Source organism: Streptomyces sp. ME19-01-6 (genome assembly GCF_033793745.1).
Classification (GTDB): domain Bacteria; phylum Actinomycetota; class Actinomycetes; order Streptomycetales; family Streptomycetaceae; genus Streptomyces.
The window spans coordinates 342,464-571,120 of record NZ_JARAXF010000003.1; the positions used below are offsets into that span (position 1 = coordinate 342,464).

Annotated in this window: 207 protein-coding genes, 2 tRNA genes, 2 pseudogenes and 1 riboswitch (1 of these 212 running past the window's edge); of the genes and pseudogenes, 93 read left to right on the top strand and 118 right to left on the bottom strand. The window is 71.5% G+C overall.

Translation table 11 applies throughout. The annotated features are described in order from the left end of the window. Positions 1 to 2: 2 nt before the first annotated feature. Entirely contained in the window at positions 3 to 818 is an 816-nt protein-coding gene (locus tag PV419_RS08145) for an NAD(P)H-binding protein (RefSeq protein WP_319687094.1), read from the bottom strand. A gap of 86 nt (positions 819 to 904) precedes the next feature. Here PV419_RS08145 and PV419_RS08150 point away from each other — a divergent pair, with 86 nt between their 5' ends. Then, positions 905 to 1,351, top strand: coding sequence for a helix-turn-helix domain-containing protein (locus PV419_RS08150; protein ID WP_319687095.1), 447 nt, complete (start codon positions 905 to 907; stop codon positions 1,349 to 1,351). Between the two features lie 6 nt (positions 1,352 to 1,357). Here the strand turns inward: PV419_RS08150 and PV419_RS08155 are convergent, their stop codons facing one another. From PV419_RS08155 to PV419_RS08175, 5 genes are all read right to left on the bottom strand, one after another. Then, complete coding sequence (locus PV419_RS08155) at positions 1,358 to 2,140, bottom strand: ABC transporter permease (protein ID WP_319687096.1); 783 nt, start codon at positions 2,138 to 2,140, stop codon at positions 1,358 to 1,360. Then, a complete protein-coding gene (locus PV419_RS08160; RefSeq protein ID WP_319687555.1) occupies positions 2,137 to 3,141 on the bottom strand; it encodes an ATP-binding cassette domain-containing protein in 1,005 nt (334 codons plus the stop codon). Before PV419_RS08160 ends, PV419_RS08155 begins: the two co-directional genes overlap by 4 nt. Before the next feature lie 84 nt (positions 3,142 to 3,225). Continuing rightward, positions 3,226 to 4,068, bottom strand: a complete 843-nt coding sequence (locus PV419_RS08165; protein WP_319687098.1) for a DUF4097 family beta strand repeat-containing protein — start codon at positions 4,066 to 4,068, stop codon at positions 3,226 to 3,228. Between the two features lie 86 nt (positions 4,069 to 4,154). Then, a complete protein-coding gene (locus PV419_RS08170; protein ID WP_319687100.1) occupies positions 4,155 to 4,673 on the bottom strand; it encodes a toxin-antitoxin system HicB family antitoxin in 519 nt (172 codons plus the stop codon). Positions 4,674 to 4,892: 219 nt separating this feature from the next. Continuing rightward, positions 4,893 to 5,555, bottom strand: a complete 663-nt coding sequence (locus PV419_RS08175; RefSeq protein ID WP_319687101.1) for a nitroreductase — start codon at positions 5,553 to 5,555, stop codon at positions 4,893 to 4,895. Positions 5,556 to 5,616: 61 nt separating this feature from the next. On the opposite strand from PV419_RS08175, the gene PV419_RS08180 reads away from it, so the two are divergent. From PV419_RS08180 to PV419_RS08210, 7 genes are all read left to right on the top strand, one after another. Further along, positions 5,617 to 6,519 (top strand): sigma-70 family RNA polymerase sigma factor, encoded by a 903-nt coding sequence (locus PV419_RS08180; protein ID WP_319687103.1) that lies wholly within the window; start codon positions 5,617 to 5,619, stop codon positions 6,517 to 6,519. 129 nt (positions 6,520 to 6,648) lie between these two features. Then, positions 6,649 to 7,221: a dihydrofolate reductase family protein gene (locus PV419_RS08185; RefSeq protein ID WP_319687104.1), complete on the top strand. Its 573-nt coding sequence runs from the start codon at positions 6,649 to 6,651 to the stop codon at positions 7,219 to 7,221. Positions 7,222 to 7,387: 166 nt separating this feature from the next. Beyond that, positions 7,388 to 7,780, top strand: a complete 393-nt coding sequence (locus tag PV419_RS08190) for a sortase-dependent protein (protein WP_319687105.1) — start codon at positions 7,388 to 7,390, stop codon at positions 7,778 to 7,780. After that, positions 7,777 to 8,418, top strand: coding sequence for a class F sortase (locus tag PV419_RS08195; RefSeq protein WP_319687106.1), 642 nt, complete (start codon positions 7,777 to 7,779; stop codon positions 8,416 to 8,418). Before PV419_RS08190 ends, PV419_RS08195 begins: the two co-directional genes overlap by 4 nt. A gap of 89 nt (positions 8,419 to 8,507) precedes the next feature. Next, the gene (locus PV419_RS08200; RefSeq protein WP_319687107.1) at positions 8,508 to 8,999 is read left to right on the top strand and encodes an RNA polymerase sigma factor; all 492 of its coding nucleotides are present in this window, start codon (positions 8,508 to 8,510) and stop codon (positions 8,997 to 8,999) included. Further along, the gene (locus PV419_RS08205; protein WP_319687108.1) at positions 8,983 to 9,471 is read left to right on the top strand and encodes a hypothetical protein; all 489 of its coding nucleotides are present in this window, start codon (positions 8,983 to 8,985) and stop codon (positions 9,469 to 9,471) included. Before PV419_RS08200 ends, PV419_RS08205 begins: the two co-directional genes overlap by 17 nt. 47 nt (positions 9,472 to 9,518) lie before the next feature. Then, on the top strand, positions 9,519 to 10,019 hold the full coding sequence (locus PV419_RS08210) for a GNAT family N-acetyltransferase (protein ID WP_319687109.1): 501 nt from the start codon (positions 9,519 to 9,521) through the stop codon (positions 10,017 to 10,019). A 97-nt stretch (positions 10,020 to 10,116) separates the two neighbouring features. Here the strand turns inward: PV419_RS08210 and PV419_RS08215 are convergent, their stop codons facing one another. From PV419_RS08215 to PV419_RS08230, 4 genes are all read right to left on the bottom strand, one after another. Beyond that, positions 10,117 to 10,254: a hypothetical protein gene (locus PV419_RS08215; protein WP_319687110.1), complete on the bottom strand. Its 138-nt coding sequence runs from the start codon at positions 10,252 to 10,254 to the stop codon at positions 10,117 to 10,119. A 61-nt stretch (positions 10,255 to 10,315) separates the two neighbouring features. Continuing rightward, a complete protein-coding gene (locus PV419_RS08220; protein WP_319687111.1) occupies positions 10,316 to 11,782 on the bottom strand; it encodes an FGGY-family carbohydrate kinase in 1,467 nt (488 codons plus the stop codon). Between the two features lie 134 nt (positions 11,783 to 11,916). Then, a complete protein-coding gene (locus PV419_RS08225; RefSeq protein WP_319687112.1) occupies positions 11,917 to 12,735 on the bottom strand; it encodes a DeoR/GlpR family DNA-binding transcription regulator in 819 nt (272 codons plus the stop codon). Next, on the bottom strand, positions 12,732 to 13,391 hold the full coding sequence (locus tag PV419_RS08230) for a histidine phosphatase family protein (protein WP_319687113.1): 660 nt from the start codon (positions 13,389 to 13,391) through the stop codon (positions 12,732 to 12,734). The genes PV419_RS08225 and PV419_RS08230 overlap by 4 nt, the downstream gene beginning before the upstream one ends. Before the next feature lie 109 nt (positions 13,392 to 13,500). Between PV419_RS08230 and PV419_RS08235 the strand changes: the two genes are divergently transcribed. From PV419_RS08235 to PV419_RS08250, 4 genes are all read left to right on the top strand, one after another. Continuing rightward, a complete protein-coding gene (locus tag PV419_RS08235) occupies positions 13,501 to 14,532 on the top strand; it encodes a 2-hydroxyacid dehydrogenase (RefSeq protein WP_319687114.1) in 1,032 nt (343 codons plus the stop codon). 60 nt (positions 14,533 to 14,592) lie between these two features. Next, positions 14,593 to 16,071, top strand: a complete 1,479-nt coding sequence (locus tag PV419_RS08240; protein WP_319687115.1) for an FGGY-family carbohydrate kinase — start codon at positions 14,593 to 14,595, stop codon at positions 16,069 to 16,071. A 214-nt stretch (positions 16,072 to 16,285) separates the two neighbouring features. Continuing rightward, a riboswitch (cobalamin riboswitch) is annotated at positions 16,286 to 16,416 on the top strand. 122 nt (positions 16,417 to 16,538) lie between these two features. Beyond that, positions 16,539 to 18,962, top strand: a complete 2,424-nt coding sequence (locus PV419_RS08245) for a ribonucleoside-diphosphate reductase subunit alpha (RefSeq protein ID WP_319687116.1) — start codon at positions 16,539 to 16,541, stop codon at positions 18,960 to 18,962. Continuing rightward, the gene (locus tag PV419_RS08250; protein WP_319687117.1) at positions 18,959 to 19,981 is read left to right on the top strand and encodes a ribonucleotide-diphosphate reductase subunit beta; all 1,023 of its coding nucleotides are present in this window, start codon (positions 18,959 to 18,961) and stop codon (positions 19,979 to 19,981) included. The genes PV419_RS08245 and PV419_RS08250 overlap by 4 nt, the downstream gene beginning before the upstream one ends. 110 nt (positions 19,982 to 20,091) lie before the next feature. Here the strand turns inward: PV419_RS08250 and def are convergent, their stop codons facing one another. The 8 genes from def to PV419_RS08290 all read right to left on the bottom strand — a co-directional run bounded on the left by def (position 20,092) and on the right by PV419_RS08290 (position 28,834). Further along, positions 20,092 to 20,721: a peptide deformylase gene (gene def, locus PV419_RS08255; RefSeq protein ID WP_319687118.1), complete on the bottom strand. Its 630-nt coding sequence runs from the start codon at positions 20,719 to 20,721 to the stop codon at positions 20,092 to 20,094. Between the two features lie 93 nt (positions 20,722 to 20,814). After that, positions 20,815 to 21,801, bottom strand: a complete 987-nt coding sequence (locus tag PV419_RS08260; RefSeq protein WP_043486837.1) for a tetratricopeptide repeat protein — start codon at positions 21,799 to 21,801, stop codon at positions 20,815 to 20,817. A 233-nt stretch (positions 21,802 to 22,034) separates the two neighbouring features. Continuing rightward, positions 22,035 to 23,459: an HD-GYP domain-containing protein gene (locus tag PV419_RS08265; protein ID WP_415925257.1), complete on the bottom strand. Its 1,425-nt coding sequence runs from the start codon at positions 23,457 to 23,459 to the stop codon at positions 22,035 to 22,037. Positions 23,460 to 23,608: 149 nt separating this feature from the next. Further along, positions 23,609 to 25,453 (bottom strand): HD domain-containing phosphohydrolase, encoded by a 1,845-nt coding sequence (locus PV419_RS08270; protein ID WP_415925258.1) that lies wholly within the window; start codon positions 25,451 to 25,453, stop codon positions 23,609 to 23,611. A 391-nt stretch (positions 25,454 to 25,844) separates the two neighbouring features. Further along, positions 25,845 to 26,162 carry a mycothiol system anti-sigma-R factor gene (rsrA, locus tag PV419_RS08275; protein WP_319687119.1) on the bottom strand — a complete coding sequence of 106 codons (318 nt, stop codon included), beginning with the start codon at positions 26,160 to 26,162 and terminating at the stop codon, positions 25,845 to 25,847. Further along, complete coding sequence (locus tag PV419_RS08280; protein ID WP_319687557.1) at positions 26,159 to 26,848, bottom strand: sigma-70 family RNA polymerase sigma factor; 690 nt, start codon at positions 26,846 to 26,848, stop codon at positions 26,159 to 26,161. The genes rsrA and PV419_RS08280 overlap by 4 nt, the downstream gene beginning before the upstream one ends. A 331-nt stretch (positions 26,849 to 27,179) precedes the next feature. Further along, positions 27,180 to 27,803, bottom strand: a complete 624-nt coding sequence (locus tag PV419_RS08285; protein WP_319687558.1) for an alpha/beta family hydrolase — start codon at positions 27,801 to 27,803, stop codon at positions 27,180 to 27,182. A 191-nt stretch (positions 27,804 to 27,994) separates the two neighbouring features. Next, on the bottom strand, positions 27,995 to 28,834 hold the full coding sequence (locus PV419_RS08290; protein ID WP_319687120.1) for an SOS response-associated peptidase: 840 nt from the start codon (positions 28,832 to 28,834) through the stop codon (positions 27,995 to 27,997). A 133-nt stretch (positions 28,835 to 28,967) separates the two neighbouring features. Between PV419_RS08290 and PV419_RS08295 the strand changes: the two genes are divergently transcribed. The 4 genes from PV419_RS08295 to PV419_RS08310 all read left to right on the top strand — a co-directional run bounded on the left by PV419_RS08295 (position 28,968) and on the right by PV419_RS08310 (position 32,752). Further along, positions 28,968 to 29,681, top strand: coding sequence for a M50 family metallopeptidase (locus tag PV419_RS08295; RefSeq protein WP_319687121.1), 714 nt, complete (start codon positions 28,968 to 28,970; stop codon positions 29,679 to 29,681). 90 nt (positions 29,682 to 29,771) lie between these two features. Continuing rightward, positions 29,772 to 31,157 carry a 3-phosphoshikimate 1-carboxyvinyltransferase gene (gene aroA / locus PV419_RS08300; protein WP_319687122.1) on the top strand — a complete coding sequence of 462 codons (1,386 nt, stop codon included), beginning with the start codon at positions 29,772 to 29,774 and terminating at the stop codon, positions 31,155 to 31,157. 12 nt (positions 31,158 to 31,169) lie between these two features. Further along, on the top strand, positions 31,170 to 32,177 hold the full coding sequence (rsgA, locus tag PV419_RS08305; RefSeq protein ID WP_319687123.1) for a ribosome small subunit-dependent GTPase A: 1,008 nt from the start codon (positions 31,170 to 31,172) through the stop codon (positions 32,175 to 32,177). Positions 32,178 to 32,428: 251 nt separating this feature from the next. Continuing rightward, positions 32,429 to 32,752, top strand: a complete 324-nt coding sequence (locus tag PV419_RS08310) for a DMT family transporter (protein ID WP_319687125.1) — start codon at positions 32,429 to 32,431, stop codon at positions 32,750 to 32,752. Here PV419_RS08310 and PV419_RS08315 read toward each other — a convergent pair. Next, complete coding sequence (locus tag PV419_RS08315; protein WP_319687126.1) at positions 32,749 to 33,357, bottom strand: TetR/AcrR family transcriptional regulator; 609 nt, start codon at positions 33,355 to 33,357, stop codon at positions 32,749 to 32,751. The genes PV419_RS08310 and PV419_RS08315 overlap by 4 nt on opposite strands. Positions 33,358 to 33,512: 155 nt before the next feature. Here PV419_RS08315 and hisN point away from each other — a divergent pair, with 155 nt between their 5' ends. The 3 genes from hisN to PV419_RS08330 all read left to right on the top strand — a co-directional run bounded on the left by hisN (position 33,513) and on the right by PV419_RS08330 (position 35,505). Continuing rightward, entirely contained in the window at positions 33,513 to 34,307 is a 795-nt protein-coding gene (gene hisN, locus PV419_RS08320) for a histidinol-phosphatase (protein WP_319687127.1), read from the top strand. A gap of 265 nt (positions 34,308 to 34,572) precedes the next feature. Further along, the gene (locus PV419_RS08325) at positions 34,573 to 34,974 is read left to right on the top strand and encodes a cyclic nucleotide-binding/CBS domain-containing protein (RefSeq protein ID WP_319687559.1); all 402 of its coding nucleotides are present in this window, start codon (positions 34,573 to 34,575) and stop codon (positions 34,972 to 34,974) included. Between the two features lie 114 nt (positions 34,975 to 35,088). Beyond that, complete coding sequence (locus PV419_RS08330; protein ID WP_319687128.1) at positions 35,089 to 35,505, top strand: Fur family transcriptional regulator; 417 nt, start codon at positions 35,089 to 35,091, stop codon at positions 35,503 to 35,505. Positions 35,506 to 35,547: 42 nt separating this feature from the next. Here PV419_RS08330 and PV419_RS08335 read toward each other — a convergent pair. The 4 genes from PV419_RS08335 to PV419_RS08350 form a co-directional block, all read right to left on the bottom strand. After that, a tRNA-Met gene (locus tag PV419_RS08335) sits at positions 35,548 to 35,624 on the bottom strand. Positions 35,625 to 35,732: 108 nt separating this feature from the next. Then, on the bottom strand, positions 35,733 to 37,529 hold the full coding sequence (locus PV419_RS08340; protein WP_319687129.1) for a tetratricopeptide repeat protein: 1,797 nt from the start codon (positions 37,527 to 37,529) through the stop codon (positions 35,733 to 35,735). A 196-nt stretch (positions 37,530 to 37,725) separates the two neighbouring features. Beyond that, positions 37,726 to 37,799: transfer RNA gene (locus PV419_RS08345), tRNA-Met, on the bottom strand. A 72-nt stretch (positions 37,800 to 37,871) separates the two neighbouring features. Then, positions 37,872 to 40,856 (bottom strand): UPF0182 family protein, encoded by a 2,985-nt coding sequence (locus tag PV419_RS08350; protein ID WP_319687560.1) that lies wholly within the window; start codon positions 40,854 to 40,856, stop codon positions 37,872 to 37,874. 133 nt (positions 40,857 to 40,989) lie between these two features. On the opposite strand from PV419_RS08350, the gene PV419_RS08355 reads away from it, so the two are divergent. Next, complete coding sequence (locus tag PV419_RS08355; protein ID WP_319687130.1) at positions 40,990 to 41,556, top strand: PPA1309 family protein; 567 nt, start codon at positions 40,990 to 40,992, stop codon at positions 41,554 to 41,556. 120 nt (positions 41,557 to 41,676) lie between these two features. Here the strand turns inward: PV419_RS08355 and PV419_RS08360 are convergent, their stop codons facing one another. The 4 genes from PV419_RS08360 to PV419_RS08375 form a co-directional block, all read right to left on the bottom strand. Continuing rightward, entirely contained in the window at positions 41,677 to 42,765 is a 1,089-nt protein-coding gene (locus PV419_RS08360) for a PDZ domain-containing protein (RefSeq protein WP_319687131.1), read from the bottom strand. Positions 42,766 to 42,830: 65 nt separating this feature from the next. After that, positions 42,831 to 43,001: a hypothetical protein gene (locus tag PV419_RS08365; protein WP_179284916.1), complete on the bottom strand. Its 171-nt coding sequence runs from the start codon at positions 42,999 to 43,001 to the stop codon at positions 42,831 to 42,833. Between the two features lie 202 nt (positions 43,002 to 43,203). After that, positions 43,204 to 43,662 (bottom strand): molybdenum cofactor biosynthesis protein MoaE, encoded by a 459-nt coding sequence (locus PV419_RS08370; protein WP_319687132.1) that lies wholly within the window; start codon positions 43,660 to 43,662, stop codon positions 43,204 to 43,206. A 64-nt stretch (positions 43,663 to 43,726) separates the two neighbouring features. Beyond that, on the bottom strand, positions 43,727 to 44,836 hold the full coding sequence (locus tag PV419_RS08375) for an SDR family oxidoreductase (RefSeq protein ID WP_319687133.1): 1,110 nt from the start codon (positions 44,834 to 44,836) through the stop codon (positions 43,727 to 43,729). Positions 44,837 to 45,026: 190 nt separating this feature from the next. On the opposite strand from PV419_RS08375, the gene PV419_RS08380 reads away from it, so the two are divergent. Continuing rightward, positions 45,027 to 46,445, top strand: a complete 1,419-nt coding sequence (locus tag PV419_RS08380) for a zinc-dependent metalloprotease (RefSeq protein WP_319687134.1) — start codon at positions 45,027 to 45,029, stop codon at positions 46,443 to 46,445. Next, positions 46,442 to 46,969 (top strand): NUDIX hydrolase, encoded by a 528-nt coding sequence (locus PV419_RS08385; protein ID WP_319687135.1) that lies wholly within the window; start codon positions 46,442 to 46,444, stop codon positions 46,967 to 46,969. Before PV419_RS08380 ends, PV419_RS08385 begins: the two co-directional genes overlap by 4 nt. 67 nt (positions 46,970 to 47,036) lie before the next feature. Here the strand turns inward: PV419_RS08385 and PV419_RS08390 are convergent, their stop codons facing one another. The 4 genes from PV419_RS08390 to PV419_RS08405 all read right to left on the bottom strand — a co-directional run bounded on the left by PV419_RS08390 (position 47,037) and on the right by PV419_RS08405 (position 50,941). Next, positions 47,037 to 47,795, bottom strand: coding sequence for an AIM24 family protein (locus PV419_RS08390; RefSeq protein ID WP_319687136.1), 759 nt, complete (start codon positions 47,793 to 47,795; stop codon positions 47,037 to 47,039). A gap of 17 nt (positions 47,796 to 47,812) precedes the next feature. Then, a complete protein-coding gene (locus PV419_RS08395; RefSeq protein WP_089504942.1) occupies positions 47,813 to 48,496 on the bottom strand; it encodes an AIM24 family protein in 684 nt (227 codons plus the stop codon). Positions 48,497 to 48,506: 10 nt separating this feature from the next. Then, positions 48,507 to 50,216 (bottom strand): TerD family protein, encoded by a 1,710-nt coding sequence (locus tag PV419_RS08400; RefSeq protein WP_319687137.1) that lies wholly within the window; start codon positions 50,214 to 50,216, stop codon positions 48,507 to 48,509. 107 nt (positions 50,217 to 50,323) lie between these two features. Next, positions 50,324 to 50,941, bottom strand: coding sequence for a M48 family metallopeptidase (locus tag PV419_RS08405; protein ID WP_319687138.1), 618 nt, complete (start codon positions 50,939 to 50,941; stop codon positions 50,324 to 50,326). 226 nt (positions 50,942 to 51,167) lie between these two features. On the opposite strand from PV419_RS08405, the gene PV419_RS08410 reads away from it, so the two are divergent. Further along, positions 51,168 to 52,319 (top strand): ThiF family adenylyltransferase, encoded by a 1,152-nt coding sequence (locus PV419_RS08410; RefSeq protein ID WP_319687561.1) that lies wholly within the window; start codon positions 51,168 to 51,170, stop codon positions 52,317 to 52,319. A gap of 74 nt (positions 52,320 to 52,393) precedes the next feature. After that, positions 52,394 to 53,905 carry an AarF/ABC1/UbiB kinase family protein gene (locus tag PV419_RS08415; RefSeq protein WP_319687139.1) on the top strand — a complete coding sequence of 504 codons (1,512 nt, stop codon included), beginning with the start codon at positions 52,394 to 52,396 and terminating at the stop codon, positions 53,903 to 53,905. A gap of 167 nt (positions 53,906 to 54,072) precedes the next feature. On the opposite strand, the gene PV419_RS08420 is transcribed toward PV419_RS08415, so the two are convergent. The 4 genes from PV419_RS08420 to PV419_RS08435 all read right to left on the bottom strand — a co-directional run bounded on the left by PV419_RS08420 (position 54,073) and on the right by PV419_RS08435 (position 57,559). Then, positions 54,073 to 54,384, bottom strand: coding sequence for a hypothetical protein (locus PV419_RS08420; RefSeq protein WP_319687140.1), 312 nt, complete (start codon positions 54,382 to 54,384; stop codon positions 54,073 to 54,075). Continuing rightward, complete coding sequence (locus tag PV419_RS08425) at positions 54,381 to 54,743, bottom strand: WhiB family transcriptional regulator (RefSeq protein ID WP_319687141.1); 363 nt, start codon at positions 54,741 to 54,743, stop codon at positions 54,381 to 54,383. Before PV419_RS08425 ends, PV419_RS08420 begins: the two co-directional genes overlap by 4 nt. A gap of 116 nt (positions 54,744 to 54,859) precedes the next feature. Next, positions 54,860 to 55,129 carry a hypothetical protein gene (locus tag PV419_RS08430; protein ID WP_319687142.1) on the bottom strand — a complete coding sequence of 90 codons (270 nt, stop codon included), beginning with the start codon at positions 55,127 to 55,129 and terminating at the stop codon, positions 54,860 to 54,862. Between the two features lie 141 nt (positions 55,130 to 55,270). After that, positions 55,271 to 57,559: an ATP-dependent DNA helicase UvrD2 gene (locus tag PV419_RS08435; RefSeq protein WP_319687143.1), complete on the bottom strand. Its 2,289-nt coding sequence runs from the start codon at positions 57,557 to 57,559 to the stop codon at positions 55,271 to 55,273. Between the two features lie 199 nt (positions 57,560 to 57,758). Here PV419_RS08435 and PV419_RS08440 point away from each other — a divergent pair, with 199 nt between their 5' ends. After that, the gene (locus PV419_RS08440) at positions 57,759 to 58,016 is read left to right on the top strand and encodes a mycoredoxin (RefSeq protein ID WP_319687144.1); all 258 of its coding nucleotides are present in this window, start codon (positions 57,759 to 57,761) and stop codon (positions 58,014 to 58,016) included. 232 nt (positions 58,017 to 58,248) lie between these two features. Here the strand turns inward: PV419_RS08440 and nudC are convergent, their stop codons facing one another. From nudC to PV419_RS08465, 5 genes are all read right to left on the bottom strand, one after another. Then, a complete protein-coding gene (nudC, locus tag PV419_RS08445; RefSeq protein WP_319687145.1) occupies positions 58,249 to 59,184 on the bottom strand; it encodes an NAD(+) diphosphatase in 936 nt (311 codons plus the stop codon). A gap of 49 nt (positions 59,185 to 59,233) precedes the next feature. After that, positions 59,234 to 60,646 (bottom strand): dipeptidase, encoded by a 1,413-nt coding sequence (locus PV419_RS08450; protein WP_319687146.1) that lies wholly within the window; start codon positions 60,644 to 60,646, stop codon positions 59,234 to 59,236. Positions 60,647 to 60,708: 62 nt separating this feature from the next. Beyond that, complete coding sequence (locus PV419_RS08455; RefSeq protein WP_319687147.1) at positions 60,709 to 64,548, bottom strand: ATP-dependent DNA helicase; 3,840 nt, start codon at positions 64,546 to 64,548, stop codon at positions 60,709 to 60,711. A gap of 128 nt (positions 64,549 to 64,676) precedes the next feature. Continuing rightward, a complete protein-coding gene (locus PV419_RS08460; protein WP_319687148.1) occupies positions 64,677 to 68,099 on the bottom strand; it encodes an ATP-dependent DNA helicase in 3,423 nt (1,140 codons plus the stop codon). Positions 68,100 to 68,255: 156 nt separating this feature from the next. Beyond that, positions 68,256 to 68,654, bottom strand: a complete 399-nt coding sequence (locus PV419_RS08465) for an MGMT family protein (RefSeq protein WP_319687149.1) — start codon at positions 68,652 to 68,654, stop codon at positions 68,256 to 68,258. A gap of 185 nt (positions 68,655 to 68,839) precedes the next feature. Here PV419_RS08465 and PV419_RS08470 point away from each other — a divergent pair, with 185 nt between their 5' ends. The 3 genes from PV419_RS08470 (at position 68,840) to PV419_RS08480 (ending at position 75,159) form a co-directional block, all read left to right on the top strand. Further along, the gene (locus tag PV419_RS08470) at positions 68,840 to 71,833 is read left to right on the top strand and encodes a flippase-like domain-containing protein (RefSeq protein WP_319687150.1); all 2,994 of its coding nucleotides are present in this window, start codon (positions 68,840 to 68,842) and stop codon (positions 71,831 to 71,833) included. Positions 71,834 to 71,897: 64 nt separating this feature from the next. Beyond that, positions 71,898 to 73,442: an alpha/beta hydrolase gene (locus PV419_RS08475; protein WP_319687151.1), complete on the top strand. Its 1,545-nt coding sequence runs from the start codon at positions 71,898 to 71,900 to the stop codon at positions 73,440 to 73,442. A gap of 121 nt (positions 73,443 to 73,563) precedes the next feature. Next, positions 73,564 to 75,159: an alpha/beta hydrolase gene (locus PV419_RS08480; RefSeq protein ID WP_319687152.1), complete on the top strand. Its 1,596-nt coding sequence runs from the start codon at positions 73,564 to 73,566 to the stop codon at positions 75,157 to 75,159. A gap of 70 nt (positions 75,160 to 75,229) precedes the next feature. Here the strand turns inward: PV419_RS08480 and moeZ are convergent, their stop codons facing one another. The 6 genes from moeZ to PV419_RS08510 form a co-directional block, all read right to left on the bottom strand. Further along, positions 75,230 to 76,408, bottom strand: coding sequence for an adenylyltransferase/sulfurtransferase MoeZ (gene moeZ / locus PV419_RS08485; RefSeq protein ID WP_319687153.1), 1,179 nt, complete (start codon positions 76,406 to 76,408; stop codon positions 75,230 to 75,232). Between the two features lie 141 nt (positions 76,409 to 76,549). After that, complete coding sequence (locus tag PV419_RS08490) at positions 76,550 to 77,524, bottom strand: NAD-dependent epimerase/dehydratase (protein WP_319687154.1); 975 nt, start codon at positions 77,522 to 77,524, stop codon at positions 76,550 to 76,552. Between the two features lie 45 nt (positions 77,525 to 77,569). Next, entirely contained in the window at positions 77,570 to 79,033 is a 1,464-nt protein-coding gene (locus PV419_RS08495; RefSeq protein ID WP_319687155.1) for a hypothetical protein, read from the bottom strand. A 227-nt stretch (positions 79,034 to 79,260) separates the two neighbouring features. After that, a complete protein-coding gene (locus PV419_RS08500; protein WP_319687156.1) occupies positions 79,261 to 81,117 on the bottom strand; it encodes a DUF3492 domain-containing protein in 1,857 nt (618 codons plus the stop codon). Positions 81,118 to 81,352: 235 nt separating this feature from the next. Then, positions 81,353 to 82,390: a DUF3152 domain-containing protein gene (locus PV419_RS08505; RefSeq protein ID WP_319687157.1), complete on the bottom strand. Its 1,038-nt coding sequence runs from the start codon at positions 82,388 to 82,390 to the stop codon at positions 81,353 to 81,355. Between the two features lie 592 nt (positions 82,391 to 82,982). Further along, positions 82,983 to 84,050 (bottom strand): alpha/beta hydrolase, encoded by a 1,068-nt coding sequence (locus tag PV419_RS08510; RefSeq protein WP_319687158.1) that lies wholly within the window; start codon positions 84,048 to 84,050, stop codon positions 82,983 to 82,985. A 168-nt stretch (positions 84,051 to 84,218) separates the two neighbouring features. Between PV419_RS08510 and PV419_RS08515 the strand changes: the two genes are divergently transcribed. From PV419_RS08515 to PV419_RS08530, 4 genes are all read left to right on the top strand, one after another. Beyond that, positions 84,219 to 84,443 carry a hypothetical protein gene (locus PV419_RS08515; protein WP_319687159.1) on the top strand — a complete coding sequence of 75 codons (225 nt, stop codon included), beginning with the start codon at positions 84,219 to 84,221 and terminating at the stop codon, positions 84,441 to 84,443. A gap of 134 nt (positions 84,444 to 84,577) precedes the next feature. Next, on the top strand, positions 84,578 to 85,219 hold the full coding sequence (locus PV419_RS08520) for a TetR/AcrR family transcriptional regulator (RefSeq protein WP_319687160.1): 642 nt from the start codon (positions 84,578 to 84,580) through the stop codon (positions 85,217 to 85,219). A gap of 186 nt (positions 85,220 to 85,405) precedes the next feature. After that, on the top strand, positions 85,406 to 85,633 hold the full coding sequence (locus tag PV419_RS08525) for a DUF3107 domain-containing protein (RefSeq protein WP_319687161.1): 228 nt from the start codon (positions 85,406 to 85,408) through the stop codon (positions 85,631 to 85,633). 254 nt (positions 85,634 to 85,887) lie between these two features. Beyond that, positions 85,888 to 86,154 carry a hypothetical protein gene (locus PV419_RS08530; protein ID WP_319687162.1) on the top strand — a complete coding sequence of 89 codons (267 nt, stop codon included), beginning with the start codon at positions 85,888 to 85,890 and terminating at the stop codon, positions 86,152 to 86,154. Between the two features lie 242 nt (positions 86,155 to 86,396). On the opposite strand, the gene PV419_RS08535 is transcribed toward PV419_RS08530, so the two are convergent. Next, complete coding sequence (locus PV419_RS08535) at positions 86,397 to 87,176, bottom strand: ferritin-like fold-containing protein (protein ID WP_415925259.1); 780 nt, start codon at positions 87,174 to 87,176, stop codon at positions 86,397 to 86,399. Between the two features lie 455 nt (positions 87,177 to 87,631). Between PV419_RS08535 and PV419_RS08540 the strand changes: the two genes are divergently transcribed. Together PV419_RS08540 and PV419_RS08545 are read left to right on the top strand one after the other, a co-directional pair. Continuing rightward, entirely contained in the window at positions 87,632 to 89,416 is a 1,785-nt protein-coding gene (locus tag PV419_RS08540) for a DEAD/DEAH box helicase (protein WP_319687164.1), read from the top strand. A 229-nt stretch (positions 89,417 to 89,645) separates the two neighbouring features. Further along, positions 89,646 to 90,524 carry an alpha/beta hydrolase gene (locus PV419_RS08545; protein WP_319687165.1) on the top strand — a complete coding sequence of 293 codons (879 nt, stop codon included), beginning with the start codon at positions 89,646 to 89,648 and terminating at the stop codon, positions 90,522 to 90,524. Positions 90,525 to 90,554: 30 nt separating this feature from the next. Here the strand turns inward: PV419_RS08545 and PV419_RS08550 are convergent, their stop codons facing one another. Further along, positions 90,555 to 91,487 (bottom strand): NYN domain-containing protein, encoded by a 933-nt coding sequence (locus tag PV419_RS08550; protein WP_319687166.1) that lies wholly within the window; start codon positions 91,485 to 91,487, stop codon positions 90,555 to 90,557. Positions 91,488 to 91,695: 208 nt separating this feature from the next. Between PV419_RS08550 and PV419_RS08555 the strand changes: the two genes are divergently transcribed. Beyond that, complete coding sequence (locus tag PV419_RS08555) at positions 91,696 to 91,848, top strand: hypothetical protein (protein ID WP_319687167.1); 153 nt, start codon at positions 91,696 to 91,698, stop codon at positions 91,846 to 91,848. A 78-nt stretch (positions 91,849 to 91,926) separates the two neighbouring features. Here PV419_RS08555 and PV419_RS08560 read toward each other — a convergent pair whose 3' ends face one another. The 3 genes from PV419_RS08560 to PV419_RS08570 form a co-directional block, all read right to left on the bottom strand. Beyond that, positions 91,927 to 92,838, bottom strand: coding sequence for a PHP domain-containing protein (locus tag PV419_RS08560; RefSeq protein WP_319687168.1), 912 nt, complete (start codon positions 92,836 to 92,838; stop codon positions 91,927 to 91,929). A gap of 140 nt (positions 92,839 to 92,978) precedes the next feature. Continuing rightward, a complete protein-coding gene (locus PV419_RS08565; protein ID WP_319687169.1) occupies positions 92,979 to 93,617 on the bottom strand; it encodes a DUF6758 family protein in 639 nt (212 codons plus the stop codon). Positions 93,618 to 93,697: 80 nt separating this feature from the next. Further along, positions 93,698 to 94,306, bottom strand: coding sequence for a suppressor of fused domain protein (locus PV419_RS08570; RefSeq protein ID WP_319687170.1), 609 nt, complete (start codon positions 94,304 to 94,306; stop codon positions 93,698 to 93,700). A gap of 453 nt (positions 94,307 to 94,759) precedes the next feature. On the opposite strand from PV419_RS08570, the gene corA reads away from it, so the two are divergent. Continuing rightward, positions 94,760 to 95,860 (top strand): magnesium/cobalt transporter CorA, encoded by a 1,101-nt coding sequence (gene corA / locus PV419_RS08575; RefSeq protein ID WP_319687171.1) that lies wholly within the window; start codon positions 94,760 to 94,762, stop codon positions 95,858 to 95,860. A 32-nt stretch (positions 95,861 to 95,892) separates the two neighbouring features. Here the strand turns inward: corA and PV419_RS08580 are convergent, their stop codons facing one another. Beyond that, positions 95,893 to 96,135, bottom strand: a complete 243-nt coding sequence (locus PV419_RS08580) for a hypothetical protein (protein ID WP_319687172.1) — start codon at positions 96,133 to 96,135, stop codon at positions 95,893 to 95,895. Positions 96,136 to 96,635: 500 nt separating this feature from the next. Here PV419_RS08580 and PV419_RS08585 point away from each other — a divergent pair, with 500 nt between their 5' ends. Then, a complete protein-coding gene (locus tag PV419_RS08585; RefSeq protein ID WP_319687173.1) occupies positions 96,636 to 97,175 on the top strand; it encodes a hypothetical protein in 540 nt (179 codons plus the stop codon). Between the two features lie 72 nt (positions 97,176 to 97,247). Here the strand turns inward: PV419_RS08585 and PV419_RS08590 are convergent, their stop codons facing one another. Next, positions 97,248 to 98,003 (bottom strand): hypothetical protein, encoded by a 756-nt coding sequence (locus PV419_RS08590; protein WP_319687174.1) that lies wholly within the window; start codon positions 98,001 to 98,003, stop codon positions 97,248 to 97,250. 231 nt (positions 98,004 to 98,234) lie between these two features. Here PV419_RS08590 and PV419_RS08595 point away from each other — a divergent pair, with 231 nt between their 5' ends. Genes PV419_RS08595 through PV419_RS08605 form a run of 3 tightly spaced genes read left to right on the top strand, consistent with a single transcriptional unit; the run spans position 98,235 to position 101,278 of the window. Then, on the top strand, positions 98,235 to 99,578 hold the full coding sequence (locus PV419_RS08595) for a magnesium transporter MgtE N-terminal domain-containing protein (protein WP_319687175.1): 1,344 nt from the start codon (positions 98,235 to 98,237) through the stop codon (positions 99,576 to 99,578). Continuing rightward, the gene (locus PV419_RS08600) at positions 99,568 to 100,080 is read left to right on the top strand and encodes a DUF1003 domain-containing protein (protein ID WP_319687176.1); all 513 of its coding nucleotides are present in this window, start codon (positions 99,568 to 99,570) and stop codon (positions 100,078 to 100,080) included. Before PV419_RS08595 ends, PV419_RS08600 begins: the two co-directional genes overlap by 11 nt. Before the next feature lie 43 nt (positions 100,081 to 100,123). Further along, the gene (locus PV419_RS08605; protein ID WP_319687177.1) at positions 100,124 to 101,278 is read left to right on the top strand and encodes an Mrp/NBP35 family ATP-binding protein; all 1,155 of its coding nucleotides are present in this window, start codon (positions 100,124 to 100,126) and stop codon (positions 101,276 to 101,278) included. Positions 101,279 to 101,334: 56 nt separating this feature from the next. Here the strand turns inward: PV419_RS08605 and PV419_RS08610 are convergent, their stop codons facing one another. The 5 genes from PV419_RS08610 to sigE form a co-directional block, all read right to left on the bottom strand. After that, positions 101,335 to 102,024: a hypothetical protein gene (locus PV419_RS08610; RefSeq protein WP_415925260.1), complete on the bottom strand. Its 690-nt coding sequence runs from the start codon at positions 102,022 to 102,024 to the stop codon at positions 101,335 to 101,337. Between the two features lie 116 nt (positions 102,025 to 102,140). Then, a complete protein-coding gene (locus PV419_RS08615; RefSeq protein ID WP_319687178.1) occupies positions 102,141 to 102,623 on the bottom strand; it encodes a sec-independent translocase in 483 nt (160 codons plus the stop codon). Positions 102,624 to 102,793: 170 nt separating this feature from the next. Then, on the bottom strand, positions 102,794 to 104,728 hold the full coding sequence (locus PV419_RS08620; RefSeq protein WP_319687179.1) for a S1C family serine protease: 1,935 nt from the start codon (positions 104,726 to 104,728) through the stop codon (positions 102,794 to 102,796). A 197-nt stretch (positions 104,729 to 104,925) separates the two neighbouring features. Further along, positions 104,926 to 105,834: an anti-sigma factor family protein gene (locus PV419_RS08625; RefSeq protein WP_319687180.1), complete on the bottom strand. Its 909-nt coding sequence runs from the start codon at positions 105,832 to 105,834 to the stop codon at positions 104,926 to 104,928. Then, complete coding sequence (gene sigE, locus PV419_RS08630; protein ID WP_319687181.1) at positions 105,831 to 106,613, bottom strand: RNA polymerase sigma factor SigE; 783 nt, start codon at positions 106,611 to 106,613, stop codon at positions 105,831 to 105,833. The genes PV419_RS08625 and sigE overlap by 4 nt, the downstream gene beginning before the upstream one ends. A gap of 130 nt (positions 106,614 to 106,743) precedes the next feature. Here sigE and PV419_RS08635 point away from each other — a divergent pair, with 130 nt between their 5' ends. Beyond that, complete coding sequence (locus PV419_RS08635; RefSeq protein WP_319687182.1) at positions 106,744 to 107,409, top strand: O-methyltransferase; 666 nt, start codon at positions 106,744 to 106,746, stop codon at positions 107,407 to 107,409. Positions 107,410 to 107,536: 127 nt separating this feature from the next. Here PV419_RS08635 and PV419_RS08640 read toward each other — a convergent pair whose 3' ends face one another. Further along, positions 107,537 to 107,704 carry a DUF3117 domain-containing protein gene (locus PV419_RS08640; RefSeq protein ID WP_003966491.1) on the bottom strand — a complete coding sequence of 56 codons (168 nt, stop codon included), beginning with the start codon at positions 107,702 to 107,704 and terminating at the stop codon, positions 107,537 to 107,539. Positions 107,705 to 108,074: 370 nt separating this feature from the next. Between PV419_RS08640 and PV419_RS08645 the strand changes: the two genes are divergently transcribed. After that, the gene (locus tag PV419_RS08645) at positions 108,075 to 108,878 is read left to right on the top strand and encodes an enoyl-CoA hydratase-related protein (protein ID WP_319687183.1); all 804 of its coding nucleotides are present in this window, start codon (positions 108,075 to 108,077) and stop codon (positions 108,876 to 108,878) included. Positions 108,879 to 108,936: 58 nt separating this feature from the next. Here PV419_RS08645 and PV419_RS08650 read toward each other — a convergent pair whose 3' ends face one another. Continuing rightward, positions 108,937 to 109,530 (bottom strand): DNA-3-methyladenine glycosylase I, encoded by a 594-nt coding sequence (locus PV419_RS08650; protein WP_319687184.1) that lies wholly within the window; start codon positions 109,528 to 109,530, stop codon positions 108,937 to 108,939. Continuing rightward, the gene (locus PV419_RS08655) at positions 109,527 to 110,066 is read right to left on the bottom strand and encodes a DivIVA domain-containing protein (protein ID WP_319687185.1); all 540 of its coding nucleotides are present in this window, start codon (positions 110,064 to 110,066) and stop codon (positions 109,527 to 109,529) included. Before PV419_RS08655 ends, PV419_RS08650 begins: the two co-directional genes overlap by 4 nt. A gap of 120 nt (positions 110,067 to 110,186) precedes the next feature. Here PV419_RS08655 and folP point away from each other — a divergent pair, with 120 nt between their 5' ends. Then, complete coding sequence (gene folP / locus PV419_RS08660; protein ID WP_319687186.1) at positions 110,187 to 111,047, top strand: dihydropteroate synthase; 861 nt, start codon at positions 110,187 to 110,189, stop codon at positions 111,045 to 111,047. A gap of 55 nt (positions 111,048 to 111,102) precedes the next feature. Here the strand turns inward: folP and PV419_RS08665 are convergent, their stop codons facing one another. Next, positions 111,103 to 111,852, bottom strand: a complete 750-nt coding sequence (locus tag PV419_RS08665; protein ID WP_319687188.1) for a TIGR00730 family Rossman fold protein — start codon at positions 111,850 to 111,852, stop codon at positions 111,103 to 111,105. Between the two features lie 183 nt (positions 111,853 to 112,035). Then, positions 112,036 to 113,106, bottom strand: coding sequence for a succinyl-diaminopimelate desuccinylase (dapE, locus tag PV419_RS08670; RefSeq protein ID WP_319687190.1), 1,071 nt, complete (start codon positions 113,104 to 113,106; stop codon positions 112,036 to 112,038). Positions 113,107 to 113,266: 160 nt separating this feature from the next. Between dapE and PV419_RS08675 the strand changes: the two genes are divergently transcribed. Together PV419_RS08675 and PV419_RS53215 are read left to right on the top strand one after the other, a co-directional pair. Next, a complete protein-coding gene (locus PV419_RS08675; RefSeq protein WP_319687191.1) occupies positions 113,267 to 114,172 on the top strand; it encodes a hypothetical protein in 906 nt (301 codons plus the stop codon). 202 nt (positions 114,173 to 114,374) lie between these two features. Beyond that, on the top strand, positions 114,375 to 115,049 hold the full coding sequence (locus PV419_RS53215; RefSeq protein WP_415925261.1) for a hypothetical protein: 675 nt from the start codon (positions 114,375 to 114,377) through the stop codon (positions 115,047 to 115,049). 140 nt (positions 115,050 to 115,189) lie between these two features. Here PV419_RS53215 and dapC read toward each other — a convergent pair whose 3' ends face one another. Continuing rightward, positions 115,190 to 116,302: a succinyldiaminopimelate transaminase gene (dapC, locus tag PV419_RS08685; RefSeq protein WP_319687193.1), complete on the bottom strand. Its 1,113-nt coding sequence runs from the start codon at positions 116,300 to 116,302 to the stop codon at positions 115,190 to 115,192. A 114-nt stretch (positions 116,303 to 116,416) separates the two neighbouring features. Beyond that, positions 116,417 to 116,743, bottom strand: coding sequence for a ferredoxin (fdxA, locus tag PV419_RS08690; protein ID WP_014054705.1), 327 nt, complete (start codon positions 116,741 to 116,743; stop codon positions 116,417 to 116,419). 112 nt (positions 116,744 to 116,855) lie between these two features. On the opposite strand from fdxA, the gene PV419_RS08695 reads away from it, so the two are divergent. After that, positions 116,856 to 117,881: a GNAT family N-acetyltransferase gene (locus PV419_RS08695; protein WP_319687194.1), complete on the top strand. Its 1,026-nt coding sequence runs from the start codon at positions 116,856 to 116,858 to the stop codon at positions 117,879 to 117,881. Between the two features lie 17 nt (positions 117,882 to 117,898). Next, positions 117,899 to 118,738: a transglutaminase-like domain-containing protein gene (locus tag PV419_RS08700; RefSeq protein WP_319687195.1), complete on the top strand. Its 840-nt coding sequence runs from the start codon at positions 117,899 to 117,901 to the stop codon at positions 118,736 to 118,738. A gap of 49 nt (positions 118,739 to 118,787) precedes the next feature. Here PV419_RS08700 and PV419_RS08705 read toward each other — a convergent pair whose 3' ends face one another. From PV419_RS08705 to PV419_RS08740, 8 genes are all read right to left on the bottom strand, one after another. After that, positions 118,788 to 119,435: a response regulator transcription factor gene (locus PV419_RS08705; protein WP_319687196.1), complete on the bottom strand. Its 648-nt coding sequence runs from the start codon at positions 119,433 to 119,435 to the stop codon at positions 118,788 to 118,790. A 50-nt stretch (positions 119,436 to 119,485) separates the two neighbouring features. Beyond that, a complete protein-coding gene (locus PV419_RS08710) occupies positions 119,486 to 120,667 on the bottom strand; it encodes a sensor histidine kinase (protein ID WP_319687563.1) in 1,182 nt (393 codons plus the stop codon). An 83-nt stretch (positions 120,668 to 120,750) separates the two neighbouring features. Beyond that, the gene (locus PV419_RS08715; RefSeq protein WP_319687197.1) at positions 120,751 to 121,494 is read right to left on the bottom strand and encodes an ABC transporter permease; all 744 of its coding nucleotides are present in this window, start codon (positions 121,492 to 121,494) and stop codon (positions 120,751 to 120,753) included. Further along, entirely contained in the window at positions 121,491 to 122,468 is a 978-nt protein-coding gene (locus PV419_RS08720; RefSeq protein ID WP_319687198.1) for an ABC transporter ATP-binding protein, read from the bottom strand. Before PV419_RS08720 ends, PV419_RS08715 begins: the two co-directional genes overlap by 4 nt. Positions 122,469 to 122,637: 169 nt before the next feature. Beyond that, positions 122,638 to 124,815, bottom strand: coding sequence for a peptidoglycan binding domain-containing protein (locus PV419_RS08725; RefSeq protein ID WP_319687199.1), 2,178 nt, complete (start codon positions 124,813 to 124,815; stop codon positions 122,638 to 122,640). Between the two features lie 174 nt (positions 124,816 to 124,989). Further along, the gene (locus PV419_RS08730) at positions 124,990 to 125,358 is read right to left on the bottom strand and encodes a DUF6113 family protein (RefSeq protein ID WP_319687200.1); all 369 of its coding nucleotides are present in this window, start codon (positions 125,356 to 125,358) and stop codon (positions 124,990 to 124,992) included. Next, the gene (gene mshB / locus PV419_RS08735) at positions 125,355 to 126,260 is read right to left on the bottom strand and encodes an N-acetyl-1-D-myo-inositol-2-amino-2-deoxy-alpha-D-glucopyranoside deacetylase (RefSeq protein WP_319687201.1); all 906 of its coding nucleotides are present in this window, start codon (positions 126,258 to 126,260) and stop codon (positions 125,355 to 125,357) included. The genes PV419_RS08730 and mshB overlap by 4 nt, the downstream gene beginning before the upstream one ends. Positions 126,261 to 126,308: 48 nt before the next feature. Continuing rightward, a complete protein-coding gene (locus PV419_RS08740; RefSeq protein WP_319687202.1) occupies positions 126,309 to 126,503 on the bottom strand; it encodes a hypothetical protein in 195 nt (64 codons plus the stop codon). 261 nt (positions 126,504 to 126,764) lie between these two features. On the opposite strand from PV419_RS08740, the gene PV419_RS08745 reads away from it, so the two are divergent. Further along, the gene (locus PV419_RS08745; protein WP_319687203.1) at positions 126,765 to 128,945 is read left to right on the top strand and encodes a S9 family peptidase; all 2,181 of its coding nucleotides are present in this window, start codon (positions 126,765 to 126,767) and stop codon (positions 128,943 to 128,945) included. Positions 128,946 to 128,990: 45 nt separating this feature from the next. On the opposite strand, the gene PV419_RS08750 is transcribed toward PV419_RS08745, so the two are convergent. Continuing rightward, on the bottom strand, positions 128,991 to 130,202 hold the full coding sequence (locus tag PV419_RS08750; protein ID WP_319687204.1) for a hypothetical protein: 1,212 nt from the start codon (positions 130,200 to 130,202) through the stop codon (positions 128,991 to 128,993). Between the two features lie 448 nt (positions 130,203 to 130,650). On the opposite strand from PV419_RS08750, the gene PV419_RS08755 reads away from it, so the two are divergent. The 6 genes from PV419_RS08755 (at position 130,651) to PV419_RS08780 (ending at position 137,287) form a co-directional block, all read left to right on the top strand. Next, on the top strand, positions 130,651 to 131,682 hold the full coding sequence (locus tag PV419_RS08755) for an ABC transporter permease (RefSeq protein WP_319687205.1): 1,032 nt from the start codon (positions 130,651 to 130,653) through the stop codon (positions 131,680 to 131,682). Between the two features lie 16 nt (positions 131,683 to 131,698). Continuing rightward, a complete protein-coding gene (locus tag PV419_RS08760; RefSeq protein WP_319687207.1) occupies positions 131,699 to 133,498 on the top strand; it encodes an ABC transporter substrate-binding protein in 1,800 nt (599 codons plus the stop codon). Between the two features lie 151 nt (positions 133,499 to 133,649). Then, positions 133,650 to 134,627 (top strand): ABC transporter permease, encoded by a 978-nt coding sequence (locus PV419_RS08765; RefSeq protein WP_319687208.1) that lies wholly within the window; start codon positions 133,650 to 133,652, stop codon positions 134,625 to 134,627. A 13-nt stretch (positions 134,628 to 134,640) separates the two neighbouring features. Continuing rightward, positions 134,641 to 135,702, top strand: a complete 1,062-nt coding sequence (locus tag PV419_RS08770) for an ABC transporter ATP-binding protein (protein WP_319687209.1) — start codon at positions 134,641 to 134,643, stop codon at positions 135,700 to 135,702. Between the two features lie 12 nt (positions 135,703 to 135,714). Next, a complete protein-coding gene (locus tag PV419_RS08775) occupies positions 135,715 to 136,857 on the top strand; it encodes an oligopeptide/dipeptide ABC transporter ATP-binding protein (RefSeq protein WP_319687210.1) in 1,143 nt (380 codons plus the stop codon). Between the two features lie 49 nt (positions 136,858 to 136,906). Further along, on the top strand, positions 136,907 to 137,287 hold the full coding sequence (locus PV419_RS08780) for a signal peptidase I (protein ID WP_319687211.1): 381 nt from the start codon (positions 136,907 to 136,909) through the stop codon (positions 137,285 to 137,287). A gap of 33 nt (positions 137,288 to 137,320) precedes the next feature. On the opposite strand, the gene PV419_RS08785 is transcribed toward PV419_RS08780, so the two are convergent. After that, positions 137,321 to 138,481, bottom strand: a complete 1,161-nt coding sequence (locus PV419_RS08785) for an ROK family transcriptional regulator (protein WP_319687213.1) — start codon at positions 138,479 to 138,481, stop codon at positions 137,321 to 137,323. 166 nt (positions 138,482 to 138,647) lie between these two features. Between PV419_RS08785 and PV419_RS08790 the strand changes: the two genes are divergently transcribed. Genes PV419_RS08790 through PV419_RS08805 form a run of 4 tightly spaced genes read left to right on the top strand, consistent with a single transcriptional unit; the run spans position 138,648 to position 143,153 of the window. Then, the gene (locus PV419_RS08790) at positions 138,648 to 139,604 is read left to right on the top strand and encodes a sugar ABC transporter permease (RefSeq protein WP_319687215.1); all 957 of its coding nucleotides are present in this window, start codon (positions 138,648 to 138,650) and stop codon (positions 139,602 to 139,604) included. A 15-nt stretch (positions 139,605 to 139,619) separates the two neighbouring features. Further along, positions 139,620 to 140,552 carry a carbohydrate ABC transporter permease gene (locus PV419_RS08795; RefSeq protein WP_319687216.1) on the top strand — a complete coding sequence of 311 codons (933 nt, stop codon included), beginning with the start codon at positions 139,620 to 139,622 and terminating at the stop codon, positions 140,550 to 140,552. A 10-nt stretch (positions 140,553 to 140,562) separates the two neighbouring features. Then, a complete protein-coding gene (locus PV419_RS08800) occupies positions 140,563 to 141,906 on the top strand; it encodes a sugar ABC transporter substrate-binding protein (RefSeq protein WP_319687218.1) in 1,344 nt (447 codons plus the stop codon). A 44-nt stretch (positions 141,907 to 141,950) separates the two neighbouring features. Then, positions 141,951 to 143,153, top strand: coding sequence for a Gfo/Idh/MocA family oxidoreductase (locus tag PV419_RS08805; protein ID WP_319687564.1), 1,203 nt, complete (start codon positions 141,951 to 141,953; stop codon positions 143,151 to 143,153). A 236-nt stretch (positions 143,154 to 143,389) separates the two neighbouring features. Here the strand turns inward: PV419_RS08805 and PV419_RS08810 are convergent, their stop codons facing one another. From PV419_RS08810 to PV419_RS08830, 5 genes are read right to left on the bottom strand one after another with little or no spacing between them, the layout of a single operon-like run. After that, positions 143,390 to 144,460, bottom strand: coding sequence for a dipeptide ABC transporter ATP-binding protein (locus PV419_RS08810; protein WP_319687219.1), 1,071 nt, complete (start codon positions 144,458 to 144,460; stop codon positions 143,390 to 143,392). After that, positions 144,432 to 145,538 carry an ABC transporter ATP-binding protein gene (locus PV419_RS08815; protein WP_319687220.1) on the bottom strand — a complete coding sequence of 369 codons (1,107 nt, stop codon included), beginning with the start codon at positions 145,536 to 145,538 and terminating at the stop codon, positions 144,432 to 144,434. Before PV419_RS08815 ends, PV419_RS08810 begins: the two co-directional genes overlap by 29 nt. A gap of 11 nt (positions 145,539 to 145,549) precedes the next feature. Beyond that, positions 145,550 to 146,545 carry an ABC transporter permease gene (locus PV419_RS08820; RefSeq protein ID WP_319687221.1) on the bottom strand — a complete coding sequence of 332 codons (996 nt, stop codon included), beginning with the start codon at positions 146,543 to 146,545 and terminating at the stop codon, positions 145,550 to 145,552. Beyond that, entirely contained in the window at positions 146,538 to 147,461 is a 924-nt protein-coding gene (locus tag PV419_RS08825; RefSeq protein WP_319687222.1) for an ABC transporter permease, read from the bottom strand. The genes PV419_RS08820 and PV419_RS08825 overlap by 8 nt, the downstream gene beginning before the upstream one ends. Positions 147,462 to 147,464: 3 nt before the next feature. Next, entirely contained in the window at positions 147,465 to 149,126 is a 1,662-nt protein-coding gene (locus tag PV419_RS08830) for an ABC transporter substrate-binding protein (RefSeq protein ID WP_319687223.1), read from the bottom strand. A gap of 208 nt (positions 149,127 to 149,334) precedes the next feature. Between PV419_RS08830 and PV419_RS08835 the strand changes: the two genes are divergently transcribed. After that, a complete protein-coding gene (locus PV419_RS08835) occupies positions 149,335 to 150,486 on the top strand; it encodes an epoxide hydrolase (protein ID WP_319687224.1) in 1,152 nt (383 codons plus the stop codon). 14 nt (positions 150,487 to 150,500) lie between these two features. Here PV419_RS08835 and PV419_RS08840 read toward each other — a convergent pair whose 3' ends face one another. From PV419_RS08840 to PV419_RS08850, 3 genes are all read right to left on the bottom strand, one after another. Continuing rightward, positions 150,501 to 150,902 (bottom strand): twitching motility protein PilT, encoded by a 402-nt coding sequence (locus PV419_RS08840; RefSeq protein WP_319687225.1) that lies wholly within the window; start codon positions 150,900 to 150,902, stop codon positions 150,501 to 150,503. Between the two features lie 28 nt (positions 150,903 to 150,930). Continuing rightward, positions 150,931 to 151,206: a hypothetical protein gene (locus PV419_RS08845; protein WP_319687226.1), complete on the bottom strand. Its 276-nt coding sequence runs from the start codon at positions 151,204 to 151,206 to the stop codon at positions 150,931 to 150,933. An 84-nt stretch (positions 151,207 to 151,290) separates the two neighbouring features. After that, positions 151,291 to 152,304, bottom strand: a complete 1,014-nt coding sequence (locus tag PV419_RS08850; protein ID WP_319687228.1) for an NAD(P)-dependent alcohol dehydrogenase — start codon at positions 152,302 to 152,304, stop codon at positions 151,291 to 151,293. A 120-nt stretch (positions 152,305 to 152,424) separates the two neighbouring features. Here PV419_RS08850 and PV419_RS08855 point away from each other — a divergent pair, with 120 nt between their 5' ends. Together PV419_RS08855 and PV419_RS08860 are read left to right on the top strand one after the other, a co-directional pair. Continuing rightward, on the top strand, positions 152,425 to 153,228 hold the full coding sequence (locus PV419_RS08855) for a helix-turn-helix domain-containing protein (RefSeq protein WP_319687230.1): 804 nt from the start codon (positions 152,425 to 152,427) through the stop codon (positions 153,226 to 153,228). 165 nt (positions 153,229 to 153,393) lie between these two features. Continuing rightward, positions 153,394 to 153,627, top strand: a complete 234-nt coding sequence (locus tag PV419_RS08860) for a hypothetical protein (protein ID WP_319687232.1) — start codon at positions 153,394 to 153,396, stop codon at positions 153,625 to 153,627. 13 nt (positions 153,628 to 153,640) lie between these two features. Here PV419_RS08860 and PV419_RS08865 read toward each other — a convergent pair whose 3' ends face one another. Continuing rightward, complete coding sequence (locus PV419_RS08865; RefSeq protein WP_319687234.1) at positions 153,641 to 153,838, bottom strand: DUF397 domain-containing protein; 198 nt, start codon at positions 153,836 to 153,838, stop codon at positions 153,641 to 153,643. A 20-nt stretch (positions 153,839 to 153,858) separates the two neighbouring features. Continuing rightward, positions 153,859 to 154,749 (bottom strand): helix-turn-helix transcriptional regulator, encoded by an 891-nt coding sequence (locus tag PV419_RS08870; protein ID WP_319687236.1) that lies wholly within the window; start codon positions 154,747 to 154,749, stop codon positions 153,859 to 153,861. Positions 154,750 to 154,910: 161 nt separating this feature from the next. Here PV419_RS08870 and PV419_RS08875 point away from each other — a divergent pair, with 161 nt between their 5' ends. Together PV419_RS08875 and PV419_RS08880 are read left to right on the top strand one after the other, a co-directional pair. After that, complete coding sequence (locus tag PV419_RS08875) at positions 154,911 to 155,342, top strand: ATP-binding protein (RefSeq protein WP_319687238.1); 432 nt, start codon at positions 154,911 to 154,913, stop codon at positions 155,340 to 155,342. After that, a complete protein-coding gene (locus tag PV419_RS08880) occupies positions 155,339 to 155,701 on the top strand; it encodes a hypothetical protein (protein ID WP_319687239.1) in 363 nt (120 codons plus the stop codon). The genes PV419_RS08875 and PV419_RS08880 overlap by 4 nt, the downstream gene beginning before the upstream one ends. 201 nt (positions 155,702 to 155,902) lie before the next feature. Here PV419_RS08880 and PV419_RS08885 read toward each other — a convergent pair whose 3' ends face one another. The 8 genes from PV419_RS08885 to PV419_RS08920 all read right to left on the bottom strand — a co-directional run bounded on the left by PV419_RS08885 (position 155,903) and on the right by PV419_RS08920 (position 167,165). Then, positions 155,903 to 157,048, bottom strand: a complete 1,146-nt coding sequence (locus tag PV419_RS08885) for a dipeptide ABC transporter ATP-binding protein (protein WP_319687241.1) — start codon at positions 157,046 to 157,048, stop codon at positions 155,903 to 155,905. Then, on the bottom strand, positions 157,041 to 158,099 hold the full coding sequence (locus PV419_RS08890) for an ABC transporter ATP-binding protein (RefSeq protein WP_319687243.1): 1,059 nt from the start codon (positions 158,097 to 158,099) through the stop codon (positions 157,041 to 157,043). Before PV419_RS08890 ends, PV419_RS08885 begins: the two co-directional genes overlap by 8 nt. An 11-nt stretch (positions 158,100 to 158,110) precedes the next feature. Continuing rightward, the gene (locus PV419_RS08895) at positions 158,111 to 159,076 is read right to left on the bottom strand and encodes an ABC transporter permease (protein WP_319687244.1); all 966 of its coding nucleotides are present in this window, start codon (positions 159,074 to 159,076) and stop codon (positions 158,111 to 158,113) included. After that, positions 159,069 to 159,995: an ABC transporter permease gene (locus PV419_RS08900; RefSeq protein ID WP_319687246.1), complete on the bottom strand. Its 927-nt coding sequence runs from the start codon at positions 159,993 to 159,995 to the stop codon at positions 159,069 to 159,071. Before PV419_RS08900 ends, PV419_RS08895 begins: the two co-directional genes overlap by 8 nt. A 157-nt stretch (positions 159,996 to 160,152) precedes the next feature. Continuing rightward, complete coding sequence (locus PV419_RS08905) at positions 160,153 to 161,799, bottom strand: ABC transporter substrate-binding protein (protein WP_319687248.1); 1,647 nt, start codon at positions 161,797 to 161,799, stop codon at positions 160,153 to 160,155. A gap of 532 nt (positions 161,800 to 162,331) precedes the next feature. Beyond that, positions 162,332 to 164,197: a translational GTPase TypA gene (gene typA, locus PV419_RS08910; protein ID WP_319687250.1), complete on the bottom strand. Its 1,866-nt coding sequence runs from the start codon at positions 164,195 to 164,197 to the stop codon at positions 162,332 to 162,334. 158 nt (positions 164,198 to 164,355) lie between these two features. Then, positions 164,356 to 165,018 carry a hypothetical protein gene (locus tag PV419_RS08915; RefSeq protein ID WP_319687252.1) on the bottom strand — a complete coding sequence of 221 codons (663 nt, stop codon included), beginning with the start codon at positions 165,016 to 165,018 and terminating at the stop codon, positions 164,356 to 164,358. Between the two features lie 92 nt (positions 165,019 to 165,110). Further along, positions 165,111 to 167,165 carry an ABC transporter family substrate-binding protein gene (locus tag PV419_RS08920; RefSeq protein WP_319687254.1) on the bottom strand — a complete coding sequence of 685 codons (2,055 nt, stop codon included), beginning with the start codon at positions 167,163 to 167,165 and terminating at the stop codon, positions 165,111 to 165,113. 323 nt (positions 167,166 to 167,488) lie between these two features. Between PV419_RS08920 and PV419_RS08925 the strand changes: the two genes are divergently transcribed. The 4 genes from PV419_RS08925 to PV419_RS08940 all read left to right on the top strand — a co-directional run bounded on the left by PV419_RS08925 (position 167,489) and on the right by PV419_RS08940 (position 171,768). Further along, on the top strand, positions 167,489 to 167,773 hold the full coding sequence (locus tag PV419_RS08925) for a hypothetical protein (protein WP_319687256.1): 285 nt from the start codon (positions 167,489 to 167,491) through the stop codon (positions 167,771 to 167,773). Between the two features lie 190 nt (positions 167,774 to 167,963). Next, positions 167,964 to 168,809, top strand: coding sequence for a hypothetical protein (locus PV419_RS08930; protein WP_319687258.1), 846 nt, complete (start codon positions 167,964 to 167,966; stop codon positions 168,807 to 168,809). Positions 168,810 to 168,824: 15 nt separating this feature from the next. Next, positions 168,825 to 170,786 (top strand): fumarate reductase/succinate dehydrogenase flavoprotein subunit, encoded by a 1,962-nt coding sequence (locus tag PV419_RS08935; protein WP_319687260.1) that lies wholly within the window; start codon positions 168,825 to 168,827, stop codon positions 170,784 to 170,786. A 211-nt stretch (positions 170,787 to 170,997) separates the two neighbouring features. Next, entirely contained in the window at positions 170,998 to 171,768 is a 771-nt protein-coding gene (locus PV419_RS08940) for a succinate dehydrogenase/fumarate reductase iron-sulfur subunit (RefSeq protein ID WP_319687262.1), read from the top strand. Positions 171,769 to 171,808: 40 nt separating this feature from the next. On the opposite strand, the gene PV419_RS08945 is transcribed toward PV419_RS08940, so the two are convergent. The 6 genes from PV419_RS08945 to PV419_RS08970 form a co-directional block, all read right to left on the bottom strand. Then, positions 171,809 to 174,604, bottom strand: coding sequence for a SpoIIE family protein phosphatase (locus PV419_RS08945; RefSeq protein ID WP_319687265.1), 2,796 nt, complete (start codon positions 174,602 to 174,604; stop codon positions 171,809 to 171,811). Between the two features lie 169 nt (positions 174,605 to 174,773). Then, on the bottom strand, positions 174,774 to 175,217 hold the full coding sequence (locus PV419_RS08950; RefSeq protein WP_319687565.1) for an ATP-binding protein: 444 nt from the start codon (positions 175,215 to 175,217) through the stop codon (positions 174,774 to 174,776). Between the two features lie 188 nt (positions 175,218 to 175,405). After that, on the bottom strand, positions 175,406 to 175,801 hold the full coding sequence (locus tag PV419_RS08955; protein WP_319687267.1) for a (deoxy)nucleoside triphosphate pyrophosphohydrolase: 396 nt from the start codon (positions 175,799 to 175,801) through the stop codon (positions 175,406 to 175,408). A 65-nt stretch (positions 175,802 to 175,866) separates the two neighbouring features. Next, entirely contained in the window at positions 175,867 to 176,052 is a 186-nt protein-coding gene (locus PV419_RS08960) for an SPOR domain-containing protein (protein ID WP_319687269.1), read from the bottom strand. Positions 176,053 to 176,271: 219 nt separating this feature from the next. Then, the gene (locus PV419_RS08965) at positions 176,272 to 177,966 is read right to left on the bottom strand and encodes an APC family permease (RefSeq protein ID WP_319687271.1); all 1,695 of its coding nucleotides are present in this window, start codon (positions 177,964 to 177,966) and stop codon (positions 176,272 to 176,274) included. Between the two features lie 472 nt (positions 177,967 to 178,438). Beyond that, on the bottom strand, positions 178,439 to 179,191 hold the full coding sequence (locus PV419_RS08970; protein ID WP_319687273.1) for a GntR family transcriptional regulator: 753 nt from the start codon (positions 179,189 to 179,191) through the stop codon (positions 178,439 to 178,441). A gap of 213 nt (positions 179,192 to 179,404) precedes the next feature. Here PV419_RS08970 and PV419_RS08975 point away from each other — a divergent pair, with 213 nt between their 5' ends. The 5 genes and pseudogenes from PV419_RS08975 to PV419_RS08995 form a co-directional block, all read left to right on the top strand. Further along, positions 179,405 to 180,835, top strand: a complete 1,431-nt coding sequence (locus PV419_RS08975; protein WP_319687274.1) for a M1 family metallopeptidase — start codon at positions 179,405 to 179,407, stop codon at positions 180,833 to 180,835. Further along, positions 180,832 to 180,972 (top strand): hypothetical protein, encoded by a 141-nt coding sequence (locus PV419_RS08980; protein WP_319687276.1) that lies wholly within the window; start codon positions 180,832 to 180,834, stop codon positions 180,970 to 180,972. Before PV419_RS08975 ends, PV419_RS08980 begins: the two co-directional genes overlap by 4 nt. Before the next feature lie 96 nt (positions 180,973 to 181,068). Continuing rightward, on the top strand, positions 181,069 to 181,266 hold the full coding sequence (locus tag PV419_RS08985) for a hypothetical protein (protein WP_319687278.1): 198 nt from the start codon (positions 181,069 to 181,071) through the stop codon (positions 181,264 to 181,266). A 57-nt stretch (positions 181,267 to 181,323) separates the two neighbouring features. After that, positions 181,324 to 181,674 (top strand): FAD-binding protein, encoded by a 351-nt coding sequence (locus PV419_RS08990; RefSeq protein WP_319687280.1) that lies wholly within the window; start codon positions 181,324 to 181,326, stop codon positions 181,672 to 181,674. A gap of 527 nt (positions 181,675 to 182,201) precedes the next feature. Then, positions 182,202 to 182,498, top strand: a pseudogene (locus PV419_RS08995) (FAD-linked oxidase); the annotation flags it as partial. A gap of 122 nt (positions 182,499 to 182,620) precedes the next feature. On the opposite strand, the gene PV419_RS09000 reads toward PV419_RS08995, so the two are convergent. Next, on the bottom strand, positions 182,621 to 183,553 hold the full coding sequence (locus PV419_RS09000) for a glycosyl hydrolase (protein WP_319687283.1): 933 nt from the start codon (positions 183,551 to 183,553) through the stop codon (positions 182,621 to 182,623). 72 nt (positions 183,554 to 183,625) lie between these two features. Further along, on the bottom strand, positions 183,626 to 183,997 hold the full coding sequence (locus PV419_RS09005; RefSeq protein ID WP_319687285.1) for a substrate-binding domain-containing protein: 372 nt from the start codon (positions 183,995 to 183,997) through the stop codon (positions 183,626 to 183,628). Between the two features lies 1 nt (position 183,998). On the opposite strand from PV419_RS09005, the gene PV419_RS09010 reads away from it, so the two are divergent. Beyond that, positions 183,999 to 184,292, top strand: a complete 294-nt coding sequence (locus PV419_RS09010) for a hypothetical protein (protein ID WP_319687286.1) — start codon at positions 183,999 to 184,001, stop codon at positions 184,290 to 184,292. Positions 184,293 to 184,441: 149 nt separating this feature from the next. On the opposite strand, the gene PV419_RS09015 is transcribed toward PV419_RS09010, so the two are convergent. Both PV419_RS09015 and PV419_RS09020 read right to left on the bottom strand, forming a co-directional pair. Beyond that, positions 184,442 to 184,837, bottom strand: a complete 396-nt coding sequence (locus tag PV419_RS09015) for a PIN domain-containing protein (protein WP_319687287.1) — start codon at positions 184,835 to 184,837, stop codon at positions 184,442 to 184,444. Next, entirely contained in the window at positions 184,834 to 185,076 is a 243-nt protein-coding gene (locus tag PV419_RS09020; RefSeq protein ID WP_319687289.1) for a hypothetical protein, read from the bottom strand. The genes PV419_RS09015 and PV419_RS09020 overlap by 4 nt, the downstream gene beginning before the upstream one ends. A gap of 235 nt (positions 185,077 to 185,311) precedes the next feature. Between PV419_RS09020 and PV419_RS09025 the strand changes: the two genes are divergently transcribed. Continuing rightward, entirely contained in the window at positions 185,312 to 185,575 is a 264-nt protein-coding gene (locus PV419_RS09025) for a hypothetical protein (RefSeq protein WP_319687291.1), read from the top strand. A 446-nt stretch (positions 185,576 to 186,021) separates the two neighbouring features. Here PV419_RS09025 and PV419_RS09030 read toward each other — a convergent pair whose 3' ends face one another. The 7 genes from PV419_RS09030 to PV419_RS09060 all read right to left on the bottom strand — a co-directional run bounded on the left by PV419_RS09030 (position 186,022) and on the right by PV419_RS09060 (position 197,729). Further along, the gene (locus PV419_RS09030) at positions 186,022 to 188,958 is read right to left on the bottom strand and encodes a discoidin domain-containing protein (protein ID WP_319687293.1); all 2,937 of its coding nucleotides are present in this window, start codon (positions 188,956 to 188,958) and stop codon (positions 186,022 to 186,024) included. A 91-nt stretch (positions 188,959 to 189,049) separates the two neighbouring features. Beyond that, the gene (locus tag PV419_RS09035; protein ID WP_319687295.1) at positions 189,050 to 190,525 is read right to left on the bottom strand and encodes a glycoside hydrolase family 32 protein; all 1,476 of its coding nucleotides are present in this window, start codon (positions 190,523 to 190,525) and stop codon (positions 189,050 to 189,052) included. 122 nt (positions 190,526 to 190,647) lie between these two features. Beyond that, on the bottom strand, positions 190,648 to 192,945 hold the full coding sequence (locus tag PV419_RS09040; RefSeq protein WP_319687566.1) for a glycoside hydrolase family 3 N-terminal domain-containing protein: 2,298 nt from the start codon (positions 192,943 to 192,945) through the stop codon (positions 190,648 to 190,650). A gap of 166 nt (positions 192,946 to 193,111) precedes the next feature. Next, positions 193,112 to 193,999, bottom strand: coding sequence for a carbohydrate ABC transporter permease (locus PV419_RS09045; protein ID WP_319687296.1), 888 nt, complete (start codon positions 193,997 to 193,999; stop codon positions 193,112 to 193,114). A gap of 6 nt (positions 194,000 to 194,005) precedes the next feature. Beyond that, positions 194,006 to 194,992, bottom strand: coding sequence for a carbohydrate ABC transporter permease (locus tag PV419_RS09050; RefSeq protein WP_415925262.1), 987 nt, complete (start codon positions 194,990 to 194,992; stop codon positions 194,006 to 194,008). Positions 194,993 to 195,026: 34 nt separating this feature from the next. After that, the gene (locus tag PV419_RS09055) at positions 195,027 to 196,325 is read right to left on the bottom strand and encodes an extracellular solute-binding protein (RefSeq protein WP_319687300.1); all 1,299 of its coding nucleotides are present in this window, start codon (positions 196,323 to 196,325) and stop codon (positions 195,027 to 195,029) included. A gap of 396 nt (positions 196,326 to 196,721) precedes the next feature. Next, a complete protein-coding gene (locus PV419_RS09060; protein WP_319687301.1) occupies positions 196,722 to 197,729 on the bottom strand; it encodes a LacI family DNA-binding transcriptional regulator in 1,008 nt (335 codons plus the stop codon). A 541-nt stretch (positions 197,730 to 198,270) separates the two neighbouring features. Here PV419_RS09060 and PV419_RS09065 point away from each other — a divergent pair. Beyond that, the gene (locus tag PV419_RS09065; RefSeq protein ID WP_319687302.1) at positions 198,271 to 200,829 is read left to right on the top strand and encodes a GH32 C-terminal domain-containing protein; all 2,559 of its coding nucleotides are present in this window, start codon (positions 198,271 to 198,273) and stop codon (positions 200,827 to 200,829) included. Between the two features lie 365 nt (positions 200,830 to 201,194). Further along, on the top strand, positions 201,195 to 202,097 hold the full coding sequence (locus tag PV419_RS09070; RefSeq protein ID WP_319687304.1) for an aminoglycoside phosphotransferase family protein: 903 nt from the start codon (positions 201,195 to 201,197) through the stop codon (positions 202,095 to 202,097). Positions 202,098 to 202,380: 283 nt separating this feature from the next. On the opposite strand, the gene ychF is transcribed toward PV419_RS09070, so the two are convergent. Then, the gene (ychF, locus tag PV419_RS09075; protein WP_319687306.1) at positions 202,381 to 203,469 is read right to left on the bottom strand and encodes a redox-regulated ATPase YchF; all 1,089 of its coding nucleotides are present in this window, start codon (positions 203,467 to 203,469) and stop codon (positions 202,381 to 202,383) included. A gap of 515 nt (positions 203,470 to 203,984) precedes the next feature. On the opposite strand from ychF, the pseudogene PV419_RS09080 reads away from it, so the two are divergent. Further along, positions 203,985 to 204,215 (top strand): annotated as a pseudogene (locus PV419_RS09080) (DUF6542 domain-containing protein); the annotation flags it as partial. A 70-nt stretch (positions 204,216 to 204,285) separates the two neighbouring features. Here the strand turns inward: PV419_RS09080 and ppgK are convergent. Both ppgK and PV419_RS09090 read right to left on the bottom strand, forming a co-directional pair. After that, positions 204,286 to 205,110 carry a polyphosphate--glucose phosphotransferase gene (gene ppgK, locus PV419_RS09085; RefSeq protein WP_319687567.1) on the bottom strand — a complete coding sequence of 275 codons (825 nt, stop codon included), beginning with the start codon at positions 205,108 to 205,110 and terminating at the stop codon, positions 204,286 to 204,288. A gap of 76 nt (positions 205,111 to 205,186) precedes the next feature. Beyond that, complete coding sequence (locus tag PV419_RS09090; RefSeq protein WP_319687308.1) at positions 205,187 to 206,185, bottom strand: 4-hydroxy-3-methylbut-2-enyl diphosphate reductase; 999 nt, start codon at positions 206,183 to 206,185, stop codon at positions 205,187 to 205,189. Between the two features lie 55 nt (positions 206,186 to 206,240). On the opposite strand from PV419_RS09090, the gene xseA reads away from it, so the two are divergent. From xseA to PV419_RS09105, 3 genes are all read left to right on the top strand, one after another. Beyond that, complete coding sequence (xseA, locus tag PV419_RS09095; RefSeq protein ID WP_319687310.1) at positions 206,241 to 207,461, top strand: exodeoxyribonuclease VII large subunit; 1,221 nt, start codon at positions 206,241 to 206,243, stop codon at positions 207,459 to 207,461. Between the two features lie 10 nt (positions 207,462 to 207,471). Then, positions 207,472 to 207,777 carry an exodeoxyribonuclease VII small subunit gene (locus PV419_RS09100; RefSeq protein WP_319687312.1) on the top strand — a complete coding sequence of 102 codons (306 nt, stop codon included), beginning with the start codon at positions 207,472 to 207,474 and terminating at the stop codon, positions 207,775 to 207,777. Positions 207,778 to 207,916: 139 nt separating this feature from the next. Next, positions 207,917 to 208,507, top strand: coding sequence for a malonic semialdehyde reductase (locus PV419_RS09105; RefSeq protein WP_319687313.1), 591 nt, complete (start codon positions 207,917 to 207,919; stop codon positions 208,505 to 208,507). A gap of 66 nt (positions 208,508 to 208,573) precedes the next feature. On the opposite strand, the gene PV419_RS09110 is transcribed toward PV419_RS09105, so the two are convergent. Then, positions 208,574 to 209,113: a DUF4245 domain-containing protein gene (locus PV419_RS09110; protein ID WP_319687568.1), complete on the bottom strand. Its 540-nt coding sequence runs from the start codon at positions 209,111 to 209,113 to the stop codon at positions 208,574 to 208,576. A gap of 170 nt (positions 209,114 to 209,283) precedes the next feature. On the opposite strand from PV419_RS09110, the gene glpX reads away from it, so the two are divergent. Next, entirely contained in the window at positions 209,284 to 210,315 is a 1,032-nt protein-coding gene (gene glpX / locus PV419_RS09115; protein ID WP_319687315.1) for a class II fructose-bisphosphatase, read from the top strand. Between the two features lie 111 nt (positions 210,316 to 210,426). Here glpX and PV419_RS09120 read toward each other — a convergent pair whose 3' ends face one another. Next, positions 210,427 to 210,783 (bottom strand): WhiB family transcriptional regulator, encoded by a 357-nt coding sequence (locus PV419_RS09120; RefSeq protein ID WP_319687317.1) that lies wholly within the window; start codon positions 210,781 to 210,783, stop codon positions 210,427 to 210,429. A gap of 149 nt (positions 210,784 to 210,932) precedes the next feature. Then, positions 210,933 to 211,601, bottom strand: coding sequence for a DUF1707 domain-containing protein (locus PV419_RS09125; protein WP_319687319.1), 669 nt, complete (start codon positions 211,599 to 211,601; stop codon positions 210,933 to 210,935). Positions 211,602 to 211,882: 281 nt separating this feature from the next. Here PV419_RS09125 and PV419_RS09130 point away from each other — a divergent pair, with 281 nt between their 5' ends. Further along, positions 211,883 to 213,568: a fumarate hydratase gene (locus tag PV419_RS09130; protein WP_319687321.1), complete on the top strand. Its 1,686-nt coding sequence runs from the start codon at positions 211,883 to 211,885 to the stop codon at positions 213,566 to 213,568. Positions 213,569 to 213,584: 16 nt separating this feature from the next. Here the strand turns inward: PV419_RS09130 and PV419_RS09135 are convergent, their stop codons facing one another. Then, positions 213,585 to 214,664, bottom strand: coding sequence for a chitinase (locus PV419_RS09135; protein ID WP_319687323.1), 1,080 nt, complete (start codon positions 214,662 to 214,664; stop codon positions 213,585 to 213,587). Positions 214,665 to 214,833: 169 nt separating this feature from the next. On the opposite strand from PV419_RS09135, the gene PV419_RS09140 reads away from it, so the two are divergent. From PV419_RS09140 to PV419_RS09165, 6 genes are all read left to right on the top strand, one after another. Continuing rightward, positions 214,834 to 215,121 (top strand): hypothetical protein, encoded by a 288-nt coding sequence (locus PV419_RS09140; protein ID WP_319687325.1) that lies wholly within the window; start codon positions 214,834 to 214,836, stop codon positions 215,119 to 215,121. A gap of 98 nt (positions 215,122 to 215,219) precedes the next feature. Continuing rightward, entirely contained in the window at positions 215,220 to 217,352 is a 2,133-nt protein-coding gene (locus PV419_RS09145) for a bifunctional polysaccharide deacetylase/glycosyltransferase family 2 protein (protein ID WP_319687569.1), read from the top strand. 80 nt (positions 217,353 to 217,432) lie between these two features. Beyond that, a complete protein-coding gene (locus tag PV419_RS09150; RefSeq protein ID WP_319687327.1) occupies positions 217,433 to 218,824 on the top strand; it encodes a class II fumarate hydratase in 1,392 nt (463 codons plus the stop codon). Positions 218,825 to 218,881: 57 nt separating this feature from the next. Next, a complete protein-coding gene (locus PV419_RS09155; protein ID WP_319687329.1) occupies positions 218,882 to 219,604 on the top strand; it encodes a DUF402 domain-containing protein in 723 nt (240 codons plus the stop codon). A 191-nt stretch (positions 219,605 to 219,795) separates the two neighbouring features. Further along, positions 219,796 to 220,542: a class I SAM-dependent DNA methyltransferase gene (locus PV419_RS09160; protein WP_415925275.1), complete on the top strand. Its 747-nt coding sequence runs from the start codon at positions 219,796 to 219,798 to the stop codon at positions 220,540 to 220,542. 57 nt (positions 220,543 to 220,599) lie between these two features. Further along, on the top strand, positions 220,600 to 223,068 hold the full coding sequence (locus PV419_RS09165) for a SpoIIE family protein phosphatase (RefSeq protein WP_319687331.1): 2,469 nt from the start codon (positions 220,600 to 220,602) through the stop codon (positions 223,066 to 223,068). Between the two features lie 100 nt (positions 223,069 to 223,168). On the opposite strand, the gene PV419_RS09170 is transcribed toward PV419_RS09165, so the two are convergent. Beyond that, positions 223,169 to 225,412: a transglycosylase domain-containing protein gene (locus PV419_RS09170; protein ID WP_319687332.1), complete on the bottom strand. Its 2,244-nt coding sequence runs from the start codon at positions 225,410 to 225,412 to the stop codon at positions 223,169 to 223,171. A gap of 236 nt (positions 225,413 to 225,648) precedes the next feature. On the opposite strand from PV419_RS09170, the gene PV419_RS09175 reads away from it, so the two are divergent. From PV419_RS09175 to PV419_RS09195, 5 genes are all read left to right on the top strand, one after another. Beyond that, complete coding sequence (locus PV419_RS09175; RefSeq protein ID WP_319687333.1) at positions 225,649 to 226,608, top strand: SPFH domain-containing protein; 960 nt, start codon at positions 225,649 to 225,651, stop codon at positions 226,606 to 226,608. Continuing rightward, a complete protein-coding gene (locus PV419_RS09180; protein WP_319687334.1) occupies positions 226,605 to 226,898 on the top strand; it encodes a hypothetical protein in 294 nt (97 codons plus the stop codon). Before PV419_RS09175 ends, PV419_RS09180 begins: the two co-directional genes overlap by 4 nt. A 117-nt stretch (positions 226,899 to 227,015) precedes the next feature. Continuing rightward, positions 227,016 to 227,540: a PadR family transcriptional regulator gene (locus PV419_RS09185; protein WP_319687335.1), complete on the top strand. Its 525-nt coding sequence runs from the start codon at positions 227,016 to 227,018 to the stop codon at positions 227,538 to 227,540. Next, a complete protein-coding gene (locus tag PV419_RS09190) occupies positions 227,537 to 228,223 on the top strand; it encodes an ABC transporter ATP-binding protein (RefSeq protein ID WP_319687336.1) in 687 nt (228 codons plus the stop codon). The genes PV419_RS09185 and PV419_RS09190 overlap by 4 nt, the downstream gene beginning before the upstream one ends. Then, positions 228,220 to 228,657: the 5' portion of an ABC transporter permease gene (locus PV419_RS09195; RefSeq protein WP_319687337.1), read on the top strand. It continues 2,019 nt past the right edge of the window; 438 of the gene's 2,457 nt are visible here — the first part of the coding sequence; the start codon lies at positions 228,220 to 228,222; its stop codon lies off the right edge, out of view. The genes PV419_RS09190 and PV419_RS09195 overlap by 4 nt, the downstream gene beginning before the upstream one ends.

Sequence of the window (228,657 nt, forward strand, 5' to 3'; positions counted from 1 at the left end):
GTTCAGCTCGGCCCCGGGCGCGCGGCGGTCGCGGCGGCGACGGCAACGGCGAGCGGGTCGCGCGAAGGGTGGTCGAGCAGGTCCTCAAGATCCGTACCGGCGTTGTCCAGGAAGCCGTGGCGGATGCTGGTGGCGATCGAGGAGAGCATCGGCGGCTGGAACGGCAACACCCCCGGCGCGTCCAGGAGCCTGCGCCGGTATTCGCCCAATCCGATGGTGTGGTGGGCCACTCCAAGGCGATCGGCGACAGCGGGGGCTGTGATCGGCGCGCCGACGAGGTCGTAGACGCGCTCACGGTGCCGCTCCGGATCGCCTGCGACGAGCGCCGCCACGTCGGCCAGGTCCTCACGGGCCACGGCGGACAGAGCGCCCTCACCGAACGCGGATTCCACCGCATCGCCGTTCCACATCAACAGGGCGCCGAAGAGTTCGGCGTACAGGCCGTTGCGCAGCATCGTCCACCTCAGGCCACTGTCCTTGACCAGCCGTTCCGTCGCACGGTGCGCCGGCGCGAAGCCGAGGTGGTCGCCGGCGCCGGTGAGGCTCGTGTAGATGACGTGCTGGACGCCGTCGCGGGCGGCGGCGTCCAGCACGTCCGCATGCCGGCGGATCACCTGATCGTCCTCCGCGTAGCCCGCGGAGACCAGTACGAGCGTCGAGACACCGGTCAGACCGATGCCGGACGGCTTGTCGAAGTCGAGGAGCCGCATTCCTTCGCCGGGCGTACGGCTGCCGCCGATGGCATCCACACCGCGGGCCCGCAGCGCCGCGAGCGTGAGTGAGCCGAGGTTTCCGTTCGCGCCGGTCACCAAGATCATGGGGTCGAAGTCTCCTTCATGGTTCTCTTCAGTAACTACGATGGGATCTTGACCCGCCCGGCTATCGGCCACAAGAAGGCAGTTTGATGTCACTCACGCACACCGGAGTAACCCCCGGGCCCGCCGAACTCAGCCCCTGCGGACAGAAGGACCACCCCGACTGCGGCATCCGGGACGTGTTGGACCGGATCGGCGACAAGTGGTCGGTCCTCGTCATCGTCGAGCTCGCCGGCGGGCCACGGCGCTTCCGGGAACTGCAACGGGCGATCGACGGCATCTCCCAGCGCATGCTGACTCTCACGGTGCGCAGGCTGGAGCGCGACGGGCTCGTCCTCCGCACGGTGTACCCCACGGTCCCGGCCCAGGTCGACTACCGCCTCACCGAAACCGGCGCGAGCCTCACCCACCTGGTCAAGGCGCTCGCCGAATGGTCCCTGGCCCACCGATCCGTCATCGCCGAAGCCCGTCGCGAGTACGACCAGAGGGAACAGACGCCCATGCGCAGCGCCGAGGCGGGCCACCTTGACCAGTAAGGGCTCTCAGCGCCTGGTGGTGCTGTTGAACAGCGAGCGCGACCAGACGTAGCCGACCAGGGCGACGCCGGCGCACCAGGCGAGCGAGATCCAGCCGTTGTTGCCGATCTCCGAGCCGGAGAGCAGGCCGCGCAGTGTCTCGGTCATCGGCGTGAACGGCTGGTTCTCGGCGAACCAGCGCAGGCCCGGCGACATCGAGTCGGCCGGCACGAACGCGGAGCCGAGGAACGGCAGGAACTGGACCAGCAGCGGCTTGTTGCTCGCGGACTCGACGGTCTTGGAGATCAGGCCGAGCGCCGCCGACAGCCAGGTCACGGCGAACGCGATGGCCGCGAGGAGGCCGGCGGCGGCCAGCCACTCCAGTGGGTTCGCGTCCGACCGGAAGCCGACGGCGAGCGCGACGCCCACGACCGGGACGAGGCACACCATCGTCTGGATGACGCTGCCGACGACATGTCCCGTCATGAACGACGAGCGCGTGATGTTCATGGTGCGGAAGCGGTTGATGATGCCCTCGGTCATGTCGGAGCAGACCGCGATCGAGGTCGACATCGAGCCTGCGGCCACCCCCATGATGATGACGCCGGGCGTCAGATAGTTCAGATACGCGTCCCGGTCGCCGCCCACGCCGGCGCCCATCGAGTCGCCGAAGGCGTACACGAACAGCAGCAGCATCATGATCGGCATCATGGCGCTGCCGAACCCCACGGCCGGATACCGGATCGCGTGCTTGAGGTTGCGCCGCAGCATCGTCATCGAGTCGTGCACGGCGTAGGCGAGGATGCTCATCGCTGGGTCTCCTTGACGTGAAGCGGGGTGCTGGTGCCGGTTTCGGTGGTGCCGTCGCCGGTCAGGGCGAGGAACACGTCATCGAGGTCGGGGGTGTGCACGGAGAAGTCGGCGGCCCGGATGCCGACGGCGTCGAGCCGGTCGAGCAGGGCGCGCAGCGCGTCGAGGCCGCCGTCGCCCGCCACGCGCAGGGCGAGGTTCTCGTCGTCTCGGGTCGCGCCGGGGAAGGCGCCGGCCGCGCGCTCGTACTCGGCGGACTCGGTGAACCGCAGCCGTACGTGGCTGCCGGGGATCTGCGCCTTGAGCTCGTCGGCGGTGCCTTCGGCGACGATCCGGCCGCCGTCGAGCACGGCGATCCGGTCGGCCAACTGGTCGGCTTCCTCCAGGTACTGGGTGGTGAGGAAAACGGTGGTGCCGCCCGCGACCAGCGAGCGCACCGTGTCCCACATGGTGCGTCGGCTGCGTGGATCGAGCCCGGTCGTCGGCTCGTCCAGGAAGATCACCTGGGGGTCACCGACCAGCGTCATGGCGAGGTCGAGCCGGCGCCGCATACCGCCGGAGAAGGTCGCGGCCCGCTTGTGCGCGACGTCCGCGATGTCGAACCGCTGAAGCAACTCCCTGCTACGGGACCGTCCTTCACGCTTGCCGAGGCGCAGCAGATCGGCCATGAGGAGCACGTTCTCCTCCGCGGTGAGCAGGTCGTCGAGCGCGGAGAACTGCCCGGTGACACCGATCGCGGCGCGCACCCCGTCCGGTGACGTGGCGACGTCGTGGCCCGCGACCTGGGCCTGCCCGCCGTCGGCGGCGATGAGCGTGGACAGGATCTGCACGGTGGTGGTCTTGCCGGCGCCGTTGGGCCCGAGCAGTGCGAACACGGACCCGGCCGGGATGCGCAGATCGATGCCGTCGAGCACGGTCTTGTCGCCGTACGCCTTGCGCAGACCGATGGTGGAGACGGCGGCGGGCGACGGCCGGTCGCCCTCGCGATTAGACGTGGGCATGACAGATGAAGGCATGGAGCCCTCCCGTTCGGAGGCTGAAGTGACTGAGGGAGTGAGGGAGTGAGGGAGCCTGGGAAGCCGTGCTCAGGGCCGGGCGCGGCGCACGTCGATGTTGCCCCAGCGGGTCCGGGCGCGGACCTTGACGGTGTCCTCGGTCGCCGCCGGAGGTTCGGAGTCGGCGAGCGCATTGCGCACCTGCCCGCGCTCGGAGCTGACGTCGAGCCAGGCGGCGGTGCCCTCGCGGATACCGATCTCGATGAGGCCGTAGGCGGTCTCCAACTGGACGGTGCCGCGGACGGCTTCGCCGACGCGCAGGGCGCCGCCGGCGGTGGTGGCGGTAACCGAACTCTCGGCGCTCTCGATGTCGATGTCGCCGTGGGCGCCGCTCACCCGCAGGTCACCGATCGCGGTGCCGACGGTCGTCGTGCCATGCGAGTTCTTCAGGACGGCGCTGCCCTCGACGGTGCCGACGCGCAGGCTGCCGGAGCTGGAAGTGATCTCGGCGTTGCCCTCGACCCGGTCGACGACGATCGAACTGTGCGAGACGGTCAGCTGGAGCGGCCCGGTCGTGTCGAGGCGGACGTCACCGCCCGAGGTCTTCACCCGGACCTCGCCGAGCCGGCCCTCGCCGAATACCTGGGCCCAGGACCCGGTGATGCCGACGTGCGAGCCCGTGGGCAGTTCGACCGTCACCTCGACGATGCCGGACGGTCCGATGAAGCGGCGCTCCTTCGTCCTGACGGTCAGGACGCCGCTCGCGTACGTGACCTCGGTCTGCTCGGCGGCCTGCACATCCTTGTCCCGCTTCGCGTTGCCCGGCCGTACCTCGACGGCGGTGTCGAGGCGGTCGCTCGCGGTGAACCGGATGGAACCGGCGCCCACGTGGGCGGTGACCGAAATCGGTTCGGGAGTGTCGAAAGAAGGCATGGCTGTACCGTCCTCATGAGTCCTTGGATCGTCCCCGCTGGTGGGACGTGGTGTGGGTGCAGTGCTTTGTTCGGGGGCGGGCGCGGCTAGCGCACCCAGCCCGTGAAGCTCTGTCCGAGGGTGCGAGCCTTCTCCGTCGTACGCGGCCGGGTGGTGCCGTCGACCGCGGCCGACACGGCCCGCACCAGCCACGCGTTGACCGACAGGCCCTCGCGACTCGCGGCCTCCTCGGCGCGCGCCTTGAGGTGGGCCGGCAGCCGCAGATTGACGCGGGCGGTGCCGCCCTCGTCGCCGTCGGCGGGCGCCGGCGCCGCGAGCGGTTCGACGGGCGCGGCGGCCGCTTCCATGGGGCCGCTGTCGGCGGGCGGCAGCGTCACCACGAAGTCGGGGTCGAGTCCGCGCAGCCGTACGTCGACCGAGCCGGGGGCGAGCTCGCGGGTGATCTCGTCCATCGCGGCGGAGAGCACATTGAGCATGGTCAGACGGGTCGCCGACTCCAGAGGAGCGGTGAGCCGCTCGGCCAGCTCGCGGGCATCTTCCCCGCCGGCTTCGGCGGCCACCGCGAGTTCACGGCGGAGGGTGTCGACATACGGGGTGAGGTCCATGACGTCATGGTGGCACCACTATGGTGCCATGCGCAAGCCCGGGTGGCGCCTTGCAGGGGGTGAACGTGAGGGCGATGCCCTGACCTGCGGAAAGATGAAGGGGTCGGCCCGGGCCCATGTGGCGCCATGCACGCCCATGCACCTTTCGAAGCATGGAATGGCACCGGATGACGCCAAGCGGCGCCACCCTCGATGCCATGTGATGCCGTGATCAGGTTCTCAGGCGAGGAAGGCGACCGTCTCGGCAAGTGGGGCTCGGTCCGTACGGACGGAACACGTCGTGGCGTCCTCGAACCCGATCGACATACCGCAGAACAGGATGAGCCCCTCCGGGGGTGACACGACCTCCGCGACTGTCCCGCGGTACACCGACCACGCCATCTGCGCGCAGCTGTGCAGCCCTTCGGCACGGAGCAGCAGCATGACGGTCTGCAGGTACATACCGACATCGACCCACTGGGCCGGACCCATATGGCGGTCGATGTAGCAGAGCAGCAGAGCCGGTGCGCCGAAACAATCCCAGTTCGCGGCGATGGCCCTCTGGCGTGCCTGCTTGTCGTCCCGGGGAACGCCGAGCGCGGCGTAGCGCTGCTCGGCGGCGGCGGCCCGGCGCTCCCGGTACGGACTCCTCAGCTCGGCCGGATACATGGCGTACTCGCGCTCGTCCCCGGGATCGCCCGAGGCCACGCGCTCGGCAACGCGCTTCTTGAGCTCGGCCAACGGCGCGCCGGTCAGCACGTATGTGTTCCACGGCTGCAGATTCCCTCCGGACGGCGCTCGGGCAGCGGCCGAAAGCACCCGCTCGAGCACCTCCCTCGGGACGGGCTCGTCCGTGAACCCGCGCACCGCCCGTCGGCTTGCGACCGCCTCATAGACGTCCAAGAGCAATGACCTCCCACATCGGCTTACTGTGTTGACGATCGAGGACAGGGAAAGGTGACCGGTGGACGCGCAGGACGGACTCGCCCGCAGTTTCGAGACGCATCGCGACCGCCTGCGAACGGTCGCCTACCGCATGCTCGGCTCACTCAGCGAGGCGGACGACGCCGTCCAGGAAGCGTGGCTGCGGCTGGCCCGTGGCAACACCGACGGCGTGGCGAACCTGGGCGGCTGGCTGACGACGGTCGTGTCCCGGATCTGCCTCGACATGCTGCGCTCCCGCGCGTCACGACGAGAGGAACTCGCGGGCCACCAGATGCCCGACCAGAACCCGGACCCCGATCAGAGCGGTGCCCCGGAACAAGAGGCGTTGCTGGCCGAATCGGTCGGCCGCGCCCTGCTGATCGTGCTGGACAGACTGGGCCCCGCCGAGCGGGTCGCTTTCGTGCTGCACGACATGTTCGCCGTGCCGTTCGACGAGATCGCGCCCATCGTCGATCGCTCCCCGGCCACCACCAAGAAGCTCGCCAGCCGCGCGCGCCGCAAAGTGCGGGGGGCTCCCGCGCTTCCCGATATGGAGCTCGTCCGCCAGCGGCACGTGGTCGAGGCGTTCCTGACCGCTTCGAGGTCCGGCGACATCGACGGGGTACTCACGGTCTTGGCCCCCGATGTCGTACGACGGGCCGACCGAGCCGCCCTTCCCCCGGACAGGCCGACCGAGGTCCGTGGCGCGCGGGCCGTGGCGGAGGAGATCGCCGCCTTCGGACGGAACTCGCGTTTCGCGGAGCCGGCGCTTGTCAACGGCGCCGTGGGGATCGTGGTCGCGCCGCGGGGCCGACTGCGGCTCGTCCTCGCGGTCACTGTTGTCGGCGAGCGGATCACCGCGTACGAGCTGATCGCCGATCCCGCCCGACTTCACCAGCTCGACCTGGCCGTGCTCGACGGAGCGACCGCCCCCGGCGGTTGATCAGGCCGCGATGGGCAGCGCAGCGCCAAAGCGGGCCACCTCGACCACCTCAGATGAGTTTTCGGGGGCATGCCGGGTCTACACGCACAAGGATGGCGTGAAGGCCTCGGAACACCCCCAGGAGATGTGATGAGCACCGTGGTGATGCACAACGTCGTATCCGTGGACGGTTTCATCGCCGACGCGGACGATCAAGTCGGCCCTCTGTTCGACTGGTACTCCAACGGCGACGTCGAGCTCGGCCCGTTCGCGAAGGTCTCACAGGTCTCGGCCGAGTACGTCGGGCCGATGTTGGCGAACATCGGGTCGATGGTGGTCGGGCGGCACGTGTTCGATATGACCAACGGCTGGGAGGGGTCGCCCCCGGCGGGGGAGCACATGGTCGTGGTGTCGCACCGGCCCAAGCCCGACGGGTGGCATCCCGAGGCGCCGTACCACTTCGTCGACGATGTGGCACGGGCGGTCGCGAAGGCCAAGGAGCTCGCGGGGGAGCGCATCGTCGCCGTGGCGGCGGGCGACGTCGGCGGGCAGGCATTCGCTCTCGGCCTGGTGGACGAGGTGGCGATGGACGTCGTGCCCGTGGTCTTGGGCTCAGGCAAGCGGTACTTCGGGTCGGTCGCCGCCCAGCATCTGCTGGAGGACCCGCACACGGTGATCCAGGGCGACCGGGTGCTGCACCTGCGCTATCGAGTCCGCCGCTAGCGAGAGCCGCGCCTTACGAGCGGACCTTCTGACGGTCACCACCCGTAAGACACTTTGCCTTCTCTTTACAACCCGCTCCACCGCTCCCTCGTCTCTCCGCTCGATCCGTAACTCAGCCCGCCGAGTACTCGTACCGCCGGGCGGACCGACGAGAGAGAGCGATTCAATGCGCCGAACTGTCCTCAGCGCCGTGGCACTCGCGTGCACCGCCGTGCTGGCGAGCACCGTCCCCGCGTTCGCCGACGAGGCGACCCCGGCCCCGACCAAGGCCCCGACCACCGCCGTCCCGACCCCCCGCGAGGAACCGACCAAGGCCCCGGCCACCCAAGCGCCCGCCGACGCCACCCCGGCTCCCCGCGACGAAAAGGCCCACAAGCGGCCGTCCAAACCCCAGGTTCGCGAGGTGCCGAAGGGCGCGCCGAACACCGGGGTGACGGCGGAGGAGTCCTCGGATTCCGGGACCGATGCCGGGCTGATCGGCGGGGGCGCCGCCGCGGTGCTCGTCGCGGGTGGCGCGGCGGTGTTCGTCGTACGTCGCCGGCGGGCGACCGGGGCATGACCCCGGTCTCCAGGCGCGCGTTCGCCACCGCGGCGATGACCTCGATGGCCTCGCTGCTCGTGGGCTGTGGTGGCGGCGACGAGGCCAAGCAGACCTCGCGGGCGACGCAGGGCACGACCGGACGCGCCACGCGTACGCCACCGCCTTCCTCGACCCCGGTGAAGGCGGCGCGTGCCCTTGGGCGTTCGGTCCCGGTCAGGCTGCTGATCCCGGCCATCGGGGTGGACACCCCGGTCATGCGGCTGGGGTTGGCGGCGGACGGCAGTGTGCAGGTACCCCCGATCACGGCGCACGACCGGGCGGGCTGGTACCGGCACTCGCCGACACCCGGGCAGGTCGGCCCGTCGGTCATCCTCGGCCATGTCACGGTCGGCGCCTACGGGGACGGGGTCTTCCGTCACCTCGCGCGGCTGCACCGGGGCGACCGGATCGAGGCGCGCCTGGAGAACGGCACGCGGGCGGTGTTCACCGTCAGCTCCGTACGGACGGTCGCCAAGGCGGACTTCCCGGCGGACGACGTCTACGGGAACGTGGACCGCCCGGAGCTGCGGCTGATCACGTGCGGCGGCCCCCGTACCGGCGACGCGTACCGCGACAACGTGATCGTCTTCGCCGCGCTGAGCTCCACCAGCCCCTGACCCACCCCCCACTGGATCCCGGGCCGACGGAACGTACGCCGACGGCCCGGGATCCCTCCCGACACGTGCCATCACGGCCATGGAGAGTGTTGAAACGGTCCCGTGACAAGGCGGCGTCCGAGCTGTTCGCCGCCCTCTATCCGCGCCTCGCCGGCTGGTGCCGCCGGCTCGTCGACGACGACGAGACGGCCCACGAGATCGCCTCGGAGGCGTTCACCCGGCTCTGGGCCCGCTGGACCTCCGTGGAGGAACCCCGCGGCTTCCTCTACGTCACCGCGGCCAACCTCGTCCGGGACCACTGGCGCAAGCTGGAGCGCGAACGCAAAGCCCTGCGCCGTGCCACCGCCGAAGCCGCCGTCCGCCCCCACGCCGAACAGGCCGACCCGTCGGTACGCCTGCTCGTCCAGTCCCTGCCGGAACGACTGCGCGTCCCGATCCTCCTGCACTACTACGCTGACATGCCGGTCCGGGACGTGTCCGTACTGACCGGGCGCAAGGAAGGAACCGTCAAGGCCGACCTCCACGCGGCCCGCGAACTGCTCCGCGCCCACCTGAGGAGAAGCCTTGACCACACGCCTTGACGACGGCCCGGAGTACGAACCCGACGACCCCCTCACGGTGATCCTGCGCCCCCCTTCCGACCACCTCGGCCCGCCCCCCGGCCGATACGAGGCCATCCGCCGTACCGCCGCCCGCCGCCGAATCCTCCGCGCCGCCGCCGGAGTCGGCCTGGCCTGCGCCGCCGCGGCCCTCATCGCGCTGCCGCTCAGCCTGGTGACGCGGGAGACACGCGAGACACCGGCGCCCCCGACGGTCCCCCTCGCCCCACCGACCACGAGCGGTCGTACCGCGCACCCGACCCCGACCCCGACTCCGACACCGCCGGCGACCTCCACCCCGTCGGAGTCGCCCGGGCGCGTCAGCCCCCGCCCCGACCAGAGGCCCGGGCCCGCCGACTCCACCCTCGCACCGTCGGCGACCCCGACCTCGCCGCGGGACGAGCCGTCGAAGCGTCGGGCCGGCACCGTCACCGAACCGAGCAGGTCTCAGTGATTTGAGGCCGGCATTCTGTTGTCGGTGCCGTGCGGGACACTGCCGATATGGACATGACGATCAGGCGGGCGCGCGACGAGGAGCTGGACGGGATCGGCGAGCTCACCGCGCAGGCGTATCTCGGGGACGGGCTGCTGGAGTTCGGCGAAAGCGACTCGTATCTGGCCCAGCTGCGCGACGCCGGGCGGCGAGCCGAGCTGGCGGAGGTGCTGGTCGCGGCCGACGCGGAGAGCGATGAGGTGCTGGGCGCGGTGGCCTTCGCGGTGTACGGCGGGGCTTACGCGGAGCTGGCGCGGCCGGGCGAGGGGGAGTTCCGGATGCTGGCCGTGCATCCCGAGGCGCGGCGGCGCGGGGCGGCGGAGGCGCTGGTGCGGGCGTGTCTGGGCCGGGCGCGGGAGCTGGGCCTGGAGCGGATCGTGATCTCCAGCCAGCAGAAGATGGCCGCCGCGCACCGGCTGTACGGACGGCTGGGGTTCGTACGGGCCCCGGAGCGGGACTGGGAGCCGATACCGGGGATCAGTCTCTGGGCCTTCACCGTGGAGCTGTAGCCGGGCGGGGCCTTTGTGGCGTGCCGGCGGTCGGCCGCAGGACCGCGCTGGAGGCGCCCCGCCGGGTCGGCTTGCGGGACCGGTCAGCCCGACCGGCTCAGCCGGTCGGGGCGGCGGCCTGCTCGGCGAGATCGCGGAAGGCGCACGCCGCGGGGGACGCGCTGTCGTCGGCCGCGGCGGCGGAAAAGGCGAGTGCCGGTGTCCGGCGCAGGCGGGGGCGCAACGGCCTGGCCACGACCGCCGCGCCAGCGTCCCGGTGACCGATTCCGCGTTCATCGCCTGTATCCGCGGCGAGACTACGCGAGCCAGCCGCGCTCGCGGAGTGCGGCGGTGAAGGCGGCGTACGACTCGTCGAGCGCGGCGCGTTCCGTTTCGTCCGGTTCGATGTCCCGGCCCGTACGGACCATCGCGGCGGCGCTCGCCGCGAGGTCGGGGTGGAGGGTGCCGGAGGCGGCGAGGAGTGCGGCGCCGAAGGCGGTTTCGGCGTGGTCGGCGACGCGTAGGGGCATGCCGAGGGCGGTGGCGCGGATACGGGTCCACAGGGGGCTGCGGCTGCCACCGCCCGCCGCCCACAGCGGCCCCTCGACGGGTACGCCCAACTCCCGTACGCGCTCGATGGCGAGGCGTTCCAGGAAGGCGACGCCCTCCAGCTCGGCGCGGTGCCGGTCGGCCTCGTCGGCCGGGGTGCCGAGGAGGAAGCCGCGGGCCTCGCCGCTGACGAAGGGGAAGCGCTCGCCCTCGCGACGCAGGGGGTAGGCGACCACGGACGCGGGCCCGCGGGTGGCCGCGGCGCGGTCGAGGGCGGGGAGTTGGCCGGCGGGGAGGTGCGCGAGGGCTTCGCCGCCGGTGTTGGAGGCGCCGCCCGGCAGCCACCAGCCGTCGGGGTGGCGATGGCTGTAGAGCGCGCCGGTCGGGTCGGTGACCAGCTCGCGGGTCACGCCCTTGAGGACGTACGTGGTGCCGAGGACGCCCACGAACTGGCCGGGCCGGACGGCCCCGGTGGCGATCTGCCCGGCGCAGCCGTCCGTCATCCCCAGGCGGACGGAGCAGCCGACCGGCAGCCCGGTCTCGTGTGCGGCGGCCGCGCACACCGTGCCCACCTCGGTGGCGGGCGCCTGCACGGGCGGCAGCCACGCGGCCGGTACGCCCAGGGCGTCCAGGACCTCGGTGGGCCATTCGCCGACGCGGGCGTCGTAGCCGCTCTTGAGGGCGTGGCTCCAGTCGGTGGCGACCGGGCCTCCGGTGAGCCGCCGGCCGATGAGGTCGGGGGTGTGGAGGAGGTGGCCCAGGGCTGATGGCGTGCCGTCGCCCTCCTCCCCCACCAGCCACGCGATGCGCCCCAGGGCCGCCGTCGGGCCGACCGAGAGGCCGAGGGCCTGCCAGCGTGGGGCGCCGATCCGCTGGGCGCGGGCGTTGAGGTCGGCAGCGCGGCGGTCGTCGTACATCAGGGCCGGGCCGAGCGGCTCACCCGCGCCGTCCGCCAGGACGACCGTGCCGGAGGTCGCCGACGTGGCGACGGCCACCACCTCGCGGCCGCCCGCCGGGAGCGCCGCGGTCGCCCGCCGCAGCGCGGCCGCGACGGCGGGCCACCAGGCGCGGGCGTCCTGCTCGCTGTGGCCGCCCGCGCCGCGGCGCGGCGGGGGCAGCGGCTCGCGTGCCTCCGCGTGGACCCGGCCGTGCGCGTCGACGCACACCACGCGGACCGCCGCCGTGGCGATGTCGATGCCCGCCACGACCTCAGGGGCGGACGACGTTGTGCTCATAGCGGTCGGCTCCTTCGATGCGCGGCGCGGCCGTACTTCCCGGGGAGGGGCGGCACAACGGTGGACCTTGGGGCTCCCCGGCGCACCCAAGGCCCACCATCCCCATGTGCGAAGTGAAGTTAACACGCAAGGCGTTAAGAACGCGCCCCCGCGCTCCCCTCCGTCCCCGCCACCCTCACATCCGTACGCTCCCGCAGCTCCGCCAGCAGCCCCGCGTCCACGCCGTCGTCGACCACCAGGTGGTCGAACTCGTCGACCGGGCAGAGCCGGTGCAGGGCCGTGCGCCGGGTCTTCGACGCGTCCATGAGGAGCACCTTGCGGCTGCCGGCCGCGAGCATCGCGCGCTTCACGAGCACCACGTCCTGCTCCTGGTGGTAGGTGGTGTGCGCGTCCACCGCCGAGGTGGAGACCAGCACCATGTCCACCGACAGCGCCTCGATCGCCGCGACACAGGGCACGCCGAGGAAGGAGTCATGGGTGTGCGAGTACTCCCCGCCCAGGCCGATCAGCCGGGTCTGCGGCACCCCGGCGAAGACCTCCTCCACGCGCCGGGCGTTGGTCACCACGGTCAGCGGGGCGGCGTCGACCAGGAGCCGGGCGAGGGCGAGGGCGGTCGTGGAGTCGTCCAGAATGATCGACATGCCGGGCTCGACCAGCTCCGCGGCGGCCGCCGCCACCGCCTCCTTCTCGGCCCGGTTGACGCCCATCCGGTAGTCCAGGCTGGACTCGAAGACGGACGACGGCAGCGCCGAGACCCCGCCCCGGAACTTGCGCACCACGCCGAGCCTGGCCAGCTCGTCCAGGTCCCGGTGCACGGTCATGAGGCTGACGCCGGCCAGCTCGGCGAGCTCGGCCGCGGTGGCGGTGGAGTGCTCGAGCACGTACTCGGTGATGGTCTGCCTGCGGGCGGCCTGGGAGCGGGGCGGGACGTCGGACGCGCCGGTCGTGGTCATGAGCCGGATTCTCCCCCACGGCTCGCGGCCCCATCCCTTGCGGGCGCGCCCCCCGTGGGTACGTTCAGCGACCGCAGCGCCGTCCGCTCCCCCGCCACCTCGATCTCGCTCACCGCCGCGTTGTCCAGCCGTGGGAACACCTGCCGGTAGCGGCCGACGGGGATGCCCAGCAGCGCGCACAGTGCCATGCGCAGCAGGGAGTTGTGCGCCACGACGAGCACCGTACGGCCCGGGTGCCCGGCGGCCAGGCCGCGCAGGGCGGCCGCGGCGCGGGCCGCCGCGGCGGCGGGCGGCTCCGCGCCGGGGAACGCGCCCGCTTCCGCGTCCGCCCGGAAGGCCCGTACGGCCGCCGGGTCCTCCGCCTCCATCTCGGCGATGGTGCGGCCCTCACCCCAGCCGAAGTCGACCTCGCGCAGGTCCTCGACGACCTCGGGAGCGAGCCCGAGCGCGTCGGCGGCCGGGCGCGCGGTCAGCCGGGCCCGGCTCAGCGGGGAGCAGGCGACCGCGTTTACCTCGCGTCCGCTCACCCAATGGGCGAGCGCTTCCGCTTGCCGGGATCCCCGTTCCGTAAGGGCCACGTCCGAGATCCCGGCGTACCGGTTCTCCGCGTGCCAAACCGTCTCGCCGTGGCGAACGAGCAGTAGACGAGCTGTCACAGGAAGTTCCTCTCCTCAACCCGCATGACGCGCGGACCATTGCTTTGTCACGTCAACGATGTTAAATCTAGCGTCACCTCTGTGATGGAACGCCGAAGAAAGGCCACCCATGCGCGTCCTCGCCGCCGGAGACCACTTCGTACGTCCCGACCTCATCATCGCCGCGCTCCGCGACGAGCCGGGGCTCGGCGACGTCGACGTCGCCGAGCTGACGCTGCCGTGGCCGCACGAGCCCTTCGGCCCGGTGGGCGGTCCCGAGAGCCGGGTGATCGAGGCCAGCGGCACCGAGGAGCAGCTGATCGAGGCGCTGGCGGGGGCCGAGGTGTGCGTGACGCAGATGGCGCCGTTCACCGCCGGGGTCTTCGCCGCCCGCCCCGAGCTGCGCATGGTCGCGGTCTCCCGCGGCGGCCCGGTCAACGTCGACCTGCCCGCGGCCACCCGCGCGGGCGTCGCCGTCAGCTTCGCGCCCGGCCGTAACGCCACCGCCGCGGCCGAGTTCGCGATCGGCATGATGCTCGCCGCGATGCGCCGCATCCCGACCACGGACGCCGAGCTGCGCGCCGGCCGGTGGCGCGGGGACTTCTACGCGTACGAGGAGGGCGGCATCGAGCTGGACGGCGCGACCGTCGGCCTGGTGGGCTACGGGGCCATCGGCCGCATCGTCGCCCGCGTGCTGCGCGCCTTCGGCGCCCAGGTGCTGATCGCCGACCCGTACACCGATCCCGAGACCGCCCGCTCGGACGGCGTCGAGCCGGTCGAACTGGACGAACTCCTCGCCCGCAGCTCCGTGGTGAGCCTGCACGCCCGGCTCACCCCCGAGACCAAGGGGCTCATCAACGCCGCCCGGATCGCCCGGATGCGGCCCGGCGCGGTCCTGGTGAACACCGCGCGCGGCGGACTGCTGGACTACGCCCCGCTGCCCGAGGCGCTGCGCACCGGCCGTCTCGGCGCCCTCGCCCTCGACGTGTACGACCTCGAACCGCCGCCCGCCGACTGGCCGCTGCACTCCGCGCCCAATGTCGTCACCACCCCGCACCTCGCCGGCGCCACCCGGCAGACCGCCCACCGCGCGGCCGCCATCACCGCCGCCGAGGTCGGCCGCTACGCGCGCGGCGAGAAGCTCGCGCACCCCGCGAACTAGCCCGCCCATCCGGCACGCCCCGTAACCCCGCAGTCGACGCCCCCAGGGAGGGCCCACGTCATGAGCATCGTCCTCGGAGTCGACGTCGGCACCTCCGTCACCAAGGCCGTCGCCTTCGGCCGGGACGGCAGGTCCCTGGCCGCCGCGAGCCGCCCCAGCCGGCTCAACCGCCTGCCCGGAGGGCGGGTTGAGCAGGACCTGGAGGACGTGCTGCGCACGGTCGGCGAGGTGGTCCGCGAGGTGTCCGCCGCCCTGGCCGCGAAAGGCCGGGCGGCCCCGGTCGCGCTCGCGCTCACCGGGCAGGGCGACGGGCTGTGGCTGCGTGACGCGGCGGGCCGGGCCGTGCGCCCGCCGATCTCGTGGATGGACGGGCGGGCGAACGACACCGTGACCCGCTGGGGCGAGGACGGCACCATCCGCGAGCTCTACCGGCTCACCGGCTCCGGGGTGTTCCCCGGCTGCCATGCGCCGCTGCTGCGCTGGCTGGCCGACCACGAGCCGGAGGCGCTGGCGCGCGCGGAGGTCGCGGGCTACTGCGTGGACGCGGTGGCGCAGCGGCTCACCGGCGTCATCGGCGTGGACGCCTCGGACGCGTCCATGCCCTTCCTGGACGTGACCACGCGCGCGTATGTCCCAGAGGCCCTGGAAGCATGTGGAATCGCCGAATACGCCCGGCTGTTGCCGTCGCCCGCCGCGCCCGACACCGTACGGCGGCTGGACAAAGCGGGCGCCGAGCTGCTCGGGCTGGCGGTCGGACTGCCCGTCACGGCGGGCCCGTACGACCTTCCGGCCTGCGCGATCGGCAGCGGGGTCGAGGAGGTCGGCGACGGCCTGCTGATCGTCGGCACCACGCTGGCCAGCCAGGTCCTCACCGACAGCGCGCGGATCGACCCGGCGGCCGACCCGGCGGGCATGTGGCTGTGCGTGCCCGACCGGGACCGCTGGCTGCGCGGCATGCCCGCCATGGTGGGCACGGCGGCCCTGGAGTGGGTCCTGGAGTTCGCCGGGGCCACCACCGCCGACCTGGACGCGCTGCTCGCCCAAAGCCCGCCGGGGGCGCGCGGGGTGACCGCGCTGCCCTTCCTGTCCGACGCGGGCGAGCGGGCCCCGTTCGTGGAGCCCGCCGCGCGGGGCCGGCTGGACGGGCTGACCCTGGCGGCGACCCGCGCGGACGCCGTACGGGCCGTCTGTGAGGCCGTGGCGTACGCCGCCCGCCACTGCCTGGAGGCCGCGGGGCTGACCGCGAGCCTCGCGGCGTGCGGGGGCGGCACCCGGTCCGCCGCCTGGGCCCAGCTGTTCGCGGACGCCCTCGGGCGACCGGTGCGCATCCCCGACGAGCCCGAGGTGGGGGCGCGCGGCGCGGTCGCGGTCGCCTGGCGGGCGCTGGGCGACCCGGTGGACGCGACACAATGGCGAGCCGATTCGCGTACTGTCGTACCGGACGCGGACCGCGCCGAGGCATACGAGCGCGGCTACGCGGACTACCGGGCCAGGCTGGCCCGTACCCTCGCGGAGTGGCGGGCAACGGCGCCCGTTTAACGGCGGCCCACGGCAGCCCGGCACCGCGCCGGACCCGCGCCTGGCGCGCGCCCGGCCGCCCGCACCGGACCCGTGCCAGGCCTGTCCAAGGCCCGCGTCAGGTCAGTGCCAAGTGCGCGCCAAGACCGCGTCAAGTCCGGCACTGAATAGCACATTCGTACGAAACACTCCACCTCGCGACACAACATGTGGGGGCGCGTGCGCTCGCCACCACAAGATGTATGCTCATGCTCGCTGTCGCCGCAGGGGAATCCGGTGGGAATCCGGAACTGTCCCGCAACGGTGTACGCGTGCGCTTTTGCGTACCCGCGAGTCCGAGGACCTGCCGACAGCCGTCTCATACGTCCGGGCCCCGCGGGTTGGGCCGGTGGACGCTGCGCGGTATGCCGTTCGCGGTTTCGGCATGCCCGTACGCGCCCATCGCGCACCACCGTGAGGCCCCAAGCCGAGCGAGGGAGAGCACTTTCGTGACCATCGCGCCAGCCGATCCGGTTTCAGAGGCAGCGGCTACTCAGGCAGCGAACGACGCGCCCGGGACCGTCCTTCTGCGGACCCTGACGGAGCTCACCGCCGACCTGCCCGCCACCGACCCCGGCAAGGTCGCGGCCGCCGCCCTGCGCGGCCGCCATCCCGGCTCGGACGAGGCGGAGTTGCGCACCCTCGCGACCGAGGCGGCGGCCGGGCTGATCGCCGAGGAGCCGGAGTACTCGAAGCTCGCCGCTCGGCTGCTGACCCTCGCCATCGCGGAGGAGGCGGCCGGGCAGGGCGCGGTCTCCTTCTCGGCCTCGGTGGCCGTGGGACACCGCGAGGGCCTGATCGCGGACGGCACGGCCGAGTTCGTGACCGCCCACGCCGCCCGCCTGGACGCGCTGGTCGAGCGGGCGCTGGCCGACGGCGCCGACGGCCGCTTCGGCTACTTCGGGCTGCGCACGCTGCACAGCCGCTATCTGCTCCGCCACCCGATCACCCGCCAGGTGATCGAAACGCCGCAGCACTTCCTGCTGCGGGTGGCCTGCGGGCTGGCCGAGGACCACTCACGGCAGGCGCTGGACGATGTCGCCGAGCTCTACCGGCTCACCAGCACGCTGTCCTACCTGCCCAGCTCCCCCACCCTGTTCAACTCCGGCACCCGGCACCCGCAGATGTCGTCCTGCTATCTGCTGGACTCGCCGCTGGACGAGCTGGACTCGATCTACAACCGCTACCACCAGGTCGCGCGGCTCTCCAAGCACGCGGGCGGCATCGGGCTCTCCTACTCGCGCATCCGCGCCCGCGGTTCGCTGATCCGCGGCACCAACGGGCACTCCAACGGCATCGTGCCGTTCCTGCGCACCCTCGACGCCTCGGTCGCCGCCGTCAACCAGGGTGGCCGGCGCAAGGGCGCGGCCTGTGTGTACCTGGAGACCTGGCACGCGGACATCGAGGAGTTCCTGGAGCTGCGGGACAACACGGGCGAAGAGGCCCGCCGCACCCACAACCTCAACATCGCGCACTGGATCCCGGACGAGTTCATGCGCCGGGTCGAGGCCGACGCCGACTGGTCGCTGTTCTCGCCGGTCGACGCGCCCGCGCTGGTCGACCTGTGGGGCGAGGAGTTCGACGCCGCCTACAAGAAGGCCGAGGCGGAGGGACTGGCCGTCAAGACCGTCCCGGCGCGCCAGCTGTACGCCCGGATGATGCGCACCCTCGCGCAGACCGGCAACGGCTGGATGACCTTCAAGGACGCCGCCAACCGCACCGCCAACCAGACCGCCGAGCCCGGCCGGGTCGTCCACTCCTCCAACCTCTGCACCGAGATCCTGGAGGTCACGGACGACGGCGAGACGGCCGTGTGCAACCTGGGGTCGGTCAACCTGGCCGCGCACCTGGGCAAAGACGTCGGCGACGGGCGGGAAGTAATGGACTGGGAGCGGCTGGACGCGACCGTCCGTACCGCCGTCACCTTCCTCGACCGTGTGGTGGACATCAACTTCTACCCTACCCAGGAGGCCGGGGCGTCCAACTCCCGCTGGCGGCCGGTGGGTCTGGGCCTGATGGGCCTGCAGGACGTCTTCTTCCGGCTGCGGCTCCCCTTCGACTCGCCCGAGGCGCAGAAGCTCTCCACCCAGATCTCCGAACGCATCATGCTCGCGGCGTACGAGGCGTCCTGCGCGCTCGCCGAGCGCCACGGCCCGCACCCGGCCTGGTCCGCCACCCGCACCGCGCGCGGGGTGCTGCACCCGGACCACTACACGGACGCGGTGGCGACCTGGCCCGAGCGGTGGGCGGCGCTGCGCGAGCGGATGGCGAAGTCCGGCATGCGGAACTCCCTCCTTCTGGCCATCGCCCCGACCGCGACGATCGCCTCGATCGCGGGCGTGTACGAGTGCATCGAGCCGCAGGTCTCCAACCTCTTCAAGCGCGAGACGCTCAGCGGTGAGTTCCTCCAGGTCAACTCATACCTGGTGAACGACCTGAAGAAGCTCGGCGTATGGGACGCCCAGAGCCGTGAGGCGCTGCGCGAGTCCAACGGCTCGGTCCAGGACTTCTCCTGGGTGCCGAAGGACGTGCGGGAGCTGTACCGGACCGCGTGGGAGGTCCCGCAGCGCGCCCTGATCGACATGGCCGCCGCCCGCACCCCGTACCTCGACCAGAGCCAGTCGCTGAACCTCTTCATGGCCTCGCCGACCATCGGCAAGCTCAGCTCGATGTACGCGTACGCCTGGAAGCGCGGCATCAAGACCACGTACTACCTGCGCTCGCGCCCGGCGACCCGGATCGCGCAGTCGGCGCGCGCGGCGACCGCTCCCGCCACCATCCCCGTCCCCGCCCCCGCGCAGCAGGTGCCTGCCGACCCCGAGGTCATCGCCTGCTCCCTGGAAAACCCCGAGTCCTGCGAGGCCTGCCAGTGACCACCGCCCCCGAACGCACCAAGAACCTCCTGGACCCCGGGTTCGAGCTCACCCTGCGGCCGATGCGGTACCCGGACTTCTACGACCGCTACCGCGACGCGATCAAGAACACCTGGACCGTGGAGGAGGTCGACCTCCACTCGGACGTCGCCGACCTCGCCAAGCTCTCCCCCGGCGAGCAGCACCTGATCGGCCGCCTGGTCGCCTTCTTCGCGACCGGCGACTCGATCGTCGCGAACAACCTGGTGCTCACGCTCTACAAGCACATCAACTCGCCCGAGGCGCGGCTGTATCTGTCCCGGCAGCTGTTCGAGGAGGCCGTACACGTCCAGTTCTATCTGACGCTGCTGGACACCTACCTCCCCGACCCGGACGACCGGGCCGCCGCGTTCGCCGCGGTGGAGAACATCCCGTCCATCAGGGAGAAGGCGGAATTCTGCTTCCGCTGGATCGACTCGGTCGACAAGATCGACCGGCTGGAGACCAAGGAGGACCGCCGCCGCTTCCTCCTCAACCTGATCTGCTTCGCGGCGTGCATCGAGGGCCTCTTCTTCTACGGCGCCTTCGCCTACGTCTACTGGTTCCGCTCCCGCGGCCTGCTGCACGGCCTGGCGACGGGCACCAACTGGGTGTTCCGCGACGAGACCATGCACATGAACTTCGCGTTCCAGGTGGTGGACACGGTCCGCGAGGAGGAGCCCGACCTCTTCGACGACGAACTCCAGCAGCAGGTCACCGACATGCTGGCGGAGGCCGTCGAGGCCGAGCTGCAGTTCGCCCGCGACCTGTGCGGCGACGGGCTGCCGGGCATGAACACCGAGTCGATGCGCCAGTACCTGGAGTGCGTCGCCGACCAGCGGCTCGCCCGCCTCGGCTTCGCCCCGGTCTACGGCTCCGAGAACCCGTTCTCCTTTATGGAGCTGCAGAACGTCCAGGAGCTGACCAACTTCTTCGAGCGCCGCGCCTCCGCGTACCAGGTGGCGGTCGAGGGCTCGGTCTCCTTCGACGACGACTTCTGATCGGCTTCTCAGCGGCTTCTGACCGGCGGCTGATCCAAACCCGATACGCAGGCGCGGCGCCCCTGGGATCTCCCGGGGGCGCCGCGTCGTATGCCGTATGCCGCGAGGCGTCAGGCGTTGGGCACCGTCTCGTAGCGGGGCGTGCCCTCCGCCATCTGCCGCAGCACGTCCTTGCGGTCGCGCTTGGAGAGGCGGTCGATGTAGAGGCGACCGTAGAGGTGGTCGGTCTCGTGCTGCAGGCAGCGGGCGAAGTAGCCGGTGCCGCGCACCGCGATCGGCTTGCCCTCGGCGTCCTGGCCGCGCACCACCGCGTAGTCGGGGCGGGCCAGCTCGGCGTAGGCGGTGGGCACCGACAGACAGCCCTCATTGGAGTCGTCCAACACCCGGCGGTCGGCCGGCAGCTCGTCGAGCACCGGGTTGCAGACCACGCCGACATGGCGGACGCCGTCGTCGTCCGGGCAGTCGTAGACGAAGACCTTCAGGTCGACGCCGATCTGGTTGGCGGCCAGGCCCACACCCTCGGCCGCCTTCTGGCTGGCGAACATGTCATCGACCAGCGCGGCGAGCTTGTCGTCGAACTCCGTGACGTCCTGGCACTCCTTGTGCAGCACCGGATTGCCGACGACCGTGATCGGACGGGCCGTGCCGCGCTCGCGGTATGCGCGCTCGCGCTCCTCACAGTCCTCCGTGTCCACGATGAACTCGTCGTCCACCCGCTGTTCAGTCCCTTGCTGCGCCATCGTCCGCCGCACGCCTTCCTCAAAACCAGACTCGTCGCCCTACAGGGTAAGGCCCGCGCCGGATGAGCGGGTATGTCAGCCGGGCGCCGCCCGTCAGCAGACCTCTTCCAGATCCCGCCACTCGCGGGTGTCCGGGCTGTCCGCGACCCAGCCGTCCAGCAGCCCGCGCACCAGCCCGCTCGGCGCGGCGATCCCGCACTCCCGCTCCGCCACCCACAGCGAGCCGGAGCCCGCCATACGGTGCCCCAGCGGGCCGGGCTGGCCGGGCTCGCTGTGGTCGTGCGGGTCCAGGTGCTCGCCCTCGCCCTCGTCGCTCGGCATCCGGCTCTCAGAACAGGAGCGGCACAGCAGCCGCACCGAGGACGACCAGTCCTCGGCGGCGAAGCCCGCGTCCGCCGCGAGCCGCTCCAGCGCGTCCCGGTCGGCCTCCGTGGCGGCCTCCAGCAGCACCACCCAGGTCGGCACCGGGGACGGCGCCCACAGCTCGATCTCGTCGAAGACCGGATACGCGGGGCCGGCCGAGGTGACGCGCTCGCCGTGCGGAACGCCGTCGTGCAGCACCACCTCGCCCCAACGCCGCCCGGAGGACGGCAGCGGGATGGACAGCACCTCGATCCGGGCCGGATCCAGGCGGCGGCCCCAGACGACCTCCGACTCGCCCTCCGGCGACAGCCGCACCGCCGCGCTGCCCAGCTCCATGCCCAGCGGCTCACCGGACGCGGACGCCTCGCCGGGCACCTTCAGGCCGTACGCCTGCCAGGCGCGGCGCGCCAGCGGCCAGTCCTGCAGGGCGGTCGCGGCGATCCCCACGTTCCACCAGTCCGGGGCGCCGGTCTCGCGGTCCAGCAGCGCGACCGCGCGCAGCCCCGCCGCGCGCGCCTGCTCCCAGTCGTGCCGGAACTTGTGCAACAGCGCCAGGTTGAACCAGGACTCCGACAGCCACGGCTCCAGATCGGCGGCGCGGGTCAGCAGTGCACCCGCGTCCTCGTACCGACCGTCTCCGATGAGCGTGAACGCGCGGTCCGTGGCCTGCCGCCATGAGGCGGACGGCCGGTGCCGCACCTTGCCGAAGATCTTCACCATTCCCGCCTGCCGGTATCGAAGTAGTACCGCACCAGATGCCTTCGCGGACGGCCTAGCCCTCCCTCGACGACAACCTGCCACACATTCGCGGACATCTCAGCCCGGCCCCTCACGGTTCGGCCGGGGGACGATGCCCACCACACCTCCTTGCCGTCGGCCATAGGCCCGACACCCCCTCTCTTCGCATCCAACCATGCCCCTCGGGGCGGCCGCTCATTACCCGCGAGTTCTCACTTCGGGCGGCCACGGACCCGGTCGTGCACCGGACGCGACACGACCATGGCCAGCGCCTCCACCACCACCGGGTCGAAGTCGCGGACCGTGCCCCGCCGCAGCCGCTCCAGAGCCCCGGGCCCCGCCGTGCCCCGACCCTTCTGAGGGTTTCCCTGTGAGCCGCCCGGGGAACCTCCCACCAGTTCGGTGTAGGCGTTCACCGCACGCACGATACGGGCCAAAAGCGGCTGATCCCGATACGGGTCCGCCTGCCGCTCCACGATCTCCGCGACCTCGTCCGGCACCCCGGTCTGCCGTACGACGGCGCCGCCCAGCAGCGCTATCCGCCGCTGCTCGGCCTCCGGCAGCGGCTCGGTGGCCCCGGCCGGCACCGGGTCGAGCAGCGACAGCTGCCCGAGGTCGTGCATCAGCGCCGCGTACTCGAGCACGGTCAGCGACGGAGCGGAAAGCCGCAGCTCACGGCCGACGGCGCGGCTGAGGCGGGCGACCTGGCGGGCGTGGCCCGCGGGGGTGTGCCCCGCTATCTCCGTCGTCCTGGCCAGCGAGGCGACGGTCTGGCGGCAGGTGGCCCGTATCCCCGCCCAGCGGCGGAAGGAGTGCTGAACGAGCAGCAGCGGCACACAGAGCACCGGCAGCGCCCACAGCCCGGCCACCGCGACCGCCGGGGCCGTCACCGCCGCCGTCGCACCGATCGCGGCCCCGACGCCGGGCAGCGCGCGCAGCTCGTCGTACAGCAAGGGCGTGTAGGGGCGGCCCGTGCGGGCCCGGGCCAGGGCCGCGGCCATGACGGCGTCGCCGAACGCGGCCAGCGCCAGGACGAGCAGCAAGGACGCGACGAGGCACGGGCGGTGACCGGGTCGGCCGAGCCAGTCGGGCCAGTCGGGCCAGTCGAGCCAGGAGCGCAACCGGCCGGTGTGGTGAAGCGGTTGGCAGCAGACCGCGACGAAGGCGACGGTGAGCACCCGGCGCGCGGCGCGGTCGAGGTCGGCCGGGTGTCCCAGGGCCGTGCGCGGCACCAGGGCGAGGAGGGAGGCGGCCCCGACGACGGCGACGGTCTGGAGGACGCCGTGCGTGGCCGGTGCGCCTTCCAGCCGCCCCAGCACGGCATAGCCGAGGGCGGCCGCGGCGGCGACGGGCGCGGGCTCACGCTCTCCGGCCTCCGGCTCGCCCGGCCGCTCGTGCGCCCCGTCCGCGCCCCTGTCCGCGCCCGCGCCCGCGCGCACCGCCGGGCGCCCGTCCCACCGTATGACCTCCCCCAGAGCGACGAGCGCCCCGAAAGCGAGCGCCGCCGTCGGCTCGCGCACACCCCGCCACTGCGTCCATGCGAAGGCGGCTACGGCGAGCGCGCCTGCCGCGCCGTACACCGCGACACAGGTGAGCCCTCCCCGCCCGCCCGGCGCGCCCGAGCGCGCCCAGCGCACGGCCCTTGGCCGACGCCCGGTCCCCGACCCATGCACGGCCTCACGTTCGCTCCGGCGTCCCGCCCGGCCTCGGGTCGCGGCGCCGCATGCGCCGACGGCCGTCTTGCGCGCACCGGCGCCGGGCCACGGCGCGGCGCCCCGCCACGGGCTCATGCGCCACCGCCCCGGCCGGGCCCCGAGGCGCTCAGTCCCAGCCCCTGGGGCCGGGTGCCGTCCGGGCCCGGCTGCGGCACCGCGCCAGGCACCGCTTCGGAACCCGTGCCCGGCACCCCGTCCGGCACCGGCGCGGCCTCCGGTGGTCGCGCGGAGCCGGGCGCAGGCGGGACGTTTCCGCGCTGGTCCGGTGCGCGGGACGGGTCGCGATCCGGTACGTGGTCCAGCGTGCGGGCAGGTGTGCGACCCAGCACGTGATCCCGGCCGGCCGAGTCGGCCAGTGCAGCCGCGGCAGCCGGTGCGGCCGGGACCACCAGTACGGCCGATGCAGCAGGTGCGCCCGGGACCGCTGGGGTGCCCGGGACCGCCGGTGCGCCTCCGGCAGCCGGTCCCGGCGGGACAGCCGGTGCGAGGGGGCGGGCCTCCTCCGGGACCGCGGCGGGCCAGCCGTAGCGGTCCAGGGCGCGGGCCAGGGCACCCACCATCCGTGGGTCGAACTGCGCCCCCGCGCACCGCTTGAGTTCCGCCACCGCCGCGGGCACCGGCCGCGCCCGCCGGTACGTACGGGTCGAGGTCATCGCGTCGAAGGCGTCCGCGACCGCCACCACCCTCGCCGCCTCCGGAATGTCCGCCCCCGCGAGCCCATGGGGATAGCCACTCCCGTCCAGCCGCTCGTGGTGGTGGAGGACGGCCTCCCGCGCCTCCCCCAGGAAGCCGATGCCGCGCACCATCTCGTGCCCGTACTCGGGGTGGAGCTCGATGACCCGGCGCTCCTCAGGGGTCAGCGGACCGTTTTTGCGCAGCAGCCGGGTGGGAACGCCGAGCTTGCCCACGTCGTGCAGGACGCCCGCGACGCGCAGCGCCTCGAGGCGGTCCCCGCTCATCCCCAACTCGCGGGCGATCATGACGGAGGCGCGGCCGACCCGCTCGCTGTGGCCGCGCGTGTACCGGTCCTTGATGTCGACGGCCTGGACGAGGGCGCGGACGGTGGCCTGATGGGCGGCGCGCTCCTGGTGGTACAGCGCGAAGGCGCGGGCGCAGACGTACATCGGCGGCAGCACGAGAAGCGCGGCTAGCGGCCCGTAGGGGCTGCGCCACAGCACCGCCATGGTCAGCCCGGCCAGGCCGTGCACCAGGTGGGGGACGAGCGAGCACAGCACCCGGCCGCGCCAGGCGGCGCGCGGTGGGCGGCCCTCGGCCGTGATCAGCACGCCGCCTTCCAGGGCGGCGGCGGTCAGGCCCAGGACGAGCGCGGCGGCCGCCGCGGGGACCAGGGCGTACGGAAAGAAGCCCGGCCCACCGGCGGGGGCGGCGAGGGCCTCCCGGCCGCCGCAGAGCCCGAAGGCGAGCGAGGCGGCGTACGCGGCGAGGGCGAGCCGTGCGGCGCGCCACAGCCGCCGTACCCCGGCGGGACGCCGCTCGACGGGGCCGAGCAGCGCGCCGGGCACCGCCACGAGCGCGGCGGCGGGCGCGGGCAGCAGAAAAACCCCGGCCAGAAGCACGGGGCCGCACCAGTCCGGCGACGCCGCTGGGCGCGGGGGCACCTCCCAGCGGTAACTGGGGGAGAGCCGAAGGGGCGCGGCCGCCCGCGCCGGAGACGCTGATGTGCTACCGCCGCGTGGTCGACCGTCGACAGGGTCTGAGGCGCCCCGGAGGCGAACCGAACCCTGAAAAAAGAGCGAAGGCGGTCGGCGGGCCCCCGCCGCGTAGAGCGCGGCGAGCAGCGCGGCCGTGGCCCATCGGATGTCCGCCGTGGGCCTCAGCGCCGGGGCGGCGCACACCGCGGCCAGCAGCGCGGCGCTCAGGACGTAGACGCGCGCCGCCAGAGGAACCGCCCGCATGCCTCCTCCTCCCCGTTCGTCGAACGGCCCCGGTCGGGGCCGTCAGATTGGGGAGGATAGAGCCGGGCGCGCGGGGTTGGTCCGTATGGTCCGCCCGATTGCACACCTTCGGGTGATGATCGGGCGGCTTCGGCGGTTTCGGTGACGTCCGCGCCGCGGCGAGCGGCCGGCGCCGCGCGGGTGGCTGATCCCGCGCTGGCGGCTAGTGCCCCGTCAGCCCAGGTTTGCCCCGCTCGCCGCCCTGGCACGGCCATCTGCTGCGTTGCCGAATCAGCCGAGTAGGCCCGCCCCCAGCCTTCGGCCGGGAGGTGCCCCCGGAGGCCGATCCGGCGCCTTGCAGCTGACCGCACCAGGACGCCTCGCTACCGGGCAAACCTTGACTGACGCGGCGCTAGTCCTGCGCGAGCGTCGGCGCGTTCGCCTCCGCGGTGACGTCCCGCTCCGGCACTTCCTCGCCGGAGCGGATCAGCTCGATGCGGCTCATGACCTTCGAGCGCAGGTCGCTGGGCACGTCGTCATGGCCGCAGCACCGCTTGACCAGCTTCTTCACGGCCTGCTCCAGGCCGTACTTCTCCAGGCAGGGGGAGCACTCGTGGAAGTGCACCTCGAGCTTGGCGCGGTCGACGTCGGGCATCTCCCGGTCGAGGAACTCGTAGAGGTGGTCGAGGACCTCGGAGCAATCCGTCTCGTGCGGGTCTCCGCAGCTCATGAGTCCGCGCCTTTCCGATCGTTCGACTCGTCCGCCGCGGCGGACGCGCCGGCCGGGACCAGCCCGCGCCCCCGCGCATAGTCCTCGAGCAGACCGCGCAGCTGGCGGCGCCCACGGTGCAGCCGCGACATCACGGTGCCGATGGGTGTCCCCATGATGTCTGCGATCTCCTTGTAGGCAAACCCCTCGACGTCCGCGAGATAAACCGCGATGCGGAACTCCTCGGGAATGGCCTGGAGCGCTTCCTTGACGTCCGAGTCGGGGAGGTGATCGAGCGCCTGTGACTCCGCGGAGCGCAGACCGGTCGACATATGTGACTCGGCGCGAGCCAGCTGCCAGTCCTCGATCTCCTCGGCCGCGCTGCGCTGGGGTTCCCGCTGCTTCTTGCGGTACGAGTTGATAAAGGTGTTGGTCAGGATGCGGTACAGCCACGCCTTGAGGTTGGTGCCCTCACGGAACTGGTGGAAGGATCCGTACGCCTTCGCGTACGTCTCCTGGACCAGGTCCTCGGCGTCGGCCGGATTGCGTGTCATACGCAATGCGGCGGAGTACATCTGGTCGAGGAAGGTAAGGGCATCCCGTTCGAAGCGCGCATTGCGCTCGGCGCCCGTCTCCTGCGGCTGCCCGACCGGCCGGCCCTCGGTCACGCCGTCGGTCCCCGCGTCGGTGCCAGTGACCTGACCCACCTCCTCCGCGTTCGTGGCGAGGCCGCCGATTGCGGACCCGCTCGAATCGGAGAATAGACGACGATCCGGTCCGCCCGCCGCTTCGTTCCGGGCGGTCCACCCCGTCTGCGGCTGCGACCAGTCCAGGTCGGCGGCGCGCGGGCGGGCCGGGCAAGCGAGCGAACCCATACCGGGGACTCCTTCTGCTGGTGCCTGTACTCGAGCCTGTGCCTTGTCCGGGGGCACCTCCCAGCGGTAGCTGGGGGCTCATAACGACGCCCCCTACAACAGATGGCGTCCCGGCCGCATTCCCGGGCCGTCCGCGCCACCCCATACGGCGCGTCCGCACAGCTCAGAGCGGTACGCGGGCCAGCCATCCGGCCACGGCGCCGGTGATCCGCGCCAGCGCCTCCTCCTGGCCGATGTCCGCCCTCTTGGGCACGGCGAAGCTGTGGTCGCCGTGCGGGATCCCCACCAGCTCCATGCCGGCGGGCAGCTCGGGGAACTCCTCGGGGCGGCCGAACGGATCGCGGCCGCCCTGGACCACCAGCGTCGGCAGACCGGCGCCCAGCAGCTCCTCGGCCCGGGACCGCTCCGGCTTGCCCGGCGGGTGCAGCGGGAAGGACAGCGCCAGCACGGCGCTCGCGCCCAGCTCGCGCGCCGTACGACAGGCCACCCGCGCCCCGGCGCTGCGGCCGCCCGCGACGACCGGCAGCCCGGACTTCTCCAGGGCGGGCCACAGCGCGCGCCATCCGGTGTCCAGGGTCTTGGGCGCGGGCGCCACCTTCTTGCCCGCCACCCGCCACGGCTGCTCGACCAGCGCGACGCTGGCGCCCAGCGGCGGCAGCGCGGCGGCCAGCGCCCGCAGGTCCCGCGCCTCGATCCCGCCCCCGGCGCCGTGGCTCACGGCCAGCACGGTGCGGGCTCCGGGGGCGCGGTGCCAGGTGATGCGGGCGTCGCCGACGGGTGTCGGCACGGTCTCGGCGGCCCCGGCCGTCCCGTTCTCAGTGGTCCCGTTCTCAGTGGTCCCGTTCTCAGTGGTCCCGTTCTCAGTGGTCCCGTTCTCGGCGGGCCCGTTCTCGGCTGACTGCTCGATCTGCTCGGCGCTCACGTGCCCATCCTGCCGCGTCCCGGCGGCTGCGCCCGGAAGGACGCTCGGCAGGCCGCTCAGAAGAGCGTGCCCGACTCGGGGGCCTCCAGCTCGGTCACCAGCTCCGGGCCGTTGTTACGTACATCACTGACGGCCGTGGCGACCGGGTAGGCGCGCAGCAGCCCCGCGGGCGGCGGGGCGAGCAGCGAGCGCAGCTCGTCGGGGTCGGTGCTGGAGGGGTCGAGCCAGGCCGCCCAGCGGTCCTCGGTGAGCACGAGCGGCATCCGCGGGTGGATCTCGGCCAGCGACCGCGGCCCCGCGCCGCTGTCGTCCCCGCCCTCGCCCAACAGGGGAAACGGCTCCTTCTCCGCCTCGGTCGTGATGACCGTACAGGTCACCCACCAGGCCCGCGGGTGGTCGTCCGGCAGCGTCCGGTCCCGCCAGAACTCGTACAGCCCGGCCATGGCCATCACCGAGCCGTCCACCGGGGTCACGAAGTAGGGCTGCTTGCGCGGCCGCTTCCGCTTCCCCTGCTCCTCCAGCTGCCGCTCCCCCGAGGCGGTGACCCACTCGTAGTAGCCGTCGGCGGGCAGCAGACAGCGGCGCGAGGCGAAGGGGCGGCGGTAGGAGGGCTTCTCGTGCACCGTCTCCGCCCGCGCGTTGATCATCTTCACGCCGGTGTCCGGCGACTTGGCCCAGGACGGCACCAGCCCCCACTTCAGCGCTCTCAGCTGGCGGACCGGGCTCGGATCGCCGGCATCGGAGTCTTTGAGAGGGCGTTCAAGCACCGCGTACACGTCCTTGGTGGGCGCGACGTTCCAGTCCGGGGCCAGCGTCTCCTCCGGCTCCCACTTCTGCACCCCGAAGAGGCCGACGAGGTCCTCGGGCTTCCGGCTCGCTGCGTATCGACCGCACATAGGTGCCACACTGCCACGACGCCCACGGCCGGTGACGCCTGGCCGTCGAAACCGAGCGGCCACGAAGAACGTACTGAAGAGCAGAAGCACAAGAGCAGAAGCACAGAAGACGGACGCGAGGAGTCTCCCGCACATGGACAGCACGAACGCCGCCGATCTGTGGGACCGCGTCGTCGGCACCCAGCCGGACCCCACCACCTGGCTGGTCGCCGCCACCGGGCTCGTCGCGCTCTCGGTGGTCGTCTCCCAGGTCGCCTGGCGGATCGCCCGCAACGCCATCACCATCGCCCACGAGGGCGGCCACGGACTGGTGGCGCTGCTCAGCGGCCGGCGGCTGGACGGCATACGCCTCCACTCGGACACCTCGGGGCTGACCGTCTCGCGTGGCAAGCCCACCGGCCTGGGCATGATCCTCACCGCGGCCGCCGGCTACACCGCGCCGTCCCTGCTCGGCCTGGCGGGGGCGTGGCTGCTGGCCGCGGGCCATATCACCGCGCTGCTGTGGGGGACGACGGCGCTGCTGGCGGTGATGCTCGTCATGATCCGCAACGCGTACGGCGTGCTCACCGTGGTCGCCTCCGGGGCGGCCTTCTTCCTCGTCTCCTGGCTGACCAAGCCGGACGTGCAGGCGGCCTTCGCGTACGTCGTGGTGTGGTTCCTGCTCCTGGGCGGCGTCCGGCCCCCGTTCGAGCTGCAGCGCAAGCGCCGATACTCGGGGGCGTACGACTCCGATCCCGACCAGTTGGCGCGGCTGACCAACGTCCCGGCCCCGGTCTGGCTGCTGCTCTTCCACGTGGTCTCGCTGAGCTCGCTGATCGGCGGCGGCCGCTGGCTGCTGGGGCTGTGACGAGCTGTCCATACCAGTGGCGTGTTTCGACTGGGTTTCGCCGTTTTTGATCAAGAATCTTACTCTCGGCGAGCCACTAAAGTGAGAGCCATGACCGGCATTGAGACCTCTTCGGGCGCGCACGACGCCCTCTGGCCCGCTCCGCTCGCCGACGGAGCGGTCGACGCGACCGTCACCGTGCCCGGATCCAAGTCGGTCACCAACCGCGGCCTGATCCTGGCCGCGCTCGCCGCCGAGCCCGGCTGGCTGCGCCGCCCGCTGCGCTCCCGTGACACCCTTCTGATGGCCGAGGCGCTGCGCGCCCTGGGCGTGGGCATCGAGGAGACGGTGTCCGACCGTTCCCCCGGCTCCCTCGGCGCGCCGGGCTCCGAGGGCGGTGGCGAGGCCTGGCGGGTCATCCCGGCTGGCCTGCACGGCCCGGCCACCGTCGACGTCGGCAACGCCGGTACGGTGATGCGCTTCCTGCCCCCGGTCGCGGCGCTGGCCGACGGCCCGGTGCGGTTCGACGGCGACCCGCGCTCGCACGAGCGCCCGCTGCACGGCGTGATCGACGCACTGCGCGCGCTCGGCGCCCGGATCGACGACGACGGCCGCGGCGCGCTGCCGATGACCGTGCACGGCGGCGGGGCGCTGGACGGCGGCCCGGTGCGCATCGACGCCTCCTCCTCGTCGCAGTTCGTCAGCGCGCTGCTGCTGTCCGCGCCGCGCTTCAACCAGGGCGTCGAGGTGCGCCACGTGGGCGCCGCGCTGCCCTCGCTGCCGCACATCCGGATGACCGTCGACATGCTGCGGGCCGCGGGCGCGGCCGTGGACGCCCCGGAGGCGGGCGGCGAGCCGAACGTATGGCGGGTCTCGCCCAGCGCCCTGCTGGGCCGCGACCTGGTGGTCGAGCCCGACCTGTCCAACGCGGCACCGTTCCTGGCGGCCGCCCTGGTCACCGGCGGCCGGGTGACGATCCCGGACTGGCCGGAGCGCACCACCCAGCCCGGCGACGCGCTGCGCCGGATCTTCACCGACATGGGCGGCTCCTGCGAGCTCACCGACGCCGGTCTGACCTTCACCGGCACCGGCCGGATCACCGGAATCGACGCCGATCTGCACGAGGTGGGCGAGCTCACCCCGGTGATCGCGGCGGTGGCCGCACTGGCCGACTCCGAGTCCTCGCTGCACGGCATCGCGCATCTGCGGCTGCACGAGACCGACCGGCTCGCGGCCCTGGCCAAGGAGATCAACGAACTCGGCGGCGATGTCACCGAGACCGCCGACGGGCTGCGGATCCGCCCCCGCCCGCTGCACGGCGGGGTCTTCCACACCTACGAGGACCACCGGCTGGCCACCGCCGGCGCGGTCATCGGCCTGGTCGTCGAGGGCGTACAGATCGAGAACGTGGCCACCACGGCCAAGACCCTGCCCGACTTCCCCGGCCTGTGGACCGGCATGCTCGGCGCGGCGACGGCCCCGGCGCGGAGAGCCTGAGGCGCCCCCGCCATGCGCCGCTACGGCAAGCACACCGACGAGGACGACGTCCGGGTCCGCCCCAACCGCAGGGGCAACCGCCCGCGCACCAGCATCCGCCCCAAGCACGAGGACGCCGCCGAAGGCTTTGTGCTGACCATCGACCGCGGCCGGCTGACCGTCCTGGTCGAGGACCGCACCATCATCGCCATGAAGGCCCGCGAGCTGGGCCGCAAGGGCGTGGTGGTCGGGGACCGGGTCGCGGTGGTCGGGGACCTGTCGGGCGCCAAGGACACCCTCGCGCGGATCGTACGGGTCGAGGAGCGCTCGTCGGTGCTGCGCCGCACCGCGGATGACGACGACCCCTTCGAGCGGGTGGTCGTCGCCAACGCCGACCAGCTGGCCATCGTCACCGCGCTCGCCGACCCGGAGCCGCGCCCGCGCCTGATCGACCGCTGCCTGGTCGCCGCCTTCGACGCCGGGCTGTCCCCGCTGCTGGTCCTCACCAAGTCCGACCTCGCCCCGGCGGCCACCCTGCTGGAGTCCTACGGGCCGCTCGGCGTCCCCTATGTCGTCACCAACCGCGAGGAGCTGGCCGACGGCGGCACGGCCGACCGGGTGCGCGAACGCCTCGCGGACAAAGTCACGGTCTTCGTCGGGCACTCGGGCGTCGGCAAGACGACCCTGGTCAACGCCCTGGTCCCGGAGCGCAAGCGGGCCACGGGCCGGGTCAACGCGGTCACCGGCCGCGGCCGCCACACCACCACCTCCGCGCTCGCGCTCCCGCTGCCCGGCGACGACGGATGGGTGATCGACACCCCGGGCGTACGGTCCTTCGGGCTGCACCATGTGGACCCCGCGCGGGTCATCCACGCCTTCCCGGACCTGGAGCCGGGCACCGAGGGCTGTCCGCGCGCCTGCAGCCACGACGAGCCGGACTGCGCGCTGGACCAGTGGGTCGCCGACGGCCACGCCGATCCGGCCCGGCTCTACTCCCTGCGACGGCTGCTGGCCACGCGCGAGCGGCGAGAGGGCGACTGACCCCGCCCGCCGACGCAACGTTTGCCGCCCGCCACGAGAGGTAAATGGATACTCCGGGCAAGCGGACAACAGCCCTCAACACACACGGCACGGGAGGACTTGTGTGACTCCTCCCCCTCCCAGCAGGAGGGGGCTTTTCACTCGGCCGCCATAGCGACCTCATGACGGCCGAGCCCTGACCGGCGCCTGACGGCGCGATACAGACGGTAGCGAACTGGTGGCGCTGCGCGCCAACGCGTAAAGGAGATTCGATGGCGTGGCTGCTCGTCGTGGTCGCCGGGCTACTCGAAACGGGCTTCGCCGTCTGCCTCAAGCTCTCACACGGCTTCACCAGACTCTGGCCGACCATCGCCTTCTGCGCCTTCGCGCTGGGCAGCTTCGGCCTGCTGACCCTCTCCCTGAAGAAGCTGGACGTGGGCCCGGCGTATGCGGTGTGGACGGGGATCGGGGCGGCGGGGACCGCGATCTACGGCATGGTCTTCCTCGGTGACCTGGTCTCCACGCTCAAGCTCATCTCCATCTCGCTGGTGATCGTCGGCGTGATCGGCCTGCAGCTCTCCGGCTCGGCGCACTAGGCCAGCGCCCCACGCACCAGGCTCTCCACCTCCTCCTCCGACACGGGCGCGACCACGCACGACAACGCCAGGCGCGCGGCCGTCTCGCAGGCCTTGCTCAGATCCGCCGCCCCGCCCTGCGGCCAGTCGCCCGCCAGCAGGCGCACCGCGCGGTCCCTGATCTCCCCCAGGAGCTCGACGGGCGAGGGCAGCGGATCCGGGACGCCCGGGCGCCGCGCCGAGGGAGCCGGGCCGGAGCCGACGCCGATCCCGGTGCGCTGGGGCGAGGGCAGCCGTTCGTCCCAGCAGCCGGTGAGCACCGCCCGCACCAGGGGGTTCGCGGCCGCCGCCCGTACGGTCCAGCCCGCCGCGGCCGCCAGCCGCTCGTTCGGGCCGACGGCGCCGGACGCTCCGGACAGCGCCCGCTCGACGCCGGTCAGATACGCCTCGGCCTCACGGCGCACCAGGGCGCGCGCGAGACCGTCCTTGCTGCCGAACTCGTTGTAGAGCGTCTGTCGCGAGACCCCGGCCGCCAACGCCACATCGACCATGCGGACCACCGTCCACGGGCGATCGGCGAGCGCGGTGAAGGCCGCGTCGAGTAAGGATTCACGTGCTGCGGGCATCGTCGCCTCCCAGGCCATGCGTCCCATTCGGCGGCACGTGCGGACAGAATTGACGCACCGCCAGGTGGTGTCAATAGCCACGGCGTACGCCCCGGGCGCCCCCGTCCGGCTGTGGTCGTGTGGATCGGCCGATTCCGTGTCGATACTGTTCGGCCATGCCCGACTACCACGATGACCTGCGTTTCGCCCATGTACTCGCCGATACCGCCGACGCCACCACCATGGAGCGATTCAAGGCGCTCGACCTCAAGGTCGAGACGAAACCCGATATGACGCCGGTCAGCGAGGCCGACAAGGCGGCCGAGGAGCTGATCCGCACCTCGCTGCAGCGCGCCCGGCCGCGGGACGCGGTTCTGGGCGAGGAGTTCGGCAGCGAGGGCAGCGGTCCGCGCCGCTGGGTCGTGGACCCGATCGACGGCACCAAAAACTACGTGCGCGGGGTGCCGGTCTGGGCCACGCTGATCGCGCTCATGGAGCGCGGCGCGGGCGGCGACCGGCCGGTCGTCGGGGTGGTGTCGGCGCCGGCGCTCGGCCGCCGCTGGTGGGCGGCCGAGGGGCTGGGGGCGTACACCGGCCGGAGCCTGTCGTCCGCGAGTCGGCTGGCGGTGTCACGCGTGGCGCGGCTGGGGGACGCGTCGTTCGCTTACTCCTCGCTCAGCGGCTGGGAGGAGCGCGGCAGGCTGGACGGCTTCCTCGACCTGACCCGGGCCTGCTGGCGGACGCGCGGCTACGGCGACTTCTGGCCGTACATGATGGTCGCCGAGGGGTCGGTGGACATCTGTGCCGAACCCGAGCTGTCGCTGTGGGACATGGCGGCGAACGCGATCATCGTCCAAGAGGCGGGCGGCCGCTTCACGGGGCTCGACGGGGCGCCGGGGCCGCTCAGCGGGAACGCGGCGGCGTCGAACGGTCTGCTGCACGGCGAACTGCTGAGCTACCTGGGCGACTAGGGCCCGTCCAGGGTCCGGACCGGCTCACGCGTGCCGGGGTACGGGGGCGTACCAGGCGGCAGATCGGCTTCCGCACGCCCCTTGTTGACGTCCGCGCCCCCATGTGAACATGTGAATCCACGTGCTTGTGAACTTGTGCGGTACTGCACCGCCGCGCAGCGACGCGGTCCACGCAGGCCCCCCGCAGTCCACGCAGGTCCACGCAGTGCACGCAGTCCCCGCAGTAAGGATTCGCCAAGGAGGTGGCACGACCATGCCCCCGCCCATGCTCGTCCGCGACGCCATGAGTTCGGTGGTCCTCACCATCGGCCCCGCCCACACCTTGCGCCAGGCCGCCCGGCTGATGTCCGCGCGACGCGTCGGCTCGGCGATCGTGCTGGACCCTGATACCAGCGGGCTCGGCATTCTGACCGAGCGCGACGTCCTCAACTCACTGGGCTCGGGCCAGGACCCGGACCATGAGCGGGCCCATGCCCACACCACCTCGGACGTCGTCTTCGCCGCTCCTCAGTGGACGCTCGACGAGGCGGCGCGCGCGATGTCCCACGGCGGCTTCCGCCATCTGATCGTCCTGGAGGCGGGCGATCCGGTGGGTGTGGTGTCGGTGCGCGACATCATCCGCTGCTGGGCCGGCGCACGGCAGCCGGAGCCCGCGCTGGCAGGGTGAGGGGCGCATTGATTTGGATAATGTCCAAATCAAGAATCAGTAGAGAGCGATACGAGATCTGGTCATGGACCGGCCCACTGCTACCCTTGCCTTATCTGACTGATAGGTGATGGCATGAGTGACCTGCTGGAACGGCTCCGGGTGCGCGGCTGGCGACTGACGGCCCAGCGGCGTGTCGTCGCCGAGGTCCTCGACGGGGAGCATGTGCACTACACCGCGGATGAGGTCCATGCCCTGGCGGCCGCCCGTCTGCCGGAGATCTCGCGCGCGACCGTATACAACACCCTCGGGGAGTTGGTCTCGCTCGGCGAGGTGCTCGAGGTCAGCACGGACGGTCGGGCCAAGCGCTACGACCCGAACGCCCACCGCGCGCACCAGCACCTGATCTGCGCCCGGTGCGGCACCATCCGCGACGTCCACCCCTCCGGCGACCCGCTGGCCGACCTCCCGACGGAGGAGCGCTTCGGCTTCGCGGTCTCGGAGGTCGAGGTCACCTACCGCGGACTCTGTCCCGACTGCGCGGCCGCCTGAGCACGAAGGGCCCGGATCCTGGAGGATCCGGGCCCTTCGTCTTGGTAGCGGGGACAGGATTTGAACCTGCGACCTCTGGGTTATGAGCCCAGCGAGCTACCGAGCTGCTCCACCCCGCGTCGATGTGACGTAATAGTAACCACACGGCGACGGCTGGGGCAAATCGAGGAGAGGGGCCGGCGGGAGGGCGGGAGCGAGCGCGCCGCCGGGGGGCTCCGTCCGGCGAGCTACGCCGTGAGCTCCTGCTGCAGGGCGTCCCGCAGCCGGGCCGCGCGCTCGGCGACCTCCGCCGGGCCCAGCTCGACCGCGCGGGCGCACCAGCGCTGACCCTCGGACAGGGCGCCGCGGCGGGCCGCGAGCAGGGCCAGGCGCAGCGCGGCGCGTCCGTGGCCGGCCTCGGCGGCGCGGGTCCACCACAGGGCGGCCTCGGGCTCGCTGCCCTCGCGGGCGAGCAGCAGACCCAGGTTGAAGGCGCCGTTGCTGCTGCCCGCCTCGGCGGCCTCGCGGTACCAGCGGGCGGCCTCCACCACATCGCCCCGGGCGGCCGCGAGCATGCCCATGCGCACCTGGGCGCGCCGGTGGCCCTGACGGGCGGCGCGCTCGTACCACTCCTCGTACTCGGGCACGGCCGGCTCCGTCTCGGCGCGCCCCAGGGACCCGCGGGGCGCGCCCTCGTCGGCGGACGGCCGGTCCAGCAGCGCGCCCAGCCGGAAGGCGGCCTCCGCGCTGCCGCCCCCGGCCGCGCAGCGCAGATGGCGCTCGGCCTCGCGGCCGTCGCCCTCGCGCAGCAGGGCGATGCCGACCTGGAGGGCGGCCTCGGTGTGCCCGGCGGCGGCGGCCCGCTCGTACCACTGCTGGGCGGCCCGCTCCTCGCCCCGCCCGGCGTGCAGGATGCCCAGGTTGAACGCCGCGTCCACGCTGCCGGCCTCGGCGGCCTTGGAGAACCACGGCTCGGCGCCGGCCGCGTCGGCGCGCTGGAGCAGCATGACGGCTACGGCGTTGGCGGCCTCGCGGTGCCCGGCGTAGGCGGCGCGGCGGTACCACTGCTCGGCCTGCGCGGCGCGGCCCTGCTCGGCGCAGAGCAGCCCCAGGTTGTACGCGCCGTTGATGTCCCCGGCGTCCAGGGCGGCCCGGTACCAGCGCTCGGCGGTCTGTGTCTCGCCGCGGTCGGCGTGCAGGGCGCCCAGCGCGTTGGCCGCGTTGCCGTCGCCGTCCTGGGCGGCCCGGTGCCACCAGACGGCGGCGCTGTCGGTGTCGCCCGCGTCGCGCAGCAGGAAGCCGAGCGCGCAGGCGGCGCGGGCCTCGCCGTCCTTGGCTGACGTCAGGTACCAGCGGCCCGCCTCCTGGAGCTCACCCCGCTTCTCCAGGAGCGTGCCGAGGTGAAGGGCGGCGCGCCGGTGGCCGCGCGCGGCGGCCTGCAGGTACCACTTCTCGGCCTCCGACTCTGCGCCGGGACCGGCGCGGCCTCTGGCGGCCTCGTCCTCGCGCTTGTCGAGGATGCGGGCGAGGCGGTACGAGGCCTCGCGGTGACCGCGCTCGGCGGCGGACCGGAACCAGCGCTCCGCGCCGATGTCGCTGCGGTGCTCGAGCAGGTCGGCGAGGGCGTACGCGCCCAGGGCGTGCCCGGACTCGGCGGACTGGCGCAGCCAGTACTCGGCAGCGGGCTCGTCCCCGCGCTCGCGGTGGTGGCGGCCGAGGGCGTGGGCCGCGGCGGCGGACCCGGCGACGGCGGCGACGCGCCACCAGCCGGCCGCCTCGTCGGCGTAGCCGCGCTGGTGGAGGAGGACGCCGAGGTTGTTGGCCGCGGCGCGGTCGCCCGCCGCGGTGGCCGCGCGTAGATGCGGCTCGGCGCCGTCGAGATCGCCGCGGCGCAGCAGCAACGAGCCCAGGGCGCTCATCGACGCGATGTCGCCGGACTCGGCGGCCCGGCGGTGCCGGGTCTCTTCCTCGTCCTCGGCACCGTCGTGCGTGTGCGCAAAACGCCCTGTCTCCAACAGACTGACCCTGTCCCCCATAAATTCCATCGTGACATCACCTGCAACCCGGGTACACCTTGGTATACCGCAGCCAGTGAGGTCACTTCAGCGTTTTGTCGACATGCCCACAGAGAGACAACCCAAACGCTTGTATCGCGATTCCCTGGGTGGACATCCCGGTGGACAACGACGGTGGACACACGACAAGGCCCGGATCCTTGCGGATCCGGGCCTTGTCTGTCAGTAGCGGGGACAGGATTTGAACCTGCGACCTCTGGGTTATGAGCCCAGCGAGCTACCGAGCTGCTCCACCCCGCGCCGTTGTGCCTCTACGCTACCACGGCGCGGGACGGCGGCCGCTCGGGTATTCGCCCGAGCGGCGCCGACTGCTCAGGTGTCCTCTCTTCTCGCCTTCTCGGCCTTGTCGTCGGCGGATTGACTCTGCTTCTGGTCCTGCTGCCCGCCGCCTTGGCTCTGGCCGTTCTTCTTGGCGGCCTCCGCCTCGGCCTTGGCGGCCCGGTCCAGCGCGTCCTTCAGGGCCTTCTGGGCCTTGCCGTAGGCCGTCCAGTCCTGCGGGTCCTTCTTGAGCGCGTCCTGGGCGTCCTGGTATGCCTTCGCGGCGTCCTTCAGGGCCTGCTCGACCGTGGCGTCACCGGCCGGTGGCTTGGTCGTATCGCCACCGCCGCCGCCGTCCTGGTCGTCGCTTGGGGTGTCCGATGGTTCGCTCTGGCCGAAGACCACGTCCAGCGCCTTGCTGAGCGAGTCCTCGAAGGCGGTCTTGTTCCCGTAGCTGACCAGCACCTGCCGCAGCAGCGGGAGGTCGGTACTGGCGCCGCGCAGATAGACCGGCTCGACGTACAACAGGCCGCCCCCGAGGGGAACGGTGAGCAGATTGCCGTACTCGATCTCCGAATCGCCTCTCTTGAGGATGTTGAGCTTTCCGGCGATCTTGTCATCGGAGTTGAAGTTGGCCTGCACCAACTGTGGGCCCGCCACACCAGTGGTGGACGGCAGTCTCAGGATTCTGATCTTGCCGTACTCGCTGCTCTCCGAGTCCGCGTCCACCGCCACGAACGCGCCGAGGTTGTCCCGGCCCTTGGGCGTGAGCGTCGTCGTCAGCGAGAAGGTCTGCGCCTTCTGATCCGGCATCTTCATGCTCAGGTAGTACGGCGGTACGGCGTTGCCCTTGTTGGTCGGGTCGTCCGGGACCTGCCACACCTCACTGCCGCTGTAGAACGTCACGGGGTTGGTGACGTGGTAGCGGGTGAGCAACTCGCGCTGCACCTTGAACAGGTCCTGCGGGTAGCGCAGATGCTGCATCAGGTCATCGCTGATCGCGCTCTTCGGCTTGACCGTGCCCGGAAACGCCTTCTTCCAGGTCTTCAGCACCGGGTCCTTGGTGTCCCACTCGTACAGCGTGACTTTGCCGTCGTACGCGTCGACGGTCGCCTTGACCGAGTTCCGGATGTAGTTGACCTTGTTCTGCTGCGCGACGACCGAACGCTCGCCGTCGGTGTCGTTGAGCGAGTCGGCCGTCGTGTCGCCCAACGTCGTACGGGACGCGTACGGATAGCCGTCCGTCGTCGTGTAGGCGTCGATTATCCACTTGATCCGGCCGTCGACCACCGCCGGGTAGGCGTCGCCGTCGATGGTCAGCCACGGCGCGACCGCCTCGACGCGCTCCTTGGGCGTGCGGTTGTAGAGAATCCGCGAACCGTCCCCTATGGCCCCGGAGTACAGGATCTGGGGCTCGCTGAAGGTCAGCGCGTACGCGGCGCGGGTGATCGGGTTGGACAGCTTGACGCCGCTGTCGCCCTGGTACCGGTAGGTCTTCTCACCCTTGTCGGTGGAGCGGTCCAGCTCCTTCTGCGGACCACCGACGATCGAGTACTGGGTGGTCTTCTCGCCGTAGTAGATCCGCTGCTCGTACTTCGGGAGCAGGCCCTTGGAGGGCAGGTCCTCCTCGATGAAGTCCGGGGCGCCGCGCCGCGTCGTGGACGTCGTGGTGCCCTTGGCCGCCACCGCCCCGTACCCGTGGGTGTACTTGAAGTGGTCGTTGATCCAGTTGTGCTCGGGGATGCCGCTCACATTCAGCTCGCGCAGACCGATGACGGTGTCCTGCTCCTTGCCGTCCTTGGTCTTGTAGCGGTCCACGTCCAGGGTGGCGGGGAAGCTGTAGTAGTCCTTGACCTTCTGAAGCTGCTGGAAGGTCGGGGAGACCACATTCGGGTCGAGCAGCCGCAGACTCGCCGTGGTCTCGGCGTCGGCGCGCAGCTGCTTGCGGTCCGCGCCCTTGGGCGCCTCGCCCGTGTACTCCGTCACCTCGGAGTCGTCGAGGCCGTACGCCTTGCGTGTGGCCTCGATGTTCTTCTCGATGTACGGAGCTTCCTTGGCCTGCTCGTTGGGCTGGACCTGGAACTTCTGCACGATCGCCGGGTAGAGCCCGCCGATCAGGATCGCCGACAGCACCATCAGGCCGAAGCCGATGACGGGCAGCTGCCACGTGCGCCGCCACAGCGTCGCGAAGAACAGCACGGCGCAGATCGCCGCGATGCAGAAGAGGATCGTCTTCGCGGGCAGATAGGCGTGGGCGTCCACATAGCGCAGACCGGTCCAGTTGGCCGTCGCCTTGAAGTCGCTCGACTTCACCGCCAGGCCGTACCGGTCGAGCCAGTACGCCACAGCCTTGAGGGCGACGAAGATGCCAAGCAGCACGGACAGATGGCCGGTGGCCGCGCCGGTCGCGCGGGCGCCCGGGCTGGTGACGCGCAGCCCCCCGTAGAGGTAGTGCACCAGCGCGGCGGCGACCAGCGAGATCACCGTCGCCGCGAAGCCGAAGCTCAACAGGAAGCGGTACCAGGGCAGATCGAACGCGTAGAACGACACGTCCATGTGGAACTGCGGATCCTTGACGTGGAACGGCACGCCGTTGACCCACAGCAGCCAGGTCCGCCACTGACCGGACGCGGACGCGCCCGCGATCAGCCCGACCAGCACGGTGACCGCGAGCAGCACCCACTTCTTGTAGGGGGCGATGCCCATGCGGTAGCGGTCCAGGCTCTGCTGCTCCATCGACATCGCGCTCAACGGCGGCCGCAGCCGGTGCGCCAGCCAGATGTTGATCCCGACGGCCAGCGCCATCAGCAGGCCGAATACGAAGAACAGCCCGATCTTGGTCCACAGGGTGGTGGTGAAGACCGAGGAATAATGGACCGAGCGGTACCAGAGCCAGTCGGTCCAATACCCCGCGAACATGACGAAGAGCATGGCCAGCACTGCCAGCACACCCAGGGTCATGAGCAGGGTCCGGACTCGCCGGGACGGTCGGCCGACTCTGATCCGCGGCCCCGTCGGGCCTCCGCCGCGGTCCGGCATCTGGAAAGCCAAGGTGCGCACCTCGAAGTTCGCTGTCGACTGAGCGGGTCCGGGCAGTAGGACCCAATGGAGCAACTTACTCAGGCTTTACTCAGTTCCCGTTTCCGGGTCCGATCAGGGCACGATATGACTCATGTCGAACGTTCACCCCGCCTCCGGGCCGCTGGCCGCCAATCCGCTGACCCGTGCCGTCCTCGAGATCGACGAGTACGCCGCCGGGCTCGGCTGGGACCGGCCGGCCCGCCTCTTCGCCCTCGTCGACACCGCGCGGCTGCGCGCCCAGGAGCCGGGTCTCGCCACCCAGCTCGGGCTCGACGAGGAGGCCGAAGGCGCCCCCGCCGCGGCCCTCACCCCCATCGAGCAGGACGAGCTGCCCGCCGCGACCCCCCTGGACGAGTTCCTGGCCACCATCGCCTGGCCCGACGCGGTGGTCGGCTGCGCGCTGACCGTGGAGCGGCTGATGCTGCCGCCCTCCGCCGAGGCATCCGTGCCCAAGGACCTGGACGAGAAGCAGCTGGCGACATGGGTCGAGAAGCACCCGGAGCGCCAGGAGGTCCGGATGACGGTCGCGGTCCTGCGGGACGGGGCGCGCGAGGCAGCGGTACGGCTGCGCGAGAAGGACTCGCCCACCGAGGTTCTCACCGGTGCCGACCTGGTGCCGGGGCTGGCCGAGGCGCTGTCCGCCACCTTCGCGGAGTGACGGCCACGTCCGCCGGGTGACCGCCGCGTCCCCGGTGGCCGCGGGGCGACCCCGCGGCCACCGGGGACGCGGGCGAGGCGCCGCCGCTCAGCCGGGATGCGGCTCAGCTCTTTGTTCGGCTCAGCTCTTGGTGCACTTGGGCAGCGCGGCGGTGTCCCCCGCGCGGATCTGCTTCAGGACCTTCAACGCCCCTTTGAGGGTGTGCACCTTCACCAGCGTGAGGCCGTCCGGCTTGCCCGCGGCGGCCGCCGCGCAGTTCTCCTGGGGCGTGAGAAAGTACTCCGCGCCCGCGTCCCGCGCCCCAATGATCTTCATCTGGATCCCGCCGATCGGGCCGACCGTGCCCTTGTCGTCGATGGTGCCCGTACCGGCGATGAACTTCCCGCCGGTCAGGTCACCCGCCGACAGCCTGTCCACGATCCCCAGCGTGAACATCAGCCCGGCGCTCGGCCCGCCCACGTCGGCCAGCTTGATGTCGATCTTCAGCGGGAAGGTGTAGTCGACCCCGGCCTGGATGCCGACGATCGCCCGGCCGTCTTCCGCCTTCTCGGTGGTGACGGTGACCGACTTCCGGGTCGTGGCCTCCTCATTCTTCTTCTCCGCCGCGGCCGCGTCCTTGGCCGGGACGATCGAGAAGGTCACCTTCTCGCCGGGCTTGTGCTTGGTGATCAGCTTGGCGACGTCTTCCGGGGCGCGCACCGCCGAACCGTCCACCTCCTTGATCACATCGCCCGCGTGCAGCCGGCCCTGGGCCGGCATGTCCCGCTGCACGACGCCCACGATGACGTGGGACGTGACCTTCTTGCCCAGCTGCCTGAGCGCCGCCACCTTGGCGCTCTCCTGGGACTGGGTGAACTCCTCGGCGGTCTCCTGGCTCACCTCGTCCGGGGTCTTGTCGTCCGGGTAGAGGGTGCTGTGCGGCAACACCACGCCGTCATGGGCCAGCCAGCCGTAGACGGCCTCGACGAGGTTCATCTTGTACTCGGAGCCGGTGACACGCACCGTCGTCATGTTCAGGTGCCCACCGGTGGTCGCGCAGCCCTTCTCGCCGGAGATCTGCAGCACGCACTCGCCCTTGTGGGAGCCCAGGGTGTCGTAGCTCGGGCCCGGCGACATCTCCGCGTACGGCACCGGGATCAGCACCCCGGCGCAGAGCAGCGCGATCAGCATCAGAAGGGAAGCGAGCATCGTCGCGGTGCGGCGTGGCATGGAACGACAGTACGGGACACGCCCGTCAGTCCACCGCCCGGGCCGTCCGTCCGGGCAGACGTCCGCTAGGCGGCATCCGAATCGGAATGTGCGCGCTCCATCGCCTCACGGAACCGCGCGTACCCGGCGAGCTCGGCGACATCCCCGGTCTTGCGGGTACGCGAGGCCCAGGCGGTATAGAGCACGGCGGCCAACGCGGCGAGAACCGGAATGAGCAACCACAGAAGCACACCCACGGCGGCCTCCCATCCCCTGACACAACCGCGACTGACAGATGAGCAGATTAATCCTCCGCCAGCTCAACGCTCAGGGCAGGGTGCGGGTTACGCAATCGGAGTACACCCGTCAGCGGTACATCTCCACTCCCCTGCCCCACTCGCCTTGCGCTACGCGCCCACCCGCCCTCCCGTCGCCCGACCACCACCCCTCACCGAGGCGCTACGCGCCCACCCACTCTTCTGTACCGTCCGCGAAGGTCTGGTGCTTCCAGATGGGGACCTCGCTCTTGAGGTCGTCGATCAGGCGGCGGCAGGCCGCGAAGGCCTCCGCGCGGTGCGGGCAGGCCACGGCCACGACCACGGCCAGGTCCCCGATCGCGAGGTCCCCGACCCGGTGCACCGCGGCGAGCGCCCGCACCGGGAAGTCCGCCACCACCTTCTCGGCGACACGGCGCAGCTCCGCCTCGGCGGTGGGGTGGGCGGAGTAGCCGAGGGCGCCCACGTCGGCGCCTTCGTCGTGGTCGCGCACGGTGCCGACGAACAGCGCGGTGCCCCCCGCGGCGGCGTCGCCGACCGCCCCGAACACCTCGTCGACGGACAGGGGGGTGTCACGGATCGCGAGCAGGCGGACCGGATCGGCGGCCGCGAGCTCGCCCGGATGGTCGTACGTACGTCCCATGCGCCCCATCGTGCCCCACCGCGCTCACTCCGCGGAATGCCGGATCGCGGAACACGGTTTCCGCTCAGGCCCTACGGCGCGCCTTACGGGCGCGGCGGACGATCGCCGCGGTGCCCACCAGGGCCACCGTCGCGCCCGCGGCGCCCAGCGTCGTGGCGTCCTTGCGGCCGAGCCGCCGCCCGGCGACCGTGTGGCGGCCGGAGACCTCCTCCAGCAGCTCCGCGAGGACCTCCTCGTTCGTCCAGCGCGGGCGCCAGCCCGCCTCGTGCAGCCTGCTGCCGCTGACCGCCCAGGGGTGCATGGTGTACGCCAGGTCGCCCGCCGGGGACGGGGTCAGGCCCAGCCGGTGCAGCCGGGAGGCCGCACCCAGCGCGACCGCCGAGGGCAGCTCCATGCGCCGAATGCCGGACAGCTCCTCGACCTCCTCCTGCTCGAGCCACCCGTCGCAGCCGACCGCCAACTCGCCCTCGACCTTCTCCAGGGCGGCGTACTCCAGCGCGCCGACCAGGTCCTCGACATGGCAGAACTGCCAGGTGGGCCGGGAGCCGGCGACCACCAGGAGGCGCGGCGACTCGAAGTAGCGGGTGAGCGCGGTGTCCGTGCCGCCGACCAGGATGGCGGGGCGTACGACGGTGACGTTCAGGCCGGGGTGGGCCCTCGGCGCCCGCTGGGCGAGCCGCTCGATCTCCAGCAGGTCCCCGACGCCGGTGGCCTCCGCCGTGGCGCGCAGCTCCGCGTCCTCGGCGAGCGGCACGTCGTTGTCGGGCAGCGCCCCGTAGACCATCGCGGAGGTGCACAGCACCACGCGGCGCACCCCGGCGGCCGCGGCGGCGGTCAGGACGGTCTGGGTGCCGCGCACGTTGTAGGCCGTTCGGGCGGCCGGGTCGGTGCCCAGGTCAAGGTCGACGGCGAGGTGGACGACGACGTCGGCGCCCCGCAGCTTGTCGGCGATGGCCGGGTCGCGCACGTCCAGGATGTGCCACTGCGCCTCGGTCACATCGCCGCGGCGCTCGTCGATGGCCAGGACGTGCTTGGTCTCGTCGGATTCGGCGAGCCGCTGCGTGAGCAGGGCTCCGGCGCCCGATGCGGCGCCGGTGACCGCGACGACAGGACGTCGTGCGGTGCGCGGCGGATCGTTTCGCGCTGCGCGAACTTCTCGGTCTGGGGAACTCACCGGGCGTCTCCAGCGGTTGTCTTCAGTACGCAGCGCACTGACGCATACGTACCAGGTGACGTCCATCCTGCCGCAGGCCCGCTATCAGCGAAGCACTGAGCCCGCAAACCGGCGAGGTGTCTAGGCTGGGTGGTGGTGCAAGGGCATTCGCCGCCGGCCCGGCCGGCGGCCCTACGAGCCGAGGGAACCCGTGAGTGACACCCCATTCGGATTCGGCCTCCCGCCGGAGGAGCCGGAGGACGGCGACGACGGCAAGCAGAAGGGCGGCCACGGCGGCAGTCAGGGCCCCGCGAATCCGTTCGGGTTCGGCGCGGGCGGTGGCGGCGGGGAGAACCCGTTCGCCGCGATGTTCGGGTCGCTGAACCCGAGCGACCTGGGCGCGGCCTTCCAGCAGCTGGGCCAGATGCTCTCGTACGAGGGCGGCCCGGTGAACTGGGACATGGCCAAGGACATCGCGCGGCAGACGGTCGCGCAAGGCACCGCGGACGGCACCAAGGACGCGAGCGTCGGCCCGGCCGAGCGCGCGGCGGTCCAGGAGGCGCTGCGCCTCGCCGATCTGTGGCTGGACGGGGTCACCTCGCTGCCCTCGGGCGCGGGCACCGCGGTGGCCTGGAGCCGGGCCGAGTGGGTCGAGGCCACGCTGCCGGTGTGGAAGGACCTGGTGGACCCCGTCGCCGAGCGGGTCGGCGCGGCCATGGGCGATGTGCTCCCCGAGGAGATGCAGGCCATGGCGGGCCCGCTGCTCGGGATGATGCGCTCCATGGGCGGCGCGATGTTCGGCACCCAGATCGGGCAGGCGGTGGGCGTGCTGGCCGGCGAGGTCGTCGGCTCCACGGACATCGGGCTGCCGCTGGGTCCCGCGGGCAAGGCGGCGCTGCTCCCGGTCAACATCGCGGCGTTCGGCTCCGGGCTCGGCGTCCCCGAGGAGGAGGTCCGGCTGTACCTGGCGCTGCGCGAGGCCGCCCACCAGCGGCTGTTCTCGCATGTGCCGTGGCTGCGCTCGCATCTGTTCGGCGCGGTCGAGGGGTACGCCCGGGGGATCAAGGTCGACACCGCGAAGCTGGAGGACGCGGTCGGCCAGCTCGACCCGACCCACCCCGAGCAGCTGCAGGAGGCCCTGCAGCAGGGCATGTTCCAGCCGGAGGACACCCCGGCCCAGAAGGCCGCGCTGGCCCGTCTGGAGACCGCTCTGGCGCTCGTCGAGGGCTGGGTGGACGCGGTGGTGCACGCCGCCGCGGCGCCCCATCTGCCGTCGGCCGACGCCCTGCGCGAGACGCTGCGGCGCCGCCGGGCGAGCGGCGGCCCCGCCGAGCAGACCTTCGCCACGCTGATCGGCCTTGAGCTGCGGCCGCGGCGGCTGCGCGACGCCTCGCGGCTGTGGGCCTCGCTGACCGACGCCCGCGGCCTGGACGGGCGCGACGGGCTGTGGGCCCACCCTGACATGCTGCCGACGGCCGAGGACCTGGACGACCCGGACGGGTTCGTCCACCGCGAGCAGCTGGACTTCTCCGAGCTGGACAAGATGCTCGGCGAGGCCGCGGGCGGCGAGAAGGGCACGGGCGGCGCTCAGGACGGCAAGGACGACGACAAGGGCGAGAGCGGCCGGTGAGCCTGCACGAGGACGCGGCGCGGGTGCTGCGCGAGTGGCCCGCGCCGGACGACGGGCAGGAGCGGCTGCGGCTGAATTACGGCGGCCATCTGGCCGCGTATCCGGACGGGATGTGGAAGGCGTGCCAGGACGGGCACATCACCGCCAGCGCGCTGGTGATCGACCCGTCCCAAGGGCGCGTCCTGCTGACGCTCCACCGCAAGCTGAAGATGTGGCTGCAGATGGGCGGCCACTGCGAGCCCGAGGACGCCACCTTGGCGGACGCGGCGCTGCGCGAGGCCACCGAGGAGTCGGGCATCGAGGGGCTGACGCTGCTGCCGACCGGCCCGGTGCGTCTCGACCGCCATCTGACGCCGTGCGCCTGGCACCTGGATGTGCAGTACGCGGCACTGGCCCCGCGGGAAGCGGTGGCGGCGATCAGCGAGGAGTCGCTGGACCTGCGCTGGTTCGGCTATGACGAGGTGGCGGGCGTGGCCGACGAGTCGGTGCGCCGCCTGCTGGCCCGTACCCGCGCGCTGGTGTGAGGGAGGCGCGCGGGTACGGCACTCCCCCGGCCGCCCCGGGCCGTCGTGCCCGGGGCGCCGGCTGCCGTCAGTTGCTGAAGATGTTGCCCTGGTTCTGCCCACGGGCGCCCTGCTGGCCCATGCCGAACTGAGCGGCCGCCCCGCTGCCGATCACCGCGTTCTGCGGCGGCAGCAGCTCGCTGGGCTGCACCAGCGCATAGCCCTGGCCGAGGAAGCTGAGCTCCCAGCCCTCACCCGTGTTGCCGCGGCGCCGCCACACTCCGCTGGAGTGCGTCTGCGCCTGCATCTGGACCCGCAGCGAGGTGGACCAGGCGACGATGGCGTCCGCGTCCACGTTGACGTACTTGTCGGGGGTGACCTGCAGCATGAGCGGCTGGCCCGAGGTCATCAGGGCCACCTTGCCCCGGCCGGAGATGTTGAGGTTGTACTTGCCCGAGCCGGAGATCCCGTACTGGCTGTCCACCGCGATCGACTCCCAGTGCAGGGTGGAGTCGAGCGCGAGCACATAGGCGCTGTCGACGGTCAGCCCCTCGTGGTCCACGTCGACGACATGGACGTGCTGGGCGAGGTTGGCCAGGTAGACCGTGCCCTGGCCGGAGCAGCGCATCAGATCGAGCGCCTCCCCGGTGCGGGCCCGGGCGCGCTGCTGCCCCTGCGTCTGGTATTCGCCGTCGAACTCGATCAGTCCTTGGTAGGCGACCATGGTGCCCTTGCGGGCCAGCACGTCCTGGTGCCCCTCGAGGGCGACCCGCAGCAGCTGCGGGTTCTGGAGCGCGTAGCGGTCCTGGGTCTGGGTCTCGGTGAAGCCGAAAAGCGGGCTCTGCATGATGTCTTCGCTCCCCCTCAGCCCCGCGCCCGGAGCCGGTCAGTGCTGTCCTCGCTGGGCTGGACGACGACGAAGCCCTGCCCGGAGAAGCCGAGCTGGTACGCCTCGCCGCTGCCCCGGCCGATCAGGGACGACGCCTTGAAGCTGCGCTTCCCCTTCACCTTGAGGTTGGTGGACCAGGCGACGAGGGCGTCCGGGTCCACATAGGTCTCGTCCTCGCCGCGGCCGCAGTCGACGACGATGGGGGTGCCCCGGGAGGTCAGGGCGACCCAGCCGGTGCCGGAGACGCCCACGTTGAACAGGCCCTGCCCGGCGAACTTGGCGATGCCCTTGACCCGCTCGACGCCCCACTGGAGGTGGGCGTCGAAGGCGAGCAGATTGGTCCCGTTGACCGACAGCGAGTCGCCGTTGAGGTTGACGCATACGACGTCCGCGCCGTAGTCGGCGAGGTAGAGCAGGCCGTCGCCGCTGCACTTCATGAGCGGCGCGCCCTCGCCGGTGAGCCACTGGGAGGCCATCTGGCGCACCGCGGGCGGGTTGGGCTCGTACTGGACGAAGCCCTCGTAGGCGACCATCGAGCCGGTGCGGGCGAAGAGGTCCTGGCCGCTCTGCATGGCGACCTTGAGCATGCTGCTGCCGTGGTTCTCCATACGGGCGGAGACCGGGGCCGGCGCGTAACCGGTGATCAGTTGCTGGTCCATGGCGGTCCCTTTAGACCTCGTAGGGCTGGACGACGATGAAGTTGCCGGGCGCACCGCGGAACTGGAGGTTCACGGTCTCCCCGCTGTGGCCGGGGTAGGCGTTGCGGCGCAGCCGCACCTGGCTTGAGATGATCACCTGTGAGGCGGCGGACCAGGCGACGATGGCGTTGGCGTCGGCGAAGGTCGTGGGGGTGACCGGCAGCACGACGGGCGTGCCCAGGGTCTTCACGATGACGGTCCCGGTCCCCTGGAACTGCATGGTGAACAGCGCGCCGCCGGGGATCCCGTGGCCCTCGATCCGGCGCACCTCGTGGTGCAGTCCTTCGTCGAAGGCGAGCACGCTTTCGGCGGACACACAGATGGCGTCGCCCTGCAGCTCGATCGGGTGAAGTTCGGCGGCGTTCTCCGCGAGGAAGACCTGGCCCTGGCCGGAGCAGCGCATCAGCTGCATCTCCTGGCCGGTCGCGTTGCCCACGACCCTGCCGCGGAAACCGGCGCCCTTGTAGCTGAAGTCGACCTTGCCCTGGTAGAGCACCATCGAGCCCTGGCGGGCCAGGATCGGCTGGCCGCCGACGCCGAGGTCGGCCCGGATGAGCCTGGGGTTCTGCGGCGTCCAGCGCTGACCGGTGGGGGCCTCGCGGTACTTGGCGAGCGCGGCCTGGACACCGGGGGCGGCGGCGCCCTGCGGCTGGCCGGGCTGCGCGCCGGGGTACGGGGCGGGCTGGCCCGGCTGGCCGTACGGGTTCGTCGGCACCTGGCCCGGCTGGCCGCCGGGGTACGGGGCGGGCTGGCCGTACGGGGCCGGGGCGGGGGGCGCCTGGCCCGGGGTCTGGCCGAACTGCGGCTGCTGGCCGGGGTACGGGGCGGGCTGGCCCGGGGGCGGCACCTGTCCGGGCGGCGGCACCTGTCCGGGGGGTGCGATCGGCGCGGCGATGGTCGGCGCCGCGTGCACCTGCGGCGCGGCGGGGGCCGCCGCTGGGGGCGTGCCGCCGGGCGGCGGCGCGAAGCCCTGCGCGGGCGCGGGCTGCGGGGCCTGCGGCGCGGGCTGCGGCGGGCCGAAGTCCGGGGCGGGCTGCTGCGGCGCGGCGGGGGCCGCGCCCGCCGGGGGCGCGAAGCCCGGAGCGGGGGCGGCCTGGCCGGGCGGCGCGAAGCCGGGGGTCCCGCCTTGGGCCGGGGCGGGGGCGGGCTCCTCCTCCGCGACCTCGCCGCCGAAGTTCTTGAGCAGCGCATCGAGGCCGCCGTCGAAGCCCTGGCCGACCGCGGCGAACCGCCACACGTCCTTGAGGTAGAAGTCGCCCAGCATCACGGCGCGCTCGGTGCTGAACTCCGCCCCGGTGAAGGAGTACCGGACGACCTCCTCGCCGCCCGCGACGACCCGGATGTAGCCGGGGCCGACCTGGGACATCTGGCCGGCACCGTCGATGGTGGCGGTGAAGGAGAGCTTGTGGATCTGGGACGGGATGTTGTCGAGGGTGACGCGGAACGACTCGGTGTCTCCGGCTTGCGGGCCGAGCTGCTGAATCGCTTCCTCGGGGGACTTGGGCTGGTTGAAGAAAATGAAGTAGCGGTCGTCGGAGAGCCGCTCGTCCGCGTCGAGGCCGAAGCAGCTGATGTCGAAGGTCAGACCGGGCCCGGCGATCTGCACGCCGACGTACAGGTCCCTCCCCGCGGTCAGATCACTGATCTTGGCCTTGTGGCCGCGTTGGAATTCCCTGGCCATACGTAACGACCGTCCCCCATCCCGATAGCGGAGAATGCATTGCGCGCCAGGCTAACCGCTGCCGCTGAGAAGGAGCGACGCCGGGGAGCGAGGTGTGGTTCCGGTGACTACTCCGGCGGGGCCGAGGGGAGGTGCGGCAGCCTTCCGGCGGCCACCACGCCCTCCAGGTACCCGCGCGCCCGCTCGGTCCGCGGATACGCCTCCAACAGCCCCCAGAAGCGCTGGCCGTGGCCGGGCACCAGCAGATGGGCGAGTTCGTGGACCAGGACGTAGTCCACCACGTACTCCGGCATGCCCTGCAGGCGGTGTGAGAGGCGGATGCTGCCCTCGGACGGGGTGCACGACCCCCAGCGGGTGTTCTGGTTGGTGACCCAGCGAACCGTGGCGGGGCGGGCCCGCCCGCCCAGGTACTGGTCGGACAGCCACTCGGCGCGGGCCGCGAGCTCCGCGTCGCCGAGCATCCGCTTGCTCTCCTGCGCGGCCAGCTTGTCGAGCATGACCCTCACCCAGCGCTGCTCCTCCGCCTCGGACATGCGGGCGGGGATCAGGACGACGGTGCGGTCCCCCTCTCGGTAGGCCGAGACCGTTCTGCGCCGCCGTGTGCTCCGGCGGACCTCGACCGCGCCCGGACCCCGGCTCTGCGGGCCCTGGGCGCTGCGTGAGGTGCTGGCGGCGCTGTGCGATGGGGTCTCACCGGCGAGGTGGGGGAAACGGTCGGCAGACACCCCTTGACGTTACCCGCTGGCAGCCGGGGAAGTCCCGCCGCGCACCGGGTTACGGGCCGAACCACTCCACCCGGTGGTCACCGCTTGTACGACTATCACTCGCGGCTGTGGATAACTTTCGGCGGCCGCGCGGCGGGTCCGCGCATGCTGGGAGCAGTTCGGGGGCGGGGTCGGCCGTGAGGGCCGGCTCATGACCGAGGAGGGGGATCCGATGACGGGGGCGACCATGCATCCGATGCTCAAGCCCGCGCTGCGGCGCGGCTGGCGGAGCCGGGACACCGTGCAGTTCGGGGTGGCCCGGGCCCATGCGGTGGTGCTGGGGCCGGTGGACACGGCGACGGGCAGCTTCCTGGAGCTGCTGGACGGGACGCGCGGGCTGCCGCTGCTCCGGCAGGAGGCCAGGGCCTTGGGATTGCCGGAGGGACGGGCCGACGCGCTGGTGGAGCGGCTGGCGGCGGCCGGTCTGCTCGACGACCCGGTGGAGGGCGGCGAGCGGGCAGCCGCGGCCTGGCGCCACGGCGCGGCGCTCGACCGGCTGCGGCCCGACCTGGCGGCGCTGTCGGTGCTGTGTCCCGAGCCGGGAGCCGCGGCGCGGCTGCTGGCGGCGCGGGGCGCGATGCGCGTGCAGGTGAGGGGCGCGGGCCGGGTCGGGGCGGCCGTGGCGGCGCTGCTGTCGGCCTCGGGGGTCGGGCAGGTCGATGTGGTGGACGGCGGCTGTGTCGAGCCGTGGGACGTGACGCCCGGTGGGCTGCCGGCCGAGCGGATCGGGGAGCGGCGGGACGCGGCCGCGCGCGGCGTGGTGCGCCAGTCGGCGCCGGGTCCGCGGCCGCGCCGCCCGGCGGGGCCGGCGCCGGGACCGGCGCCCTCCGGCGAGCCGGGGCTGACCCTCGTGGTGATCGCCCCGCGCGACGGGCTCGCGGCCTACGCTCCGGATCCGGCGGGGGCCGAGCCGCTGCTGGCGTCGGGGACGCCTCATCTGTATGCGGGAGTCCTGGAGGCGACGGGGGTTGTGGGGCCGCTCGTGCTGCCGGGGATCACGCCGTGCGCCGGGTGTGCCGCCGTGGGGCGCGGCGAGCGGGAGCCGACCTGGCCGAGGATGCTCGCGCAGTGGCGGTCCGGCCGCCGCGGGCCCACATGGGCCTGCGACACCGCTTTGGCCACAGTGGTCGCCGGCGTCACTGCCGTGCATGCGCTGGGGTTCCTGGACGGGCGACTGCCGGCCAGCGCCGGAGCCCGGCTGGAGGCGGCGCTGCCCACTCTCACCTGGGACAGGCGGCGGATCGAGCCGCATGCGGAGTGCGCCTGTGGCGCGGCCGGACGGACTGATGCGGTATATGCCTCGGATGTCGAAGCGCCGCACGCGACAATGTCCGGGTGACCGACGTCCGCCAAGTGGGCGACGGGGGTCCGGGGGGCCACCCCCGGGAAGGCTCAGCTGTAGTTGGAGGGCGCATGTCCGATCTGCCGCGCAAGGCGATCACCCGTACCGCCAAACTGGCGACGCTGCCCTTGGGATTCGCCGGGCGCGCCACCTGGGGGCTCGGAAAGCGGATAGGGGGCCGGCCGGCAGAGATCGTCGCGCGCGAGCTGCAACAGCGCACGGCCGAGCAGATGTTCAAGGTGCTCGGGGAGCTCAAGGGCGGCGCGATGAAGCTCGGCCAGGCGATGTCGGTCTTCGAGTCGGCGCTGCCGGAAGAGATCGCCAAGCCTTACCGGGCGGCGCTGACCAAGCTCCAGGAAGCGGCGCCGCCCATGCCGACCCGCACGGTGCACACGGCGCTGGAGCAGCGGCTGGGGGCCGAGTGGCGCGAGCTGTTCACCGAGTTCGACGACAAGCCCGCGGCGGCCGCCTCGATCGGACAGGTGCACCGGGCGGTGTGGCACGACGGGCGGGCGGTCGCGGTCAAGGTCCAGTACCCGGGCGCGGGCGAGGCACTGCTCTCCGACCTGAATCAATTGAGTCGGTTTGCCCGAGTATTGGGGCCGCTGGTGCCGGGCCTGGACATCAAGCCACTCATCGCCGAGCTGCGCGACCGGGTGTCGGAGGAGCTGGACTACGAACTGGAGGCCGAGGCCCAGCGCATCCACGCGGAGGAGTACGCCGACGATCCGGATGTGGTGGTCCCGCAGGTGGTGCACCAGAGCGATCAGGTGCTGATCACGGAATGGCTGGAGGGGACACCGCTCTCCGAGGTGATAGCCGACGGCGCGCCCGAGGAGCGGGACCGGGCCGGACAGCTGCTCGCGCGCTTCCTGTTCTCGGGCGCCGCCCGCACCGGGCTGCTCCACGCCGACCCCCACCCGGGCAACTTCCGGCTGCTGACCGGTGACGCCCCGGAGGGACCGCCGGAGAAGTGGAAGCTGGGGGTCTTGGACTTCGGTTCGGTGGACCGGCTCCCGGGCGGGCTCCCCGAGCCCATCGGCATCGCACTGCGGATGGCGCTGGACGGCGACGCCCAGGCGGTCTACGAGCTGATACGCGGCGAGGGGTTCGTCAAGCCGACCATCGAGCTCGACCCGGACGCGCTGCTGGACTTCCTGCTGCCGATGCTGGAGCCGGCCCAGGTGGACGAGTTCACCTTCGACCGGCAGTGGCTGCGCCGCCAGGCGGCGCGGGTGGCGGATCGTCGCTCACCGGTCTACGAGCTGGGCAACCAGCTCAATCTGCCCCCGGCCTATCTGCTGATCCACCGGGTCTGCCTGAGCACGATAGGGGTGCTGTGCCAGCTGGGCGCGGAAGTGCGGCTGCGGAACGAGCTCGAGGACTGGGTACCCGGCTTCGCCGAGCGATACGACGAAGTGGCAGAAGCAGCAGAAGCACCGGAAGCAGCTGCGGAAACGGAAGAAGCCGAGGGGGCCGAAGAGGCGGAAGAGACGGCGTCGGAGGCTGCGGAAGCCATCGAAGAGGCCCCCGAGGAGGCGGCCGAGGAAACGGCGCAGAAGGCGGCCGAGGCATCTGCCTGACGTGCCCGCCCGCTTCGGCGGGCCCCTTCGGCTGCCCTTCAAGGGTGAGCGGGCAGCCGAAGGGCCGGTCCGATCGGACCGGCCCCCGGCGTCCCCCTGTTGTTGCGGCTGTCCCCCGTTAGCGCGGCTGTCCCCCCGTTATCGCAGCCGCCTCCCCCTGTTGCCGCTTACTGCATCACCGCCATGGCCAGAGCGCGGCGGGCGCGGAGCGAGGCCCGCTCCGCACGGCGCTGCATGCGCCGGGCGGCTGCCAGCCGGACGGCGCTGCGTTGAGACTCGGCCTCTTGCAGTCGTTCATGCATATGCGCACGGGCCAGGGCTTCTGGGATGAGTTGCATTTCACGGGTCCTGTTCTGGCGCGACTCGGTCGCACCTGAGGTGTCGCGGGCTGGGGTGTCTGAGACGGACGGGGTCATCGTCGGGACCTGTTTCATCGGGTCATGCGTCGCTGGGCGATCGATCGTTCCGGTGATGTTCATGCCATGACCGGGTTCTTGCGCGGACGACCACGCGGCCGCTTCCGGGCGACGACGACGCCCTGGATGAAGAGCTCGCCACCCCACACGCCCCAGGGCTCACGGCGGTCCTTGGCCCCGGCGAGGCAGGCCTCCCGCAGCGGACAGGTCTGGCAGAGCGACTTGGCGTACTCGACGTCGGCCGGAGACTCGGCGAAGAAGACCTCCGGGTCGTAGGAGCGGCACGGGACGGCGACACCGAGGTTCTCGATCGCCTCATCGAGGTCGGTGAGGGCGGTGAGCGGGGTCAAGGGGTCCTCCGAGAGGTCAGGCGGGGGGATCAGGTCGGTTGCTACGGACGGGGCGTGTGCCTTGAGTTGCACGGTCGTCAGTTCCTCGTCTTCTCGGTCCGGCTGGTGGCCGGGCGCTGGCAAATCAAAAGGGCCGCGGATCCCGGTGTGGGTTCCGCGGCCCTGGAAGGTGCCGACCTGATTCTGGATCAGGCTGGATATCTCCAGGGTCCGAGCCCGCGGAGGGCCCACTTCTCGTGGTGCTGCTGCGTCGTCCGGGATCCGGCACCATTGGCCGCAAACGCATAGGCAATCGCCCGCGCGGTTGCCGCTACCGCAGGTGCCTGGATCGGTCGCTCGCTGAGACGCGCTTCACCGGCGCCGGCGGACACACCGGTGCCAGGCAGCTCGGAGCCGAGCAGGCAGGTGGCGAGGACCGAACGATCGGTCATTTTGATGGTGTTCATGAAGCTGATCATTGGGCTCGCCTCCTCTCGGCGTCTCAGGGACCGTCTCGAAACCGGTCCGGCTCGTTCAGTACAACACGGATTCCTCGGATCCCGGAAGGGCCGTTGTCTCCGTGCTCGGAAGGCTATGGGTATGCGCTCCGCGCGCGCAAACTATTTTTCCGTCGAGTTTCGCGCGGGATCTTCGGAACCGCTTCCACCGGTCCCGTCGACACCCTCCGCCCGGGTGAGTTCCCGCCCGGAGCAGAGCGCGAGGACGTCGGCGCCGAACTTGTCGAGCTTCCGCCTCCCCACTCCAGGGATGCCCGACAGCTCCCCTTCGGTTCCCGGCACGGCCTCGGCGATCGCCAGCAGCGTCTTGTCGGTGAAGACGCAGTAGGCGGGCTGGCCCAGCTGCCCGGCCTGCTCGGCCCGCCAGTCCCGCAGCCGCTCGTACAGCGCCTCGTCCAACTCCGAGGGGCAGTCCTCACAGCGCCTCAGCTTCATCTCACCCGCATCCGTCAGCGTCCTGCCGCACACCCGGCAGTGGACCGGGCCGCGCCGCTTGCGGACCTGTCCACTTGTGCCGCCGCCGCGCTCGATGCCGCCGCCCCCGCCCGGCGTGCGGGGGGCGGGGGCCGCTGAGCCGGGACGCAGCCCGTTCAGAAAACGGCTGGGGCGGCGGTTCGCACGGCCTCCGGGAGAGCGCGAGAGGGCCCAGGAGAGGGTCAGATGGCGGCGGGCACGGGTGACCCCCACATAGAGCAGCCGACGCTCCTCCTCCACCTGCGGGTCGGTCTTGGCATAAGTGATGGGCACCATGCCCTCGGTGAGCCCGACCAGGAAGACCGCGTCCCACTCCAGGCCCTTGGCGGCGTGCAGTGAGGCGAGCGTCACACCTTCGACGGTCGGGGCGTGCTGCGCCGCCGCCCGCTCGTCGAGCTCCGCCACCAGGTCGGCCAGGGTGACCTGCCGCCCCGCCGCCAGGTGGCTCGCGCAGAACTGCTCGGCGAGTCGCACCAGCGCCGCCAGGGACTCCCAGCGGTCTCTCACCGCGCCCGACCCGGCCGGGGGCTCCGGCGTCCAGCCGCGGGTGGAGAGCACGGCCCGCACCTGGGAGGGGACATCCGCGTCCGTCAGCGCGGGGTCGGCGTTTCCCGCGCGGGCGGCGCCGCGCAGCAGCAGCCCGGCCTCGCGCACCTCAGGGCGCTCGAAGAACCGCTCGGCGCCGCGCAGCTGGTAGGGCACCTGGGCGTCGGCCAGCGCCTGCTCGTAGACCTCCGACTGCGCGTTGACCCGGTAGAGGATCGCGACCTCGCTCGCCGGCACCCCGCCGCCGCCCTGCTCCACGGGGGTGATCAGCTCGCGGATCCGGCGAGCCACCCCCTCGGCCTCGGCCGGCTCGTCCGCGTATGCCGTATAGAGCGGGTCGGGTCCCGGCTCGCGCTGCGAGACCAGCTCCAGACGGTGGTCGGCCGCCCGGCCCCGGGCCTGGGCCAGCACCCCGTTGGCCAAGTGGACGACCTGGGGGGTGGAGCGGTAGTCGCGGACCAGCTTGACGACCGTCGCACCCGGGTGCCGGGTGCGGAAGTTCAACAGGTGGTCGGGGGTGGCGCCGGTGAAGGAGTAAATGGTCTGGCTGGCGTCGCCGACCACACACAGGCTCTCCCGGTCGCCGAGCCACAGCTCGAGGAGCCGCTGCTGCAGCGGGCTGACGTCCTGGTACTCATCGACCACGAAGTGCTGGTACTGGCGGCGCACCTGGTCGGCGATGTCATGCCGCTCCTCGAGCACCCCGACCGTCAGCAGCAGCACATCCTCGAAGTCGATCACGCCGCGGTCGCGCTTGAGCTGCTCGTACACGGCGTAGATCCGGGCGATCTCGGCGGCGTCACGCGGGGCCTCCCGGCCGGACTTGGCGGCCGCGGCCGGATAGTCCTCGGGCACGGTCTGGGTGACCTTCGACCACTCGATCTCACCCGTCACATCCCGCAACTCATTGCGGTCCAGCCGGATCCGGCAGCGCGCCGCGGCCTCCGCGACCAGCTGTACCTTGCGCTCGACCAGGCGCGGCACCTCGCCGCCCACCGCCTTGGGCCAGAAGTAGTGCAGCTGACGCAGCGCGGCCGAGTGGAAGGTACGCGCCTGCACCCCGCCCGCGCCCAGCTGCCGCAGCCGCCCGCGCATCTCCCCCGCCGCGCGGTTGGTGAAGGTGACGGCGAGCACACTCGCGGGCTGGAAGACGCCCGCGCGCACCCCATAGGCGATCCGGTGGGTGATGGCACGGGTCTTGCCCGTCCCGGCCCCGGCCAGCACGCACACCGGGCCGTGCAGGGCCGAGGCCACCTCGCGCTGCTCCGGGTCGAGCCCTTCGAGCACCGCGTCGGCGTCGCGCGGAACCGCCGCGTACTCGGCCGGCGTGGAGACCCGCGGGAAGAGAGGGGAGGGCGTTGCTGCTGTCACCCCGCCATGCTGCCAGGTCCGCTGAGACCGCCGGGACGGTTGTCCACAGCCGCGCCCGTCCGGTCATCTCATCCGCTTGTCGGGCGGGGTGTGCCCCGTCGCACGGCGGCGAGGGAATGCCGCGGGTTGGGCGGACGTTTCACCACTGCCATCGCACCGAGCCTCACGGAGAGGCCGAGCCTCAAGGAGAGTAAGACCGATGTCCGGCACTGTGACGATGTACAGCACCACCTGGTGCGGCTACTGCCGCCGGCTGAAGGGCCAGATGGACCGCGAGGGAATCGCGTACACGGAGGTCGACATCGAGCAGGACCCGGAGTCGGCGGCCTTCGTCGAGAAGGCGAACGGCGGCAATCAGACCGTGCCCACTGTCCAGGTGGTTCCCTCCAACGGTGGCGCTGAGGTCGTGATGACGAACCCGAGCCTTGCCCAGGTGAAGCAGGCGCTCGGCGCCTGACTCCCGCTACGCGCAATCCCCGACCGGCCTGACGCTGATCGGGGGTTTGGTGTGCCCTGGGGCCGCGTCGACTGAACAAGACCCGCCGCCTACATCGGGCGACGGCACGGACTACGTGGTGCAGGGCTACGTGATCACCGACCCTGAGCGGCCGGCACAGCTGGTCCAGGGGGAGAGCGCGGACCTCCATGACGTGAAGCCGCTCGATTCCCGGCTCATACCGAGGCCGGGCTCAGGCCCGGGGCAGCGGCTCCCCGTACCAGAGCTCGATCAGGCGGGCCGCGATCGAGATCCCCGAGGGAGGAAGCACCTCCCCGGACTTGAACGCGGCCCGCAGCTCGTCCCGCGAGAACCAGCGCGCCTCGTGGATCTCCTCCCCGTCCACCTGGATCCGGGAGGAGGTCGCGCGCGCCATGAAGCCCAGCATCAGGCTGGAGGGGAACGGCCACGGCTGGCTGGCCACATACTCGACCTCGCCGATCGTGACGCCCGCCTCCTCCGCCACCTCGCGGACCACGGCCTGCTCGATCGACTCGCCCGGCTCGACGAAGCCCGCGAGCGTCGAGAAGCGCCCCTCGGGCCAGTGCATCTGGCGGCCCAGCAGCGCCCGGTCCTGATCGTCGGTCACCAGCATGATCACGGCCGGGTCGGTCCGCGGGTAGTGCTCGGCCCCGCAGGCCGGGCAGCGGCGGATGTGGCCCGCCGCCGCGATCACCGTGCGCTCGCCGCAGCGCGAGCAGAAGCGGTGCAGCCGCTGCCAGTTCTCCAGCGCCACCGCGTGCGCCAGCAGCCCGGCGTCCCGCGCCGACAGCAGCGCGCCCGCCTCCCGCAGCCCCGCGGGTCGCGCCGACTGGTCCATCCGCCCGGGCAGCGCGTCCTTCTGCAGCGCGAAGTAGCGCACCCCGTCCTGATCGGTGCCCAGGAAGTAGCGGTGATTCTCGGTGGGCGGGGCCTCGAAGGACGGGGTCATGACGAGTTCGGTGCACCCGTCCGGCGCGTCGTCGACCAGCGCCTGGCCGCCGGAGACCACGAAGACCCGCGTCGTCGGGTGGCTCCACGCCGCGGCCAGCCACGCCTCGTCCAGGCGGTGGTGCGCGGCACGGTCGATGCCGCTCGCGCCGCTGAGCGTGATCGGTTCGGCGGCGGTGCGATCGGTCCAGGTGGTCACGGCTGCTTCCAACTCCCCCTGAGAAATGGGTGCTTTACGTACATACGCGCTATACGGTCCGGTTTTCCGCGTTTTCTGTGAGCTCGCCCCACAGGTACGCGGCCGTCTCGGCGCCCTTCAGGAGCAGGTCGAGCTCGACCTTCTCGTTCGGCGCGTGCCAGCCGTCGGAGGGCACCGAGATGCCCAGGAACAGCACCGGCGCGCCGAGCACGTCCCGCAGATCGGCGGCCGGGCCCGAGCCGCCCGACCGGGTGAAACGGATCTTCATGCCGAAGGCCCGCCCCATGGCCCGCGCCAGCGACTGGAGCGCAGGGTGGTCCAGGGGGGTCAGACAGGGGCGGGTCGCGTTCGCGAAGGTGATCTCATGGCGGACACCGGCCGGGATCCGGGCCGCGACCCACTCCCGCACCGCCAGTTCGACCTTGTCCGCGTCCTGGCCCGCCACCAGCCGGAAGGACAGCTTCAGCTGGGCGCAGGACGGCACGATCGTCTTGCCGCCCGGCCCCTGGTAGCCCCCGCCGATCCCGTTGACCTCCGCGGTCGGGCGGGCCCAGATCCGTTCCAGGGTGGTGTGGCCCGCCTCGCCGAGCGTGGCGTACGAGTGCGCGGAGCGCAGCCAGGCGCCCTCGTCGAAAGGCAGCTCGGCGAACAGTTCGCGCTCGCGGTCGGTCAGCTCCACGACCCCGTCATAGAAGCCGGGGATCGCCACGCGGCGGTCGGCGTCGTGCAGGGCGGCAGCCAGCCGGGCGGCCTCGGTGGCCGGGTTGGGGACCGCGCCGCCGAACGCGCCGGAGTGGATGTCCTGGTCCGGCCCGTGGAGATCGATCTGGCATTCCACGAGCCCGCGCATGCCGGTGCAGACGGTCGGGGTGTCCTCGGACCACATCCCGGTGTCGGAGACGATCACGGTGTCACAGGCGAGCCGGCCGGCATGGGCCCGGATCAGCTCGGCGAAGTGCGGCGAACCGGACTCCTCCTCGCCCTCGACGATCAGCTTGAGGTTGACCGCGGGGGCGGTACGGCCGGTCGCCGCGAGGTGGGCCCGTACGCCCAGGGTGTGGAAGAAGACCTGCCCCTTGTCGTCGGCCGCACCGCGCGCGTAGAGCCTGCCGTCCTTGACCGTCGGCTCGAAGGGCTCGGTGTGCCAGCCGTCCTCGCGGGCGGCGGGCTGGACGTCGTGGTGGCCGTAGACCAGCACGGTCGGGGCGCCCGGGTCGCCGGACGGCCACTCGGCGAAGACGGCCGGCGCCCCCGCCGTCGGCCATATCTCGACCACCGGAAAGCCCGTGGCGGTCAGGCTCGCCGCCAGCCACTCCGCGCTGCGCCGGACGTCGTCGGCCCGGGCGGGGTCGGCCGACACGGACGGGATCCGCAGCCACTCGGCGAGGTCGTCGAGGAACGCGGCGCGGTGACCGTCCACGTAGGCGCGGACGGCGATGTCCGCGTCCGGGGTATTACTCATGCACTTGAGCCTATCCGGCCCGGAACGGTGCCAGGGCCGGGGTCCGCGCGCGGCCGCTGCCCCTATGTGTTCTCCGTCACGTGGTGGTCGTGGCGTTCGTCGTGGCGTTCGTCGTGAGGTTCGTGCGGCTGGGTCGGCTCGTGCGCCTCCTGCGGCTCGCCGAGCAGGATGCGCTCCAGCTCCGGCCGGCCCGGCAGGGCGGCCGGGCGGACGATCTCGCCGCTGCGCACGTAGAGGAACGCCGCGGAGACCGCCGACAGGGGCAGGTCCTGCTGCTCCGCCCAGGCGAGGCGGTAGACCGCCAGCTGGAGCGGGTCGGCGTCCTGCGACCGGCCGGTCTTCCAGTCGACGATCTCGTATCGCACGCCCGGCCCGGTCCCCACGGCCCGCGGCGCGCGGTACACCGCGTCGATCCGGCCCCGGATCGTCCGGCCCGCCAGCGCCAGCTGGAACGGCGCCTCGACGCGGTAGGGGGTGCGATGCGCGTACGGGGTGCGCGCGAACGCCTCCTTGAGCTCGGCCAGGTCCCGCTCGTCCGCGATCTCCGGCTCGTCGTCCTCGCCGCCCGGCAGCTCGTCCGGGCCGAGGAACGGGAGCGGCAGCGCCTCGAAGCGCGACTCCACCCAGGCGTGGAAGCGGGTGCCGCGGCGCGCGGCGGGGCGCGGCGGGCGCGGCATGGGGCGGGCCAGCTCCCGCGCGAAGCCGTCGGGGTCGGCGGCGAGGCGCAGCAGCTGCGAGGCGCTGAGCGTGTACGGCATCGGCACGTCCCGCACGCCGGCCCGGGCCCGCCGCAGCTCGCCCGCGAGCGCGTCCAGGTCCCGGTCCCAGGAGGCGACCATCCGCGCCTCCTCGGGCGGCAGGCCGCCGCCTGGCGATGAGGTCGCCCCCTCCTGCGGTGAGCCCTCCGGGGCGGGGTGGGGGCCGGTTCCGGCGGGCCAGCCTGCCCAGAGGTCGTCGTCCGGGCGGCCTGCTCCCCCGCCCAGCCCCTCCCCGGCAGCGTCGCTGTGCGGCTCCGCCGCGCGGGGGCCCGGATCCGGGCCCGGAGGCGCGGGTTCGGGGGCATCGAACGGGTCGTTGGCGTGCGGATCCGCGGCGTCCGGGTCCTCGGCGTCCGGGTCCTCGGCGTCCGGGTCCTCGGGGTACGTCTCCTCCGCGTACGGGTCGACGTACGGATCGGCGTACGAGTCGGCGTATGCCTCGTCGGGCGGCTCGGGCCAGGCCGGGTCGTCCCCGGCCTCGACCCCGGCCCCGGGCGCCCCGTCCGCCGCCGGATGGCCCTCGTCGTGCGCCGCGGGCCCGCCGCGCGGGCCCGCGGCGTCGGGCTCGGCAGGCATGGCGGGCGCGGGCGCCTCGCTGGGCGGCGCCGCGAGGCGGTCCAGGTGGGCGAGGACCACGTCCGCGGCGTGGCGGCGGCGGGCCAGAGCTTCCGGGTCGAGGGGCAGCGGCCAGGCGCGGTCGGCGGCCGCGGCCTTGAGGGCCGGGTTGGCCTCGTCCTCGTCCGGGGGCGGGGCCCAGGCCTCGACCTCGCCGTGGCCCGCCTCACAGTGCTCGCGCAGGGCCTCCAGAAAGGCCGACGGGCCGCGCGGCCTCTTCTGTGTGGGCCCCCACCAGTGGCCGGAGCCGAGCAGCAGGGAGCGGGGGCGGGTGAAGGTCACATAGCCGAGCCGCAGTTCCTCGGTCCTCTGATGCGCCTTCATGGACTCCTTGAAGGCGGTCAGCCCCTTGGCGTTCCAGTTGGCGACCTCCGGGAGCGTTTCCGCGTCGCCGCGCAGCGCGTGCGGCAGGACCCGCGCGTTGGCCGTCCAGGACTCGCGGGCCTGGTCGCTCGGGAACTGCTTGGCGACCAGCCCGGGCACCGCCACCACGTCCCACTCCAGCCCCTTGGACTTGTGCGCGGTGAGCACCTTGACCGTGTTCTCCCCGCCGGGGAGGGAGTTGTCGAGCCCCTTTTCGTACTGCGCGGCCGTGCGCAGGAAGCCGAGGAACGCCAGCAGTGTGGCCTCGCCGTCCAGGGCCGCGAAGCCCGCGGCGACGTCGAGGAAGTTGCCGAGCGTCTCCCGGCGGCGGGCGGCCAGGGCCTGGGGCGAGGCGGACAGCTCGATCTCCAGGCCGGTGGTGGCCAGCACCCGGTGGAGCACGTCCATGAGCGGGTCGGCCAGTGAGCGGCGCAGCTCGCGCAGTTCGGCGGCGAGGCGTGCGAAGCGGACCCGGGCCTCGGCCGAGAACGGCAGCCCCTCGTCGGTGCCGTCGGGGGTGAGGAAGGTGTCCAGGGCGTCGGCGAGCGAGACGACCTCGGCGGGGTCGACGCCCTCGACGGCTTCGGCGAGGCGGCGGTCGGGGCTCCCGTCTCCGTCCTGCCCGTCCGGCCCGCCCTCGTACCGGACGAGGGCGCGGGCGCGGCGGCCGAGCAGCGCCAGGTCGCGGGGGCCGATCCGCCAGCGCGGGCCGGTCAGCAGGCGCACCAGGGCGGCGTTGGCGCCCGGGTCCTGCAGCACCTCGCAGACGGCCACCAGGTCGGCGACCTCCGGGAGGTGCAGCAGCCCGGAGAGGCCGACGACCTCCACCGGGACCTCCCGCTCCACCAGGGCGCCCTGGATCCGGGCGAAGTCACCGGCCGTACGGCACAGCACCGCGATCTCTCCGGGCGCGGTGCCCGTGCGCACCAGGTGGGCAATGGAGTCGGCGAGCCAGGCCAGCTCCTCGGCGTGGGTGGGCAGCAGCGCGCAGCGCACCACGCCGTCCCGCTCGGCGCCCGGGGCGGGACGCAGCGCCTCGACGCCCTCGTGCATGGCGCGCAGGGGTGCGGCGAGCCCGTTGGCGAGGTCCAGGAGGCGGCCGCCGCTGCGACGGTTCTCGCTGAGCGCGAAGCGGCGCGCCGGGCTGCCGTCGGCGTGCGGGAAGTGCTCGGGGAAGTCGTCGAGGTTGGCCACGGATGCGCCGCGCCAGCCGTAGATGGCCTGGCAGGGGTCGCCGACGGCGGTGACGGCATGGCCCGTGCCGCCGCCGAAGAGGCCGGAGAGCAGCAGGCGCTGGGCGACCGAGGTGTCCTGGTACTCGTCCAGGAGGACCACCGCGAACTGCTCGCGCAGAATCCGGCCGACCTCCGGGTGGGTGCGGGCCACGGCGGCCGAGAGCGCGATCTGATCGCCGAAGTCGAGCAGGTCGCGGCCGCGCTTGTCCGCGCGGTACGACTCGACGAGGCCGAGGAGTTCGAGGCGGGCGCGGGCGGTCTCGGGCACCTTGCGCAGCTCGGCGTTGGTCAGCTTCACCCCGTCGAGGGTGTGCAGCAGCTCGCTGTCGTACGCGCGCAGCCGCTCGGCGGGGACCAGGTGCTCGGCCAGCTCGGCGTCGAGCGCGAGCAGATCCGTGACCAGGTCGGCGAAGGGGCGGGTGAGTGCCGGGAAGGGCCCGGGGGCGGTGCGCAGCACGCGCGCGGCGAGCTGGAAGCGGGTGGCGTCGGCGAGCAGCCGGGCGCCCGGTTCGAGGCCGATGCGCAGGCCGTGCTCCTTGAGCAGCTGCCCGGCGAAGGCGTGGTACGTGGAGATGTGCGGCTCGCCCGCGGCGGTCTCCGGGGCCTCCGGCGGCCCTGGCACCGGACCCGCCACCGGCACCGGGTCGGGGTCCGTCACCCCCGCCTTGACCAGCGCCTTCCGTACCCGCTCGGACAACTCCCCGGCCGCCTTGTTGGTGAAGGTGAGGCCGAGCACCTGCTCGGGGGCGACCTGGCCGGTGCCCACCAGCCACACCACACGCGCCGCCATCACCGTGGTCTTGCCCGAGCCCGCTCCGGCCACGATCACCTGCGGGGCGGGCGGCGCGGTGACGCACTCGATCTGCTCCGGGGTGAACGGGATGCCGAGGAGCTCCTTGAGCTGCTCGGGGTCGGTGATGCGGGCGGACATTCCAGTGAGGCTATCGGGGCCCGCTGACACCGGCGTCAACACCGAGGTCAGCGCCGGTCCCTGCCGGGCCCGCCGGCCGGCGCCGATGTCGCGAACGCCACATCGCTCACTCCGCGCTCACTCCACGCTCACTCCACGACGTGCCGCCCCTCCGCCCGCGCGCTGCACGCCGCGCGGAACGAGCAGCGGTTGCAGTGCTCGCCCGCGCTCGGGGAGAAGCGCTCGTCGAGGACGCGTCCGGCCGCCGTGGCCAGCAGCTCGCCCACCCACTCTCCCTGGAGCGGCCGTAGCGGCTCCTGCGCCTGGACCTTGGGGACGGCGTCCCCGCCGTCCTTGCCGGCGGCGCCCTGGCGCAGTTGTACGAGCTCCGCGCCGCCCGGCTCGGGACGGCCGTCCGCGAAGAGGCCGTCCACCGCGCCCTCGCGCACCGCGAGCTGGTACACGGCCAGCTGGGGGTGGTGGGCGACGGCGTCCCGCGTCACCGCCTGCTTGCCGGTCTTGAAGTCGACGACATAGGCGCGGCCTTCCCCGTCCGCTTCCACCCGGTCCATGCTGCCGCGGATCCGCACCAGGTAGGCGTCCGCCTCCAAGGTGACGTCGAAAGCGTGCTCGGTGGCCACCGGGGAGCGGCCGCCACGCTCCATCACATGCCAGCGCAGGAACCGTTCGAGCGCCGCCCGCGCGTGCTCCTTCTCCTGCCGCGACTTCCAGGGCGCGTCGAAGGCCAGCGCGTCCCATACGGAGTCCAGCCGCTCCAGGAGGACCGCGAGGTCGGCCGGGGTGCGGCCGGAGGCCACCTCGTCGGCCAGGACGTGGACGACGTTGCCGAAGCCCTGGGCGGCGGTCGACGGCGTGTCGGCCTTCACCTCCCGCCCCAGGAACCACTGCAGCGAACAGGTGTTGACGAGCTGGTCGAGCGCGCTTCCGGAGAGCGCCACCGGGCGGTCGCGGTCGCGCAGCGGGACCGCGCTGTGCGTCGGCTCGTACAGGCCCCACCAGCGGAAGGGGTGAGCCGACGGGACGAGCGGCTGGCCGTCGTCGTCGCGCAGCGCCGCGAGCCGCGCCAGGCGGCGCGCGGCGGCGTCCCTCAGGGCGTCGGAGGCCGCCGGGTCGACGGTGGTGGCGCGCAACTCGGCGACCAGCGCCGCGACCGACAGCGGGCGGCGCGGGCGCTGGGTGACGTCCACCGGCTCGACGCCCAACTCGGCCAGGAAGCGGGAGGGCTGGTCCCCGTCGTCCGCCGCGGCCTTGACGGCCGTGACCACCAGCCGCTCCTCGGCCCGCGTGGCCGCGACGTAGAACAGCCGCCGCTCCTCGGCCAGCAGCGCCCCCGGGGACAGCGGTTCGGCCAGCCCGTCCCGGCCGATCCGGTCCGCCTCCAGCAGCGAGCCACGGCGCCGCAGATCGGGCCACAGCCCCTCCTGCACCCCCGCCACCACGACGAGCCGCCACTCCAGCCCCTTGGAGCGGTGCGCGGTCATCAGCCGTACGGCGTCGGGGCGGACCACGCGGCGCGAGAGGGTGTCGGCCGCGATGTCCTGCGCGTCGATCTCGTCGAGGAAGTTGAGCGCGCCGCGGCCGCCGACGCGCTCCTCCGCGCGCGCGGCGGTCTCGAACAGCGCGCACACCGCGTCCAGGTCGCGGTCCGCGTTGCGCCCGGCGGCCCCGCCGCGCTGGGCGGCCCGCTCCAGCCGCTGCGGCCAGGATGTGCCGTCCCACAGCTCCCACAGCGCCTGCTCCGCCGTGCCACCGCCCGCGAGCAGTTCGCGCGCCTTGCGCAGCAGCAGGCCGAGGCGCTGGGCGCCGCGCGCGTACGCCGGGTCGTGCGCGACCAGCCGCTCGGGCTCGGCGAGCGCTTCGGCGAGCAGTACGTCGGAGGGGCGCGGCACGGCCCGCCCCGCCGCCCGCTCCTCGTCCCGCAGCGCCCGGCCCAGCCGCCGCAGATCGGCGGCGTCCATGCCCCCGAGGGGCGAGGCGAGCAGGGTCAGCGCGGTCTCGACGTCGAGCACGGCGGCCTTGCCGGTGCCGCCCCCGGCCCCTGGGCGCCCCTCGGCGCCCGGCCCCTCCGCAGGCGGCACGCCCGTGTCCGCGCCGGGCCCGGACTCCCCCGCCGCCGGGGGGGTGTCCAGCCCGGAGGGCCCGCGCAGGGTGGCCGTCGCGGCGGCGCGCAGGGCGGTCAGCAAGGGGGCCACCGCGGGCTCATGGCGCAGCGGGATGTCGTCGCCGTCGACCTCCACGGGCACGCCCGCCGAGGTCAGCGCGCGGCGCACGCCGGGGAGCGAGCGGCCTCCGGCGCGCACCAGCACGGCCATCTCACGCCACGGAACGCCGTCCTCCAGATGCGCGCGGCGCAGGATGTCGGCGATGTTGTCGAGCTCGGAGCCCGCGGTCGGGTAGGTGTACGCCTCGACGCGCCCGCCCGCGCGGACGGCCGACAGCTCCCGGTGGGCGCGCACCGCGTCCGCCGGGAGGCGGGTGAGCGGCATCCGGTGGCTGATCAGTCGGGTGGCCGCGAGGAGCGCGGCGCGGGAGCGGCGGGAGGTGGTCAGGACCTCGACGGGCGCCGGTCTGCCGTCGCGCCGCGGGAAGCTGTGCGGGAAGTCGAGGATGCCGCCCACGTCGGCGCCGCGGAAGGCGTAGATCGACTGGTCGGGGTCGCCGAAGGCGACCAGCGTCCTGCCGTCGCCCGCCAGCGCGCGCAGCAGCCGCAGTTGGGCCACGTCCGTGTCCTGGTACTCGTCGACGAAGACGGCGTCGTAGCGCGCGGCCAGCTCCGCCGCCGCGCCGGGCCGCTCGGCGAGCAGCACGGCCCGGTGCACCAGCTCCGCGTAGTCCAGCACCCCCTGGGCGTCCAGCACATCCAGGTACTCCGCGAGGAAGGCCGCCGCCGCGCGCCAGTCCGGCCGGCCCTGGCGCGCCGCGAAGTCCCCCAGCGCGCGGGGGTCGAGCCCCAGCTCCCGGCTGCGCGCGAGCACCGCGCGCACCTCGTCGGCGAAGCCGCGGGTGGTCAGGCAGGCGCGCAGCTCGTCCGGCCAGCGGACCGCGGCGCGCCCCTCCCGCTCCAGCTCCGCCTGCCCGGCGAGCAGGTCACGGACGACGACGTCCTGCTCGGGACCCGACATCAAGCGCAGCGGATCGGCGAAAATGTCCATGTCCTGGTGTGCGCGGACCAGGGCATAACAGAAGGAGTGGAAGGTCGTGGCCTGCGGGCCGCGGGCGCCCCCCAGGCGGGCCGCCATCCGGTCGCGCAGCTCGACCGCCGCCTTGCGGCTGAAGGTGAGCACGAGGATCCGCTCGGGGTCCGCACCGCCCCGCACCCGCTCGGTCACCGCCTCCACGAGGGTCGTCGTCTTACCCGTGCCCGGGCCCGCGAGCACGAGCAGCGGCCCGCCCGGGTGGTCGACCACGGCACGCTGCCGTGCGTCCAGGGCAGGGGCAGCCACCGGGTCCGGCCGGGTGCGGACCAGCCGGTACGTGCCCGGGGACGGCTGCCGCGAGGACGGCTGTCGAGCCTGCCGCTGGCGCGGAAGGGACGAGGAGGAGGAGCTCACGTGGATCGCCGGTCCTGGTGGGTGTGCTGGGTGCGGCACAGCCTCTCATGTGACGCGGGGCGTCACCCGAATGGCTGTGGATACGGCCGCGGGCGCGCCGCGGCGCTTCGGCCTGGGTCCGGCCGGCCGGGGAACCGGCGGGCGCGCCGCCCGTCGTCAGTCGGCACCGGCCCCGCCGTCGCCGCCCCAGCGGGCCCGGGCCATGTCGAGCCGCGGCAGGTGGCCCTCGGCCGAGCGCGCCGCCTCGCGCAGCGGCGTGCCCTCCTCCCGGTAGTGGTCCAGCGCCCGCAGCTCATGGCCGGACAGCAGCACGCCGTCCGCGCGCACCACGCGCCACCAGGGGACGGCGCCCCCGTAGAGCGCCATGACGCGGCCCACCTGCCGCGGGCCGCCCTCGTCCAGCCATTCGGCAACATCGCCATACGTCATCACCCGGCCGGGCGGAATCAGCTCGGCGACCTCCAGCACTCGCTCCGCGTACTCGGGCAGCTCGTGCGCGGCCCCGGTCCGCTCGCCCTCGGCGCGCCCACCGCTCTGATCGGGAATCCGGCTCATCCGGTACATCCTGCCGCACCCCACCGACAGCCCCGCCGACGCTCCACAGCGCCCTCCCCCGAACCGCTCACCGAGGGTGCGGGGTTCCCTTACACGACGTACGATCCGAATTTCACGTCCCCGAAATGCACCCTGATGCCCACCTCCTCAGCCCGGGCATGCCACCATCTTCCGGGCGGTGACTGGTGATACGAGATCAAGAAGAAACGGCCGAGCAGCAGGGTGCGCAGCCTCCTGAAGGGGAGGCCCGCGCCCCCAAGGCGCTGCCCCGCGCCAAAAAGCCGGAGCCGTCCGAGCGGGAGTCGTCGCCCCGCCCCGAAAACCAGAAGCCGGCCACCCCTGAAGCCCATGAAGCCCCTGAAACCTCTGAAGCTCCTGAAGCCCCTGAAGCTCGTGAGGTCCCAGCGGCTCACGGCCAGACCTCCGAGGCCCCCGACTGCGACGACCCCCACCCGCACGTCGACCGGGTGTCCGGCGACGAGCCGCTGCTCCCCGCGCGCGTCCACCGCCCCTTCGACCTGCTGCGGCTGCTGCTCGGCACCCTGGGCATCGCCACCGTGCTGGCCATCGCGGCCTTCGCGCACGGCACCACTGCCGGCCTGGAGAAGGACATCGGCCACGGCGCCGACCAGGCGCCGACCCTGCTGATCGACTTCGCGGGCCTGGCGGCCAGCGTCGCGGTGCTCCTGCTCCCGATGGCGTTCGCCATCGAGCGGCTGATCAAACGCGACGGGCTGCGGATCGCCGACGGCGTGCTGGCCGCCGTCCTCGCCCATGGCGTGTCCCTGGCCACCGACCTGTGGGTGGCCCGTGGCGCCCCCGAGTCGATCCGGGAGGCGCTCACCCAGCCGGCGCCCGGCGGCACCTTCAGCGACCCCGTACACGGCTATCTCGCGCCCGTCATCGCCTATATGACGGCCGTCGGCATGGCCCGCCGCCCGCGCTGGCGGGTGGCCATGTGGTTCGTACTGCTGCTCGACGCCTTCGCGGTGCTGGTGGGCGGCTACACCACACCGTTCTCGATCATCATCACCGTGCTGATCGGCTGGACCGTGGCCTACGGCACGCTGTACGCCGTCGGCTCGCCGAACGTGCGGCCCACCGGCCAGCACCTGCTCGCCGGGCTGCGCCACGTCGGCTTCGCGCCGGTCACCGCGCTGCGGTACGAGGACTCCGCGGACAGCGACCACGGGGACCAGACGGGGCAGACCGGCCAGTCGGCCCAGACGACCGGCCAGACGGATCGGGGCCGCCGCTATCTGGTCACCCTCGAGGACGGCCCGCCCCTGGACGTCACCGTCGTGGACCGCGAGCAGCAGGCCCAGGGCTTCTTCTACCGCGTCTGGCAGCGGCTGACGCTGCGCACCATCACCCCGCGGCGCAGCCTCCAGTCGCTGCGCCAGGCCCTCGAACAGGAGGCGCTGCTGGCGTACGCGGCCATCGCGGCCGGCGCCAACGCGCCGAAGCTGATCGCCACCTCCGAGCTCGGCCCGGACGCCGTGATCCTGGTCTACGAACACCTTGGCGGCCGCCCGCTCAACACGCTGCCCGACGAGGCGATCACCGACGACCTGCTGGCCGGGGCCTGGCACCAGGTCCGGGCGCTCCAGTCCCGCCGCATCGCCCACCGCCGGCTGGACGGCGACGCGCTGCTGGTGGACCGCTCCGGCAAGATCGTGCTGACCGATCTGCGCGGCGGCGAGATCGCGGCCGGCGACGTGGTGCTGCGGATGGATGTCGCGCAGTTGCTCACCACGCTCGGTCTGCGGGTCGGCGCGGAGCGGTCCGTCGCCGCCGCGGTCGAGGTCATCGGCCCGGACGCGGTCGCCGACAGCCTCCCGCTGCTGCAGCCCCTCGCCCTCAACCGCAGCACCCGCGCGACGCTGCGCCATCTGGCGCGCGAGCGCGCGCAGCGGCAGCGGGAAGCCGTCCTGGAGGCCTCGCGCGCCGCGAAGGAGGCCCGGGAGGCCAAGGAAGCCAGAGAGGCCGAGGAAGCCCGGGAGGCGGAGCGGGCCGAGGCGGCCGGAGCCGCCGCCCCCGCCGAGGCGGCGGACGAGACCGCGGAGAAGGCCAGGCTCCGGCCGGCCGCGGCCGCGGCGGCGGTCGACCGCAAGACACTCAGGGCCGAGAAGCAGGCGGAGAAGCGGGCGATCGACGAGGCCCTGGAGGGGGCCCGGGAGGAGGACCTGCTCTCCCAGATCCGCCAGCAGGTGCTGCTGATCAGGCCGCAGGCGCCGATAGAGCCGGTGCGGCTGGAGCGCATCAAGCCGCGCACGCTGGTCAGCTTCTGCGCGGGCGCCTTCGCCGCGTACTTCCTGCTGTCCCAGTTCACCCACATCAAGCTGGGCACGGTGATCGGCGAGGCCAACTGGCTCTGGGTGCTGGCCGCCCTGGTCTTCTCCGCCCTCACCTACGTCGCGGCGGCGCTGAGCCTGCTCGGCTTCGTGCCGGAAAAGGTGCCGTTCGGGCGCACCGTGCTGGCGCAGGTCGCCGCGTCGTTCGTGAAGCTGGTGGCCCCCGCCGCGGTCGGCGGGGTCGCGCTCAACGCCCGCTTCCTGCAGCGCCAGGGGGTGCGGCCCGGTCTTGCGGTGGCCAGCGTCGGCGCGTCCCAGCTGTTCGGCCTCGCCAGCCACATCCTGTTGCTGCTGACCTTCGGCTACATCACCGGAACCGAGCGCACCCCGACCCTCTCGCCGTCCCGCACGGTGATCGCCGGGCTGTTGACGGCCGCCGTGCTCGCGCTCGTGGTGGCCGCGATCCCCGTGCTGCGGAAGTTTGTGTCCACCCGTCTGCGGTCCCTGTTCGCGGGCGTCGTCCCGCGCATGCTGGACGTGCTGCAGCGGCCCAAGAAGCTGGTCGCCGGCATCGGCGGGATGCTGCTGCTGACCGCGGCCAACGTGCTGTGCCTCGACTCCTCGATCCGGGCGTTCGGCGGCGACATGAGCTACGCGAGCATCGCGGTGGTCTTCCTCGCGGGCAACGCCCTGGGGTCGGCGGCGCCCACCCCGGGCGGCGTGGGAGCCGTCGAGGCGGCGCTGATCGCCGGTCTGACGCTGGCCGGACTGCCGTACGAGACGGCCGCGCCCGCGGTGCTCCTCTTCCGGCTGATGGTCTTCTGGCTGCCGGTGCTGCCGGGCTGGCTGGCCTTCACCCACCTCACCCGTAAAGAGTCCCTGTAGGGGCGGCCGGGGCCGCTCACCCGTACGCCCGCACCGCGCGCGCCGGGGCCGCGCACGCCCGAGGATGGCACCACGCCCCCACTTCCGGAGAGCCGCCGTGTCCCGACCCGTACGCGCCGGTGCGCCTGCCGCCGTCGCCCTGCTGCTGGCCGCCGCCGTGGGCTGCGGCGGGAGCGGTGGCGGGCGACCGGACACCTCGGCTCACCAGAAGCTGAAGTGGTCCGTCTGCCCCGCCCCCGACGACAGCGAGGACGGGGCGACCAAGGCCCCCGGCAAGCAGTGGGAGTGCGCGACGCTCCACGTCCCGCTGGACTACCGCAAGCCGCACGGGGAAACCATCGGCATCGCCATGATCCGCGCCAAGGCCACCGACCGGCGTCACCGCATCGGCTCACTCGTCTTCAACTTCGGCGGCCCCGGCGGCTCCGGCGTCGCAGCCCTGCCCGCCCTCGCGAGCGGCTACAAGGAGCTGCGCACCCGCTATGACCTGGTCAGCTTCGATCCGCGCGGGGTCGGCCGCAGCAGCGGGGTCAGATGCCTGGGCGACAAGCAGCTCGACGCCTTCTACGCGGCCGACTCGACCCCGGACGACTCCTCGGAGGTGAAGTCCCTCACAGGCCGCGTCAAGCGATACACCACCGCCTGCGAGAAGAACTCCGGAAAGGTGCTTCCGTATGTCGGCACCACCAACGCCGCCCGTGACATGGATCTCATGCGGGGCGTCCTCGGTGACACCAAGCTCTACTACTTCGGCGTCTCCTACGGCACTGAATTGGGCGGCGTCTACGCCCACCTGTTCCCCAAGAAGGTGGGGCGCGCGCTCTTCGACGGCGTCGTCGACCCGGCACAGGACCCCGCGCAGGGCTCCCTCGGCCAGGCGAAGGGCTTTCAGCTGGCCCTGAACGACTACATGAAGGCGTGCAACGCCGGCGGCAACGGCTACAGCTGCCCCACCCGGACGGAGATCCGCACACTGCTGAAGAAGCTCGACCGGCGCCCGGTGCCCGGCATCGGCAACCGCGAGCTGACCGAGTCCCTCGCCGACGGGGGCATCGCGCAGTCCCTGTACTCGCGGGACTTCTGGCAGTACCTCACCCAGGGCGTCGCGGACGCCCAAAAGGACGACGGCAAGATCCTCCTGGCCCTCGGCGACGCCATGAACGGCCGCAATCCGAACGGCCGCTACAGCACCCTGCAGTCCTCCCTCGCCGCCATCAGCTGCGCCGACTTCAAGCAGCGCTACACGGTCCACGACATCGAGGCGAAGCTGCCCGAGTTCCGCAAGGCGTCCCCGGTCTTCGGCGACTTCCTCGCCTGGAGCCTCACCCAGTGCACCGGCTGGCCGGTGCACGGCGCCTGGCGCACCCCGGATGTCAGCGCCCCGGGCGCCGCGCCGATCCTGGTCGTCGGCAACACCGGCGACCCGGCCACCCCGTACGCGGGCGCACGCAAGATGGTGGAGGAACTGGGCCCGGGCGTGGGCGTGGAGCTGACGTACCGGGGCGAGGGGCACGGCGCGTACGACAGCGGCAACGCCTGTGTGCGCCGTACGGTCAACGACTATCTGTTGCGGGGCGAGGTGCCGGCGAACGGCAAGGTCTGCGGCTAGCGGTCCCGATGACTGGCGGCCGAATCCGCGCCGGCCTGCACCAATGCGCCCGGAACCTGTGACCAAATCGAGAAGAGACTCGCATACTCCGGCTCATAACCGGCACATAGGATCACCGGCTATGTCGAGTTCCATAAGCACCATACGGGCCAGGGCACTGGTCTCCGCGGCCGTCGTGGTCGCACTCACCGCCGTCGCGGGTTGCAACGACGACGGCGGCTCCAAGGATGGCAAGGGCGGCAAGGACAAGGCGTCCGAGGCGCCGTCGGCCTCCGGCCTGCCCAGTTCCCTCACCGGGCAGAAGCTCAGCTGGAAATCCTGCCCGGCGCCCACCACCATGCAGGGCATCGGCAAGACCCCGGGCAGCGAATGGCAGTGCTCGACCATGCGCGTCCCGCTGGACTACGCCAAACCGGACGGCGAGACGATCGACCTCGCCCTGATCCGCGCCAAGGCCACCGAGCCGAGCAAGCGGATCGGCTCGCTCATCTTCAACTTCGGCGGCCCCGGCGGCTCCGGGGTCTCCGCCCTCCCCAGCTTCGGCGCGGACTACCAGCGGCTGCGCGCCCGCTACGACCTTGTGAGCTTCGACCCGCGCGGGGTCGGGGAGAGCGCGGGCGTGAAGTGCCAGAGCGACAAGGAACTCGACGCATCCGACTCCGTGGACGGCTCGCCGGACGACGCCGCCGAGATCGCGGCGGCGACGGCGGACCAGAAGAAGTTCGTCGCCGCGTGCGAGAAGAACTCCGCCAAGGTGCTCCCGCACGTGGACACCGTCAGCGCCGCCCGTGACATGGACCTGATGCGGGAGGTGCTCGGCGACAAGAAGCTGCACTACTTCGGCATCTCCTACGGCACCGAGCTGGGCGGCGTCTACGCCCACCTGTACCCCAAGAACGTGGGACGCGCCGTCTTCGACGCCGTCGTCGACCCGACCGAGGACCCGGAGCGGGGTAACTTCGGCCAGGCGAAGGGCTTCCAGCTCGCCCTCGACAACTACCTCAAGGACTGCGCCAAGAAGGGGCTGGCCTGCCCGCTCGGCAGCGACCCCGACGAGGCCGAAAAGACGATCATCGCGCTGCTGAAGAAGCTCGACAAGCAGCCGCTGCCCACCAAGAGCGGCCGCAAGCTCACCCAGGACCAGGCCGTGGGCGGCATCGCCGCCGCGCTGTACAGCAAGGACAGCTGGCAGTACCTGACGCTGGGGCTGACCGAGGCCATGCAGGCCAAGCGCGGCAATGTGCTGCTCCTGATGGCGGACTCCCTGGCCGGCCGCGACGAGAACGGCCACTACAACAACCAGGGGCCCGCCAACGTCGCGATCAACTGTGTGGACGACAAGCAGCGCTACACGGTCGCCGATGTGAAGGCGAAGCTGCCCGAGTACCGCAAGGCGTCCCCGGTCTTCGGCGAGTTCCTGGCCTGGGGCATGCTCTCGTGCCAGGACTGGCCCGTGGCGGGCAAGACCGACCACCCCGAGGTCAGCGCCCCGGGCTCGGCGCCGATCCTGGTCGTCGGCAACACCGGCGACCCGGCCACGCCGTACGAGGGCGCGCGGAAGATGGTCAAGGGGTTGGGCGAGGGCGTCGGGGTGGAGCTCACCTACAAGGGTGAGGGCCACGGCGCGTACAACGGCGGCAGCGAGTGCACGACGAAGGTCGTCGACGACTACCTGCTGAACGGGAAGGTGCCGGCGGACGGCAAGGTCTGCTCGTAGCGGCACTTATGCGGCGGGGCCCCGCACCGTCGAAAACGGTGCGGGGCCCTTCGGCGCTTCTACGGCCGCGTCAGTAGACGGGCTTCGCGGGCTCGATCTGGTGGACCCAGCCGATGACGCCGCCGCCCACATGGACCGCGTCGGAGAAGCCCGCGGACTTCAGAACAGCCAGGACTTCCGCCGACCGGACACCCGTCTTGCAATGCAAGACGATCTTCTTGTCCTGCGGAAGGTCCTGCAGGGCGTTGCCCATCAGGAACTCGTTTTTCGGGATCAGCCGGGCGCCGGGGATCGAGACGATCTCGTACTCGTTCGGCTCGCGGACGTCGATGATGTCGATGTTCTCACCGTCGTCGATCCACTCCTTGAGCTGCTTGGGAGTGATCGTCGAACCGGCCGCCGCCTCCTGGGCCTCCTCCGACACGACGCCGCAGAAGGCCTCGTAGTCGATCAGCTCGGTGACGGTGGGGTTCTCGCCGCAGACCGCGCAGTCGGGGTCCTTGCGGACCTTGACCTGGCGGTAGGTCATCTCCAGGGCGTCGTAGATCATCAGGCGGCCGACCAGCGGGTCGCCGGTGCCGGTGAGCACCTTGATGGCCTCGGTGACCTGGATCGAGCCGATCGAGGCGCACAGCACGCCGAGCACGCCGCCCTCGGCGCAGGAGGGGACCATGCCGGGCGGCGGGGGCTCCGGGTACAGGCAGCGGTAGCAGGGGCCGTGCTCGGACCAGAAGACCGACGCCTGGCCGTCGAAGCGGTAGATCGACCCCCATACGTACGGCTTGTTCAGCAGCACGCACGCGTCGTTGACCAGATAGCGGGTGGCGAAGTTGTCGGTGCCGTCCACGATCAGGTCGTACTGGGAGAAGATCTCCATCACGTTGTCGGCTTCGAGGCGCTCCTCGTGCAGCACGACGTTCACGTACGGGTTGATGCCGAGCACCGAGTCGCGCGCGGACTCCGCCTTGGAGCGGCCGATGTCCGCCTGGCTGTGGATGATCTGGCGCTGCAGGTTGGACTCGTCTACCTCGTCGAACTCCACGATGCCGAGGGTGCCGACACCGGCCGCGGCGAGGTACATCAGCGCGGGCGAGCCGAGGCCGCCCGCGCCGACACACAGCACCTTGGCGTTCTTCAGCCGCTTCTGCCCGTCCATCCCCACATCAGGGATGATCAGATGGCGTGAGTACCTGCGGACCTCGTCGACGGTGAGCTCGGCGGCCGGCTCGACCAGGGGTGGCAGCGACACGGGGACTCCGTAGTGGGTGGGAGCAGGGTTCTTCTCCTGGTAACACTGCCACGGCCCATCTCATTCCGAGACGGGTGGTCCGGTCCGCGAGACGGATACGTCCCATCACCCGGGCAGCGCCGCCGGCCATGAGGCCGTCCCTCAGATCCGGCACGCCGCCTCCATCCAGATGTCGGCCAACGACTCCTCCAGCGCGATCCTGGAGCGCCAGCCGAGCCGGTCACGCGCGGTGCGCACATCCGCCTGCTGCCAGCTGCCACAGCCGTCCGGGTACGGATACCCCGCCCCGCCGCCCACATGCTCGATCTGGGACCCGGCCGGGCCGCCCGCGGCGACGTGGTGCAGCGGCCCGCGCCCCGGCGGGCCGTCGATCTCGTGCAGCGTGCCGCCGTAGCCCGCCACCCGGGCGAGCACGGCGGCCGCGTCGCGCAGCCGGACGGCCCGCCCGCTGCCGATGTTGACGACCCCCTGCGCGGCCGAGAGCGAGGCCGCGTGCACCGCCCGGGCCACGTCCCGTACGTCCACGAAGTCGCGCTGCACCCCGAGGCCGCTCAGCTTCAGCTCGCCGTCCCCGGCCTGCATGGCCCGGCGCATCGCCTCGGCCAGCCGGCCCAGCGGCGACCCGGCCGGGGTGCCGGGCCCGACCGGCGAGAAGACCCGCAGCACCACCGCGTCAAGACCGGACCCCAGCACCAGCTCCGTCGCGGCCAGCTTGCTCACCCCGTACGGGCCGCCGGGGCGCGGCACGGCGTCCTCCGCCGTCGACGAGCCGGGCTGGGACGGCCCGTACTCCGCGGAACAGCCGAGCTGGACCAGGCGGGCACCGCAGCCGCTGCGCCGCAGCGACTCGCAGATCGTCGCCACGGCCACGGTGTTGTGCCGGGTCAGCTCGCGCGCCCCGCCACGGGTCGCGCCCGCGCAGTTGATCACCACCCCGGGGTGGACCGCGTTCAGGAAGCGGGTCAGCGCGCCGGGGCTGCCGGTGGACAGGTCGAACCGCACATCGGCGTCGTCGCCGCGGCCGAGCGCGGTGAGCTGGACGGCGGGATCGGCGAGCAGGTGTTCGGCGACATAGCGGCCGAGATATCCCCCGGAGCCGAGCAGCAGGACTCTCATCGGCCACGCTCCTGGGGCTGTGGGTGGGTCGTGTCGTCGCTCATGTCATGTGCTCCTTGTGGTGGTGGGGCGGAGGGGGGCGGCGAGTTCGGAAGCGGTGGGGTACGAGTACGGGGCGTACGGGGCGCCCGGCGTATGGGCCGAGGCGCGGGAGAGCGCGGCGAACGCGTACGCCAGCAGCGCGAGCGCGGTGGCACCGCAGACCGCGGCCGGGACGGTGACGGGTCCGCAGACGGCCGAGGCCGCCGCCACCGCCTCGGCGAACGCCCCGCCGCCCGGCAGCCGCCCGGCCCCGGCGCCACCCAGGGCCGCCACCTCGGCCGCGCAGGCCACGGCGGTGCCGGTGGCGGCGGCCCGCCGGAAGCCGTGGACGGCGAGCAGCCGGGCGACGAACAGCAGGACGCACACGGTCACCACGGCCGCGTCGGACGCGGCGGCCGCATCAGCCGTCGGGACGGCCCCGGGCGGGCCGCCGGGCAGCGGCAGCGCGAACCGGACCGCGAGCACCAGGGGCGGCAGGGCGCACAGGAACAGCGCCACCGTGCCCGCGAGCAGCGGCCGCACCCCCGCCGCGAACTCCGCGAGCCCACGGCTGCCCACCAGCCTCCGGCACGCCCGCCGGGCGAACCAGCGCGCGCACCACGCGGCGGGCGCGACGGCGAGGGCGAGGACGACAACCGCCTCTGCGACGAGGGGCCAGTCGGCGGGCGCGGCGCCGTAAGGCCGCCATACGCCGGTCCGCAGCCCGGCGAGCAGCCAGTCGCCGCAGAGGGCGTACGCAATGAGCCAGCCGACGCGAAGCAGCCCGGCCAACCGCCCGGCCACCCTGCCGCCCCGCACTCTCAGCGGCCCGCGCCCCAGGCACAGCCACAGCGCGGCCACCATCAACACGCCCCCGCCCGCCCCAGCAGCCACCCGCGCCCCCGCCGCCCCGCCCTGCGCCCTGGCCAGCCCGACGGCGGTCGCCGCCCCCAGCACCCCGGGCACCAGGTGCAGCGCGCCCAGAGCCAGCCGCCCGCCGAGCCGCCCGCGCGGCGGCGCGGCCGCCGGGCCGCTCGGGGCGTCGTCCTCGCGGGGGACGCGCGCGTACAGCTCCTCGGCGAGCGAGAAGACGTCACGATGCCGGAACCGGGCGGCGGTGCGGTCCGTCACGCCATGAGCCTCGAGACCGGCGGCGATCTCCAGCGGATCGACGGCGTGCGCGCACAGCTCGTGATGGCGATGCATCAACATCCGCACCGGGTCGGCCGACCCCCGCCCCACGGGCCCCGCGGCGGCGGAACGCGGGGCCGCGCCGAGGGCGGCGGCCGACTCCCGCACGCCCGAGGACGGCGGGCGTCCGCTCCCGGCGGGCCGGGCGGCACCGCCGGGGCACGGGCCGGAACCGGGGAGCGGCCCGCAGCCGGGGGCGGCGGCCGCCTGCGGCCCGGCCGACGGCGCGAGGCCACCGCCCCCGAGTCCTTCACGCGGTGCCCCGCCGCCCGTCTCCGGCCTGGGTGTCCCACTCACGAGCGCACGTGACGGCGCGTCCCAACCCCCAGGGCTCCGCGGAGTTCGCGGGGCGTCCCCTGGACGGACAGGGCGCGCAGACCGTCCCCCGGGCAGCTCGGCAGCCGCCCCCTCACCCGCGGCGGACGGTGCGACGTCACCACCCCCGCCCCCGGAAGAGCCGGCAGAGCCGGGAGCCGCTTCGCCGCCGTCACAGTCCTCCGGGCCCGCGATGCCCGGGCGGCGGGTCATGGGCGCGCCTCTTCCGGCAGCGGGGCGTACGGGCCCACACCCAGGGGTTCAGGCTCAGGGCCGGGCTGTGCGGTGGCCCAGGTGGGGGTGTGGGCCGCGGGCGAGAGGCCCGGTCCGCCGCCGCCCGCCCAGCGGCCGGGGATGTGGGCCTCCGCCGGGCGGGCGAAGGGCACGGGCTCGCCGTCCGGGCCGAGCTCCTCGCGGCGCACCGGGCAGTGCGACATGAGCTCCAGATAGATGCCGCGGAACGCCGCCACGTTCTGTTCGGCGGTGAAGAGCTCCAGCGCACGAGCGCGCGCCGCGGCGCCCAGCCGCTCACGGCGCTCGGGGTCGGCGAGGAGCTCGAGGCACGCGTCTCCGAGCGCCCGCGGGTTGCGCGGCGGGACCACCAGACCCGTACCGCCGATGACCTCGCACACCGCGCCGACGTCCGTCGACACCGTGGCGCGCCCGCAGAACATCGCTTCCACCAGCCCGACCGGGAAGCCCTCGACCACGCTGGACAGCGCCACCACGCTCCCCGCCGCGTACGCGTCCGCCGCGGACGGCAGCCCCGGGTCGCCGAGGTGCTCGAAGGAGACCGGGTTGTCGCCGACCGTGTGGGCGTCGGCCGCCTCGTCGGGGAAGAGGTGGGCGGCGAGGGCGCGGCAGTGGGCCGGGTAGCCCCCGGCGGCGCGGGCGGGGCGCCCGGTCTCGACGAGGCGCAGCCGCGCCCGGGGCACCGCCCGCCGCACCTGGGCGAAGGCGTGCAGCAGGGCCACGATGTCCTTGGCGGGCTCGAGACGGCCCAGCCACACCAGTGTCCAGCCGTCGTCGCCCCGCGCGCCGACGCCGCTGCCCGCGCCGCGCTCGCCGACCTCCGCGAAGCGGCTCGCGTCCATGCCGGGGTAGACGGTGCGCAGCCGCTCCGGGGCGGCGCCGCAGCGCTCCTGCCAGCGGCGGGCATGGGTGTTGCCGGGGGTGATCAGCGCCGCCCGGGCGTACGCCTCGGCGGTCAGCCGGCCGTGGAACGAGGCGAGCAGCGCCCGCACCGGGCCGGAGAACACAGGGCCGGGGGGCACCGCGCCGCCCGGAGCCGCCGCGCTCGCCAGGTAGTACTCGCGCAGCCGTACGCCGTACTCGGTGACCAGGAGGGGCGTACCGAAGAAACGCCGGGCCAGCAGCCCCGGGAGCGCGGCCGGGCCCGCCGAGGCGGCATGGCACAGGTCCACGCCGGACAGGCCCGGCTCGCCGGCGGAGCCCTCACCGTCGCCGTACCAGTCGAGCGACAGCGGGCGCAGCGCGCGCTCCAGCGCGCCGGTCACGGTCAGCAGGTCGGCCACCCGCGCCTGGTGCGCGCCCTGCAGCGTGCCGGGCGTGTGGCAGGCCCGCTCCAGCGCGCGTACGGCCGTCTCGGAGCGCAGCGCGGCGGGCAGCCCGCCGCGCTCCCGGGCCAGCTCGGCGAGCCCGTACAGGCCGCTGGCGAAACGGTCCGCCTGGCACCCGGCCGCCCCGGCGGCAGCAGAAGCCCCGGCGACAGCGGGGGTGCCAGGGCTCCCGGGGCCGCCCGGCGCGCTGATCGCCGCCGCCATCTCCCCGAAGCACTCGGCGAACCGCCGCCGCTCGCGCCGCCCGTACGTCCCGCGGACCCGACGCGGCGCCCGCGCCCCCTCGCCCCACAGCGGCGCGGTACGCACCCGCCGCACCGCGCCGGGCAGTTCCATGAAGCCCTCCGCCGCCTGGCGGGCGCTCCGGCTGAGGGAGTAGACCTCGAACTCGTGCTGGGCGAGCCCCCGCACCAGCCGGTCGCACCACAGCCGCGCCTCACCACTCGCGTACGGATACCCACCCTCCGTGAGCAGTCCCACGCGCATGAGCGCACCCCCGATCTCCCATGTCGGCAAGCCGTCGCGCCGCCGTCCGGCAGCGGCAGCACGTTATGCGGGCAGAGTGGTGGTGCGACGGACGGTTGTCCGTCGCACCACCGGAAGGGGTGAACGCCCGTGACCTTCCCGGGCGTCAGGCGTTGTCGGGCTCCGCGCCGTCCAGCTCCGTAGGGCAGACCGGCACGGCAGCAGGGGACGGCAGTCGGCTACCCGAGGCCACCCGTCACTTGGGATACGGCCAGGCGTTCGGCCGGCAGGTCACCCCGTCGGTCGTCAGGAACTTGGTCTGCTGCATCATCACCGGCGCCAACGCGCCCTGCCGGGTGCAGATCTCGTGGTTGTGCCCGAGCCGGTGGCCCACCTCGTGGTTGATGAGCATCTGCCGGTATGCGTACATCTTGTCGTCGCCGAAGGTCTTCGCGCCCTGTGCCCACCGATAGGCGTTGATCATGACGCGCTCGGTGGAGGCCGAGTCGCAGGAGACGTTGTCCTGGGTGGTGTCCAAGCTGGACTTCGCACACCACGTCGCGGTGGTGCCGGGGCTCGCCAGCGTGATCACGAAGTTGACCCGGCCGGAGGAGACCCGGTCGAAGGAGCGGGTCCCGCCGTGGCCCCAACTGCGGTCGTCGTTCAGCGTCTTGTGCACGGCCTTGGCGAACAGCTCGCCGTCCAGCGGCAGCCCCTTCTCCACGTCCACGCGATAGCGCAGCACCCGGCCCCGGCCGGTCCCCTTGTCGTGCCCGGGGACCGTCGTGAACGCCCCGGATCCGCTCAGCTTCGGGTCCAGCGGGAACTTCCGCGTCATCAGCGTGTCGTACGAGGGGGCTTTCGGGGCCGGGGTGGTGGGGGCGGACTGCCCCGCCCGCTCGCCGCGCCCGTCATCGCCGTCGCCCACCGTGTCGGCGCGCTCCGCGCCGCCCTGGGCCCGTGCGGTGTTCCCGCTGTCCTGCGGCCCGTTGGCCACCTGCCCGGCGACCACGACCGCCAGCACGGTGGTCACGGCCGCGGCGGCGACGCCGGTGAAGGTCCGCGCCTTGCCGCCCTTGGCGGCGCCCACCTCTTGGGACTCGTCCTCGCCGTCGTCGGCGTTGTCAGCGTCGTAGGCGTTGTAGGCGTTGTCGGCTTCCGTGCCGTCGGCACCGGGGCGGTGCGGCGCCCGGGCCGCTCCCGGGGCGCCCGCGGCGAAGACGTCCTCGCCGTCGCAGTCGAGGGCCTCGGAGATGTCGAACGCGTCGACGTACTCCTTGCGCGGGCCGGGCATCAGCCCGCCGGGCGCCGCGCCCGGCGGAAGGCCTGTGGTCCGCGTCCCGAAAGACGCCCGCGCCCCGCCGGGCACACCACCCGGACCGCCGGGCACACCGGCCAAACCACCGCGCCGCCCCGGACCGCCAGGACCGCCAGGACCCGCCGGACGACCAGGACCACCGAGACCGTTAGCACCCGCCGGCCCACCAGGGCCAGGACCGCCCGGGACCATACGCCCGCCCGGCCCGCCCACGGCGCCCCAGCCGCCGCCCGGCTCGCGCTGCTCCGGGTGCCCGCCCCTGGCCCGCGGCACGGCGGGCCCCGGCGGACGCATACGCGGCACGCCCTGCGGCGGCGTCACCCCCGGATCCACACCAGGCCCCACACCAGGCCCCGCGCCGGGCGCCGCACCAGACCCCGTACCGGGCCCGGGCCCCGGCACCACTCGCCGCCTGCGGCCGGTGCCCGGGCCCCCGGCCGGGCCAGAGGCCGTGTACTCCACAAAGCCGGGACCGGCACCAGGGGCACGGCCGTCGCCGGCGGCGGAGCCTGGGCCCGCCTGCCCGGACCGGCGGTCGCGGTCCTCCCGGCTGCCACGTGCGCTGTGTTTACCCACGCGCCGCACCGCTCCCGTCCGGGCCGGGCACCGGGGCGGTCCGTGCGCGCGGGTCGCCCCGGCGGCCGCCGTCCTCCCGGCCCTCCCGGCCTGCTCTGCCTTCTCGGCCTGTCACGTCGTCGAGCAGCTCGCGCATCCCTCGCGCCACTGCCTCGGGATACTCCATCATCGCCACGTGCCCCGCGTCCACCAGCGTCAACAGCCGCGAGTCGCGGAAGGCCGCGCTGGCCCGCCGCGCCATGCGGAAGGACACCAGCTGGTCACGCATGCCGTACACCAGCAGCGTCGGCGCCAGCACCCGCTCGGCCTGCCGCCACATCGAGTGCTGGCCGCCGAGCGTGTACGAATCGACGAGCCCGCGGGCCGAGCGCGTCAGCGCGTCCCAGAAGTAGGGGAGGGCGAGCCGCCGCTCGAACTCCTCCACCGCCAGCGCGAAGTTCTCGGGGTTGACCCGCCCCGGGTCGCCGTAGGTGAGCGCCAGCACCTCGCGGGTGCGCCGCTCCGCGTCCCAGTCCTTGGTGAGCCGGGTGAACAGCCGGGTGACGCCCGGGATCGCGAGCAGGCCGGTGGGGACCGCGGTGCGCTGGAGGCGCCGCTCGGGCAGCGCGGGCGAGACGAGGGTGAGGGTGCGGACCAGGTCCGGCCGCAGCGCGGCGACGCGGGTGGAGACCGTGCCGCCCAGCGAATTGCCGACCAGGTGCACGGGCCCGCGCCCGCTCGCGTCGAGATAGCGGATCACGGCACGGGCGTGGCCGGCTATCGAGTAGTCGCCGTCGTCCGGCGGCGGGGAGTCGCCGAAGCCGGGCAGGTCGAGGGCCTCTCCGTCCACCCGGTCGGCGAGCGGCTCCATCATGAGGGACCAGTTCTGCGAGGAGCCGCCGAGCCCGTGCACATACAGCGCGGGCGGCAGACCCTCCCGGATCGGCGGGCGGGATCGTACGGTGAGGGTGAGACCGGGGAGGCGCGCGATGCGCAGCTCCTCCCCCGCTCCGACGCGAACGGGCCGGGCGGGCGGGACCGCGGGGACGATGCGGGCATCCGGCTGCTCGGTCGAAGACATGCGGCAATGTTACGAGACGATCACACTCGGAGCCCTGTGTTCGCTCTCACAGGCCACGTAGCGTCCGAAAGTGAGCTCTCCTAGGCTCGTAAATACACAGGGACGATCACCCCGGGCCGGGGCGGGCGGGAAAAACGCCCCGGCCAGGGCACCTGAGGAAGGGGAGAAATGTCCGTCGATCCCAGCGACCCCGACACCTTCGAGGAAAACGACGCCACAGAATCCGCCGTGGAGGACGTCGAAGCGCCGGAAGTGGACGCCGCGGAGCAGCACCTCGACCTCCTTCCGAACCGGGACGAGCCCGTGAACGGCGACGCGTTGTCGGAGGCGAACGAGGCGGACCGTCTGGAGCAGGCCCGGGTCGTCGAGGTGAACGAGGACGACTACCAGTGAACCGCACCATTTGTCAGCTTTTCATGGAGTCCGGTCCGTGAAATTCTCCGTACGGACCGCGCGCTGTCCTGTTACCCAAAAGTACGATGGCGGCGCGGTGGACACCGTGTACGGAACACTCATTGGGAGGCGGCGTGACAGCCATCGAGCAGACCGAGGCGCGCCCGCGGGGCACGCGCCTGCCGCGCCGAGCCCGACGGAATCAGCTCCTGGGGGCGGCCCAGGAGGTCTTCGTGGCACAGGGCTATCACGCGGCGGCCATGGACGACATCGCCGAGCGCGCCGGGGTCAGCAAGCCCGTGCTCTACCAGCACTTCCCCGGCAAGCTCGACCTCTATCTGGCCCTGCTGGACCAGCACTGCGAGGCGCTGCTGCAGGCGGTGCGCACCGCGCTGGCGTCGACGACCGAGAACAAGCAGCGCGTCGCCGCCACCATGGACGCCTACTTCGCGTATGTCGAGAACGAGGGCGGCGCCTTCCGCCTGGTGTTCGAGTCCGACCTGACCAACGAGCCCGCCGTACGCGAGCGCGTGGACCGGGTCGCGCTGCAGTGCGCCGAGGCGATCAGCGAGGTGATCGCCGAGGACACCGGCCTGTCGAAGGACGAGTCGATGCTGCTGGCGGTCGGCCTCGGCGGGGTCTCGCAGGTCGTCGCGCGCTACTGGCTCTCCAGCGAGAGCGCCGTGCCGCGCGATACGGCGGTGCAGCTGCTCACCTCGCTCACCTGGCGGGGCATCGCGGGCTTCCCGCTGCACGGGTCCGACGGCGGCAACTGAGCCGCGGGCGTCGGCTGGGGCGCGTGTCCCCGGCCGGCGGCCGGGGCATGTTCGCCACGACCGGCGGCGCGTGTTCGCTGCGGGCGTGCGCCCATGCTGCCCGTCCGGTCTCCGCACCCGGCTAATGTGTGCTGCGTACGGCGCGGCTGGCCGCGCACCCCAACTGACCGTCGGAGGGACAAAGCCGTGGAGGTCAAGATCGGCGTGCAGCACGCGCCCCGCGAGATCATTTTGGAGAGCGGGCAGTCCGCCGAGGAAGTCGAGCGCGCGGTGTCCGACGCGCTCGCCGGCAAGGCGCAGCTGCTGACCCTGGTGGACGACCACGGCCGCAAGGTCCTGGTCCCGTCCGACCGGCTCGCATACGTCGAGATCGGCGAGCCGGCCGCCCGCAAGGTCGGCTTCAGCGCGCTCTGAGCGTCCGCGCCAACGGAAAGCGGCGGGGCCCGGTGGGAATCCTCACCGGGCCCCGCCGCTTTCGTGCGCCCGCGTTCCGCTGCGCGTTCCGTGACTCCGCGTTCCGTGCGCCCGCGCGGAACGCCCCCTTCGGATGCGCTTGGCCCGGGCAGGGTTGCCCGGCCCGGCCCGGGGGTAGGACGGCTGCGACCGGGGCTCGGCACCCGGCATACCCCGAGGCCTCGGCCCCGATCCGCCCGCGGGAAGGACGCACCATGATCTTGGAAGCGCTCGGCTCCGTACTGATCGGTCTCGCCATCGCATACGGGGCGGGCCGCTGGCAGCCCCGAAGGTTCCACTCCCGGCGCCTGCTGCTGTCCACCGGCCCGGCCGCCGCGCTCCTCGGCTCCCTGCTCACCCACGCCGTGCTGGGCTCGGGCCACACACCGACGGTGCTGATCGTCGCGCTCGGCTTCTCGGTGGCGCTGTTGTCGCTGCTGGTCCGCCCGACGAGCAGGCTCCGCCGCTCCGCCCCGGCCTGAGAGGCGCCACGCACCCGGCACGCACCGCACCGGGCACGCCTCGCACCCGACGACGCGCCACCCATCCGACACGCACCGCGGCCCGCACCCCAGGGGGCCTGTCGTCAAAGGGGGCGCCCTGCTCCCGACGCCGCAGTGACATCAGCCGCTGCCGCGCCAGACGCCGCTCGCGGCCAAAAGCCCCCTTTGACGACTGACAGGCCCTGGGACGCGGGCCGCGCGCTACCGCTCCGCCCGACGGCTCAGGACGCCAGGCCCAGCGCGGCCATCCGCTTGGTGTGCGCCTCGGTGATCCGGGAGAACATCCGGCCGACCTCCGCCAGATCGAAGCCGTCCGCCACCCCGCCCACCAGCATCGTGGACAGCGCGTCCCGCTCCGCGACCACCCGCTGCGCCTGCGACAGCGCCTCGCCCATCAGCCGCCGCGCCCACAGCGCCAGCCGCCCGCCGACCCGCGGGTCCGCCTCGATGGCCGCCCGCACCTTCTCCACCGCGAACGAGGCGTGGCCGGTGTCGTCGAGCACGCTCAGCATCAGCCCGCGGGTGTCCGAGTCCAGCCGAACCGCGACCTCGCGGTAGAAGTCGCTGGCGATCGAGTCGCCGACGTACGCCTTGACCAGGCCCTCCAGCCAGTCCGACGGCGCGGTCTGGCGGTGGAACCCGTCCAGCGCCGCCGCGAAGGGCTCCATGGCCGCCGTCGGCTGCTCGCCCACCTCCGCCAGCCGGTCTCTGAGCTGCTGGAAGTGGTGGAACTCGGCGGACGCCATCTTCGCCAGCTCCGCCTTGTCCTCGAGCGTGGGCGCCAGCTTGGCATCCTCGGCCAGGCGCTCGAAGGCGGCCAGCTCGCCGTAGGCGAGGGCGCCGAGCAGGTCCACCACGGCGGCGCGGTACTGCGGCTCGGCGGCCGCCCGCGCCCAGTCCTGGGCGGCGATCCCGGTGCGCTCCCCGGCGGCGTGTCCCTCGGTGCGCTCCCCGGCGGCGGGGTCGTTCTCCGGTGTGTCAGACGTCTCCATGGTGCGCACAATAGCCCGCTGAGCGCCCCGCGGAAGGCCCTGGTCAGCCGGGACCGGCAACAGGGCGCAACCGGCATCCCGGTCACAGATGCGCGCTCTCGGGGTACAGTGCTATTGGCGCCCGTCGAGTATCGACGGGTTGTTCCACGCATACGGATGCCCGGTCGGTGGCCCGATCGGCTCCAAACCGACCGCCCTCCGCGCGGCGCGCATGTAATCGTGCGCACGGCAGGAGGGATCCGCTCGCGGTATGAGCGCTCGAGCGAGGGCAGTGGTCCCGCGCCGGACCGGCCACCCCAAGGCCGGTTGTACTCGGGGCGCCGTGCGACCCCCTTCGCCGCCTCACGCCGCGTCTCACAGAAGAGGCAAGCATCCTGACCACTTTCCGAGACCTCGGGATCCTCCCCGAGACGGCCGAGGCCCTCGAGGCCGTCGGCATCACGTCCCCGTTCCCCATCCAAGAGATGACGCTCCCCGTGGCCCTCTCGGGCTCCGACGTCATCGGCCAGGCCAAGACCGGCACCGGCAAGACGCTGGGCTTCGGCCTCCCGCTGCTGGAGCGCGTCACCGTCCCCGCGGACGTCGAGGCGGGCCGGGCCAAGCCCGAGCTGCTGACCGACGCCCCGCAGGCGCTCGTGGTCGTCCCCACTCGCGAGCTGTGCCAGCAGGTCACCAATGACCTGCTCACCGCCGGCAAGGTCCGCGCCGTGCGCGTCCTGGCGATCTACGGCGGCCGTGCGTACGAACCGCAGGTCGAGGCCCTGAAGAAGGGCGTCGACGTGGTCGTCGGCACCCCCGGCCGGCTGCTCGACCTGGCGGGCCAGAAGAAGCTGCGGCTCTCCGCCGTCAAGTCCCTCGTCCTCGACGAGGCCGATGAGATGCTCGATCTGGGCTTCCTGCCCGACGTCGAGAAGATCATCCAGATGCTGCCCGCCAAACGCCAGACGATGCTCTTCTCGGCGACCATGCCGGGCCAGGTCATCTCGCTGGCCCGGCGCTATATGTCGCAGCCCACCCACATCCGCGCCACCGCGCCGGACGACGAGGGCGCGACCGTCGCGAACATCACACAGCATGTCTTCCGGGCCCACTCCATGGACAAGCCGGAGGTCGTGGCGCGTGTGCTGCAGGCCGAGGGCCGTGGCCTCGTCATGATCTTCTGCCGTACGAAGCGGACCGCCGCCGACATCGCCGACCAGCTCGCCCACCGTGGCTTCGCCTCCGGCGCGGTCCACGGCGACCTCGGCCAGGGGGCGCGCGAGCAGGCGCTGCGCGCCTTCCGCAACGGCAAGGTCGATGTGCTGGTGTGCACCGACGTCGCCGCGCGCGGCATCGATGTCGAGGGCGTCACGCATGTGATCAACTACCAGTCCCCCGAGGACGAGAAGACGTATCTGCACCGCATCGGCCGCACCGGCCGTGCGGGCGCGTCGGGCACCGCCATCACCCTCGTCGACTGGGACGACATCCCGCGCTGGCAGCTGATCAACAAGGCGCTCGACCTGCCCTTCAACGATCCGGAGGAGACCTACTCCACCTCCGAGCACCTGTTCGAGCTGCTGAACATCCCGCAGGGCATCACCGGTGTCCTGCCGCGCGCCGAGCGCACCCGGGCGGGCCTGGACGCCGAGGAGATCGAAGACCTCGGCGAGACCGGCGCCCGCGGCGCCCGGTCCGGGCGCGGCCGCCGTTCGGCGGCGCCCGCCGCCGAGGAGCGCCCCGCCCGCACCCGCACGCCGCGTCAGCGGCGTCGGCTGCGCGCCGGTGTGGTGGTGGACGGGGTGGCCGACGGCTCGGCACCGGCGGCCGAGGCCGCCGAGGCCGCCGTGGACACCGCCGAGGGCACGGCTCAGGCCCCGGAGGCCGCCGCCGAGCCCAGGCAGCCCCGTCGCCGTCGGCGCACCCGCGCCGGAGCCGCGGCCAAGGCGGCCGAGACCGGCACCGACGCCGAGGCGGCGGTCGCCACGGCCGAGGGCCCGGCGACGGTCGTGACCGACACCGCACAGCCCCAGCCCGAAGCGGCCCCCGAGTCCGCCGAGACCGCCGAGGCTCCGGCCAAGGCGCGCCGTCGCCGCACCCGTGGCGCGGCGGCCGCCAAGGCCGTGGAAGCGACAGCGGCAGCGCCGGCCGAGGCCGAGGTGGCCGAGGCAGCCCCGGCGGAGGCCGGGGAAGGCGAGGCCAAGCCGGTCCGCCGCCGTCGCCGCACCCGCGCGGCGGCGTCGAAGGCCGAGGCCCCTGAGACGAGCTGACGCCACCCGCCCCAATTGCCGAAGGGCCCGGTCCGCTCCCCGCGGATCGGGCCCTTCGGCGTCCCCCACCCCGGCCACGGCCCCCGAACGCGCCACCCACACGACCACACCCCAGCCCCAGCCCCAGCCCACCGAAGCACACACCCCGAGCGGCCCCGCACACGGCACGTGGCGGCACACGTCATGGCGGGTTAGCCAGGATTTTCCGTGTACGCGCTAGCCTCGGCGCATGAGCAGGCCGCCGTTCCTCACGCTGCCCGGGTGCGCCCGTGCCCACCGTCTTCGCACCGCTCGCGGGGAGTTCGCCGTGCATGACGCGCGCCCCGAGGGGACGGCGCGGGGCACAGTGCTGCTGGTGCCCGGGTTCACCGGGAGCAAGGAGGACTTCATCGCGCTGCTGGAGCCGCTGGCCCGCGCCGGGTTCCGGGTGGTCGCGGTCGACGGGCGGGGTCAGCACGAGACCGAGGGGCCGCGGGACGAGGCGGCGTACGCGCAGCAGGAGCTGGCCCGGGACGTGCTGGCGCAGGCGGCCGCGCTGGACGCCGACGCCGAGAGCTCCGCGCCACTGCATGTGCTCGGGCATTCGCTGGGCGGGCTGATCGTACGGGCCGCCGTGATGATGGCCCCGGACGCCTTCGCCTCGCTGACGCTCATGAGCTCCGGCCCTGCCGCCATCTCCGAGTCGCAGCAGGCCCGCACCAAGCTGCTGGTCGACGCGCTGACGGTCACCGACATGGAGAACGTCTGGCACGCGATGCGCGAACTCGACCCGCCGGAGGCGCCCGAGGAGAACACGCCGCCCGGCGTCGAGGACTTCCTGCACCAGCGCTGGCTCGGCACCGTCCCCGAGCAGCTGATCGTCACCGGGCGGCAGCTGAACCGCGAGCCGGACCGGGTCGCGGAGCTGGCCGGGGTGGCGCTGCCCAAGCATGTGCTGTCCGGGGTCGTGGACTACGCCTGGCCGGTGCCGCTGATGGACGAGATGGCCGAGCGGCTCGCGGCCCGCCGGACCGTGATCCAGGGCGCGGGGCACTCCCCCAACGCCGAGCGGCCGCTCCCCACCGCCGAGGCGCTGATCGACTTCTGGCGCGGCGTCTCCCCCAGCTGACCGCTGACAACCAACAGCTGACAGCTGACGTCAGTACTGGGCCTGGAGGTGCTCCCAGAAGCCGTCCCGCAGCGCCCGGCGCAGATCGGCGTGTGTACGCAGCGACAGCCGCAACAGAGCCTCCGCGTCGATCAGCAGCTCCTGGTCGACCGAGCCCGGCAGGTAAGGATGGCCGGGCAGCAGCTCGGCGAGTGACTCCCGGCCGCGCGAGGACAGCCACCGCGCGGCGATCTGCGCCCCGACGAAGCGGACGTCGTCGCGGCTGGGGGCGGGCCCGCCCTGGCCCGGGTCGGCTCCGAACGGCTCGAAGCCCGCCGGGCGGCGGGTGACGTACGGCTTGCAGAAGTCGAGGTCGAAGGTGCGCTGGCTGTCGACCTCCCACAGCAGCGGCTCGGCCTGGTTGCGCCCCTCGACGGCCTCGATGCCCCACAGGTGCACCCGCGCGCCGTACCCCTGCGCCGCCTCGACCGCGGAGACCAGGTCCTCGTCCCCACCGATCAGCACCGCGTCGCCAATGGCGCGGTGCCGGGCGAGGGACTCCAGGTCGGAGCGGATGAGCGAGTCGACGCCCTTCTGCTGATTGTTGGCGTTGAGGTTGCCGAGGCGGACCTTGACGTCGGGCAGCTCGGCGATGCTCTGCTGCTCGGAGGTGTGGATACGGCGCCGGGCGCCGTCGTACCAGTAGACGCGCAGCAGCCTGCTGTCCGGGAAGATCGTGCGGGCCTTGTCGATGAACGCCTCGATGAGCCCCTCGGTGTCGAGCTCGAAGGCTCTGCGGTCCTCGGTCCCGGCGACCAGGCGGCCGGCGGCCGCGTAGACGTAGCCGGCGTCCACGAATATCGCGTGGGTGGAGGGTGTGGTCGCGACCTCGGCGAGCACACGCTGCAGCAGCTCATTGGTGCGCTCGATGCCGGCGACGACCGAGGCGAGGTCTGGTGGGCCCGGAGGCGTGACGTCACTCATACGCGGTTCATTCTCCGGGCCAGCGCGCTCGGGACACAACCGGACCTGGTACGAGACGGTAATTAGGCTCCCGAAAATTTTCTTTAGCGTAGGGAATGTTTTTCGGGGCACCCGCTGTTGAACCGTACGGATGCTCGCGGCACAGGCGCCGCAGGGATCCGTCTCACACCACAGTTCTCCTCAGGAGGATCAGACGAAGGGAGAAGCCATGCGCTTCGAGATCATGCGCCTCGACGATGTCGACGGAAACGCCGTGGACAGCACCGTTGTGGACGCCGCCTCCGTCAACCGGATCGTGCAGCAGGCCGCCGCAATCGGTCAGCGCATCTACATCCGACCCGCCGAAAGCTCCGCCCGGTAACGCCCCGCTTGTAGTACGCAGCTTCCGGCGCCCCTGTGCATCGTCGCACGGGGGCGCTTGTGCGTCCGGGCGGCCCGCTCAGTCAACCGTCCCCGGTACCGGGAGCGCCCCGGTCGCCCGGCGGACGATCTCTCCGTAGATCTCGGGATCCGTCGTGTACTCACCGAGACGACAGGTCTTACGGCTGCCGTGGTAGTCGCTGGAGCCCGTGGTGAGCAGGCCGAGCTCGGCGGCGAGGCCGCGCAGCCGCGCGCGCGTGGGCTCGTCGTGGTCCATGTGGTCCACCTCGATGCCGTCGAGCCCAGCGGCGGCGAGCTCCGCGATCGCGCTCTCGGGCACGCACTGCCCGCGCTTGAGGGCCAGCGGATGCGCGAAGACGGTCACCCCGCCGGCCGCCTTGACCAGGCGGATCGCGTCGAAGGGGTCGAGCTCGTGCTTCTCGGCATAGGCCCGGCCGCCATTGGCGAGCCACTGCGGTGTGAAGGCGTCCGAGACGCTGTCGACGACGCCCAGCTCGACCAGGGCGGTGGCCACGTGCGGCCGCCCCACGGCCCCCTCACCGGCGATCCGCGCCACCTGCTCCCAGGTGATCGACACGCCCAGCTCGCGCAGCTTGTCGACCATCGCCCGGGCGCGCGGCACCCGGTCGTCGCGTACGAGCTCGCGCTCGCGCGCCAGCTCCGGCTCGGCCGGGTCGAAGAGATAGGCCAGCATGTGCAGGCTCACGCCCGCCGCGCCGTCTTCCGAGGTGCCCGAGGCGCCTGGGGACGGCGGGACCGCCAGCCGGCACGACAGCTCGGCGCCGGTCACCAGGGTCAGCCCCGATGAACAGTCGCGCAGCGCCCGCTTCGCCTCCGCGTACCCGCCGACGGTGTCGTGGTCGGTGAGCGCGACGACGTCCAGCCCGGCCGCGGCGGCATTGCGCACCAGCTCGGCGGGGGTGTCCGTGCCGTCCGACGCAGTGGAGTGGGTGTGCAGATCGATGCGCACGACGCGGACTCCCGGCTGCGGCGAGGGAACGGAGGGGACGCTTCAGGATAACCGGCCGCCGCGTCCGCCTTCCCGGCCGGTCCGGCGCCCACCGGCAGCACAGGTATGGAGGGGGTGCCTTCCAGCGGTGGCGGGGAGAGTCAGCCCAGGATCCGCGGCGACAGCGCCCCGCACGGGACGAGGTCCACCTCGGCTCCGGCGTCCCGCAGATCGGTGAGCACCATCTCGTCGTACATCATCAGACCGGTCTGCTCGGGCCACACGATCGCCCACAGCCACAGCCCGCACGCCTCCCCCGCGAACACCGCGCGGTCCTCCGGCGTGCCCTCGACCAGCCACAGCGGGGTGGGCCGCCCGGCGGCCAACACCTTGACCTGCGGCGCCCGGTCGACCCGCATGCCCGGCCCCGGGTCGGGGCCGCGGATCCCGGCGTATCGCGCACCGAGCCCGACCCCGAGCTCCTCCGCGATCAGCAGCAGCTCCCCGGGCCCGCCCAGCGGGCCGGGGCCGGAGCAGGCCACGGCGGTGGCCCGGCCGCCGCTGCGGTCGTCGCCCGCGCACGCGACACCGGTGAACAGCCAGCCGACCGGAAGCGGCCACGGCATCCACACGGGCACGCGGGCACGGTTGGTCACCACCACGAGTGCTTCGACGCTCGGCGGGACGACCGGCTGGAGGGGATGCACCGTGCCGTGCACCCCGCACTGCCAGGAGTCGGCGAAAAGACCGGGCGCCCGCACCCGGCCACCGCACTTCGGGCAACTGGGTTCGCCCCTCATAGGGCCCCACGGTCCTCCCCGGGCGTCGCCACGTCAAGGACGATCACCCGTCCGGATGCGACGTGAGCCGGCAAACCCCCTCAGCTCGCCAGCGGCACCCCGGAGCGGGTCGGGTCCCGCAGATCCGTCCCGTGCCTGAGCCAGCGGTCCTGCAGCGCGCCCGCGCCGTGCACCCGCTTCCACGCCGCCTCGTTCCCCGTCATGGGCAGCAGCGGCAGAAACCGGACCGGGTCCCTCGGCTGGTCGAGCTCCAAGTCCTCGACCAGCCCACCCGGTTCAGCCACCAGTACGGAGGTGAAGGGCGCCCCCGGCCACAGCGGCCCGCCCAGGTCCAGCGACGCGCCCGGCGCCACCACCACGCCCTCCACCTGAGGGGACGCGGCGAGCACGGCGAGCGGGCGGAGCACCTCGTCGAGCACGGGCAGCTCAGGGCTCACGGCCACGCCGCCGATCCGCACCGTCAGCACCAGCTCGGCGCGCGGGCCGCGCAGCGGGTCGGCGACGACAGCGGTGGGGTCGGTCATCGGCCGGTCGGACATGCCGAGCGTGGCGTAGCGGACGACGTCCCCGTCGCGGAAGCGGAGCACCTCGATACGGTCCGTGCCGACGAAGGTCACGGTGGCGCGGGCGTCCGGCTCGCCCAACGCCGTCCGCAATCGGGCCTCGACCAGCTGAAGAACGTCTGACATGCGGCGAGCATAGATCGTGTATCGAACAGGCAAAGCGACGACTTAACGCTTCGGGCGGCTGATAGCCTTGGCGCCTGCCCAGGGAGTTACACGTCATCCCTCAAGGGGGACCGACAGGAGGAGGTGGGGCTGCGGTGGATCCGAGTCGACCGTGCAGTACCGACAGTTCTCCCGTCCTCTCCCCCTTGGTATGCGGCTGTTCGTGATCTGAAACCTTCCGTACCCCACCGCTGAGCGGTGAAACACGTGAAGTTGATTGCATCCAGGGCACTTGACGGTAGAGCGCCTTCGTAACGCTTTGTCTCTTTTTTGACCGCGAACTTCCGTCAGCGCCATCGCACGGAGTGCCGCCCGCTTTGCGGACGTACGGCCACCGGAGCCCGTACGTCCACCTTCCGGGCCGCGCTGCGCCGCGCGCCCGCCGCTGACGGCCGGCCCGTGAAGGAGCCCGTCATGTCGATGATCCGTGACCTGCGCGCAGCCGTCCGCCCCGCCCTGCGCCGCACCCGCACGACCAGCAACTACGACGCCACCCGCGACCCCTCCGTCTCCAGCGCGGTGATCGACTGCGCCGTCTACCGCGACGGGCGGCGGGTCAGCGACCACTGCAGCCCGGCCGAGGCCATGAAGCGGGCGCGCGCCGAGGGCGGCTTCGCCTGGATCGGGCTGCACGAGCCCACCGAGCGCGAGTTCGCGGGCATCGCACAGGAGTTCGGGCTGCACCCGCTGGCCGTGGAGGACGCGGTCCAGGCGCACCAGCGGCCGAAGCTGGAGCGGTACGACGACTCCCTGTTCACCGTCTTCAAGACGATCCACTACGTCGAGCACGCCGAACTCACCGCCACCAGCGAGGTCGTGGAGACCGGCGAGGTCATGTGCTTCACCGGCCGGAACTTCATCGTGACCGTCCGGCACGGCGGCCAGGGCTCGCTGCGCGCGCTGCGCCACCGCCTCCAGGAGGACCCCGACCTGCTCGCCAAGGGTCCCTCGGCAGTGCTGCACGCGATCGCCGACCAGGTCGTGGACGGCTACCTCGCGGTCGCCGACGCCGTCCAGGACGACATCGACGAGGTCGAGATCGACGTCTTCTCGGCGGCCAGCTCCCGGCGGGGCGGCGACGCGGGGCGGATCTACCAGCTCAAGCGCGAGGTGCTGGAGTTCAAGCGGGCCGTCTCGCCGCTGCTGCGGCCGATGCAGCTGCTGAGTGAGCGGCCGATGCGGGTGGTGGACCCGGACATCCAGAAGTACTTCCGGGACGTCGCGGACCACCTGGCGAGGGTCAATGAGCAGGTGCTGGCCTTCGACGACCTGCTCAACTCGATCCTCCAGGCCAATCTGGCGCAGGCCACCGTGGCCCAGAACGAGGACATGCGAAAGATCACCTCCTGGGCGGCGATCTTCGCCGTGCCCACGATGATCGCCGGGATCTACGGCATGAACTTCGACTACATGCCGGAGCTGCGCTGGAAGTTCGGCTACCCGTCGGTGCTCGTCGTCACGGTCGCGATCTGCTTTGTGATCCACCGCGGATTCAAGCGCAACGGCTGGCTATAACTCGGGGAAGCCGACCTCGGCTCGGCCTGACCTCAACTCGGCTTTCTGCGGTCCGCCGGTACCACCAGCGCGAGGCCGACGAGGATCACCGCGAGCGCCGGGTAAGCCACCGCGTGAGGCGTCTGGCCCAGCCAGAGGGCGGCGATCAGGGCCGCGCCCGGCGTCTCGAGCAGCAGCGCGGTCGAGGTGATGGACGGCCCCAGCAACCGCAGCAGCAGCGCGGCCCAGATCGGGGACGTGGTGACGAGCGCGGTCGACGAGGCGACGGAGGTCATGTGCAGGCTGGGCAGCCACGTCCCGAAGCGCGTGAGTTCGCTCGTTCAGGTGATGGTCGGCTTCCGGGGTTGCTGTGTTCCCTGCGTAGCGGGGCAGCGTGAAGTCGCGATCTGGGACGCCGGGTTCGGCGCCAGCGTGCGGGGCCCCTGCTCCACCGGAGTGATGGTTCAGGGCCTCCCCGTCGCCTCTGGCCGAGCCCACAGGCCAGGTCGCACAGAGAACCGGCCTCCCGGGAACGGACCACGGACGGGATCCGTGTCGCCGCCCCGGGGTCGAGTACGCCGGGGACCAGGGGGCACCTCCCAGCGGTAGCTGGGGGAGCGCCCAAGACCGTTCGGGGCGTGCCAGTGTGCGGGCTCACACCCGCCCACTGCTCAGGAACGGTGAGCGCGCCGACGGTCATGGCCTCTGCGCGAAACAGGCCCTGTCGCCCCGATCTCCGCAGGCCACCCGTCAATGGCCCGCCGGGATCGGGGAGACAGGGCCTACGCTGGTCCACATGACGCAGACCCCGCTGGACCGCGCCCTCATCGAGGAAGCGGCCAAGAAGTCCGCCCTCATCTGGGTCCGGGGCGCGGACGGCGCTCAGGCCGCCGACCGCGCGCTGTGGCACGTGTGGCACGAGGGCGCGGTCTGTCTGGTCGGGGACGGCCCCGGGGAGCAGCCCCTGAGCGGCCTCGGCCTGGTGGACGGCGGCGCCGCCACCGTCACCGTGCGCAGCAAGGACAAGGGCGGGCGGCTCGTCTCCTGGCCCGCCCGGGTGGCCGAACTCGCGCCCGGCAGCGAGGTCTGGACGGCCGCCGTCGACGAACTGAAGGGCAAGCGGCTGAATGCCCCGGACGCGGAACGGATCGCCGAGCGCTGGGCCCGTGAGTGCCGGGTGCTGCGCCTGGAGCCGGCGTCCGCCCCGGTCGAGGAGGTGCCGTCCGGCTCCCTGGCCGCGCCCCCGCCGCCGAGCCCGGCCACCACCCGCCGCCTGATGCCCGCCGCACTCCCCAAGCTGCTCGGCCGCCGAGCCCGCGCGCGCAAGGCCCGCTGAGCCGGCCCACCTGGGCCCCACGCACCGCCGTGGTGCCGCGCACCGCCGTGGTGCCGCGCACCGCCGGAGGCGCTACGTACCGCTCGGGATCTGCTGTCCGTAGTCCACGACGTCGCCCTTGTCGGGCGCGGCCAGCGTGAAGTCCTTGTCCCAGTCGGCGAGCCGGATGACGCCCGCGTCGCCCGCCCGCTGCAGCCGCAGCGGATACGGCCTGCCCTTCAGGGAGACGTCGAGCGCCCCGCCGCTCCCCTCGCCGCCGCGGATCCGGATGGTCCGTACGCCGCCGACCGTGCCGCGGCCGCCCGTGGAGATCTCGCCGTGCAGGCCGAGCAGCCCGTCGAGCAGCAGGCTCTTGTCCGTCAGGCCGCTGAGCCGTTTGTACGAGGGGTCGCCGACCGGCACCTTCACATACTTGTCGTCGAGCTTGTCCGCGGCCGCCGCGTCGGCGCTGCTCTGCCCGCCGCCGCTGCCCTCGCTCTTGTGTGTCCAGAAGCCCGCGTCGGCCTTGAGGTAGAGGTCCTTGCCGACGCGCAGCAGCTGGAAGGTGCTGCCCTCGGTGGAGACCTGGCCGGTGCCGCCGTCCGTCTTGAGCCGCATGTCGACCTTGTAGGTGCGCCCCTTGGTGACGAGCTTGCCGGACAGGCGTACCGCCTCGGCGTCTCCGGCGGCCTTCCGGGCTCTGGCCTCGATCTTGGCGGCGGGCAGCTTGCCCACGCCGTTGGTGCCCGCGTCGGGGTCCTCACCGCCGCCGTCGCCGCCACATCCGGCGAGCGTCGCGGCCAACCCCGCGCACATCGCCGCCACGACAGCCGTGTTCCGGGTGCGCACGTCTGCTCTGCCTCCTGAAGCCGGTGCAGGGGCACCCTACCGGTGCCGTCCAGAGGTGTCGGCACAGTGCCGTAGGAGGGGTACCTCCAGCGGTAGCTGTGAGCGCTCGTCCAGCGGCAGGGCAGGGCCGGGCGCGCTAGCCTGAACCCGGCATTCGAAGCGATAGCCGCATGTAGCCACAAATGGCATCGCCATCGACAGAAGAGCTCATGGCACAGGGAGGCGCATGACATGCCCGCAGGCGCCCCCAGGGTGTTCGTCTCGCACCTCGCGGGTGTTCCCGTCTTCGACCCGAACGGCGACCAGGTGGGCCGGGTCCGCGATCTGGTGGCCATGCTGCGCCTGGGCGGGCGGCCGCCGCGCCTCCTGGGTCTTGTGGTCGAGGTGGTCACCCGCCGCCGGATCTTCCTGCCCATGACCCGGGTGACCGGTGTCGAGTCCGGCCAGGTCATCACGACGGGCGTGGTCAACATGCGGCGCTTCGAGCAGCGCCCGACCGAGACCCTGGTACTCGGCGAGCTGCTGGACCGCACCGTACGGCTGGTGGAGACGGGCGAGGAGGTCACCGTCCTCGACGTGGCCATGGCACAGCTGCCCGCGCGCCGGGACTGGCAGATCGACAAGGTCTTCGTGCGGCGCGGCAGGTCGGGCGCGCTGCGGCGGCGCGGGGAGACGCTGACCGTCGACTGGTCCGCGGTCACCGGCTTCTCCCTGGAGGAACAGGGGCAGGGCGCGGAGAACCTGCTGGCCACCTTCGAGCAGCTGCGCCCCGCGGACCTCGCCAATGTGCTGCACCACCTCTCGGAGAAGCGCCGCGGCGAGGTGGCCGCGGCGCTGGACGACGAGCGGCTCGCCGACGTCCTGGAGGAACTGCCGGACGACGACCAGGTCGAGATCCTCGGCAAGCTGCAGGAGGAGCGCGCGGCCGACGTCCTGGAGGCGATGAACCCGGACGACGCGGCCGATCTGCTCTCCGAGCTCCCCGAGGAGGACAAGGAGCGGCTGCTGGCCCTGATGCGGCCGCGGGACGCGGCGGACATGCGGCGGCTGATGTCGTACGAGGAGGGCTCGGCGGGCGGGCTGATGACGCCCGACCCGATCGTGCTGCGCCCCGACGCGACGGTCGCGGACGCCCTGGCGCGGGTGCGCAATCAGGACCTGACCCCCGCGCTCGCCGCGCAGGTGTATGTGTGCCGGCCACCGGACGAGACGCCGACCGGCCGCTACCTGGGCCTGGTGCACTTCCAGAGGCTGCTGCGCGAGCCGCCGTACACCCTCGTCGCCTCGGTCGTCGACACCGATCTGCGGCCGCTGCCGCCCGAGGCCCCGCTCCCCGGTGTGACCAGCTATCTGGCCACGTACAACCTGGTCACGGCGCCGGTCGTGGACGAGAGCGGCTCGCTGCTCGGCGCGGTGACCGTCGACGACGTGCTCGACCACCTGCTGCCGCCCGACTGGCGGGAGCGGGAGCTGTACGGCATGGCCCCGCCCGCGGTCCCCGGCGGCCCGCCAACCGTCCCCGGCAGTCGGCCCGAGCCCCCCGGCGGCTGGCCGGAGGTCCCCGATGGCCGGTGAGGGAGCCCGGCTCGACCGGCCCAGGGAGCGCCGCCGCGTCCGGCTGCCGCGCTGGGACCCGGAGGCGTTCGGCAGTGCGTCGGAGCGGATCGCCCGCTTCCTGGGCACCGGCCGCTTCATCGCCTGGATGACGGTCTTCGTCGCCGTGTGGCTCGGCTGGAACATCCTGGCCCCGGAGCGGCTGCGGTTCGACTCCTTCCCGTTCATCTTCCTGACGCTGATGCTCTCGCTGCAGGCCTCCTACTCGGCCCCGCTGATCCTGCTCGCCCAGTACCGGCAGGCCGACCGCGACCGGGTCACCCTGGAGCAGGACCGCGCCCGGGACGAGCGGTCCATCGCCGACACCGAGTTCCTGGCCCGGGAGATCGCGGCGCTGCGGATGGGCATGGGCGAGGTGGCCACCCGCGACTGGATCCGCTCCGAGTTCCAGGACCTGATCAAGGACGTGGAGAAGGGGCGGGCCGCCCCGTCTCCCGCCCCCCGTGATGAACACGACCGCTGACGGCCCTTACCGCTGAGTACCGGGCGCGCCGTACCATCTCCCTATGGCTACCGACACTGCCCCCACACCGAGCGAGGACGCGGTACGCGCCGCGCTCGCGACGGTCAACGACCCGGAGATCCACAAGCCGATCACGGATCTCGGCATGGTCAAATCTGTCGAGATCGCGGCGGACGGGACGGTCGCGGTGGCGGTCTATCTCACGGTCTCCGGCTGTCCCATGCGCGAGACGATCACCGCCCGGGTGCAGGAGGCGGTGGCCAAGGTCGCCGGAGTGGCCGGGGTCACCGTCGAGCTGGATGTGATGAGCGACGAGCAGCGGCGTGAGCTGGCCACCTCGCTGCGCGGCGGCCAGACCGAGCGCGAGGTGCCCTTCGCCAAGCCGGGCTCGCTGACCCGGGTGTACGCGGTGGCGTCCGGCAAGGGCGGCGTCGGCAAGTCGTCGGTGACGGTCAACCTGGCCGCGGCGATGGCCGCCGACGGCCTGAAGGTCGGCGTCGTGGACGCCGATATCTACGGCCACTCGGTGCCGCGCATGCTGGGCGCCGACGGCAGCCCCACCCAGGTCGAGAACATGATCATGCCGCCGTCGGCCAACGGCGTGAAGGTCATCTCGATCGGGATGTTCACGCCGGGCAACACGCCGGTGGTGTGGCGCGGGCCGATGCTGCACCGAGCACTCCAGCAGTTCCTGGCCGATGTCTACTGGGGCGATCTGGACGTGCTGCTGCTCGACCTGCCGCCGGGCACCGGAGACATCGCGATCTCCGTGGCCCAGCTCGTGCCCAACGCCGAGATCCTGGTCGTCACCACGCCGCAGCAGGCCGCCGCCGAGGTCGCCGAGCGGGCGGGCTCGATCGCGGTCCAGACCCACCAGAAGATCGTCGGCGTGGTCGAGAACATGTCCGGGCTGCCGTGCCCGCACTGCGACGAGATGGTCGACGTCTTCGGCACGGGCGGCGGCCAGACGGTCGCCGACGGGCTGACCCGGGCCACCGGCGCCACGGTGCCGGTGCTCGGCGCCATCCCGATCGATGTGCGGCTGCGCGAGGGCGGCGACGAGGGGAAGCCGGTCGTGCTGACCGACCCCGACTCCCCTGCGGGCAGCGCGCTGCGGTCCATCGCGGGCAAGCTCGGTGGGCGGCAGCGCGGGCTGGCGGGCATGTCGCTGGGCATCACGCCGCGCAACAAGTTCTGAGCACGCGCGAAGGGTGGCGGGCGGCCTCCTCAAGGGGCCGCCCCCATCCGCGCGTGCTACTCGTACGCGGTGATGTCCTTGACCACGGCGAAGCCCAGCCCGTACGCGCTCATCCCGCGCCCGTACGCGCCGATGTGCACGCCCTCGCGGGCGGATCCGGCCAGCACCCAGCCGTACTCCGACTCGCGGTAGTGGAAGTCCGTCGGCACCCCGTCCACCGGCAGCGACAGCTGCGACCAGCTCGGGCCGTCGAGGTCGTCCGCGAGCTCCCAGGCGATTGCGGTCTGCTGGTCCAGCCAGTCCTGGCGCAGCGCGCGCTCCATGCGCGTCGGCCAGGTGGACGACAGCAGGCCGGACCCGGCCAGCCAGGCCGCCGAGGAGACCGAGGTGGCCTCCAGCACGCCCGTGCCGTCCGCGCTGTCCCGCACCGGGCGGCTGGCCACGGTCACCACGACCGTGAAGCGCTGCTGCTCCGGCTCGGTCTCCGCGCGCAGCGACGGCTCGTCGCCGTGCCCGGTGGAGCCGTGCTCGACCGTGCCGTCCGCGGCCGCGCCCACCTGCATCAGCCAGCGCCGCCCCGTGAACGCCTCGTCAAGGCCGTACCACGGGAAGGCGGCCATCAGATAGCCGTCGACCCTCCGCCGAGCGTCGGCGGGGATCCCCTGAGCGGCCGACGCATCGTCCTCGGCGGACGCGCCCGGTGTACCAGCCACCCCTTGCACCCCTAGCCGACTCGTCGTCTCCATCTGCGCGGAGCCTCCTCGTTGCCCTGCGTCGTGGGCGGCCCGCCCCCCTCAGGCGACCTCACCCCGGACAAAGGGAGGATAGCCATACGGGTCAACCAGGCCGGGCATACGGGGGGTCAAGTGGCGTCGGAGTCGAAAGGCGGGCGCTCCTCGCGCCTCGGCTCTTCACGCTTGCGCAGCAGGTCAGGGGTGCTGGAGCCGCCTTCGGTACCGGATCCGCCGCCGGACGGGGAGGCTGGGGAAGAACCGGAAGAGCCGTGTGCCACATCACTCTCCCGGCCGTTCACCGCGTCCGCGACCTCGGCCATCTCCTTGCGGAGGTCGAAGCCGTTACGGATCTCCTTGAGGCCCAGCTCGTCCGAGTCGAGCACATGCTTGCGGACGAAGTTCTTCGGGTTCAGGTCCTCGAACTCGAAGTCCTTGAACTCCGGGCCCAGCTCGGAGCGGATGTCCTCCTTGGCGTTGTCGGAGAACTCCCTCACCTTGCGTATGAACCGCGCCACATCCTGGATGACCTTCGGGAGCTTCTCCGGGCCGAAGACGAGCACCGCAAGGATGACGAGCGCGATCAGCTCGAGGGGTCCTATGTCGAAGAACACCTTGCAGCTCCTTGTGACGTCTGTGGCCACGGTCCAGGCCATTGAACACGGTACCTGTCGGCAGGGGCAGGGCGGGAGACACCCGGACCAACATCGGGCGTCGGCCGCTTGGGATCACCCTCCCCCAGCTACCGCTGGGAGGTGCCCCCTGGCACTCAGCCGCCGGGCGCTCAGCCGCTGCCGCTGGCCGAACCGAGCGTCAGCTCCATCGCCCGCTCCCGGCCGTCCCGGCGCAGCGTCAGCCGGAGCCGGTCGCCGGGGCGGTGGCTGCGGATCTTGACGATCAGCTCCTGGCCGCTGTGCACCCGTACGCCGTCCACCTCCGTGATGATGTCACCGGCCTTGATTCCGGCCTCGTCCCCCGGGCCGCCCGGGTTGACCGGCGAGCCGTCGGCGCCCCGGGTGTGCACCCGCGCGCCGTCCCCCGCGTACTCCATGTCGAGCGTGACGCCAATCACAGGGTGGGTGGCCTTGCCGGTGTTGATCAGCTCCTCGGCGACCCGCTTGCCCTGGTTGATCGGGATCGCGAAGCCCAGGCCGATGCTGCCGCCCTGGCTGCCGCCGAGCCCCGAACCGTCGTCGGCAGCGCGGATCGCGCTGTTGATGCCGATCACCCGCGCCTTGGAATCCACCAGCGGGCCGCCGGAGTTGCCGGGGTTGATCGGGGCGTCGGTCTGCAGCGCGTCGACATAGCTGACGTCGCTGCCGTCCCCCTGCTCGCCGCCCGCGGTGATGGGGCGCTCCTTGGCGCTGATGATCCCGGAGGTCACGGTGCCCGCCAGGTCGTAGGGGGCGCCGATCGCCACGACGGGGTCGCCGACGCGCACGGAGTCGGAGTTGCCGAGGGCCAGCGGGTGCAGTCCTGAGACACCGTCGACCTTGATGACCGCCAGGTCGTAGCCGCTGTCCCGGCCGACCACCTTGGCGTCCGCCACCTCGCCGCCGTTGAACGTCACCGATATGTCGCCGCCCGAACCGGCGGGCTCCACGACGTGGTTGTTGGTGAGGATGTGGCCCTGCTCGTCGAGCACGAAGCCGGTGCCGGTGGCCTGCTCCGCGCCGCCGCTGACATGGATGGTCACCACGCCCGGCAGCGCCCGCGCGGCGATACCCGAGACGCTGTCCGGATCCACGGCCCCCTTGTCGGCCGGGGCCTGCGGCAGTTGCACCACGCTGTCCTCAGTGGTCCGCTCGTGCTCCAGATACGCGCCGATGCCGCCACCGAGGCACCCCGCGATCAGTGCGATCAGCACGGCCCCGACCAGGCCGCGGCGGCGGGACGCCTTCCGTGGCGGCACGTCAGGCGCCGAGGTCCACGGGTCGTAGTGCTGCCACTGCGCGGCCTGTCCCGGCTGGGGCTGCGGGGGCTGCCCGGCGGCCTGCTGCGGCAACTGGGCGGTGGCGGCGCCCGGGTCCGCCTGCGCGCCCGGCGGGAGCTGGGTGCCATGGGCGGGGGTCATCCCGGGCGGCGGAAGCTGGGTGCCATGGGCGGGGGTCATCCCGGGCGGCGGAAGCTGGGTGCCATGGGCGGGGGTCATCCCGGGCGGCGGCACCGTCTGGGCCGCCGCGGGCGGCAGCTGGGTCCCGTGCGCGGGCGTCGCGCCCGGGTGGACGCCGGGCGGGAGGTGGGTGCCATGGGCCGGGGTCGGCATGGGCCGCTGCACGGGAGGGGCGGGCGCCCAGGGGCCGGGTCCGCCATAGGGCGGTGTGCTGTACGGATCGGGGGCGTGCAGCGGATGAGCGGCCCGCCCTTCCTCCGCACCGGAGTCGGCGCCCGCCGAGGCTCCGTCACCGCCACCTCCGCCATCACCGCCGTGGCCACCGGCCGCGGGCGATGGCGACTGGTCCGACACGCCGTCACCGACAGCGTTGTCGGCGGGGCCTTGGGCAGGTGCCGACCCGGGCTCGGCCCCGGCGGCCGACGCACCGTCAGCCGAGCCCGGCGCGCGCCCGCCGTCGCCGTCAGCCGCGCCCGCCGCCGGATCCGCGGCCGTGGTGTCTCCCGCGGGCTGCGGCTCGACCTCGGCTGACGACCGGCGGCCGGGTCGTGTGACCGGACGGCTCCACCACTTCGGCTTGGGCCCGGTGGCCTTCCCCTCGTCCATGATCTCCCCAGATTTCCCGCGACACGGCGCGGACTGCGCCGCCTCGGGACAGCCGCCACCGCCACCGGGTGGCGCTGCCCGGTAGCGATTCAATCAGGTCCGCCAACGCCCGCGCAGTGCGTACGCCAGGAGCCACCCCCGGCACCAGCTCCACACCGCCCCGGCCACCGGGCCGGGGCGCGCCCGTCAGCCCCCTGCTACTCCGGGGGCGCGCTGAACCCGCGGTACGCCGGAGTCCGCGTCGCCGGCTGGGAGGGGTAAGCCATCTGGGTCGGCGCGGGAGCCGCGGGCTTGGCCGCCGCGGCGCGCAGCAGCCGGGTGGCCGCCAGGATCGGCTGGATCAGCGGGTCCGGCACACCACCGGAGGCCTCGTTGAGGGTCCGGGAGTGCGTCGAACTCGGGGAGGTCGTGTCCACTGGGGCCGCCACATCCAGCAGCCCCACCTCACGGCGGGTGCGCTCGCGCACCCCCATGGCGTCGGCTTCCTCGACCACGGAGCTGGCGCCGACCGGGTTCACCGCGGTGTCCGCGCCCTCCGCCTGGCTCCCGGGCGAGTCGACCGCCGCGTCCAGCGGCAGCGCGCCGCCGAGCGCGAACGCGGCCAGGGACACCGCCCCCGCGGCCGCGAAGGCGAACCGCCGGCGCGCGGCGGGGCGCCCGACCTCATGGATCCGGAAGCCGCGCTCGCGCGGGACGGCGAGCGACGAAGCGGCCGGGCTTACCGCCCGGCCCGTGGGCAAAAACGCGAAGGCCTGCTCCCGCGCCTCATGCACACCCCGAACGTCCCGGGTGTCAGGGATGCCGAAGACCCTCGAGCCGCCGAAGGGCGAGCCGTCGCCCCCGGCGCTGTCACCGTCGTCCGCCGACAGGCCCGGCAGGCCCTGGAGCCGCGCCAGGAAGCCCTCCGAGGGAGCGGGGGGCGCCGTCTGCGCGAACACATTTTTCAGCCGCCGCTGAGCGTCGGCCTCCGCCTTGCACTTGCAACACGTGGCGAGGTGTGCGAGCACACGCTCACGCGCGTCATGCCCCAGCTCGCCATCGACCAGAGCTGCAAGGCGGTCGCCGAGATGCTGCTCGGCGGGGGACTGACCGCCTGACCGGGTCACGCGATTCCGACCTCCCCGCTCAACCGGGGGGCGGCGGCGGGGCGGGGCACCGCCGTCACCGTGCGCTGCTCGGCCCGGGCCTCGGGCGAGCGGTGCTTCAGGGCCTTGCGCAGATGCGAGCGACCACGGTGGATCCGGCTGCGGACCGTGCCGAGCTTCACGCCGAGGGTCGCGGCGATCTCCTCGTAGGACAGCCCCTCGATGTCGCAGAGCACGACGGCCGCGCGGAACTCCGGCGCGAGGGTGTCGAGGGCCTGCTGCACATCGGCGTCGAAGTGGGTGTCGTTGAAGTGCTGCTGGGGAGAGGGCTCGCGGCTGGGCAGCCGCTCGGCCGCGTCCTCACCGAGCGCGTCGAAGCGGATGCGCTGACGGCGGCGGACCATGTCGAGGAAGAGGTTGGTGGTGATGCGGTGCAGCCAGCCCTCGAACGTGCCGGGGCTGTAGGTGGACAGCGAGCGGAAGACGCGGACGAAGACCTCTTGGGTGAGATCCTCGGCGTCGTGCTGATTGCCGGTGAGGCGATACGCGAGGCGATAGACCCGTGCACTGTGCGTGCTGACGATCTCCTCCCAGGTAGGAGGTGTCCACGCCGGGGCATCCGCATCGGTGGCGAAGGTCGCGGTCGTAGCGGAATCGACGGAACGAGGACGGTCAGCAGTGTTGGTCACGGATTTCGGCTCGCCCGCTGACCTGCGAAAGCGCCTCAGCACTCCCCGGTCACCGGCCGCAGCCGCACCTCCCCTGTCGGCTCTGGTGGTGTCCAGTAGAGCCCCTACCATATCCACCTCGCCCGTTAGCTCCGGATAAGCATTTTTGACCTGCATTTGTTCGTGATCCATATGCTCCCCCCTTCCCTTCCAACGCCCGGTCCCATCTGCGGGTTCCCGGGCGCAGCGGCTACAGTCACGCTTGCGTCAACTACGGGGACAGGAGAGGGCCATTACCGCCAACCGGCAGACGAGCTGGGCGTTCGCCGATGCGTTCGTCGCCGAGGACGCAGCCCTGCGCTGGGCCCGTGACCGGGCCCGGGAGGCGGGGACGCGCTCGGTGTCGTCCGGCACGGGCGCGGCGCTGCGCCTGCTCGCCGCCGCCGCGGACGCCAAGGCCGTCGCCGAGATCGGCACCGGGGCCGGGGTCTCGGGCATCCACCTGCTGCGCGGCATGCGGCCGGACGGCGTGCTGACCACCGTGGACTCCGAGCCGGAGATGCAGCAGTTCGCCCGGCAGGCGTTCCGGGCCGCCGGCTTCACCGGGAACCGGGCGCGCTTCATCCCCGGCCGCGCGCTGGACGTCCTGCCGCGGCTCGCCGACGGCGGCTACGACCTGGTGTTCTGCGACGGCGACCGCTCCGAGTGCCTCGATTACCTCGGTGAATCGTTGCGCCTGCTGCGGCCCGGCGGGCTGGTCTGCTTCGAGGGCGTCTTCGCGAACGGGCGGACCGTGGACTCCGCGGTGCAGCCGGCCGAGGTGCTGCGCCTGCGCGAGCTGCTGCGCACCGTACGGGAGTCCACCGTGCTGCAGTCGTCCCTGCTGCCCGTGGGCGACGGACTGCTCTGCGCGGTCAAGCGCGGGTAGCACGGATAAGCGCTGATCGCAGCGCGCCGCCGAGCACAGCACCTCTGATCAAAGCACCGCCCCGGCGGCCGGTATGTCCATACCGGCCGCCGGGGCGGCACACGGGTGGTTGGTGGGACCGATGGCTTCAGCCGACAACCTTCTTCAGGGCGTCGCCGAGCGCGTCGGCCTCGTCCGGTGTCAGCTCGACGACGAGTCGACCGCCGCCTTCGAGCGGAACGCGCATGACGATGCCCCGCCCCTCCTTGGTCACCTCGAGCGGGCCGTCGCCCGTCCGCGGCTTCATGGCCGCCATGCTCGTTCCCCTTCCTGAAACCAGCTCATCGCAGCCGACAACCCAGGCGTCACCGGCATCGAACACGTTGCTTCCCTGTCATTATCCCGCATGGCACGACCCGATGACCAACATCAGTCGGCAACCCCTGCGCAACGCGCTCACCCAAAACCACCCAATTCGGGGAGGGGTCGCGATACCGTACGGGCGCCAATGCCCGGGGCGCGTCGCGGCGGTGGCCCAAGAAGGGCCGGATTCTTTGACGCAGGTCACATGTCGGTCGCGCCGATCTTTCGGCATGCTGAGCGCTGACCGCCGCGCCGGGGCCCGGGACCGGGCCGCCGGTGCGGCGCCACCCGAGCCGCGAACCATCCGCCCCGGAGGACCCGCCATGGCCGACACCGTGCTCTACGAGCTGACCGACGGACTCGCGACGATCACCCTCAATCGTCCCGACGCCATGAACGCGCTCAACATCGACACCAAGATCGCCCTGCGCGACGCCCTGCTCCAGGCCGCCGGCGACCCGGCCGTACGTGCCGTGCTGCTCATCGGCACCGGCCGCGCCTTCTGCGTGGGCCAGGACCTCAAGGAGCACATCGAACTGCTGGCCGCCGACCGGGCGGGGCACGGTGAGGGCTCGACCATGAGCACCGTCGGGCTGCACTACAACCCGATCGTGACCGCCATCGCCGGGATGCCGAAGCCGGTCGTCGCCGCGGTCAACGGGGTCGCGGCGGGCGCGGGCGCGGGCTTCGCCCTCGCCGCCGACTACCGCGTCGTCGCCGACACCGCCTCGTTCAACACCTCGTTCGCCGGGGTCGCCCTCACCGCCGACTCCGGCGTCTCCTGGACCCTGCAGCGGCTGATCGGCCACGGCCGCGCCGCCGACCTCCTCCTCTTCCCGCGCTCCATCAGCTCGCAGGAGGCCTACGACCTGGGCATCGCGAACAAGGTCGTCCCGGCAGCGGAGCTGGCCGCCGAGGCGGCGGCGGTGGCCCGGCGGCTGGCGGAGGGCCCGACCGCGGCCTATGCGGCGATCAAGGAATCCCTCGCCTACGCGGCCGGGCACAGCCTCACCGAGGCGCTGACCAAGGAGGACGAGCTGCAGCGGCGCGCGGGGGCCTCGGCGGACCACCTGGCCGCGGTGGACGCCTTCGTCAAGAAGCAGAAGCCCCACTTCACCGGACGCTGAGCGCCCGCGCCCGCCCTTTTCTGAAGGCTCGGTTCGCCACGAGTGACCGTGGACCGGGTCAGGCGCCCCGTGCGTGGCAGTCGGCCAGGTGGTCGTTGACCAGGCCGCACGCCTGCATCAGGGCGTAGGCGGTGGTCGGGCCGACAAAGCGGAAGCCGCGCTTCTTGAGGTCACGGGACAGCGCCGTCGACTCCGGGGTGATCGCGGGGACGTCGGCGAAGGTCCGCGGCGCCGGGCGGCCGACCGGGTTCGGGGCGTGCGACCAGATCAGCTTGTCCAGCTCGCCCGCCGCCAGCTCGGCGGCCACCCGCGCGTTTGCCACGACGGCCGAGATCTTGGCCCGGTTGCGGATGATGCGGGGGTCGGCGAGCAGCCGCTGCTCGTCCGCTTCCGTGAACTCCGCGACCGCTGCGATCTTGAAGTCGGCGAACGCGTCGCGGAAGCCCTCGCGGCGGCGCAGGATCGTCAGCCAGGACAGGCCGGACTGGAACGCCTCCAGCGAGATCCGCTCGAACAGGGCGTCGTCGCCATGGACCGGGTGGCCCCACTCGGTGTCGTGGTAGGCGCGGTAGTCGGCCATGGTCTCGGCCTCCAGCCCCCATGGGCAGCGCAGCAGCCCGTCCGGCCCCGGCACCGCTTCCCCGGCGCTCATGCCCCTCCCTCCCGCTCAGTCCTGGCGCCCTCCCCTTCCGGCCCGCGCGGCGGGACGTCGGGCGCGGGCGGATGGTGCGGGGGTGGGTCCTGCGGGGACAGGCCGTGGGCAGGCAGGTCGTGGGTGGGCAGCCCGGGCGGGGGCAGATCGTGCGGAAGGCCCGGCGGGGCGATGTCATGCGGCGGAAGGCCCGGCGGGGCGATGTCGTGCCGCAGCAGGCCGGGCCCGCCGTGTGCCGAGGCCCGCGCCCCGGCCAGGGCCGTCTCCAGCTCGGCGATCCGGGCGTCGCGCTCGGCGAGCTCGGCGCCGAGCCGGCCCAGCACATCGTCGACGTCGGCCATGCGGTAGCCCCGCACGGTCATCGGGATCCGCAGGGCCTCCACATCGGCCCGGCCCAGCGGCCGGTCGGCGGGCAGCGCGTCATCGAGCCGGTCGGGGGGCGCCTCGGCCAGCGCGCCGCCGTCACCGCCCCCGACGACCGCGACTGTGACCGCGCCGACCACCACGACCAGCGCGATCAGCAAGAACCAAAACACGACGATCGTCTCCCCGGGGTGCGCGCGTACGTCCTACCAGTCTGCCTCGATCGTGCCATGCCCCACCGACAGTTATCGTCGCTGGCAGCCCCTCTGGGGAGGAAGTGAGAGGAAGTGCGGATGCTACGGCTCGGACGGCGTGAGTTCGGCGAGAACGAACAAGTGATCATGGCGATCGTGAACCGGACGCCGGACTCCTTCTACGACCAGGGCGCGACCTTCCGTGACGAGCCCGCCCTGGCCCGCGTCGAGCAGGCGGTGGCGGAGGGCGCCGCCATCGTCGACATCGGCGGGGTGAAGGCCGGTCCCGGCGAGGAGGTGAGCACCGCCGAGGAGGTGCGCCGTACCGTCGGCTTCGTGGCCGAGGTGCGCCGACGCCACCCCGACGTAGTGATCAGCGTGGACACCTGGCGCCACGAGGTCGGGGAGGCCGTCTGCGAGGCGGGCGCGGATCTGCTCAACGACGCGTGGGGCGGGGTCGACCCCAAGCTGGCCGAGGTCGCGGCCCGGCACGGCGCCGGTCTGGTGTGCACCCACGCGGGCGGCGCCCAGCCGCGCACCAGGCCGCACCGGGTCGCGTACGACGATGTGGTGGCCGACGTGCTGCGGGTCACGCTGGAGCTCGCGCGGCGCGCCGTCGAGCTGGGCGTGGCGCGCGAGTCGATCATGATCGACCCGGGCCATGACTTCGGCAAGAACACCCGGCACTCACTGGAGGCGACCCGGCGGCTCGGCGAGCTGGCGGAGACCGGCTGGCCTGTGCTGGTCTCGCTGTCCAACAAGGACTTCGTGGGCGAGACGCTGGACCGGCCGGTCAAAGAGCGGCTGCTCGGCACCCTCGCGACGACCGCGATCTCGGCCTGGCTCGGCGCGCGGGTCTACCGGGTGCACGAGGTGGCCGAGACCCGCCAGGTGCTGGACATGGTGTCGTCCATCGCCGGTCACCGGCCCCCGGCGGTCGCCCGGCGCGGCCTGGCCTGACGGCGCCGGGCGACACGTCAGCCGACGGGTGGGACGCGGTGGAGTCGCCGTGGGCTCAGCCGCCGGACTCCTTCGTCATCAGCTCGACCACCTCGTCCACGTCGTCGGTGAGGCGGAACAGCTCCAGGTCCACCGGGCTCGCCTTGCCCTGCGCGACGAGCGTGTCCTTCAGCCAGCCCACCAGGCCCTCCCAGTAGGCGCTGCCGTAGAGCACGATCGGGAAGCGGGTCACCTTCTTGGTCTGGACGAGGGTGAGCGCCTCGAAGAACTCGTCCAGGGTGCCGACCCCGCCGGGCAGCACCACGAAGCCCTGCGCGTACTTCACGAACATCGTCTTGCGCACGAAGAAGTAGCGGAAGTTCACGCCGATGTCGACATACGGGTTGAGGCCCTGCTCGTACGGCAGCTCGATGCCGAGCCCGACGGAGACCCCGCCCGCCTCGCACGCGCCCTTGTTCGCCGCCTCCATCGCCCCCGGGCCGCCGCCCGTGATCACCGCGAACCCCGCCTCCGCGAGGGCCCGCCCGATCCGGACCCCCGCCTCGTACTCCGGCGCCCCCTCCGGCGTACGGGCGGACCCGAAGACGCTGACCGCCCGGCCGAGGTCGGCGAGCGCGCCGAAGCCCTCGACGAACTCCGACTGGATGCGCAGCACCCGGAACGGGTCCTCGTGCACCCAGTGGGTCGCCCCCTGGGTGTCCAGCAGCCGCTGGTCGGTCGTGCCGGGCCGCATCTGGTGGCGTCGGCGCACGACCGGACCCTCACGCTGCTCCTGCAGCGTTCGCTCGTCCTCGGCGTTGCCCATGTGTGCTCCCTTCGCCAAGATCTGCCTCCGATAAGCCGCAGATCTGTCGTTCAGCGTAGGCCCCTCGATTCGGCACGTCAGCCAAGTCGGGGCGGCGGGCCGGGGACACCTCCCAGCGGTAGCCGGGGGAGAACCGAGCGCTCAAAAAAGGCGGGCCGGCCGGGCAGCCAGGCGGTCACGCGGTCAGGCGGTGAGCCAGGCCCGCAGCCGTTCCTCGGCCTCGAGCACCGCCGCGGTGGCCACATGCTCCTCGCGGGTGTGTGCGAGGAGCGGATCGCCCGGTCCGTAGTTGATCGCGGGCACGCCGAGCGCCGAGAAGAAGGCGACGTCCGTCCAGGCGTCCTTGGGGGCCGGCTCCGTGCCGATGGCCTCGACGAAGGCGGCCGCGGCCGGGTGCGACAGGCCCGGCAGCGCGCCGGGCGCGCTGTCCGTGGCCTCCACCTCGAACCCGTCGAAGACCTCGCGCACATGCGCGAGCGCCTCCGCCTCGGAGCGGTCCGGGGCGAACCGGTAGTTGACGGTGACGACGCAGGAGTCCGGGATGACGTTGCCCGCGTGGCCACCCTCGATACGCACCGCATTCAGGCCCTCACGATAGGTGAGCCCGTCGATCTCCACGCGGCGCGGCGCGTAGCCGACCAGCCGGTCGAGGACGGGCGCGGCCTTGTGGATGGCGTTCTCGCCGAGCCAGCTGCGCGCGGAGTGGGCGCGCCTGCCGCTGCTGGTGACCCGCACCCGCAGGGTGCCCTGACAGCCGCCCTCGACCTTGCCGTCGGTGGGCTCCAGCAGCACGGCGAAGTCGGCGGCCAGCCACTCGGGGTGCCGCTCGGCCAGCCGCCGCAGCCCGTTGAGCTCGAGGGCGACCTCTTCGTGGTCGTAGAAGACGAAGGTCAGATCGCGGTTGGGGGCGGACACGGCCCGGGCGATGCGCAGTTGTACGGCCACGCCGGACTTCATGTCGGAGGTGCCGCAGCCCCACAGCACCCCGTCGCCGTCGAGCCGGGAGGGCACGTTGTCGGCGATCGGCACGGTGTCGATGTGCCCCGCGAGCACCACCCGCTCCGCCCGCCCCAGGTTCGTCCGGGCCACGACGGCGTCCCCGTCACGGTCGACGGTCAGGTGCGGCAGGGCGCGCAGGGCCTCCTCGACGGCGTCGGCGAGCGCCTTCTCGTCGCCGCTGACCGAGGGGAAGTCGACGAGCCGGGCGGTGAGCCGGGCGGCGTCCAGGGACAGATCGAGTGCGGGATGTGCCATGGAACCGACCCTAGCCCGTCGCCGTCGACGACGGCGGCCGCGCGGTGGCGGTCGGTGGCGGTGGCCCGGCGGGGGCGGTGGCGAGGCCTCCCGGGCGGGTGACGTGCCTCTTGACACATGCCGGTCCGGGGCCGGGCGGCCCTGAAGTAACGTGGGCGCCGTGCCCCTGCCCGTCCTTGCCAGCCGCGCCCGTCGGACACGTGCCGCGATCGCCTGCGCCGTACTGCTGGCCCTGGTCGGATATGTGGCGCTGCACATCGCGACCGGCGGCTGGGGCCCGCCTCGCTGCATCGTGCGGGCGGAGGGCGAGTTCCTGGCGCTCACTCCCGAACAGGCGGTGAACGCGGCCACGATCGAGGCGGTGGCCGCGTCCCGGGGGCTGCCGGAGCGGGCCGTCACCATCGCCCTCGCCACCGCACTGCAGGAGTCGGGACTGCGCAACATCCGCCATGGCGACCGGGATTCGCTGGGGCTCTTCCAGCAACGGCCCTCGCAGGGTTGGGGCACCGCGCGGCAGATCCAGGACCCGGTCTACGCCGCGGGAAGGTTCTACGACCGCCTTGTGCGGGTCCCCGGCTACTCGCGGCTCCCGCTCACCGTGGCCGCGCAGCGGGTGCAGTACAGCGGTTTCCCACAGGCGTACGCGAAGCACGAGACCGAGGCCGTGGAGTTGACCGGCGCGCTGACGGGGCGTTCGGCGGCCGCCTTTTCCTGCCCCGGCCCGCCGGACGACGGGGTTCCGGGCGATCCGGCGCGAGTCCGGGCGGAGTTGAAGCGGGAGTTCGGCGCCGAGGTGGCGGCGGCGGTGCGGCCGACGGGGCAGAGCGGCGGGCGCGCCGCGGCCACGCGGGTGGTGCGCGTGCGGACCGGGGCGGTCCGGGCCCGCGGCGAGGCGGAGCGGAACGGCTGGGAATTGGCCTATTGGGCGGTGGCCCACTCGGACGAGTTGCGCATCGAACGCGTTTCTTATGGCAACCACGTATGGACCGCCGGGAATTTGACGGCCGGCTGGCGTAGCACCGATGAGGACTCCGGGCCGGAAGTGCGCATCGTCACCGCCCGATAACGCGGCGCATCACCGCTGGTGACGGCGGGTCAGATGGGGTCCGGCTCCATTCCCGGACGCTCACTCACATCCGAAACGGATTATGCGACGCATTGCCAATTCTTTACCTTGGCGCACCGCAACCTTCCCGCTTCTCACGCGGTATTCACTGCGTCCGCCTGCCGGACGTCCAGGCCAATTGTCCCTCCCTCAAAGGAGCATCATGTCCCTCCCCCTCACGCGTCGGATCGCTCGGACCGCGCTGCTGGTCGCAGCGGGCGCAGCTCCCGTGGTCGGTGCCGCCGACGCCGCGAGTGCAGCGGACCTGGGCCTGTCGCAGGCCCCCAAGCTGGGTGGGCTGAGCGCGCTCGACACCGCCTCGGTCGGCAGCCTCGCGGACTCCGCCTCGCAGCACGTCGAGAGGGCGGCGGGCGAGGTCGGCGGCAAGGCCGGCGGGACCGTCACGCGTGCCCTCCGGGGCCAGGAGCAGACCGCTCCGGTCGCCCGGACCACGGAGCAGACCGCTCCCGCCGCGGGCAAGACCGTCTCCAGGGCCAAGACGGCCTCCGGTGCGAAGGCGGTCGCCGCCAAGGCCGGAAAGGCGGGGATGGCGAAGGCCGGCAAGGGCGACCACGGCAAGGCGGTGGCCGGCAAGGGCCAGGCCAAGGGCAAGGGCCGCCACGCCGCCCCGAGCCGCGGCAAGGCCGTCGCGAGCAAGGTCGGCAAGGCTGTCACGGGCAAGGTCGGCAAGGCCCACAAGGTCGGCAAGGCCGCGGCGAGCAAGGCCGGCGAGACCGGACAGTCCACCCCGGCCGCGCCGGCCGCCCCGAACACGCTGCCCGGCAGCTCCCTCACGGACGGCCTGTCGGTCAAGGGCCTGCCGGTCCTCGGCGGCTGAAAGGCCCCTTTCAGGGCTCGGTTCTCCCCCAGCTACCACTGGGAGGTGTCCCCGCCGGGGGCGATGCCGGCACCGCGATACACCCGGGCCCGGGGAGCATCGGCTCCCCGGGCCCGTCGCATATCCGCCTGGCCGTACCCTCAGCGCCTGGGCAGACCGCCGCCCAGCCGCCGGACCGCCGCCGCCACCCGCTCGTCGGTGGCGGTGAACGCGACCCGTACGTTCCGCTCCCCCGCCGCGCCGTAGAAGTCGCCGGGCGCCACCAGGATGCCCAGCTCGGCGAGCGCGCCGACGGTGTCCCAGCACGGCTCGTCCCGCGTCGCCCACAGGTACAGCGACGCCTCGCTGTGCTCGATGCGGAAGCCGCACCCTTCGAGCGCCTCGCGCAGCGCGGCACGGCGGCGGGCGTAGCGCTCGCGCTGCTCGGCCACGTGAGCGTCGTCGCCCAGCGCGGCGATGGTGGCGGCCTGTACGGGCGCGGGCACCATCATTCCGCCGTGTTTGCGGAGCTGGAGCAGCTCGCCGAGCACCGCCGCGTCACCGGCGAGGAACGCCGCGCGGTAGCCCGCCAGGTTGGAGCGCTTGGAGAGCGAGTGCACCGCCACCAGGCCCTCGAAGCTGCCGCCGGAGACCTCGGGGTGCAGCACGGACACCGGGTCGGCGTCCCAGCCGAGCTCCAGGTAGCACTCGTCGCTGACCAGCAGCACGCCGTGCTCACGCGCCCAGGCCACCGCGGCCCGCAGCTCGTCCTTGTCCAGCACCCGGCCGGTCGGGTTGGACGGGGAGTTGAGCCACAGCAGCTTCAGCCCTGCCGGGTCGAGCTCCGTCGGCTCGTCGTACGGCACGGGCTCGGCGCCCGCCAGCCGCGCGCCGACCTCGTACGTCGGGTAGGCCAGCCGCGGGAAGGCGACCCGGTCGCCTGGGCCGAGGCCGAGCTGGGTCGGCAGCGACGCCACCAGTTCCTTGGAGCCGACCACCGGCAGCACCTGGGTGTGGTCCGCGCCCGTCGCGCCCAGCCGCCGCTCCACCCAGCCGGTCAGCGCGTCCCGCAGCGCGGCGGTGCCCCACACGGTGGGATAGCCGGGGCTGTCGGCCGCGTCGGCCAGCGCGGTGCGGATCAGCTCGGGAACCGGGTCGACGGGGGTCCCCACCGACAGGTCGACGAGGCCGTCCGGATGCGCCGCGGCGGTCGCCTTGTACGGTTCGAGCCGGTCCCAGGGGAAGACGGGGAGACGGGCGGAGACGGGTGGCACAACTGGCTCGCTTTCTTGGGAAAAACAGCCCGGCCCCGCAGGCCGTGGTGGCGTGCGGGACCGAGGGCTGCGCGGTGCCGGGGCGTCTTCAGAACGCGCCCGCGCGCCGCGAGGTCACTCGTCGTGCTCCTGCGGAGGCAGGGCGGCGATGAAGGGGTGGTCGCGCTCGATCAGGCCGAGCTTGCTCGCGCCACCGGGCGAGCCCAGCTCGTCGAAGAACTCGACGTTCGCCTTGTAGTAGTCCTTCCACTCCTCGGGAGTGTCGTCCTCGTAGAAGATCGCCTCGACCGGGCAGACCGGCTCACAGGCCCCACAGTCGACGCACTCGTCCGGGTGGATGTACAAGGACCGCTGGCCCTCGTAGATGCAGTCGACGGGGCACTCCTCGATGCACGCCTTGTCTTTCAGGTCGACACAAGGCTGCGCGATGACGTAGGTCACGCTGTCGTTCCTCCTCTTAGGGCTGTATCGCGCGGGAGCGCGGCGTCGTCGATGCCCGCACCTAGTATCTCCGTTCTTGGGCACCAGACGCACATGAGGGGTGAGCAGAGCTGTGGATTTCACCACTGGCGGACGACTAGAGGTCCGGATTACCTCGTCTGACGTGGGTAAACGCGTGTCCGTCAGGCTGATGATCGAGGGTGGCGACAGCGGCGCGCGGTTCACCGACGTGGTCGGCGTGCTCACATCGTGGACACAAAATGTGCTCTGCGTCACTCGGCGCTCGGGGGAAGAGGTCCACATCGCGGCGTCCTCGCTCGTGGCGGGCAAGGTGGTGCCCGCGGCTCCGGCCCGCCGCCGCGGCCCGGCGGCGACCGCGGCCGAGCTGGACCGGGCCGCCACCCGCGCCTGGCCGCCGGTGGAGAGCGAGCGGCTCGGGGAGTGGGAGCTGCGCGCGGCGGGCGGCTTCACCCGGCGCGCCAACTCCGTGCTGCCGCTCGGCGACCCGGGCATACCGGTCGAGGACGCGCTGCGGCGGGCGGCCGCCTGGTACGCCGAACGCGGACTGCCCGCCTACATCCAGGTCAGCACCGGCGCCGAGGGGACACAGGAGCTGCTGGCCGCGGAGCTCGCGGCGCACGGCTGGGTCCGGGAGGTCTCCGCGGACATACGGATCGCCGCTCTCGCGCCCCTCGCGGACAGGGACGCCGACGTCTCCCGGGTCACCCTCTCCCGCGACATCGACGACGCCTGGCTGGCCCGGTATCAGCGCTCCGCCTCCGGCGAGACCGCCCCCGAGATCCTGCGGGTGCTCTGCGGTGGCCCGTCGGTGTGGTTCGCGACCATAGCGGCGGAGAACGGAAGCTCGGGCGCCCCGGCCGCGATCGGGCGGTGCGTGGTGGACGGCCGCTGGGCCGGGTTCACGGCCGTGGAGACCGATCCGCGGCTGCGCCGGCAGGGCCTGGCGACGGCCGTGATGACGGCGCTCGCCCGCAAGGCCCTGGAGGAGGGCGCCTCGGCTGCGTATCTGCAGGTCGAGACGGACAATGACGGTGCCCGGGCGCTGTACGAGGGCATGGGCTTCACCACACACCACAGCTACCACCACTGGCGCGCACCCCGCGAGAACCACCGCTGATCGGGTACGAGGCACCTATGCCACGCAGAGACGACACCCCGGCACGGCGCCGGCGCTTCACCGAGGCGGCCCGCGAGGAGCGCCCCGACCTGGCGTTGCTGTGCCTGCTGGTGGCCCAGGAGGCCGACCCGGAGCTGGACGAGGACGGAATCGACGCCGCGCAGATCGAACTGGACCGGCTGGCCGGTCTGGTGCCCTACTCCCCCGGCGGGCCCGGCGCCTGGGCCGCGGCGCTGGCCGGTCTGCTCGGGGACCGCCTCGACTTCCGCGGCTCCGCGGCCGACTACCGGCGCCTGGAGTCCTCGCTGCTGCACGAGGTGCTGCGGCGGCGGCGCGGGCTGCCGATCCTGCTGTCCGTGGTGTGGCTGGAGGTGGCGCGGCGGGCGGGCGCGCCGGTGTACGGGGTGGCGCTGCCGGGCCACTTCGTGGTCGGCTTCGGCGACCCGTACGGGAGCCATGTGCTGGCCGACCCCTTCGACGGCGGGCGGGTGCTGTCCGACGAGGACGCGGCACTGCTGGTGACGGGGGCGCTGGGGGTCCCGTCGGCCCCGACGGTACCGGCCCCGGCCACCCCGCTGGAGATCGTGCTGCGGATCCTGAACAACATCCGCGCCTGGGCCGCCGCCCGCCCCGAGAGGACGGACGTCCAGCTGTGGGCGGTGGAGCTGTCCCTGCTGCTGCCCAGCCACCCCGCCCGGCTCCGCTACGAGCGGGCCAAACTGCTCGTGGAGCGCGGGGAGTTCGTGGCCGGCGCGAAGGAGATGGAGGAGTACGCGGAGGTCGTGGCCGCGATGGAGCCGAACGCGGCGGAGGCCGTACGGCGCCAGGCGCGGGCCGCCCGGGCGATGCTGAACTGAGCGCACCGCACCGAGACGGCCACCGCACCGGGGCTGCCTCGGGCGGCGGTCAGAGCCACCCTTTGTCGCGGGCGATCCGCACCGCGTCGGCGCGGTTGCGGGCGGCGGTCTTCTGGATGGCCGTGGAGAGGTAGTTACGGACCGTCCCCTGCGAGAGGTTGAGCCTGCGCGCCAGCTCCGCGTTGGTCGAGCCGTCCGCCGAGGCCCCCAGCACCTCCCGCTCCCGCGCGGTCAGCGGGCACACCCCGTCGACGAGCGCGGCCGCGGCCAGCGTCGGATCGATGACCCGCTCGCCGCGCAGCACCCGGCGCACCGCGTCCGCGAGCTCGGCGGCGGGGGCGTCCTTGACCAAGAAGGCGTCGGCGCCGGACTCCATCGCCCGGCGCAGATAGCCGGGGCGGCCGAAGGTCGTCAGGATCACTATCCGGAGCCCCGGGACCGCCGGGCGGAGCGCGGCGGCCGCGTCGAGGCCGGTCATCCCGGGCATCTCGATGTCCAGCAGCGCGACGTCCGGCCGGTGCTCCAGGGCCGCGTCCACCACCTCGTCCCCGCGCGCGACCTGGGCGACGACCTCTATGTCGGCCTCCAGCCCGAGCAGCGCGGCCAGCGCCTCCCGCACCATCGACTGGTCCTCGGCGAGAAGCACCCGAATACGACCTCCCGGCACCCCGGCCGGCTCCCCCGTCGCTCCGTTCATGGCCCCAGGGTAGGCGGCCCCTCCGACAGCCCCGGCTCGGCCCCGGCCCGCTACCCGGGCGTCGCCGGGGCGAGTTCGGGGGCGGTGGCGCGGCGGGAGAGGGGGACGTACGCACGGAGCGCGAACCCGCCCCGCTCACCGCTCCCGGTCTCCAGCCGCCCGCCGGCCAGCTGCAGCCGCTCGGACAGCCCGGAAAGTCCGTTGCCCGGCGGGCCCTCGGGGCCCCGGCCGTCATCGCTGATGGTCAGGCAGAGCTCGTCACCAGCCTCGGTGAGCGTCACCGTGCAGCGCCGCGCCCCGCTGTGCCGCACCACATTGGTGATCCCCTCGCGCAGCGCCCACGCCAGGGCCCCCTCCTCGTCGGGCGGCAGGTCCGGGTGGCCGTCGGCGGCCCGGCCGAGGTCGGCGGCGATGCCCGCCGCGGTCAGCGCGATCCGGGCCCCGGCCACCTCGGCCTCCAAGGTCGGGCGGCGAAACCCGCTGACCGCCTCCCGTACGTCGACGAGCGCCTGGCGGCTGACCCGCTCGATGTCGGCGACCTGCTGCCCGGCCTGTTCGGGCCGGTCCGAAAGGAGCCGCCCGGCCAGCTCGCTCTTGAGTGTGATCAGCGACAGTGAGTGGCCCAGCAGGTCGTGCAGATCGCGGGCGAGCCGCAGCCGCTCCTCGTTGGCGGCGAGCTGGGCGACGGTGGCCCGCGCCTCCCGCAGCGCCCTGGTCGTACGGACCAGCTGCCGCACCCCGCTCATCGCGAACCCCCCGAGCAGCGCGGGGATCACCAGGGCGGGCAGCAGATGCCGGGCGTCCCGGGCCGTCAGGCCGACGAGCAGCAGGACGACGGTGGCAAGCGGGATCGCCAGCCGCGCGACCCTGATGGGGAGCACCGCACCGCAGGCCACCGACACATAGACGAAGAGCACCAGCCAGGAGGCGCCGAGCGTCAGCGCCAGGGCGGCGGCCAGCGCGGCCATGGTGACCAGCGCCCCGCCGACCCTCCGGTAATCCAGGGGACGGTGGACGTGCCGGAACAGGAGCATGCAATAGGCGGTGAGGAAGACCAGCAGCCCCAGGCAGCCCAGCGCGGTGGCGAGGGGGCGGTGACCGCCGTCCTGCAGATCATTGACCGGGGCGGTCATATACGCCATCCAGATGCCGACCCACATCAGCTTGATCACGGCCTGCCTGCGGTCGGTGGGCTCCCGGCCGACGCCGGTCAGCACATCGTCCTCCCGCAGCAGCGACCGGCGCCAAGCCGCCCAGCGGGCTCCGCCCCGCCCGGCCGGCCCGCTCTCCTCCTCGCGCCGCTCGTCCACGCCGCTCACGCCTTGCGGGTGTCCTTGCGGTACAGCCAGGCGGCCGCGCCCGCGAAGAGGACCAGATAGCCGGCCAGGAGGGCAATGTCCTTGCCGTGCGGCGCGCCGCCCAGCTCGATCGCCTGGCCGAGCGCGGCATAGGCGTGGGTGGGCAGGTAGTCGGAGATGTTCTGGAGCCACTGAGGGTACGAGGTCGTCGGCGACCACAGGCCGCCGAGGATCGAGAGACCGAAGTAGATGATCATGGTCAGCGGGCGTACGGCGTCGCCGGAGGCCAGATAGCCGATGGCCACGCCCAGCGCGGCGAACACCAGGGAGCCCGCCCATATCGCGCCGGTCAGGGCGAACCACTGCCATGCGGCGTCGAGCCGCACGTCCTTGACCGCCGCGGCCACGACGAAGACGACCACGATCGCCGGAAGGGTGGCCACCGCCGCCGAGGCGATCTTGGCCACCACATAGCCGCGCCCGGGCAGCGCGGTGAGCCGCAGCTGTCTCACCCAGCCCGTTTCACGCTCCTTGGCTATGCGCTCGCTGTTGCCCATCAGCACGGTCGTCAGCGACCCGAAGGAGGCCATCGCGACCATGTAGTACAGCGGCATCGTCAGATGGCTGTGCGGCACCAGGGCGGTGGTGTCGCTGGTCCCCGCGATCACCAGGAACAGCGCCGAGGGGTAGATGACCGTGAAGAACATGAACTTCTTGTTGCGCAGGGCGCGCGTGATCTCCAGCTTGATCAGGGTGGTCATCGTCCCGCCTCCTCAGCGGCCGCGGCGTCGGTGATGGCGAGGAACGCCTGCTCCAGGCCGAGGCCCGCGACCTCGATACCGCGCGGATACACCCCGAGGCCGTAGAGCGCGTGGACCGTCGCGTCGGCGTCGCCGGACCGCATCCGGACCGTGCGCCCCGATATCTCGATCCCGGTCAGAGCGGGCAGCGCGCGCAGCGCCGCCTCGTCGGCCGGCTCGTCGAGCTCGAAGGAGATCCGCCGGGCCCCGGCCATCGCCTTGATCTCGGCGGACGTGCCGTCGGCGAGCACCCGCCCGCGGTGCAGCACGATCACGCGGTCGGCTATCGCATCGGCCTCTTCGAGGTAGTGGGTGGCGAAGAGGATGGTGCGGCCCTGCCGCGCCTGCGCCCGCATCGCGGCCCAGAAGGTCTGCCGGGAAGAGACGTCCATGCCGGTGGTCGGCTCGTCCAGCACGATCAGGTCCGAGGCGCCCGCGGTGGCCAGCGCGAAGCGCACCCTCTGCTCCTGGCCACCGGAGAGCTTGTTCACCTTCCGGTCGGCGATGTCCGTGATCCCCGCCTCCTCCAGCACCTGCCGCACCGGATGGGCCCGGGGGTGCAGATCGCAGGCGAGCCGCACCAGCTCCTGGACCGTGACCTCCTCCATCAGCCCGCCGCTCTGCAGCATCGCGCCCACCCGGCCACCCTCGATGGCCTGACGCGGGGTGGTGCCGAAGATCCGGACCAGGCCGGAGTCGGGGGTGCGCAGCCCCAGCAGCAGGTCGAGGGTCGAGGACTTCCCCGCCCCGTTGGGGCCGAGCAGCGCGACGGTCTCGCCCTGGTGCAGTGTGAGGTCCAGGTCGGCCACGGCGCGCACGCTGCCGTAGCTCTTGTTCACCTTCTCGAAGGCGACCACGGGCGCGGACGCCGACGCGCCGGCGCGGCCGGATACGGTGGCGGCGCCGGGAGCGGACTGAGCGGTTGGTGCGGTCATGGCCCAAGCTTCGCCCAGCGCGACTCGTTCCGGCAGTGTCAGCGGTCGTGGCCTCGGCATGACAGATGTCATGGGTCGGGGCCGGGCACGCCGCGCCCGGTGCCGGGCACACGACGGCCCCCGCCCGGTGGCGGACTCTCGGGCCGGGCGGAAGCCGTACGCGCTTGGCTCAGTTGCCGTTGGTCTCGATGATGCCGATCCGCTCGGCCGGGGTCTTGCCCTTCAGCGCCTGGCCCAGCGCCACCGCGACGTCCGTCGGCGCGACGGGCTGCTTGCTGCCGTTGCCGCGCTGGATCAACACGCCGTCGAAGAGGCCGCCGTACAGCTCCTTCAGGGCGGCGAGGTCATAGTGCTCCACCAGCTTGCCGTCCACCACCCGCACGGACAGGATCTTCCACAGGGAGTTCTGCGGGCTCAGCGGCAGCGAGTGCACCGGGTCCGTCTGGACTTTGACCAGGCCCGACATCGCGGGCCGGGCGAAGGTCCGCATCTTGCGGTCGACCTCGGCGTTGCTGACCTGCGGCTGCTTGGTGACGACGGGCAGGGCGATGACCTTGTTCTGGCCCGTGGCGGCCCGCTGCCGGAACGCCTCGTCCACCGCCGCGACCGCCTTGTCGACGTCCAGCCCCTTGCCCGCCTTGCCGTACACCGCGACGGCCTTGCCGGGCTCGAACTTGATCGTGCCCTCGCGCGCCGTGCCCGAGGTGCCCGCGAGCCGCTGCAGCGCGTCCCTGAGCTTCTCCTCGTCGACGGTGACGACGGGCTCTGCCGTGTGCGTGCCGCCGAACAGCGAGCCGATCACGGTGACCGGGTTGTAGTCGCGGCCCGCGACGTTGCGGACCGTGGCCTCGGTGTCCAGCGTCAGACCCGCGACGGTCGGCTTGATCTCCTTCTGCTCGCCGTCGACGGACACCTTCAGCGGGGCGCCGGTACGGCCCTCCAACGCGGTGTCGAGCTTCTGGACGGCGGTCTCCTTGGAGGTGCCGCCGATGTCGACGCCCAGCACGGTGGTGCCGTTGGGCACGTCGGCGTGGTTCATCACCAGGCCCGCGCCGTACGCGATGCCGCCGATGACGACGAGCGCGCCGACCGCCATGACCAGCTTGGAGCGCCCCTTCTTCTTGGGGCGGGCGGCCGCCGGGGCGGCGGGCGGCGCCGGGCTGCCGGCCTGATCGGACCTGCCGTCCTTGTCGGACGTGGCGGGCGAGGCGGAGCCGCTCCCGGCGGGCGGGAAGGGCGAGCCCGGCCGGTTCTCGGTCGGCGGGACGACGGGGATACCGCTGACCAGCGTCTCCCCGGAGACATGCTCGGCCGGCACGCCGCCGCCGGGGGTCGGGTCGGGGTCGCGGAACAGCGGCGAGGGCGCGTCGGTCCCCGGCTTGCCGCCGGGGCCGCCGAGCGGCCCGGCCGACGACGCGGGGCTCGCGCCGGTGGTGGCGCCGAGGCTGCCGGACAGCGGCGACCCGTTCGGCGGGGTGGGCGGCTGCGCGGCGAGCCCGGCGCCGCCTCCGAGCGGCGCCCGGGTGGCGCCGGGGCCCCGCGTCGGCAGCCGCATATCGCCGGTGGCCGGGCCGGTCGTCGGGCCGCTGGGCTCCGCCGCCCCGGGGAAGCCGCCCGGCGGGGTGTCGGTGAAGTACGGCAGATCGGCACCCGGTCCGCCGTCCGGCGGCGGGGCGGGGAACTGCTGCGTGGTCTCCGGAGCGGAGAAGTCGGGAGCCGGGAACTGCTGCGTGGTCTCGGGAGCCGAGGGCGCGGCGGCGGAGGCCTCGGGCGCGAACGCCCCGGCCCCGAACGGGTCGGCACCGAACGGGTCGGCCGCGGCGGGCCCGGGGGCGGGCGGCGTGGCGGCCGGCGGCGCCGGGGGCTGCGGCGTGCTCCCCGTCGTCGAGGTGTTGCCCTTGGCCTTGCGGGGCGCGAACCAGTCGCTGGTCCGCTCCTCCTTCTTCTTGTTCTCCGAGTGCTCTCCGCCCGCCGCTCCGGCCGCGCCGGGGCCCGCTGCCGCGGCGGCGTCGGGCCCGGCCGGGTCGCCGACGCCCTCGGAGTCGTCGGCGGAGCGCTGGTTCGGCATGCCCTCCTCACCGACCGGCGTGCGCATGACCACCGGAGGGATGGGCCGCGAGCCGGGGATGTTGATCCGGATCCGGGTCGTCAGCGTGGTCTCGGTCTTCGGTTCCTCCGGCCTGGCCGCGGCACGCGCCTCGCCGTCGCCGGAGCCGCCCTGGGCCTCCTGCGTCGGATTCGGCGAGGGGTACTGGCGGGATCCGTACGGCGGGGTGCCAGGCGGATAGGCGGCGGCGCCACTGCCCTTCCGGCTTCCGGAGGACGAACTGTCAGATTCACGGCTCAAAGCAGGTTCTCCCAGTTAGCTCCGCCGCCCGTCAGACTCGCGCGGGCGGCTCGGCGGCGGCACCACCTTACTGGGCCCCGCGGGCAGGCACTTGACGACCGCTGTAACACCGCATCCCGCGCACCGGCGCGCACGGCCTGCCGTCTCGGCGGGCACCCAGGCGAAAACGTGACGTCACTTACCAAGTCGGGCCGGGCCGCTGCCCGGTTGCGACACCTTCGGCATCGTGGCGCACATCACACCGGCGAACATTCCGCCCAGCAGAAAAGCATACGAGCCCGCTCCGGCGCCGAAGAGGAAGTCCCCCTCGGGACGGGCCACGGTGAGAAACAACACGGTGATCACCCACGCCCCGGCGGGCACCACCCCGCCCAGCCGGGTGCCGGTCGCCTTGACCCCGCCGTAGCACAGCGCGCCGACCCCGAGCAGCGCCAGCAGCAACCCGCCGGGGAACCAGGCCGCTTGGACCAGCGCGCCCGCGGCGGCGACCAGCACCCCCACCACACCGAGCAGCACGTACACCCCCACGCGCGTGGCCTTCACGCCGACACCCCCGCGAACAGATCGTCCTCACGGCCCCGGTCCGAGCCGGAAGCCGCGACCGCCCGCCCTCTGACAAGCAGGTAATGCTCCTGGGCGGACAGCGGCTGCCCCAGATCGTTCGAGAGCGCGAAGAAGGGCCCGTCCACCGTGATCTGGGTGGCGTGGGCGCGCATGGCCTCCGCCTTCGCCTCGGCGTATCCGGAGCCGTCCACCGTCGCGGTCACCCGCGTGTCGTCGACCACCCCCGGCACATCGCCGACCGAGGCGATCCCCGGGAAGGGAGCCCGCGAGCCCGCGGCGCGCAACCGGGCGAAGCCCTCCTCGAGCTCCGAGCGCGGCACGCAGTTCCAGTAGATCTTGGCGATCTCATGCGGGTCGCCCAGGTCCCGGCGGTAGACCGGCTCCGCGGCGAGCTCCGCCGCGCGCATGGCGACGCGGTGCGCCTGGATGTGATCGGGGTGGCCGTAGCCCCCGTCCGGGTCGTAGGCGACCAGGACCTGCGGGCGCACCTCGCGGATCACCCCGACCAGGTGGGCGGCGGCCTCGTCCGCCTCCGCCCGCCAGAAGCAGTCCGGGCGGGCGTTCTGCGGGGCGCCCATCATCCCGGAGTCGCGGTACCGGCCGGGGCCGCCCAGGAAGCGGTGATCGCTGACCCCCAACGCCTTCATCGCCACGGCGAGTTCGCCGATCCGGTGCGGGCCGAGCGCGTCGTCGCGGTCGGCGGCCAAGTGCGCCAGGGCGGGCGGGATGATCTCACCCTCCTCGCCGAGCGTGCAGGTCACCAGCGTGACGTGGGCACCCTCGGCGGCGTACTTGGCCATGGTCGCACCGTTGTTGATCGACTCGTCGTCCGGATGTGCGTGTACCAGGAGCAGGCGACGGGCGGGAAGGACCGGGGTCATGAGCACAGCCTACGAGCCCCGCGGCGGGAGCCGCGGGTCCGCCGTGGATCAGAGGTCTACGTCTCCGATCATGTTCGCCACATTCGTCGTGAGGTCGTCGATCGTCGGGGCGATCGAGGAACTGGCGAGGTAGAAGCCGAGCAGCACACAGATGAGCGCGTGCCCCGACTTCAGCCCAGCCTTCTGGACGAGCATGAAGACGATGATCAGCAGCAGCACGACCAACGAAATCGAGAGCGCCACAGCGGCTCACCTCCAGGTACACGCGCTCGAACGGACAACATATTCATGCCACAGGGGGCCTACCCACTATGCGCAATCGATCATAACTATGGGCCCGTGCGCACGACTCGGTGCACGGGAGCATGACAGGGGCGCATGCCTGTTCGCACCGTCTGCCTCGTCATCAGGCCTGATTCTCGCCACATTCGGCGAGTTGATCTCGGCGGCCGCCGCGGCCGGAACATGCCCCCGGCAACAGGGCCGGAGCCGTACGCTCGGCCTATGACCGGACAGCTCTCGTTCCCCCGGCAGCACGCCCGCACGCAGCGCTTCACCCTTGGGGCGCCGCGCGCCTTCGTGGTGGCGCCCGACGACTCGCGCCTGGTGTTCCTGCGCTCGCGCACCGGCACCGATCGCGCCAACCTCCTGTGGGTGCACGACCTCGCCGAGCGCCGGGAGTACCCGGCAGCGGACCCGGCCGCCCTGCTCGGCGGCGCCGACGAGGAGTTGTCCGCCGAGGAGCGGGCGCGCCGCGAGCGCAGCCGGGAGGGTTCTGGGGGCATCGTCGGCTATGCCACCGACCTGACCGTCGAATTGGCCGCTTTCGCACTCTCGGGACGGCTGTTCGCCTCCGAGTTGCGCGCCGGCGTGACCCGCGAACTCCCCGTACCGGGACCGGTGATCGACCCGCGCCCGTCTCCGGACGGACGCCGCGTCGCCTATGTGGCGCAGGGCGCGCTGCGCGTAACAACCGTAGAGGGGGGTGCTGGGGGCGCCGGAGGCGGCGACCGGGCGCTGGCCGAGCCGGAGGGCGACACCGTCACCTACGGGCTCGCGGAGTTCATCGCGGCCGAGGAGATGCAGCGCTCGCGCGGCTTCTGGTGGTCGCCGGACAGCGACGCGCTGCTGGCCGCCCGGGTCGACGACGCGCCCGTGCGGCGCTGGTGGATCGCCGACCCCGCGCACCCCGACCGGAAGCCCGCCGAGGTCGCGTACCCGGCCGCGGGCACCGACAACGCCGAGGTTCGGCTGGTGCTGCTGGGTCTCGACGGGTCCCGCACCGAGATCGAATGGAACCGGCGGCGCTACCCGTACCTCGCCCGGGTGCACTGGTCCGCGTACGGCCCGCCGCTGCTGCTGGTCCAGGCCCGCGACCAGCGCAGTCAGCTCTATCTGGCCGTGGACACCGGGACCGGACGCACCCGCACCGTACATGTGGACGAGGACCCGGTCTGGCTGGATCTTTTCCCTGGTGTGCCGGGCTGGACGCCGGACGGGCGGCTCGTCCGCATCGCGGACGAGGGCGGCGCCCGGGTGCTGATGGTCGGCGACCGCAAGCTCACCTCGGGCGCGCTGCACGTCCGTTCGGTCCTGGACATCGGTGAGGAGGACGTGCTCTTCTCCGCCTCGCCGGGCGCGGACGCCGAACTGCCCGAACAGCCCGGCGAGATCGGGGTCTTCCGCGCGTGGTTCCGCGGCAGCGGGGACCAGGGCGGCTGGGAGCCGGTCGACAAGCGGCCCGCCCCCGCCGTGCGGTCCGCCGCGCGCGGCGGCGAGGTGATCGTCCTGTCGTGCGCCGAGCCGGACCGGCCCGGGGCGGCGGTGGAGGTGCTCAGACCGACCGCCGCCGGCTCGGCCGACCGCCTCGCCGAGATCGCCTCGTACGCCGAGCGGCCCGTCATCGCCGCCCGCCCGCGGCTGCTGCACGCGGGCGGGCGCGACATCCCCAGCGCCGTGCTGCTGCCGGCCGGCCACACCGCGGACGACGGGCCGCTGCCCGTCCTCATGGACCCCTACGGCGGCCCGCACGGCCAGCGCGTGCTGGCCTCCCACAACGCCCACCTGACCTCGCAGTGGTTCGCCGACCAGGGCTTCGCGGTGATCGTCGCCGACGGCCGCGGCACGCCCGGCCGCTCCCCCGCCTGGGAGAAGGCCGTCCGCGACGACTTGGCGGCCGTATCGGTGCAGGACCAGGCCGACGCGCTGGCGGCGCTGGCCGAGCGCTATCCGCTCGACCTCTCCCGCGTCGCCATCCGCGGCTGGTCCTACGGCGGCTACCTGGCGGCGCTCGCGGTGCTGCGCCGCCCCGACGTCTTCCACGCGGGCATCGTGGGCGCCCCCGTCACCGATCAGCGGCTGTACGACACCCACTACACCGAGCGGTATCTCGGCCATCCCGACGAGCAGCCGGAGGTCTACGCCGCCAACTCGCCGGTGACCGACGAGGGACTGTGCGGCGCGGCGGAACCGCACCGCCCCATGATGATCATCCACGGTCTGGCGGACGACAACGTGGTCGCCGCGCACACCCTGCGGCTCTCCTCCGCGCTCCTCGCGGCCGGCCGCCCGCACGAGGTGCTGCCGCTGTCCGGAGTGACCCATATGACCCCGCAGGAACAGGTCGCCGAGAACCTGCTCCTGCTGCAGGTGGACTTCCTCAGGCGCTCGCTCGGCATGAGCTGAGCGGAGTCCTCCTCCCCGCCCCGCCGCTTCCCGGGCGCGCCGCGCCTACCAGCCCGGCGGCGGCGGGGGCGGAGGCGAGGGCGGGGAGGGCGGGGGCGGAACCGCGGGCGGCGGCGGGACCGCGGGCGGGGACGCGGGCGGCGGGCCGGGCGGGGACGCCGGCGGGGGCGGGGGCGGGGACGCGGGCGGCGGGGTGTAGCCGTAGCCACCGCCCGCTCCGTCGTAGCCCTCGTACCCGCCATTGCCCCCATAGCCCCCGTAGCCCCCGTAGCCCCCGTACGGCGGAGCCGCGGGCTGGCCCCACCCGGCGAGCGGAACATCCTCCGCGGGGAGGGCGGGCTGCGCCAGCGCGATCAGCGCGACCAGGCCGACGAGCGCCGCGAAGAACCCGGTCAGCACGGTGAGCACACCCACGGTCGGCAGGTCGTCGAAGTGCTCGAGGACGTCGTACTTGAAGTACACGGAGATCGCGGCGACCCCGTCACCCAGCACCAGGACGGCCGCCGTCATCCCCAGCGGCCGGGCCAGCGGCGCCCTGCCGACCGCCGCGAAGGCGGCCGCCAGGGCCAGCAGGACCGCCGTCCAGGCCGCCCATGCCGCGGGCGGCGAGAGCAGCGTGGTGAGCATGTACTTGCCGGTGAGCTGGTGCTCGTACATGTCCCAGCCCCGCTTCTGGGCCCAGTAGATCTGCCAGGCGCCCTCGACGACCGCGATGGCCCCCAGGAACAGCGCGGCCGTCACGGCGACCGCGGGCGTCGGCCGGCCGGGCGGCCGCTCGGTGGGCAAAACGGCGTAGTCGGGGCCGGTCGTCCCGGCCGGGCGCCGCCCGGCGGCCACGACGGCCAGCAGAAGGCCCCCGAGCACGACCGCCGCCCACGCGCTCAGCTGCGCGCGGGTCTTCAGCCCGTCGGGGATGCCCTGCATCCAGTCGGCGTGCAGATTCCACAGGCTGGGCAGGCGCAGCGCGACCGTGGCGACGGCGGCCGAGGCCAGGGCCCCGGCGGCGGCCGACGAGCGCAGCGCCGCGATCCCGGCGGCCACGTACACGGCGAGCAGGACCAGATCGGCGAGGGACGTGCCGAAGATGCTGTCCGGGAGCCGGTACGGTATCCCGGCCCAGGTCCACCACACATGGCTGGCCTCGTCGGCCTTGTCGAAGTCCCGGATGATCCACGCCAGTGAGATCAGCCCGAGCACGGCGCACACCAGCGCCCCGAAAGTGCGCGCGCCACGGTTGAGTATCCGTCCCTGCCCCATGGCTGTAGGTTTGCCCCGCCCCGACCCCTGGTCAACCGTCCCGGGCGCCACCAATGTGCCGACATGAGTGACCGGCCGGGGCGGCATGGCGCGCCCCGGCCGGTCTACGGCACCCGCACGGCCGTACGCAGTTCAGCCTGACGCGTCCGTATATCGGTATCGCGTCAGCCAAGTTGCTTGCGTGTTAACGCGTTTGATGAGCTTTGCTCACTCTTTGTCGCCATCGGCTGATCTCTGTCAAGCACGCCGGGACCTCGATCTGCAAAATGTTCGCTCAAGGTTGCCGCGAGCGCCCCTTCCGCTTCCGCTGGCCCCTTGACTGAGCTGTTAATCGGTTGCGAAAGTCCGCTCATCCCGAGACGCGCACGACCACCGGCGGACGGGAACGACATGACGCGAGTAGACAAGCGCGAATAGACATAGTGATCAGTGCGGGGGGCGCTACGCGATGACGAGTCCTTCCCAGGCCGCGGCGCCCGGGGCGAACGCGCCCGGCCCGGATGCCGTGCCGACCGTCGAAGTCGGCAAGGACGGCGCGCCGTTGGTGGGTCGGTCGCCCAGCCAGTTGATGTGGCGGCGTTTCAAACGCGACAAGACAGGCGTGATTTCGGCCTACGTCGTGATCTTCTTCTTTGTGATCGCCTTATTCGCGCCCGTGATCGCGTGGCTGTACGGCAAGGATCCGTACACCACCTACGGACTCGACAGGCCCGGGCTGCTCAACGAGTTCTACTACCCCATCAAGCCCAACGGGGGCATCGACGGCGAGTTCTGGTTCGGCCTCCAGCCCCAACTCGGCCGGGATGTGTTCACCCAACTCCTGTACGGGATACGGACCTCACTGCTGATCGCGGTCGCCGTCACCCTCCTGTGCACCCTCACCGGCATCGTCGTCGGCGTCACGGCCGGCTACATGGGCGGCAAGACCGACTACTTCCTCGGCCGCTTCATCGATCTGCTCCTCGCCTTCCCCGCGCAGCTCTCCTTCGTGGCCTTCACGCCCGTCGTCTACTCCCTCTTCGTCAGTCCGGAGAAGGAGACGCCCACTTACCTGCGGGTCATCACCTTGATCCTGGTCCAGTGGGCACTCGGCTGGATGGGGCTGGCCCGGCTGCTGCGCGGGCAGGTGCTGAGCCTGCGCGAGCGGGAGTTCGTGGAGGCCGCGAAGGTGACCGGCGCCTCCCCTTGGAGGATCATCACCAAGGAGCTGCTGCCCAATCTGTGGACGCCGATCCTGGTGCAGTCGACGCTGATGCTGCCGACCTTCGTGACCGCCGAGGCCGGGCTCTCCTTCCTCGGAGTCGGGCTCGTCGAGCCGACCCCCGACTGGGGCCGGATGTTCGCCACCGGCGCCAGGCACTACCAGAACGACATCACGTACATGTTCTTCCCGGGCGTGGCCATGGTGATCTTCGTGGTGGCCTTCAACCTGCTCGGGGACTCGGTCCGGGACGCATTCGATCCGAAGACTAAGCGCTAGGCAGGTGCAACGACACATGACCTCATCCACACGGGGCAGAGGGCGGCTCGCGGCCGTCTCTCTGGCGATCGGGGCCCTCGTGCTCTCCGCCTGCAGCAGCGGCGGGGGCGGCGACGGCGATCCCGTCGAGAACAAGCCCGACAAGTCCAGGGCCGACAACTACTCGCTCGGCACCGCGGCCGACTCCACCGGCCCGGCCGCCGCGGTGCCCGGCGCCAAGAAGGGCGGGACGGTCAACGTCCTGCAGCGCGACGCCTTCACCTATCTCGACCCGGCGCAGATCTACTACGCCGACATGCTGACCGTCCAGATGCTCTACAACCGGTCGCTGACCACCTACAAGGTCGACGACAAGGGCCGGGTCAAGCTCGTCGGCGACCTCGCCACCGACACCGGCAAGTCCTCGGACGGCGGCAAGACGTGGACGTACACGCTCAAGGACAACCTCAAGTTCGAGGACGGGTCCCCGATCACCTCGGCCGACGTCCGGCAGTCCATCGAGCGGCTCTACGCCAAGTGGGCCACCGACGGACCGCTGTACATCCCGCAGTGGCTCTCCGGTGAGGGCCAGAGCTTCCGCAAGGCGCTGCCCGACGGCCCGTACAAGGGCAAGCACCTGCCCAAGGACGTGCTCGACACGCCCAACGACAAGACGATCGTCTTCCACTTCAAGGAGCCGCACGCGGACACGCCGTACGCGGCCGCCATGCCGAACGTCGGCGCGGTGCCCTCCGACGGCAAGAAGGACACCGCCGACAAGTACACCAACCACCCGGTCTCCTCCGGCCCGTACAAGATCGAAAAGCTCAACCCGGGCAAGTCCCTGACCCTGGTGCGCAACGACAAGTGGGACCCGAAGACGGACGCGGTCCGCCACCAGTACCCGGACAAGTTCGACATCCGCTTCGGCATCCAGGAGCCCGACTCCGCCCGCCGGCTGCTGGCCGAACGGGGCAGCGACAAGCAGGCGATGTCCTTCACCAACGCGGTCACCTCCGAGTCCGGTGAGGAGGTCGACAATGACCCGGGTGCCAAGTCGCGCACCTTCCTCGAGGTGCAGCCGTACGTCGACTACATGGCCATCAACATGGACCGGATCAAGGACAAGAAGGTCCGGGAAGCCATCGCCTACGCCATGCCCAACGACCAGATCCTCGGTCAGTTCGGCGGCCCGCGGGCCGGGCAGGTGGCGGGCAACCTGCTGGCTCCCTCGCTCTCCGGGTGGAAGGCCTTCGACCCCTTCGGCAAGACGAAGAAGGAGAACAAGGGCGGGGACATCAAGAAGGCCAAGGAGCTGCTGAAGGAGGCGGGCAAGGAGGGGCAGGAGCTGGTCTACGCCTACCCCAACACCACCGAGTACCAGAACGTCTCCGTGGTCGTCGCCAAGGCTCTGAAGGCCGCCGGGTTCAAGGTGCAGCGCAAGGAGATCGACTCCAACAACTACAACACCGAGATCGCCAAGGTCGACAACAGCTTCGACATCTACCGCGTCTCCTGGGGCGCCGACTGGCCGGTCGGTTCGACCGTGGTCCCGCCGCTGTTCGACGGCAAGGCCGTCGCCGACGGCTCGCAGAACTACTGGCACCTCAAGAACAGCAAGGTCGACGCCGAGATCGCCCGCATCCTGAAGATCTCGGACGTGGAGAAGGCCTCCGGCGAGTGGGTTTCGCTGGCCAACAAGATCCTGACCGACGATGTGCCGGCCGTGCCGCTCTTCTACAACCGCCAGTGGAACATCTGGGGTTCGGGGCTCGGCGGGATCAAATACCACTCCGTGTACGGAACCGCCGACCCGACCGCGGTGTATGTGAAGTAGCAACCGCGATCGCCACGCGGCGGAGCCGCATGATCACCACACCAGCCCCCCAGGGCACGCTGTCCGCCACCCTCCGAGGGTGGCGGGCGGCGCCGCCCGTCCGATCCGCCCTGGTCGCCCAAGGCGCCCGTACCGGAAGACCCGCGACGCCATGCTTCGTTTCCTCGTACGCCGCTCCCTCGGCGCGATCGTCATCATTCTGCTGATCAGCGCGATCACGTTCTTCCTCTTCTTCGCGCTGCCGTCCGAACCGGCGCAGCTGGCCTGCGGCAAGAACTGCGGCCCGGACGCCATCGCCCTCATCAACAAGAACCTGGGCCTCGACGAGCCCGTACCGGTCCAGTACTGGCACTATCTGGTCGGCATCTTCGCCGGCCGCAACTTCGAGGTCGGCCACTGCCCGGCCCCCTGCTTCGGCTACTCCTTCACCAACTCCCAGCCGGTCTGGGACACCATCCTGGACCGCTACCCGACCACGCTCTCGCTGGCCGTCGGCGGCGCCGCCGTCTTCCTGCTCATCGGGGTGTCCATCGGCATGATCGCGGCGGCCAAACGTGGCACCTTCACCGACAAGTTCTTCAGCTCCCTGTCGCTGATCGGCAACTCGCTGCAGATCTACTTCGTCGGCGTCATCGCCCTGTGGCTGCTCGTCGATACCTGGGGCCTGATCGACCGGCCCGAGTACATCCCGATCACCGAGAATCCGGCCAAGTGGTTCAGCGGGCTGCTGCTGCCCTGGCTGGTGCTCTCCATCATCTTCATCGCCAACTACAGCCGTATGACGCGCTCCCAGATGGTCGAGCAGCTGAACGAGGAGCATGTACGCACCGCGCGGGCCAAGGGGATGTCGGGCCGTACGGTCTTCTTCCGCTATGCCTGGCGCGGCGCGATCGCCCCGATCATCACCATCGTCGGCATCGACATGGGCTCGCTGTTCGGCGGCGCGATGATCACGGAGTTCACCTTCACCCTGCACGGCCTGGGCCGGCTCGCCGTGGAGTCGGTGACCGAGAAGGACCTCCCGATGCTGATGGGCGTGATGCTCTTCAGCTGCACGGCGATCGTCATCGCCAACATCATCGTCGACGCGCTGTACGCCGTCATCGACCCGCGCGTGCGCCTCGCCTAGGAGTACGACCGACGTGACCACCCTGACCAAGTCCGAGGCCACCCCGGCCCCCGCCGCGGGCGACGCCTTCCTGTCCGTGCGCGACCTGTATGTGCGCTTCGCCACCGAGGACGGCGTCGTCAAGGCCGTGGACGGCCTCTCCTTCGACCTCCAGCGCGGTCGCACCCTCGGCATCGTCGGCGAGTCCGGCTCCGGCAAGTCCGTCACCAACCTCGCCGTCCTCGGCCTGCACGACCCACGCAACACCGAGATCCGCGGCGAGATCGTGCTGGACGGCCGGGAGCTGACCGGGGCGCCCGAGCGCACCCTGGAAAAGCTGCGCGGGAACAAGATGGCGATGATCTTCCAGGACTCGCTCACCGCCCTCTCGCCCTACTACACCGTCGGCCGCCAGATCGCGGAGCCCTACCGCAAGCACACCGGCGCCTCCAAGCGCGAGGCGTGGGAGCGCGCCATCGAGATGCTCGAGAAGGTCGGCATCCCCAACGCCAAGCTGCGGGTGCGCGACTATCCGCACCAGTTCTCCGGCGGCATGCGGCAGCGCGCGATGATCGCCATGGCCCTGGTCTGCGACCCCGACCTGCTCATCGCCGACGAGCCGACCACCGCCCTGGACGTCACCGTCCAGGCCCAGATCCTCGACCTGCTCAAGGATCTGCAGCAGGAGTTCGGCTCCGCGATCATCCTCATCACCCATGACCTGGGCGTGGTCGCCAACACCGCCGACGACCTGCTGGTCATGTACGCCGGCCGGGCCGTGGAGCGCGGCACGGTCCGCGAGGTGCTCCGGTCCCCCCGGCACCCGTACACCTGGGGGCTGCTGGGCTCCATGCCGCGCCTGACCTCCGCCGTCGACGAGCCGCTGAGCCCCATCCCCGGCGCCCCGCCCAGCCTCCTGTCCCCACCGCCCGGCTGCCCCTTCCACCCCCGCTGCGCCTACACCGAGGAGGTCGACGGCGACCGGTGCGCCACCGAGCGCCCCTCGCTGCCCGACGGGCGGGGCGCGGCCTGCCATCTCGCCGCCGACCGCAAACAGACCATCTTCACCGAGCAGATCAAGCCCCGGCTGGCCTAGGAGACACGGACCATGAGCAGCAACGCGTCGCCCGCGTCCGGGGAACCCCTCCTGGTCGCGGAGAAGCTGACCAAGCACTTCCCGATCATGGGTGGCTTCCCCTTCAGGCGGAAGGTCGGGGCCGTCCAGGCGGTGGACGGCATCGACCTGACCGTGCGGGCGGGCGAGAGCTTCGGCCTGGTCGGCGAGTCCGGCTGCGGCAAGTCCACCACCGGCCGCCTGCTGACCCGGCTCCTGGAGCCCACCGCGGGCACCATCACCTACCAGGGCCAGGACATCACCCACGCGGACCGCAAACAGCTGGCGCCGGTCCGCTCCCAGATCCAGATGATCTTCCAGGACCCGTACTCCTCGCTGAACCCCCGGCAGACGGTGGGCGCGATCATCTCCGGGCCGATGGAGATCAACGGCATCGAGCCGCCGGGCGGCCGTGAGGCCCGGGTGCGCGAGCTGCTGGAGACCGTGGGCCTGAACCCCGAGCACTACAACCGCTTTCCGCACGAATTCTCCGGCGGCCAGCGCCAGCGCATCGGCGTCGCCCGCGCGCTGGCCCTCGAACCCAAGCTCATCATCGCCGACGAACCGGTCTCCGCGCTCGACGTCTCCATCCAGGCCCAGGTCGTCAACCTCCTCCAGGAGCTCCGCCGCGAGCTGGACATCGCCTTCCTCTTCATCGCCCATGACCTCGCCGTCGTGCGCCACTTCTCACAGCGCGTCGCGGTCATGTACCTCGGCAAGATCGTCGAGGTCGGCGACCGCGACTCCATCTACCAACGCCCACGCCACCCCTACACCCACGCCCTGCTCTCCGCGGTCCCCGAGCCCGCCCTGCTGACCGAGGAGTCGGACGAGGGCGAGGCCTCGGCCCCCGAAACGAGCGGCACCGCGCGCCGTGAGCGCATCCGCCTCGCCGGCGACGTCCCCTCCCCCATCAACCCGCCCTCCGGCTGCCGCTTCCGCACCCGCTGCTGGAAGGCCCAGGACAAGTGCGCCCGCGAAGAGCCCCCGCTGATCCGCCTCGAAGGCAACCACGAGGGCCATCTGTCCGCCTGCCACTTCCCCGAGGCCCCCAGCATCGCGGCCCGCGAGCAGGACGTGATCCTCGACCCGGCGCTGATCGCGGCGGAGGACATCCCCGACATACGCAAGGGCTGACCCCCTCCCACCGGGCCGTCCCGGCCAAGAGCTGCTAGCGTCCGCGTACGTGAACGACAGCGTGTACGTGGGCAACGCGGGTAAGGACGCAGCACTGGACCGGGGCTGGCTTCTCGGACACTTCAAGGACACCGACGATCCCCGCCACAGCGAGGCCGTGGAGATCAAATGGGGCGTCCACCCCCCTGGTGACGAGCGGGCCCAGTGGGTGAGAGGCGAGGAGCGAACGGCTCTCCTGGTCCTCATCAGCGGTCGCTTCCGTGTCGAACTGCCCGGGCGCAGCGTTCTGCTGGAGCAGCAGGGCGACTACGTCGTGTGGGGGCGCGGGGTCGACCACTCCTGGTTCGCGGAGGAGGAGTCGGTGGTGCTGACGGTTCGCTGGCCGTCCGTGCCCGGCTATGCGGTGGACGCGCCGACGCCGCACGGCTGAGCTCATCGCATCACCTCGTCAGGGCTGGACACGTCAGGTCTCGGCCGATCCCAGGACCAGCACCTGGATGGCCAGAACGGCGGCGCCGCGGGCCCAGTCGTGGAAGTCGGAGACCTTGGTCTCCAGATTGACGGGGTCGGCCTGGGGGTGGCGGCCCGCGAGGATGGCTTCCTTCACCGCCGGGCCGACCACGTCGACGAGGCTCACGCCCTCACCGGCCAGCAGGATCTTCTGCGGCATCGCGAAGTTGGCGATCTGGGCCACGAGCGTGCCCAGGGCCTGGGCGGCCTCGTCCACGACACGGGCGGCCATGGGCTCACCCTCGGCGGCAAGGCCGAGGATCTCCTCGTACGTCATCTCACGGCCGGTCGCGGCCTGGAGTTGGTAGCGGATGCTGGGGATGGTGAGCAGGGAGATGGCGCTGCCGCGATCGCCATAAGGGGTGAGTGGCCCGTAGGGGTTGACGATCCAGCGCCGGCCGAAGCCCACGCCGTCCTCGGAGGAGGCCACCCGCCTGCCGCCGACGACAAGTCCGTAGCCCAGCCCCGCCCCGATGGTGAGCACCGCGAACCGCTCCAGGCCCCGCCCGGCGCCGAACCAGGACTCGGCCTCCACCAGCGCCGCCACGTCGTTCTCGACGACCGTCGGCAGCCCTGTGCGCTCCTCGACCAGCTTGGCCAGCGGCACGTCCTTCCAGCCGAGGAAGGCCGATTCGACGACGGTCGAGCGGTCCCGGACGCTGCCGCCGACGCCGATGCCGATCCCGGCCAGGCGGGGGAACGCACGAACGGGCTCGTCGGTCATCTCGTGCAGCAGGCCGGCCACCTCCGCGGGGTCGTGTGTGGTCAGCGGCCGGTCGTAACGGGCCACGATGTCGCTGCGCAGCGTGGTGACGACCGCGTACACCCGGTCCGCGGTGATCTTGAACCCGAGGAAGTACCGGGACTCGGGGACGACGTCCAGTGGCTGTGAGGGCCGTCCCTGCCGTGCCTCCGCGAGCATCGCGTCCTCGGCCGACTCGATCAGCAGACCCGACTCGATCAGCGGCTTGGTCAGCCGGGTGAGGCTGCCCGCCGAGAGGTTCAGCCGACGGGCGATCTCACTGCGCGACAGCGGGCCGTGCACCAGCACCTCGATCGCCACCGCGCGCTCGCCGGGACTCAGCGGCGGCCAACTCGCCCCAAGTGTGGTCATGAGGGTCAGACTCCCACAAGATTTTTTTCACAAAGGAAGTAATGACGTCACTCTACGCCGCAAGATCCGGACACAACACAGGATTGCACGACTCTTGACGCGTGGATTCTTTTGCATCAAAAGTAAGTGCCCTCAGCCGAGGACGCCGCAGACGAGGGAGTCTCCGATGACCGTCGCCTCCAGCAGCCCTCCTTCACGTCTGCCGTTGCGCGGCGCCGAGGGAGTCACACCGAAACGCACCGTCCGCAAGGCCCGGGAGCGCGGGGACGGAGCCCTCGCGGCCCTCTTCATCGCCCCCGCCCTGCTGGGCTTTCTGGTCTTCCTGCTCTGGCCGACGCTGCGGGGCATCTACCTGAGCTTCACCCGCTTCAACCTGCTCACCCCGCCCGAGTGGGTGGGCCTCGCCAACTACGAACGGCTGGTCCACGACCCCCTCTTCTGGGACTCGCTGAAGGTCACCGTCGAGTACGTGGTCATCAACATCGGTGTGCAGACGGTGTCGGCCCTCGCCATCGCGGTGCTGCTCCAGCGGCTGACCCAGTCGGCCGTGCTCCGGGGCATCGTGCTCACCCCCTATCTGATGTCGAACGTCGTCGCCGGTCTGGTCTGGCTGTGGATACTCGACAACCAGCTCGGCATCGGCAACGAGATCCTCCAGAGCCTGGGCTTCGACCGCATCCCGTTCCTGGCCGACGAGACCTGGGCGATCCCCACCATCGCCCTGATCAACGTCTGGCGGCACGTCGGCTACACCGCGCTCCTGATCTTCGCCGGTCTCCAGGCGATCCCGAACGACGTGTACGAGGCGGCCAAGGTCGACGGCGCGAGCGAGTGGCGGATGTTCTGGCGGATCACCATGCCGCTGCTGCGGCCGGTGCTGGCGGTCGTGCTGATCATGACCGTGATCGGTTCGTTCCAGGTCTTCGACACGGTCGCCGTGACGACCGCGGGCGGTCCGGCGAACGCCACCAACGTGCTCCAGTACTACATCTACGGCTCCGCTTTCGGCCGCTTCCAGTTCGGCTACGCCTCGGCGATGTCCGTCGCCCTGTTGGTCGTCCTCAGCGCGATCACCGTCATCCAGTACCGGATCACCCGGGCCGGCCAGACCGACCTCGGCTGACGGAAGGAGCTCACCGTGGCTGCCGTGACCACCACAAGGACCGGAATGCCGACCCGCATACGGCCGGTCAGGCGCAGGTTCTCCCTCGGCCGGGCCGCCGCCTGGACCGTGCTGGGCCTGATCGTCCTCATCACCCTGCTGCCGTTCTACTGGATCCTGCGCACCGCGCTGTCCACCAACGCCGGCCTCAACACCGACCCCGCGAACCCCCTGCCGGTCGGCCTGACCACCAGTGGCTTCGAACGCGCCCTCGGGCTCCAGTCCGCCGAGGAGGCCGTCGCCCAGGGCGGCGCCGGCGGCGGGCTCGACTTCTGGCGCTATCTGCTCAACTCGGTGGTCGTCTCGACGCTGATCACCGGCTGCCAGATCTTCTTCTCGGCGATGGCCGCGTACGCCTTCTCGCGGCTGCGCTGGCGCGGCCGGGACAAGGTGTTCGGCCTGTTCCTGGCCGGGCTGATGGTGCCGACCATCTTCACGCTGCTGCCGAACTTCGTGCTGATCAAGCAGCTGCACCTGGTGGACACGCTGCTCGGCATCGCCCTGCCCAGTCTCTTCATGACGCCGTTCGCGGTGTTCTTCCTGCGGCAGTTCTTCATGAACGTGCCCCGGGAGGTCGAGGAGGCGGCGCTGCTCGACGGCGCCGGAAAAATCAAGATCTTCTTCCGGGTGATCCTGCCGATGGCGGCCACACCGATCATCACGCTGGCCGTGCTGACGTACATCACCTCCTGGAACGACTACTTCTGGCCGCTGATGGTCTCCTACAGCGACAGCTCGCGCGTGCTGACCGTGGCGCTGGCGATCTTCCGGGCGCAGACCCCGGCGACCGGCGTCGACTGGTCCGGGCTCAGTGCGGCGACGCTGATCGCCGCACTGCCGATGCTCGTTCTGTTCGCCTGCTTCGCCCGCCGCATCGTCAGCTCCATCGGCTTCACCGGGATCAAGTGAGGAACGGCCCATGCGACTTCGTACACTGACCGCGCTGGCCGGAGCGTTGACGCTGTCCCTGGTGACCGGCTGCGCAGCCGGCGACGGCACCGGAGCGTCCGCTAACACCGTGACGTACTGGCTGTGGGACGCCAACCAGCTGCCCGCCTACCAGGCCTGCGCGAAGGGGTTCGAGAAGGAGAACCCCCGGCTCAAGGTGAAGATCACGCAGTTGGGCTGGAGCGACTACTGGACCAAGCTCACCGCCGGGTTCATCGCGGGCACCCAGCCGGACGTGTTCACCGACCACATCCAGAAGTTCGGCCAGTTCGCCGACCTGAAGGTGCTCGAGCCGCTCGACGACCTCGGCATCAAGGAGTCCGACTACCAGCCGGGGCTCGCCGCCAACTGGATCGGCCAGGACGGCCACCGCTACGGAGCCCCCAAGGACTGGGACACCGTGGCCCTCTTCTACAACCAGAAGATGGCCAAGGCCGCCGGGCTCACCGCCGAGCAGCTCAACGGCCTCTCCTGGAACCCCAAGGACGGCGGCACCTTCGAGAAGGCCATCGCGCACCTCACCGTCGACAAGAACGGCAAGCGGGGCGACGAGCCCGGCTTCGACAAGAACAAAGTCAAGGTGTACGGGCTGGCCACCAACGGCGGCGGCTACGGCGACGGCCAGACCCAGTGGAGCATGTTCACCGCCTCCGCCGGGTGGAGCTACACGGAGAAGGCGCGGTGGGGCACGAAGTACCAGTACGACAGCGAGACCTTCCAGTCCGTCATCAACTGGTACTTCGGACTGGCGAAGAAGGGCTACTTGGCCCCCTTCTCCGACTACAACGTCCAGTCCAACCAGGCGAACACGCAGATCGCGGCGGGCAAGGCCGCCGCGGCGTTCGACGGGGCTTGGATGATCTCCACATACAGCGGCTTCAAGGGCAGGGACGTCAAGACCGCCCTCACCCCTGTCGGCCCGACCGGCAAGCGCGCCACCATGATGAACGGCCTCGCCGACTCCATCACCAAGGGCGCCCACAACAAGGCGGGCGCCCGCAAGTGGGTGGCCTACCTGGCCTCCGACAAGTGCCAGACCGTCGTCGGCAAGTACGGCGTCGTCTTCCCCGCCACTTTGGCCGGCACCGAGGCCGCCACCGCCGCCTACAAGAAGAAGGGCATCGATGTCACGGCGTTCACCGAACCGGTGGCCGACAAGAAGGACTTCCGGACCTTCTCCTACCCGATCACCAACTACGCGGCGGACGTGACCGCGCTCATGATGCCGCAGATGGAGGACATCTACGGCAACGGCGCATCAGTGAGCGGCCTCGACCAGACCAACAGCCAGATCAACCGGATCCTCTCGCAGTGATCTCTCGACCAGCGATCTCTCGACCAGTGAAGGGCATGCCTTTCATGACTTTCTCGCTCGGCATCGTCGGCGCCGGCCAGTTCTCCGGCCAGTTCGCCACGCTGTTCCAGGCCCATCCCGGCGTCAGCGACGTCTACATCACCGATCTGCTGCCTGAACGGGCGGAACAGCTCGCCGCCGCCCAGGGGCTGGCGGGTACCTTCCCCTCGTACGAGGCGATGCTGGAGTCGAAGACGGTGGACGCGGTCGCCATCTTCACCCAGCGCTGGACGCACGGTCCGCTGGTGCTCCAGGGCCTGAACGCCGGAAAGCACGTCTATTCGGCGGTGCCGATGGCGATCAGCCGGGAGGAGATAGCGGCGATCATCGAGGCCGTACGCGCCACCGGTCTGACGTACATGATGGGTGAGACCAGCCAGTACAACCCGGCGACCGTGCATGCCCGCGATCAGATCGCCGAGGGCGCCTTCGGCCGGCTCTTCTACGCCGAGGGCGACTACGTCCACGACATGGATCTCGGCTTCTACGAGGCCTACCAGTACAGCGGCGGTGAAAACTGGAAGGCGACCGCCAGCTATCCGCCGCTGCTCTACCCGACCCATTCCGTCGGCGGGGTGCTCGGCGCCTGGCAGACGCATGCGGTCAGCGTGTCCGCGGTCGGAGTCAGGGACGAACGCGGGGATGGCGTGTTCGACCGGGAGATCAGCCAGTTCGGGAACGACTTCTCCAATGCCACCGCGCTGTTCGAGGTGGCGGGCGGTGGCTCGTTCCGTACGAATGAATTCCGGCGAGTCGGCTATCCCTCGCACATCAGGGAATCACGATTCCGGTTCTTCGGTACGGACGCCAGCATGGAGCAGCTCGCCACCGTCAGCCTCTGGCAGGACAAGAAGGGGGTGAAGGACATCACCGAGCTGCTGGAGCCCAAGCCCACGCTGGCACCCGACGACCCGTCACTGGAGCACATCGCCCCGGCCCTCCGGGCCGCCTTCACCTCGGGTTCCGCGCCGGTGCACGATCGGTCGCGGCTGCCGAGGGAGTTCGACCACCTGCACAACGGACACGAGGGCAGCCACCACTTCCTGGTGGACGACTTCGTGACCGCGGTCAACACCCGCACGCTGCCGTCCGTGAACGCCTGGGTCGCGGCCCGCTACACCCTGCCAGGCATCATCGCGCACGAGTCCGCGATCCAGGGTGGTGCCAGGCTCGACATCCCGGACTTCGGGGACGCACCCGGGGCGTAGTCCGTCCTCTCCTCTCACGGCGAGGCGGCCCGGGTGACGGTGTGCACGCGGCGGCTGAGCGGTGGAGGGCGTCGGCCAGGAGGGTGTCCGCGGTGACCAGGTCAGGCCGCGCCCAGGGCGTCGTCGTGGACGCCCTGGCGGCGGGCGAGGGCGAGCCGGAAGGCCATGGCTCGGTGGGGATCGTTCGATGGCACGGAAGGATCGTAGATGCCCGGCGCGAGTCAGGAGGGCGGTCCTCAGCCGCTCGGCGCGGGCTGCCGTTCCTCGGCGAAGTGGCAGGCCGACGGGTGCGCGGCCGGGCCGCCGGGGCCCTGGAGTCCCGGGGGCACCGCGAGCCGGGGCACTTCCGTGGCGCACCGCTCCTGGGCCTTCCAGCAGCGGGTGCGGAAGCGGCAGCCGGAGGGTGGGTTGGCCGGGGAGGGGACGTCGCCGGCGAGGATGATGCGCTCGCGGCCCTCGCGGGAGGTTGGGTCGGGGACCGGGACGGCGGACAGCAGGGCCTGGGTGTACGGGTGGGTCGGGTGGTCGTAGATCTCGGTGTCGGTGCCGATCTCGGCCATCTTGCCCAGGTACATCACCGCCACCCGGTCGGAGATATGGCGGACGACGGACAGGTCGTGCGCGATGAAGAGGTAGGAGAGGGCGAACTCCTCCTGGAGCCGCGCCAGTAGATTGACCACCTGTGCCTGGACCGACACATCGAGCGCGGAGACCGGCTCGTCGCAGATGATGATCTCCGGGTTGAGGGCCAGGCCGCGCGCGATGCCGATGCGCTGACGCTGGCCCCCGGAGAACTGGTGCGGATAGCGGTTGATGTACTCGGGGTTGAGGCCGACCACATCCAGAAGCTCCTGGACCTTGCGGCGCCGGTCGCCCTTCGGGGCCACCTCGGGGTGGATCTCGAAGGGCTCACCGATGATGTCGCCCACCGTCATCCGCGGGTTCAGCGAGGTGTACGGATCCTGGAACACCATCTGGATGTTGCGCCGCACCGCCTTCAAGGCCCGCCCCGACAGCTTGGTGATGTCCTCGCCCCGGTAGCGGATCTCCCCCGCGGTCGGCCGCTCCAGGTTGACCAGGAGCCGGGCGAGGGTGGACTTGCCGCAGCCTGACTCGCCGACCACACCGAGCGTTTCGCCGCGCCGCAGCTCGAAGGAGACGCCGTCGACGGCCTTGACCGCGCCCACCTGGCGCTTGACGAGGACGCCCTGGGTGAGCGGGTAGAGCTTGGCCAGGGCGCGAACCTCCAAGACCGGCTCGCCCGGCTCGGCCGCGGGCTCAGGGGGCTGCAACGGCGTCGCGGGCATCGAGCTCGTCCTTCCAGAAGTGGCAGGCGCTGGCCCGGGTCACGGGCCCGCCCCCGTACGCCGCGTCCCCGTACGTCACCTCGTACAGCGGCGGCCGTTCGGTGCGGCAGATGTCCTGGGCGCGGGGGCAGCGCGGGGTGAAGGGGCAGCCGGGCGGGAGGTCCGCCGGGCCGGGCGGCAGGCCCTTGATCGCGTACAGCTCCCGGCCCCCGCGGGCACCCCCACCGTCACCCCCACAATCGAGTCGAGGCACCGAGTCCAGCAGCCCGCGGGTGTACGGGTGGGCCGGGCGGCGGTAGAGGTCGCGTACGGGTGCGGTCTCGACGATCCGGCCCGCGTACATCACCGCGATGGTGTCGGCGACATCGGCGACGACGCCCAGGTCGTGGGTGATCAGGATCAGGCCCATGTCGTACTCGCGCCGCAGCTCCGCGAGCAGGTCCATGACCTGGGCCTGGACGGTCACGTCCAGCGCGGTCGTCGGCTCGTCGGCGATGATCAGGTCCGGCTCCAGCGCCAGCGCCATGGCGATCATGATGCGCTGACGCATACCGCCGGAGAACTGGTGCGGATAGTCCCCGACCCGCTCCTTCGCCGCCGGAATGCGCACCCGGTCCATCAGCTCGACGGCCCTCGCCCGCGCGGCCCGGCGCGACAGGCCGTGGTGGACCTCGTACATCTCGGCGAGCTGGGCGCCCACCGACACCACCGGGTTCAGCGCGGAGAGCGCGTCCTGGAAGATCATCGCCATGCGGGCGCCGCGCACCCGGCGGCGCTCCTCCTCGACCGTCTCCAGCAGGTCCCGCCCCTGGAAGAAGATCCGCCCGCCGGTCACATGGGCGGGCGGTGAGTCGAGGATGCCCATGATCGCCTGGGCGGTCACCGACTTGCCCGAGCCCGACTCGCCCAGCACCGCGAGCGTCCGGCCCGCGTCCACGCCGAACGTCACCCCGCTCACGGCCGCGGTGACGCCGTCCCTGGTGCGGAATTCGACCCGCAGGTCCCGTACGTCCAGCAGCCGGGGCACGGCGGACGGCTCCTCGGCCTGCTGCTCGGCCTGCTGCTCGGCGCGGCTCATCTCCCGCTCCCTCAGCGCAGCTTCGGGTCGAGCGCGTCGCGCACCGCGTCCCCGAGCATGATGAACGCCAGCACCGTGACGCTCAGCGCCCCGGCGGGCCACAGCAGCATGTGCGGGGCGTTGCGGATCTGGGTGGAGGCGGACGAGATGTCGATCCCCCAGGAGACGGTCGGCGGTTTGAGCCCCACGCCGAGGAAGGACAGCGTCGCCTCCAGCGCGATGTACGTGCCGAGCGCGATGGTGGCGACGACGATCACGGGCGCCACGGCGTTGGGCGCGATGTGCCGCAGCAGCGTCCGGGCGTCGCTCGCGCCGAGCGCCCGCGCAGCCTGGACGTAGTCGTGCCGTTTGGAGGTCAGGACCGCCCCGCGTGCGATGCGGGAGATCTGCGGCCAGCCCAGCAGCACGATGAAGCCGACCACCGGCCACACCGACCCGCTGGTGACCACGGACAGGAAGACCAGCCCGCCCAGCAGGATCGGGATGCCGAAGAAGACGTCGGCGATCCGCGACAGCAGGGCGTCCCACCAGCCGCCGTAGTACCCGGCCAGCCCGCCGAGGACGCTGCCGAACAGGGCCGCGCCCGCGGTGGCGCAGATGCCGACGGCGATGGAGGCGCGGGCCCCGTAGACGGTGCGGGTGTAGACGTCGCGGCCCTGGAGGTCGTAGCCGAAGGGGTGGCCGGGCGCCGGGCCGTCCTGCGCCTTGGCGAGGTCGGCGCGGTACGGATTGCCGTCCGTGATCAGCCCCGGCCAGATCGCGATCAGTACGAGAAAGACGATGACCAGGGCGGAGACCAGGAAGACCGGGTTGCGGCGCAGATCCCGCCAGGCGTCGGACCACAGGCCTCGGGGGGCCGCGGCCCGGTCGGCCGGGCCGCGGCCCCGGCCCGGGTCCCGGCCGCCTCCGCGCCTGCGGGCGGGTACGGCCGCGGGGCCGCCGGGCGGCGTCTCGGTGCCGGTGGCGGCCAGGGCGAGCGCTTGTGGGGAATCGTACGGCTCAGGCATACCGGATCCTCGGGTCGAGCACGGCGTAGAGGAGGTCGACAAGCAGGTTCGCCAGCAGGAAGACGATCACGAGGATGGTCACGAAGCCGACGACCGTCGGGGAGTTCTGGCGCAGGATGCCCTGGTAGAGCTGGTAGCCCACGCCGTGGATGTTGAAGATCCGCTCGGTGACGATGGCGCCGCCCATGAGCGCGCCGATGTCGGTGCCGAGGAAGGTCACCACGGGGATCAGGGAGTTGCGCAGCAGGTGGCGGACGATCACCCGGCGGCGTGGCAGCCCCTTGGCCACGGCGGTGCGCACATAGTCGGCGCGGGCGTTCTCGACGATGGAGGTGCGGGTGAGCCGGGTGGTGTACGCGAGCGACACCAGCCCCAGCACGACGCCCGGCAGCAGCAGCTGGCCCAGCGGCGCCTCCGGCGCGACGGAGGGCGTGGTCCAGCCCCACTTCACCCCGATCAGATACTGCAGCACCGAGCCGCTGACGAAGGTCGGGACGGAGACCACGACCAGGGTCAGCAGCAGCACGGAGGTGTCCAGGCCGCGCCCGCGCCGCAGCCCGGTCGCGACGCCCAGGGTGAGCCCGAGGGCCATCTCGAAGAGCACGGCGACGAGGGTGAGCCGGAGGGTGACGGGGAAGGCGTCGGCCATCAGCTCGGTGACGGGCCGGCCGTCGAAGGCGGTGCCGAAGTGGCCGCTGAAGACCTGCCCCATGTAGTGCGCGTACTGCCGCCACAGCGGCTCGTCGAGGTAGAGGTCCTCGCGGATGCGGGCGGCGGTGGCCGGGTCGGGGGCCTTGTCGCCGAAGAGCGCGGCGACGGGGTCGCCCAGCGCGTACACCATGAAGAAGATCAGGAAGGTGGTGCCCAGGAACACGGGGATCATCTGGAGCAGCCGCCGGAGCGCGTGACGGCCCATGGCTCAGCCGACCTTGATCCGGTCGTAGACCGGGACGCTGAACTGGTTGAGGGCCACACCGCCGAGCCGGGACGAGTAGCCCGCGCTGCCGTTCTGGTACCACAGCGGGATGGCGGGCATCTGCGTGGCGAGGATCTTCTCGGCGTCCTGGAAGGCGGCGATGGCCGCTCCGTCGCCGGACGCGGCGTTGGCCCGGTCGACGAGCCGGTCGAAGGCGGTGTCGCTCCAGTGGCCGTCGTTGGAGGAGGCGTCGGTGTAGTACAGCGGCTGCAGGAAGTTCTGGATCAGCGGGTAGTCCATCTGCCAGCCGGCCCGGAACGGCCCGGTCATCCGCTTGTTCGCCATCTTGTTGCGGTAGTCCGCGAAGGTGCCGACCGGTCTGCCGACGCAGGCCCGGTCGCTGCCCAGCACGTTGTTGACGCTGTTGCAGACCGCGTCGACCCAGTCCTTGTGGGAGCCGGTGTCGGCGTTGTACGTGATGGTCATCCGGCCGCCGGGCAGCCCGCCGCCCGCCTTGATCAGCGCGCTGGCCCGCGCCGGGTCGAAGGAGCAGGCGTCGCCGCACAGACCGGGCCGGTAGCCGCCCTGGCGGCGCAGCACCGGGGAGGTCCAGTCGGTGGCCGGTGTCCGGGTGCCGTGGAAGATCCGGTCGGTGATCTGCGCGCGGTTGATCGCCATGGAGATGCCGCGCCGCAGCTTGGCCGAGCCCGGGCCCCGCCAGCGGCGGTCGTACATCGGGAAGGTGAGGGTCTGGAGGATGCCGGCGGGCTGGTTGAGGTAGCGGTCGCCGAGGTCGGAGCGGACGAACTTCAGCTGGGCGGCGGGCACGTCGTCCACCAGGTCGAGGTTGCCCGCCTGCAGATCGGTGTAGGCGGTGTTGCTGTCGGTGTAGACGCGCAGCTCGACACCCTTGTTGCGGGCCTTGTCCGGACCGGGGTAGCCGCGGCGGGCGCGCAGCTTCATGACCGAGCCCTTGGCGTACGACACCACCTCGTACGGGCCGTTGCCGACGGGTTTGCGCAGCCAGGCGGCGTGGTCGTCGAAGAAGGCGCGGGGCAGCGGCGCGTAGGCGTTGTAGCCCAGGGTCTTGGGCCAGCTGGAGAACTTCTGGGTGAGCTTGACCGTGAAGGTCCGCCCGTCCTTGACGCGCAACCCGGAGAGGGTCTTCGCGCTGGGGCGGCCGGTGGCCGGGTGGACCTTGTCGTAGCCCTGGATGTACTCGAAGAAGTAGGCGTTGCGCTGCTCGTTGTCGAGCAGGGCGCCGTAGTTCCAGGCGTCCACGAAGGACTTGGCGGTGACCTTCTCGCCGTTGCCGAACCGCCAGCCGTCCTTGATGGTGACAGTGAAGGTCCGCTGGTCGGACGTTTGGATCCGGTCGGCGAGCGCGTTCTTCGCCTCGCCGGTCGCGGGGTCGTACCGCTTGAGCCCGCGGAAGATCATGTCCAGGACCTTGCCGCCCTGGACGTCATTGATGTTGGCGGGCTCCAGCGGGTTGGGCGGGTCCCCCCAGGAGGACCGTACGACGCCCTTGGGCGCCTCGCCGCCGCCGCAGCCCGTCGCGGCGAGGGCGAGCGCCAGCAGGCCGAGAACCGGCAGGGCGGGGCCCGGCGCGCCCACGGCCCGCGTGGCACGCCGAACGCGCCGAGCGCGCGCGGCGATGCGCATGGGTGCCTCCCTTGGGCCGATCCGATGATCACACTTAGGCCCCTATGACATCCCATGCGGTACCTGTCCGCATCCGCTCGGCCGCCGTCCGTGTTCCGGGAACGCGGTCCGCGGATGCCGGCTCGGGCCCGCAGGGGGCCCGGCCCCGACCTCCCCGTAAGCCCCTCGCGGACGCTTCCTGTCCTCAACGACCTCTACCGTGCGCGCCATGAACAACCAGGCACAGGGCACCTCCCACCCCATCCACCCCTTCCGTATCGCCATCCCGCAGGCCGACCTCGACGACCTGCGCGACCGCCTCACCCGCACCCGCTGGCCCGATCAGCCCCCCGGCGCCGGCTGGCCCTACGGCGTGCCGCTCGACTACGTACGCGAGGTGGCCGAGCACTGGGCCGGAGAGTTCGACTGGCGGGCGCAGGAGGCGCGGCTCAACGCGTTTCCGCAGTTCACCACGGATATCGACGGGCAGCGGGTGCACTTCCTCCACATCCGCTCCCCCGAGCCCACCGCGCTGCCACTGCTGGTCACCCACGGCTGGCCGGGCTCGATCGCCGAGTTCACCGAGGTCATCGGCCCACTGACCGACCCCCGCGCACACGGCGGCAACCCGGCCGACGCCTTCCACCTCGTCATCCCCTCCCTCCCCGGCTTCGCCTTCTCCGGCCCGACCCGCGAGCCCGGCTGGGACATCCGCCGCATCGCCACCGCGTGGCGCGAGCTGATGCGGCGCCTGGGCTGCGAGCGCTACGGAACGCAGGGCGGCGACTTCGGCTCACTCATCTCCCCCGAGGTGGCGCGGGTGGCCCCGGCCGAGGTCATCGGCGTACACGTCAACGCGCTGGTGACGATCCCCTCCGGCGACCCGGCCCAGCTGGACGGACTCACCGCCGCCGAGCAGTCCCGCCTGGCCGGCGTCCAGCGCTGGCGCCGCGACCTGTCCGGCTACGCCGCCATCCAGAGCACGCGCCCCCAGACCCTGGCCTACGGCCTGTCCGACTCCCCCGCCGGCCAACTGGCCTGGAACCTCGACTGGTTCGTCGCCCACGGCGACAAGCCGGACGCGCTCGACCGCGACGCCGTGCTGACCAACATCTCGATCTACTGGTTCACCAACACGGCCGGATCGGCCGCCCGGCTGTACAAGGAGGCGGCATCGGTGTGGAGCACGCCCCCGGAGCGCTCCAAGATCCCCACCGGTGTGGCGGTATTCCACGGAGACGGCGCCATCCGCCGCCTCGCCGAGCCACACCACACGATCACGCACTGGTCGGAGTTCGACGCGGGCGGGCACTTCGCGGCGATGGAGGTGCCAGAGCTGCTGGTCGGCGACGTACGGGCGTTCTTCCGCACGCTGCGCTGATCGCGCGCTCCTAATCACACCTGCTGCAAGGACACCAGCTTGCCCCGGCTGCCGAGCCGGTCGAGCAAGTGCCGGATGTCGTCGGGGTCGGAGGTGGCGACCGCCGCCCCCAGCCGGGCGGCGAGCACCGCGACGGCCCCGTCCACGGGATCGGAGGTCCCCGCCTGGCCCAGCAGCTCCCCGACCTCCCGGGCCGAAGTCTCGTCCATGGCCGCCACGTCGCATCCCTTGAGCAGTTGCGCCAGGCGCGCCTGGCGGTCCCCGTCCCGCCACACCTGCGCGACCACGGGTGCGGGCACCTGGGGCACACCGCCCGCGGTGAGATAGGTCCGGTGGGCTCTCCAGACCTTGGTCTGTGAGCGCTCGGCGGCGATCAGCATTCCCGCGTCGTAGACAACAGGCCGCAGTACGGTCATCGGTCATTTCCCCCCGGCGCTTGTGGAATCAAGCCGCGTGATCGCCGGCGTCGGTGTCATCGTTCGCGACCGGCCTCGTGACCGTGTCCATGAACGCGTCCACCCACGCCTGTTCATCCGGGGTGGGTGGACCGATCTCCGCCAACACCTCTTCCGCCGCGATCAGCCCCGCCTCGATCTTGGCCGCGCGCTCGGCCGCGCGCGAGAGCCAGGCCGAGACGCTCATGCCCTCGCGGTCCGCTGCTTCCTTGGCGGCGCTCAGGGTCTCGCTCGGGATCGTGATCGTGACACGTTCGAGGCTCATACTGCCGATCATACGGGCGTGGCGCCGGGCTCTTCGGTGCCCGCGGACGGCGGTTCACTCGAATGAGTCCTCCGCCTGCCGGGGTCAGCCGTGGCTGATGACGACCTTCCCGAAGCCGCCACCCGACTGGATGTACCGGAAGGCGTCGGGCACCTCGTCGAACGGGAACACCCGGTCGATCACCGGACGCACCCGATGCGCCGCGACCGCCCGGTTCAGCTGGGTGAAATGCGCCCGACTCCCCGTGGCCACGGGCCGCACCACCGCACCCGAGCCGAACAGGACGCCGGGGTCGATGGGCTTGGCCCCCTCGGCACCCGACAGCCAGCGCCCGACGAACGCGACCTCGCCACCGAGCACGGCGGACTTCACCGCCTGTTCCAGGGGGCCCGACGGATCGACGACGCGATCGGCACCGAGGTCATCCGTCAGGGCGCGTACGTCCTGCCACCACTGCGGGCTCTCCCGGTAGTTGATCACCTCGTCGGCGCCGAGCGCCCTCAGCCGCTCGGCCTTGGCCGCGCTGGACGTGGTCACGATCACCCGGGCGCCGGCCAGCTTCGCGAACCGCAAGGTGAACAGCGAGACGGCCCCCGAGCCGAGGGTCAGCACGGTCGAGCCGGAGCGCAGCGCGTCCCCGCCCGTCAGGGCGTTCCACGCCGTCACCGCCGCCAGCGGCAGCGTCGCGGCCTCCTCGTACGACAGATGCTCCGGGAGGTGTACGACGCCGTCCTCGCTCAGCAGCGCGTACTCGGTCAGCACGCCGTCGATCATGGTGCCGAGCTGTGCGGCGTCGGCGCGCCGGAACGGACCGTCGAGCCAGCGCGGAAAGACGGTGGCGGCCACCCGGTCGCCCACCTTCACCCGCCCCACGTCCTCGCCGACGGCCACGACCTCCCCGGCCCCCTCACAGCCGGGCACCACGCCGGGCGTGATCGGCAGCGGGTAGTTGTCGGCCAGCACCATCAGATCGCGGAAACCGATCGAGTTCGCGCGCATCCTGACCACGACCTGCCCACGCCCCGGTTCGGGCTCGTCCCGGTCCTGGACGGTCAGCCCGGCGAGGTCATGGCCCGGGTCAAGGCGGTAGCTCTTCATCAAACGGCCCTTCACAGTCGCTCGTGTGTCGTCCCGAGAGATCCTGCGAGGGGCCCCGGCGCCCGGCAATTCCCTCAAGGGAATCGCCACCTGCCACGACGTCCGGATACAACTACGAGGGTGAGCAGCACAATCGAGCAAACGGGCGTCGGCACCGAGCTGAGACGCTGGCGCCGGGCGCGCCGGCTCAGCCAGCTCGAACTGGCCGCGCTGGCCGACACCACCCAGCGCCACCTGAGCTTCATCGAAAGCGGCCGCTCCCAACCGGGCCGCGCGATCCTCATCCGGCTGGCCGAATCGCTCAGACTCTCCCTCCGCGAGCGCAACGACCTGCTGGCCACGGCGGGTTACGCCCCGGTGTTCGCCGAGTCGGGCCTGGACGAGACCGCGCTACGGCCGGTCCGTGCCGCCCTCGAACAGATCCTCCACGGCCATCTGCCCTACCCGGCGCTCGTCATCGCCCCGTACGGACGTGTGGTGGCGGCCAACGACGCCGTCGAGGTCTTCACCGAGGACGCGGCACCCGAACTGCTCGTGCCCCCGCTCAACATGCTCCGGCTCATGCTCCACCCGGACGGGATGGCACGCCGCGTCCGTAACCTGCCCGAGTGGGGTCGCCACGTCATCGAAAACCTCCGCGCCCGGGCCCGGCGAAGCCCGGACCCCCGCCTCGACGAGTTCACCGAGGAGCTGGCCGCCTACGTCCCCCAGACCCCCGTCGGCCCCGACCACCTCGGCTTCTCCGTCCCCATGCGGCTGGCGTCGGCGGACGGCGAGCTACGCCTGATCACCACGCTGACCTCCTTCGCCACCGCGACGGACATCACCCTCGCCGAACTCCACCTGGAGGCGTTTCTGCCCGCCGACCAGGCCACGGCGGAGCTGTTGCGGATCCGGGCAGAGCGCTGCAGAGATTTGCGGTGAGTACGAGACGGCGACACGCCGTCGCGTCGGCGTGTCGCCGTCTCGTACTCACCGCGACTCAACCGGCGCGCCCGGCCGCGCGCGTGATCGACGTGCGACCTCGCCCAGAGAGAGCGAAGAATTGAAATACAGGCAGTTCAGAGCCGATCCGAGAAGGTGACAGTGATGCGGAACTCGATCGTGCGCACCTTGGCGACCGGTGCTGCAGCGGCACTGCTGGCCGGTGGAGCGGCAGCGACCTCCACGAGTACCGCTTCCGCGCAGCCATCGCCCACCCCTACGCCCACCATGACGGGCAAGCACTGCAAGGAGATCAAGGACCGCACCAAAACGATCACCCATAACGGCAAGACCTACAAGGTCTGGATTGAGGGCCACAAGGTCTGCGTCATGAAGTGACCGTCATCGGGCACTAGATCATCCGGTCGAACTCCCCAGCCCTCGCCGCCCGCAGAAACGCGCGGAGCGCGGCCGGGGTCGTGGCTATGACGGCCTCCGGGTCGTCGCTCTCACGGAGGTGGGGGGTGCCGGTGGGGTCGGCGGCGAGTTCTACGCAGTTGGCGGCCTCGCCCGTGCTGAAGCTGGATTTCCGCCATGTGAGCTGGGGCATGTACGTCTCTCCTGGAGCAACTAGAGCAACGGATAAAGGATGTGCTGGATGAGGCCCAGCGAGTCCTTTGCCCTCCGGGCCTCCGGAGCCGATGCGGCATCGACCTGAGGCAGGGCCAGCTCTGCCAGCTTGCCGAACGTGTCCCGATACCCGCCGACGACCTCTTGGTCGCCCAGGTACTCGGACATGCCCAGCTGATCCACGGATACCGTACTTAATTCGGTCACGTTCGGCTCGATCACCATGAATGCGTGGTTGAAGGCGACTCCGCGCTCAGTGTCGAGCGGGAACACTTGGATCGTCACGTTGGGGAGACGGGACACCTCGATCAGATGCAGTAGCTGATCGCGCATCACTGTCCGGCCGCCCCAATGCACACGCAGAGCTGACTCGTGAACGATCGCATGGATGTGCGGAGCGCACTCACCCACCAGCACCTTCTGGCGTTCCATCCGGAACTCAACTGCCTGGTCGCGCACGGCCTGCGGGTTCTCGACGTAGCTGCCGCCGTGGATCGCAGTGGCGTAGCCGGCCGTCTGAAGTAGCCCGGGAACGTACATCGGCTCGTAGTTCCAAAGGCCGACCGCATCGGCCTCCAGCTCCGCGAGATCGAGGTGTGACGGGCCCAGCACCCCGCGGTAGCGGCTCCACCAGCCTTTCCCCGGATCCTGTGCCATGTCCTCGAGGACGTCAACGTAGGCGTCATGAATGTCACCCGCGGCCCGCGCGAGCGCACGGACTCGCTCCGGGGACATCCCCGTCCGTCCGGCCTCGATCTTGCTGAGCTGCGGCTGCCGCATCCCGAGCAGAGCCGCGGCGTCCGCCACGGACATCCCTGCGCGCTCACGAACTTTGCGTAGTTCAGCACCGAAGCGTCGCTGACGATACGTCGGGTTGACCCTCAGCCCCATGCACCTCTCCCTGGCTGTCCGCGCCTGCAGTGTCGCTCAGCGCCATCGCGCCCGTCCACTCCTCATCACCGGTTCGGCGGAGCAGGTTGAATACATGACGCCTCTCACATTACCTTGAGTATGGCGTCAGTCACAGAAGGCACTCAACCGGAGGCTGCTCCATGCGCACGCCCGAAGAGCCCTGGTCCTACGGCCTGTTCATCCCGCACGACCCCCGCGCCGTGGGTGTCGTCCGGGCCACCATCCGCTGCGTCCTCAAAGCGGCCCGCCTGGACTGCATCGTCGACACCGCCGAACTCCTCGCGTCCGAGCTGGTCACGAACGCGTACCGCAACACCGAGACCGACTCCTACGTCAGCATGGACTGGGAGCCCTCGCCGCCCGACTTCCGCGTTACCGTGTGGGACTCCGGCGACGGCCTCCCGCAGCCGGTGGCCGCCCGGTGCGACGGCGAGAACGGCCGGGGACTCACTCTCGTCGAGCACTGCTCGGACGCGTGGGGCGTGCACGACTACACCGACAAGGACGCGGGCGTCACCGGCAAGGCCGTATGGTTCACGCTCAACCCGCCGCCGCAGGAGACAGCGCCGTGAGCACTCAGCCCATAGAGGACTCCCACCACGACCAGCCGCTGTTCCCCATGCCGCCGCTGACCGAGCAGGCGCTGCGCGTGGCAGTGCGCTCCCTGGACCTCAGCGCGGCTGTCCGGTTCGAGGAAGAATTCCACAGCGCCTGGCAGGAGGCGGTGCAGACCGACAGCACCGTCCCCATGCACACCTTCCTGCACCGCTGGGGGGTGTTCGTGGCGCTGCGGCGCTGTCCGGACCGGGCTCAGCGCCTCCACGAATTGGAGGCGGCCGTTGCCGAGGCGCCGAGCATCGAAGACGCCCGGCGCGCGTCGGCCGAGATCGGAAAGCTATTGGACGCCGCGCGCCGCGAGGTCGCCGCGTGAGGAATCCGGGGTGTCGGGATTACTCGATCACGCGGAGGGCCGACTGATCGTCTGGTACCAGGAGCACCGTCGCTTCACCACCGTCTTCCTCATCCGGGTGCAGCATTGGCCCGAAACGAGCGGGGCCTGAAACAACCACGAGGGCCGCCGGGACCGTCGGTACGGTCCGGGCGGCCCTCGTCGTGGCCCAAGAAGAAAACGCTAGGCGTGGACCACGTCCTTCTCCTCCGCGAAGTGGCACGCCGACTCGTGCGCCGCGGGCGAGTCCGAGCCGGCGAAGCGCTCGGGGATGGCGAGGAGGGGGACCTCCTTGGCGCACCGCTCCTGGGCCTTCCAGCAGCGGGTGCGGAAGCGGCAGCCGGAGGGTGGGTTGGCCGGGGAGGGGACGTCGCCGGCGAGGATGATGCGCTCGCGGCCCTCGCGGGAGGTTGGGTCGGGGACCGGGACGGCGGACAGCAGGGCCTGGGTGTACGGGTGGGTCGGGTGGTCGTAGATCTCGGTGTCGGTGCCGATCTCGGCCATCTTGCCCAGGTACATCACGCCGACGCGGTCGGAGATGTGGCGCACGATGGACAGGTCGTGGGCGATGAAGAGGTAGGAGAGGTTGAACTCGTCCTGCAGCTTCTCCATCAGGTTGATGACCTGTGCCTGCACCGACACATCCAGCGCGGAGACCGGCTCGTCGCAGATGATGATCTCCGGGTTGAGGGCCAGGCCGCGCGCGATGCCGATGCGCTGGCGCTGACCGCCGGAGAACTGGTGCGGATAGCGGTTGATGTACTCGGGGTTGAGGCCGACGACGTCCAGGAGGTCCTGGACCTTGCGGCGCCGGTCGCCCTTCGGGGCCACCTCGGAGTGGATCTCGAAGGGCTCACCGATGATGTCACCCACCGTCATGCGGGGGTTCAGCGAGGTGTACGGGTCCTGGAACACCATCTGGATGTTGCGCCGGACGGCCTTCAGGGCACGGCCGGACAGCCTGGTGATGTCCTGGCCCTTGTAGAAGACCTCGCCCGCGGTCGCGGTCTCCAGGGTCATCAGCAGCTTGGCGACGGTCGACTTGCCGCAGCCGGACTCGCCGACGATGCCGAGGGTCTCGCCCTGGTAGAGGTCGAAGGAGACGCCGTCGACGGCCTTGACCGCGCCGATCTGGCGCTTGAAGAGGATGCCCTGGGTCAGCGGGAAGTGCTTGACCAGGTTTCGCACCTGCAGGATCGGCTCGCCGCGCTCGACGGGGGCGTCGATGGCGGCGACGGCCGCCTCCTCGGTGGCGGCCTCGACGACCTCGACCTCGGTGACGTTGGGGGTGGCGTCCACGGCGTCCTGGGTCTTCTCGATGTCAGCCATGGATCGTCTCCTTCCAGAAGTGGCACGCGCTGCCGCGGCCCGGCAGCGGAGTGCCGTCCTGCTCGGTGACCGGCTCCAGCACAGGGACGTCGGTGCGGCAGATGTCCTGTGCCTTGGGGCAGCGCGGGTTGAAGGCGCAGCCCGTCGGGATCTTGAGCAGGTTGGGCGGCAAACCCTTGATCGCGTAGAGCTCCTGGCCCTTGCGGTCCAGGCGCGGGATCGACTCCAGCAGGCCCTGCGTGTACGGGTGGGCCGGGCGCTTGTAGAGCTCGTGGACCGGGGCGGTTTCGACGATCCGGCCCGCGTACATCACCGCGATCTTGTCGGCGACGTCGGCGACGACGCCCAGATCGTGGGTGATCAGGATCAGGCCCATGTTGTACTCGCGCTGGAGCTCCGCGAGCAGGTCCATGACCTGGGCCTGGACGGTCACGTCCAGGGCCGTCGTGGGCTCGTCGGCGATGATCAGGTCCGGCTCCAGCGCCAGCGCCATGGCGATCATGATGCGCTGGCGCATACCGCCGGAGAACTGGTGCGGATAGTCGCCCACCCGCTCCTTCGCCGCCGGGATACGGACCCGCTCCATCAGCTCGATGGCCTTGGCCTTGGCCGCCTTCTTGGACAGGCCCTGGTGGACCCGGAACATCTCGCCGAGCTGATAGCCGACGGAGAGCACCGGGTTCAGCGAGGAGAGCGCGTCCTGGAAGATCATGGCGATCTTCCGGCCGCGGATCTTGCGGCGCTCCTCGTTGGTCATGGTGAGCATGTCCTCGCCGCGGAACAGGATCTGGCCCTGTGGGATCTTCCCGGGCGGCATGTCGAGGATGCCCATGATGGCCTGGGCGGTCACCGACTTGCCGGACCCGGACTCGCCGAGGACGGCGAGGGTCTCGCCCGCGCTGACGCTGTAGTTGACGCCGTTGACGGCCTTGGCGACGCCGTCCCGGGTGTGGAACTCCACATGCAGGTCACGGACTTCCAGCAGCGGGGTGCCGTCGTCGTCCTCGCGCTGCCCGGCGGGGGCGCTCGCGGTTTTTTCGATGGTGGTCACGTACGCCCTCCTCAGCGCAGCTTGGGGTCGAGGGCGTCGCGCACCGCGTCGCCGAGCATGATGAACGCGAAGACGGTGAGGCTCAGCATCGCCGACGGGAACAGCATCACATGCGGGTTGTCACGGATGGCATCCTTGGCCGACGAGATGTCGACGCCCCAGGAGACCGTCGGGTCGGCCAGGCCCAGTCCCAGGTAGGACAGTGTGGCCTCGGCCGAGATGTACGCGCCGAGGGCGATGGTCGCGACGACGATCGTGGGAGCGATCGCGTTCGGCAGCACATGGCGCAGCAGGATCCGGGGCGTACCGGCGCCGAGGGCACGGGCCGCCACCACGTAGTCCGCCTGCTTGGCGGTGATCACAGAGCTGCGCGTCACCCGGGCGATGGTCGTCCAGCCGAGGAACGCCAGGGCGCCGATCACGACGTACACCTTGCGCTCGGTGAAGGCGTTGAGCACGACCATCGTGCCGAGCAGGAACGGCAGGCCGAAGAAGATGTCGGTGATCCGGGAGATCACCGAGTCGATCCAGCCGCCGAAGTAGCCGGCCAGCATGCCGAGCACCCCGCCGACGAGCGTGACCACGACGGTGGTGCCGACGCCGACCAGGATCGAGGCACGGGTGCCGTAGATGACACGCGCGTAGACCGAGTAGCCCTGGCCGTCGTACCCGAACCAGTCCGCCTGGAAGAGGTGGGTGAGCTCCGGCTTGGTCAGGAAGTGGTTGGTCAGGTCTGCGTCGCGCGGGTCGGCGTCGGTGAACAGACCGGGGAAGGCGGCGATCATGAGCAGCAGCACCAGCAGCACCGCTGAGACCCAGAACATCGGCCGGTGGCGCAGCTCGTACCAGGCGTCGCCCCACAGGGAGCGCGGCTTGCCCTGGGCAGCGGGGCCGGCGGCCGGGGCGGTTGCCACCTCGGTCGGCGGGGCCACGGCGTCGACCGCCGTGTCGGTCTTGGTCTTGGTCACGTCAGGCATAACGGATCCTCGGGTCCAGGACCGCGTACAGCAGGTCGACCAGCAGGTTGATCAGCAGGATGACGAGGACGAAGACCGTGACCGTGCCGACGATCGTGGTGCCCTCGCGCTGCCCGAGCGCCTTGAAGAGCAGGTTTCCGACGCCCTGGATGTTGAAGATGCCCTCGGTGACGACCGCGCCGCCGACGAGGGTACCGACGTCCGTGCCGAGGAAGGTGACCACCGGGATGAGCGAGTTGCGCAGCAGGTGGACGCCGATGATGCGGCGGCGCGGCAGGCCCTTGGCGAGCGCGGTGCGCATGTAGTCGGCGCGCAGGTTCTCGGCGAAGGTGGTGCGGGTCAACCGGGCCACGTACGCCATGGAGAGCATGCCGAGCACGAAGCCGGGGAGTATCAGCTGCTCGAGGTTGGTGGAGTCCTGGACGTTGGGCGGCAGCCAGCCGAGTTCGTCCGCGAAGACGAACCGGGCGAGGTAGCCGAGGACGAAGACCGGCATCGAGATGACGATGAGCGTGAAGATCAGGACGCCGGTGTCGGCGGCCTTGCCGGCCTTGAGGCCGGCCCAGGCGCCGAGGCCGATGCCGACGAGCATTTCGATGGTGATGGCCACCCAGGCGAGGCGGAGGGTCACCGGGAACGCCTGGGTCATCTCGTCGATGACCGGGCGGCCGCCGAAGGTCTTGCCGAAGTCGCCCTGGAACAGGTTGACCATGTAGTCGATGTACTGCTGCCACAAGGGCTTGTCGAGCCCGAACTCATGGCGCAGCGACGCGACCTGCGCGGGGTCCGCGGCCTTGTCGCCCCACATCGCCCTGATCGGGTCGCCGGGGAGGACGTGGACCATGAGGAAAATCAACAGTGTGGTCCCGATGAAGACCGGGATCATTTGGAGCAGTCGCCTGGCGACGTAGCGCCCCATTATGCCTCCATGCCGTTGGGGGGCGGCGAAGGCCTCGTCTCGTCTGCAGCCACCGGGTGAGGGGGGGACAAGGTGCGGGGCCTTGACGCCTGCGGGCCGGTGCCGCCGCTCCCCGGGATGAGGGGAGCGGGCGGCACCGGCCGGCGGTTCCCGATGCTTACTTCTTCTTCACCTGGACGTCGGTGAAGATGGGGTCGCCGTCCTGACCGTAGGGAATCTTCCCGTAGATCTTGTTGGACTGGCCGCTGTTGACCTTGTAGAACCACAGCGGGATCGCCGGCATGTCCTTGGCGAGGATCTGCTCGGCCTGCTGGTACAGCTTGACGGTCTCGTCCAGCGTGGCGGCCTTGTCGGCCTTCGAGGAGAGCTCGTCGAACTCCTTGTTGGAGTAGCCGCTGGTGTTACCGGCGGCGGTGGTGCTGTACAGGTCGCGCATGAAGTTGGAGTTGACCGGGTAGTCGAGCACCCAGCCACCGCGGTACATGGACTTGACCTGGTGCTTGTCACGGGCGTTCAGGTCGGCCTGGAAGTCCGGCTTGGAGTCGCCGACGCAGTCGACGCCGGTGGCCTTGCGGATGCTGTTGCAGACCGCGTCGACCCAGGGCTTGTGGTCCTGGTCCGCGTTGTACTGGATCGAGATCTTGTTGCCCGGGACGCCGCCGCCCTCCTCGATGAGGGCCTTGGCCTTCTTCGGGTCGTAGCTGACCTGCTCCTTGAGCGCGCCGGCCTTGTAGCCGAGCACACCGCGGGCGACGTAGCTGTCGGCCGGGGTGCGCGAGCCGTGGAGCACGGTCTTGGTGATCGTGTTGCGGTCGATCGCCATCGACAGGCCCTGGATGACCTTGGGGTCGATGTCCTTGAACTGCTTGGTGTAGAAGGCCGGGACGATCGACTGGACCGCCGAGTACTCCTCGTCGATCGCGCGCTTGCCCAGGTCGCTCTTGTAGTTGGTGAGCGCGGTGGTGGGCACCTGCTCGATCCAGTCGAGGTTGTTGGAGCGCAGGTCGGAGTAGGCGGCCTCGGCGGTGGTGTAGTTCTTGAAGTCGATGCCGCCGTTCTTCGGCTTGTCCGGGCCCTTGTAGTCGGCGTACGTCCGGACCTTGATCAGCTTCTTGTGGTCCCACGAGACGAACTTGTAGGGGCCGTTGCCGATCGGGTGGTCACCGAACGCCTTGGGGTCCTTGTAGAACTCGCTGGGCAGCGGGGACCAGACGTCGTAGCCGAGCTTGTAGGCGAAGTACGAGACCGGGCCGGCCAGCTCGATCTTGAACTCGTTGTCGTTGACGACCTTCAGGCCCGACATCTTGTCGGACTTGGGCTTGCCCTTCTCCGGGTGGACGTCGGCGTAGCCCTTGATGTCCTGGAACCAGCTGGAGTTGGTCTGGTTGTTGGTGGTGGTGGCCGCCCAGTTCCACGCGTCGACGTAGGACTTGGCGGTGACCTTCTCGCCGTTGTGGAACGTCCAGCCCGGCTTGAGCTTCACGGTCCAGACCGAGGAGTCCTTGTTCGGCGTGACGGACTCGGCGTTGACGTAGGTGAGCTTGCCGGTGCCCGGCTCGTAGCCCACCAGCTGGGAGAAGACCTGCCGGATGACGCGGCTGCCCTGACTCTCCTTCTGGTTCGCCGGCTGGAGCGGGTTCTGCGGCTCGCTCAGCTGGGCGGTCAGGATCCCCTTCGGGTCCGCCGCGCCCTTGTTCATGTCGTTGTCGCCGCTGTCACTGCCACCGTCGCCGCCACAGGCGGTTGCGGCCAGCGCCACAATCGCCGCCATCGCGACCCACTTGGCGCTCATGGCACCGCGCATGGGTTTGCCTCCTCAGGAGTCCACTGTCACTACGAAAAAGGGGCAACCGGAGACACGCTGACACCCCTGACAGCGAACGGGACCGGAACCCCCCGTGTGCTCGCAGGCCGGCGCTCCCCACAGCGCGTGACCCATCGACCCGAGCCCAACGGACCCCATAATTGAGCACGGCAGGCCGGTAAACCACACTTAAAGGGTCTCGCTTTGGTCACGAGATCTACGCGCGGAGCTTCGAAATCCGGACAAAACTGCCGCAGACAGACACACGCGAAACGGACTGTTAACACATCATGCGGAGCGCAGTCACCGATAATCGGACGCTAATCGTCGGATAAGAGCTTGACTGACATCTTGCTGACATGGCAACAGCCCGGACCCCCACCCCGAGGGCAGGAATTCCGGGCCGCTGGCATATGGCGGACGCAATACCGGCCGATTACGCCAGGTAATCGGCCGGTATTACTTTTCATGGTGCTTTTACGAGCGACAGGGCGCCTTTACGCGCGGCCGCGAGCGGCCACGATGCGGCGTGTCACCGCTTCGCGCGGGCGGTGGCGCGGGCGCGGTTCTTCTGGTCGAGGACGACCTTGCGGATACGGACCGTCTCCGGGGTCACCTCCACGCACTCGTCATCGCGGCAGAACTCCAGGCACTGCTCCAGCGAGAGCAGCCGCGGCGGGACCAGGGACTCGGTCACATCGGCCGTCGAGGACCGCATGTTGGTGAGCTTCTTCTCCTTGGTGATGTTCACGTCCATGTCGTCGGAGCGGGAGTTCTCGCCGACGATCATGCCCTCGTACACCTCGGTGCCCGGGGAGACGAACAGCGTGCCGCGCTCCTGCAGATTGGTCATCGCGAAGGCGGTCACCGCGCCCGACCGGTCGGCCACCAGCGAGCCGCTGTTACGGGTGCGCAGCTCGCCGAACCACGGCTCGTGGCCCTCGAAGATGGAGTGCGCGATGCCGGTGCCGCGGGTGTCGGTCAGGAACTCCGTACGGAAGCCGATCAGCCCGCGGGAAGGGACGACGAACTCCATCCGGACCCACCCGGAGCCATGGTTGGTCATGGTCTCCATGCGGCCCTTGCGCGCCGCCATCAGCTGGGTGATGGCGCCCAGGTGCTCCTCCGGGCTGTCGATGGTCATCCGCTCGACCGGCTCGTGGACCTTGCCGTCGATCTCCTTGGTGACCACCTGCGGCTTGCCGACGGTCAGCTCGTAGCCCTCCCGGCGCATGGTCTCCACCAGGATCGCCAGCGCCAGCTCGCCGCGGCCCTGGACCTCCCAGGCGTCCGGGCGCTCGGTCGGCAGCACGCGCAGCGAGACATTGCCGACCAGCTCCTTGTCGAGGCGGTCCTTGACCATGCGGGCGGTGACCTTGTGGCCCTTGCCGCCCTTGCCGACCAGCGGCGAGGTGTTGGTCCCGATGGTCATCGAGATGGCCGGCTCGTCGACCGTGATCAGCGGGAGGGCGATCGGGTTCTCGGGGTCGGCCAGGGTCTCGCCGATCATGATGTCCGGAATGCCCGCCACCGCGCAGATGTCGCCGGGCCCGGCCACCTCGGCGGGCTTGCGGGTGAGCGCCTCGGTCATCAGCAGCTCGGTGATCCGGACGTTGGAGACCGAGCCATCGCGCTTGATCCAGGCGACGGTCTGCCCCTTCTTCAGCTCGCCCTGCTCGACGCGGAGCAGCGCGATACGGCCGAGGAAGTTGTCCGCGTCCAGGTTGGTGACATGGGCCTGGAGGGGGGCGCTCGCGTCGTACTCGGGAGCCGGGATGGTCTCCAGGAGGGTGGAGAAGAAGGGCTGGAGGCTGTCGCTGTCGGCCGGGACGGTGCCGTCCTCCGGCTTGTTCAGCGAGGCCACGCCGTCGCGGGCGCAGGCGTAGACGATCGGGAACTCGATCTGCTCCTCGGTCGCGTCCAGGTCCAGGAAGAGGTCGTACGTCTCGTTGACGACCTCGTCGATGCGGGCGTCCGGGCGGTCGGTCTTGTTGATGCACAGGATGACCGGCAGCTTGGCCTGCAGCGCCTTGCGCAGCACGAAGCGGGTCTGCGGCAGCGGGCCCTCGGAGGCGTCCACCAGCAGCACGACCGCGTCGACCATGGACAGGCCGCGCTCGACCTCACCGCCGAAGTCGGCGTGGCCGGGGGTGTCGATGATGTTGATGGTGACGGGGTCCCCGCCGTCCGCCGGGTGGTACTTGACGGCGGTGTTCTTCGCGAGAATGGTGATGCCCTTCTCGCGCTCCAGGTCGTTGGAGTCCATGACCCGGTCGTCCACGTGCTGGTGGGCGGCGAACGCGCCGGCCTGCTTGAGCATGGCATCGACGAGGGTCGTCTTGCCGTGGTCGACGTGGGCGACGATGGCAACGTTACGGATGTCGTGGCGCGTGGGCACTGCGGCGCTTCTCCCGGAATCGTGGATGGCGACGCGCCCGGTCCGGAACGCCCGCCTGCCGGGCAGATCACGCCACGGCCTCACCCCATGGTACGTGGGCGGGGCGGTAACGGCCGCCCCGCCCGTGCCGGGCCGGTCCTTCCGGCCCGTACCCGGACTCAGGCCCGCGCGGGGTCGCCCTCGCGGCAGCCCAGCCTGGCGGCCTCGCGCTCGCCCTGGGACCGGTTCTTCTCCGGCTTCTCGCCGCAGGCGACGACGAACAGCGTCGGGGTCTGCCAGGTCACCACATGACCCGAGACCGCCGCGTCCTGGAAGCTCGAGTCCTCGCAGCTGTCATGGAAATCGGCCTCGACCAGGTCGACCTCGCGGGCGGGAACATAACGCCCGGAAGCTTCGGCCTTGCGTTCGCCGGACGCGACGGAGGAGTCGTACTTGGTGGTGGGCTCGTCCGGCCCGGATCCGTCGCCGACGAGGCGATCTGAGAGCTTCAGGTGCTCGGCCAGGGCGCGGATCACGGCCTTCGGGGACAGATCCGCGCCGTCGGTGCGGACGGACCGGGTGTAGCGGGCGACCTCCGCGACCTCCTTGGTGCTGACCTTCTCCCCCTTCTCGACGTGCCGGCCCGGTTTCATGTCGGTCAGCACCGAGCGCTGGGAGACGTTGAACCAGGTGTACGTGCCGTCGTCGCAGGCCTTGGCGGCCGAGAGGTGCTGGGCGGCCCCCTCGGAGCCGTCGGAGGCGTCGGAGCCGCCGGACGTACAGCCCGCCACCCCTGCCATGATCGCTACAGCCGCGACCGCCGTGGTCAATCCGCGCTTCATGTCGCCCTCCCCCGTGCGTCCAGTGTCGTGTCAGGCACCATGCTGCACGTCGACCGGCCTGCCCCGCAGGGGAGTTGCGGCAGTTCTGAGGGTTACTTCCGGAAGCCGATGTCCTGGTAGCGCGGGGTGGCGAAGCCGAAGGCGCCCGCGTTGACCACCGTCTTCCGGGCCGCGACCAGCTGGGGGCGCTGGTAGAGCGGGATCGACCCGGCCGCCGCCCAGATCCGCGCGTCCGCGCGGCTGACCAGGGCCCGGGACGAGCCGGAGTCCAGCTCGGCGACCGCCTGGTCGAAGAGCTGGTCGATCTGGTCCGTGCCGACCCGGGTGTAGTTCTGCTCGACGACCAGCGAGCCGTCGGCGGCGGGCTGCGGCTTGGCGTAGATGGGGCGGGCGTCGGTGGCGGGGTAGGCGCTGGCGGGCCAGGAGTAGAGGGCGAGGTCGTAGTCGCCGGAGGCGATGTGGTCCTTGAAGTAGCCGCTGCCCGAGACCTTGGTGATCTTGGTGCGGACGCCGATCGCCTCCAGCATCCGCGCGATGCGCTCGCCGACCGTGCCCAGCGGGGCGGTGCCGGCGCCCGTCGGCACCACGAAGCGCAGCTCCAGCGGCTGGCCGTGCTTGCGCACGACGGCCGTGGCGGCGCGCCCGGTCCGCCCGGAGCGGCCCGCGTCGGGGCCCGCCCCTCGGCCGCCGTCCTGCTTCCCGCCGCCCCGCTGCTCGCCGTCCCGCTTGTCCCGCGCGGCGTCGTGACCCTGCTCGTCCGTCTTGGCTCCGAGCGCCTTCTGCCGGGCCGAGGCTGAGTCGGCGCGCCAGCCCGCGTCGGCGAGCAGGGCCTGGGCGGCGTGGGTGTCCTTGCCGCCGATGGCGCCGCTGTGGTCCTTGTAGCCCTGCTGGCCGGCCATCAGCAGATGGTTGCCGAGCGGCTTGGTGGGCAGGTCCAGGGGCCCCAGCACCAGCTTCGCGAGGTCCTTGCGGTCGATCGCGCGAGCCACGGCGCGGCGCACCCGCTCGTCGGCGAGCGGGCCCTTGGTACCGTTCAGGGCGAGCTGGGTGTACGCGGGCTCCAGGGCCTTGCGCACGGTGAGCCTGCGCAGGGCCGCCTTCTTCGCCCGTGTCTCCTTCGAGGCGTTCGCCTCCGCCCAGGCGCGCATCGCGTCGGCGGCGTCCCGGCCGCCCGCCGCCAGGTCCGTCCCGGCCGCGGCCCCGTGCCGGGCCGACGGCTCGGCCCCGGCCTGCCCGTTCTTCCCCTTGTTCTCCTTGTTCTCCTTGTTCTTCCCGGGCACCTTGGCCGCGTCCTGGATCCGTTCGGCCATGGCCCGGTCGACCTCGGCCAGATCGAGCTTCCCGGCCAGCAGCGCGGCGGCCCTCTCCTTGACCGGCACGGCCTTGAAGACCAGCTTGTCGAGCCGGGCCCGATCGCCCCACCAGCGGGGGTTGCGCACCAGCGTGACGCTCTTGGTGCCGCCCGTGGTGCTGCGCATCATGAACGGGCCGGCGCTCACCGCCAGCCCCCTGCGCCGCCCGTCGTTGAAGGCGGCCGGGTCGCTCATCACGCTCTTCGGGTAGAGCGGGGTGAACAGCGAGCGCCAGTCCGCGTACGGCTTGGCGAAGGTGACCTCGACCTCGTGCTCCCCGTCGCCGGGCTCGACCTTGGCGATGCGGTCGTACCCGGCGTTGCGGGCCGTCCAGTACGCGCCGTCCGCGCCGCGCAGCGCCTTCCACTGGGCGGTGAAGTCCTCGGCGCCGATCGGGCGCCCGTCGGTCCAGACCGCCTTCGGGTTGAGCTTGTAGCGCACGACCTGCTTGGGCTCGCGGTCCACCACGTCGGCGGCCTGGAGGTAGTCGGGGTTGCGCTGCGGGCGGCCCCGGCCGTCCAGGGTGAACAGGGACGGCAGGACGGCGCCCGCGATCCGCTGGGTGCCGCTGTCGGCGTTGGTCTGGAAGGCGTTGAACGTCCCGGGCGCCGCGCCCAGGGCCCAGCGCAGCGTCCCCTTATCGGCCACCCCGTCGCGGGCGGCCGCGGCCACGTCCCGTCGGGCCGCGGCTGGCGAGCTGTCGTCACCGCTGGAGCTGCATCCGCTCGCCCAGGGCAGCGGCAGCAGCACTCCCGCGGCGAGCAGCACGACACGGCGGCGCTTGGCGATGGACATGACGCGTACCTCCGGGGTGGGCCTGCTCGGCCGGACAGGCCGGGTGAGCCGGGATTGTGCATATTTGGCATATTGTGACGCTCATCGCATATACTCCTCACTCAAAGCGACGGTTCAGGAAACAGCACGCCGAGACGGCCATGGAGGGGAAAGGATCACCCGACCGGGTCAATCCGGTGGGCGCGCACCCCCGCGCGCGAGGGTGTGTTCGCTCCGGTGGCTCCGCGAATCGCGACAGATCCCTTCCCAACCGCGACCATGACGCGTAACACTCGCTGTCGCATGAGCGTCGCCAACCGCAACCGCGGAAGTGAGGGCAAGTCATGTCCTTGAACGACGACTTGACGGCCGTCCAGCGCTGTCTCGACGATCTGGTCCGTTTTGTCCACCGGCTCGAGCAGTCGGTCGGCACCGACGGCCTGGAGATACGCCGCGTCCGTACCGACGCGGACCACCTGCGCGAGAGCCTCGCCCTGCTGCGCGAGACCGCCCCCGCCGAGCGGTCGAGTCCCGAGATGGTGCTGGTTCCCGACGCGCCGTACAACAGTGCGCTCTGGTCGGACGTCGACGACGAGGGGCTCGGCGCGCGCGACCGCCACGCGCCCTGAGGCACCCCCGCGGCGTGACCGGCGCCCCGCCCCACGCGGCGGCCCGGCACGAGGCGGCGCGCCATGAGGCGCCCCGCCATGAGGCGACCCGGCAGCCGAGGCGACGGGCGTCTGCCTGAGGTGCCCCGCCCCTCACGCCGTGTGAACGCCGCCCCACCACCCCACCCGCACACTCCACACGGAGTTCCCTTTGGCCACAGGCACCGACCCCCAGGCCCGTACGACCTCCGGAAAAGACCCCGCCACGCACGGCGTGCACGCGCCCTCGCGCGCCGCCGTCCCCGCCCGCCATCTGCGGACCGACCGCTGGTGGCTCTCGCCCGCGGCCACCGCCGCCGGGTTGTTCGCCTTCATCGTCTACTCGACCTGGCGGGCCTTCTCCGGGGACGACTACTACGCCGAGCCGTATGTCTCGCCGTTCTACTCGCCCTGCGTCGCGCAGAACTGCGTGCCCATGAAGGGCGGCGCGAACTGGGAGATCTTCGGCGCGTGGTGGGGCCTCTCACCCGCCCTGCTGATCCTGATCTTCCCGCTGGGCTTCCGGCTGACCTGCTACTACTACCGCAAGGCGTACTACCGGGGCTTCTGGGCCTCGCCCCCGGCCTGCGCGGTCCCCGAGCCGCGCGCGAAGTACTCCGGCGAGACCCGCTTCCCGCTGATCCTGCAGAACGTCCACCGCTACTTCTTCTACTTCGCGGTGATCGTCGCCGGGATCCTCAGCTACGACACGGTGCTCGGCTTCCGCGACGAGCACGGCCGATGGGGCCACATGGGCCTCGGGACCCTGGTGCTGCTCGTCAACATCGCGCTGATCTGGGCATACACCATCTCCTGCCACTCCTGCCGGCACATCGTCGGCGGTCGGCTCAAGCACTTCTCCCGGCACCCGGTGCGCTACCGGCTGTGGGGCTGGGTCAGCAAGCTCAACGCGCGCCACATGGCGCTGGCCTGGGCCTCGCTGGTGAGCGTCGCGCTGGCCGACTTCTACGTCTATCTGGTGGCGAGCGGCGCCTTCGACGATCCGCGGTTTTTCTAGGAGAGGTGCCTGAAGATGACCCAAGTCGAACGGCAGTCGTGGGACGTGGTCGTGATCGGCGCCGGCGGCGCCGGGCTGCGGGCCGCGATCGAGGCGCGCGAGCAGGGCAAGCGCTGCGCCGTCATCTGCAAATCGCTCTTCGGCAAGGCCCACACCGTGATGGCCGAGGGCGGCATCGCCGCCAGCATGGGCAATGTCAACGAGGGCGACAACTGGCAGGTGCACTTCCGGGACACCATGCGCGGCGGGAAGTTCCTCAACCACTGGCGGATGGCGGAGCTGCACGCCCAGGAGGCGCCGGACCGGGTCTGGGAGCTGGAGACCTGGGGCGCGCTCTTCGACCGCACCCCCGAGGGCAAGATCTCCCAGCGGAACTTCGGCGGCCATGAGTATCCACGCCTCGCCCACGTCGGGGACCGCACCGGCCTGGAGCTGATCCGCACCCTCCAGCAGAAGATCGTCTCCCTGCAGCAGGAGGACAAGGCCGAGTTCGGCGACTACGAGGCGCGGCTGAAGGTCTTCCAGGAGTGCACGGTCACCCGCGTCCTCAAGGACGAGGCGGGAGAGCGGGTCGCCGGGGTCTTCGGCTACGAGCGCGAGTCCGGCCGCTTCTTCACCATCGAGGCCCCCGCGGTGGTGCTGGCCACCGGCGGCATCGGCAAGTCCTTCAAAGTGACGTCCAACTCCTGGGAGTACACCGGCGACGGCCACGCGCTGGCGCTGCTGGCCGGGGCGCCGCTGGTGAACATGGAGTTCGTGCAGTTCCACCCGACCGGCATGGTCTGGCCGCCCTCGGTCAAGGGCATCCTGGTGACCGAGTCGGTGCGCGGCGACGGCGGGGTGCTGCGCAACAGCGAGGGCAAGCGCTTCATGTTCGACTACATCCCGGACGTCTTCAAGGAGAAGTACGCGCAGACCGAGGACGAGGGCGACCGCTGGTACGAGGACCCGGACCACAACCGCCGCCCGCCCGAGCTGCTCCCCCGCGACGAGGTCGCCCGCGCCATCAATTCCGAGGTCAAGGCGGGCCGCGGCTCCCCGCACGGCGGGGTCTTCCTCGATGTCTCCACCCGGATGTCCGCCGAGGTCATCAAGCGGCGGCTGCCCTCCATGCACCACCAGTTCAAGGAGCTGGCGGACGTCGACATCACCGCCGAGCCCATGGAGGTGGGCCCGACCTGCCACTACGTGATGGGCGGGGTGGACGTCGACCCGGACACCACGGCCGCGACCGGAGTGCCCGGCCTGTTCGCCGCGGGCGAGGTCGCGGGCGGGATGCACGGCTCCAACCGGCTGGGCGGCAACTCCCTGTCCGACCTGCTGGTCTTCGGCCGGCGCGCGGGGCTGTACGCGGCCCGGTACGCGGAGGAGACTGCCACGGCGGAGCGGCGGCCTGTGCCGGACGACGCGCAGATCGACCTGGCGGCGGCCGAGGCGCTGCGCCCGTTCAGCGCGGAGGACGGCGACCCCGGCCTCGCGCAGGGATCCACGGTTCCGGCCGAGAACCCGTACACGCTCCACCAGGAGCTGCAGCAGACCATGAACGACCTGGTGGGCATCATCAGGAAGGCCGGGGAGATGCAGGAGGCGCTGCACCGCCTGGCCGGCCTGCGGGTGCGGGCGCGGCGCGCCGGGGTGGAGGGGCACCGGCAGTTCAACCCCGGCTGGCACCTGGCCATCGATCTGCGCAACATGCTGCTGGTCAGCGAGTGCGTGGCGCGCGCCGCGCTGGAACGGACCGAGAGCCGCGGCGGGCACACCCGCGACGACTATCCGGAGATGGACCGCGAGTGGCGGCCGGTCAACCTGGTGTGCCGGCTCGCCGACCCCTCGGGCGGGCTGGCGGCGCCGGACTCGCGGCAGGGGCAGATCCGGCTGGAGCGGCGCCAGACCCCGCCCATCCGGCCCGATCTGCTCGGCCTGTTCGAAAAGGACGAGCTGATGAAGTACCTGACGGACGAGGAGCTGACCCATTGAACCCTCCCCCAGCTGAAGGCAAGGGGATTCCTGGCTCACGTCGCCCGCGGCCCTACGGACCGGCAGGTCTTACACGATCAACACCAGCCGGGTTGGAACCAGCCCGGTTTGGTACTGCAAGCAAAGGAGCTGCTGTGCCAGCTTGGTTCTCGCTCAGCACGTCAGAGATCGTACCAGCCGTCTCGTGGGCGGTCGTTCTCGGAGGTTCACGGTGACGGCGTACGAGGCCCACTTCAAGGTGTGGCGGGGCGACGTGGAAGGCGGCGGCCTGAAGGACTTCCACGTCGAGGTCAACGAGGGGGAGGTCGTTCTGGACATCGTCCACCGCATCCAGGCGACCCAGGCCCCGGACCTGGCGGTCCGCTGGAACTGCAAGGCGGGCAAGTGCGGCTCCTGCAGCGCCGAGATCAACGGGCGGCCCCGGCTGTTGTGCATGACCCGGATGTCGGTTTTCGGACGCGACGAGACGATCACCATCACGCCGCTGCGCGCCTTCCCGGTCGTACGGGACCTGGTGACCGATGTGTCGTTCAACTACGACAAGGCGCGCGAGGTGCCGTCCTTCGTACCGCCCGAGGGCCTGGGACCGGGCGAGTACCGGATGTGGCAGGAGGATGTGGGGCGGTCCCAGGAGTTCCGCAAGTGCATCGAGTGCTTCCTGTGCCAGGACACCTGCCATGTGGTGCGCGACTTCGAGGAGAACAAGCAGGTCTTCGCCGGGCCCCGGTTCCTGATGCGGGTCGCCGAACTGGACATGCACCCGCTGGACGCGGCGGCCGAGACCGGGATCGACCGCAAGCGCACGGCCCAGGAGGAGCACGGTCTCGGCTACTGCAACATCACCAAGTGCTGCACCGAGGTCTGTCCGGAGGGGATCAAGATCACGGACAATGCGCTGATCCCGCTCAAGGAGCGGGCGGTGGACCGTAAGTACGACCCGCTGGTGTGGCTGGGCAACAAGATCCGCCGCCGCGAGTCCTGAGGCCGAAGGCGGGGGTGGGCCGGGGGCCGTTCCCGGCCCGTCACCACATGCTCAGCAGCGCCTCCACCGAGTCCGGGCCCGACGACTGCCCGTTCGGCAGCGCCAGCTCGAACCAGACCGTCTTGCCGTGCGGCGTTCGCCGGCTGCCCCAGCCCGCGCTGAGCAGGCCGACCAGCTGCAGCCCGCGTCCGCCCTCGTCGGTGTCGCGGGCGCGGCGGCGCCGGGGCTGGACCAGGCCGCTGTCCCAGACCTCGCAGACCAGCGTGCGGTCCAGCAGCAGGCGCAGCCGGATCTCGCCCTCGCCGTACCGCAGGGCGTTGGTGACCAGCTCGCTCACCAGCAGCTCGGTGGTGTCCACCAGCTCGTCCATGCCCCAGGCCTCCAGCTGCTGCCGGGCCAGTTCACGGGCGCGGCCGACCGACTTGGGCTCGCTGGGCAGCTGCCAGTCGCCGACCGAGTCCGCCGACAGGCCCTGCATCCTGGCCATGAGCAGGGCGATGTCGTCCTCGCCGTGGTGGGTGTCCAGGGTGCTCAGAACGTGGTCGCAGACGTCCTCCAGGGACACCACGCTGTCCGGGGTGTTGAGGGCCGCGCGCAGGGCCTGCAGGCCCTCGTCCAGGGTGTGGTCGCGGGACTCGACCAGGCCGTCGGTGTAGAGGGCCAGCAGCGCGCCGTCGGGGAGCTCGACCTCGATCTCCTCGAACGGCTCGCCGCCGACGCCCAGCGGCATGCCGGGCGGGACCTCCATCAGCAGGGCGGGCTCGCCCGGTTCGACGAGGACAGGGGGCGGATGTCCGGCGTTGGCGAAGGTGCAGCGGCGGGTGACCGGGTCGTAGACGGCGTAGACGCAGGTGGCGAGGTACACCTCGGCCAGGCCCGAGAGGTCGGAGGAGCCGTCGGCGGCCTTGCCGCCGCGGGCCAGGGCGCGCGAGCCCGCCCGGCCTCCGGCGTGCGAGCCGCCGGGCGCGCCGAGCCCGCTGGCGATCTCGTCGAGCGCGGAGAGGACCTCGGCGGGTTCCAGGTCGAGCAGGGCCAGGGTCCGTACGGCGGTGCGCAGCTCGCCCATGGCGACGGCGGCGCGCAGGCCGCGGCCCATCACATCGCCGACCACCAGGGCCGTGCGGTGGCCGGGCAGCTCGATGACGTCGAACCAGTCGCCGCCCACCTCGGTCGCCGCGTTGCCCGGCAGATAGCGGCAGGCGATGTCGAGCCCGGCGGCCTCCGGGTCGCCGGGCGGCAGCAAGCTGCGCTGCAGTATCAGCGCGCGCTCGTGCTCTCTGCGGTAGAGGCGGGCGTTGTCGATGGAGACGGCCGCGCGGGCGGCCAGCTCGACGGCCAGGGCGGTGTCCCGCTCGCCGAAGGGCTCGCTGCCCTTGGTGCGGGAGAACTGGGCGAGGCCGACGACCGTGTCGCGCGCGACCATCGGCACCACCAGCGTGGACTGCAGCATCGTGCCCAGCTCGAGGCTCTCGCCGCTGTCCCGGCCGGGGACGACGCGGGCCCGGGCGGTGCGCAGGGCCACAGCGCTGGGCGAGTTGAAGGGGTAGCGGTGCACCTCGCCGACCTGGACGGGCTTGGTGACGCCGCCCGCTCCGTCGCCGCCGGCCAGGTAGCTGTCGCCGAAGCCGACCGGCCCGGCCGAGACGGCGCTGGCGAAGGCCACCCGGCGCAATTCGGCGCTGCCGTCGGCCAGTCCGGGCGGGGCCTCGTCGCCGGAGAGCAGCCCCTGGTAGAGGTCGACGGAGGCCAGGTCGCAGAACTGCGGTACGGCCACGTCCAGCAGCTCGCGCGCGGTGGTCTCCAGGTCGAGGGAGGTGCCTATTCGGGCCCCGGCCTCGTTGAGCAGCGCCAGGTTGCGGCGTACCCCCGCGGCCTCCTGCTCGGCGCGGCGGCGGCCGGTGACATCGGTGGCCAGCCCGGCGACGCCGATGGGCCGGCCCGAGCCGCTGTGCAGCCGGTACAGCGAGACCGACCAGCGGCGCCGCTCGGGGTTGCCGGGCACGGTGCCCACGATGGGCATATCGGTCAGCGGCTGCCCGCTGTCGAGGACTTGGCGCAGGGCTGCGGCGAGCCGGTCGGCTTCGCCGCGCGGGAGCAGGTCGTACGCGGAGGCGCCGCGATATGCCTCGGCGGGGCGGCCGAAAACGGTGGCAAACCGCTCATTGACGCGGAGCATGCGCAAATCGGTACCGAAGAGAAAGAAACCGAGCGGAGATTGACCGAAAACGGCCTGCGACGCGGCGAGGTCGGTCTCCAGCCCGCGCAGAGCCGTCACATCGACGGCGATACACAGGGCGGATCGCTCACCGCCCTCGGTCTCGGCCGGCATCACATAGACCTCGGCGATTCCGTGCCCGTGCGCCGCCTGGGGGTTGTGATACGGGACGAGGCCGGTCCACTCCCTGCCGTCGAGGATGTCGGCGACCGTACGGCGGCTGGCCTCGTGCAGCTCGGGCGGCACGAACGCCTCCACCGGGTCCTTGCCGATGGCCTGTTCGGCACTCAGCCCGAAGAGCTCGGTGGCACGCCGGCTCCACTGGGCGATCCGGCCGTCGGGCCCCAGCGAGAAGGAGGCGACCCGGATGTAGTCGTAGATGGAGCCGGGCGAGCTGCTCTGCCACACCGGCGGGGCGGAGGACAGGGGGGAATCCGGCAATCGGTACGGAACGGGCAAGGAAGAAGAGGCAGACACAGAAGATGAAGAGGGCGAGGGCGGCGAAGAAGATGAGGCGGACGAGAGGGGCGAACGCGACGATGAGGAAGTACGCGACTCCGGCGACATCTGCGAACCAACCGCCTCCTCGGGCATATCCGCCCCCGCTGGCTTCTCGCTCATGCGCCCGTCCCCTCCGGCTCAGGTGCTCCGACCGGCTCTCAGATAGCGAGTATCCAGCACCTCGGCCATCCGGAGTACGGTCTTCACGATCACAGCACTATCTCAGCCCGCGTTCGGGTTCGGTCCCAACTTTTTGACAAGCGCTCAAGATCAGTGCTCTCTCACACTCTTAACCGGGCAGAGCCAGCTCGAACCACACCGTTTTCCCGGCGACGTCACTCCGGGCGCCCCAGCGCAGCGCGCTGTGGGCCACCAACCGCAGACCGCGGCCGCCCTCGTCCTCCGGGGCGGCCACGCGCTCGCGCGGCGGATCGGCGAGCGGGTCGGAAACCTCGACCAGCAGGACCGGGCCCCCCACGGCGCGTTCGCGCCGGGCGTACATACGGACGCCGATCGGGCCACTGGCATGCCGCAGCGCATTGGTGACCAATTCACTCACCAGCAACACCGTCACATCGCACAGCGCCGCCAGGCCCCAGTGGTCCAGCGCCTCGCGCACCTGGGCGCGGACCACCCGCACGGCCCCGGGGTCGGCGGGGATAACCCACTCGACGGAGCCCGGCCGTTCGGGCCCGGCCCCAGCCGCTCCTGCGCTGTCCGTCACGCCGATCACTTCCCCCGACATGTCCAAGCCTCACCGGAATGTATGGATTCAGGGAGGTTAATCAGTACATACCCGATATCCGGGTCGGAGTACCGTCCACTGCCTTGAAGGGGCCTGGAGGGGCCTGAGGGATCCTGAGGTGTCCTGAGGTGCCCGTGAGCGCGGGGCGCGGGCCGCATGGGGCCGGAGGCGGGCCGTTAGGCCCTCAGCAGCCGCCGTACCGCCTCGGCCACCGCCGGACGGTCCTCGTCCAGCCAGTCGACCTCGTCCACGCGGTCGGGCGGGAGCCAGCGCAGCTCGTCGTGGTCCTCCAGCGGGCGCGGTTCGCCGGAGCGCAGCTCCGCGGTCCACACCTGCAGGACGTACCCGGGCTTCAAGGTCCACTCTCCGGGCAGCCGCTCCAGCGGCCGCACCTCGACACCCAGCTCCTCGCGCAACTCACGCACGAGGGTCTGCTGCGGCGTCTCGCCGGGCTCGGCCTTGCCGCCGGGCAGTTCCCAGCGGCCCGCGAGCTCGGGCGGGGCGCTGCGCCGCGCGGCCAGCAGCCGCCCCTGGTCGAACACCGCTCCGCCCACCACCACGCGCACCGTCATGCGCCGCACCCTACGGGAGTCTCCCAAGGGTGGCGCGGACGGTGAGAGGAGGCGGAAGAGGGGAATCAGCGGGCTTGGCGGGAGGCCGCGGTCCGCTCGACGACGTAGAGCTGCTCCTTGCTCTGCGAGTCGAGCCGCTCGGCCACTTCCTGGGCCTCGGTCTTGGTGGCGTAACGGCCGACGCGATAGCGGTTGCCGTTGTCGTCCTGGCGGATGACGAGCCATGGCAGGACGGCATTGCTGTCACTCATCGGTCCGCCCCCTCCAATCTGGCGCGCCCCCGCGCACGCCTCCGTGACTCCGGTAAGGAATTCCCGATCCGCATATGCCCGAGCCTACGCCCAACCTTCACGCACCGGATACGCCTTCTTACAACGAGGTACTCATCCGGCCATGCCGCCGGTCGTCGGCGGCGTGGCCGGTCGAGGTTTCGCCCCGCCAGGGCGGCACCTCGTCCGGCCCGCACCGGGTCAGACGCCCGCGGCCGCCTTCTCGCGCCGGTCGTCGTCCGCCTCGCCCGCGGCCTCGGCCTCGGCCTTGGCGGCGGCGGTCAGCTCCTGCTCGGCCTGCACCAGGGTCGGGTTGCGCCAGGCGCTGCTCACGCCCCAGGCGTAGAAGAACAGACCGATCACGGCCACGATCAGGATGTCCCAGCCCTCCGGCAGATAGCCGTGGCCGCCGTAATCCTTACCGCCGGCCCACGAGACCAGCGCCATGACCAGCAGGTACGACACCATCCAGGCGCCCGCCAGCAGGTGCGGCTTCAGCTCGGCCCACGGCTTGCGCAGCTCGTACCAGGCCCAGATCGGCAGGCCGATCGCCATGATGAAGATGACCTTGCCGGTCAGCGGCCAGCGGGCCCAATACAGGACGAGCGAGCCGAAGACCATCGCGACCGGCGCGATGATCGGCATCGCGCGCAGCTTCACCGGGCGCGGCAGGTCCGGGGAGAGGCGGCGCAGCGACATCACGGCGACCGGGCCGGTGATGTACGAGATGACGGTCGCGACGGAGACGATCTCGGCGAGCGAGCCCCAGCCGCGGAAGACCGCGAGGAACGCGAAAGCGATCACCAGGTTGAGCAGCAGCGCCGGGCGCGGGATGCCGGTCTTGGGGTCGACCTTGCCGAAGACCTTCGGCAGGTGGCCGTTCTCCTGCACACCGTGGATCATGCGGGAGGTGGTGGCGGCGTAGATCATGCCGGTGCCGGACGGGGAGATGAAGGCGTCCGCGTACAGCAGCAGCGCCAGCCAGTTCAGGCCCCAGGCCGTGGACAGGTCGGCGAGCGGGGAGTTGAAGGACAGGCCGGACCAGCCGCCGTGCGACAGGTCGGCGGCCGGGACCGCGCCCAGGAAGGCGACCTGCAGGGCGACGTAGATCACCAGCGAGATGATGATGGAGCTGATGACGGCCTTGGGCAGGGACTTGCCGGGGTTGCGCGCCTCGCCCGCCATGTTGAGCGGGGACTGGAAGCCGTTGTACGCCCAGACGATGCCGGAGACCGCGACGGCGGTGAACACCGAGCTCCAGCCGTTGGGGGTGAAGCCGCCGTTGTCGCTGTAGTTGCCGCTGTCGAAGTGGGCCAGCAGCAGGGCGCCCGCGGTCAGCGTCGGGACGACCACCTTGAAGACGGTGATCGCGGTGTTGGTCTTCGCGAAGAGGGTGATCGCGAACCAGTTGAGGAAGAAGTAGAAGACCAGCAGGACGGAGGCGAGGATGACGCCGGTTCCGGTCAGCTCCTTCCCGTCGTACAGGTGCTTCGCCCAGCGGAAGTCCCAGGAGCTCATGTACTGGATGGAGGCCGTGGCCTCACCCGGGATCACCGAGACGATGGCGATCCAGTTGGCCCAGGCGGCCAGATAGCCGGCGAGCGAGCCGTGCGAGTACTGCCCGTACCGGACCATGCCGCCGGCCTTGGGGAACATCGAGCCGAGCTCGGAGTAGGTCAGCGCGATGGTGAGTGCCACCGCGGCACCGATCACCCAGGCGAGAATAGCGGCGGGGCCGGCCAGCGACGCGGCTCGTTCGGCACCGAAGAGCCAGCCAGATCCAATGATGGAACCGAGGCCGACCGCGGTGAGCGACACCGTCCCGAGCGACCTTTTGTAATGCGAGTGGGAACCTTGTTCAGTGCTCAACGTCCCTGACACTCCCTTCGTCCCCATAGCTGTACCTGATGCAAACGGCCGTCATCGTACAAGCGAATTGAAGGGGTTCCTCATGGGTTTGAGCTGAGTTTGAGGTCCGGCTCTCACGGATGTCCTCGAAATGGCATCAGCGCAGGTCAATCACTGGTAAAATCCATGAGAAGCATAAGTCAAGACGCATCTGGCGGGCCCTTCGCGAAATCTTTACGGACCGGGCACGGGACTTATTAACCCCGTTCGTAATCGCCTATAACTCGCCAGAGAAGCGGCGACTCTTCCTCAATGTTCGTGCACAGATACCGCGAATGGGCCCGGATGGCTGGGTGACGCGAGTTGCGCACGATGTGCCGGTTTTCATGCAGCGGCCACGGACCTCAAATCCACCTCAAATTCCACCGAGCTCAAATGCAGCTCAAATCCATTCGTGAATGCCGGAGTTGAGGAATGGTCGGCAGTGGCATCCGCGAGCGGACAGGTCCGGCCCGGACCGTCACCGCACCGGGAGGTGGTACGCGACGCGATACCGCTCGGCCAGCACCACCACATCGGCCGTCTCGACGGGGCGGCCACCCGCGAAGTGCGTGCGCGAGATGACGAGTACGGCGTGACCCGGCACCCCGCCCAGCGTCAGCACCTCCTCCGCCCGGCCGGGCCGCGCGGAGACCTCCTCCGTCACGTTGTCCACCACGACGTCGATCGCGGCCATCCGCTCGACCACGCCGCGCCCCGCCAGCGGCCCCTCCTCGGGCAGCATGACGGGCGAGCGGCCGGTGATGGCGAGCGGCTCCCAGGACGTGGAGATCATCACCGCGTCCCCCGCGGCCCGGAACACATACCGGGTGCGCATGACCCGCTCACCTGGCTCGATGCCCAGCCGCTCGGCCGTCTCACGCCCGGCCCCCTCCCGCTCGCTGCCGGCCTCCCAGCTGCCGATGATCCGGTCATCGGCCTGCTCCTGGCGGAACGGGTCGGACTTACCACCGGCACGGAAGCCGGTGCGGACCAGGCGGCGCGGGACGGGCCGCGCGCGGACATACGTGCCCGAGCCGGAACGGCCCTCGACCAGCCCCTCGGCCATCAGCACCTTGCGCGCCTCGAGGGCGACGGTGTCGGAGACCCCGTACTCCTCACGGATGCGGGCCTGGGAGGGGAGACGGGTGTGCGGTGGCAGCTCGCCGGTGGTGATCTTCTTCCGGAGGTCGTCGGCGACTCGGAGGTATGCGGGCTGGTCACCAAAGGCCACGTGCGCTCCCCGTGGTTGACAGTCGGCAACAGCTTCGCAACCGAGGGTTGTCATTCGCAACTGAAGGCCAGAGCTTCACCAGAAGTAGTGAACTGCAGCTCAGAGACGTTTACTTCGACAACGACGCATAAGGCCGGTATCAATGGCGATCAACGCCCAGCACCGCTCACTGCCGTTCAGCGCCGTTCAACAGCCCGCCTCCAGGAGCCCGCCGTGCGCACTCGCCCCACCCCGCGGCAGCTGCCCGCCGCCCTCGCCCTGCTGCTGTGCGCCGCCTGCACCGGCGGCGCGGGGGCCACGGACGCCGCCGACCGTGCCCCCGGGGTCTCCGGGGCGCGGCCCGGCGCCGCCGGGGTCGGCGACCCGCTCTTCCCGAAGCTCGGCAACGGCGGCTACGACGTGTCCCGTTACCGCCTCACTCTCGACTACGCCCCCGACTCCCACCGCCTCAAGGGCACCGCCGAACTCACCGCCCGCACCACGCGCGCCCTGACCTCCTTCCACCTGGACCTCGCCGGGCTGCGGGTGCGCGAGGCCACGGTCGACGGCCGACCCGCGAAAACCGCGCGCACCGGCACAGAGCTGACGCTCACCCCCGCCGCCGCCCTCCCCAAGGGCCGTACGTTCAAGGCCACGGTCGTCTACGACGGCGAGCCGAAGACCATCTCGGACCCGGACGGCTCGGAAGAGGGCTGGATCAAGACGGCCGACGGGGCCGTGGGCGTCGGCGAGCCCACCGGCTCCATGACCTGGTTCCCGGGCAACCACCACCCCTCCGACAAGGCCGCGTACGACATCACCGTCACCGTCCCCCAGGGCTACACCGCCGTGTCCAACGGCGATTTGACGCTCCGGACCGAACACGGCGACCACACCACCTTCCGCTGGCACACCGACGAGCCCATGGCGAGCTATCTGGCCACCGTCGCCATCGACGACTTCGACATCCACACCACGACCACCGACGGCACACTCCCCCAGTACGTCGCCGTCGACCCCGAACTCGCCGACCGGGCCACCGACGTCCCCGATCAGGTCACCGAGGTCATCGACTGGCAGACCCGGACCTTCGGCCCGTACCCCTTCTCCTCCACCGGCGCGATCGTCGCCGACCTGCCCGACCTCGGCTACGCCCTGGAGACCCAGACCAAGCCGCTCTACCCGTCCCCGCCCAGCGAGCCGCTGCTCGTGCACGAGCTCGCCCACCAGTGGTTCGGCAACTCCGTGACGCCCCGGACCTGGAAGGACATGTGGCTCAACGAAGGGTTCGCCACCTACGCCGAGTGGCTGTGGGAGGAGGACCACAACGGCCGCACCGCCCAGGAGGTCTTCGACGACTTCTACGACGGCACGGACGACGAGAGCGAGGGCATCTGGGACTTCCCACCCGCCGGCCCGCCCAGTGCCGGCCGGATCTCGGACCCGCCCGTCTACGGACGCGGGGCGATGGTGCTGCACAAGGTGCGCGAGGCCGTGGGCGACAAGACCTTCTTCACCATCCTGCGCGCCTGGACCCGGGACCACCGCCACGGCAACGCCGACACCGCGCAATTCATCGCGCTGTGCGAGAAGAAGTCGGGCAAGGACCTCGAGGACCTCTTCGACGTCTGGCTGTACGCGGACGGCAAGCCGAAGAAGCCGTGACGCGATCAGCCCACTGGTCCGTCACCACCCTCGTCGTCGCCGTCGCCTGGGCCCCGGCCGACGACGCCAATCCGGTCGTCCAGGACTTCGTCCGCTGTTGTCCGGGCGCCGGGGACCCGGCCCCGGCCCCGGCCTGAAAAGTTTTAGATCCGCTTAAAGGCCCTCCGGCACCTTGACCCCTACCCAAATCCGTAAGAGTCATGAAAAACGGGACGCAAGGGGAGTGGGGGGCAATGGGGGAGCAGACCAGACGTTCCGTGCTGCGCTCGGCGGCGGCGGTCGGTACCGGGATCGGTATCTCGGCCGCCGGGGCCGCGGGGGCGGCGGAGGCCCAGGCAGCGGGCGCGGCGCACCACCCGCTGGGGCGGGAGGCCACCTGTCCGCCGCCGCTCGGCCCCGTGCGGGTCGGCAGCAAGGATCAGCGCTACTAGCTGGTGCGTCGGGGCACCGACGCGCGCTTCACCGGATCGCCCGATCAGGTGCGCCTCGTGGGCAGCACCGGGCAGGTGGAGGAGGCGGTGCGGGACGCGGTGCGCGGCGGCCTGCGCGTCGCGGTGCGCAGCGGTGGGCACTGCTTCGAGGACTTCGTCGACAATCCCGAGGTCCGGATGATCATCGATATGTCCGGAATGACGGCTGTCTACTTCGACCCGGGGCGCAACGCCTTCGCGGTCGAGGCGGGCGCCACGCTCGGGGAGGTGTACCGCAGGCTGTACCTGGGCTGGGGCGTGACCATCCCCGGCGGCTGGTGTCCCTCGGTGGGCGTCGGCGGCCATGTGCAGGGCGGTAGCTTCGGCACGCTGAGCAGACTGCACGGGCTCACCGTCGACCACCTGTAGGGGGTCGAGGTCGTCACCGTGGACGGCGGCGGGCGGGTGCGCACGGTCGTGGCCACCCGCGAGGACGGCGACCCACACCGGGATCTGTGGTGGGCGCACACCGGAGGCGGCGGCGGCAACTTCGGGGTGGTGACCCGCTACGGTTCCGCTCCCCCGGCGCCGGCGCCGGCGCCGGCGGCGCGGCCCCGGCACGGCTGCTGCCGAACCCGCCGCGGCACGTGCTGACGTTCAGGGCGGCGTGGCGCTGGGAGGACCTCGACCGGGCGGCGTTCACCCGGCTGATGGAGAACCACGGCGCCTGGGTCGAGGCCAACAGCGACGCCGACTCGCCCGCCGCCGCGCTGCACTCCGACCTCCTCATGATGCCGGCCCAACTGGCCGGCCCGTCCATGATGGGCCAGGTCTCCGTCGAGTCGGGCGCCGAACGGTTGAAGTCGGCCTACGCGAAGAAGACGCTCAGCCGCGCCCAGATCGAGGCGGCGTTCTCGCACCTGAGCGAGACCGACCCGGACCGCGTATCGGGCGTGATGACCCTGTCGACGTACGGCGGCAGGGTGGGAGACGTCGCCCCGGATGCCACCGCGTACGCCCACCGGGGGACCCGCATCAAGATCGGGTACGTGGCGGTCTGGCCCAGCCCCTCGGAGGCCGACGCGTTCGAGGCGGGTGTCAGGAACTTCTACCGGGCTGTGTACGCCGACACGGGCGGTGTCCCCGTTCCGAATGAGATCAACGACGGGGCGTACATCAACTACCCCGACGCCGACCTGCGGAACCCGGCCTGGAACACCTCGGACACACCGTGGCATTACCTCTACTACAAGAACAACTACCGGCGTCTGCAGCGGGTGAAGGCACAGTACGATCCCGAACGCCTTCCGCCACAGCCTGTCCATCGAGCCGGCCTGAACCCGTCGGCACGGCGCCGCCCGCGAGCGGGCGTGCGTCACTCGGGCGCAGGGGCCAGATCGAGCCGGACGGGCTCGTCGCGGTCGCAACGCAGGACGCCGTCGACGACTCGTGCGGCAGCGACCTGGAGTGAGGAGCGGCGGGTGGCTCGGGTGCCGTCGTCCTCGGTCTCGGTGCGTCCCGGGTGCGTGAAATAGAAGATGTAGGCCGTGTCCTCCTGGACGACCACATCGGCGTGCAGGCCGATGGTCCCGTCGTCGGGGCGGCTGCCCGGCTCGTCCAGGATGAGCCCCTGGTGTTTCCAGGTGGTCAGGTCGTCCGACCGCAGTACGCCCTGTCCGCGCCACTCGTCGACGAGCATCCAGTAGTGCCCGCCGAGTTCGAAGACGTTGGGGCCCTCGTGCGGACGGTGGCCGACCGCGAGGCCGGTGGGCCGCCAGTGGTAGAGGTCGGGGCTGTCGGCCGCGCAGGTGATCGAGCCCCGGGTCTCGTCCTTGAACCACATCCGCCAGCCACCGGCCGGCATCGGGAACACGCATGCGTCGATGACCCGGTCGGAGTCGAGGTCCAGGGCGCCGTGATGGGCCCAGTCCAGCAGGTCGGGGCTGGTGTAGTGCCGGATGCGGGCGGGGCCGGTCCAGGAGTCCGGCACTCCACGGAGGTAGCTGACGTACAGGTGGTACAGCCCGTCGTGCCAGATGATCTCCGGCGCCCAGAAGGTGTTCCTCCCCCACTCGGTCTCCAGACCCGTGAGGGTGCCCCGGTACGTCCAGGTACGGCCACCGTCCGCCGAGGCGGCCACGCCCAGGTCGGTGCCGTGCACCCAGGCGACTCCGGGGCCGGGGGCGGTGGTGCGGCGGTTGGTGTAGATCAGCCACCATTCGCCGCACTGACGGTTCCAGACGGCGACGGGGTCGGCGGCTCCGTCGTATACCGGGTCACGGAAGAGGGGGGCGCCCGCAGGGATCACAGGGGTCTCCATTGTGTCTGGACGAGGCTGGGAGGGAACTTGGGAGTATGCCAGGGGCGCCCGGTGGCGACGTCAGCCGCCGGTCGACTCCCGGATGACCACCGAGAAGCCGCCGACGGATTCCTCGTGCCGGACGGCGGGCTCGGTCTGCTCGATGAGCCTGGTCAAAAGGTCGACGGCACTCGGCCATGCCGTCGTCGTCCGGTCGACGGTGGAGAGGGAGGGGATGAAGAACTCACCCTCCGTGACGTTGTCGAAGCCGATCACCTTCACCTGATCGGGCACCCGGATGCCGGCGTCGGCCAGGCCCCGCAGCACCCCCATGGCCAGGGAGTCGGTCACGCAGAAGAAGCCGTCGACGTGTGGCGCTTCAACGGCGAGAAGCAGGGTTCGGGCGCCCGGTACGGCCTCGCCAAGGACTACTCGCAGGACTCCATTCGGCAAGGTGAAGGTGTACGGCCTGAACGCCACGGGCATGGGGGGGGGCTTCTCCCAGCTCATGTGGATGACCGCGTCGGCCGGCGGAAGCTTGTTCGCAGACGACCTGGCCACCGTGGACTTCTCCTCGCCCGAGGCGCTCAAGGGGCTGCGGTGGTACTTCGACTACGCGAAGGCCGACATCGGCCCGAGTCTCGTCAACCCCAACCCCGACGGCTGGGACGGGCCGACCTACCCGGCGAGCCGGATGGCTTCCGGCAGTTCTTCACCAACATGCCCAGGGAACTCGAGGAGGCCGTGATCATCGACGGCTGCGGGCAGATCCGCATCGTCACGGGCACGGCCACGGGGTGGGCAGGTCGACCAGGAGGAGGTCGTCACGGCAGAGCGTCAGGTCGAGCGGCCTGCGAAGCGCCTCCGCGCCGCCGGAAGAGCCGCAAGCGCACACGGCTACAGGCCGATGACCCGCACCCGCTGCCCACACAGCTTGACCATGTCGTCGGCATCGGACGTGAGCACCGCCACCGGCCCCGGCAGGCGCAGCGCCACCTCGGCGACCATGGCATCGATGGCGTACTTGTGCCCGTGCAGCCCGGCTCCCCTCAGGAGTTGGGCGCTGCTGCGGGCTCTGTCCTTCGTCACCGCCTCTACCCGGATGCGGGACAACAACCAATTCAGCCGAGCCATGTCCAGGCCACCGTACGAAACCTCGATGATCGTGGCAGCCGACATGGCGACATCGACCCCGTCGCGCTCCGCCTGCTCCAGGAGTCGCATCACCTTGCGGTCCTGGTCGACCCATGAGGAGAAACCCTGCGAGTCGAGAACCAGGAATTCGATGTTCACGCCGCGCGCTCCGCCTCCTCCTCGGTTCCGTGCAGGAGCGCGCGGGCCTCGGCCATCTCCTCATCGGTGAACGCCCCGAGTTCCCCTTGATAGCGATCCAGCTCCTCTCGAAGGAGCCTGCGCCGCTCGGCCCGCTCGGCCAGCTCGGTGATGTAGCCGGAGACGTTGTCCGTGTGCGCCTTCATACTCTCCAGCAGCTCTGCCGGCAGCGTGATCGTGACCTTCTTCGTCTTCGCCATACCGCAACCATACCAAGGTGTTACCAGAGTTACGCAGGTGAGCACCCGACGGTCAACCCGCGCCCCGTCGACGGGCCCACAGCACGGCGAACACGATCGTGCACGGCGCGCAGAGTCCGCGCCGGTCAGGGCGCGAAGAAGGTGCTGGACAGGGCGACGCAGACGGCGGTGCCTACGAAGACACTGAGCAGGGCGTTGCCGATCGATCCGCTGCCGGCCATCGCCAGGGACGCCGGTGTGGGTCCGGCCCCTCTACCGGCACTTCCCCACCTACGAGGACCTGCTGGCCGCCGCGCTGGAGGTGCGCGGCGACGCGCTGATGGCCGAGCTGCAGCGTCTGCGGGGCATCAGCGATCCCGACGAGGGCCTGCGTGGGTGGCTGCGGGCGCTGGAGGAATGCCTCGGCGCGTTCAGCGGGCTCCCCGATCCGCTCATCGGGGCACTCGCCTCACACGATTCCCCGCTCGCCGTCCCGCATCCCGGCACGGGAAAGACCTAGGGGCCCGACCCCGAAGAGTCGAACCCCTTCTGACCTGCATGTTTGCCAGATCAGCGACGTAGTGGCATGTCGCCCACTACACGTTGAAGCGGAACTCCACCATAAGGCTCTGACCTGCGGAAATGCCCGCGCATCCAGCACCGATCCAGCACGGTCGCCACGACGAAGTGCGAGAAGACTCAAGGTCACCAAACGTACCCGACAACACCCGCGCATGTATGAAGTCTGCGAGCGCCCGCTCCCTGCCGGCTTACAAGACATGCTGCGCACCCGCCCCGAGCACGCCCCACGAGCAGCTTCTGTGAGGAGACCCCACTCTTGGCACCAACGAAAGCACCTCCGACCAATGCGTGAGCAAGGACATCAGCAATGCCTGTTCTCGCCGGCCGGAGGCACTTTCTCTGTGTCGGGGCTACGCCGACGATTACCCGCATGGAAGCCCGATGTCAGTTGTAGACGTTGAATTCTGCGACTGACCACCAGCTACGCGCAACATTGTCGGTGTTGACGACCTTGATGTAGCGAGCTGTCTGCTTGGGGAAGGAAATAAGGTGGACTCGTTGGCCGTCCGCTACGGAAGAGACCTTGGTCCAGTCGGTTCCATCCGTGGACACATACACGTCTGCGCTCCGCGCATAGTCGCTGACACTGCCGCCGACATCCAACACAATCTTGTCGAAGGTCTGCGTCTGCCCCATGTCCACTTGGATCCAGAGGCCGTCGTACTGCCCTGTTCCGGAGCTGTACCGAGTATCGGAATTACCGTCCAGCATGTTTCCGGGCGCATCCCACTGGCTTGCGTCCGAAGCCTTTGCGGTCCAACCCGTCCGCGGCAGCGCAGGACCAAGATCTATGACGTCGAACGATGATCCACCTGCGTCTGCTCCGCTGGCCCCCTTCACGGAAACCGTGACCTTCCCCGCTGGAAGTCCCTTCGGAACGTAGGCGCTGATGCCCGTGTCCGACCAGGTGTCTATTTCGGCATAGCTTGATCCGAAATACACCGTGCCCAGCCCCTGTGCATCACCGAAACCAGAACCGCGAATCGTGAACTTGGAGCGCGGCATGCCTCGCTCCGGCTTCAGATCGCTGAACGTCGGCGATGGGAAGCTCGACAGCTTCATGGTCGTGAACATCGCCGAGGTGCCGCCCGGCAGCGTATAGGTGTACGACCCGTCGGTGGATATCTTGAAGCTCTTGCTGTCGGTGGTCCCGTTGAATACTGCGGTGACCTGCTCCCCTTCCTTGCTGGTCCAGTTCTTCAGCTGGAGGCCGTTCGATACCGCTGCCGGAGCTGTGATCGAGCCGGCTCCACGCGCAGACCCGTACACCTCGATGTCGCCGATGGACCACCAGAAGCCGGAGGCAGCAGTACTGACGATGCGAATGTGCTGTGCCGTTCGGGTCGGCAATGTGACGGCAATCTTGCCAATGCCTCCGCTACCACTCGCAATCGCGCTGCCCCAATCGGCACCATCGTGCGAAACGTAGATCTGATACTTGGTGACGTAGTCGAACGAGTTTTTCACGCCGGTGTCGATGACGATTTTGTTGAAGCTCGTGGGGCTCCCCAGGTCGATCTGGAACCAGTCGCCGCTCGTGGGTCCGTGCCCGAGATTCCACCGCGTGTCGATGTCGCCGTCGATCGCGTTCGCGGCCACACCCCAGTCCGCCTGCGCCGAAGCCGTGGCGGTCCACTTGCTGCGGCTCAGCGCCCTTCCCATCGTCTCGACGGAAGCTCCGATCGGCAGGGAGTACGTGACCAGCTTGTTTCCGGTGCGGATGGAGTTCTGGTAGGGCAGCAGTTCCGGGGCGTACGTGACGGTGACCGGGCCGGATGCCGACGTGAAGGTGAAGTCGTGTGTCGGGTCCGAGACCTTGGTCGCTGCGGGGGTACGGCCGCTCTGTACAGGTCCGGAGTACGTGAAGGTGACGGCGTCGCCGGCGTTCAGGGTGTAGTCGAACGAGTGTGTCCCGTCCGCGACGCTGAAGGTTTTCGCGGCGCTGCCCGAGTTGTGGGCGATCAGGACCTTCGATCCGTCCGGGTTCTGGAACGCGACGTTCTCTATGCCGCCTTCCCCGAAGGTGTTCGAGTAGATCCGGCGTGCTCCGGGCCTGACGAACCTGCTGGCGTGAGCGAGGGCGTGGTAGTCCACGTTGTAGGTCACCCGCCCGTCGGCCGGGTCGATCGTGAGCAGGCCCCGAAGCATGGGTATACCGGCGGTGTCACTGTTGAGCGGGCCCCGATCGGGGTCGAGTGCGATGTTCCAGAGCATCACCCCGTTCGCCCAGTTGCGCGTGCCGTTGATGATCCACGTGCCCAGTGCTTCGCTGAACGCCGTCTGGTCACTGTCCTGCCAAACGCCTCCGGTGGCTTCCGTGATGAAGGTTTCCTTGCTCGGGTAGTCGTTGTGGACCACTGTCTGGTACTTCGGGTTGCCGCTGTAGATGTGCCACCCGGTTCCCGCGGTGTACTTGGAGGCTGCGGGGTCGCTGAAGATCGTCTCCGGATACGAGGGCACGTCCCAGTTGTGGTCCCAGGCCAGGATCTTCGTGGAGATTCCGTTGGCTTCGAACGCCTTGCCGATCTCCTGGATCAACTCGGCTTCCTGGTACGCGGACAGGAACATCCCGGGCCAGGTGGGAGTACCCATGGGTTCGTTCTGCGGGGAAATGTAGGAGATGGGCACGCCGGCTTCGCCACAGGCGTGGATGAACCTGACGAAGTAGTTGGCCAGCGCGGAGGTGTACTCGCTCTTCAGGGTGCCTCCGATCATGGAGTCGGAGGTCTTCATCCAGCCCGGTGGGCTCCACGGGTTGGCCATGATCTTGATGGACGGATTGAGTGAGAGGGCCTGCCGCAAGGCCGGAATGATGTACGGCACGTCGTGCTCGATGGAGAAGTTGGACAGCGTCGGGTCCGATTGGCCGGCGGGCATGTCGTTGTAGGAGTAGTTCCCGGACGCGTTGAAATCCGTGGCGCCCATCGGGGAGCGGAGCAGGCTGAGACCGATTCCCTTCGAGGGATCGAACAGCTTCTTCATCAGCTTGGTCCGCTCGGCGGTGGACAGCTTGTCGATGAGCCAGGCGGAGGAGTCGGTCATGGCCGCACCGAAGCCTTGGACCTTTTGGTACTTGACGCTGTCGTCGATCTTGATGGTGAGCGGGTTGGCCGTTCTCCTCGCCTTGAACAGCACATCGTCCTGGCCGGCGACCCATTTGCCGGCCGATACGTCCGTCAGCCACACACGGACGGAATTGCCACGTGCGGCCTGCTTCAGTTGCGGGGCGGCGATGGCGTTCCCGGAAACCGAGGTCCAGGCGGCGGCGACACCAACAGCGGTGGCCAGGAACTGGCGTCGTCCGAGACCGTATGAGCTCATGGAAGATCCTCCTTCGGACCTGCTTGGTCAGTACTTGGAAGAGGGGGTGGGACACATGCCGAGGTGGGGGATCGACCGGTTGGAGTCGGTTCTACGGCGACGTCGGAGCCGGCTCTGCGGCGCCGGTGCTCGGCTCCTTGATCACGAGCGGGTGCAGTTCCCAGGCGTCGACCGCGAAGCCGAGGCGCGTACCCGGGGCGGTGCGGGCCTGAAGTCGCCACGGGCTCTGCCCTGTGGGATAGCAGCGCAGGGTGAGGACCTGGCCGGTGGTGATCAGGAAGATTTCGACGATGGAGTGGTCGACGACCACGCGCAGGTCGACCGGCTGACCAGAGGGGCAGGGCATCCGGTAGGAGCCACCGTGGGCCCGGCTGTCCAGTGAGGCGTGGTCACGGTCGACGACCAGTTCGCCCGCGTCGGCATCGAGGCGGATGTCAAGGTACTCGGAGCCGTCCGGGGTGGTGAGCAGCCGTAGACCGGCGTTTCCGGCGGTCTGCTCCAGGCGGGCCGTCAGGTCGAAGGCGCGGCCCACGCTGCCGAGGTCCACCGGCTGCGGGCCGTGCGTCGCGCCTTCGGCGTGGATGGTGTGCTCGCCACGCAGGGCGAGCAGTTCGGTGGCGGGCTGCTGGCGCAGTGTGCCGTCGTCGTGGACGTGGATCTCGCGGGGCAGGGTGAGGACCCCGGCCCATCCGTCCGCGACGGCCCAGGCTTCGTCGCGGGCTTCCCACGACCAGCCCCACAGCAGCCACCGGTCGCCCGGTGCCCGCAGCAGGGCGGGCGCGTAGCAGTCGGGGCCGTGGTCGGCGGGTACCGCTGGGCCGGCCTCGAAGTGGCTGTCATGCTCTTCGCCGATCAGGGCTGCGACGCGCATCGGGCCGGTGGGTTCGGTCCAGGTGCTGAAGATGAGGGCGCCGGGTCCGTCGGCTGCCGGGAGGTACTGGGGGCATTCCCAGCCATCGCCGGTGAGCTCCTCGGTGCCGCCGACGGGCTCCGGGCGGCGGGCTGCGAAGGGCCCCCGGTAGGTCCAGTTCTCCAGGTCGGGTGAGTCGTAGAGAAGGGCGGCGGCGCGGCCGTCCGCGAGGGCGGCGCCGACCAGCATCCGCCAGCCGTCGCCGTCCTGCCAGACGTACGGGTCGCGGTACATGGTGCAGCCCTCGGGCAGCTCGGGGATGAGCAGTTCGCCGCGCGGGCGGAAGCTGTTGCCGCCGTCGTGGGAGACGGCGCAGGTGACCGGCTGGTGCTGGAACGAGCGGTCCTCGCGGTGCGCGGAGTAGAAGGCGACCAGCCGGTCGCCGTCGGAGACGGCGTTGCCGGAGAAGCAGCCGTCGGCGTCCACGCCATCGGGGTTCGGGGACAGGGCGATCGGCAGCGGCTCCCAGGTCAGCAGGTCGGGGCTGCGGAAGTGGCCCCAGTGCATGTTCGCGTGGGTCGCGCCGTACGGGTTGTACTGGTAGCACACGTGGTAATGGCCGTCATGGAAGACCAGCCCGTTGGGGTCGTTGATCCAGTTGCGGGGCGGCCGCAGGTGCGCCACGGGGCGGTGCGGATCTCGGGGTGTGGTGGACACACGCGTGCCTTTCGGTGTTTCAGATGGAACCCGCCCCGACGGCCCTCGATTTGGCGGGGCGGCAGGCCGGCGGGGCGGGGGTCTTCGAGCCCGTATGCGGGCTACAGGTCCAGATACGGGGTTCAGGTCCCGATGCGGAATCCCGCGCTCAGCTGCTGCTCCCGCCGTGAGCTGGGGCCGACGCGGAGCATGAACTCACCCGGTTCGACCACTCGGCGGTTGTCCGCGGTGACGAGTGAGCAGTGAGTGGCCGGGATGTTGATGGTGGCGTCCAGGCTTTCGCCGGGAGGGATCTCGACCTGGGTGAAACCCTTCAGCTCCTGCTCGGCCCAGGTGACGCTGGTGGTCAGGTCGCTGACGTATGCCTGGACCGTTTCCAGGGCCGGACGGCTGCCGCTGTTGGTGAGGCGCACCGTGGCGTCGACGGTGCCGTCGGCAGGGACGTCCGGGTCGTGCACGACGAGGTCGGAGTAGGTGACGGTGGTGTAGGTGAGGCCCTCGCCGAACGCGAACAGGGGGTCTTGGGTGAGGTCCGCGTAGCGGTTGCCGTGCTGGCCTCGCACCTGGTTGTAGAAGACCGGTTGCTGTCCGACGTGGCGTGCGAAGGAGAGTGGGAGCCGGCCGCTGGGTTCGATGAGTCCGAGGAGGAGTTCGGCGATGGCGCGGCCACCGCGCATGCCCGGGTTGAACGCCTCGATGAGGGCTGCCGCGTTCAGTACCGACTCCGGGAGCGTGCTCGGCTTGGACTGGGCGAGTATGACGATCATGGGTGTGCCGGTGGCGGCGACCGCGTCCAGCAAGGCGATCTGGCCTCCTTGGAGGTCGAGTGTGGCCGTCGAGCGCACCTCGCCGGTGAGGGCGATGGTGTCTCCCACGACCACGACGGCGTAGTCGGCGGCCGCTGCTGCGGCGACAGCCTCCCGAAGCTGCGCATGGTCGACCGGGGCGGGGGTGAAAACGGGCGGCAGTGGCTGACCGTCGGGCCCGGTGGACCATTCGGGGGCATGGGTGGGGCTTGCTATGTCGGCTCCGCGGGCGTGCGTGACGGTCCAGTCGGCGGGTGCGACGGCGCGAAGACCGTCGAGCACCGTCTCCACCGTCTCGCGGGGATGGCCTTCGGGCATCCACGGGACCTGACCGGTGGCGCCCGCCCAGTCGCCGAGCATGGCTTCCGTGCTGTCGGCGTTGGGGCCGATGACCGCGATCGTCCGCGGTGCGCCCTGGCTCGCGGCGCGGCCGGTTCCGTCCGAGGTCAGCCCGCCTTCGAGGGGCAGGACCCCCTCGTTGCGCAGCAGCACCAGGGAGCGCCGGGCGGTCTCGAGGTTGAGGTCGGCGTGTTCACGGCAGCCGATCACCTGCGCCTGCCGCTCGGGGTCGGGGGTGCGGGGGTCCTCGAAGAGCCCGAGCTCGAACTTCAGCCGCAGAACCCGCCGTACCGCGTCATCGATCTGTTTCTCGTCGACCAGGCCGCGGGCGACCGCCTCCTGCGCGCCCTCGAAGAACTGCGGCGTGGCCATGATGAGGTCGTTCCCGGAGTTGACGGCGACCGCCGCCGCCTCGGCGTAGTCGGCGCAGGTTCGCTGGTCGTAGACCATCCGGCCGACGTTGTCCCAGTCGGTCACCAGCGTCCCGGTGAAGCCCCACTCCCCCTTGAGCACATCGTTGATCAGCCACTGGTTCGCGGTGATGGGCACGCCGTCGATCGACTGGTAGCCGAGCATGAAGCCGCGGCAGCCGGCCCGGGCCGCCTGCTCGAACGGGGGCAGGAACCATGAGCGCAGCTTGCGTGGGCTGAGATCGGCTTCGCTCGCGTCGCGGCCGCCCAGGGTTTCGGAGTAGCCCGCGAAGTGCTTGGCGTATGCCAGCACGGCTGTCGGGTCGCTGAGGCCCTCGCCCTGGTAGCCGCGCACCATTGCCGCGCCGAGTTCGCCGATCAGGAAGGGGTCCTCACCGAACGTCTCGTTGATCCGGCCCCAGCGCAGGTCCCGGGTGATGCACAGCACCGGGGAGAACGTGCCGTGGATTCCGGTCGTCGCGATTTCGGTCGCGGACGCGCGGGCCACCCGGTGGAGCAGAGCGGGGTCCCAGGTGCAGGCCATGGCCAACTGGGTCGGGAAGATGGTCGCGCCGGGCCAGAACGAGTGGCCGTGGATGGCGTCGTCGGCTGTCAGCAGCGGAATGCCGAGCCGTGTCCGCTGGGCCATTTTCATGGCCTCGGGCATCCGTTCGGGAGTCACATGCAGAACGGACCCGGCCAGCTTGGTCGACAGGATGTCCACCAGGTCCCCGTGTTGGGCGTCGAGCATCAGCAACTGCCCGACCTTCTCCGGCAGGGTCATCCGGGACAACAAGTCGTCGATTCTCGCTTCCACGGCCGCTTCCGGATCCAGGTACACGGCAGAGTGGACCGGCTGTCCCACGGTGTTCTCCAAGAGATGAGTCGTCACAGATCAGAGAGTTGATGGGCGACGCGAGGGCCTCGTCGCGCGCACGCTGCCGCCCTGCGCGGCGGGGCTCGTGTGCCGTCTGTCCGCCGCCCCGGGCGGGACCAGCACGGCATGGGGCGGCGGGGTGGGAGCCGGGGTGTCACTTCAGGCCGGTGGTGGCGATGCCGGCGATGAACTGGCGCTGGAAGAGGAGGAAGACGATCATCACCGGCAGCAGGACGATCACGGCGCCGGCGAGCAGGATGCCGAAGCGGGTGAAGGACTGTCCGCTGCTGGCCAGGGCGAGGCCGACGGGGAGGGTGTACTGGCTCTCGTTCTGGGCCACGACCAGGGGCCACAGGAAGTTGTTCCAGGAGCCGAGGAAGGTGATGATCCCGAGGGTGGCGAGGGCCGGCTTGGTCAGCGGAAGGATGATCTTCGCGAAGATGGCCAGTTCGCGGCAGCCGTCGACGCGGGCGGCGTCGATCAGCTCGTCGGGCAGGGTGGAGATGAACTGCCGCATCAGGAACACCCCGAAGGGGCCGGCCAGGAACGGCAGGATCAGCCCGAGCATGGACCCGGTCAGCTGCATGTTGGACACCAGCACGTACAGGGGAACGAAGGTGACCAGGCCGGGGATCATGAGCGTCCCCATGACCAGCAGGAAAACGGCGCGCTGTCCGCGGAACTCCAGCTTGGCCAGGGCGTATCCGAGCATCGAGCAGAAGATGAGGTTCCCGGCGGTGACGGCGAGGGCCACGATCACGGAGTTGGCGAACATGCTCGTGAAGTCGAGCGTGCTGAACAGCTCACCGTAGTTGGCGGTCGTCGGCGCCGTGGGGAGCAGGACCGGCGGGACGCTGCGGATGTCGGCCTCGGGTTTGAAGGAGCCGGAGAGCATCCACAGGAACGGCGCGATCATCAGCAGCAGGGCGCCCGCGAGCGGCAGATACAGCCAGGGCTGACCCCAGGTCTGGCGGATGCGGCGACGCTTGAGGACGCGGTCCGTGCCCGGTTGTGCCGTGGGGAGGGTGGAGAGGGTGCTCATGGGTCGTCAGTCCTTGTCTCGCAGCACGCGGAACTGCAGCACGGTCAGCGCCACGATGAGGACGAAGATGACGTAGCTGGCGGCCGACGCCATCTCGTAATTGCCGTTGCCGAACTGTTTGTAGGCGTACAACGTGGCCGACAGGGTGGAGTCCAGCGGTCCGCCGCCGGTCATGACGAACGGTTCGTCGAAGAACTGCAGGTAGCCGATGCCGGTCGTGACGGCGGTGAGCAGCAGGGCGGGACGCAGGAGCGGGAAGGTGACGCGCCAGAACCGCTGCCAGGGCCCGGCGCCGTCGAGTTCGGCCGCCTCCATCAGCGACTGGGGCACGGACTGCAGACCCGCCAGCATGATGATCATGACAGTGCCGAGGTTGCGCCACACCGCCATCACGATCATGACGGGCAGGGCGAAGCGGGTGTCCGCCAGCCAGGCCGGGCCGTCGATCCCGAACCAGCCCAGGACGAGGTTCACCAGTCCCGCGCGGGGTTCCAGGAGCGTCTTCCACACCACGGCGACGGCCACGATGCTGGTGATCACCGGGAGGTAGAAGCCGACCCGGAAGACGGCCCGGAAGCGGCGGATGCCTCGGTCGAGGGCGACCGCCGCGGCGAGCCCGGCGGCCAGGGTCAGCGGCAGGGCCACCAGGACGAACACGGCGGTGTTGCGCAGAGCTGTGAAGAACTGATCGTCCTGGAAGAGCCGCACGTAGTTGTCGAAGCCGACGAACGAGACGTTCAAAGGGGTGCGCAGGTCGGCGCTCTGTGTGTCGGTCAAACTCATCAGCAGCGACCACACCACCGGCAGCAGCATGAAGGCCGCGAACAGCGCGAGGAAGGGCCCGGCAAGGATCCAGGCGGCCCGGGCCTGCCTGCCGCGCGCCGGGCTCCGGAACGGGAGGCGCCGGCGATCGGCACTCCGCTCCGGCCCGTCGGTGTTCTGCTTGCCGGTGTCGCCCCGCCCGGGGAGCGTATTCGTGGACATGGATGTCATCCCTGCCTACGAGGGGTGCTCATCGCGGCGGCGCTCATCGGCCGGTGCCGATGCTGGTGGCCTTGGACTGCAGCGTCTTCTGCACCTCGGCGACGCTGGCCTTGCCGAGGATCAGCTTCTCCAGTTCGGAGTCGATGGCGTCGGCGATCTGCTGCCAGGTCGTGATGGCCGGCGGCGCCTTGCTGACCTCGAGCTGCTCGGCGAACGCCTTCATGTTCTCGTCCTCGGTCAGCTTGCCCTCCGTCCACGCCTGGGGCGCGGGGGGCAGGCTGCCGGTGGCCTTGGAATAGGCCGCGAGATTGGCAGGCTCGGTCAGGAACTGGGCGAACTTCCATGCCGCGTCGGGGTTCTTGGCGTCCTTGAACACCGCCAGGTCGCTGCCGCCGGCGAACCCGGAGGGCTGCTCGGAGTACGGCACCGGCATGGTCTTCCACTTGCCGTCCAGTTCCGGGGCGTCCTTGTGGAAGCTGCCGCCGGCCCACGCACCCTCCTGGTAGACGGCAGTCAGCCCGTCCCGGAAGTCCTGCACGTTGTCCGCCCTGTCGGTCGGCGCGAGGCCCTGCTTCGGGACGCTCGCGTAGTACTCCAGCGCCTTGGCGACCTCGGGCGAGTCGAAGGTGAACTTCCCGGTCTTGGCGTCGTAGATGTCACCGCCCTGCTGCCACACCATCGGCACCCAGAAGATCCAGGAGTTGAAGCCCATCACCAGCCCGCTGGCGTGGCGCAGCTTGGGGTTCTCCTTGCCGGCGGTGGCCTGAATGGCCTTGAGGTCCTTCAGGAATCCGGCCCGGTCGCCGGCCAGGGCGCCCTTGATGCCGGCTTTCGTGGTGATGTCGGTCCGGTAGTAGATCGCTTGGGTGTCGGCGATGAACGGGACGCCGTAGGAGGTGTCCTTGTACTTGGTGGTGCCCCACTGGCCGGGGTAGAAGTCCGACGACTTGATCGACGCCGGGGTGGCCTGGAAGGCGTTCATGGCGGCCATCTCGGCCATCCAGGTGCTCCCGACCATGGAAAGGTCCGGTGTGTTGCCGCCGGCGACCGCGGTGGTCAGCTTGTCGTGGGCGGCGCTCCACGGGACCGCTGTGATCTTGACGGTCGCGTCCGGGTTCTCCTGCTCGAACTTCTTCGCCAGGTCCTTCAGGTCCTCGTCGGGGTCGCCCATGGACCACATGACCACCGTCCCCTTGGCCTTGCCCGCGGCAATCTCGGCGGGTGCGTCCTTGCCGGGGCCGGAATCCTCGCTCCGGCCGCAGCCGGTGGCCACCAGGGCTGCCGTGACGGTGACGCACAGGATCTGGACGGTTCTGACAGCGTGACGGGTAGTGATACGCATGGTGCGGCTCCTTGCCGTTGGGCGATACAGGCGCGGGGGGCTAAGGGTGAGAGCGGGCGGACGCCCGGATGGGCCGGCGCACGGGTGGGGACCGTCCGCGGTGACAGCGGCATCGGCGGTCAGCCGCAGGGCGCGGCTGGAGCATCCGACGCGGAGTGGGTAGGGGCCGGGCGGGGTGGGCCGGGCGCGCCGTTCGGTGTCCCGGATCGGGAACGCGCGAGCGGAAGGGTGCATGTGGGCGGTGCCGCGTGAACGCGTGTGCAGCCGCCATGGTTGCGAGGAAGGCGAGGCCGAAGTGGGTCGCCGAGGTTTCAAGGACACGGGGGGCGGTGCGTCATCGGCAACGCACCGCCCGGCTGCGAGGCGCCATCATGTACGCCCCGCGATGACGTCGCGTCAGTTCGAGCTCGGCTCTAACGTCGAACCGCGGATCACCAGGCTGGTGGGAATGATGCGCGAGGGGGCGGCCTCGGGCGATCTGCGCACGTGGTCGAGCAGCAGACGCGCCGCTGCCTCACCCATCTCCCGCATCGGCTGGCGGATGGTGGTCAAGGCCGGATAGGTGTACGACGCCACCTCGACGTCGTCGAACCCCACCACGGCGACATCCCGCGGAATCTTGAGGCCGGCCTCGTGCAAGGCCGCGAGCACGCCGGCCGCCGAGGGGTCGTTGTGCCCGAAGACCGCGTCGAACTCCACGCCGTCCGCGAGAGCCCCCGCGACCGCGCTCCGGGCTGTGCCGAACAGGAAGTCACCGCCGATGATGCTGCGTGGGTCGAGCTCGATCCCGGCCTGCGCATAGACGTCGACGAAGCCGCCCAGCCGTTCCTGGGTGCAGCCGTACTCATCAGGACCGGTCACCACCAGAGGGCGACGGCGGCCGAGGTCCAGCAGGTGACGCGCCGCCTGCTCACCGCCCTCCCGGTTGGTGGTGGCCACGTAGGGGAATCCCGGCCGCTGGAAGCGGTCGTCTATCAGCACCACCGGCAGTCCGGCCTCGTGCAGTTCCGTGATGGCCGCCAGGGCCCCCTCGGGCTCTATCACCAGCAGGCCGTCGAACGACTTGGCGGCGACCTGCAGGCCCAGCCTGCGCAGTGACTCCTCACCGCCGTTCACGGTCAGCATGCGCAGTCCGAAGCCCTCGGTCTCCAGGGTCTCGACGACCGCCTGCACTATGCCGGCCCAGACCCAGGCCAGGTCAGGGACCAGCATGCCGATCATCTGTGTTGTGCCGCGTGCGAGTCCCACGGCCCCGGCGCTCGGCACATAGCCGAGCTCCGAGATCGCCTTGCGGACCTTCGAGACGGTGTCCTCGCTGATCTCGCCCTTGGCGTTCAGCACCCGCGAGACCGTCGTCTTGCTGACGCCGGCCAGCGTGGCCACGTCGGCGATAGTGACTCCCATGTCACCTCCCCTCCCTTCCTGCAGAGGCGGAAGACTTCCCTCCCGCACCGAAGGGACGATCGTACAGAGACCCGTGTAACCGGTACCGGAAGCAGTCCCGGAACCGGTTTCGGTACCGGTTCCGGAAGTGAAGCACCGAGAGGCCCCACCGGTCAACACCCCGGAAACAACTCATTAACGCAGCCGATCTCGGTCTCGCACGCTGCCGCGGAAGCCTGCCGGTTTCCACCCAGGCAACCGCTCTGACCTGCGCGGTTGCCGATTCCAACCCGCCATGGCCGAACTCATTGGCGCGGCTGACGGCCGCCGACGACGCCCGACGGACCGTAGACCGTGCCGGAGCAATCGCGCCCGCACCGTTGACGCGCTGGCCGGATTGCCCTTCATAATCGGGCACTCGCTGTCATCGATGACATTCGTCGTCGCTGACACCCCAGTCGGCTGCGTGGACGTCGACGCCGCTGGGATGTCACTTTTCGGTCCGTCCGCGCCGGGGCCGCAGTCAGTGCTGCGCCGACGAGCCGCGGGACTAGGAGACACCATGAGCTCTGCACGCGTATCCCGGCATGCCCGCATACGGATGATGGCGGCGGTGGCGACCGTCTGCGCCCTGTCCGCAGCGCCGCTGGCTCCTTCAGCCGTCGCTGCCGACACCCCGCCGTACACCGAGACCTACAGACCCCAGTTCCACTTCACTCCGGAGAAGAACTGGATGAACGACCCCAACGGGCTCGTGTACTACAAGGGCGAGTACCACCTCTTCTACCAGTACAACCCCAACGGCAACACCTGGGGCGACATGTCCTGGGGGCACGCGGTCAGCACGGACCTCGTGCACTGGAAGGAACTGCCGCTCGCCCTGTCGCACGACGACCAGGAGATGGTGTTCTCCGGCAGCGCGGTCGTCGACTGGAACAACACCACCGGGTTCGGTACGAAGAAGAACCCGCCCATGGTGGCGATCTACACCAGCGCCTACAAGAACGGCGGCAAGCAGGCCCAGTCGCTCGCCTACAGCACCGACCGCGGCCGAACCTGGACCAAGTACCAGGGCAACCCCGTCATCGACATCGGCTCCAACAACTTCCGCGATCCCAAGGTCCAGTGGTACGCGCCGACCAAAAGCTGGCTGATGACGGTGTCGCTGTCCGCCGAGCACAAGGTGCGGTTCTACTCATCCAAGAACCTCAAGGACTGGAAGCTGCAGAGCGAGTTCGGGCCGGCCGGGGCGACGGGCGGCGTGTGGGAGTGCCCCGACCTGTTCCCCCTCGCGGTCGACGGAGACAAGAACAACATCAAGTGGGTCCTGGTCGTCAACATCAATCCCGGTGGTATCGCGGGCGGTTCGGGCTCGCAGTACTTCATCGGTGACTTCGACGGCAAGAAGTTCACCGCCGATGACAAGGGCACCTACACCCCGCCCACCGGCACGGTGGTGCAGGACTTCGAGGGCACCAACTTCGGTTCCTGGACGACCACCGGCACCGCGTTCGGTCAGGGACCGGCAACCGGTGCGGTGGACTGGCAGGGGGCGGTCACCGGCTTCGACGGCAAGGGCCTCGCCAACAGCTTCCACGGCGGTGACGGCGCCACCGGCACGCTCACCTCACCCGAATTCACCGTGGACAGCCCCTACCTGAACTTCAAGGTCGGTGGCGGGCGGCATCCGCACGAGGCCGGAACCGTCATGGACAGGACTCCGCCCGCGGGCACGGTCCTCGCCGACTTCGAAGGCGGCACCTACGGCGACTGGACGGCGACCGGGGACGCCTTCGGCACAGCACCGGCCAACGGCACCCTCCCCGACCAGGGGCAAGTCTCCGGCTTCCTGGGAGACGGGCTGGCCAACACCTTTTTGAACGGCGACTCCACCACCGGCACCCTTACCTCACCCGAGTTCACCATCGACAGGAAGTACATCAACTTCCTCATCGGCGGCGGCAACCACCCGGCCGACTCCGACAACCCCACCGCCGTCGAGCTCCTCGTGGACGGCCAGGTCGTCCGCAGCTCCACCGGAAAGGACGGCGAGGCACTCAACTGGGCCTCGTGGGACGTCGGCGAACTCGCCGGCAAGAAGGCGCAGATCAAGATCGTCGACAACAACAGCGGCGGCTGGGGCCACCTCAACGTCGACCACATCGTCCTGTCCGACACCAAGGCCCAGCCTGTCTCCCAGGAGACGTCCGTCAACCTGCTCGTCGACGGCGAGGTCGTCCGCAGCGCCACCGGCGCCGACAGCGAGAGCCTGGACTGGGCGTCCTTCGACCTGCGCCCCTACGTCGGCAAGAAGGCGAAGATCCAGATCCTCGACATGAACACCGCCGGCTGGGGCCACGTCATGGCCGACCGGTTCACCGCCGCTGACAAGCCCGCCGAGTCCGTCGTACAGCGCGCCGACTGGACCGACTACGGCAAGGACTACTACGCGGCCGTGTCCTGGGAGAACGCCCCGGGCGGCAAACGCTACATGATCGGCTGGATGAACAACTGGGACTACGGCCAATCCATCCCCACCTCCCCCTGGCGCAGCGCGCAGAGCATTCCCCGGGAAATGGCCCTGCGCACGATCAACGGCCAGACCCGGCTGACCAGCAAGCCGGTGGGCAGCCTGGAGTCCCTCCGGCAGCAGCACCCGGCGACGGTGTCAGGCGTCACCGTCAAGAGCACCTCCAAGCCGCTGATCAGCCGCGCGGCCAAGGGCAAGGCACTCGACATCGAGGCGACCTTCTCCCTCAAAGACGCTGAACGCTTCGGCCTCAAGGTCCGCACCGGCGCAGGCGGCGAGGAGACCGTCATCGGCTACGACACCACGACACAGGAGCTGTACGTCGACCGCACCCACTCCGGCACCGGGGACTTCAACAGCACCTTCCCCGGCGTCCAGACCGCACCCCTGAAGCCCAAGAACGGCAAGGTCAAGCTGCGCATCCTCGTCGACTGGTCCTCCGTCGAGGTCTTCGGCGGCAACGGCGAAGCGGTGATCACCGACCAGATCTTCCCCGACCCCTCCAGCACCGGCGTCGAGGTCTTCGCCGAAGGCGGCACCGCCACGCTCAACCACATGCAGGCGTGGCATCTGAAGTCCATCTGGCGGTGACGAACCGCGGGTCCGTGCGTCGGTCGGCCAGTAGCGGCTTCCGGCGCACGGCATTCGGCGGAGCAGGCGCCAAGAAGACGGCGTGGAAGCATTCCCCGCGGGTCGGTGCCCCTGCTGTGGTCGGGTAGCCGGAGTCCATTGCTGGACCCCGGCTACCCGACCACACCTGCCCGCCCCACCAGACTCGGCTCGCACCGGTACTACCGACCGGTGTGTCTTCCTCCCTTCGCAGGACGGCCGAGGGGGAACCAGGCGCCGATGCGCATTGCCGTGCGGTGCACAGTTCAGGAAGTGAGGGTGGTGATCGGCAATGACTGCTGGGCATCACAAACGCCCGGCTCAGCGTCCAACTACCGTGGCTCCGCATGCCCCATACCGAGATCGACATCCCCGCAGATCTGGTCCGGGATCTGCTGCTCGACCAGCACCCCGACCTGGCCGGGCGTCCCCTGAAGCTCGGCGCGCGTGGCTGGGACAACCAGCTGTGGCGGCTCGGCGACGACCTCGCCGGCCGGTTGCCCTGGGCGACGCAGTCCGCGGACGCCCTGCTGCGCAAGGAGCACGCCTGGCTACCCGCTCTCGCCCCGCGCCTTCCCCTGCCCGTTCCCGTCCCGCAGCGCCTCGGCGAGCCCTCCGAGCGGTTTCCGCGACCCTGGATCGTGACCACCTGGGTGCCCGGCTCGCCTGCCGACCGCGCTCCCGCCACACGCGCCGCGGTGGCGGCCGGCACCTTGGCCGCCTTCCTGACGGCCCTTCACCGACCTGCCCCCGAAAAGGCGCCCGTCGGCCGTGGCCGCGGGGGGCCACTGGCCGACCGTGCCGAGCAGTTCGCCTCGGCCATCGAGCTGGGGCTGCTCCCCGAACCGGATGCCGTCCGCGCGGTCTGGGAGGACGCCGTTGCCGCGCCTGAGTGGACGGGCCCGGCACTGTGGATTCACGGCGATCTGCATCCGGCCAACGTCCTCACCGCAGACGGCACCTTCTGCGGCGTGATCGACTTCGGCGACCTCTGCGCGGGCGATCCGGCCTGCAATCTCGCCGCCTGCTGGATACTGCTGCCGGACAGGGCCGCCGACCGCTTCCATGACGCCTACCAGCCGGTGGTAGACGCCGCGCCCCTGCGCCGCGCCCGCGGCTGGGCGGTGCTGACAGCCCTCAGCGGCATCCTCATCGGAGAGGCCGGCCTTCATGGCCGCCCCGGCGGCAAGTCCACCTGGCCCCCCGCCCACGCCGCGCTGCGACGCCTCATCGCAACGATCCGCCGATGAACGCGGCCTCGGAGTCGCGAATAAGGCGCAGGGAGGTCGTTCGCCCATACAGTTCCCGCCACCGCCACGCCCTGGACAGTGCACACCCCAGCACCGGCACTCTCATCCTTCCCAGCACAGATCCAGCACGGTAGGGATGAGGAGGGGTGATAGCAGGTGACGAGAGGTCAGAAAATCCAGCACCTATCCAGCACGGTAAAAATCAAGGGGCCTGACCCCGAAGAGCCAGACCCCATTTGACCTGCATGTTTGCCAGATCAGTGAAGTGGTGCTAAGTCACCGTCTAGACGTTGAACCGGAACTCCACCACGTCCCCGTCCCGCATCACATAGTCCTTGCCCTCCATCCGGGCCTTGCCCGCCGAGCGGGCCTCGGCGACCGAGCCCGTGGCGACCAGGTCCTCGAAGGAGATCACCTCGGCCTTGATGAAGCCCTTCTGGAAGTCGGTGTGGATCACACCGGCCGCCTCCGGGGCGGTCGCGCCCTTCTTGATGGTCCAGGCGCGGGACTCCTTGGGGCCGGCCGTGAGGTAGGTCTGCAGGCCGAGGGTGGCGAAGCCGACGTGGGCGAGGGTGGCGAGGCCGGGTTCGTCCTGGCCTACGGACTGGAGGAGCTCGAGGGCTTCCTCGTCGTCGAGCTCGGCGAGGTCGGCTTCCAGCTTGGCGTTGAGGAAGATCGCCTCGGCGGGGGCGACGAGGGCGCGCTGCTCGTCCTTGAAGGCGTCGTCGGTGAGCTCGTCCTCGTCGACGTTGAAGACGTAGAGGAAGGGCTTGGTGGTGAGCAGGTGCAGGTCGTGGAGGACGGCGGCGCGCTCGGTGCCCTGGACGATGCCGGCGGAGAAGAGGGTGCGGCCCTCGTCGAGGATGGCCTTGGCCTCCTCGACGGCCTTGACCTGGGCCTGCTTGTCCTTCTGGATCCGCGACTCCTTGACCAGACGCGGCAGCACCTTCTCGATGGTCTGCAGGTCGGCGAGGATCAGCTCGGTGTTGATCGTCTCGATGTCGTCCTTGGGCGAGACCTTGCCGTCGACGTGGACGACGTTCTCGTCCTTGAAGGCGCGGATGACCTGGCAGATCGCGTCGGACTCGCGGATGTTCGCCAGGAACTTGTTGCCCAGGCCCTCGCCCTCGGAGGCGCCCTTGACGATGCCCGCGATGTCGACGAAGTCGACCGTGGCGGGGAGCTTGCGGGCCGAGCCGAAGATCTCGGAGAGGGTGTCGAGGCGAGGGTCGGGGACGCCGACCACGCCGACGTTGGGCTCGATGGTGGCGAACGGGTAGTTGGCCGCCAGGACGTCGTTCTTGGTCAAGGCGTTGAACAGGGTCGACTTGCCGACATTCGGCAGACCGACGATTCCGATCGTGAGCGACACGTTGGCGACTTCCCGTAACTTCCCGTAGCGAGAATGTGATGACAGGGGCGAGGCCCGCGGCTGGGCCGGTGCACCAGTCTACGGGGCCGCTCCGCGTCACCCGGCCGGACCGACAATCGGTCGAACACACTGCCAAGGTCCTGCGAAGGGCGTGTCCAACGCCGGATTCCCACCACCCCTCGACCTACGTTGGTCGGGTGGAGCACTACAGCACCCGTACCCCGCGCCGCTCGTACGCCCCGCCGCCCCGCCCGGCGGCGGACGACAGAGACATGAGCCGGAACAGCCGGGACAGCCGGGACACCCGGGAGAGCCGGGAGAGCCGGGAGAGCCGGGACAGGCACAGAGGCGGGACGGGCGGGGCGGCGCGCGGGCCGGTGGCGGCGCGGCGGCCCGCGCCCGGCCCCGCGGCGGTGGGCGCCGTGGGGCCGGCCGTGCGGCGCGCGGTGAGCGGGCTGCGCTATCCCGCCCCGCGCCTCACCGGCTTCGGCGCGGGGCTGCTGGCCACCGTCGCCATGCTGGCCTTCGGGTGCCTGGACGCGCTGCTGTTCTCCGCCTCCACCGTCTCGTACGGCGTGGTCTTCCTGCTGGTGTGCGCGGCCTGCGGGCTGTGGGTACGCCCCGTGGACCTGGCCGCGGCGCCGGTCGGGGTGCCGATCGCGTTCGCGGCCGGGCTGCTGCCGATCAACGAAGGGACGGCGGGCCTGGCCGGGCAGGCGATGGGCGTGTTCACCTCACTGTCGCTGACCGCGGGCTGGCTCTACGCCGGGACGCTGCTGACCTCCCTGATCGTCCTGGCGCGCAAGGGCATCCTGGTCAGTCGGCGAAACCAGCGACAGCAGTGGGAGCAGCAGCAGAGTCGCGGATCGCGGACCGATCTGCCGTCGCGGGCCGGGCAGCCATCGCGGACCGGGCAGCCATCGCGGCCCCCACGATCCCCGCGTTGTTCAACAGCTGCGCAGGCACGATCTCGGCCTTGAGCCCCTCGATCAGCGGCAGGAACTTCGACGCCTTACGGCTCACCCCGCCGCCGATCACGAACAGCTCGGGCGAGAACAGCATCTCCAGGTGCGCGAGGTACTTCTGCACCCGGTGCGCCCAGCTGTGCCAGCTCAGGTCGTGGTCGTCCTTGGCCTTGGTCGAGGCCCGCTTCTCCGCCTCGTGGCCGCCCAGCTCCAGATGGCCCAGCTCGGTGTTGGGCACCAGGCGCCCGCCGATGAAGACCGCGCTGCCGATGCCGGTCCCGAAGGTGAGCAGGATGACCGTGCCCGTACGGCCACGCCCGGCGCCGAAGGTCATCTCCGCGATGCCGGCCGCGTCCGCGTCGTTGACCACCGTGACCGGCGATCCCAGCCGCGCGCCGAGCAGCGCCGCCGTGTCGACGTCGATCCAGCTCTTGTCGACGTTGGCGGCGGTGCGTGTCGTACCGCTCGTCACCACGCCGGGGAAGGTCACCCCGACCGGCCGCCCGCTCCAGCCGAAGGAGTCGACGACCTCCCGGACACTTTCCGCCACCGCGTCAGGCGTGGCCGGGTGCGGAGTGAGGACCTTGAAGCGCTCCTCGGCCAGGTCTCCGCGCGCCAGGTCCACCGGGGCGCCCTTGATGCCCGAGCCGCCGATGTCGACGCCCAGGACATGCACGGCTTCGGCGTCGCCGAGAGGGGCGGCGGGCTCGGGCTGCTGCGGTGCGGTGTGCGTCGGATGCATGATCAGAAGGCTAGAGGTTCTCGGAGGGGGTGGCGTCCGCCGCCTCGGCCCTCAGGTCGCGGCGCAGTTCCTTGGGCAGCGAGAAGGTGAGGCTCTCCTGCATCGGCTGGACGACCTCGACATCCCCGAAGCCGCGCTCCGCCAGCCACTCCAGCACGCCCTCGACCAGCACGTCCGGCACCGAGGCGCCCGAGGTCACGCCGACTGTCGCCACGCCCTCCAGCCAGGCCTCATCGATCTCACTGGCGAAGTCGACCAGATGCCCGGCCTTGGCGCCGGCGCCGAGGGCGACCTCGACCAGCCGCACCGAGTTGGAGGAGTTCTTGGAGCCGACGACGATGACGAGGTCGGCCTCGGCAGCCACCTGCTTGATCGCGGTCTGGCGGTTCTGCGTGGCGTAGCAGATGTCGTCGCTGGGCGGGCTGATCAGCGCCGGGAACCGCTCCTTGAGCGCGTCCACCGTTTCCATCGTCTCGTCGACGGAGAGCGTGGTCTGGGACAGCCAGACGACCTTGGACTCGTCGCGGACCTGAACGTGTCCCACATCCCCCGGGCCGTCGACGAGGGTGATGTGGTCGGGCGCCTCGCCGCTGGTGCCGATGACCTCCTCATGGCCCTCGTGGCCGATCAGGAGGATGTCGTAGTCCTCCTTGGCGAACCGGACGGCTTCCTTGTGGACCTTGGTGACCAGCGGGCAGGTCGCGTCGATGGTGGCGAGCCGGCGCTGCTTGGCCTCCTCGTGGACGACGGGTGCGACGCCGTGGGCCGAGAAGATCACGATGGATCCCTCGGGTACCTCCTCCGTCTCGTCGACGAAGATCGCGCCCTTCTTCTCGAGGGTCTGCACGACGTACTTGTTGTGGACGATCTCCTTGCGCACGTAGATCGGCGCCCCGTACTGCTCGAGGGCCTTCTCGACGGCGATCACGGCACGGTCCACGCCGGCGCAATAGCCACGGGGGGCCGCGAGCAGGACCCGGCGGGCTGTCGTTGCAGTCATGTTCACCATGGTAGGGGGCCATGGACCCGGGTCATTGTCAGTGGCGGCCGATACGCTCGCGCACATGGCTGTCAACACGTCCGCGGAGACGCCGATCCCGGTCGGCGAGGTGTCCCGATTGATCGGGGGGTGGATCGATCGGCTCGGGGCGGTGTGGGTCGAGGGGCAGATCACCCAGCTGTCCCGGCGCCCCGGCGCCGGGGTGGTGTTTCTGACGCTGCGCGACCCCTCGTACGACATCTCGCTCACCGTCACCTGCTTCCGCGCCGTCTTCGACAAGGTCGCGGACACGGTCACCGAGGGCGCGCGGGTGGTGGTGCACGCCAAACCGGAGTGGTACGCGCCGCGCGGCCAGCTGTCCTTGCGGGCCGCCGAGATCCGGCCGGTCGGGGTCGGGGAGCTGCTGGCCCGGCTGGAGCTGCTGAAGAAGTCGCTGGCGGCGGAGGGACTGTTCGCGGCCGGCCGGAAGAAGCCGCTGCCGTTCCTGCCGCAGCTGATAGGGCTGGTCTGCGGGCGGGCCTCGGCGGCCGAGCGCGACGTATTGGAGAACGCGCGGCTGCGCTGGCCCGCGGTCCGCTTCGAGGTGCGCAATGTCGCGGTGCAGGGCGTCCATGCCGTGCCGCAGGTGATCGAGGCGGTCCAGGAGCTGGACGCGCTGCCGGACGTGGACCTGATCATCGTGGCGCGCGGCGGCGGCAGCGTGGAGGACCTGCTGCCCTTCTCCGACGAGCAGCTGGTACGGGCCGTGGCGGCCTGCGCCACCCCGGTGGTCTCGGCGATCGGCCACGAGCCGGACTCCCCGCTGCTGGACCTGGTCGCCGACCTGCGCGCCTCCACACCCACCGACGCGGCCAAGAAGGTCGTGCCGGACGTGGGCGAGGAGCTGGTCCGGATCCAGCAGCTGCGCGAGCGCGCGCTGCGCAGCGCGCGCGGCCTGATCGACCGGGAGGAGCGGGGGCTCGCGGCGGCGCTGGCCCGGCCGTGCATGCGGCAGCCGCGCCGCATGGTGGACGAGCGGGCGGAGCAGGTCTCGGGGCTGCTCGACCGCGGCCGCCGCTGCCTTGGGCATCTGCTGGACCGGGCGGACTCGGAACTGACGCACACCCACGCCCGGGTGGTGGCCCTGTCCCCCGCCGCGACGCTGCGGCGCGGCTATGCGGTGCTGCAGCACGCGGACGGGTCGGTGGTGCGGGCAGCGGCCGAGGTGAGCGCGGACGAGGAACTCAGGGCGCGGGTCGCCGAGGGCGACTTCACGGTCCGCGCCGTTGTCAGCCCCTCTGAATAGGCTGTGCGTCATGGCGAGGACCCAAGAGAAGGACGAGAAGGCAGAGCAGGCGAAGGCGGCCGGGAGCCCGGCCGAGGCGTCCACGCTCGGCTATGAGCAGGCGCGCGACGAGCTGGTCGAGGTCGTGCGCCGCCTGGAGGCGGGCGGGACGACCCTGGAGGAGTCGCTGGCCCTCTGGGAGCGCGGCGAGGAGCTGGCGAAGGTCTGCCGCCGTTGGCTGGAGGGCGCCCGGGCGCGGCTGGACGCGGCTCTGGCCGAGACGGCGGAGGGGGACGAAGGCAAGGGGGACGGGGGCGAGGGGGACAGCGGGAGCTGACAAGCGGCGTTCGGCATGGCGCTGTGATTCGGAGCACCCCGTCCGCGACTTAGTTGAACATTAACCTAAGTCGCGTATGGTGGGGCTTCGTCAGCAACACCCCCACAGCAACACAGCACACAGAAGGTTGTTCACGCCCATGTCTCTCGCCCTCGACCCCGCTGCCCAGGACCTCCTCTTCCGCGAGGCCCACACCGCCAACACCTTCACCGACGAGCCGGTGACCGACGAGCAGGTCCAGGCGATCTACGACCTGGTCAAGTACGCCCCCACCGCCTTCAACCAGTCACCCCTGCGCGTCGTGCTGGTCCGCTCCGCCGAGGCCCGCGAGCGCCTGGCTCCGCACATGGCCGAGGGCAACCAGGCCAAGACCGCCACCGCCCCGCTGGTCGCGATCCTCGCCGCGGACAACGAGTTCCACGAGGAGCTCCCCACCCTCTTCCCGCACTTCCCGCAGGCCAAGGACGTCTTCTTCGCCGAGCGCGCCGCCCGCGAGCAGGCCGCGGGGCTGAACGCCTCGCTCCAGGCCGGCTACTTCATCCTGGGCATCCGCGCCGCCGGTCTCGCCGCCGGCCCGATGACGGGCTTCGACGCGGCCGGTGTGCAGAAGGAGTTCCTGGACGACGACCACACCCCGCTGATGATCATCAACATCGGCAAGCCCGGCGAGAACGCCTCGTTCCCGCGCAGCCCGCGGCTGCCCTACGACCAGGTCGTGACCGCGGTCTGAGGGGCCCCGCCCAAAAGAGGCCCCCGTTCCGCCCCGCTCCCCCGGCGGGGCGGTCGGCCGTCGTGCTCAGCCCTTCTTCGCGCTGAGCGCGGCGGCCATTTCCGTCAGCTGCCCGAACGACGCCGTGCCGGTGACCACCGTGGTCACGCCCGGCTCCGCACTCACCAGCGCGTCGTACTTGTCGCCCTTGTAGCGGACCCACTCCTTGCCGTCGATCCGCTGCGTCTTGTCCGTCTTCTTCGCCCGCTGAGTGACGTCGGCGACGTACGGCCCCGCCTTGGCGTCGCTCTGCTCGACCGCGACGTAGTCCTCCTCCGGGGTGAGGAAGCCGAGGTGCCAGGCCGTGCCCTCCGCCTGCGACGACGGCACGGGCCCGTACGTCACCGAGGTCGCGCGCCAGCCCTTGGGCAGGCTGCCGGGCTCCGGCGCGGCCACCGGGTACGGCGCCGCGCGCCGGGCGGTGATCAGCTCTACCCTGTAGTCGACCGTCTTCAGCGGATTCTTGCTGTCGTCGTGCGGAATGGCGAAGACGTAGATGCCCGCTGCGACGGCGCCTATCGCCGCCAGCGACAGCACCATGTCCCGCACCGTCTCTTTGCCTCGCATACCTGCCACGCCCCCTATCGTCCCTCATGGCAGTCGTGCTCATGCGTGGGGCCCTCTGCTCACATTCGTAATCAGCGGATACTGTGCTTTTCGGGGGGCTGTCCCCAGCTCCCGCACAACGCACAATCACCCTCACATCCGGCCGTCGCCGTACAGAAAGGTGCGATCCGATGACCGAGCATCATCTGCCGTCCCAGCTGGAAGTCAGCCCCGAGGCCCCCGACCGCAACCTGGCACTGGAGCTCGTCCGGGTCACCGAGGCCGGCGCCATGGCCTCCGGTCGCTGGGTGGGACGCGGCGACAAGAACGGCGCCGACGGCGCCGCCGTGAAGGCCATGCGCTCCCTCGTCCACACCGTGTCGATGAACGGCATCGTGGTGATCGGCGAAGGCGAGAAGGACGAAGCGCCCATGCTCTTCAACGGAGAGCGCGTAGGCGACGGGACCGGCCCCGAGTGCGACGTGGCCGTGGACCCGGTGGACGGCACCACACTCACCGCCAAGGGCATGGCGAACGCGGTGTCCGTCCTGGCCGTCGCCGATCGCGGCACCATGTTCGACCCGTCCGCGGTCTTCTATATGAACAAGCTGGCCACCGGCCCCGAGGCGGCCGAGTACGTCGACATCACCGCCCCGCCGGGCGTCAATATCCGCCGGATCGCGAAGGCGAAGAAGTCCAGCCCCGAGGACGTCACGGTGGTCGTACTCGACCGGCCCCGGCACGAGAACATCGTCAAGGAGATCCGGGAGGCGGGCGCCCGGATCAAGTTCATCTCCGACGGCGATGTCGCCGGCGCGATCATGGCCGCGCGCGAGGGCGCCGGCGCGGACCTGCTGCTGGGCATCGGCGGTACGCCGGAGGGCATCATCGCGGCCTGCGCGATCAAGTGTCTGGGCGGCACCATCCAGGCCCAGCTGTGGCCCAAGGACGACGAGGAGCGGCAGCGCGCGATCGACGCGGGCCATGACCTCGACCAGGTGCTGGAGACGGACGACCTGGTCAGCGGCGACAACGTGTTCTTCGTGGCCACCGGCATCACCGACGGCGATCTGCTGCGCGGGGTGCGGTACCGCGCGGAGACCGCGACCACCCAGTCGCTGGTGATGCGCTCCAAGTCGGGGACCATCCGGCAGATCGACTCGGTCCACCGGCTGTCCAAGCTGCGCGCCTACGCCTCGGTCGACTTCGACCGCGCACGCTAGCGAAAAGCGCCTACGGGCGGGCCCCTCCTCCCCGGCGGGGCCCGGCCCCTCTTTTTCCAGGCTCGGTTCTCCCCCAGCTACCGCTGGGAGGTGCCCCCGCCGGGGGCTCGGTCAGCCGGCGGCAGCCACCCGCACGGCGCGCTGCAGCTCCGACTCGCGGCGCCGCCGGCGGGCCAGCACGACGCGGCGCTCGGCCGCGGTCAGCCCGCCCCACACCCCGTACGGCTCCGGCTGCAGCAGGGCGTGCTCGCGGCACTCCACCATGACCGGGCAGCGCGCGCAGACGCGCTTGGCCGCCTCCTCCCGCGACAGCCGCGCAGCCGTGGGCTCCTTCGAGGGAGCGAAGAACAGCCCGGCCTCGTCCCGGCGGCACACCGCCTCCGAGTGCCAGGGCCCTGCCTGATCCCGAGCGGGGATGCGCTGCGGGGGCACGGCGGCGTCCAGCAGGGGCTGATGCGGTTGCAGCACGGTCTACTCCTGACGACGGCTCCGGTGGTCACCCTTGCCCGCCTGGCCCGTACGGCCCGTTAGCACCCCCATCAGCCGTACGGGAGACGATGCACCAAGCCTTACCCGCTGTGCGCGTGCTTATGCACACCGTTGCCCCAGCCGGGAATTCAATATGAACGTAGGTTCTTCAGGCGTTTTCCGCGCTTGCGTTTGACCTCGGCACCGCCGAAGAAAGCGAATCCGCGCACCTCGATGGCCGGGGCTTCCGGGTCCGGCGCCTCGTACGTCTTGATGTCGAATCCGCCGAAAATGCCCGCGCCGTCGCCGCTGACCGTGACGTTCTCGGGGACCTTGATCTCGACTCCGCCGAAGATGGCGCAGACCTTGATGACGATCTCCCGGTGCTCGAACAGCGCCTCGGTCAGGTCGATTTCGACGCCGCCGAACAGCGCGAAGGCATTGGTGGTGCGCCTGACCCGCCAGCGGCCCTTGCGCACCGCGCCGCCGAAGACCGCCGTCAGGTTGTCGGAGGCGGGGAGGGCGCGGGGCCCCTGCCGCCCCAGGCCGCCCGACCCCGGCGCCGGGGCGGCGGCCCGGCCGCCCCTCGCGACCGCGGGCAGATCGCGGACCAGGGGCTCCAGCTCACCCACGGTCTTGGCCCGGTAGACCGCGTCGATCCGCTCCGCGTGCTCCTCGGGATCGAGCCTGCCCTCGGCCAGCGCCTCGCGCAGGATGTCCGCGATCCCGTCGCGGTCCGCGTCCGAGGCACGCAACTCCGCGGCGGACACGGGCACGGGGGCGGTTTTCGTCAGGGGCACCGGCTGCTGCTCAGTCACCCGGCCAGAGTACCCAGTCGCGATACATCGCGACGAGGCTTCGCGGCGACTCGACGGACGGAGTCCGGCGCGGCCGGCCGAAGCCTGGGAGGCCCCCAGGGCCGAGCAGTGCGAGGACAGCCGTCCCAAAACGGGCTACATCGCGACGAGGCTTCGCGGCGACTCGACGGATGGGGACAGGTGAGCCCTACCTCACAGATCCGGCCGTACGGCCCCGTTCTACGCTGGTGTGCGCTGTCGACGATGTCAGCCGTAGCCCCGTCGAGTGAGGAATGGCCGCGATGCCCCCTGTCCCCCCGCCCGCCCAGCCGGCATTCGCCTATTCGGACCTGCTGCCCCTGGGCGAGGACACCACGCCCTACCGCCTGGTGACCTCCGAGGGCGTGAGCACCTTCGAGACCGGCGGGCGCACGTTCCTCAAGGTCGAGCCGGAGGCGCTGCGCAAGCTCGCGGCCGAGGCGATGCATGACATCTCGCACTATCTGCGCCCCGCCCACCTCGCCCAGCTGCGCCGCATCCTGGACGACCCCGAGGCCAGCCCCAACGACCGCTTCGTCGCGCTGGACCTGCTGAAGAACGCCAACATCGCGGCCGCGGGCGTGCTCCCGATGTGCCAGGACACCGGCACCGCCATCGTGATGGGCAAGCGCGGGCAGAACGTGCTGACCGAGGGTGGCGACGAGGAGGCCCTGTCGCGCGGCGTGTACGACGCGTACACCAAGCTCAACCTGCGCTACTCCCAGATGGCCCCGCTGACCATGTGGGAGGAGAAGAACACCGGCTCCAACCTGCCCGCCCAGATCGAGCTGTACGCGACCGACGGCGGCGCGTACAAGTTCCTCTTCATGGCCAAGGGCGGCGGCTCGGCGAACAAGTCCTTCCTCTACCAGGAGACGAAGGCGGTCCTCAACGAGGCCTCGATGATGAAGTTCCTGGAGGAGAAGATCCGCTCGCTGGGTACGGCGGCCTGCCCGCCGTACCACCTGGCGATCGTGGTCGGCGGCACCAGCGCGGAGTACGCGCTCAAGACCGCGAAGTACGCCTCGGCGCACTACCTGGACGAGCTGCCCACCGAAGGCTCCCCCACCGGTCACGGCTTCCGCGACAAGGAGCTGGAGGAGAAGGTCTTCGAGCTGACGCAGCGGATCGGGATCGGCGCGCAGTTCGGCGGCAAGTACTTCTGCCATGACGTACGGGTGGTCCGGCTGCCCCGTCACGGCGCGTCCTGCCCGGTGGCCATCGCGGTCTCCTGCTCCGCCGACCGTCAGGCCCTGGCGAAGATCACGCCCGAGGGCGTCTTCCTGGAGCAGTTGGAGACCGACCCGGCCAGGTACCTGCCGGAGACCACCGACGAGCACCTGTCGGACGACGACGTGGTCCGCATCGACCTCAACCGCCCGATGGACGAGATCCGGGCGGAGCTGACCAAGTACCCGGTCAAGACCCGGCTCTCGCTCACCGGCCCGCTGGTCGTCGCCCGCGACATCGCGCACGCGAAGATCAAGGAGCGGCTGGACGCGGGCGAGGAGATGCCGCAGTACCTGCGCGACCACGCCGTCTACTACGCGGGCCCGGCCAAGACCCCCGAGGGCTACGCCTCCGGGTCCTTCGGGCCGACGACGGCCGGCCGCATGGACGCGTACGTGGAGCAGTTCCAGGCGGCCGGTGGCTCGTACGTCATGCTGGCCAAGGGGAACCGCTCCCGGCAGGTCACCGATGCCTGCCAGACGCACGGCGGCTTCTACCTCGGCTCGATCGGCGGCCCGGCGGCGCGGCTGGCCCAGGACTGCATCAAGAAGGTGGAGGTCCTGGAGTACGCGGAGCTGGGTATGGAGGCGGTCTGGAAGATCGAGGTGGAGGACTTCCCGGCGTTCGTGGTCGTGGACGACAAGGGGAACGACTTCTTCACCGACCCGGGTCCGTCCCAGCCGTTCGTCACCAGCATCCCGGTCCGGCCGGGGGGCTGACCCCCGCCGGGCCGGGTCATCCGGCCAGCACCGACTCGAACGCCCCCGGGCGCTGGGCCACGCCGCTGCAGGCGGGGTCCGGCCCGGGGGCGCCCGCGCGTGCGGGGCAGGGGCGGTCGCGCTCCGCGGACCACATGGACAGCCGGCCGATGCCCTTGGCCGCGGCGAACCGGGCGAGCCCGGCGGCGTCCTCGAGCGTGAAGACCTCTCCGGAGACGTCGTTGACCCCGATCATCGGGGTCACGGTGAGGGTCTTCCAGGCCGCGGCCTCGGAGAGGCCGAGGACGCCGCGAATTCGGCCGTGGGCGTTGATGGCGGCCTGGACGGCGTACCGGCCCATGTCGCCGGTGTGCTCGCCGCCGTAGTTCATGGCCATGATGTTCACGCCCGAGACGTCGACGCCCTGGGCCCGGGCGTTGGCGAGCAGGGCGCTGCTGTCGTCGGTCAGGCCGTAGGGCATGGCGGGCAGGGTGAAGGAGACGTCCAGGCCGGGGCGGGCGCGCTGGAGCAGCGCGATGGCCTGCGCCCGGCGGGTGGCGGAGACGGGGTCGGCGAGGGTGGCGCCCTCGATGTCGAAGTCGGCTTTGGTGAGGCCGTAACGGTCGATCACCGCGGCGTAGGCGGTGGCGAGTTCGGTCACGTCGGCGCAGGCCGTGGCCAGTTCCCGCCCGGCCGCGCCGCCGAAGGAGACCCGCACCTCGGCGCCGGCCCGGCGTACGGCGGCGATCCGGGCGGTCAGGGCCCGGTCGGCCAGCGGGATCCCGCCGTCCCAGACGGGGGCGCAGCCTCCGCCCGCGATGACGAACCCCAGGGTGAACTCCTTGACGCCGCGTGCGGCGGCCGCGGCCATGTCGTACCCGGAGGCCGCCCAGGCGCTGACGTACGGCACCAACGGGACGTCGGCGGGGCCCCGGGCCACCGGGGGCGCGGGCGAGTGTGTGGGCGAGGGTGTGGGCGACTGTCCGGTCGGATGCGCGGTCGGGGACGCGAGCCGTGGGGGCGGCCGCTCGCCGCCGGCCCATACGGCGACGGCGGCGCAGACGGCCGCGGCGAGCATGGTGCAGCCGCCCAGGCGCGGGGTGGAGATGGCCCTCACGCGACGTGCTCTCCTTCCGGTACGGGAAGCCGGGCGCGCCCCTTGGTCGGCGGCGGCGCCTCGGCCGCCATTAAAAACTCCCACACCGAACAAACCATCATGAGTTATGACACACCGCACTGTTTATGTATATGCGGTAAATCCTATTTGCTGCACTAGCCTCTGGCTCATGGACCCTCAGTCAGACGTGGCCGAGCGCACGCCGGCGCGCCTCCTCGCCGCGGACGACGCCACGGCGGGGCCCGTGTTCGTGGACCTCTCCGGGCGCCGTGCCCGCCTGTTGCGGCAAGCTGGCGTCATCGCGGGGGCCGCGGTGCTCGGATACACGGCCCTCCTGGGAGCGGGCTTCTCGGGCGGCACCTCCGTCGCCCCCGACACCCTGGCCCCCGGCCCCGGCGCCGCCACCGACCCGGCCGACCGGCACGCCGACCGCCGGACGGAGGCCGGGGCGCGATGAGCGGCGGCAGGCTGCCGCGCCCGCGCCGCCGCAGGCACCCGGCGGCGCCCCTGCCCCAGCCCCGCCCCTCGCGGGTGCCCCGGCGCACGGTGTCCCGGATGGCCGCCGCCGGGCGGCACGCCGTCCCCCGGCTGCGCATGGTGCTCGGGGTGGCCACCCTGGTCGCGCTGGTCTGCGGGATGCTGCTGGACGGCTATCTGCACGCCGAGGTCGGCAACGACGCCCGGGTGCACCGCGTGTACCACGCCCACGACGTCCCCCACCGGGTCCGCACCGGAGGCCCGGTGCTCACCTTCGACAACCACGGCAGGCCCACCGGCCACCGCATCCCGGCCCGGACCATCGCGCTGACCTTCGATGACGGCCCGGATCCCCACTGGACCCCCAAGATCCTGAAGGTGCTGCGCGAACACGACGTGCCGGGCACCTTCTTCGTGCTCGGCCAGATGGTGGTCCGCAACCCCTCCCTGGTGCGCCGGATCCGGACCGGCGGCCATGAGATCGGCGTGCACACCTTCACCCACGCCGACCTCGCCTACCAGGACCGCGACCGGGTGGACCGCGAGCTGGCGCAGTCCCAGCTGGCGCTGGCCGGCGCGGCCGGGATCAGCAGCTCGCTCTTCCGCGCCCCGTACGCCTCGACGCTCGGCGCGCTCGACGACCGGACCTGGCCGGTCCAGCGGTATCTGGGCGACCGGGGCTACATCAGCGCGTTCATCGACGTCGACAGCCGGGACTGGCAGCGCCCGGCGGTCGAGCGGATCGTCCGCAATGCCACCCCGGAGGCCGGGAAGGGCGCCGCCGTGCTCTTCCACGACGCGGGCGGCGACCGCTCGCGGACCGTCCGGGCGCTGGGGACGTACATCGAGCGGATGAAGGCGAAGGGCTACACCTTCACCACGGTCACCGGGGCGCTCGGCGCCGAGGCCGCCGTCCACCCGGCCGACGGGGCGCGCGTATGGCAGGGCCGGGCCCTGATCTGGGCGGCGGCGCTCACCCAGTTCGCCATGCCGGGGCTGGCCTGGCTGCTGGCCGTGGTGGGTTTCGCGGTGCTCGCCCGGCTGCTGATGATGGTGGTGCTGGCCTGGTGGCACCGGCGCGCCCGCGACCGGCGGCGCTTCACCTGGGGGCGGGCGGTGGTCGAGCCGGTGAGTGTGATCGTGCCCGCGTACAACGAGAAGGAGTGCATCGCCAATACGGTGAAGTCGCTGGCCGCCAGCACCCACCCGATCGAGATCCTGGTCGTGGACGACGGCTCGACCGACGGCACCGCCGAGATCGTCGCGGCCCTGGACCTGCCGAACGTACGGGTGCTGCGGCAGAAGAACGCGGGCAAGGCCGCGGCCCTCAACCACGGCATCGCCGAGGCCCGCTCCGACCTGATCGTGATGATGGACGGCGACACCGTCTTCGAGCCCGGCACCGTACGCGAGCTGGTCCGCCCCTTCGCCGACCCGGGCGTCGGCGCGGTCGCGGGCAACGCCAAGGTCGGCAACCGCTCCGGCCTGATCGGCGCCTGGCAGCACATCGAATATGTGATGGGCTTCAACCTCGACCGGCGGATGTACGACCTGCTGCGCTGCATGCCCACCATCCCCGGCGCGATCGGCGCCTTCCGCCGCCGCGCCCTGCTGGACGTGGGCGGCATGAGCGCCGACACCCTGGCCGAGGACACCGACATCACGATCGCCCTGCACCGGGCCGGCTGGCGCGTCGTCTACCAGGACAGCGCCCGCGCCTGGACCGAGGCGCCCGGCTCGCTGGGCCAGCTGTGGCGGCAGCGCTACCGCTGGAGCTACGGCACCATGCAGGCGCTGTGGAAGCACCGCCGTTCACTGGTCGACCGGGGCCCCTCGGGGCGCTTCGGCCGGGTCGGGATGCCGCTGGTGGTCCTCTTCCAGGTGGTCGCGCCGCTGTGCGCGCCGCTGATCGACCTGTTCACGCTGTACGGGGCGGTCTTCATCGACCCGGTGAAGGCGCTGCTGGCGTGGTCGGCGCTGATGCTGGCGCAGCTGCTCGGCGCGGCGTACGCCTTCCGGCTGGACGGCGAGCGGTACGGTCCGCTGCTGGCGCTGCCGCTGCAGCAGATCGCCTACCGGCAGCTGATGTACCTGGTGCTGCTGCACTCCTGTGTCACCGCCGCGACCGGCGCCCTGCTGCCGTGGCAGAAGCTGCGGCGCACCGGCGAGGTGGACACCCCCCGCACACCGACGTCCAAAGCCGTACGGTGACCCGGCTCACGCGATCACCGGGGCCCATGCGGGAACACGGCGGGCTGAGTGGGTGCTGTGCACAGTGGAGGTGGGCCCGTATGTCCGACGAGAAGTACCGCATCGAGCACGATTCCATGGGTGAGGTGCGGGTCCCGGCGCACGCCAAGTGGCGCGCCCAGACCCAGCGGGCGGTGGAGAACTTCCCCGTCAGCGGGCAGCGTCTGGAGCGTGCGCACATCGAGGCGCTGGCGCGGATCAAGGCCGCGGCCGCCCAGGTCAACGCGGCGCTCGGCGTGGTCGAGGACGAGGTCGCGGCGGCGATCGCGGACGCGGCGGCGCAGGTCGCCGAGGGCCGCTGGGACGACCACTTCCCCGTCGACGTCTTCCAGACCGGCTCGGGCACCTCCTCCAACATGAACATGAACGAGGTGCTGGCCACCCTCGCGAGCGAGCGCCTGGGCCGCGACGTCCACCCCAACGACCACGTCAACGCCAGCCAGTCGTCCAATGACGTCTTCCCCTCCTCCATCCACATCGCGGCCACCGCGGCCGTCACCGCCGACCTGATCCCGGCGCTGGACCACCTCGCGGCGGCGCTGGAGCGCAAGGCGGAGGAGTTCGCGGACGTCGTCAAGGCGGGCCGTACGCATCTGATGGACGCGACGCCGGTGACGCTGGGCCAGGAGTTCGGCGGATACGCCGCCCAGGTCCGCTACGGGGTCGAGCGGCTGCGCGCCGCGCTGCCCAGGCTGGCCGAACTGCCCCTGGGCGGCACCGCCGTGGGCACCGGCATCAACACCCCGCCCGGCTTCTCCGCCGCCGTCATCGCCGAGCTGGCCCGCGCCACCGGGCTGCCGCTCACCGAGGCCCGCAACCACTTCGAGGCGCAGGGCGCGCGCGACGGCCTGGTGGAGGCCTCCGGTCAGCTGCGCACCCTGGCGGTCTCCCTCACCAAGATCGCCAACGATCTGCGCTGGATGGCGTCCGGGCCGCGCACGGGGCTTGCCGAGATCGCCCTGCCCGATCTGCAGCCCGGTTCCTCGATCATGCCGGGGAAGGTCAACCCGGTGATCCCCGAGGCGGTGCTCATGGTCGCCGCCCAGGTCACGGGCAACGACGCGACCGTGGCCTGGGCCGGGGCGGCCGGGAACTTCGAGCTCAATGTGATGCTCCCGGTCATCGCCAAGAACCTGCTGGAGTCCGTCCGGCTGCTCGCGACCGCCTCCCGGCTGCTGGCGGACCGCACGGTCGACGGGATCACCGCCAACGTGGAGCGCGCCCGCGAGTACGCGGAGTCCTCCCCCTCCGTCGTCACCCCCCTCAACCGCTACCTGGGCTACGAGGAGGCGGCGAAGGTGGCCAAGAAGTCGCTGGCCGAGCGGAAGACCATCCGCGAGGTGGTCCTGGAGTCGGGGTACGTGGAGCGCGGGCTGCTGACTCTGGAGCAGTTGGACGAGGCGCTCGACGTGTTGCGGATGACCCACCCGTAACGCGGTGTTGCGGTACAGGTCACGGCGTGGTGCCGCCCGCCCGCCTAAGATCTGCTCATGACAGCGGACATCGTGGAGACGACGGGAACGGCGGACACCGCTCGATGGGCGCCGGGGGACCATATCCTCTGGCGCTACCGCGCCAACGCCGCCGAGCGCACCGAGCACATCCACATCTGTCGCCCCGTGACCGTCGTCCAGGACACCGCGGAGTTGCTCGCCGTCTGGCTCGCGCCCGGCACCGCCTGCGTCAAGCCGCAGCTCACCGACGGCACCTCGGTCCACCTCGAGCCGCTGTCCACCCGCTACACCAAGCCGCGCACCACCGCCCTGTCCTCGTGGCTGGGCACCGGGGTCCTCAAGCTCGCCCGGCCCGGTGAGCCGTGGTCGGTGTGGCTGTTCTGGGAGCGCGACTGGCGGTTCAAGAACTGGTACGTGAACCTGGAGGAGCCGCGGCTGCGCTGGAGCGGCGGCATCGACTCGGAGGACCACTTCCTGGACATCGCGGTCTACCCGGACCGCAGCTGGGAATGGAAGGACGAGGACGAGTTCGCGCAGGCCCAGCGTGCCGGCCTGATGACCCCTGAGCAGGCCGAGCGCGTACGGGCCGCGGGCCGGGCCGCCGTCGATCTCATCGAATCCTGGGGAGCGCCGTTCCGGGAGGGCTGGGAGGACTGGCGTCCGGACCCGGCGTGGACCGTCCCCGCGCTGCCGGCGGACTGGCAACGGCCGGCTGTCCGTACCGGCCGGTATCGCACGTCGGCGCACTCGAGGTCGTGAACCTCTTGCTGCGCCCCGGTGTTTCAAACGTAGGATCGTCGTCCGGAAGACTGCACTCGTGAAAACCAGACAGCGGCGCAACTCACGAATGTGGCGTGACATCTGACGCGGTCGCAGGAGGGGGCGGAGGCGTGAGCGGTGAGGGAGGCCGGCGCGTCCACGGTGCGGCGGGAGACGGGGGGCCGGTGACGGTGACGGAAGGCCCACAAGGCACGGACTGCACGAACGGCGACGGCTACGCCGACGACTACGAGGGGTTCGAGGACTTCGACCGCCTGGCGCTGGACCGCAGCGGGCAGGCGGAGGCATTCGACGCGATCGGCGACCGCTACGACGAGGCGTTCCCGCGCAAGGACGGCCAGCTCGCGGTCGGCCGATGGCTGGCCGACGCCCTCGCGCCCGGCTCCCGGGTGCTCGACGTCGGCTGCGGCACGGGCCTGCCCACGGCCCGTCAGCTCGTCGACGCCGGACACGACGTGGTGGGCATCGACATTTCCCCGGGCATGCTCAAGCTGGCCCGGAGCAACATCCCGACCGCCACCTTCCATCAGGTGGACATCGTCGACCTGCGCTCCGGCGGCCGTTACGGGCCGGGCGGGGCGCGGGATTTGGGCGAATTCGACGCGGTCGTCGCGTTCTTCTCGCTGCTGATGCTGCCGCGCCCGGAGATTCCGTACGCCCTGCGGGCGCTGCGCGGGCTGCTGAGACCCGGGGGCCTGCTGGCCCTGGCCATGGTCGAGGCGGACGTGGACGACTTCGCGATCCCGTTCCTGGGCAACTCGGTGCGGGTATCCGGTTACCTGCGGGAAGAACTGCGGCGGGTCGTGCAGGACGCGGGCTTCGAGATCACCGGGGAGGACTCGCACTCGTACGCCCCGGCCAGTACGGACGTACCACCCGAGATCCAGCTCTATCTGCACTGCCGACGACGTGTCTGACACTCGGTGCGCCCGGAGGAACAGGGCGCATGGCCCCGGACGGATGGAAACCCACGCGTGACGGAGCACCCCACCTCCCACAATGAGCGGCAGGCCACCAGCCCAGCCGCCGCCTCGGGCGCGCCCGAGGACGCGCACGGCGCGGTCCCGGACCCGCGGACCGCCGTGCGTGGGGCCGCCGCCCCCGGCCAGGAGCCGGACGGTGGACGGCCACGCCCGGCCTTCCCCGCGACCGGCCCGGCCTCCGGCCAGGGTCCGGCCGCGGACCCCGGCCCCGGGGCCGCCGAGCCGGGCGTGGCCCGCCCACGCGGCCGGGCCACGCCCGAGGAGCGGCCCGCCACGGGCCGGCGCCGCGGCCAGGGGGCCGCGCAGCGCGGGGGCGGTACGGCGGGGCGGCGGGCCGGGGCTGGTCCCGGCCGCCGGGACCCGGCGGCGGGCGATTCGGCCAGTGACGCGGTAAGTGAGCACCCGGCGCAGCCGGAGCACGGCACACCGGAGGGCGAGCCTGTGTGGGACGCGGACCACAATGCCGCCAGGGGCGCGGCACGCCGGCCCGGAGCGCGGGACGGCGATTCCGGCCTCGGCGACGAACCCCCGGCCGCGGGGAGCGACGGCACGGGCGGGCGGCGCGGCCGCGACGCCCGGGGAGCCGCCCGGCGCGGCGCGGCCGCGGGCGAGCACCCGCCGGCCGGGGCGGGCGACGCCCGGGCCGCGGCCGAGGTCGGCTACCGCCCGCCCGAGGGCGGAGCGCCTACGGCGCCACCCGTGCCGTCGGGGAGCGGGCCCGCCGCCGAGGCGGCCGCCGCACGGGACCGGAGCGGGGACCGGCTGCGGTTCGTCGGGGCGGCGACCCGGCGGATCGCGCGCGGCATCGACCTGGACGAGATCGTGCTGGGCCTGTGCCGGGCCACCGTGCCGACCTTCGCCGACGCGATCCTGGTCTATCTGCGCGACCCGCTGCCGGTCGGCGACGAGCGCCCGGTGGGCCCGGTCGTGCTGCGGCTGCGCCGTACCGACCGCATCCCGCTGGACCCGGACACCGAGAGCGGGCGGCTGCCGCTGCTGCCCTCGCAGCCGGACCTGTCACCCGCCGTGGGCGGCGGCCCGGCGGCCGAGCTGTGCGAGGTGGAGGCGGGCGGCCCGCTGAACGAGGTGCTGCGCGGAGTGCGGCCGGTCTTCGGCGACTCCTCGGCCGCCCGGGCCGCGCTGCCCGAACTGCTCGGCGGGAACACGTCGGTGGCCACGGGCCAGCGCACGGTCCTGGCGCCGCTGCGGGGGCGGCGCCGGGTGATCGGCGCCGCCGTGTTCGTACGCCGCCCGGACCGGCCGCCGTTCGAGCCGGACGACCTGCTGGTCGCCGCCCAGCTGGCCACCCACACCGCGCTCGGCGTCGACAAGGCGGTGCTGTACGGCCGCGAGGTGTACATCGCCGACGAGCTGCAGCGCACCATGCTGCCCGACTCGCTGCCGCAGCCCACGGGCGTGCGGCTGGCCAGCCGCTACCTCCCGGCCGCCGAGACGGCGAGGGTCGGCGGCGACTGGTACGACGCGATCCCGCTGCCGGGCAACCGCGTCGCGCTGGTGGTCGGCGATGTGATGGGCCACTCCATGACCTCGGCCGCGATCATGGGCCAGCTGCGCACCACCGCACAGACCCTGGCCGGGCTCGACCTGCCGCCGCAGGAGGTGCTGCACCACCTCGACGAGCAGGCGCAGCGGCTGGGTACGGACCGCATGGCGACCTGCCTGTACGCGGTCTACGACCCGGTCGCGCACCGCATCGTGGTCGCCAACGCCGGCCATCCGCCGCCCCTGCTGCTGCACCGCGGCGGCCGCGCGGAGGTGCTGCGGGTGCCGCCGGGCGCGCCGATCGGGGTCGGCGGCGTCGACTTCGAGGCGGTCGAGCTGGACGCCCCCGCGGGCGCCACCCTCATGCTCTACACCGACGGTCTCGTCGAATCGCGGATGCGGGATGTGTGGACCGGGATCGAGCAGCTGCGCGAGCGCCTGACGGCGACCGCCCAGCTCACCGGTCCCAATCCGCCGCCGCTGGAGCCGCTGTGCGACGAGGTGCTGGACATGCTCGGCCCGGGCGACCGGGACGACGACGTGGCGCTGCTGGCGGCCCGCTTCGAGGGGATCGCGCCGAGCGACGTCGCCTACTGGTTCCTGGATCCCAAGGCGCAGACGGCCGGGCAGGCCCGCCGGCTGGCGCGCCGGGCGCTGGCCCGGTGGGATCTGGACGAGCTGACCGACGCGGTGGAGCTGCTGGTCAGCGAGGTGATCACCAACGCCGTGCGGTACGCGGAGCGGCCGGTGACGCTGCGGCTGCTGCGCACGGACGTACTGCGCTGTGAGGTCGGGGACGATGTGCCGCAGCTGCCGCGGCTGCGCCAGGCCCGGCCGTCCGACGAGGGCGGGCGCGGGCTGTATCTGGTCAACCGGATGGCGCGGCGGTGGGGCGCGACGCGGCTGAGCACGGGCAAGGTCGTGTGGTTCGAGCTGGCGATGCCGCCGAGGTCCTGACCGACGCGGCCGTCAGGCACGTCACGCGGCAGCGGGCGGGGCCGCGAAGGCCCCGCCCGCTGCGGTGTGTCAGGCGTCCGAGGTCATCGGGCGTCTGGGGTCACCCGTTGCCCCCCAGCCGGGCGCGCCCGCCGCGCGTGTCCAGCGAGGGCGAGGTCGGCGGGGTCGTCGGCGGGGTGGTGTTGTCGGTCGGCGGCTCGCCGCTCGTGGTCGGGGGCGTCGTCGGCGGGGTGGTGGGCGGGCTCGATGAGGCCGTCGGGCTCTTGCTCGTCGGCGGGGCCGAGGTCGTCGGGTCCGTCGACGCGCTGGTGGGCGGAGCGCTGCTAGGGCTGGCGCTCGTGGGCGGCGGGACGGCCGCGCCCATGTCGGTGTCCAGGTCGAACTTGGACGTCCCCTTGCCGTCGAGCGCCGCTTCCATGTACGCGGCCCAGATCTCGGCCGGGTAGCCACCGCCGTTGACGCGTCCGCCGCCGCCGGTGCCGGTCAGCGTCACCTGCTTGCCGCCCTTGCCCTCGCCGAACATGCCGACCGAGGTGACCAGGTCGGGGGTGTAGCCGGTGAACCACGCGGACTTGTTCTCGTCGGAGGTGCCGGTCTTGCCCGCGACGGCCTGGCCCTTCCGCCGTACGGCCGAGCCGGTGCCCTCGTCGACCACGCCGGTCAGGACGGAGGTCACGGAGTCCGCCGCGGTGCGGCTGATCACCTCGTCCCCCGTGGTGTCGGGCAGTTCGGCGCTCTCGCCGCCCTTCTCCGCCGACTTCAGGATCGAGGGGGTGACCTTCCTGCCGTGGTTGTCGAGGGTGGCGTAGACACCGGCCATGTCCTTGGGGCTGGCGCCCATGACGCCCAGCGACATCGCGGGGGCCACGTCGAAGCCTCCCGCCTTGGGGTTCATGCCCAGCTCGGTGGCGGTCTTCTTGACCTTGTCCAGGCCGACGTCCACCGCCATCTGCGCGAACACCGAGTTGACGGAGTTGTTCATCGCGGTCTGGACGCTGATCGGACCGTAGTCCTTGTTGTCCTCGTTCGGCGGGGCGAAGCCGACCTCACCGCCGTCGTCCTTGACCGGATGCTTGCTGTCGCCGTCGTAGACGGTGTTGGCCCTGATCGGCTGGCCGTCCTGGGTGGTGGAGTCGTTCTCCAGCGCGGCGGCGAGGATGAGCGGCTTGAAGGTCGAGGCGGGCTGGAAGTCCTCTCGGGTGGCGTTGTTGGTCCAGTGCTGGGTGGCGCCCGCACCGCCGTACATCGCCACGATCGCGCCGTTCTCGGGGTTCACCGAGACCGCGCCGACCTGGGCGTGCTTGTCGACCGGGCGGGTCTTCGGCTTGAGCTGGTCGGTCAGCTGGGTGCGGACCGCCTTCTCCAGGTCCTTCTGCTTGTTCTTGTCGATGTTGAGCGTGATCGTCCAGCCGCCGGCCGCGAGCTCGTCCTCGCTCACCCCGGCCTTGAGCAGTTCCTGCTTGGCGGCCTCGACGAGGTAGCCCGTCTGGCCGTCGAGGCCGGTGGCGGGGCGGGGGGGCTTGGGCTTGGGGAACTTCAGGCCCGCGCGCTCGCCCGCGTCCAGCCAGTGCTTCTCGACCATGTTGTCCAGGACGTAGTTCCAGCGCCGCTCGACCAGCCGCTTGCCGTTGGGCCCGGCCACCGAATAGTCGTACTGGCTGGGGGCCTGCAGCACCGCGGCGAGGTAGGCGCCCTGCGCCACGGTGAGCTTCCCGACGTCCTTGTTGTAGTACGCGCGGGCGGCGGCCTGGATGCCGTACGCGTTGCGCCCGTAGTAGCTGGTGTTGATGTACCCCGCGAGGATGTCGTCCTTGGACTGCTGCTGGTCGACCTTGAGGGAGATCACCAGCTCCCTCAGCTTGCGGCTGACGGTCTGTTCCTGGCTGAGGTAGTAGTTCTTGACGTACTGCTGGGTGATGGTCGAGCCGCCCTGCTTGCCCCGGCCCAGGAGCGTGTTGATGATGCCGCGCGCGGTGCCGGTGAAGGAGACGCCGGGGTCGGTGTAGAAGTCCTTGTTCTCGGCGGCAACGAAGGTGTGCTGCACCTCTTTGGGGATCTTCGCCAGCGGTACGGACTCACGGTTGATCTTGCCCGTCTTCGCCATGATGGTGCCGTCGCTGTACTTGTAGACGTTGGCCTCCGCCTTGGCCAGGGCGTTGGCCTTGGGCACATCGACCATCATGTAGAGCACCAGGAAGCCGCCGATGAGCAGCAGCGCCAACGAGAAGAAGTAGCCCAGCACCATCTTCCAGGTGAAGAAGCGTCGTATGCCGGTCTTCTTAGCGCCCTTCTTGGCTCTGCGAGCGCTCTTCTGCCGCGCCCGCCGCTCTTCCGCTCTGCCCATTTCTCCCGCTGCTCCCGTACGTCAGCCCCCAACCCAGCTCATGAAGCTAACACCGCAACTGACGTCAAATACTCATCGACCAAGCTTTTTCCGAGGGTGACAAAGAGCACCCGCCCTGTAGGAACTGACGTCCGGCCGCCTCAAGGGGTTGCCTTCGGCCCAAAAAGTGTTATCACTTTGCTAGAGGCCGCAAGGCCACGCACCACCCACGCACCAGCGAAAACGGGGGACCCTTCATGTCCGATGCACCCAATACGCCCGACATCACGCCCACGGCCGACATACCCGCCCCACCCCGGCCCCAGGTGCGCGAGCGGCCCGCGCGCAGCATCGGCGGCGGCCTCGCGCTGCTGCTCAGCCTGGCCGGTCTGATCGCGGGCCCCATCCTCATCGCCGCCGGGTCCGACACCTCCGAGTACGACTACGAGGACAACGGCAACCCCGCACTGATCCTCCTCGGCGTCGCGGTGCTCATCGCCTCCTTGATCGCGATGCGCGGGTTGTGCACGATCGCGCCGGGCCAGGCCCGGGTCGTCCAGCTCTTCGGCCGCTACAAGGGCACCCTGCGCACCGAGGGGCTGCGCTGGGTCAACCCGTTCAGCAGCCGCAAGAAGATCTCCACCCGGGTGCGCAACCACGAGACCCCGGTACTGAAGGTCAATGACGCGTACGGCAACCCGATCGAGCTCGCCGCCGTCGTCGTCTGGCGGGTCGAGGACACCGCCCAGGCGGTGTTCGAGGTGGACGACTTCCTGGAGTTCGTCTCCACCCAGACCGAGGCCGCGGTACGCCACATCGCCATCGAGTACCCGTACGACGCGCACGACGAGGACGCGCTGTCACTGCGCGGCAACGCCGAGGAGATCACCGAGAAGCTCGCCACCGAACTGCACGCGCGGGTCGAGGCGGCCGGGGTGCGCATCGTCGAGTCGCGCTTCACCCACCTCGCGTACGCCCCCGAGATCGCCTCCGCGATGCTCCAGCGCCAGCAGGCCGGCGCGGTGGTCGCGGCCCGCCGCGAGATCGTGGACGGCGCGGTCGGCATGGTCGAGGCCGCGCTGGCCCGGATCGCCGAGGAGCAGATCGTCGAACTGGACGACGAGCGCAAGGCGGCGATGGTCAGCAACCTGATGGTCGTGCTGTGCGGCGACCGCTCCCCGCAGCCGGTCCTCAACACGGGCACGCTCTACCAGTGACGGATCCGAGCGAGCGGGACGGAGCCGCGGAGCCGGACGCGCGCGAGGGCGCGCGTCCGGCTCCGCGCCGGCGCAAGCAGGTGCTGCTGCGGCTCGACCCCGCGGTACATGACGCGCTCGCGCGCTGGGCCGCGGATGAGCTGCGCAGCGCCAACGCGCAGATCGAGTTCCTGCTGCGCAAGGCGCTCGCGGAGGCGGGGCGACTGCCCCGCGCCGCGGCCCCCATCCCCCGCCGCGGCCGCCCGCCCCGTACCCCCCAGCCCCCGGAGCCGGGCCCCCACGAGGGGTAGCGCCGGGGGCCCGGCGCTACCCCTCTCCCACCGCCTCCAACCGCCTCCCACCTGCGGAAACGCCCACCTCTTCGCAGCTATACACGCAATGTATACGCATGGTGTAGAGTGCTGCGCATGTCAATCGGCCACACCCTGCTCGGACTTCTGGAGTCCGGCCCCCGCCATGGCTACGACCTGAAGCGAGCCTTCGACGAGAGATTCGGGCACGACCGCCCGCTCCACTACGGACAGGTCTACTCGACCATGTCCCGCCTCCTGAAGAACGGCCTCGTCGAGGTCGACGGCATCGAGCACGGTGGCGGCCCCGAGCGCAAGCGCTACGCCATCACCGAGGCCGGCATCACCGACGTGGAGCAGTGGCTCAGGCAGCCGGAGAAGCCCGAGCCGTACCTCCAGTCCGTCCTCTACACCAAGGTCGTCCTCGCCCTGATGACCGGCCGGGACGCCGCGGACCTGCTCGATGTGCAGCGTTCCGAGCATCTGCGCCTGATGCGCGAGCTCACCCAGCGCAAGCGCGCCGGCGACCTCAGCGATCAGCTCATCTGCGACCACGCTCTCTTCCACCTCGAGGCCGACCTGCGCTGGCTGGAGCTCACCGCCGCGCGCCTCGGCCAACTCGCCAAGGCGGTAACCCCATGACCCCCGCGGGCTCGCTCCTCATAGCCGAAGGGCTGCACAAGTCCTACGGGCCCACCCCCGCCCTGGACGGCGCGGACTTCTCCATCCACCCGGGTGAGGTCGTCGCCGTCATGGGCCCCTCGGGCTCCGGCAAGTCGACCCTGCTCCACTGCCTCGCCGGGATCGTCACCCCGGACGCGGGCACCGTCCACTACAGCGGGCGCCCGCTGTCCTCCATGCCGGACTCCCAGCGCAGCGCGCTGCGCCGCGGCGAGTTCGGCTTCGTCTTCCAGTTCGGCCAGCTGGTCCCGGAGCTCAGTTGCGTGGAGAACGTCGCGCTGCCGCTGCGGCTGAACGGCGTGGGGCGCAAGGAGGCGGAGAGCCGCGCGCTGACCTGGCTGGAGCGGCTGGAGGTCGACGATGTGCGCGCCAAGCGGCCCGGCGAGGTCTCCGGCGGCCAGGGGCAGCGCGTCGCCGTGGCCCGCGCCCTGGTCAGCGGCCCGCGCGTGCTGTTCGCCGACGAGCCGACCGGCGCCCTGGACTCGCTCAACGGCGAGCGGGTGATGGAGCTGCTGACCGAGGCCGCCCGGGAGACCCGCGCCGCCGTCGTCCTGGTCACCCACGAGGCGCGCGTCGCCGCGTACTCCGACCGCGAGGTCGTCGTACGGGACGGCAAGGCGCGGGACATGGCGGGCGCCCGATGAGCGCCGGCCATGTGACCCCGCTGCGGAGTGAGAAGGAGCGGGAGCGGGAGCACCCCGGCGGGGCGCCCCAGGCGCCCCCCGACCGCCCGGAGCCCCGTCAGCGGGTCGGCCCGGCCCGCTGGGCCGCCGACCTGGCGACGGGGGCGCGCTTCGCGGTCTCCGGCGGGCGGGAGAGCTGGGCCAGGACGGTCCTGACGGCGGTCGGCGTCGGGCTCGGCGTGGCGCTGCTGCTGATCGCCGCCGCCGTCCCGCATATCGTCTCGGCGCGCGAGGACCGCTCCAACGCCCGCTCCTACTCGAGCGGCTACTCGATCGACGTCAAACCGGGCCCCGACACCCTGCGGCTCGGCTTCGGAAGCACCACCTTCCGCGGCTCCAACATCACGGGCCTCCTGCTGGCGCCCGACGGCGACCGGCCGCCCATGCCCCCGGGC

Bases quoted from the DNA above. Each gene is read 5' to 3' on its own strand.
- PV419_RS08145 (WP_319687094.1), bottom strand. From the start codon at position 818: ATGATCTTGGTGACCGGCGCGAACGGAAACCTCGGCTCACTCACGCTC.
- PV419_RS08150 (WP_319687095.1), top strand. From the start codon at position 905: ATGTCACTCACGCACACCGGAGTAACCCCCGGGCCCGCCGAACTCAGC.
- PV419_RS08155 (WP_319687096.1), bottom strand. From the start codon at position 2,140: ATGAGCATCCTCGCCTACGCCGTGCACGACTCGATGACGATGCTGCGG.
- PV419_RS08160 (WP_319687555.1), bottom strand. From the start codon at position 3,141: ATGCCCACGTCTAATCGCGAGGGCGACCGGCCGTCGCCCGCCGCCGTC.
- PV419_RS08165 (WP_319687098.1), bottom strand. From the start codon at position 4,068: ATGCCTTCTTTCGACACTCCCGAACCGATTTCGGTCACCGCCCACGTG.
- PV419_RS08170 (WP_319687100.1), bottom strand. From the start codon at position 4,673: ATGGACCTCACCCCGTATGTCGACACCCTCCGCCGTGAACTCGCGGTG.
- PV419_RS08185 (WP_319687104.1), top strand. From the start codon at position 6,649: ATGAGCACCGTGGTGATGCACAACGTCGTATCCGTGGACGGTTTCATC.
- PV419_RS08190 (WP_319687105.1), top strand. From the start codon at position 7,388: ATGCGCCGAACTGTCCTCAGCGCCGTGGCACTCGCGTGCACCGCCGTG.
- PV419_RS08195 (WP_319687106.1), top strand. From the start codon at position 7,777: ATGACCCCGGTCTCCAGGCGCGCGTTCGCCACCGCGGCGATGACCTCG.
- PV419_RS08210 (WP_319687109.1), top strand. From the start codon at position 9,519: ATGGACATGACGATCAGGCGGGCGCGCGACGAGGAGCTGGACGGGATC.
- PV419_RS08220 (WP_319687111.1), bottom strand. From the start codon at position 11,782: ATGAGCACAACGTCGTCCGCCCCTGAGGTCGTGGCGGGCATCGACATC.
- PV419_RS08225 (WP_319687112.1), bottom strand. From the start codon at position 12,735: ATGACCACGACCGGCGCGTCCGACGTCCCGCCCCGCTCCCAGGCCGCC.
- PV419_RS08235 (WP_319687114.1), top strand. From the start codon at position 13,501: ATGCGCGTCCTCGCCGCCGGAGACCACTTCGTACGTCCCGACCTCATC.
- PV419_RS08240 (WP_319687115.1), top strand. From the start codon at position 14,593: ATGAGCATCGTCCTCGGAGTCGACGTCGGCACCTCCGTCACCAAGGCC.
- def (WP_319687118.1), bottom strand. From the start codon at position 20,721: ATGGCGCAGCAAGGGACTGAACAGCGGGTGGACGACGAGTTCATCGTG.
- PV419_RS08270 (WP_415925258.1), bottom strand. From the start codon at position 25,453: ATGCGGGCGGTTCCTCTGGCGGCGCGCGTCTACGTCCTGAGCGCCGCG.
- rsrA (WP_319687119.1), bottom strand. From the start codon at position 26,162: ATGAGCTGCGGAGACCCGCACGAGACGGATTGCTCCGAGGTCCTCGAC.
- PV419_RS08290 (WP_319687120.1), bottom strand. From the start codon at position 28,834: ATGTGCGGTCGATACGCAGCGAGCCGGAAGCCCGAGGACCTCGTCGGC.
- PV419_RS08295 (WP_319687121.1), top strand. From the start codon at position 28,968: ATGGACAGCACGAACGCCGCCGATCTGTGGGACCGCGTCGTCGGCACC.
- aroA (WP_319687122.1), top strand. From the start codon at position 29,772: ATGACCGGCATTGAGACCTCTTCGGGCGCGCACGACGCCCTCTGGCCC.
- rsgA (WP_319687123.1), top strand. From the start codon at position 31,170: ATGCGCCGCTACGGCAAGCACACCGACGAGGACGACGTCCGGGTCCGC.
- PV419_RS08310 (WP_319687125.1), top strand. From the start codon at position 32,429: ATGGCGTGGCTGCTCGTCGTGGTCGCCGGGCTACTCGAAACGGGCTTC.
- PV419_RS08315 (WP_319687126.1), bottom strand. From the start codon at position 33,357: ATGCCCGCAGCACGTGAATCCTTACTCGACGCGGCCTTCACCGCGCTC.
- hisN (WP_319687127.1), top strand. From the start codon at position 33,513: ATGCCCGACTACCACGATGACCTGCGTTTCGCCCATGTACTCGCCGAT.
- PV419_RS08325 (WP_319687559.1), top strand. From the start codon at position 34,573: ATGCTCGTCCGCGACGCCATGAGTTCGGTGGTCCTCACCATCGGCCCC.
- PV419_RS08330 (WP_319687128.1), top strand. From the start codon at position 35,089: ATGAGTGACCTGCTGGAACGGCTCCGGGTGCGCGGCTGGCGACTGACG.
- PV419_RS08340 (WP_319687129.1), bottom strand. From the start codon at position 37,529: ATGGAATTTATGGGGGACAGGGTCAGTCTGTTGGAGACAGGGCGTTTT.
- PV419_RS08350 (WP_319687560.1), bottom strand. From the start codon at position 40,856: ATGCCGGACCGCGGCGGAGGCCCGACGGGGCCGCGGATCAGAGTCGGC.
- PV419_RS08355 (WP_319687130.1), top strand. From the start codon at position 40,990: ATGTCGAACGTTCACCCCGCCTCCGGGCCGCTGGCCGCCAATCCGCTG.
- PV419_RS08360 (WP_319687131.1), bottom strand. From the start codon at position 42,765: ATGCCACGCCGCACCGCGACGATGCTCGCTTCCCTTCTGATGCTGATC.
- PV419_RS08370 (WP_319687132.1), bottom strand. From the start codon at position 43,662: ATGGGACGTACGTACGACCATCCGGGCGAGCTCGCGGCCGCCGATCCG.
- PV419_RS08390 (WP_319687136.1), bottom strand. From the start codon at position 47,795: ATGCAGAGCCCGCTTTTCGGCTTCACCGAGACCCAGACCCAGGACCGC.
- PV419_RS08395 (WP_089504942.1), bottom strand. From the start codon at position 48,496: ATGGACCAGCAACTGATCACCGGTTACGCGCCGGCCCCGGTCTCCGCC.
- PV419_RS08400 (WP_319687137.1), bottom strand. From the start codon at position 50,216: ATGGCCAGGGAATTCCAACGCGGCCACAAGGCCAAGATCAGTGATCTG.
- PV419_RS08410 (WP_319687561.1), top strand. From the start codon at position 51,168: ATGCATCCGATGCTCAAGCCCGCGCTGCGGCGCGGCTGGCGGAGCCGG.
- PV419_RS08415 (WP_319687139.1), top strand. From the start codon at position 52,394: ATGTCCGATCTGCCGCGCAAGGCGATCACCCGTACCGCCAAACTGGCG.
- PV419_RS08420 (WP_319687140.1), bottom strand. From the start codon at position 54,384: ATGAACATCACCGGAACGATCGATCGCCCAGCGACGCATGACCCGATG.
- PV419_RS08430 (WP_319687142.1), bottom strand. From the start codon at position 55,129: ATGATCAGCTTCATGAACACCATCAAAATGACCGATCGTTCGGTCCTC.
- PV419_RS08440 (WP_319687144.1), top strand. From the start codon at position 57,759: ATGTCCGGCACTGTGACGATGTACAGCACCACCTGGTGCGGCTACTGC.
- PV419_RS08450 (WP_319687146.1), bottom strand. From the start codon at position 60,646: ATGAGTAATACCCCGGACGCGGACATCGCCGTCCGCGCCTACGTGGAC.
- PV419_RS08455 (WP_319687147.1), bottom strand. From the start codon at position 64,548: ATGTCCGCCCGCATCACCGACCCCGAGCAGCTCAAGGAGCTCCTCGGC.
- PV419_RS08465 (WP_319687149.1), bottom strand. From the start codon at position 68,654: ATGAGCCGGATTCCCGATCAGAGCGGTGGGCGCGCCGAGGGCGAGCGG.
- PV419_RS08475 (WP_319687151.1), top strand. From the start codon at position 71,898: ATGGCACCACGCCCCCACTTCCGGAGAGCCGCCGTGTCCCGACCCGTA.
- PV419_RS08480 (WP_319687152.1), top strand. From the start codon at position 73,564: ATGTCGAGTTCCATAAGCACCATACGGGCCAGGGCACTGGTCTCCGCG.
- PV419_RS08490 (WP_319687154.1), bottom strand. From the start codon at position 77,524: ATGAGAGTCCTGCTGCTCGGCTCCGGGGGATATCTCGGCCGCTATGTC.
- PV419_RS08500 (WP_319687156.1), bottom strand. From the start codon at position 81,117: ATGCGCGTGGGACTGCTCACGGAGGGTGGGTATCCGTACGCGAGTGGT.
- PV419_RS08505 (WP_319687157.1), bottom strand. From the start codon at position 82,390: ATGCCCGGCCCGCGCAAGGAGTACGTCGACGCGTTCGACATCTCCGAG.
- PV419_RS08510 (WP_319687158.1), bottom strand. From the start codon at position 84,050: ATGTCTTCGACCGAGCAGCCGGATGCCCGCATCGTCCCCGCGGTCCCG.
- PV419_RS08515 (WP_319687159.1), top strand. From the start codon at position 84,219: ATGTCCGTCGATCCCAGCGACCCCGACACCTTCGAGGAAAACGACGCC.
- PV419_RS08530 (WP_319687162.1), top strand. From the start codon at position 85,888: ATGATCTTGGAAGCGCTCGGCTCCGTACTGATCGGTCTCGCCATCGCA.
- PV419_RS08540 (WP_319687164.1), top strand. From the start codon at position 87,632: ATGACGCTCCCCGTGGCCCTCTCGGGCTCCGACGTCATCGGCCAGGCC.
- PV419_RS08545 (WP_319687165.1), top strand. From the start codon at position 89,646: ATGAGCAGGCCGCCGTTCCTCACGCTGCCCGGGTGCGCCCGTGCCCAC.
- PV419_RS08550 (WP_319687166.1), bottom strand. From the start codon at position 91,487: ATGAGTGACGTCACGCCTCCGGGCCCACCAGACCTCGCCTCGGTCGTC.
- PV419_RS08555 (WP_319687167.1), top strand. From the start codon at position 91,696: ATGCGCTTCGAGATCATGCGCCTCGACGATGTCGACGGAAACGCCGTG.
- PV419_RS08565 (WP_319687169.1), bottom strand. From the start codon at position 93,617: ATGAGGGGCGAACCCAGTTGCCCGAAGTGCGGTGGCCGGGTGCGGGCG.
- PV419_RS08570 (WP_319687170.1), bottom strand. From the start codon at position 94,306: ATGTCAGACGTTCTTCAGCTGGTCGAGGCCCGATTGCGGACGGCGTTG.
- corA (WP_319687171.1), top strand. From the start codon at position 94,760: ATGTCGATGATCCGTGACCTGCGCGCAGCCGTCCGCCCCGCCCTGCGC.
- PV419_RS08580 (WP_319687172.1), bottom strand. From the start codon at position 96,135: ATGACCTCCGTCGCCTCGTCGACCGCGCTCGTCACCACGTCCCCGATC.
- PV419_RS08585 (WP_319687173.1), top strand. From the start codon at position 96,636: ATGACGCAGACCCCGCTGGACCGCGCCCTCATCGAGGAAGCGGCCAAG.
- PV419_RS08595 (WP_319687175.1), top strand. From the start codon at position 98,235: ATGCCCGCAGGCGCCCCCAGGGTGTTCGTCTCGCACCTCGCGGGTGTT.
- PV419_RS08600 (WP_319687176.1), top strand. From the start codon at position 99,568: ATGGCCGGTGAGGGAGCCCGGCTCGACCGGCCCAGGGAGCGCCGCCGC.
- PV419_RS08605 (WP_319687177.1), top strand. From the start codon at position 100,124: ATGGCTACCGACACTGCCCCCACACCGAGCGAGGACGCGGTACGCGCC.
- PV419_RS08610 (WP_415925260.1), bottom strand. From the start codon at position 102,024: ATGGAGACGACGAGTCGGCTAGGGGTGCAAGGGGTGGCTGGTACACCG.
- PV419_RS08620 (WP_319687179.1), bottom strand. From the start codon at position 104,728: ATGGACGAGGGGAAGGCCACCGGGCCCAAGCCGAAGTGGTGGAGCCGT.
- sigE (WP_319687181.1), bottom strand. From the start codon at position 106,613: ATGGTAGGGGCTCTACTGGACACCACCAGAGCCGACAGGGGAGGTGCG.
- PV419_RS08640 (WP_003966491.1), bottom strand. From the start codon at position 107,704: ATGGCGGCCATGAAGCCGCGGACGGGCGACGGCCCGCTCGAGGTGACC.
- PV419_RS08645 (WP_319687183.1), top strand. From the start codon at position 108,075: ATGGCCGACACCGTGCTCTACGAGCTGACCGACGGACTCGCGACGATC.
- PV419_RS08650 (WP_319687184.1), bottom strand. From the start codon at position 109,530: ATGAGCGCCGGGGAAGCGGTGCCGGGGCCGGACGGGCTGCTGCGCTGC.
- folP (WP_319687186.1), top strand. From the start codon at position 110,187: ATGCTACGGCTCGGACGGCGTGAGTTCGGCGAGAACGAACAAGTGATC.
- PV419_RS08665 (WP_319687188.1), bottom strand. From the start codon at position 111,852: ATGGGCAACGCCGAGGACGAGCGAACGCTGCAGGAGCAGCGTGAGGGT.
- dapE (WP_319687190.1), bottom strand. From the start codon at position 113,106: ATGGCACATCCCGCACTCGATCTGTCCCTGGACGCCGCCCGGCTCACC.
- PV419_RS53215 (WP_415925261.1), top strand. From the start codon at position 114,375: ATGTCCCTCCCCCTCACGCGTCGGATCGCTCGGACCGCGCTGCTGGTC.
- PV419_RS08700 (WP_319687195.1), top strand. From the start codon at position 117,899: ATGCCACGCAGAGACGACACCCCGGCACGGCGCCGGCGCTTCACCGAG.
- PV419_RS08705 (WP_319687196.1), bottom strand. From the start codon at position 119,435: ATGAACGGAGCGACGGGGGAGCCGGCCGGGGTGCCGGGAGGTCGTATT.
- PV419_RS08715 (WP_319687197.1), bottom strand. From the start codon at position 121,494: ATGACCACCCTGATCAAGCTGGAGATCACGCGCGCCCTGCGCAACAAG.
- PV419_RS08720 (WP_319687198.1), bottom strand. From the start codon at position 122,468: ATGACCGCACCAACCGCTCAGTCCGCTCCCGGCGCCGCCACCGTATCC.
- mshB (WP_319687201.1), bottom strand. From the start codon at position 126,260: ATGACCCCGGTCCTTCCCGCCCGTCGCCTGCTCCTGGTACACGCACAT.
- PV419_RS08745 (WP_319687203.1), top strand. From the start codon at position 126,765: ATGACCGGACAGCTCTCGTTCCCCCGGCAGCACGCCCGCACGCAGCGC.
- PV419_RS08750 (WP_319687204.1), bottom strand. From the start codon at position 130,202: ATGGGGCAGGGACGGATACTCAACCGTGGCGCGCGCACTTTCGGGGCG.
- PV419_RS08755 (WP_319687205.1), top strand. From the start codon at position 130,651: ATGACGAGTCCTTCCCAGGCCGCGGCGCCCGGGGCGAACGCGCCCGGC.
- PV419_RS08760 (WP_319687207.1), top strand. From the start codon at position 131,699: ATGACCTCATCCACACGGGGCAGAGGGCGGCTCGCGGCCGTCTCTCTG.
- PV419_RS08765 (WP_319687208.1), top strand. From the start codon at position 133,650: ATGCTTCGTTTCCTCGTACGCCGCTCCCTCGGCGCGATCGTCATCATT.
- PV419_RS08775 (WP_319687210.1), top strand. From the start codon at position 135,715: ATGAGCAGCAACGCGTCGCCCGCGTCCGGGGAACCCCTCCTGGTCGCG.
- PV419_RS08785 (WP_319687213.1), bottom strand. From the start codon at position 138,481: ATGACCACACTTGGGGCGAGTTGGCCGCCGCTGAGTCCCGGCGAGCGC.
- PV419_RS08790 (WP_319687215.1), top strand. From the start codon at position 138,648: ATGACCGTCGCCTCCAGCAGCCCTCCTTCACGTCTGCCGTTGCGCGGC.
- PV419_RS08800 (WP_319687218.1), top strand. From the start codon at position 140,563: ATGCGACTTCGTACACTGACCGCGCTGGCCGGAGCGTTGACGCTGTCC.
- PV419_RS08805 (WP_319687564.1), top strand. From the start codon at position 141,951: ATGACTTTCTCGCTCGGCATCGTCGGCGCCGGCCAGTTCTCCGGCCAG.
- PV419_RS08810 (WP_319687219.1), bottom strand. From the start codon at position 144,460: ATGCCCGCGACGCCGTTGCAGCCCCCTGAGCCCGCGGCCGAGCCGGGC.
- PV419_RS08815 (WP_319687220.1), bottom strand. From the start codon at position 145,538: ATGAGCCGCGCCGAGCAGCAGGCCGAGCAGCAGGCCGAGGAGCCGTCC.
- PV419_RS08820 (WP_319687221.1), bottom strand. From the start codon at position 146,545: ATGCCTGAGCCGTACGATTCCCCACAAGCGCTCGCCCTGGCCGCCACC.
- PV419_RS08825 (WP_319687222.1), bottom strand. From the start codon at position 147,461: ATGGGCCGTCACGCGCTCCGGCGGCTGCTCCAGATGATCCCCGTGTTC.
- PV419_RS08830 (WP_319687223.1), bottom strand. From the start codon at position 149,126: ATGCGCATCGCCGCGCGCGCTCGGCGCGTTCGGCGTGCCACGCGGGCC.
- PV419_RS08835 (WP_319687224.1), top strand. From the start codon at position 149,335: ATGAACAACCAGGCACAGGGCACCTCCCACCCCATCCACCCCTTCCGT.
- PV419_RS08840 (WP_319687225.1), bottom strand. From the start codon at position 150,902: ATGACCGTACTGCGGCCTGTTGTCTACGACGCGGGAATGCTGATCGCC.
- PV419_RS08845 (WP_319687226.1), bottom strand. From the start codon at position 151,206: ATGAGCCTCGAACGTGTCACGATCACGATCCCGAGCGAGACCCTGAGC.
- PV419_RS08850 (WP_319687228.1), bottom strand. From the start codon at position 152,304: ATGAAGAGCTACCGCCTTGACCCGGGCCATGACCTCGCCGGGCTGACC.
- PV419_RS08860 (WP_319687232.1), top strand. From the start codon at position 153,394: ATGCGGAACTCGATCGTGCGCACCTTGGCGACCGGTGCTGCAGCGGCA.
- PV419_RS08865 (WP_319687234.1), bottom strand. From the start codon at position 153,838: ATGCCCCAGCTCACATGGCGGAAATCCAGCTTCAGCACGGGCGAGGCC.
- PV419_RS08870 (WP_319687236.1), bottom strand. From the start codon at position 154,749: ATGGGGCTGAGGGTCAACCCGACGTATCGTCAGCGACGCTTCGGTGCT.
- PV419_RS08875 (WP_319687238.1), top strand. From the start codon at position 154,911: ATGCGCACGCCCGAAGAGCCCTGGTCCTACGGCCTGTTCATCCCGCAC.
- PV419_RS08885 (WP_319687241.1), bottom strand. From the start codon at position 157,048: ATGGCTGACATCGAGAAGACCCAGGACGCCGTGGACGCCACCCCCAAC.
- PV419_RS08895 (WP_319687244.1), bottom strand. From the start codon at position 159,076: ATGCCTGACGTGACCAAGACCAAGACCGACACGGCGGTCGACGCCGTG.
- PV419_RS08900 (WP_319687246.1), bottom strand. From the start codon at position 159,995: ATGGGGCGCTACGTCGCCAGGCGACTGCTCCAAATGATCCCGGTCTTC.
- PV419_RS08905 (WP_319687248.1), bottom strand. From the start codon at position 161,799: ATGCGCGGTGCCATGAGCGCCAAGTGGGTCGCGATGGCGGCGATTGTG.
- PV419_RS08915 (WP_319687252.1), bottom strand. From the start codon at position 165,018: ATGAAGCGCGGATTGACCACGGCGGTCGCGGCTGTAGCGATCATGGCA.
- PV419_RS08920 (WP_319687254.1), bottom strand. From the start codon at position 167,165: ATGTCCATCGCCAAGCGCCGCCGTGTCGTGCTGCTCGCCGCGGGAGTG.
- PV419_RS08925 (WP_319687256.1), top strand. From the start codon at position 167,489: ATGTCCTTGAACGACGACTTGACGGCCGTCCAGCGCTGTCTCGACGAT.
- PV419_RS08935 (WP_319687260.1), top strand. From the start codon at position 168,825: ATGACCCAAGTCGAACGGCAGTCGTGGGACGTGGTCGTGATCGGCGCC.
- PV419_RS08945 (WP_319687265.1), bottom strand. From the start codon at position 174,604: ATGAGCGAGAAGCCAGCGGGGGCGGATATGCCCGAGGAGGCGGTTGGT.
- PV419_RS08955 (WP_319687267.1), bottom strand. From the start codon at position 175,801: ATGACGGTGCGCGTGGTGGTGGGCGGAGCGGTGTTCGACCAGGGGCGG.
- PV419_RS08960 (WP_319687269.1), bottom strand. From the start codon at position 176,052: ATGAGTGACAGCAATGCCGTCCTGCCATGGCTCGTCATCCGCCAGGAC.
- PV419_RS08965 (WP_319687271.1), bottom strand. From the start codon at position 177,966: ATGGGGACGAAGGGAGTGTCAGGGACGTTGAGCACTGAACAAGGTTCC.
- PV419_RS08985 (WP_319687278.1), top strand. From the start codon at position 181,069: ATGGGGGAGCAGACCAGACGTTCCGTGCTGCGCTCGGCGGCGGCGGTC.
- PV419_RS09020 (WP_319687289.1), bottom strand. From the start codon at position 185,076: ATGGCGAAGACGAAGAAGGTCACGATCACGCTGCCGGCAGAGCTGCTG.
- PV419_RS09030 (WP_319687293.1), bottom strand. From the start codon at position 188,958: ATGAGCTCATACGGTCTCGGACGACGCCAGTTCCTGGCCACCGCTGTT.
- PV419_RS09045 (WP_319687296.1), bottom strand. From the start codon at position 193,999: ATGAGCACCCTCTCCACCCTCCCCACGGCACAACCGGGCACGGACCGC.
- PV419_RS09050 (WP_415925262.1), bottom strand. From the start codon at position 194,992: ATGACATCCATGTCCACGAATACGCTCCCCGGGCGGGGCGACACCGGC.
- PV419_RS09055 (WP_319687300.1), bottom strand. From the start codon at position 196,325: ATGCGTATCACTACCCGTCACGCTGTCAGAACCGTCCAGATCCTGTGC.
- PV419_RS09060 (WP_319687301.1), bottom strand. From the start codon at position 197,729: ATGGGAGTCACTATCGCCGACGTGGCCACGCTGGCCGGCGTCAGCAAG.
- PV419_RS09065 (WP_319687302.1), top strand. From the start codon at position 198,271: ATGAGCTCTGCACGCGTATCCCGGCATGCCCGCATACGGATGATGGCG.
- PV419_RS09070 (WP_319687304.1), top strand. From the start codon at position 201,195: ATGCCCCATACCGAGATCGACATCCCCGCAGATCTGGTCCGGGATCTG.
- PV419_RS09090 (WP_319687308.1), bottom strand. From the start codon at position 206,185: ATGGTGAACATGACTGCAACGACAGCCCGCCGGGTCCTGCTCGCGGCC.
- xseA (WP_319687310.1), top strand. From the start codon at position 206,241: ATGGCTGTCAACACGTCCGCGGAGACGCCGATCCCGGTCGGCGAGGTG.
- PV419_RS09100 (WP_319687312.1), top strand. From the start codon at position 207,472: ATGGCGAGGACCCAAGAGAAGGACGAGAAGGCAGAGCAGGCGAAGGCG.
- PV419_RS09105 (WP_319687313.1), top strand. From the start codon at position 207,917: ATGTCTCTCGCCCTCGACCCCGCTGCCCAGGACCTCCTCTTCCGCGAG.
- PV419_RS09110 (WP_319687568.1), bottom strand. From the start codon at position 209,113: ATGCGAGGCAAAGAGACGGTGCGGGACATGGTGCTGTCGCTGGCGGCG.
- glpX (WP_319687315.1), top strand. From the start codon at position 209,284: ATGACCGAGCATCATCTGCCGTCCCAGCTGGAAGTCAGCCCCGAGGCC.
- PV419_RS09130 (WP_319687321.1), top strand. From the start codon at position 211,883: ATGCCCCCTGTCCCCCCGCCCGCCCAGCCGGCATTCGCCTATTCGGAC.
- PV419_RS09140 (WP_319687325.1), top strand. From the start codon at position 214,834: ATGGACCCTCAGTCAGACGTGGCCGAGCGCACGCCGGCGCGCCTCCTC.
- PV419_RS09145 (WP_319687569.1), top strand. From the start codon at position 215,220: ATGGCCGCCGCCGGGCGGCACGCCGTCCCCCGGCTGCGCATGGTGCTC.
- PV419_RS09150 (WP_319687327.1), top strand. From the start codon at position 217,433: ATGTCCGACGAGAAGTACCGCATCGAGCACGATTCCATGGGTGAGGTG.
- PV419_RS09155 (WP_319687329.1), top strand. From the start codon at position 218,882: ATGACAGCGGACATCGTGGAGACGACGGGAACGGCGGACACCGCTCGA.
- PV419_RS09170 (WP_319687332.1), bottom strand. From the start codon at position 225,412: ATGGGCAGAGCGGAAGAGCGGCGGGCGCGGCAGAAGAGCGCTCGCAGA.
- PV419_RS09175 (WP_319687333.1), top strand. From the start codon at position 225,649: ATGTCCGATGCACCCAATACGCCCGACATCACGCCCACGGCCGACATA.
- PV419_RS09185 (WP_319687335.1), top strand. From the start codon at position 227,016: ATGTCAATCGGCCACACCCTGCTCGGACTTCTGGAGTCCGGCCCCCGC.
- PV419_RS09190 (WP_319687336.1), top strand. From the start codon at position 227,537: ATGACCCCCGCGGGCTCGCTCCTCATAGCCGAAGGGCTGCACAAGTCC.